The following is a 200238-nucleotide window of genomic DNA, read 5'->3' as shown; positions in this document are numbered from 1 at the left end:
CGATACGCATAACAAAGATGAGTTTATCAATACGGGGGCCATGTTCGGTGACAAGGGCGAACACCGTATTTTGTGGGCGATGATACAACTGCTGAATGCCCCGCAACGCTATGTAAAGAGGGGGAATTTTCCGTTACTTCCCGATTCTGAAGCCAAAGTCTGGTGTGATAAATTGGCACCGATTAGCGTACCCTCGGCCATGCGCGTTACCCAGTTCAAACGCTGGCAATTCGAGCTCCAGAACACCCTGTATGCCTATAAGCCGAAGATCACCACGCTGAATGTATCAGTGTTTGGCTTCAGCCGGGGCGCTGCCGAGGCGCGCGTGTTTGTGAACTGGCTGATGGAGGTGTGTGAACGCACGGCGCATGGCTGGCTGTTCGCCGGGATACCGCTCAATGTGCAGTTCCTTGGGCTGTTTGACACGGTAGCCTCGGTAGGCGTGGCGGATACGATGGGGGGTGGCACGCTGGCAGGCCACATGAGCTGGGCGGATAACACCTTGCAGATACACCCGGCCGTGAGGCGTTGCGTGCACATGGTGGCGGCGCACGAAGTAAGGGCCACCTTCCCGCTGGATTCAGCGCGCGTACATGGTCGGTACCCCGGTAACGTGCAGGAGATCATGTACCCCGGAGCGCACTCGGATGTGGGCGGTGGCTATGCGCCGGGAGCTATCGGGGTATACCCGCGCATGGGGGATAACCTCAGCGTGTTTGCCGGGCAGGACATGTACCATGCGGCGCGGATTGCCGGGGTGCCACTTGTTCCTTGGCAGAAACTTCCTGACTTTGTATCGTCCGCCTTGTTACCTTCAAAAGAGCTCATCCGCGCCTACAACGGTTATCTGAATGCCTGTGGGGTGAGTGCCGGGCCGGTGGATGAAATGCATCGCCAGCACATGGGGCTGTACCACAGCTACCGTTATAAATGGCGCAATGAGTTCACCACCCGCAAGATGGCATATCGGCATGCACGCACGGCGGCCGAGCAGCAGGGCTTGCTCAAGGTGCAAAACCGGTTTTTGCAGACTATTTGCTTTGGCTTGGTAGACCCACTGTCAGGTGACCAGTCACCTGCGAGTGCGGCTGCGCTATTTGAGAAGATGAGTAAAGCCTCTGGTGCCCCAATGACCGAGGCGGATCAGCCACGAATGGCCATGGCCGTGGCACGCAGCATTGCGCCTGAGCGGGTGACGCCTGAAATCGACTTTTTGTTTGACTGGTTCGTACATGACTCTATGGCGGGGGCTCTGGCAGAAGGGCTGAATGAATTCAGGTTTAACAGCATGGGGGCCGCGCGTTTCAGAACGATTTTCAAGGGAAATGATTAGGCTTTCTGGGCGCGACAAAATGTTTGCCTACAACGGCGGGCTGCGCCTGATTGCCGCAGGCATGAATATCGAATTCAAAGCCCTGCAACGCAATATCCGGCTTTTTTCCAAACTCAACATCACCTACCACGCCAACCGCATCCACCTCACCGCCGACAAAGAGATCGTCATCAACGGCGGTGGCAGCAGCACGCACTGGACTGCCGCCAGCATTGAGAGCGCCACCTTGGGCAAATGGTCTGTGTATTCCGCATCGCAAAGCATGCCACAGGCCAAGAGTATGCCGGTCAGTATGCCCACGTTACCGAATATTCATCCGGAAGGGCCGTATAGCGAGACCGTCAACCTCACCTCGCTTCTTGCAACGGCAGCAGAAGAAGAGGCGATCTATGACGATGCCACCGTGGCATTCAAAAACCCGACAGGTCATTTGGTCGCCCATGGCAATACGGATGAAGAGGGCGCCAGCGTGGATGTATTCCGCGATCAATCGGCGAAATTAGCGAGTTATGTGGGCCATGGGGTTTGGTTACTTAAATCAGAGGGACATGAAGAATGAGTGAATATGAAATGGCTGCAGATACACCTGTGGAAGAAGATCAGGTTGCCACTTGTCGCTTCAAGCTTAACTTTCTGGATTTTATTGGTGAGCCAATAGAAGGACTCACCTGCCGGATCACCCTTACTCTGGACGATGGCAGCCAGCAGACGCTCTCTGCCACCACCGATGCGGAAGGCTATGTGCCGCCAATGGAAAATCTACCCATCGGCAGTACCGCCATGATTGAAGTCAAAAATGACGCAGGCCAGTATCGCCCTGTCGGTGACGTGTTTATGGACTCCCCCGCTATTACCACCACCGCCATCAGCCCCAAAGTCAAAATAGAACTGCTGCCCATGCAACTGCACGAAGGCGAGCCCGGCACTATCGAAGACGAAATCCCCGATATTGCCTGTGACCCGGATGTGATCGTCCTCGACCCCGGTCAGCTTTCTGTGCCACCTCCCGCTGTCGCAAGCCCCGCGACCCTTGCCGCCCCCAATGCCAAACCCCGCGTTCGCAATCTGAGCCACAACGTCGGCGTTTCCAGCAAACCCATTCTCAAACAAGGCCGCGATAAAACCGGCAAGCCCATGACCGTTGTCCTCTTCAACAAAGGCGACTGGTACGAAAAAGCCGGGGCGGGGGTACGCGCTGGCATTCACTGGCTATGGAGCTGGGCCGACTTTACCCCAGAGCGCAAAGGCAAGCCCACACGCGCCAGGCTTGCACTCAAAAACCCACCTTCCGCGCCAGAGGCTGTTAAAGAGTTAATCCGGGTGGCCGAGCAAAACACAAAACTCAGGATTAACCAAAGCGCCACTACCGTGATAGCCAACATGACCAATGGCAAGTTTGACCGTAAATACAAGGACAAGGAAAGCTGGATAAGCCTGGGTTTTTGTGCACGTTACGTCAATATTGCACTCAAGCAAGCACAGATTATTAATGGGCACATGAATCTGCCTTGCGCTTCCGTGGCTGGGCCGCAATTGGAGGAGCTGGGCTTCCGTGATGTAACTGATGCCGTTCCTGACCCCCGCTGGGCGGCGGCGGGGGATGTCATTGTCTATAAGTGGAGCGACCAGGAGTGGGAGAAAAAGAAAAGAGAAGGGAAAAACCCTAATCCTAGCCTTCCCAATTATGGGCACATCGACATCCGCTCTTATGATAGCTATATCAGTGACTTCAAGCCTAAGATGCAGCATCCAGAATGGCGGAATTATGTCGATATAAAAATTTATCGAAAAGTATATGACCTCATGCCGACCTTGCGCATGAAGGCATTCTTGCGTTGTCTCCGCGAATACGAATGTCAGGCCGAGCGAGACGATGCCAAACGCTACCATATGTTGAATAGCCCACTTCCCAATGGTGAGAAGCGATTTGCCAATTTCGCGAAGCATCCTTGGTATGGTGTCATGGACCATCTCCCACACAACGGGTCTTCAGCAGCAGGGGCCTACCAAATGACCTCTGACACATGGCGGGAGTTCTTGAAAGTAGTGGAGCCACATCTTTCAAATATCCAAGATACGCCCACCTTTTCCCCGTTGATGCAGGATCGCTTGGCTGTTGCCATTCTTGAGTCTAAAAGTGCACTAGCCTCGGTCAGAACAGGCAATATTCAAGAGGCCGTTAATAAAATTACAGGGCGCTGGAGTAGTTTGCCTGGCGGCAAGCATAACTTAAATCGAAAAACGCCGGATGGAAAACCCATGGATATGAATTATTTCACCGCTCTATTTAATACTTATTTAAATGAAGAAATGAAAAAGGAAAGCTTGGCATGAAGATTGTTTTAAGATTGTTTTTTTATGGATTTATTTTTTTATCACTGACTAGTCGGGCTGAAGTGTCATCCCGCTTCAGCCAAGATCAGCAGGAATTAATTAAATTAGTACAGCAGTTCTACGGAATTACCAGGGCCATATACGTCGGTGCGGAGTTTAATAATGAATTCAAACCGAAAAATCATTGCCCATTTATGGAGAGGTTTATTGTAAAAGAATCTTTATTTAAAAGTGCGCAAGGTGATTGTTTCTTACCTCTTAGATATCCAACAATTGACGAGGGAGCGTACCTTCCAGACTATCCGACGCCTCAAATTCAGATTCCTGTTGTAAAGGGGAATCTGGCAGAGGTGTTGGTTTTGTTTAAAAAGCCAGACACTGGCCGCGTACGGTATTACCTTAAAAAAACACAACAAGGATGGCGAATTTACAAAGCCCGTTCGGATGAGCGCGCTTATGTTCCAGAAAATAATACGGATCCCGAGATTGACGAAATCCCATTCACGGACTTTCCCCCTAGCGCGGATGAAATCGAGCGAGAATACCATCCTAAATAGTCTTTAATCCAGAATGCTGAATACGCCACTCCCCAATGGTAACAAGCGCTTTAATGATTTTTCCAAACACCCTTGGTATGGCATGACGAATCAGCTGCCGAGCCATGGTTCAGGGGCTGCTGGAGCATATCAAATCATTCCAAAAACTTGGAATTCAATTCTTTTGGACCCGTCAGCGCAACGTATTGTCGCTAAGTCCGGGGAGCCTCTGTTCGATCAAAAAATGCAAGACCGTATTGCTGTCGCCATATTAGAAGGTAGAAATGCACTCGGTAGTATTCGGACCGGTGACATTGAAAAGGCAATTCAGCTTTTGCAAACAGAGTGGACTAGCTTGCCTGGAGCTAAAGAGAATGTTAGACGCAAAACAGTAGATGGAAAATCTATGGATATGGATTATTTTAGTTCTCTATTTAATAGCCACTTAAATGAAGAAATGAAAAAGGATGCTTGATATGAGAAATATAAGTGTTTTAATTAGTTTGGTGATTTCTATATTTTCTGGAATATCATTGAATGCTAACTCAGAAAGTTTTAATGAAGATCAGCAGTCAGCAAGAGCCTTAATTGTAAAACTATACTCAACAGATACTGATAAATTAATTAACGCTAATTTTGGAGGGAAATATATTCCTACAAAACATTGTCAGTTGGTAGGTGAGTTCTTGGCGAAGGAGATTATTTTAAAAGATAATCAAGGGTTTTGTTTAACTCCAGATATTTATCCAACGGCTGGGCCAGAAGACTATTCCAAGGAAACATCCTTTAATCCCTTACCTAAGCCGATTATTAAAATGCCAGTTGTCAAAGATAATCTTGCAGAGGTGTTGGTTCTCTTCAAACATGATCCAAGTCGGGTACGTTTTTATCTGAAAAATACACCAGATGGCTGGCGTATTTATAAATCGCGCTCAGATACTAGTGCGGACATTCCTGAAAATACTAAAAATCCAGATGATATGCGAGCTTTGGTGTTCACATATTTCCCCCCTAGCGCGGATGAAATCGAGCGAGTAAAACATTCTAAATAATCTTTACCACAGAATGCTGATTACGCTTTTGTTCAATGATAACAAGCGTTTTAGTGATTCCCCCCCCTTGGAATGGCATAACGCCCTTCGTTATCCCATTGAGGGGCTGACATGCCATCTTAAATTCGACGACAAAGTTATCGTTACCAAGACGGACGTTCGCGGCATGTTGCCTAAAATAATCACGGCAAACATAGCGTCTGCTGTTGAGGTCTGGGTTGAAAACAAGGCTAGCGCATTAAAAAAAATAGGCAGCACCGTCTCGGGGCTTGGGCATCAGTGGTTTACGCTGATTTCGCCGGGTATCAAGTTAATGGCCGAACTGGCCGCCCATGATGAGAAGCAAGCGCAGAAAAAGATCACCCCCGCCAATAGTGCGCAAAAACTGCATCATGGAAAAGCCGAAGGACAAGCCATCAAACCCGGGCACCCTGTTAAAAAGCGCAAGAGCCAAGCACACAATACCGAAGTGCTTGAGATGGAAGTCCCGCAAGGTCTGATCGACCTCTTTAAACACTATCGGGATGAGCCTGTCACGGAAGAGAGCTGGAAGATTGAAGCCAATATCTTGATATGCGATCCCAAAGTGCTCAAGGCCATTCACCATGTCGAATCTAGTGGTTCAGGCTTCAGCCGGATGCAATTAAAAGATGGCACACGCCTGCCTAAAATTTTGTTTGAGCGTCATCTGTTTCATCGCCTTACCTGTGGCAATGGCCCCTTGCCCAATAGCAAAAAACACAAGCGCCACGGTATCGGCGTCGCAGGTTGCCAATCCCCGCATGATCAAGACCCCGATATTTGCTGGCCCAGCGGCTACATTCTGAGCAGAAAAAAACTGGGCGAAGAAAATGCCCGCATGCCGGATGGTGTCATCGAGCAAAGCGACCTGTATGGCAATGAACGGGCAACTATTTCAAATTGCTGAAAGCCTATCGCCTCAACCCGGAGGCGGCCCTAAAGGCCTGCTCCTGGGGCGCATTTCAGATATTGGGGATGAATTATGCGATTGCGGGGGATTATGACAATGCGCAGTTGTTTGTCAGAGATATGTGCACATCAGAGGCAAAGCAATTAACAATTCTCCGACAGTTTATTGATAAAAATTCTCGCCTGCGCAAGGCGGTGCAGGATAAAGAGTGGGACAAAATCGCCTATCACTACAACGGCCCCAAGTATGCCGAAAATAACTATCAGATCAAATTGAAAGAAGCCTATGAAAAGCTTTAAATCTTCGCTATGTATCGTTGCTATATTGTTTTACCCCTGCTTTATTTTAGCTGATGACATCATGATCATGACACCACAAAATGAAAAGGGAGATTTTTGGGCTGGGGATAAGTCATCTCCGAATCCTAAATACGATACCCGACTAGATATGCTGAGAGAGGAAACAGTTAAGCCATATGTCCTTAAAAATTTAGCGACTTTACCCGTGAATCCGGCCATGACTGAGTTATGGTCAGGCAATTCAAGTGCGCGCTTTTCTCTTAATGGGCATATGTATTCGATGTTCGCTAATACTTTCATGCATAAAACAAAACCTGACGAAGTATGTTCGTGGCTGAAAGCAGAAAAGAATGGCCTACCCAATTATCAATGCCCAGAAGGTCAGCCTCTGCACTTTGATTGCCACTTTTACTTCGTCAACGACGATAGCCAGATCAAGGCGGTGCATATCGCCAAGCTGTCAATCCCCGAATCCAGGCGCCCGCCGTTTTGCCAGACGGTATTGGGGGTAGGTGCTGCCAATAAAACAGCCCCTGCCTTGATGGTCACTGTGCAGTATTTCAATACCGAATCCCCTGTTGCCAAAACCGCCTCACAACTGGGTTCAAACTGGCTACGCAGTACGCTGCTGTTCAGGCTACAAGAGAAGGATGGTGAGCTGGTGGTGACACAGGATGATAGCTGCCTGGGCAACCCAAACAAATTTGAGACGATCCCCGATGCGCGCAAGGCGTTTAAGCAGCGAGGGTGCAAATAGCGTGACGGGTGGCCTGCTGTTTGTGCTGGTGCATGGCAGCGGCCCGAACAGCGTAAAAGCCGACTGATCCTTTAGTCTTCAGCCAAACAAAAAGCCCGCCCAATAAGCGGGCTTTTTCTCATCAGCACAATGCTGACTCTCACTGCATGGCCGTATGCAGCTGGCCTTGTTGCTGCAGCATGCTGATGACGTCGGCGTTGTGCATGAGGACGTCGTGTTTGCTGTCGCAGGTTTTGCTGTTGAGTTCGTAGGAGATCAGCAGGGTGCAGAAGAGGTCGTCGTGGCTGAAGGGGTAATCCTGATAGGGTTTGAGGTCGCTTAATTTGTAATCAAAGTGCTTGCCCATCCACACGATGGCGGGGATGTGGGTTTGTTCTTGCGGGGCGATCATGTAGGGCGCGGCGTGCAGGTAGATGCCGTGTTCGCCCAGTGATTCGCCGTGGTCGCTCACGTACACCATGGCGGTGGCGTGGGTGTCGTTGTATTGCTTGAGAAAATCCACCACGTGCGCCAGAAAGTAGTCGGTATACAGAATGGCGTTGTCGTAGGCGTTATCGAGTTCCTGCTGCGTACATTGGCTGAGTTCGTTGCTTTTGCAGGTGGGTTTGAATCGCTCAAACTCGGGTGGGTAGCGGCGGTAGTATTCGGGGCCGTGGTTGCCCATCTGGTGCAGCACGATGAGGATATCCTGGTTTTTGTGGCTGTCGATGTAGTTGTCCAGCCCGCCCAGCATGCCGATGTCGCGGCACTCGGTGTCGCAGACTTTGTTCAGCGTGGGGCTTTTGAAGTTTTCGTAGGCCATGCGCGTGGCTACACCTTTGGAGTCTGAGTTGTTGTCGCGCCACAGAATCTGCACGCCATGCTCAAACAGCACATCCAGCGCGTTTTCATAATGCAGGGCTTTTTCGCGGTCAAAATCCTTGCGGCCCAACGCTGAAAACATGCAGGGGACAGATTCGCCTGTCGAAGTGCCGCACGAGCTGACGTTACGCAGGCTCAGCACATTGCGCTTGGCGAGCTCGGGGTTGGTGTCACGCGGGTAGCCATTCAATGAAAAGCGATCGGCACGCGCGGTTTCGCCCACCACCAGAATAATCAGCTCATGCCGCGATGGCGTACCTATCATCACCGCATCCGCCGCGGTGGCCGTCAGCGTGGTAATCGCGGATGACGTCAGCTTTTCATGGGCATACCCAAACAGCGAGTAAATGGGGTAAATCGGGTTGGCATAGGCGCGGGTGATTTTATGCTCACGAATAAATGAGGCGTAATGCGCGGTAAACGGCGCCACGACCAACACCATGCCGATGATGAGCAACAGCGTGAGCGAAAGCTTGGACTTGAACTCTGCCTTGAAGCCGCGGCCAGCTGGCCAGTAGCGAATAATCAGCCACGCAGGTAGCACACCCAGCAACAAGGTGCGCAGCACCAGCCCCCAGCTCAGCAGGCCGGCAAACTCCTGCGTATCGGTATGAAAAATATTGTCGATCATCACCGTATCGACCACCACGCCATAAGTATCCATGTAATACGCCGCTTGCGATGCCACCAGTACCAGCAAGGCCAGCAGCCAGCGTGCGCCACGGGTATGCGCCACCAAAAGAAGAAACAGCGCGGTGGCAAACGTGAAAAACAAACCCAGTGAGATCAGGAGCGGCACATTGCCCAGGCTGGGCGGGTACACCTCCAGCAGGCGTTGAAACAGGCTGATATTGGCCGTTGCCATCAAGAACACGGCAACCAGCAAGGTTTTACGATTACAAGTAGAAAACATGAGACTCTTTAAAATGGGTTGTGAACATGCCCGGCTAGGGCTGGGCTTCACTACTACATGGCACGATTCGTACCAGTGCCGCTTTAAAGAGTAGGGTGGGATGCCAAGATTTTATAGTCTAAAAATCAATGGCTTGGTGAGGTTCGTGTGGCGGTGTTGGAAGAGATTATCTGCTTACCCTGCAAATACCTTCACACCCTGTTTTTACAGCCTGCATATTTTGGTAAAGATGGCGGCGGAAAACCCTGGCGCTATCGGAAGCGGTGGTTATGCATCATCCATTGCTGCTTGAAGGCATCCTGCGTCTTTTTGAGGTTTTCCTGCTGGCGAAAATCCCACGGCGCGGTCGGGTTGGCATCGGCCCACAGGCCGCGCTTTTCATCGCGGGCGGTTTGCTCGGCCGCGGCATAACGCAGACGGTCTGCCTCGGTCTGCTCCCGCGCAAAATGCTTGTAATGCCACGCCATGCCCAGCGTGAGCTGGCGCAGATTGCAATCGGTGCCATTCACCCACACCTTGCCCAGCAGTCGGCCATATTGGTCGGTCTCCTGGCTCTCTATCATCGCCTCTTTGCCGCGCGCGCACTCTGCCAGCGCCTGCTTGGCCTTGTTGCCAAAGGCTTGCGCTTGCTCCGGCGCATCGATGCCCTGCAAGCGCACTTTATATTTGAGATTGTCCGGGGTTTTCACGGTGAGGGTATCGCCATCGGCGATATACACCACCTTGCCGCTCACATCGGCATGCGCGGTCAGGGCAAGGCAGCACAGCCATGGCAAGAAAAAACGAATAGGGGAAAGGGTAAACATCAGGTCAGGCGGCGAATCACGTAAGCATTATCCGCCAGTGTAAACCCCAGCCTGGGGTAATAGTCCATCGCATCCGGCGCAGATAGCAAAATCAGCGATACCTGATCGCCTGTTTTTTCTCGCGTCAGCCGTACTAGTTCCTCGCCTATGCCCTGGCACTGATACGCCGCATCCACCGCCAGATCAGACAAATAGCAGCAATAACTAAAATCCGTCAGCGCCCGGCTCACACCCACCAGCGTGTCGCCATCCCACGCAGAAAACACCAGGTTCGCATGCGTGAACATCGCCGCTATCCGCGTCAGATCATCCACCGGCCGGTTAATGCCCGACGCCTTGAACACCCGCGCCACATCGGCAGGGTTGAGCGGAAAATTTTCACGGTAAGCAATCATCTACTTTTGGGCCGACTGGCAAGTATGGTCATGGCAATTCTGCCCGCACACATAGTCACCGGCAGATTCAGCATTCAACGCCTTCAGCTTAGCCAGCGAGGCTTCACGGCAGGCTTGCAGTGAGGGGAATTGCCCCAGAGCGATGGGGTCATCCAGTTCCAGCTTGTCTGGATAGACGTAGCTGTCGTAAGTATCTCCGCCACAACCGGCAACCAGCGCCAGCAGGCTAGCGAGCGCCAGAAATCTCAATGCATTCATCAATAACTTCATAGGTTTACTTTATGGAATGGCTTGAGGTGATTTTAGCGACTAATGGGGAAGGAGGTGGGGCGGGATGACAATTATGGGCTGAGGGTAGATGGCTGACGTTGTTACCCGAGGGGGTAGTGCAGGATGAATTGCGTGCTGGGGTACTGGTGATGGTGGGCTACTCTGCGGCATTGCAAGAGCGGTTTTATGCGATTACGACTACCCATCGGCATCGGATTGAGGCGTTGGAGAAGTTGTTGGCGGGGAGGTCGGAGGATTTACCAGCAGCCTGAATTAGCGTGCCTTACGATATGTCAACTCTAGAATGCATGTGATGCTATAGAAATTTGAAGCAGTTAGTTTAATAACCTCCTTTTTGGAGTTAACTTAAGTTGACCTTTTTCCTCCTTGTAGCTAAGGAAGTGATGAACAGATAAAAACATAACTAATGCTAAAGTGTCGGTATTGCTAATAATTTTTGGTCTCTTATTCTGTGTAAGGCTACCGATGGTATCAATTTTTGAAACGATATTTTTGATTTTTGCTCTATCAAAATCATTAGCATGTCTATTAAATATCTTCACCTTTAATTCCAATTTAATTGGAAGGCCAAGTAATTTTTCCGCTATATGTGAGGGAAAAATCTTTTCTATTGTGTTTTGTATAACGAAGGATACAGCTACCTCGGCTAGAACATTATTCTCATCATAAAAATTATCAGGGATTGATTGAATAATAGAAATTTTTTCGCTATTTTTGATCGTCGTTGAATTGATAAGACTTATATATTCTTGACTTTCCAAGTTAATCAGGGTCGGCTCTGCAGCATAGGTGGAATAGTTTCTTTCAATCAATTGATATGAGAATTCTGACAAATTTTCTTTCAAATAATCATGGTTCTCTTTTGTAAGTTGAAATTTATCAGCATCAATTAAATATTTGATTTTTATTGCAGATATATCAAGATCGGATAAATTTAAAAAACGATAAGGTATCGATTCTATTAGGTGTTTGTAGGAAGAATCAATAATCTCATCGCAGTAAACTATTTTTATTGAGAGGCTTTTAACATTATCATCTTTTGAATTAAGTCTTGTAGAAGAGAGTTGCAAGCTGTTATCTGTATTGTTCAAAAATGTGATTAGATGCTCATCTAGTATTTCTTGTTCATATTCAAAGTAATTTAATAAATTGCTCCAACGCGCAGAGAGGCGATTATTTTTAAGCAAATGGCTCCAAAAGTATTTATTTGTGATCGAATTTATGTTTTCGATTTTGAAATAAAATTTCTCAATCAATTCACTAATAAGTTCTGCGTCAATTTGTGAATTTATGATTTTGCTGATTGCAAACTCTGATTCGGTAATATTTTCAGAAAGTAATAAAACATTTTTAATGTAAATTTCTAAATTGCTATCCACATAGTTTACTAGCTCTGGGTGGCCTGACTGTAAAATGCATGTGTATCCAGCATTGATATCAGGAATGGCGCTTGAACTTTCTGAATTTAAAATTTTTAGTATATTTGCATCTGAAAGATCATATGCATTTTGTTTTTTAATTTCTTGTAAAATATTCTCGCTATCACAAGAGGATATATCTAGAAATTTAATTTTCAGTAATTTGATAATGCCCTTTACTCTATCAAAATCTAATAAAGGAAGTATCTCAAATATTTTTTTAGATTTCGAAATGCAACCGCTAAAGTAGTTATCAATATTAATATTTAATAATTCGTCAAGGTGAATTTCACGTAAGAAAACACCAAATAATTGGTTATTTGCGAGATCATCTTTGTTTGATGTTCTGAAAAAATCCATCCAAAAATTCTTGTTATGACTTGATAGTTTGTTGATTAGCGTTCTACTTTCTTCATTAGTCTCTGAATTTTTATCAGCCTTATATATAGATAGATATTCATCTATGAATTTATACCCTTCAGTCTCAATTAAATAAACTTCACTTAAGAGATCATGGAGAGCATGGGAGTTAGCCATATTCTTTAGGAGGTAATCAAGAAGGTCGTAATTTAGAATTGCTCTTATGCTAAATCTCTCAGGTTGTATACGTTCATATACTTTTCCAGGATTGCTAAGTGGATATTTAAAATCTAGCTGCTTGTGATTGGCCAGGCTGATCAAGAATTGCTTGTCATTAGCAGACAACTCTCCTGGGTAAAAGAAAGACATATATGAATCATAGTCTTCTTCAATATATCCATTCACAATAAGAAATCGGATTAACCCACAATCTGTAAGGATTTTTGTATCAATGTCTTCAAAGATATTTGGATCTTTTAACTTCTTAAGTAACTCATCAAATTTTAGTGATGGAGCGCGTTTAATTTCGCTTTCTAGTACCTTTATTTTTCTTTTTAAACCGGTTATCGTACTAGTGGTTTTATCGGTGATATTTTGTTTTCTTTGCGTGTAGCTAAAGTTTGGGTTTATTGAGGCCTCAATTTCGCTAAATAATATATTCTTGCTGCTAGTGTACCTGTTTTCTGTACGTATATAATCTATTTGGGTTTTTGATATTAATTTATTAAATAAATCTTCGCTCAGTAATTCCCCGAGTCCTCTATAAGTGTTTTCAATATTAATACTCCGCATATCAGGTATCAGTTGAAAATACGCTGCAACATATGTGAGTCTCAATTCTTCGAGGCTGTTAGTTTCTTCATTGTCTATTTCCGATAATCGTTCATTTAATCTATCAATATCCTGCTTCAGGCTAATCGCATAGTCATGTCGATATTTATTTATTTTCGCAAATATGTTTGCCACTATTCCTTTTCTGTAATTTAGCTGTTTGAAGTCTTCTGGATATTTATTTTTATAAATGATCAAACTTAATAATTTTGTATCATCAAGTTGAATTTCGCTTGATGGTTCACTGTCGAGATTTGCAGGAGCAGTTAACATTTTTTTGTAGATTACAAACTCATTGGCAATGTTTAAGAGCATCCGCATATCATCAATAAATAAAGAAATATCTTCGAAAAAATTCTTTTCAACGGAATGATTTTCAAATGCATTGTTAATCGCAGAGCGTAACTTCTCTTCAGCGTTGAATGAATTTATGACTGGAATGATTGGGACGATAAAATCAAAAAATTTTGTTCTGTCTTCTGATTTTTGGAAAACATCATCACCTAATACAAAAATAAATTTAATTATTTTATTTTTATTTAGAATTTCATCGGAGTAATTTAGTAAAGTATTTATTTCTCTCAGTTTGATGAAGATGTCCCTACTTTGAAATCTATCTAAATCCTCAAAGACAACGATGTTGTATTTGGTTTTTTCAAAGAAATAAATGAGCTCATCAATGAATTTATTGAGAATTGAGTCCCCTTTTTTTTCATTAAAACTGATTTCTGCACCTGCTGCGCCTAACTTATTGAGTCCAATCTTTGGGAAGGAATTGAAGATTTGTTGTAATAACGCTATTGCGCTGAAGGCAATAAATATTTCATATAAATAATTATATTGTGGATTAAACAGAATGTTGTTTTTGAAAAGCTTATAATCAGGATTTAAAATGAATCCCAATGAAGATAAGAGGGTGATTAAAAGAAAGGCTTGACCAATATTGCTGGTTAAAAATAATTTATTCAGTATTGGGATGTGTTTGTATTTTTTTACTTTCAATCGACTGAAATGGGAATCCTCCAACTCATCAGCACCGACCTTGAAGAAAATTTGCTGCAATAAGCTTTTCTCAACATCACTGTTAAGCTTCATTCTCTTTTCGTCATCTAGAGCTGGGCTTCCAGTGTCAAAGGTTGCTAAACTAATATTTAAAAACTCGTAGCTATGAAAGCCGTTATATTTATTTTCAAAAGTCCTCAAAATGCTACTTTTTCCTGAGCCATATGGACCTGTAATGGCGATATTTTTGACATCCTTATGGTTAAGCCCATGTAACAAAGCATTTTCATACTCTTTCAAATCTGCTTTATTGTTTGGAGTTAATGCATTGTAAACTTCTAATTTTGATATTTCTGAGTGACCTTTTCTGTTTAAGGTACCTTTAATTTTTATTATTAATTCGTTTATGGCTCTTTTTACGGATTCGAGTAAATTCATTTACAGAAGCCCCTTTTATTTTTAAATAATCAACAATAGAACTTCGCAAGTTAAATATGTCGACATGTACAACAATAAAGGTAATTTTAGTTATTTTAGAAAATTAATTATCAACATATTATTATATTCAACGTTGATTCTAAATGAGCCAGCCCACCGTCATTCCACTGCTAATGTGGTAATCTAGGTACAAGGTTACATGATTTCCTCGTTTTGTTGTCATCGGCTTGATTCGTTTTTTGTTGGTTATCCAATGCTGCTGCTTGATTGGCCTACGATTGGAATTGCTGTACCGGCGTGAGCTCATTGTAATCTTTCCACATGTCGGCGATGTTGAGCTCGGGCTTACACTTGAATTTCACTCCAATCATCATTCACTTATATACTGTAGTAATCACCCAGTTAGGCAATTGATGTGTTCGCCATTGATTAGCTGATACTTTCGATGGGTTTTATATTAAACGATGAGAACTTGTTGAAAACAAAAAACCCCGCAATCTCTAGGATTTGCGGGGTTTTTGTACTGCTTTAGCAATCGCTGAAACAGGATGTTGGTGGTGATGGGGGGACTTGAACCCTCGACCCCAGGATTATGAATCCTGTGCTCTAACCAGCTGAGCTACATCACCGGGTACTGTTGAAACAAGCCCGCTATTGTATTTTCTGAGCGGGTCTTTGTCAAAGCCAAACTGCGCTTTTTTATTGGCCTGGCGGCGAATTACACGTTAAAGCGGAAGTGGACGACGTCGCCATCCTGCATGATGTATTCCTTGCCTTCCAGACGCATTTTTCCGGCTTCCTTGGCGCCTTGTTCGCCTTTGTTCTTTACGAACTCTTCGTAGGCGATGACTTCGGCGCGGATGAAGCCGCGTTCGAAGTCGGTGTGGATGACGCCAGCGGCTTGCGGGGCGGTGGAGCCGCGTTTGACGGTCCAGGCGCGTACTTCCTTCACGCCAGCGGTGAAGTAGGTTTGCAGGCCGAGCAGGCTGTAGGCGGCGCGGATAACGCGGTCGAGGCCGGGTTCTTCCAGGCCCAACTCGCTCAGGAACATGGCTTTGTCTTCGTCTTCCAGATCGGCGATTTCGGATTCGATCTTGGCGCAGATGGCGACCACGGGGGCGTTTTCTGCTTTGCCGAGGTTCACGACTTTATCCAGCAGCGGGTTGTTCTCAAAGCCGCTTTCGTCGACGTTTGCCAGATACATCACAGGCTTGACGGTGATCAGGCACAGCGGCTTGATCAGTTGCAGCTGGTCAGCATCCAGGCCCAGAGTGCGCACAGGTTTGCTTTCATTCAGCCATTTCTGGATTTTCTCAAGTACGGCGCAGAGGGCGATGGCTTCTTTGTCGCCAGACTTGGCTTTTTTGCCTTCGCGCTGCAGAGTTTTTTCTACCGTTTCCATGTCGGAAAGCGCGAGCTCGGTGTTGATGGTTTCGATGTCGTCCAGCGGGTCTACCTTGCCTGCCACGTGCACGACGTTGCCATCGTCAAAACAGCGCACTACGTGGGCAATGGCGTCGGTTTCGCGGATGTTGGCGAGGAATTTGTTGCCCAGGCCTTCGCCTTTGGAGGCGCCTGCGACCAGGCCGGCGATGTCGACGAATTCGACAATGGCAGGCTGGATTTTTTGCGGGTTGACGATGTCGATCAGCGGTTTGAGGCGCGGATCGGGCACTTCCACAATGCCGACATTGGGCTCAATGGTACAGAAGGGGTAGTTTTCCGCAGCAATACCGGCACGGGTAATGGCATTGAACAGGGTGGATTTACCAACGTTGGGTAGACCGACAATTCCGCATTTCATATGGCTCGCCTTTTTTGCTTAAACTGCTTTGGGTTTGGTGTGTAACTTGAGCATGGCTTGTTCAAAGCTGCCGGCCAGCAGCTGGTCGAGCAGGGCCACGCTATCTTCTATGGTGGTTTCTATCAGGCTCATTTCGGCCTTGGCTGGTGCATGCAGCACAAAGTTGACCACGGCTGCGCGCTCGCCGGGGTGACCAATGCCCAGGCGCAGGCGCCAGAATTCATTGGTGCCGAGGTGCGCGGCAATATCCTTGAGGCCATTGTGCCCGCCGTGGCCGCCGCCTTTTTTCATTTTGACCTGGCCGGGCGGGATATCCAGCTCGTCATGGATCACCAGGATCTCATGCGGCTCTATTTTGTAAAACTTGGCCAGCGCGCCTACCGAGCGGCCGCTGGCGTTCATGAATGTGGTGGGCTTGAGCAGCCAGGCTTCTGTGCCGCTGTGCTTGAGTTTGCCTGCCAACCCGTGAAACTTGGCTTCATTGGCGAGCTTGCTGCCGGATAATGCCGCGACGCGGTCTATCCACCAGAAACCGGCATTGTGGCGCGTGTCTTCATACTCGCTACCGGGGTTGCCGAGGCCAACAAAGAGTTTGATGCCGTTCATGGGGTAATCAGCTTGGGTTGTCTGTGCAGCAGTATAAATAAAGACGCGCGGTCCGAGTGTGCCAGTGATGGGCTCGGAACGCGCGCTTTAAGCCGCTTGCAGAAAAAACTTATTCTGCTGCTGGTGCGTCAGCGGTTTCTTCTTCAGCAGCTGCACCGCCACGTGGCACGGAGATCGATGCAACAGCAGCATCGTTTTCGTGTGCCAGTTGTACAAATTCAACGCCCTTAGGCAACTTGATTTGTGACAGGTGGATGCTGTGGCCGGCTTCCAGGGTTGCCAGATCAACTTCGATGAACTCTGGCAGGTCTTTTGGCAGGCAGCTTACGTCAGCTTCGGTCAGGATGTGGGTTACCACACCGCCAGACAGTTTCACGCCAGGAGCGATGTCCTGGTTGATGAAGTGCAATGGCACCTTCACGTGCAGCTTTTCAGTAGCGCTTACGCGTTGGAAGTCGATGTGCTGAATGGTGTTGCGTACGGGGTGCATCTGGTAGTCACGCAGAACAACTTGTTCCTTCTTGCCATCCAGGTTCAGAGTCAGGATGGAAGCGTGGAAAGCTTCGTGACGGAATTCCAGGAACAGCGCCTTGTGGTCAAACTCAACGCTAACAGCGTCTTTGCTTGCACCGTAGACGATGCCAGGCACCTTGCCTGCGCGACGAAGGCGGCGGCTCGCACCCGTACCTTGGTTTTCGCGCTTAACGGCGGTAATTTCGATTTGCATGGTACTACTCCTTAATTAACTGCTATCCGCGACCAGATAACAGGGTTGTGAGTACAGGGCCTTGTGGGCTCTGCGCTCGAAACTTAATCCATAAACAGCGAGCTGACCGAGTCTTCGCGGCTGATGCGGCGGATGGTTTCGGCAAACAGCTCAGCGGTTGAAAGCTGGCGAATCTTGGGGCATGCAGCGGCATCGGCGCGCAATGGGATGGTGTCGGTGACAACCAGTTCATCCAGTTGCGAGCTGGTGATGCGCTCTACAGCCGGGCCGGACAATACCGGGTGGGTGCTGTAGGCGACCACTTTGGATGCGCCTTGCTCTTTCAGGGCAATGGCGGCTTCGCACAGGGTGTTGGCGGTGTCGACCATGTCGTCCATCAGCACACAGGTACGGCCGGCAACATCGCCGATAATGTTCATGACCTTGGCCACATTGGGCTTGGGGCGGCGCTTGTCGATAATCGCCAGGTCGGAACCCAGCTGCTTGGCGGCCGCACGGGCACGCACCACGCCACCAACATCGGGCGATACCACCACCAGATTTTCGTGCTTTTGCTTCAGCAGATCATCCAGCAGGATAGGGGTCGCGTAGATATTGTCGACGGGAATATCGAAGAAGCCTTGAATCTGGTCAGAGTGCAAATCCATGGTCAGCAGGCGGTTAACACCGACGCTGGTGAGCATGTTGGCAACGACCTTGGCGGTAATGGCAACACGTGCGGAACGCGGACGGCGATCCTGACGTGAGTAACCGAGATAAGGAATCGCTGCGGTGATGCGGCCAGCAGAGGAGCGACGCAGCGCGTCGACCATCACCATGACTTCCATCAGGTTGTCGTTGGTGGGCATGCAGGTGGATTGCAGAACGAAGACATCCTTGCCGCGCACATTGTCGAGCAGTTCAATCATGACTTCGCCATCGCTAAAGCGATCTACCGTGGCACGGCCAAGGCCGATACCCAGGTGGCTGACTACTGCTTCGGCTAGCTTGGGATTGGCTGTGCCGGTAAATACCATCATGTCGCCATTGGCCACAGTCGGGATTCCTTGTAGGTCAAAAAAATAAAAAAGCGTGTATAGCTACACGCTTTTAATGCATTCTGGCTGGGGAAGAAGGATTCGAACCTTCGCATGCCGGAATCAAAATCCGGTGCCTTAACCAGCTTGGCGACTCCCCATTTGATCTTAAATCTACACGTTTTTTACAAGGTCATAAAGTGGATGCTTTTCCAACCCTTTTGCCACACATGAAAACACCGGAAGCCCCGCTATTTTCGATGGCACCTGAGCAAGAATTGCTTCTGCTTCTGCCTGGCTATCAACGCTGATGAATACTGAAGCGCCTGATCCGCTCATGCGTGCCGGTGAGAATTGATTTAACCAACTCAGACTGGCGCCGACTGCGGGATGCTGCTGGCAAACTACAGTTTCAAGGTCGTTGTGAACCATGCCCCTTGAAAAGTCCGCTATTGTCGTGAGTTTTGTATCCCTTGTCAATTCCTTCGACGCAAAAATTTCAGCAGTCGAGACGTTGACTTGTGGCGTCAACAGCACATACCACGCTGGATTCAAGGAGATAGGTGATAATTTTTCTCCTACACCTTCTGCCCAGGCATTCTCGCCAAAAACAAATACGGGCACATCGGCGCCGAGTTGCAGGCCTAGGGTGATCAGCGCCTGGCGATCGAGCTGCAGATCCCATAGATGGTTAAGCGCCAGCAGCATGGTGGCGGCATCCGAACTGCCGCCGCCCAGGCCGCCGCCCATGGGGATGCGTTTTTCAATCTTGATGTCGACACCGCGCTTGCAACCGGTGTGTTGTTGCAGCAAGCGGGCCGCCCGCACGCACAGATCGCGCTCTGCCGGCACGCCGGGGACTTCAGTCATGCGGTTTACCTCGCCATCCTCACGCACGCGCAGTTGCAGCGTGTCTGAAAAATCCAGCAGGCGGAACACGGTTTGCAGTAAATGGTAGCCATCGGCGCGCTGACCAGTGATGTGCAGGAAGAGATTGATTTTGGCCGGGGCCGGGTAAGTGTGAAAGTCGGTCATGGCGTTATGGCTTGGATTGCAATGCGCTGGTGTCATTGCTGTCATCGATATTCCAGCGCTCGACGATCAGTTTGAGATTCAGTTGCAAGCTTTTCATGTAAATTTTGTGGGGCAGGTCGTATGGGCCAACGCGCTGGTACTGGCTGTATTCAATGTCCCAGCCATCCTGCTTCAGGCGGGTCAGGCGGCCTTGTTCATCCCATATCGCTTCATGGGGCGCGGCGGTGGGGCGGCCCAGCGCCCAGTCATGCAAACCTTGCATGGGCAGGCGCCAGCCCAGGTGTTGTTCGGTCAGGGTTTCGGCATCCTGCGCGCGCAGGGTTTTCTGGTCGCTGGTCACCAAGGTGACGCCAGATGGGTCTTTTTCTATGGTCGCGACTTGCGAGCCTAGCGGCGAAAATAGGGCTACCTGGTCAGTGGCTGGCTGGTGATTCCAGGTAAAGCCGCCGGAGAAGCCCTGCTTTTGCGTCTGCACGCCTATGCGGCCTTTCAGGTCGAATGCCTGCAGAGGTTGCAGGCTGGCAAGGTGCTGACGATGCACCTCTTCATTGGCAATCGGACGCGGTGGCGTGGTGGTACAGGCAGAAATCAAGAGGGCCGCCATGAAAAGCGGCCCCCGCAGAAGCACACGCACGTTCATCAGTTCTTGAACTTCTGCGCTGTCTTGATCAGGACTTCGTTATCGGGAAATACCTTGAGGGCGGATTCCCAGGTTTGCACCGCTTCGTCCTTCTTGCCCTGGTGCCACAATACTTCGCCCAGATGCGCGGCGATTTCGGGGTCAGGCTGCTGCGAGTAGGCTTGGCGCAGGTAATTGCTTGCAGCGTCCAGCTTGCCCATGCGGTATTGCACCCAGCCCATGCTGTCGAGGATGTAATGGTCATCCGGGCTCAAGGCCAGAGCTTGCTGGATTAGCTTGTGCGCTTCATCCAGCTTGAGATTGCGATCTGCCAGGCTGTAGCCGAGGGCGTTGTAGGCTTGGGCAAAATCCGGCTTGAGCTTGATCAGCTTGCGCAGCTCCTTTTCGGCAATATCAAATTGACCAATACGCTCAGCTGCCATGGCGTAGTCGTAAATGATCTCCGGCGTGTTCGGCAGGCTGGCAACGGTTTGCCCCAGCAGATCGTAGGCTTCCTGGTAGCGTTTCATCTTGCCGAGCAGGCTGGCCTGCATCTGCATGGAGAGTGCTTCCTGCTCATTTGTCAGGTCTGGAATGCCGCGCAGCACCTGCAATGCGGCATCAATGCCCTGCGTACGAGCCACAATGCCGGCAATGTTGAATTGCGCATCCAGATAGCGGTCACCTGGTTTTACGCGGTTGTACCAGGCCAGCGCCAGCTTGTCGTCATTTTGCTTTTCGGCGATCTGCCCCAGATAAATAAAGACCTGATCCGGATTTTTGAAGCCGGCAGCCAGGGCATCCTGAAAATACTTTTCTGCATCAGCCAGCTCATTGGCTTGAATCGACAGCAAGCCGACGACGACCATGATTTCAGGATTGTTCTTGGAAGCCGAAATCAGCTTGATGAATTCAGGCTTGGCCTCATCAAAGCGTTTCTGGTTGATCAGCAGGCGGGCCATGGTCAGCCGAACTTCGTTGGCGTTTTCATGGGCGCTTAGAAATTGCTTGTAAAAGTCGATGGCTGCGTCAGGCGATTGCAAGTATAGAATCTGGCCTTTGAGCAGTGCGCTCATTTCCCAGCCGGGGCTTAGTTTCTCCGCCGTATCAAGTTCGCTCAGGGCAAGTTCCAGCTTGCCAGCGGCCAGTGCCGAGTTGGCAATGGTGAAATGGGCTTCCGGCAGATCGGGGTAGGGGGCTGCCAGCTCTTGCACCAGCGTCAGCACCGCGTTTTTGTCGGTTTGCTTTGCCAGCAGGCTGTTCAGATAAAGAAAGCCATTGGCGCGGGTGTCTTCCTTGGCCAGCAGTTTCTGCAGGAAAGGCTTGGCCTCGTTCAGTTTGCCCGCATTCACAAACAGCTCGGTACTGGCTTGCTGGGCTTCGGTCGAGCTAGGGTCCAGCTCGCTCCACAGGCTCACCGCTTGTGTCACCAGGCGCGGCTTGTTGCCGAATACTGCCGCTTTGGCAGCGCGCTCTGCCAGGCGTGGATCGCGGCTGGATTTGGCCAGATCGAGAAAAATCGTGCTGGCAAGTTCGAGATCGCCACGTTGGCCAGCGACTTCACCAATCAGATATTTATAGACAAATGCGCCGGTGAGCTCGGTTTGCGGAGCGGCTGCAGGCTTGGATTTGGCAGATTCTGATTTGGATGGCTCGGCTGCCTGAGCGGACATGCTGGCAATGGAGGCCAGACTTAACAAAACAGCTAGCGTGAGTTTGCGGGGATTAGGCATGAGTGAAAAGTGTTCTCGATACTCGGTGTGGTTGCGATAAATTCTGGCTGAAGGCTTAAATGCTTAGTCCGTGACAGTGTTTGCAAGTTCATCCATAATGATTTCTGACTATAGCTTTTTGGATAGAACTTTCCAATAGAATTTAATTCTATTTGCATGTACTTTGACTATATGACCCCTAACGCTTGACAGTTGTCAGGCGTTTTTTTAATTTAGCAGCCCTTCACCCGGAGTGTATCAACTTCAATTATGACTACTGTAACCGTTGAGGCCCGCGAGCTTACGCGCATCTATGGGGGGCGCGAAGCAGTTCGCGATGTGAGTTTTACCCTGAATAAAGGGGAAGTGTTGGGTTTTCTCGGGCCGAATGGTGCGGGCAAGTCCACTTCCATGAAAATGCTGACCGGCAATCTTGCACCCAGCAAGGGCAGCGTCAAGATTTGTGGTATCGACATGATCGAGAACCCCAAGGAAGCCAAGGCGCTGATCGGATACCTGCCAGAGCAGCCTCCACTTTATCGCGAGTTAACCGTAGACGAGTTTCTGGCGATTGCTGCGCGTTTGCACCGGGTGAGTGGCAGTCATGTCAAAAAGGCCGTGCGCATCGCCAAAGAGCGATGTGGTCTGACAGAGATGGGTGGCCGCCTGATTGAAAATCTCTCCAAGGGGTATCAGCAGCGCGTCGGCATTGCCCAAGCCATCATCCACAATCCCATGGTCGTCATTCTGGACGAGCCTACCGTGGGTCTCGATCCGATTCAGATTCGTGATATTCGTAACCTGATCAAGGAATTGGGTGGCGAGCACAGCGTTATCCTGTCTACCCATATCCTGCCTGAAGTTGAAATGGTCTGTGATCGGGTACAAATCATTCACAAGGGCCAGATGGTGTTCAATGGCTCGATTGATGTACTGAAGCAACAGCGCCATGGCAACCGCCTGCTGGTTGGCTTGAGCCGGGCTCCTGCCAATGAAGAATTGCTGAAAATCCCTGGTGTTACCTCGGTGGAAACCTTGCCTAGCGGCTTGCTGCGTGTGCGTCATGCTGAAGGTGGCGCGCCAGCCGAGCAGCTGGTGCAGGCTGCAGTTAACCAGAACTGGGGTCTTTACCAGATCAATCCTGACCAGACCAGTCTGGAAGAAGTCTTCGTTCAACTCACCTTCCAGGAGCAGGCTGCTTAAGCCCGCTCTGCCCATAGAAAGCGTTTGTCATGATTTTCAATATCACTAGAAAAGAATTGAAGAGCCTGTTCTCCTCGCCCATGGGCTGGGTGGTGCTGGCTCTGTTGCAATTCGTCTTCGGTACCTTCTTCCTGAATGGTATCGAGCAATATTTCCAGACCATGTCCGGGGCCATTCGTCCGGAGCAGCGGATTGGCGTGACCGAGTTTGTCGGGGCCAATATCTTCGGCATCGCTTCCTTTGTCATGCTGTTTGCCGTGCCTTTGTTGTCGATGCGCCTCATCAGTGATGAGCGTCGCCAGCAGACGCTGACCTTTCTCTTCAGTGCTCCCTTGTCGCTGACTGAAATCGTGGTTGGTAAATTCCTGGGCCTGGTCACGTTTCTGTCTATCGTGATCTTTTTTCTGGCCGCGATGATGTCGACCCTGAATTTCTGGGCCGAAATCGATTTTGGCTACATTGCCGCCAACGTGATTGGCCTGTGGCTGCTGGTCGCCAGCTTTTCTTCGCTCGGGGTATATGTTTCCAGCCTCACGCAGCAGCCGATTGTGGCTGGCATCATCAGCTTTATTGCCCTGTTTGCCTTGCTGCTGCTGGATAACTTCATGGCGGGCGATCCTACCGGCACCATGTCTTATCTGTCGCTGATGCGCCATTTTGAGCCGTTCTCTCGCGGCCTGCTCGATACACGTGATGTGGCTTATTTCCTGTTGTTTATTGTCACTTTCCTGACCTTGACAGTGCGTCGCCTGGACGCTGATCGTCTGCGCGGCTAACTGGGTACCCCTATGAAAACGAATCGTAAACTCCGCTTCCAGCTCTTCATGCAAAACAGTGTGTTTGTTTTGCTGTTTCTGGCTCTTATTTTCCTGTTGGGCTATCTGTCGCATGAATACCATGTGGCGCAGGACATCACTCAAAGTTCGCGCAATACCCTGACCGAAGGCAGCGTGAATGTCCTGAAGCAGATGAAAGGGCCGGTGGAAATCACCGTATTCGTCTCCAAGGACGAAGCCTATCGCAAGACCATCAATGACTTCATTTCGCGTTATCAGCGTTCCAAACCCGATATCAAGATCACCTGGGTAAATCCGGCCGAAGAGCCCAAGCTGGCGCAGGATGCCGGTATCAAGGCCGAGGGCGAACTGGTCGTGGATTTCAACAAGCGTACCGAACACCTGACGCCACCGTATGTTGAGCAGGACATGACCAATCTGCTGGTGCGCCTGTCGCGTACCAACCAGCGTGCCGTGATGTATCTGGATGGGCATGGCGAGCGCAACCTGATCGGCATCAAGAATCATGATCTGGGCGAGTTTGGCCGCCAGCTGCAGAAAAAGGGTTTCAAGCTGGCAAATCCTGACTTGACCATTGCGCAGGGCGTGCCAAGCAATGGCGCCATGCTGGTGATTGCCAGTCCGCAGGTGGATGTGTCGGAAGTTGAAGCCAAGAAGATCAAGGATTACCTGGATGCAGGTGGCAATCTGCTGTGGTTGCTGGACGATGAAAACACCCATGGCCTGCAAAGCATTGCCGAATACCTGGGTCTTGAAATCACGCCAGGGATGGTGATCGATCTGTCATCAGCCCAGTATGGCGCAGACTCCAAGATCGCATTCGCCAGCCAATACGGTGAGCACCCGATTACCAAGAACTTCATGCTGCGCACCTTGTTCCCCGAAGCCCGCATGCTGGATGCGCGTGGCACCGATGAGAATGGCTGGCAAGTCAGCCACCTGGTGGAAGTGGCGCCGAACGGCTGGCTGGAAACCGGCAAGATCGATGGCAAGGTGAGCTTTGATGACAAGAAGGATATCCATGGCCCGATCAATGTGGCGGTCGCCATGGAGCGCAAGTATGGCAAGAAGGGCCAGCGTGTAGTCGTGGTTGGTAATGGCAACTTCCTGTCCAACACCTTTGTCGGCAATGGCGGCAACCTGGACCTGGGCATCAATATCGTGAACTGGCTGGCAGGCGACGATAACCTGATCACCATCCAGCCGAAACCCCTCAAGGATGTGAATATCTCCATTCCCAAGGAAGGCTGGGGCCATTTTGCAGCACAAGTGGTGTTTATCCCCGTGTTTGGCGTATCGCTGGGTCTGTTCCAGTTCATCCTGCCGCTTGCCTTGCTGGTGGCTGGTGTGAGCATCTGGTGGCGGAGACGCAAGGCATGAGGTCGCGCTGGATTGTTAACCTGATATTGCTGGCGTTGATCGCCGGTATCGTGAGTTTTCTCTACCTGCGTCCCGCCAAGCCGGTAGAGGAAAAGAAAAGCCAGCAGACCATTGCCGTTTCCAATCTCAAGATTGGTGGCTTCAGCCATGTCAGTATCGAGTTCCCGGCCAGGGCTGGCGTGGAGTTCGAGAAGATTGACGGCTACTGGCATATCGTGAAGCCATTCAAGGCTCGTGCAGACCAGATGGCGGTGCAACGCATCCTGGCGATTGTGGCGGCCGAGAGCAACGATAAATTCCCGGCGACTGATCTCACCCGCTATGGTCTGGATCAGCCCAAGATCAAGGTAAAGCTGGATAACGAAGAGTTCCTGTTCGGCACCTACAACCCGGTGAGCAGCGACCAGTATCTGGCTTACAAGGATGCGGTTTATCTGGTATCCAGCTCCTACTCTGATTTTGCGTCCGTGCAGGTAGAAGAAGCCATCGACAAGAATCTGCTGAAGCCCACGGAAAAAGTGGCGGGGTTTGATTTCTCACGGCTGGAGCAATGGGAGTCGGTGCGCCTGAATGTGGATATCAAGGACGGCAAATGGACGACCTCGGTGCCGGATGCCAAGCTCACGCAGAATGATATGAACGAGTGGTTTGAAACCTACTGGAAGAATGTGGATATCAAATCGGTGGAGCCCTATACGCCTGATCGCAGGGCGACGTATGCCTCGTTTGAAGTGAAGCTGCAGGATGGCTCCAAGGTGCATTTCGACCGTATCCAGGAGGCTCCTGAGGTCATCCTTGGTCGCCCGGATGAAGGCATGATGTATCACCTGCCTGCCGACTTTGGCTTTACGCTGCTCAATCCTCCCGTTACGACCAACAGCAAGTAACACGCTTCATGCCTGAACTACCGGAGGTCGAAACTACCATGCGGGGCCTGGCTCCGCTGGTCGGCCAGCCGGTAGCCAAGGTCATCATTCGGCATCCCACCTTGCGTTGGCCCATCCCGGCCGATCTGGTGCATAGCCTGCCTCAGCAGACCCTCAAGTCACTCAGTCGTCGCGCCAAATATATTCTGGCGCAATTCGATACCGGTTATCTCTTGCTGCATCTTGGCATGTCCGGGCGCATCTGCCTGCTCGCGCAAGATGAGCCTGCCGCCAAGCATGATCACTTTGATCTGCATTTTGCCGATGGGCAGGTGTTGCGTCTGCGGGATCCACGGCGTTTTGGGGCAGTGTTATGGGCGGGTGCGGAGCCTGAGCAGCATGCCTTGTTAACTGTGCTGGGGCCGGAGCCGCTGGAATCCGCATTTGATGGCGACTGGCTGTATCGCCAGTTTCGCACGCGTAGCGCCCCGGTTAAAAATGCCATCATGGATAGCCATCTGGTGGTCGGCGTGGGCAATATTTACGCCAGTGAATCGCTGTTTCGCGCGCGCATTCATCCGCAAACCCCTGCCAATCAACTCAGTCGCCAGGCATGCGACCGACTGGCTGCGGAGATCAAGGCTACCCTGACCGATGCATTGGCGGCCGGAGGCAGCAGCCTGCGCGATTTCTTTGGCGCAGATGGCAATCCGGGGTATTTTCAACAGGAATATTTCACCTACGCACGCACAGGCGAGGCTTGCAAGATATGCAGCACGCCTATCCAGAACGTGCGGCTGGGGCAGCGCTCCACCTTCTTCTGTCCGCGCTGCCAGCCCAAGCCTTAGTCTGAGGAATGACCGCATTCGCGGCCGCAATTTCATCGTGGTTGATCGGCGTGTTGGCGGCCAACAACGGCCTTTGATGCTGAAGGCCGCTTAGCCGATTAATGACCTGGCAGGTGTCCGGATTGGCCTGCATGACCCGTCGAGTTGTGCGGGTGGGCAGCATGCCGGTGCAGGTACTCCGCCTCTTCGTGGCCAGGCTTGCCTATCTTCTGCGGTAACAGGGAGCCTACGACCATGCCGATCGCGCTGACGGCCAGCCCTATCATCTGTGGCGGTATGAGGCTGTCTTTGCCGAGCAGCACTTCCAGCAATATCCAGCTGCTGACGCCGCCGATAATGGCTGCGAGTGCGCCCTGGCTGTTGGCACGCTTCCAGAAGGCGCCAAAAAACAGGGGCACGAAGGCACCTGCCAGCGTGATCTTGTAAGCCGATTCCACCATACCAAAAATCGACAGTTCCGAATTAAGCGCATAGGTCAGCACGCAGGCGGCAAAGCCAATCAGGCAGATACGCATGACCTTCAAAAAGCCACGGTCGGTAAGATGCGGTATGAAGCCGCGCACGATGTTTTCAGCAAACGAGATGGAGGGCGCCAGCAACGTGGCTGACGAACAGCTCATGATGGCCGAAAGCACGGCGCCAAAGAAAATGACCTGGGCCAGCAATGGCGTGTGCTGCAGGACCAGCGTCGGCAGCACGCGCTGTGAGTCTTCGGCGATCAGGCCGTTAAAGAAGGCGGGATCGATAATGGTGGCCGCATAGGCAATAAACATGGGCACAAAGGTAAAGCAGAAGTAGACCGAAGCACCAAGCACAGAACCCCAGATGGCGACCTTGGCGCTCTTGGCTGAGGTGATGCGCTGGAATACATCCTGCTGGGGAATGGAGCCGAGCATCATGGTCATCCACGCGCCGAGGAAACCCACCCATTGCCAGATATCCAGTGGCGGGAAAAACTCGAGCTTACCCGCGGCACGGGCGTGATCAATCACCGGTGCCACGCCACCTGTCATGCCCGACACGATGTAGCCAATGTAGAGCAGGCCGCCGATGATTACCGTCATCTGCACAAAATCGAGGATGGCGACGGAGAGCATGCCGCCGAACGTGGTGTAGGTAAGCACAATGGCGGTGCCGAGTATCATGCCAGCCTCCTGGCTGACAGCACCTTGTGTGATCATGTTGAAGATAAGCCCCAGCGCCTTGATCTGCGCGGCAACCCAGCCGAGGTAGGACACGACAATGGCAAGGGTGGTCAGCACTTCTACCGTGCGGTTGTAACGCATCCGATAGAAGTCGCCCAGGGTGATGATATTGAGTTTGTACAGCTGGGTGGCGAAGAAGAAACCGGCAATGACCAGACACAGGCTGGAACCGAAGGGATCGGCGACCACGCCACGCAGACCTTCCTGCACAAAGGTGGCCGAGACGCCAAACACCGCTTCTGCGCCGAACCAGGTAGCGAATACGGTGGCCATGACCACGGGTAATGGCAGATGCCGGCCAGCGACGGCGTAGTCCTTGGTGTTTTTGACGCGGGTGGCGGCGATGAGGCCGATGCTGATGGAAACCAGCAGATAAAGAACCACAAACCAGATCAGCACGCTTTCATGTCCTTATTCCAAAATAAAGCCGTCATTCAAACTGACGGAAGTGAAGGCATTCGCCACTCAAAGTGCACCGTCTCTTGTCGAGCTCAGACTGTTTTCGAGAGCTGTTTTTTTACCATGGATTCTAGCAAAAACTATGCTTGGGCGAGTATTTTGCGTGCCTTAATTGATGCGGATTGCCCATCTATTTTATGAAATGCCAAGACGCGGTCTGCGGTATGCTAATGAATTGCATGGATCGTAGTCTAAACTGTGCTGAAAAAACGTCGTTACAGGTATATGAGGAGCCCGCGACATCATGCCAAACACCAATAAATCCCTGACCGAATGGGTGGATTTTCTCAGCCATGCGGATATTCCGGTGCTGAAATACACCTCACGGGAGCTTGCCAGACTGCAATTGGACGAAGACTCCCTGAGTGGGCGCGCCATTTTTTCTGTGGTGATTCAAGACCCGATGATGGTGTTCCGCCTGCTACGCTATATGCAAACGCACAAGCATAAAAGCCAGCTGCAGGATCTGGTGCAGATTGAGCATATTGTCATGATGCTGGGTACCGAAAAGTTTTTTCAGGATATTCCGGCCAAACCCATCGTTGAAGAAGTGCTACACGATAACTTGCCAGCCCTGACGCATTTGCTGCGTCTGGTGCACAGAGCTCATAAAGCCGCGCATTATGCACTGGATTGGGCTGTGCGCCTGTATGACCTGCACGCCGAAGAAATCCGTACCGCTGCCTTGCTGCACGACCTTTCCGAAATTCTGATGTGGTGCTTTGCCCCGGACAAGATGATGGAGATCTTTGAACGGCAGCAGGCAGATAAAACGCTACGCAGCCAGACTGTGCAGCAGGAGGTGCTGGGTTTCCGCCTGCTGGATTTGCAACTGCAGCTTGCCGAGGTTTGCCAGTTGCCCCCGTTATTGCTCAGACTGATGCAAGATGGCGCCAGTGGTGAGCAGCGAGTACGTAATGTCACGCTGGCGGTGAATCTGGCCCGCCATGCCGCGCATGGTTGGGATGATGCTGCCTTGCCGGATGATTATCGCGATATTGCGGAGTTGCTGCGGGTGGATGTACCCAAGGTGCGACATTGGGTGGGAGCCCCGGCCATCGGCGCATCGTCGTGATTGGCTGGGTCATTTAAATCGGATTCATCACAGCGGGCCTGGTAGTCATACCAGGCCCGCTGCGTATTCTGTCTGTTATAAAAAACCTGTTAGAAAAACCGAACGGCTTCCAGCACCAGCAGGCCGACAAGCGCCAGTGCCAGCAAGCTAAGCACCCAGGTCTGACGCTGCTGCTGACGTCGCAATTGATGCAGCTCCTTGACCAGATGCGGGTTTTGCTCGCGCTGCAGAAAATCATCAATCCGACGTGGCAGCATGGGCAGGATGGCTCCCCAGGTCGGGGCTTCCTGCTGTACGCGTTTTAATACACTGCGCCAGCCTATCTGCTCCGACATCCAGCGCTCAAGGTAGGGCTGGGCTGTCTTCCAGAGGTCGAGTTGCGGGTCAAGATCACGCCCCAGACCTTCCACATTCAGCAGGGTTTTTTGCAGCATGGTGAGCTGCGGCTGAATTTCTACACCAAAGCGACGTGAGGTCTGAAACAGCCGCAGTAACACGCGGCCAAATGAAATTTCGCTGATTGGTTTATCAAAAATCGGCTCGCAGACGGCGCGGATGGCGGTTTCAAATTCTTCCAGCGGCGTATCTTTTGGCGCCCAGCCCGATTCGATGTGGGCGCGGGCCACTTCACGGTAATCCCGGCGGAAAAAGGCCAGGAAATTGCGTGCAAGGTATTGCTTGTCTATTTCCGTCAGGCTACCCATGATGCCGAAATCAAGCGCCACATAGCGCCCATCCGGAGCGACCTGGATATTGCCGGGATGCATGTCGGCATGGAAAAACCCATCGCGGAATACCTGGGTAAAGAAGATCTCCACGCCATCCCGCGCGAGCTTGGGAATATCCACCCCTATGCTGCGCAAATGCGCCACCTGGCTGATGGGGATGCCGTTCATGCGATCCATCACCATCACTTGTTCGCGGCACCAGTCCCAGTAAACATCCGGCACCAGCAGCAGGCGTTTGTCCTTGAAGTTGCGGCCCAGCAGGCTGCAATTGGCGGCTTCCAGCATCAGATCCAGTTCGCTGTGTATGTGCCTAGCAAACTCGGCGACTACTTCGCGTGGTTTCAGGCGGCGGCCATCGGAAGATACTTTGTGGAACAGCCAGGCTGCGCTATCCAGCAGGGCCAGGTCTTTTTCAATGATCGTGCCTATGCCGGGGCGCAGAATCTTGACGGCAACCTCGCGACCGCCGGGCAGGCTGGCAAAATGCACCTGCGCCACCGAAGCGCTGGCAATAGGCGTTGTGTCAAACCGTTCAAATACTTGTGCCACCGGCATGCCATAGGCTTCTTCCATGATCGCGGCGGCTTGCTCGTAGGGGAAGGGCGGCACGCGATCCTGCAGCTTGGCGAGCTCGTCGGCAATATCCAGCGGTATCAGGTCACGGCGTGTCGAAAGCATCTGGCCGAATTTGACGAAGATGGGCCCCAGCGCTTCCAGTGCCAGTCGCAGGCGTTCACCGCGCGGGGCACGTATCGGGCGCCAGAACAGCAGGGCGCGAATCAGCGTTTGCGCCGGGCGCAAGCGGCTGTGGCCGAGGATGAATTCATCCAGGCCGTAGCGCAGGGTGATGACGATAATCTTGAGCAGTCTGAAAAAGCGCATGCCGTTATTCTTGAGGTTGGGTTGGAGGTAATGAGCGTGAAAGGTTGACCCGCTTAGGACTGCTTTTGCAGCAAGGCATCCAGCCGGGCGCTGAGTTTTTCAATGTGCTTTTCCAGGCGGCCGACATCGTCGCGCAGAGTATCCACATCACGGTTAAACGCTTCCACATGGCGCTTCTTGGCAATCAGTGGCTGTTCTTCCTGCCAGAATTCAGCCGCCATTTCCGTGAGATTCACCGCCTGCTTGCGCGTGGCGGCTACGCCTTCCTGCAGGCGCTGGCTGATCTGGCTGGCGGCCACATCGCCTACCACATGGCTCAGGTCTTCTTCGTAATCCCACGACATGGCTTGCAGGACTTTGCCCAGCGCGATGGCAAATTCGGTGTCACCTTCCAGTACGATTTCGCTGTGGGCAGAGGCATCTTTTGCCAGCAAACGTAAAGCGAGGGAAGGGCTGATGCGCATGCTGGCATCATAAACTGCGGTGTCGCCTGCCATGGCGAGTCCACCATCTTCCAGCACCACGAGCGTGGCGCTGACGGGAAACAGCTGCAAGCGGATATGCTTGCCGGCGTAAGGTTGCAGGTGCGGTCTCGCCCAGCTGTTCTGGTTGATGAGGTGGCCCAGCAGACGTGTCAGCAGCGGTTTGATCATGCGGTTTTCCATCCTTTGTGCAGGGCGACCACACCGGCGGACAGGTTGTAGTAATCCACCTTGCCAAAACCGGCATCCAGCATCATTTGCTTCAGGGTTTCCTGGTCTGGGTGCATGCGGATGGATTCGGCCAGATATTGATAACTGGCGGCATCCTGCGCCAATAGCTTGCCCATCAGCGGCAGCAGCTTGAAGGAGTAGGCGTCATACAGCGGAGCCAGAGGTTTCCATACTTGCGAGAATTCCAGCACCAGCAGGCGGCCGCCGGTCTTGAGTACACGCTGCATTTCGGCCAGAGCACGGTCTTTGTGCGTCATGTTACGCAGGCCAAAGGCGACAATCACACAGTCAAAATGCTGGTCAGGGAAGGGCAGTTTCTCGGCGTCGCATTGCAATGCAGGGACGGCAACGCCCTCATCCATCAGGCGGTCACGCCCTACGCCCAGCATGGAGGCATTGATATCGGTCAGCACCACGGTGCCTTCGCTACCGACCTTGCGGGAAAAAAGTCGTGACAGATCGCCACTGCCACCCGCCACATCCAGCACGCGGTCGCCCGCCTTCACGCCGCTGATCTCAACAGCAAAACGCTTCCAGGTGCGGTGCAAGCCGGCGGACATCACGTCGTTCATCAGGTCATATTTGCGCGCCACGGAGTGAAACACTTCGCCTACCTTGCGGGCTTTTTCGTGTTCTTCCACCGTCTGGAAGCCAAAATGGGTTTTATCGGTCATCGTGTGTTCCTTATGCGTTGCTGTCTGTCTTGCGTTTTACGCCGGCCATCTCAAGGCGGCCTATGTAGTCGCGCCACAGGGCTTCGTAGTGGCTGGCGAGTTCGTAGAGATAATCCCAGGAGTAAAGCCCGGTGTCGTGGCCATCCGAGAAAGTCAGTTTCACGGCGTAATTGCCCACCGGACTGATGGCGGTGATGTTGACGTCTTCCTTGCCGATTTGCAGGGTTTCCTGCCCGGGCCCATGTCCGCGTACTTCCGCGGAAGGGGAGTAAACACGCAGGAATTCGCAGGACAGCATGCAGGTCGTGTTGTCATCGAATGTAATCTCGAGCAGGCGCGATTTCTGATGCAGGCGAATGTCGGTCGGGCGTGGGGAATCCGGGGTTAATCCACTCATGAGACGGGTGACTGGGCTAAAAAGTTGATGATAGCAGAATCATCGAATCTGGATTCAGATATCTCCCCTTTAGAGTATCTGCATAAGCGCGCCAGATAAGGGCTTTCGTGTTGCGGGAGATTGGCAGGAACTGACAATATACGCCTGATTTGTTTGACTTAAAAATCGGGCATGCTAGAGTGGTGTGAATAATAAAGTGTGGTGGGGGTACCATGGCAGAAAGTAAATTGGCGCATCAGTTCGCGGCCTATAGCGAATGGCGCAAAGCCCTGATGAATACGGTGCAGGATTACCGCCAATGGCTGAATGAACAGGAGCTGAATGACGCCCAGATTGATCAGCGTTTGCAGCAACTGCTCGAGCGTCTGCGTGAAGACAAGCTGAATGTCGCTTTTGTCGCCGAATACTCCCGTGGCAAGTCTGAACTTATCAATGCCGTTTTCTTTGCCGATTATGGGCAGCGCCTGCTGCCATCCAGTGCTGGCCGTACCACCATGTGCCCGACCGAACTGCTTTACGACCCTGCCAAACCCGCTTGCCTGCAGTTGTTGCCAATTGAAACGCGTGCTTCTGACGCAACCACCACCGAATACAAGCGCTACCCTGAAGAATGGCGTGTGATTGAATTCAAGATTGACGATAGCGACAGCATGATCGAGGCCTTCAAGGAGGTCAGTACCACCAAGTCGGTCAGTCCGGAAGAGGCCGAACGCTATGGTCTGTTTGACCGGAATAATCCCGAAGATGCGCTTAATCTGAATGCCAATGGCACCGTGGATGTGCCTTGCTGGCGCTATGCCGTGATCAATTTCCCGCATCCCTTGCTGGAGCAGGGTCTGGTGATTCTGGATACGCCTGGCCTGAATGCCATTGGTACCGAACCCGAGCTGACGCTCAATATGCTGCCGAATGCGCATGCCGTCCTCTTCATTCTGGCGGCGGATACCGGGGTTACCAAATCGGAAATCGACGTATGGCGCCAATACATCAGCGGTACGCGCTGGAAACAGAAGGGCCGTCTGGCAGTGCTGAACAAGATTGATGGCTTGTGGGATGAACTCAAGGATAGCCAGAGCATCGAAGATGAAATCAAGAAGCAGGTGCAGACCAGCGCAGAATTGCTTGGACTGGACGCAGGCCAGATTTTCCCGATCTCGGCGCAGAAAGGTCTGCTCGCCAAAGTGAATGGCGACGCGGCGCTGCTGCAGCGCAGTCGTTTGCCTGAGTTGGAAAAAGCGCTGTCGGATGAGCTGATCCCTTCCAAGAAGCAGATTGTGCAGGAATCCACCCAGAGCGAGATTGATGATCTTTTAGGAAACTCGACCCTGATTCTGGATTCGCGTCTGCAAGGCCTCAGCGAACAGCTGGATGAGCTTAAAGGCCTGCGCGGCAAGAATGAGGATGTGGTTGAGCACATGATGAACAAGGTGAAAGTCGACAAGGAAAACTTCGAGAAAGGCTTGCAGCGCTTTCAGGCGCTACGCAGCGTGTTTTCGCAGCAGACCAATCGGCTGTTCAGCCTGCTGGGCATGGAGGCTTTGCGCGAGCAGGTGACGACCACCCGCAACAAGATGATTGCCGCGACCTTTACCAAAAACATTCGCAGTGCCATGGATGAATTTTTTGCGGATCTGAAAACCCGCATGCAAAGTTCGGAAACGCAGATCGAAGAAATCAAGAAAATGATGGACGCGATGTACGAGAAATTCAATCAGGATCATGGCCTGCGCAAGTCCGATGCGCCGTCATTCTCCATGCTGCGCTATCAAAAAGAGCTGGCAAAGCTCGAGCGTGCGTACAAGGAGCAGTTCAATACCACGCTCAATATGATCACCAATGAAAAAATGACGCTGACCTCCAAGTTTTTCGAGACGCTGGCAACCCGCGTTATTCACGTTTATGAAATTGCCAACCGCGATGTGGAAAACTGGCTGAAGGCCGTGATTGCGCCTATGGAATCGCAAGTGCGGGAACACCAGCTGCAGCTCAAGCGCCGCCTTGAGAGCATCAAGCGTATCTATAAAGCTACGGATACTCTGGAAGACCGCATAGGTGAGCTTGAAAGCATAGAGACGGGTATTCGTCGTCAACTGACGGATCTGGAAAACCTGCGGCAGCAGATGTATGCCGCGCTCGCATCCGTGCAGGATGCTCCGTTGACGCAAGCGGCATGAACGTCACCACGCTTCTTTTTCTGCTTGGCATGACGGTGGTGTTCATTGTGATCGCTGCGTTTGGCATCTTGTGGGCAATCAAAAGTGGCCAGTATGATGATATGGAAGGGCCCGCCCAGCGTATCCTCATGGACGATGATGATCCCATGATTCCATTTAATCGCTTGAAGCAAGCGCCTAAAAATACTAAAATCGACGAATAACAATACAACTTGTGAGGTTTTTGAAATGAAGGATTACAAGTCCTGGTTCACCTTTGCCAATTTGCCATTAACCATTGTTGTCGTACTCATCACCTGGTCCTGGATGAGTGCACTGTCGGTCATGATTTTCGGCTAAGACGGCACTGCATTGAGAATATAAAAAAGCTGCCCTCGGGCAGCTTTTTTATTGACTGGCATTGGCATAGTGACGCATGAACATGGATCCATGGCATATGCCCACCATGAAAAACCCGGCACCAAGCCGGGTTTTTTTGAATCAGCATTGCAGATGCTTATTTAGGCTGCGCTCAACATGCCCTTCATTTTTTGCATGGCCTTCTGCTCAATCTGACGGATACGCTCTGCTGACACACCAAACTCGGCGGCCAGATCATGCAGGGTGGCGCTATTGTTTTCCTGCAACCAGCGCGCCTGCACAATACGGCGGCTGCGCTCATCCAGACTTTCCAGGGCATTGGCCAGGCCTACGGTCTGATTATGCTCAGCCTCACGCTCGGCCAGCAGATCAGAAGGTTCGGGCTGCTGATCCTGGAGATAAGCAATCGGGCTGAAGCTATCTTCGCTGTCATCATCGCTATTGCCTTCCAGCGAAATCTCATGGCCGCCCATGCGTGACTCCATCTCCACGACCTCTTCCGGCTTGACCTTGAGCTCGCGTGCAATATCCGCCACTTCGTCGGGGCTCAGCGTATGGCTGTTTTTCTTCATGCTGCGCAGGTTGAAGAACAGCTTGCGTTGAGCCTTGGTGGTAGCGACTTTGACCAGGCGCCAGTTGCGCACAATATATTCGTGTATCTCTGCCTTGATCCAATGCATGGCAAAAGACACCAGGCGCACGCCGCGATCAGGGTCAAAGCGACGCACAGCCTTCATCAGGCCGACGTTGCCCTCCTGTATCAGATCGGCTTGTGGCAGGCCGTAACCCGAGTAGCCGCGAGCGATGCTGGCGACCAGGCGCAAGTGCGACACGATGAGGCCTTTGGCGGCATCAATGTCGTTATCTTTGCGCAAGCGCGTTGCCAGATCGTACTCTTCCTCGGCGCTCAATACGGGAAATGCCTTGATCGTACGCAGGTACTGATCAAGACTATCCAGTGAAGATACTGAAGGAATCGTCAGGGCATTCGTCATAGGATTGATCTCACTCATGAAATTGATTTTAGCACTCCCTCTTTGAGAGTGCTAGTGGTGAAAAGTTTCCTTTTTGCAGGGATTCTGTTTGCCAAAACTTACCCTCGGAGAAACGGGTATTCTTGCCACGCATAGCCTCGCACTTTTGAAAAAGGTAGACCGGATAGTGGTGCTGGAGTGGGAAAGGTCGTCGCCTCTGGAGCCCCAGAGCGTCTGTTGCAACCTGCACCGGTATAAGCCAAGATCCAGGCAGATGGTCCATTGCATCCCGGTCAAGGCTTGTTGCGCGGGTAAACGCTTGCAGCCGCTGCAACCACATTCTTCATGCTACGGTTTGATACTATCGATGGGCCGCTTTATTGATCTGAGATAAAGCGGCCCGCACTGTCAAATATCATTGCTGCTGTTTAAGCCCGGATTAAAGGTTTCCTCTCCCTCCGTCTTTTCAACATCGGCATGCGCGTGCTTGCCCGGCTCATTCACTTGCAAGTCTGAGGCGATGCGATGTTTGGGCAGATTGCCGCTGGCCAGCACGATCTGGCAAATATGTTCCAGCCTTTCTATGTGTTCGAAGGCACCCCATGGGTCGCGGGCCAGGGCAATCACGCCATGCCTGTCCAAACCCACGATATCAGCTGAGACGTGACCATCTGGCTGTAAATCCAATGCCTGGCATGTGGCGAGGGCCAGTTCCAGGCTGATTGCAGGTACATTGGGGACATTAGGTGCTACGCGCGTGTAGCGATGTATTTCGGGGAAATCCAGCGACAGCGCCTGCAGGTCCAGCCCGGCATACATGGCGGCGATGGTATAGGTCGGATGCACATGAATGATCGCCCGGGTATCAGGAATCTCCCTCAGCAACCTTCTATGCAGCTCGATTTCACCACTGGGTTTGCCACCATCCTCAGGGTTGAGCCTCACCAGCGAGTGATCAGGCTGAAACTCAAGCTTGATCAGGCTTTCGGCTTCCAGCCGATGTTTTTTGGAACCCGATGGCGTGACGTATATCCAGTTCTCGTTTTTGCGGCGAACAGACCCATTGCCATCCCGGGTAGATATCCACCCACGGTTGTAGCATTCCTTCAATACATCGCATATCGCAGTAATCATGGGCTTGTCCGGGTAAATTCATTGGACTGATACGCGATGGCGAGTTCAGTTTTATTTTTGCGTATGCAGATCGGGCTGTGGCTTTTAATGGTAAAGGTGATGTCCGGGTCGGTGGGAATTACCCGAGTGGGGCATTGGCGTATATGCATGTAGGAGCCAGGATTGCATGGACTTGCTGGAAAAGGCCGAAGGTCTGGTCGAGGTTAATGTGCTGGCAGACCCGCAATATCGCGCGGCGGATGACAAACTTGACTAGACGGCCGGAAGGCCGCTCTCCAGCCTGTCAGGGCCGAAGAGCTGAGGAATTTCAATACGGTTAACTGAACACTTTGCTGCGGCGGCGACGCGATACCATGCCGATCAGGCCCAAGCCCGATAACAGCATCAGCGTGGTGCCAACTTCAGGGACGGCAGAGATGACCTTGATATTATCCAGCTGGTAAAGCTTGCCGGTTGATTGGGTAATAGTGAGTGACAGCAGGCTGGTAAACCCGGAGACAGCAAATGACTGAAAGCCATACAGCTGATCCAGCGTCAGAATCTGGCTGATACTGCCGCCAGCCGCAAAGTAGCCCACGATCTTGACCTGGGTGGATGGTAGCCCGCCCCATTCGGCCAGATCCAGGGAAAGCAGATCAAAGGCACTTCCCGAAGTGCTCGTCATAGTCGTGCTCTGCTGATAGGACGTGGTTTTTATCAGCGCGGTGCTTTGCGTATAGTAAGTGTGCAAGGTGCCCAGCGTCTGCAGATCGGGGCTGGGCGCATTGTCTACCAGCATGTATCCATCCTCCGTATAACTGGCCCCTTGGGAATGAACGGCATTGTCTGCCACGGCCAGTGAATCAAAGTCGATGGTGGCGGCCTGGGCGTTCAGGCTGCATAGCAAAGCGAGTACTGCAATGGTGAATTTCATGGTAACCCCCTGGTTGAATAGCGTTTGTAAGCAATGTGGTTTTTATGCGGTGTTAATTCAGTGAATTCTCTTTGCGCTTTCTGCTGCGCGCCATGAAGCCGACCAGACCAAGCCCCGCTGCCAGCATGCCGTAGATGTCGGGTTCGGGAACGGGCGTGGCCACAGGAATGACGGCGATTTCTGCCATGCTGGTAACGGTATAGAGCGAAGGGCTGTTCTGATCAATGAACACGCTGTAATTGGAAGAGCCGGGTATGTTGTACCAGACCCAGTAATATTCGGACTCATTGAGGCCAGAAGACGTGTCCGTGTAAGTAATGACCTGCGAGCTGACAAAGCCGTTGGGAGGCAGGCCCAAGGCTTCCGAAATCATGTCGTCAATGATTAGTGTGGCGGTAGGCAGGGATGAACCATCTGCGCGGAAAGACTCCATGCGGACGTACACGTTGTAATAGCCACCGGGGTTCGCCGAGAGGCTGATGCCGTAAGCGCCAGTCGTGGTATTGGGTGGCGAGTACATATTGCCATTGCCGAACACACCCGCCCCAGGCACATAAAAGGTAAACGTCCCGGAGCCGCTGCCTGCCACATCTGGGGTACTGTCCGCAGGCAAGGTGTCAAACGCATCCCAGCCTGCAAAGTAAGTGGGGCTTGTTGCACCCCACGGGGCGGCGGTATCCCATGTGTCCAAAGCCGCTTCTGCAGTGCTGACAAAACAAAGGAGTGAAGTGAATACTGCGATGAGTAATTTTATTGTTTTCATGATTTTTCCCTGAGAAGTTGGATAACTTGATGAGGCGGTGGTACTGCCCTGCATAAGCAAAGGCTGTGCCATTGAGGGATTTATTTTTTATTCCATTAAAATCAATGGCTTGTTTTTATTTTGTTCGGAGTTGTTGGGTGGGAACCACCATGAAAGTACCCCGATGGGGCAGGTCGCACCATAAAATCAATATTTATCAATAAGTTATGCTTAGTGATGTAGGGCAGTATTATTAGCGGGGCTTATGGAGGCATGCGACAATAAAGGGGACTGCCAAGTCAATGCCAGGGGAATAGAGGAAGCGGCCTCACAAGGTCAGCAGCATGCCGACAACGGTCACCGCCATGGCGGCTGTGGCGGCCCATCCCAACCAGCGCAGGCGAGGGCTGATGACATGAGGCCCCATGATGCTGACCCGCGATGCCAACAACATCATGACGACCATGATGGGAACGGAAATGATGCCATTGATGACTGCCGCCCAGAATAATTCCTTCACCGGATCCATGGGCGTAAAGCAGAAAATGACGCCGCCTATGGTCGCGGCGGCAATCACACCGTAAAAACCACGGCCCTCGTTGTGATCCAGCCTGGAGTTCAGGCCTCCTTGCCATCCTGCTGCCTCTGCCACGGCATAGCCCGCTGACCCCGCCAGTATGGGAACAGCCAGCATGCCCGTGCCGATAATGCCCATGCTGAACAGGATAAAGGTGAATTCGCCAGCAATCGGCCTGAGCGCTTCTGCCGCTTGTGCTGAGGTTTGGATGTCGTTGACTCCTGCTGCATTTAACGTGGCGGCCGTGCTCAGGATGATGAAAAACGCAATCAGATTGGAAAAGCTCATGCCGATGACGGTGTCGACCTTGATGTGTTTTAGCTTGCGATTTACCTGGTGTGCGGTAGGGGCTGGGAGCCCGGCGCTATCTTCCATTTCCTGAGCGGCTTGCCAGAAAAAAAGATAAGGGCTGATGGTGGTGCCGAAGACCGCCACCATCATCAGCAGCATGTCATGGTTGAGGGTAATGTCTGGATGGAGGATTTTTCCCACGATCATCCACCCGTTCAGATGCAGCGTGAATACCACTGCCACATAAGACAACAGCGCCAGTGTCAGCCATTTCAGCCAGCGCACATAGGTGCGATAGGGCAGAAACACCTGTAGCAACAGGCAGATAAGCCCGAAAGCCACGGCATAGAGATGCGAGGAGCCGCCCACCAGCAGACGCAAAGCCTCTGCCATGGCGGCAATATCAGCGGCTACGTTAAGCGTATTGGCGATCAGCAGCATGCTGACGACAGTCAGCAACACCCATCGGGGGAAACTGGTCTTGATGTTGGCTGCCAGGCCTTGCCGCGTGACATATCCGATACGGGCGCTCACCATCTGGATGGCAACCATCAGTGGCAAGGTGAAGATCATGGTCCACAGCATGGAGTAGCCAAACTGTGCGCCTGCCTGAGAGTATGTTGCGATGCCGCTCGGGTCATCATCCGCCGCACCTGTTACCAGGCCGGGCCCTAATTCTCCCAAGCCACGTCGCAAACTGAATTTTTTTATCGTGCGCATGTGAAGGGCTCCCGGTGGTTAGCGCTTGCTAGCGTAGCAAATTACATAAGGCGACGCACAGCGACATTCAGTTTTAAGCAGTGAAACGTCCCGATAGACAATATCAAGCTTGAACAGCTTGAGGACGAGGTCATGCCGCATGCTCTTGCCATGTACTGGACCAGGGGCGGTGCTTGCCATGTTTTTCAAGAGCCTAACTCAAACTGGTCATCTGGCGGTCTCCTCCGGTATCTGGCAGAGCCACGCTTTCTTTCATATCGCATTTTCCAAAATAAATAATTGCTGATTTAGAGTGATCGCTCTAGAATGATCGCTCGCATGAGTGAATTTAATCAACCCCTGATATGAAAACCTTCCCCCATCTGGTGGCCTGTGAGCACTGCGACAGCGTGTATGAGCGTACGCCGCTGACTCCAGGGCAATTGGCGCGATGTGAACGTTGCGACGCGATTCTTTATCGTGCCAGCCGGCTGGATGTGGATCGCTGGCTGGCATTGACCATCGCCGCGGCGATCGTGTTTGTGATGGCGAATGTGTGCCCGGTGATTTATATCAGCTTCAAGGGCATGCATAACGAGGCCACGCTATGGGCATCGGCAGCGGCGCTGGCGCATGGCCCGGCGGCCCCGATTGCGGTGCCAACAGCCATGTCCATCATCATCGTGCCGTTTTTGCAGATCAGCCTGCTGGGCTGGGTGTTGCTGTATGCACGTTTTGGAAAACGTGCGCCGGGCTTTGAGCGTGCCATGCGCATGCTGGTGGCATTGCGGCCATGGAGCATGGTCGAAGTTTGCCTGCTGGGGATACTGGTGGCCGTTATCAAGCTTTCCGGCTTTTTGCAGGTGGCGCCGGGCGCCGGCATCTGGGCAACGGCATTGCTCATGATCCTGCTGACGGTCATCGCCAATCGCGATATTCATTGGTTGTGGGAAATGACCGAGCCAGCGAGATCAGCCCAAAAGGCGCAGGCATGACAGGCGCTGTGTCAGCAGGTCGTCTCGGCGTGGTGAGCTGCCACGCTTGCGGGCTGGTTTGCCAGGATACGCTGCCTCAAGCGTCGCACCATCGGCCTGTAGCGGAGTCAGAGGCATGCGGGAATGGTGCGCGTGGGCGCAGTCATCAGGTGATTTGCCCGCGTTGCGGCGCTCCATTGCACCGGCGGCGCCCCAACAGTATTGCCCGGGCATGGGCCTTGTTGCTGGCCGGCCTGATTTTTTACATACCGGCCAATGTGTTGCCGGTGATGTACACCAGCCTGCTGGGCAGTGGCAGTGACAACACCATCATGCAAGGGGTGATCGAGTTCTGGAAATCAGGTTCGTATGGCATTGCCCTGGTGATTTTCATTGCCAGCGTGCTGGTGCCCTGTACTAAGTTTGTGGTGCTGGGCGTGTTGTTTGCCACATCGCAGCGAGGCAGTCGCTGGGCCATGAAAGAGCGCGCCAAACTTTACCGCATGGTGGAGTTGGTCGGTTACTGGTCCATGCTGGATGTGCTGGTGGTGGCGGTGGTGGCGGCTTTGGTGAAATTTCAGGGCCTGAGCGACATTGAGCCGCGCATCGGCATTCTTTTCTTTGGCATGGTGGTGATCATGACCATGCTTTCTGCCATGAGTTTTGATCCGCGTTTGATATGGGATGGTGACACCGAATGAACGATACAACTGAAGCACGCCCACAGCCTGGCAAGCCGGCGATCATCCGCCGCCGCTGGGGTATTTCGCTGATCTGGACAGTGCCCATCGTGGCGGCGGCCATCGGTATTTCCATGCTGGTACATGCCTGGCTGTCGGAAGGTCCCGAGATCACCATTCTCTTTCATACAGCCACCGGTCTCGAGGCTGGTAAAACCCCGGTCAAATACAAGGACGTGACCGTGGGGGCTGTGACGGCGATTACCCTGAGCAAAGATGGCTCGCATGTGAAGGTCAAGGTGGCGCTGATGCAAAGCGCCAAAAGCCTGACCAGCAAAGACAGCCGCTTCTGGGTGGTGCGTCCACGCATCGGTGCCAGCGGGATTTCCGGCGTGGATACCCTGTTCTCGGGCGCTTATATCGGTGTGGATAAAGGTCAGTCGGAAGACACCGCCAGCGAATTTACCGGGCTGGAAATGCCACCACCCGTGGTGGGCGACATGCCGGGAAAATCCTTCATCTTGAAGAGCGAGGATCTGGGGTCGCTGGATATTGGCTCTCCGGTCTATTACCGGCGGATTCAGGTCGGGCGCGTGGCATCGTATCAACTGGGCGAGAGCGGCCAGGACATCAAGCTGCAGATATTCATTGACGCGCCTTATGACCGCTATGTGACCACGAATACCCGTTTCTGGAACGCGAGTGGTGTCGATGTGTCTTTGGGGGCGGATGGGCTCAAGCTCAAGACGCAATCTGTTTCCACCATTGTGGCCGGAGGCGTGGCTTTTGCCTCGCCCATGGGCCGCCAGGCCAGTCCGGCGCCCAAGGATACCGAATTCACGCTGAACGCAGACCAGGGGGCTGCGATGGCGCCGCCCGATGGCGAGGCGCAATACATCCAGCTCAAGTTCGAGCAATCGCTACGCGGACTTTCCGTTGGCGCGCCGGTGCAGTTTTCAGGTGTGGATCTGGGACATGTGGTGTCCATCAACCTGGATTACGACCCGGTCAAGCACCGCTTCCCCACAGTAGTCGGGGTGCTGGTGTATCCAGAGCGCATGGGCAGGGTACTGGACAAGTTGCCGAAACTGGAAGGTGATAATGACAAGCAGGCTGCCGTCTTCATGCACGCCATGGTCAAGCAGGGGTTGCGTGCCCAGGCACGGCTGGGCAACATTCTGACCGGGCAACTCTATATCGCCATGGATTTTATCCCCAATGCGCCCAAAGCAGAGATGGATGTTAACGCCCGCCCGATCAACTTGCCGACCATCAATGGCAGCTTTGACCGTATGCAGGAGCAGATTGCCAACATTGTCGCCAAAATTGAAAAAATGCCGCTGGATTCGATAGCACGAAACCTGGATGCGACGCTGGTGAATCTCGACAATACCCTCACGCAGGTCAATCGCCAGGTATTGCCCCAGACTGCGCAAACCCTGCAGCAAACCCAACGCACCATGCAGGAGGCTGACGAGACCATGCAGCAAGCCAGACAGACCTTTGGCAATGTGGACAGCCTGCTGGCGGAGGATGCACCGCTGCAGCAGAATCTGGGGCAGACCTTACAAGAGGTGCAGCGTACATCGCGCTCATTGCGCGTGCTGACCGATTTGCTGGGCCGTCATCCCGAATCCCTGTTGCTCGGGCGTCCGCAAGAGCCGTCTGCCGTCACCACAAAACCCCCAGCGCCAACGACGAAAGAGGAGTCGACCAAATGATCCGCATCAACCGTATTTACCTGGGGGGCTTGCTCATGCTCGCTATGAGCGGATGCTCGTCTGTCTCAGCTCCCGTGCATTACCACACGCTGCTGGCTCCGGCAGCGTCCATTGCCGAGAGCCAGCAGAAGGCAGCATTTCTGATTGAGGTGCTACCGGTGGGCATTCCGCCGCAGCTGGATCAGTCGCAGCTGGTAGTCAGACAAGGGGGCAGCAATGTCGCTATCGTGGATGGCGAACGCTGGGCCGGGCCGCTGGCGGATGAGTTCCGTAATGCCTTGTCTGCGCAGCTGACGCAACGTCTGCATACCCAGGATATTGCCGGCCTGCCCGCACCCAGGGATCAGCCCGTATTGCGGATCAAGGTGCAGGTGCGTCGTCTGGATGCCTGGCTGGGCCAAAACGTGCAACTGGATGCCGACTGGAGCCTGGGCTTTGTCAAGCAGACGGGGAATGCGCGATTTATCTGCCGCGGGCAGTTTCAGGAGCAAGCCCCGGGCGGCTATGCTGAACTGGTGCAAGCGCAGCAGCGCAGCATAGCTGCTTTGGCTGTCCGTGTAGCCGAGCAGGCGCACGCGTGGGCCAACACGCAGTCAGCCACTTGTTCCTAGCATTCTCGTAGATGGATGCCCTGATATTTAACACCATCGCGCATAACTCGCCTGAGTACATGGCCGAAGTCGCCCTGCGCCATGCCATCCTGAGACAACCTCTCGGACTGGTCTTCTCCGCCGAGCAACTCGCGGCGGAAGCTGACTCCCAGCATATTGGTGCTTACCTTGAGCAAACGCTGGTGGCGTGTCTGGTACTGAAACCCCTGAACCCGCGCCAGGTGCAGATGCGTCAGGTGGCGGTAGATACGCAGCTGCAAGGCAAAGGCATAGGCCGTCGCCTGGTGGCACACGCCGAAATGCTTGCCCGGCAGACTGGCTATCAGGAAATGCACCTCCACGCCCGCGAAAGTGCCGTGGCCTTTTATCAAAGCCTGGGCTATGCCACGCATGGTGAGCTGTTTACTGAAATCGGCATTCCGCATTGCTTGATGGTCAAGGGGCTTTAAATCAGACAGGGCTTGTGAAGTGTTGCCGTGGCAACATGCCAAACAGAAAAACTGCTGAGCCAGAAACAGTGTTCACTGTTTTTTTAGGTAAGATGCCGAACTTCCGTGGTTTTTTTTTCAGGCATGATCCTTGCCATGCATTTGAAGTTAGTTAATTTATAAGTGGAAACAAACATGGCAAACATTATTGGTGTATCAGGCAGCATTACCAGCCCATCCAGAACCAGGGCACTGGTCGATACCATCGTCGCCAAGGCGACTCAGCGTCTGCATGCCTCAGGCGATGTCGTGGATATTGCGCAGCTGATTGATGTGCTCGGTACTACCGTCAGTTTCAATGACTTTCCGGCGGCGATTCAGTCAGCGCACGACAAGTTGCGCAACGCAGAGCTGATCGTGATTGCGAGTCCGGTCTACAAGGCTTCTTACACTGGCTTGATGAAGCACTTTTTTGATCTGCTCGACCCCAAAGCCCTGAATGGCAAAGTGGCGATTCTGGCGGCAACGGGGGGCAGTGACCAGCATGCATCCATTCTCGATTACCAGTTGCGTATCCTGGCTACTTTCTTTGGTCTGTACACCGTACCCACGGCCATCTATGCCAAGGACTCGGAATTCACCCATTACAAACTGACCAGCGAAGCCATTGAGCAGCGGATTGATGTGGCGCTTGAGCAGGCAGCGCTGCTATTGCATCCTTCGGCCCAGCAGGCGCTGGTGGCATAAAGCCCCTTCAGGCTCAAGCCTGCGGCAATTTGCCACATTCCCAAACCCTGGGGTTTCTATACAATCAATCCCGCTAAAGTAAGGAGATGATGGCTGGGGGTTCGCCGCTCCCAGTCATTGTTTTTTCAAGCCCAGGCCTTTGCATTGGCCGCATCATGCGCAGCCAGCAGCGCTTCAAACTCGGCAATCGGCACCGGCTTGCTGAGCAAATATCCCTGATACGACAAGCAGCCCATGTCTGCCAGAAACTGGCGGTGCTGTTCGGTTTCCACCCCTTCGGCAATCACATGCAGATGCATCGCCTGCCCTAATGCCACCAGCGTTTGCACAATGGCCACATCATTGCCATCCGTCAGCATGTCACGCACAAAGGATTGATCAATCTTGAGCTGATCCAGCGGCAATTTCTTCAGGTAGCTGAGGGATGAATAGCCCGTGCCAAAATCATCCAGGGATAAGCCCACGCCTTTGGCTTTCAAGGCGTGCATTTTGGCGATGATGTCATTCACATCATTAACCAGCATGCTTTCGGTCAGCTCCAGCTTGAGCAGGGTCGGGTTGATGCCTGAGCGTTCAATCACCGAGACCACCTGACTGACATAATCGGGCTGCTTGAATTGCAGGGCGCTGACATTGACCGCGATGGACAAATGCGCCGTGGCGGGATGTCTTGACCATGCCATGAGCTGCGCACACGCCGTGCCCAGCACCCAGTGCCCGATCGGCAGGATCAGCCCGGTTTCTTCGGCCAGGGGAATGAAATCGGCGGGCGAGACCATGCCTTTTACCGGATGCTGCCAACGCAGCAAGGCTTCGGCGCCCACAATGCGGCCGTCATCGCCTGCCTGCGGCTGGTAGTAGAGCACCAGCTGATTGGCGAGCAGGGCTTTGCGCAGATCCGATTCCAGCGCATTGCGCTCGGCGAGATTAGCCTGCATCACCCAGACCAGGGCATACAGCACGGCGGTGATGATGATGTTATGAAACCAGGTGCCGGGGATACGCACATCATTGCCCAGCATATAGGGGGAGGTGATGCCCCAGTTGCTGCTGGCAAAGCAGACAAAGGCAATGAGGCCTGCCGTGACCATGCCGTGCCGGAGCCAGGGGCTATCTCCCTTGAAGGCTAATGATGCGAACAGCGCGATAACGAGAAAGTAGTTCTGATTGGAACGCGGTGCTTCAGCGCTGGGCACATCCAGAAACAGGCAAAACAGGCAGAGCACCGTATATACCGAGGAGAACAGCAGGATGGCCGCAACCTTGATGCGTCCACGATAGGTCAGACCTGCCGTGATGGCGGAGACCAGAATGGAGAACAGGTTAAGGCAGAAGATGGGCCAGTTTTGATCAACCGCAAAGTAGATGCCCCAGAACACGGAAATGCTGCCGAGCACAGCAGAGCCGAGAAGCAGCGCGCGGCGCATGCGTAAGGATTGCTTGGTGTGTGGCTGTATCTCCATGACCAAAGGCTCCACCAGAAAGTCGCGGATCAACAATGCACTATGTATCCGCCACGGAATTTATTATTAAGCTTATTGATGCCTGGAAGAACTTGGCGCTGCCATCCACACTGGCCTGAGCAGCGCTAAAGATAACGCTGTAACGATAATAGCTTGATTTTCTTGTTCATGGTCAAACGCGGATGCCATGCATAAGTTTTGCTGAAGGCAGTCAAGTTGCCTGTCATCCTCAACATGTCCGCTGTGTTTTTTTGCGTGGACTTCCGTCTGACGTCTTAATCCATGAAATAACTGCAGTGTTCTTCACCCAATACTTCGTTTTTTTGCGGGCTTTATCCGCACGCTGCGTCATCCCGGCCGGAATGTCGACGGCTGATTAAATTTAACTTAATGATTTTTATGCATATTTAATTGTATGGCGCATGCCATCGCGCGTCGGCACGTTCCTTGATATCTATTCCATGGCTATCAATCCGATAGCGGACCAACACAATAAAAACGATCAACGACGAGTGATGCATGAAAACTATGGTGAGCCCTGAAGCAATGGGTGCGGAGAAGGCCAGCAGTTCGTCCTTTCTGCGCTTTTTAAATCTATATTTGTTCTTTTTCTATTTCTCAGGGGTGACGCATGTGCTCCTGCAAATGACGGATGCGACGATTTTTATCGGCTTCCGCCAGGCGGTGTACATGAGTTTTCTGTGGCTGGTGCCGGTATTGCTGCTCCCCCGGCATACCAAGGCCATCACCGCCATTATCGGTATTGTGTTGTGGGCGACTTCCTTGTTGAGCCTCGCGTATTTCTGCGTGTATCACCAGGAATTTTCGCAGAGCGTGCTGTATATCCTGTTTGAGTCCAACCCTGCCGAGTCTTCCGAATATGTAGCGCAGTACTTCAAGTGGTGGATGCCGCTGGTGTATATCGCGCATACCTTCGCGGCCTGGTTCTTGTGGCAACGCGTGCAGCCGCTGGCATTTTCGTGGCGTGGCAAGCTGGTGGCCTGCCTCTTGATCATTGTGCCGATACACGTGCTGCCGTTCATAGAGGATCGCTTCATCAGCCATCAAAGCTGGGACCGGGTCATCGACCACATGCAGCGCCGTATGGAGCCGGCCGAACCCTGGCAACTGGTGATGGGCTATTTTCAGTATCGGCGCCAGCTCGGCAATATGCAGGCGCTGCTGGAAAAAAACAGCGCCTTGCCGCCACTTGCCAATCTGCAGGATCAATACGCGGGCAAGCCTGGCACGCTGGTGCTGGTGATCGGCGAGTCATCCACTCGCCTGCATTGGGGGCTGTATGGCTATCCGCGCGATACCACGCCCAACCTCGACAAGATGAAAGACCAGCTCAGCATTTTTACCCGTGTGGTGTCGCCGCGCGCCTCAACCATCGAAGTGCTGGAGCAGGCGCTGACCTTTGCTGACCGCGATAACCCGGATGCCGTCATGACCAAGCCTTCGATCATGAATCTCATGAAACAGGCGGGCTACAAGACCTTCTGGATCACCAACCAGCAGACCATCACCAAACGCAACACCATGCTGGCCTACTTCTCGCAGCTGGCCGATGTGCAGCGCTACACCAACAATACGCGTTATCAGAACTCGCGCGAATACGACAGCAATGTGTTCAAGCCCTTTGAATCCGCGCTGGCTGACCCCGCGCAACGCAAATTCATCGTCGTTCACCTCCTGGGCACGCACATGAAATACGAATACCGCTATCCGCCCGAGTTCGATTACTTCAAGGATCGTACCGGTCTGCCGGATTGGCTGGATGACAACAAGGCCCAGGTCGTCAATACCTACGACAACGCCGTGCGCTACAACGATTACGTGCTGGCTACCCTGATGAAAACCCTGCAGGCCAAAGGCGAGCGCAGCATGCTGACCTTCATGTCCGACCACGGTGAAGATGTCTATGACACGCCGCCATATGAGTTTGTCGGCCGCAATGAAGGCAACCCGACCCTGCCCATGTTTGCCATTCCCATGTTTGTCTGGACCTCGGATCAGTGGAAACAGGACAACCCGCAGAACCTGGGCTTTGCCTTGAATCGTGAATACAGCACGGCCTATTTCGAGCAAACCTGGTCTGATCTGGCCGGGCTGCATTACAGCGGCTTTGACCCCAGCAAAAGCCTGGTCAATACCGCCTTTGTGCAGCGCCCGACCTGGGTGGGTGATCCTACCTTCCGCGATGGCATGCGCGAGATTCAGCAGCCTGCCTTGTCATCCACCCAGTTGGCAGGGCAGCCGCCCCGGCTTGCCCAGTAGTCATGACAACAGATGTGAACAGTCCGCACTACCAACCACAGGAGCATGAAGTGAACCCTATGCGTATTTTTTTCAGCCTGATCCTCGTTTGTTTTTCCCTGCATGCATCAGCCGATGGCGTGTCACTTACCGTGAAGGTAGAAGGGGTGAAAAGTGCCAAAGGCAATATCCGGGCAGCGCTTTATGCGGATCCCAGGACCTTTCGCAAGGAGGCCGACGCGGTGGCCGTGATGCAGACTGCCGCCAGCCCCGGCGAGGTCATCCTCAGCTGGCGTGATGTCAAGCCAGGCAAATATGCCGTGGTGGTGTATCACGATGAAGATGCCAACGGCGAATTGAACCGCCGCTTTGGCATGTTTCCTACCGAGGGATATGGGCTATCGAATAATCCTAAAGTATCCGGGCCGCCGCCGTTTGAGCCCAGCGCATTTGAGGTAAGCGGCGCAACGGAAATCACGGTTGAATTGCATTACTGAGTGTTGGCATTGCCTGCTGCGGGCATAGGGAATGAGGAACAGAAAAAGAATGGACAGGAGAACATGAAAAAACCGCCGATATGGCGGTTTTTTTAGCTCTCACCAGCTTACGCTGTGGTATCGACCTGAGTGCCCAGGGTGACGGATGAAGTTGGCTTCGGTGGTGGCGGAGCCTCATTCGGTTTGTTGCTGGCTTCGTTTTCGTCTACTGGCGGCTTGGGCTGTGCCTGCTGCGCAGGAGGTGGTGGCGGTGTATAGCTGGTGCTGGTTGAGCTTCCTACGGCGGATGTCATGATGATCTCCTGAAAAGTCACACACTATTATTAGGCCTTGCTGTTTACTGATAACGACAGCATCCACCGAAAATTAAGGGGTGGCGGCCAAATAGTTTCTTCAATTTCCCCCAGCAGAAAGCAAGGTGCATTGCCTGCGCTAGCGCGTCGGCGCGGCGTGATCGGCTGGCTCTATGCCGGGATATGTCTGCATTAGGCTTGCGCTCAGTCATTCGACGTATGGAGCGTATTTACCGGAGTCTGTTAGTTTCTTTTCCATGATGAACCGTCCTTTGGGCGCCTGATTCATCGTCATTTGAAACTCCCTGTTGAGGCCATGCATGCATCCAGTTACAAAAGAATCCCCCTTACCGGCTCTAGGCATTGGTATCGTCGCCATCGTGCTGGTGGCCCTTGCACTGCGGCCTTCGATTGTCTCTATTGGCCCGATTTTGCCGCGCATTATCGATGCGTTTGCCTTGTCGCATGCCCAGGCTTCGCTGCTGACGGCGATACCTGATTTGTTGATGGGCCTGCTGGCTTTACCCGCGCCATGGCTGGCGCATCGTTTTGGCCGCGATAAAACCATTGTGACAGCCCTGGCGATACTGGGTGTGTCTACCTTGATCCGCGCTTTTGCGCCGGATGTGCTGGCATTGCTGCTGAGTACCGTGGGTGTTGGCGCGGGCATCGCCGTGACGGGTACGCTGCTCTCTGGCTACATCAAGGTGAACTACCCGACGCGGGCGGCGTGGGTGATGGGTATTTACGTGACAGGGTTGTCGTTTGGCAGCACGCTGTCTGCCGTCATTACCGCGCCCATGGCGGAGAGTATAGGTGGCTGGCGCCTGCCCGCCGGCATATGGTCCGTGCTCGGGCTGCTGGCGACGCTGGCCTGGGGCTACGTCTATTGGCAGCATGTCCGTACGCACGATGCCAGCCAGAAGATCGTGGTCGCCCGGGCGCCCTTGCCATGGCGCAATGCGCTGGCTTGGCGGATTGCCGCTTTTTTTGCCTGCATTAACCTGATTTTTTATGCCATGGTGACCTGGACGGCCGCGGTGTTTCTGGAGCATGGGCTTTCCAGCAGCATGGCTGGTGTGCTGCTGGGATGCTTTACTGCGGCCTTCATGCTGGCAAGTCCGGTGTTCGGGGCTTACAGCAAATCACTGGATCGCCGCGTCTGGCTGGTATCCAGCGCCGTGATTACCCTGCTGGGGCTGGTGCTGATGACGGTAGCGCCGTTATGGGCGCCTGTACCGGTGATCGCCGTGACCGCCTTTGGCCTGGGCGGTGCCTTTACTCTGGGCATGACCTTGCCGCTGGATAATACGGCTAACGCGAGTGAAACCAACGCATGGACGGCGTTTGTGCTCACCATAGGCTATCTGGTCGCCGCAACCGGTCCGCTGGCATTCGGCTATCTGCGCGATGTGACGGGCAGCTATGCGAGTTCCCTTCATATGCTGATTGGCATTGCCGGTTTGATGATCGTCATGGCCTGCTGGCTCAAGCCTGCATCGCACTAAAGAAAAACGCCCTGTTCTGCAGGCTTGGCGGCAGGGCAGGGCGTCAGTGTCGCGTTTCTCCGATCGTGATCAGTAGCTGATTTCGGCGGTCAGCTCCAGACTGCGTGAGGGGCCGAGGATGAACTGGCTGGTGTCGTAATAGGTACTGGCGTAGAGCTTGTCACCCAGATTGCGTGCGTTGAGGCGCAGGGTGGTGTGGCGGTTTGCACGCCAGGCAATGTTGGCGTCATACACGGTATAGCCGGGCATGACCGAGGTGTTGGCCGTGTCGGCGTAGCGTTGTCCTACCAGTCGGGCGCCCGCACCCATGGACCAGTCACCCCGCTGGTAGTAAACCCATGCGTTGGCGACTTTCTCCGGTACATTGGTCGGCGTGTTGCCTGCGCGTGAGGCACCGTTTTCCAGCAATTCGTCATAGCGCGCCTTCAGCAGTGCCATATTGGCGTCTACACGCCAATGTGCGCTTGGCAGCAGCAGGGTGGAAAGCTCCACACCGCGTGAAGACTGCTTGCCGCCTTGCACTGTCAGCCGCTGATCGGCAGGGTCGCGTGTCAGGATGTCGTCCTTGGCGATGTGGTACAGCGCCAGCGTCACGTCGCCTTTGCCGTTATCCAGCATATGCTTGATGCCGACTTCGGCTTGTCTGGCGGTGGTCAGCTTGTAGCCTTTGTTGCGGGGCCGTAATGAGACGATGGACGATACCGGGTCTGAGCCCTGGCTGTATTGCCCATACACGGCCAGGCCTGGAGCCGCGGTAAATACCGTGCCCAGGCGGTAGGAAAAGGGCGAGTAATCCTTGTCGAATGAAGCACCGGTGATGAAGTTCTGATGATCCACATTGATCCAGTCCTGGCGGACGCCTGCCGTCAGTTTCAGCCGATCGGTCAGGTCCAGCGCATCTTCCACAAACAGGGCGTTTTGCAGGGTGCGCGCCTTGTACTCGGGAATCGTCGGATCCAACGTGGCATCGGCATAATAGCCGGGTGCAAACCCTTTGATCGGCACGGTGCTGGTGCCGTCGGTGCCCGCGTAGAAGTTGTCGATATAACGCAGATCAACACGCGTGGTTTCCCAGCCCATGGCCCAGCGATTGCGGTGGCCGAAAGCATCCGCCACACTGGCCAGTTCCAGGCGGTTGCCTAGCTGTTTCAGCTGGTGTTTGATCTCGGTATAGCCAGATCGCGTCACCGTATTGCTGGCACTGTCGAGGGCATAGTATTCCAGGTTGCGCCAGTGGCGGCGGCTGTTAAACCAGTAGCTGATATTGGTCAGTTTCAGGCTGTCTGACATATCCCATTCCACCTTGGCGCGCAGGCGGTCATCGGCAAAATCCATGGCACTGTCGTTCACGTTGTAATTCTGTTGGCGCAGGCGGCTATCGATGCGGCCATCGCGCAAGGGGATGCCGGTGTAGGTAGTCGGGGAGTCTTCGCTATGATCAAAAGTGAAATCCACACGCAGATGATCGCTGGGGACCAGTTGCAGGCCGCTCATGAGTTTGCGGCTCTGATGCTCGCCGCGGTCCACATAGCCATTGCCCCCGGTGGCGGAAGCATCAATGCGGAATGCGCCTATCTCACCCACCGCACCGGTGCCACCGACGCCAGCGCGGTATTCTCCGCGGGTGCCCCAGCCGGCTAAGGCTTCAAATGAAGCATCCCGGCTCGGCGCCTTGCGTATGCTGTTGATGATGCCACCCACGGTGCCGGTGCCAAACAATACCGAGGCTGGTCCGCGCAACACCTCGATGCGTTCATAACCCCAGGTATCTGAAGGAAACGTGATGGTGCTGGCAGCGGTCAGCAGCCGTACACCATCTTCTGCCTGGCCGATGGAATCATTGCCGCTGAAACCGCGCGCTGAAAAGGCATTGCCCACGCCGAGATTGCTGATGTCGCTGATGCCGGTGGTGCGTGACACGGCTTCGCGGATACTGACATCGCCACGGCGGCGTAGGGTGTCGGCATCCACGGCTTCAATGCTGGCGGGGGTTTCAAGCGCTGTCAGGCCGAGACGGCTGGCGGTGGCGAGTGGCTGATTAAGGCGGGATTCTGGCTTGAGATGTTGTGCGGATACTTCGACTTCTTCCAGCGGCTGAATATCTTCAGCGTAAGCGGACACGGAAAAAAGCAAGCCGGTCAGGCTCGCCATGGCAGTACGTTTCATGGGCGTTTCCTAAATGTTCGCATGCGACCCCGCATGCCGATTCATCATGGAAAAACCACAGAGCTATCGTGTGAGATGGCTGACTAGCCTCGCCCAAACACCGCGCCCCGCGGTAGTTCCTTCGTGACTGGCAGGCCGGTCTCCGGGCTCGCGAGGCTTGATGCACCGCCTTCCCAGGCATAAGGCCCAGTGGCGTTGATGGCACATCCATACTCGCTTACCGTTGCGGGGGCAGCACAGGTATTTCACCTGTTTCCCGTTTCACCTTTCCCCTCGAGCGAGAGGGCAGGCACCTGGCAGTGTGCATAGATTATAAAGGGGAAGCGTGAATAAGTTTTAAGAAATGTAAAGATGCCCGCACGCTGGGCCTCTGGCGGGGGTAGGTGACAATTATGTCACCCCTGGGTCGACGGATTTTGCATGGGCTGTATACTTTCTGCATAAGTCTTGACCTGAGCTGCATCCCGCCTTTCAGCTCGCCAAACTCTCTCATCAAGGGACGCATGAACCTTCCGTGTATATCCGCAACGCTTGCCAGAGGGGTGCCGCTATTCGGCGCTGCCGCACTTATGTTGGCGCTATCGGCCTGCGATAAACTGCCAGGCTGGGCGGCTGCCATGTTGCATGCTGAGGCCAAGACCAGCCCACTCTCGGGGCCAGACGAAAACCAAGATGGCATACGCGATGATATTGAACCGCTGATTGCAAAGTCCTCCACCTTGCCTGAGGTGATTTCAGTCAGAACCACCTATGCGAAATCACTGCAAAAAATTGTGGATTTTGATTTTGAGCATGCCCAGATGTTGTCGCTGCTGAAGTCGGAATACTCCCGCAGCCTGGCCTGCGCCATGCTGGTGGATGATGGTTTTATTGACAGGCTGGATGGCGCGACTTTCAACACCCCGGGGCGTGTTCAGCAGCAGGATAAGTTTCAGAAGAGCATCAGCGGACAGGCGTTTGATTTTGATTCCTTGTCCCGGCTGTGCAATTAGTCGTCTGATATACCGCTGCGTGATTTGGCCTTGGGCCTTTGCCAGGTCTTATCTGGCCAATGCCTGATAGAGCATTTCCAGTGTTGCCTTATTGGATTTGATCAGTTTTTTAGCTTCCGCCTTCAGATTTTCGATATTGCCTTTGGTGGCGTTGTCCATGTCATCTGAGGCGATGGTCAGTTCGGTTTGCAGCCGGTAGTAATGATCGCCCAATATCATCTGCATTTGATAATTGGCCGCATCAGCCACGCCATCAAACATGCAGCTCAACAGCGGCAATACCCAGCCGGCCTTGCCCCAGTCTTTTGCCTCATCAAAGGTAATCGGCCTGATCAGCTCGCCGGTGCCTAGCGATACCAGCAGAAATTCGGATTCATCGGGGAAAATGCGTTTGGCTTCGGCATAAGCCGACACTGAAGGCGAGTTGATGAACACGCCGCCATCCACCAGGGTTTTCAGCGAGCCTGCAACTTCCAGCTGGCTAGGTTCGAAGTAAGTAGGCGCAGCGGAAGTGGCGCGGGCGATGTGTTTAAGCAGCACGGGTTTATGCTCGTCTTTCCAGCTTTTGAAAAAGATGGGTTCGCGGTTTTGCAGGTCGTAACTCGTGATCAGGATATGGGTCAGACAGTCCTGTAAGGCATCGTCTTCAAAATACGCCTGCAGCACCTGTTCAATGCCATCGGCGGAGTAAAGCTCATCGGCAATCCCGCCTATGGAGGACACCCCTTTCCACAAGGAACGCGAGAATATCTCCTTGCCGCGGGTTTCGTAGATCGCCACCAGGTCTTTCGCTGCGTACTTCGCCTTGCCCGGAGCGTCTTTTTTTGCACAACCGATGGCGAGAATACCGCCAGTCGATGTCCCCGCGATCAGGTCAAACAATTGCCAGACTGGCTTGCCCAGATGCGCCTCGATCTCCGTCAGGATCAGCGCCGGGATCAACCCGCGTATACCACCTCCATCAATGCTTAAAATGGTTTTCATCTTAATGCTCCGACAGTGTTGATCTGGAAAGCAGCTTCAGACCTTGCGTATCATCTTAGGTAGCACGGTGGCATGCTCGTGACTGTATTCATGGATGAGCAGGCATGGTTAATGTTGATATTATTCAGTTGCTTATTGTGCACCTTCTGCTATATGTTAAGCCTGTTTGGTCGTGTCGTGTAATCAAATAATCAACGAGGTCACCGGCATGCGCATGATCGCTGTCTGCGCTTGATATCCGGCTTGTTTTATTGCCACATGGCTCCGACCTTCTCTCATGTTACAAGCCTTCCATTTTCGTCACCGCGCAGGTGGTAAGTCATTGCTATTATTTGAATCGGCAATACAATCCTTCATTCCCGAAAATGTGATTCAAGACACAATTATTCGGGTCAAGATTTAATCCTGCGGACCGTAAACTTTTTGAACGCAAGCGCTTCGTGGCGCAAGTTGGCGCGCGGTCTTAACGGTAAAACAAGAACTATTGAGTGCGGGATGCGATTAGCTAATTTCAAACATTCGAGCCATGCAGTAACGGCAGGCTCTGCACTGCGCATGCTTATCCAGAGCCTGCTGGCACTGGTGTGTATTTCTGCGGCACTGTATGCCGTGAGTGCTGAGCAAATGGAAAGTGGCACCTTGCCCTTTTCCAGCAAGTCGTTGACGCCAGAGGCGCTGGAACTGACGGTGCAGGAGCTTGCGTGGCTCAAGGCACATCCTGTGATCAAAGTTGGCGTGCATCACGGCTGGATGCCCATCGAGTTTCTGTCGGAAGGTAACGAGTTTCGCGGCATTACCGTGGATTACCTGAAGCGCTTTGAGCGTCTGCTGGGAGTGCGTTTTGAAAAAATCGAATATTCAGAAAACCCTGATACCGAAACCGCTGACATGCTGTCCGGCATCGCGAGTGTCAAGTCGCTGAATGGCAGCCGCTATGTGGCGCTGGCCGAGCCGGTTATTTCCGTGCCTTACACCATCTATATCCACAAGAAAAACGACACCATCCGTACCTTTGCCGATCTGGAGCGCAAGCGGGTGGCGGTATTCAAGAATGGACCGCTGGCGGGCCTGCTTGCCAAGGATCGACAAGGCATCGAGTTATTCCAGGTAGATATCGCTGAAGAGGCCTTTGCTGCGCTGGAAACCGGCAAGGTGGATGCCTATATCGGCAATCCACTGGTGGTGGATTATGTATCGAATGTGCAGGGTATACGCTATATGGCCAAGGCGGGCTCCACGCCCTACAAAGCCAGCGTGAACATGGCGGTACGCAAGGACTGGCCGGAACTGCGCTCCATCCTGCAGAAAAGCTTGCATCATCTGCAGCCAGAGCATAACGACATCATCAATGACTGGCGCTTGCAGCCTGGCAGCAAAACCGGCTTGCTGCCTTTCCTGCTGGCGGGTTTACTCCTGCTGGCGACCGTCATCATGCTGCGTGGCTATCGACTCAAACGTGAAGTGGCAAGGCAGACCGCCGCCTCGCAAAACCTGATCTGGAAGCAGGCCAATTACGATTTTCTCACCGGCTTGCCCAATCGCCCCATGTTCCACAAACAGCTGGCAGAAGAAATCCATAAATCCCTGCAGCATCAGCAGCCGCTGGTGCTGATGTTCCTGGATCTGGATAACTTCAAGCAGATCAACGACCAGCTTGGCCATTCCATCGGCGACAAGCTGCTGGTGGAAACGGGTGCACGGATTGCCGCCGTTGCCCGCGATTGCACGCTGCTGGCGCGCCTGGGCGGGGATGAATTTACCATCGTGCTTTCCAATGTGCAGAACCAGCAACAGGTTGAGTGGCTATGCGAGCGGATATTGCGGCAGGTATCGCTGCCTTTCGCCATTGAAAACCACGTGGTGTATGTGACCACCAGCATTGGCATTGCGTCTTTCCCCGAGCACAGTCGCGATGTGGAAACGCTGATGAAGTATGCCGACCAGGCCATGTACGAAGCCAAGCGGCTGGGACGCAACCGTTACCAGTTCTTCTCGCCCTCCATGCAGGAGCTGGCCGCGCACAAGCTGCAGGTCAGCAATGATTTGCGGCATGCGCTAAAGCGGCAAGAGCTGGTGATGTATTACCAGCCGATTGTCGATCTGGCGACCGGCGATATACACAAGGCCGAGGCGCTGGTGCGCTGGCAGCATCCTGCCCGTGGGCTGGTGCCGCCCATCGAGTTCATTCCGGTGGCGGAAGAAACTGGCATGATCAATGGCATGGGTGACTGGGTGTTCCGCCAATCCGCACGCGATACCGTGACTCTGGTACAGCAATCCATGGCATTGTGCAGTGCATCGTCTGATGATCAGACGGCGGATGCGACCATCTTCCAGGTCAGCATTAATGTGTCTCCCTTGCAGTTTCAGAGCAGTCAGGAGCTGGAGACCTGGCAGGCTTACCTGGAGCACATCGGTCTCCCTGCGCAATGTCTGGCGATTGAAATCACCGAAGGCCTGCTGCTGGAAGCCTCTGATCAGGTGAAAGCAACGCTGTCGCAATTTCGCGATGCCGGTATCGCCATCTCGATTGATGATTTCGGCACGGGCTATTCCTCGCTGGCCTATCTCAAGAAGTTTCATATCGATTTTGTCAAAATCGATCGCTCCTTTGTGCAGAACCTCGGCGCAGGCAATGACGACATGGTGCTGTGCGAAGTGATTGTGGATATGGCGCACCGGCTTGGCATGCGCGTGATTGCCGAAGGCGTGGAAACCGAAGCCCAGCTGGAACTGTTGAAACGCGCGGGCTGTGACTTTGCCCAAGGCTATCTGTTCTCGCCGGCCTTGCCCTTTGATCAGTTCATGACCTTTGTGCAGGACTGGCGCAAACGGCCTGCACAGTAGTCGCAACGCTGGTACCTGCCTGCAAGCAGCACCCGCTGCCAAGTGTTATATACCAACCGGGCCCGCGTTTGGCCCGGCGGTGAGTTCTCAACCAGCCGCCTTGCTGGTGCGCCGCTGCCAGCGGGTTCTCAGCCACTGTTCGGCATCATCCACAAAGGTATACACGGCGGGAATCACGATCAGGCTCAGGATGGTGGAGGTGATCAGGCCGCCGATCACCGCAATCGCCATCGGCGAACGGAAGCTGGGGTCGGCTCCCAGGCCCATGGCAATCGGCACCATGCCAGCGCCCATGGCCAGCGTGGTCATGATGATGGGGCGAGCCCGTTTGCGGCAGGCATCGATCAGGGCCTCCAGCCGTGTCGGCGGGTTATGGCCATCCTGTCTGTGTCCGCGTGCCATGATGGCGTACTCCACCAGCAGGATGGAGTTCTTGCTCACAATCCCCATCAGCATCAAGAGTCCAATCAGCGATGGCATGGAGAAGCTTTTCCCCGTCAGCAGCAACAGCACAAAGGCGCCGCCTATGCTGAGCGGCAAGGCCATGAGGATGGTCAAGGGCTGCATGAAATCGCGGAACAGCAGCACCAGCACGGCATAAATGCACAGCACGCCAATCGCCATCGCCAGGCCAAAGCTCTGGAACAGGTCGTTCATGTTTTCGGCATCGCTGGAGGGCACGATATGCACGCTGGGCGGCAGATTCTTGATCGCTGGCAATTGCATGGCCTCGGCATACACCGCGCCCAGTTCGCGCTGACCCAGTTCTACCTCGATCGACACATTGCGCACGCGCTTGAAGCGGTCAATCTGTGCCGGGCCGCTGCCCAGGTGAATGTCGGCGATATTGCCTATACGCACCGGGCCATTGGTACCGCTGACGGTCAGACGCGAAATTGCGTCGAGATCCGTGCGGAAGCTCTCCGGGAACTGGATGCGGATAGGCACCTGCCGGTCTGCCAGGTTGAGCTTGGGCAGATTGATGTCGTAATCGCCCGCCGTGGCAATGCGCACCACATCGGCAATATCGCGCGTGGTCACGCCCAGTGCCGCCGCCCGTGCCGTATCCGGACGTATGATCACTTCCGGCTGCACCAGGCTGGCATTGGAATAGACATTGCCGATATTGCGCAGGGTGCGCAGGCCGCGCATGACCTCGGTCGTGGCTTCGTTCAGCGCCAGCGGATCGTCACTTTGCAGGTTCAACACCATCTTGACGCCAGTATCCAGCGAACCCACCTTGATGCGCATGCCGGGCAATGCGCCCAGTGCCTCGCGCAACTCGCCTTCAATCTGCTGCTGGGTGATGCTGCGCTCCTTGCGATGCACCATCACCACCGTCAGCACGGCCTTGCGGGTTTCCGTGGTGGAGCCTGCCGAAAAGCCTTGCCCCGAAGTGCCGCTGCCTATGCTGCTGTATACATGGCGCACATTGGGATTTTTGCTGATCAGTGCACGTACCTGTTCGGCAGCTGCCGCGGTGTCCTGCAGGTGGGCACCGGGTGCCAGTTCAATATTCACCAGCGTCATGCTGCGATCTGCTGGCGGTACAAAACCCTTGGGCAGCAATGGAATCAGCATGAGCGAGCCTATGAAAAACAGCATGGCCAGGCTCACCGTGATCCCGCGATGCCGTACCGACCACGCCACCAGGGCCAGATAGCGGCGCGTGATCCAGCCATCGTGCTCCGCTTTTTCTGGCTTGGGCTTGAGAAAGTAAGCCGCCATCATCGGCGTAATCAGGCGGGCGACGGCCAGCGAGGCAAAAATGGCGAATACGGCGGTCCAGCCGAATTGCTTGAAAAACTTGCCGGCGATGCCTGACATGAAGGCCGTGGGCAAAAATACCGCGATCAGGGCAAAGGTGGTGGCAATCACCGCCATGCCGATCTCGTCGGCTGCTTCCATGGCGGCTTCACGCGGCGATTTGCCCATGTTGAGGTGACGCGCGATGTTCTCGATTTCCACAATGGCGTCATCCACCAGTATCCCCACCACCAGCGCCAGCGAGAGCAGGGTGACGGTGTTGATGGTGTAGCCAAACACGCTCATGCCGATAAAGGTTGGCAATACGCTGAGCGGCAGCGCCACGGCTGCAATGAGGGTGGCACGGAAGTCGCGCAGGAACAGCATGACCACCAGCACCGCCAGTACGGCGCCCTCGTACAGCAGATGCATGGAACCATCAAAATTGTCCTGCACTGGGGTCACGTTTTCCCAGGCCGGGGTGATCCTGGCACCAGGGTGGCTGTCATTGAATTCGGCTACGGCCTGGTCAACACGGGCCTTGAGACCGGTTTCGCTTTCGCCCTTGCTGCGCGTAATTTCAAAGCCGATCACCGGTTTGCCATCCATCAGGGCGATCCGGCTGCGCTCGGCTATGGTGTCCTCTACATCGGCCACCTGGCCCAGCGTGACATAGGTACCCGTCAGTGTCGGCAGTTGCAGGTCACGCAACTGGCTCGCTTCTTTCACCGTACCCAGCGTGCGTACCTGCTGGCGGATGCCGCCGAGATCGGTGCGGCCGCCGGAGCTTTCGACCTGCATGCGGCGCAGTTCGGACGACACGGTGGCAGCGCTTACCCCCAATGCCACCATTTTTTGCGGATCAAGCGAAATACGTACCTCACGGTCCACACCGCCAACCCGCTCAAATTTGCCCACGCCAACCACCGAGAGCATTTTCTTGGCAACCTCATTGTCGATCAGCCAGCTCAGGTCTTTTTCGTCCATGTCGTTGGCGGTGACGTTGTAATTGACGATGGCGGAGCCTGACGTGGTAATGCGCGAGACGATAGGGTCCTTGGTATCCGCGGGCAGCTCGGAGCGCACACGCGAGACGGCCGAGCGCACATCGTTTTCGGCATCCGAGACGGATTTTTCCAGCTGGAATTGCACGGAAATGCTTACCTGGCCATCCAGTATCTTGGTCGTGATGTGCTTGACCATGTCGACCGAGGCAATGGAGTCTTCGATCTTGCGCGCGACGTCATTCTCAAGCTGGCGCGGCGAGGCGCCTTCCAGCGTGGCGGTGACGCTGACGGCCGGTAATTCAATATCCGGAAAATCCTGCACCTTGGAAGTTTTGAAGGCAAACAACCCGATGATGCTCAACAGGCCAAACAGCAGGATGGCCGGAATCGGATTGCGTATGGAATAGGCTGAGATATTCATGGTGACCCCGTTATTGCGCGACGCGCACGATGTCGCCATCGATCAGGAAGCCCACGCCGCTTTCCACATAGCTGGCCTTGGGGTCTATGCCCTCGCGAATGATGATGCGGTCGCCCACATGGCCGCCGCTGACTACCTTGCGGCGTTCCACATGCTGCTGGTCACTTACCGTAAACACATACTCATAGCCATCGCGCTGCAACACGGAAGTGGCTGGCAGGCTGAGCCCGCTCTGCTGGCCCACGGCAAAGCTGCCACGGGCAAACATGCCACTCTTCAGCGGACCATCCAGTCCGTGGGGAATATCCACATACACCAGCGTGTTGCGCGTGTCCTGATTCATGGTGGGGGCAATCACGCGTACCTTGCCTGTTACCTGGGTCTGACTGCCGGTCGGCATCAGGGTCACGGCCTGACCAGGCTTGACGCTGGCAAGCTCGGTGGCGCCGACCTCTCCACGCCACTCCAGCCGGTCCTGCATCACCAGACGAAACAGTTCTTCACCAGCATTGACCACACTGCCGACGGTAGCAGTACGGCTGCTAATGGTGCCGAAATCTGGCGCCACAATGCGGGTATGGCGCAGGCGCAAACGCTGGCTTTCCAGCGCGGCCACGGCGGACTCATAGCGTGCTTTGGCGGTGCGTTCGGTGGTGAGGTATTGCACGACCTGCTGCTCGCTCAATGCACCTTTCGCCAGACCTTTTACCCGGTTGGCATCCAGCTCGGCCTGGCGCAGGTTGGCTTCGGCTTCCAGCGCATCAGCCTCTTTCTGCATGAGATCTGCTTTCACCGTCTCATCGTCAAACTCGGCCAGCAGTTGGCCTTTGCTGACCTTGGCACCCACATTCACGTAGACCGCTTTCAGGCGCAATCCGCTGACTTCATTGCCGATCACGGCTTCCTGCCAGGCGAGGATATTGCCGTTGGCGGTGACATTGGTCGTGGTGGAGGCTTCCTGCGGGCTCACCAGCCGAACGGTCAGCGCCGGTTTGGTCTCGGCCGTGTCCTCGCCGGACTTTCCAGGATGGCAGGCGGTCAGCAACGCCGTGGTCAGCAGGGCGGTGAAAGGAAGAATCAGGAGGCGGTTTTTCATGTTATTTCTCGTTGGAAGAGGAGGCGTCAGCAGCGGCAAGGGGGGTATTGGGGCCTTGCCAGCCGCCGCCAATGGCGATGTAAAGTTCGATCAAGGTGGTAATGCGATTCTGGTTCAGCTGCGTCAGGGCGTAGTCGGCCTCCAGCGCATTGCGCCGCGTGGTTTCGAGGTCGATGGCATTATCAAAGCCTGCCTCATAGCGCTGGCTGATGGCATCCAGTGCCTGCATGTAATTATTGGCGGCTTGCTCCAGACTGGGTTGGCGTGCATTGTAGCTTTGCAGCGTCAGCAGTTTCTGCTCGACCTCCTTGATCGCATTGCGGGCCTTGCTGCGGTAGTTGCTGTCCGCTGCGCGCAGACTTTCCCAGGCGGCGGCGACATTGGCCTTGCGCTGTCCCATGTCAAACAAGGGCAGGTCTATCGTGGGGCCAATGGACCAGGTGACGGCATTGCTGGTTGTGCCCGAGTTGATAAAGCGTACTGGCGTGATATTGCCGCTCAGAGTGATCTTGGGGTAACGATTGGCTTCCTTGACGCCGACTTCCGCACTGGCGGAGGCCAGGTCGCGCTCGGCTGCCAGCAGGTCTGGACGCTGTTCCAGCAGGGCGGCAGGTACGGAAGGCACGTCAAAGGTGCCTGGTTGCAACACGGTAAAGTCGCGCGGTGCCAGGCGCTCACGCAATTGCGGTTCAGCGATGCCGGTGAGGGCGACCATGGCTTTGATCTGCAATTCGCATTGCATCTGCTGGTCATTGAGATCACTGGCGGCCTGTGCTTGCGTGGCTTGCGCCAGCGCATTGTCGGAGTCGGATTTGAAGCCATGAGCGGTGGCCGAGGCCGTCAACTCCGCGCTACGGGTCTTGGATTCAAGGTAGCGCTCGTACAGCCTGACCTTCTGCTGGCAGAAGCGGTAGTCGTTATAGGCCTTGGCGCTTTCCGAGGCGACCGAAAGCCGGGCATCCTGCAGCAGGTTGCGCTTGGCGTCGTAATCGGCCAGTGAAGACTCGCGTTCGCGCCGCAAGCCACCAAACAGGTCGATTTCCCAGGAGGTATCGAAGCTGATCTGCTGCTGGGTAAGCAGGGTGGGGTCGCCGCCGAAAGAGAACGCCTTGCGGGTAATCGATGGTGTGGCACTCAGGCCATCAAAGCCCATGGCGCGGGCCGCCACCAGATTGGCGCGGGCAGAGGCGATATTCTTGTAGGCATCGGCTACCGTTGCGCTATTGCGCTCGGCGGCGGTGATGATTTCCAGCAGCACCTCGTCGTTGAACTGTCGCCACCAGTCTTCTTGCTGATGACTGCGGTTGGGCGTTTGTACTTGCCAGACGTCTGCCGTGACGGCTTTGGGCTTCTGATAATCCGGCCCGACCATGGGCCAGCCCTGGCAGCCTGTGACTGTGCAGGCCACGAGCACGGGCATGGCGATTGTGAATAACGGAGACTTCATGCCTTGCCCTCCCGCACATCGGCCCTACGCGATTTTTCGTCAGTGATCATGGCCAGTGCATAGCGGCCATAGCGTTCTGCTATGCGGTCCAGCGCCTCAAAGCTATCAATCAGCTGAGGTGACAGGCTGCGTATGACTTTATGTCCGACATACAAATGCACGGCCATGCCGATGCAGCCTGTCGCCAGGCTATGGATTTCGTCGTCTTCCTCTACGCCAATATGCCGGCACAGCAACTGGATCATGGCGGCGTGATGAGGTTTAACCTCGCTCTCTATCTCCTGTTCCCATACCCCGGTTGGCTCCAGCATCTCGCGGTAGCGCAGCTTCATGACATCCTGCACCACCTCGCCCATTTTCAGTGGCTGGAAAAATTCCATGTAAAACTGCCGCAACGCTTCGCCTAGCGGCAATGCCGGATCGGTAAAGCCATATTCACAAGGGCGGGCAATCACGCTGGGCCAGGAAAACACCGTGCGATACAAGCCAGCCTTGTCAGTGAAGTAGTAACTGATGGCGGAGACATTGACCTGAGCCGACTGCGCAATCTGCCGCACGCTGGTCTTGGCATAGCCTTTTTCAGCGAACAGCTTGAGCGCGCAGAGCAGGATTTTCTGCCGCGCTTCGGCACCGTCGGTGCGGCTTGCGGTTTGAGGGGTGGGGGGTGACATGAGGCATCAACCAGACAATAGACGAGCTGGGATCATACATCAAACAAACGTTTGATCAATAGCCTTTGCAAAGATTTAAGTGACGACTTATGCCTGGCAGGGTTGAAGCCTCTGCTTCGCCGAAAAAACGTCTGGTCGAAGTGTCTCCCAGGCGCTTTGACGATATTTGGTATTGGGCCAGATGCTTATCGTACCTCTCTTCGGTGCCAGCATTGCTTTCAAGTGCGGACATCATTGCAAGTGGCTCTATGGCGGCGTGAAAAGTCCCGTGATATGCAGGCGCTGTATCGGCGGCTGGAAACGGGCTGGCTAGTTGAGATGGCGGGCGAGGTCCAATGTTGCCGGGGTGGGTTCGCTGGCGTAACGTGTCAGGCCTCAGACATACACATCAATAGGGGGATTCTGGCTGCGATCAATATCGGCGCTACTGGTTTTCGGCTTCAACTCTGCGCGCATCTGGTCCAGCAGCTTCTGCTTGTCCTCCGGACTCATGGCCTCGAGCGCTTCCTTGCTGATGCCCCGCGAATTCATCCACGACCATTGCCGTTTTTCCGCAGATGACATGTTCATGTAATCGTTCAGTTCCTGCAACGGATCACTGTTGACTGTGCTGTTCTCCAGCGTGGTTTCGGAGGTGACCACGCTGCTGGCGCTTGGTGTTTCCTGCGATGATTCTTCGCTGGCCTGAGCGCCCAGTTCCAGCGCTTTTTCCTGACTGTTCTCAGCGCGGCTGCGATAAGCCGCCACAGCCCCAAGTGATGTGGCGTTGGTGAATGGACTGATACTCACGCACGTCTCCCCGACTTCTTGTTATTGGCTGATCGCACACACGATGCGTCAGCCTCCCATCATAGTCAGCAGCACGTGTCGGCAAAGGCGGGAACAGAACGGAAATTGACGGCTTGTTTTCGTATATGGACGTCGAGGCCACCCAGGCGGCCTGGATGTGGGTATTTTCTTCATTGCGTTGTCAGGCCCAGAAAGTCTATCTGTTGCCCAGTATGGTCTTATGCCTATATTATGAGAATAATTCTCGTTCATAATAATTCATATCTTCGTATCATGATGCTTTCAACAATGCATGTTCTTTACAGCGACCATCGCGGATGGTTGCTTGCATGGCTGCGTAAAAAAATTGGATGCCCGGAACATGCTGCAGATTTAACGCAAGATACCTTTTTGCGTGCTTTGCTCAAGCCGGATGACAGTATGCGCGAACCGCGTGCCTACTTGTTCACGATCGCGCGAGGCTTGCTGATTGATCACTGGCGCAAGGAGGAATTGCAGCGCGCATGGCTTGACACCATGCGGTATATGCCTGAACTCATTGTGCCTTCGGTGGAGAGCCGTCAATTAGTGCTGGAGTTGCTGGAAGAGATCGCGCGCATGCTTGACGGCTTAAAGCCAAAAGTGCGTACCGCTTTTCTGCTGGCGCAGCTGGAAGGCATGTCTTATGGCGCTATTGCAGAGCAGATGCATGTTTCGCAGCGTACGGTTGAAAGGTATATGGCAGAGGCCTTTCATCATTGTTATGAATTGCGCTATGGCTCAGCGAGTGAGTGGTGATGTCTGATACTTGCTCGGAGATTGATGCCTCTATTGTGCGCCAGGCCATCGATTGGCTGGTCAAGGTACAGTCGAAGACAACCGATATGTCTGTGCAGCAGGGTTGCCAGTTGTGGCGAAATGAACACCCTGATCATGAACGGGCATGGCAGCGTGTATGCCAGATGGGCGGCGACCTTTCTGCCAGTGCATTGCACGAGCATGATCGCGACATCGCCAATAAAGTACTGCAGCTGGCCATGCACCGGATACAGCGCCGTCGCACACTCAAGCTGCTCGGCCTTACGTTTATTGCAGGTAGCAGTGCACTTCTCGCACATCAAGTATTGCCCTGGCAGAACTGGTCGGCCGATTATCGTACAGCCACCGGGCAACGCCGCATCTTGCGTCTGGCGGATGGTACGGTTCTGATCCTGAATACGGATACGGCGGTGGATATACGTTTCAGTCCGCAGGAGCGGCTGATTGTGCTTGTGCATGGTGAAATTCTGGTGACGAGCGGGCATGGGGAATTATCCGATGCGCCTCTGCGAGTCAGTACACGCCAGGCCATGCTTCAGGCATTGGGGACGCGCTTTGTGGTTCGCCAGGAGCCGGATGTGGTCCAGGTGAGCGTGGAAGAAAGTGCGGTGGCTATTCGGACAAGCGATGGCGCGCAGACATCCGTCATTGCCTATGCGGGTGATCATTATCGTATAAGTCATGGTGACGGCATCGTTCGCGCTGCCTTGGCGATGGAGCCTGCGGCTTGGGCAGATGGCCTGCTTAGCGTAAACAACATGCGCCTGACTGACTTCATCAACGAACTCTCGCGTTATCGCTCAGGCTATTTGCGATGCGCAGCGGAGGTGGCAGAGTTGCGGCTGTCTGGCGTGTTTCAACTTGACGATATCGACAATCTGTTAAAACTGCTACAGCGAAAATTACCCGTTCGCATTGCTTATGTCACCCGTTGGTGGGTGACGGTTCTGCCCGCTTGATACGGTGATCTTGTGCATGAGGTAGCTCGGCTTGGCGGTACCTTCATCTTTTATTTCTAAAAAAATGTCGGGTTTTGGGCCTTTGTTCGGCTTGGTTGATGAAGCGTTTCTCATAACGCACGAATCACATGACAAAGGGGAACCCATGAAAACACATCGTTTGCCAATACGTTTTAGCGAAGACTTCCGCAAGCGTCTGATTGCCTGTCAAATCGGATGGCTGTGCAGTGCGGGCTTGTTGCTGCCACAGTCCGCCTGGTCTGCCGAGTCTGGCCAGACGGCCAGTCGTTATTACCATATCCCCGCAGGACCATTGGCGCCCGCGCTTAACCAGTTTGTTAGGCAGGCGGGTGCTACTCTACTTTTTACTCCCGATCAGGTGCAGTCATTGACGACAACAGGGCTTGATGGACGCTACTCGGTGGCGGAAGGGCTGGCCGTTTTGCTCAAGGGAAGTGACTTGGTGGCGCAATCCGGGGTGGAGGGCTATACCCTGGAGCGTGTTTCGCATGCGGCTGGAGATCTTGCCAGTCATGACGAGTCCGTGACCCAGTTACCTGAGGTTGCCGTGCAGGCGCAGGCTGAACAGGAGACTGCTTCGACGCCAGTAAAGGGCTATGTGGCAAAGCGCGGAATTACCGCAACGAAAACCGATACCGCCCTTCTCGAAACCCCACAGTCGATTTCGGTGATTACCCGGGATGAGCTTGATATGCGGAATGTACAGCGCGATGGAGATGCCTTGCGCTATACCGCCGGTGTATTCAGCGAAAACTATGGTAACGATGTTCGCCCGACATATGATGTGGGCACGATTCGTGGCTTTGATCCTTCCACAACGGGAATGTATCGGGATGGATTGCGAGAAACAAATGGATTATGGAGCCGTATGTCGACCGATATTTACAACATTGAGCGCATGGAGGTGCTTAAAGGCCCTTCGTCCGTGTTGTATGGGCAGAGCGAGCCCGCCGGTGTCATCAACAAAGTCACCAAAAAGCCGACGGAAGTACCCATGAAACAGATTGATCTGCAGATAGGGAATTATGATCGCTATCAGGGTGGCTTTGATGTGGGTGGTCCCGTAGATGACGATGGCAAGGTGCTATACCGGGTTGTCGGCCTGGTGCGCAATAGTGACTCGCAATATAAATATGACAATGATCATCGGAGCCAGGATAGCCGGGAATTGTTGGCGCCTTCGCTGACCATCAAGCCCTCTGAAAAAACCACATTGACATTGCAAGCCGAGTATCTGCATGTCAAAACGGGCGTGCCGTTTACTGTTGGCACCGCTACTACGACCAGCAATATCATGCTTGGCGATTACACTTACGACAAAAATGAGCGCAAGCAATACAGCATGGGGTATTTGTTTGAGCATGTATTAAACGATGCATGGACACTGCGGCAGAATTTCCGTGTGAATCGTGTCGACTTTCAATATGCCCGCATGGGTATGAGCAGTTTGTCTGGCAGCATCCTGTCCCGCAGCAAGAGTCTGATTGATGAGCAGCTGCAAGGGGTGGCGGTAGATAACCAGGCTCAGTTCAAGTTTAATACTGGCTCTATAGGGCATACCGCCTTATTTGGTTTTGATTTTCAGCGCTCGGCTTACACTGTGCGGGATGGCGACGCTGTCGATAATGCCGATGTTCTTGATCTGAGTAATCCCGAATATGGAAAATCGATTGCGGATCCGGCCTTGACTACCAAGAACCGCCAGGCTTTGCGGCAGAGTGGTCTGTATGTTCAGGATCAGATCAAACTGGATGACCACTGGGTGATCACCTTGAGCGGGCGCAAGGACTGGGCCAGGGCCGATACTGGAAACAAGATCGCCCAGACGGCTTATGATCAGAATGACACCGATTTTACCTATCGCACTGGACTGGCCTATGTCTTTGATAATGGCCTGGCACCTTACATCAGCCATTCCACATCATTCAATCCGGCGGTAGGTGTTGCCGCGAGTGGGCGGGCACTTAAGCCGACAACGGGCAAACAAAATGAGGTCGGCATAAGATATATGCCGGCAGGTACCAGCAATATCTACACCTTATCCTTGTTTGATCTTACCCAGCAGAATGTGACCGCCTATGATGCATTCTTTAATGCTTACCAGACGGGGGAAATCCAGTCTCGGGGCATTGAAATGGAAATCAAGACCAGGCTGGCCGAAAACCTGAACATGATTGCTGCGTTGACGTATTCGAATGTTGAAATTACCAAGACCAATGGTTTGGGCAAGAAGGGAGATAGCCCACCGTATGTTCCCGAAAAGGGCGCCTCCGTATGGATGGATTACAAGCTGGCGTCTGGCTGGTTGTCAGGAGTGAGCGTGGGTGGCGGTGTACGTTATGTCGGTCATAGTAATGGGGGCGATCCGTTCACCCCCAGTTATGAATATGAAAACGAGTCACGCACCTTGTTTGATGCTGCCATCAACTATCGCTATAACCAGCATTGGCAATTTGCCGTGAACTCGAACAACCTATTTAACAAGCAATACACGATTTGTGCCTATGGGTCGTGTACGCAAGGCTATGACAGGACTGTCATAGCGTCGGCCAGATATAACTTTTGATGGTATGGCGGCTATTCCGGCAAACTGAAAATGCTGGATGGTTAACTATTGGGGATTGGAATTCTGGCCAGGATGCATTAGCGTTGGTCAACGGGATTGAGCTGCAGCTTCAATCCCGTTTTTTGAGGCGAATAACGCACGACTCCGTGGGCACGCTAAACACCAATGCCGCGTGCCATCAGCACCGCCAGCAAGGGAATAATCAACAGCAGCAGCATTTCAAGCCGGATGACCATGATGATGCTTTTGGGCACGCTGATACTGGCCGCCGTGCTGTTTCGATGACGCAACAGGAACAGCGTTGGGTGGATGGACAGCAGGCCGATCAGCACGAACAGCGTGACCTTGGCATGAAACACCGGATTCGCCATGTAAAACGCCGAAGGCTTGCCGACGGCAAACGCGAGCAACAAGCCCGTCACCAGAATCACGCCAGCAGATATGCCGTAAATCAGATCAATCAGGGCGACCTTCCTCAACGCCGCGCTGGACATGTCGGCCTTGAGCTGCACGTGCTCGACCATCAGGGATGAAGCGAGGACCAGAATGCCGATGAAATGCAGGTATTTGACGATGACGTAACTCATAAGGCTTCTTTCTCTGATAGTCAGGTAATAAATTAAGGTCTGTTTTCGGTGACAGCGGGGATTAATCGCCACACATGTTCTTGCGCCGGAATGCGCCCTTTGAAGCCGCCGGCGACCTCGGGGTTTTCTAAAAGGTGAAGCGCGTAGTGCGACTGATAATGCTGTTTTACCTCGGCATCGTCCACGGAAAACGGTGGGCCGGATAATTGCGACTGTTCGTAAACGTAACAGATGAGGAGTTGCGGCGCGGTGTGGCTGACGCTTATGAGATGCGCGGTGTATTTCTCCCGGAGCTGCGCGGGCAGAGCCACCAGGGCCGCACGGTCATAAATGGCATCCACCTGGCCCAGCATGTCTGCCGTGAGATCAAAAATATCCCCGACAAAAATATCGATATGCCTTGCACGGTAGTGTTTGAGTTGGCCCCTCTGCGTGATTTCCGGGGTGAGATTTAGCTCGGCAAATAATTGCGTGACAGCAAGCTCACTCAGCTCGGCCCCAGCCACGCGGAAGCCCTGGCTCAATAGCCAGTGAATATCCAGTGTTTTGCCACAGAGCGGGATAAAGACGCGCGAGTGCGGGCCGAGCCGCAGGCTGGGAAGATGATTCACCAGCAAGGCATTGGCGCTTGCTTCATGAAAGCCGATCTCATTTTTTTCCCAGCGCTGGTGCCAGAAGTTGGCTTCCATTGCGATTCCTTTGCTTTTGGGCTTGGTGAAATGACCGCTTGATCAGGCCTTTTTAACAAATTCCGATTTCAGTTTCATGGCACCCACGCCATCAATCTTGCAGTCGATATTGTGATCGCTGTCGACCAGGCGGATGTTCTTGACCTTGGTGCCGACCTTGACCACCAGTGACGAACCTTTGACTTTCAGGTCCTTGATCACGGTAACGGTATCGCCATCTGCCAGCAGATTGCCATTGGCATCATGCACGACCAGGCCATCGGCCGCCGCCGGGGCGGCATCGCCGGGCGTCCATTCATGGCCGCATTCCGGGCAGACCAGCATGTTGCGGTCTTCATAGCCGTAGATGGAATTGCATTGGGGACAGGGAGGAATTTGACTCATGGTTGATCTCTTATCGTTTTGATTTTATGGTGTTAATGGTGTGTGGCAGTTGGGGCATGGACAGGGATGGCGCGGCACAACCGCCATCCCTGTTACGAACATGCCTACATATTCACATAGTTCGGCCCGCCGCCGCCTTCCGGCGTCACCCACACGATATTCTGCGTCGGGTCCTTGATGTCGCAGGCTTTGCAATGGATGCAATTGGCGGCATTGATTTGCAGGCGCGGGTCACTATCGGCCTCGACGATCTCGTATACGCCGGCCGGGCAGTAGCGTTGTTCCGGGGCGTCGTATTGGGCGAGGTTGACGGTGATGGGCACCGAAGCATCTTTCAGCGTCAGGTGAACTGGCTGGTCTTCATCGTGCTGCACGTTAGAGAGGAAAATGGACGACAGGCGATCAAAGGTCAGCACGCCGTCGGGTTTCGGGTAGGCGATGCGCGTGGCCTGGTCTTTGGTTTGCAGGCATTCGTTGTCGGCCTTGCCGTGCTTGAGTGTCCATGGCGTGCGAATGCCGGCGCGGGCGAGCCACATTTCAACGCCGCCATAAGCCGAGCCGAGCAGGCTGCCAAAGCGCGAGAGGGCAGGTTTGACATTGCGCACGGCGTCGAGGTCTTGCCAGATCCAGGAGGCGCGCAGTTTTTCCTGATAGCTGCTGAGAATGTCGTGCGAGCGTTCGCTGCCCAGGGCTTCAAATACGGCTTCGGCGGCCAGCATGCCGGATTTCATGGCATTGTGGCTACCCTTGATGCGGGGCACGTTGACCAGGCCTGCGGCGCAACCAATCAGCGCGCCACCCGGGAACACCAGCGTAGGCAGCGATTGCAGGCCACCTTCGTTGATGGTGCGTGCGCCATAGCTGATGCGCTTGGCGCCTGCCAGCATGGGAGCGATTTTCGGGTGCGTCTTGAAGCGCTGGAATTCCTCAAACGGGCTCAGGTACGGGTTGCTGTAATTCAGATGCACCACATAGCCGATGGCGGCGATATTGTCTTCCAGATGATAGATGAATGCACCGCCGCCAGTGTCGTTGTCCAATGGCCAGCCTTGTGCGTGCATCACCAGCCCGGCCTTGTGCTGACTGGGGTCAAGCTGCCACAGCTCCTTGAAGCCGATGCCATACTTTTGCGGCTCGGCGGTATCGCGCAGCTGGAATTGCTGCTCCAGCTTGCGGGTGAGCGAGCCACGGGTACCTTCGGCAATCAGGGTGTAATGGGCATGCAACTCCATGCCGGGCGCGAAGCCAGGCTTTTCGGTGCCATCACGTGCCACGCCCATGTCACCGGTAACGACGCCCTTGAGGGCGCCGGATTCGTCATACAGGAGATCGTAGCCGGTAAAGCCAGGATAAATTTCCACGCCCAGCGCTTCGGCCTGCTCGCCCAGCCAGCGCGTGAGGTTGCCCAGGCTGATGATGTAATTGCCGTGGTTGCTCATGAGTGGCGGCAACAGTTTTTCCGGGATGGTAAAGCCGCCTTTTTCCGTCAGGAACAGAAAGTGATCTTCGGTGACCGGGGTGTGCAAGGGCGCACCCAGGGCTTTCCAGTCGGGAAAGAGTTCATTCAATGCGATGGGGTCGATGACCGCGCCCGAGAGAATATGGGCGCCCACTTCGCTGCCTTTTTCCAGGATGCAGATACTGATTTCGCGTTCTTCTTCGGCGGCGAGCTGCTTGAGTCGGATGGCGGCAGAGAGCCCGGCCGGGCCGGCGCCAACAATCAGTACATCGTAATTCATGACATCGCGTTGCATGGGTGGTCTTTCAGTTAAATCAATATGCTATTTGATAATGGGTAAGGCAATCTGGTCACTGCGCCCGGCATCCACGGTAAACGCCCGGCAGTAATCCAGAAAGGCGCGGATGCTGGCGGTGAGGTACTTTTTGCGGTGCCAGACAAACATGAACTGGCGGCGCAGATCCAGCTCGGGCATCTCAATCGGCACCAAGCTGCCGCGCCGGAAGGCATCGCGCAGCGCCAGACGCGAGATGCAGCCTATGCCCAGGCCGGATTCCACCGCGCGTTTGATGGCTTCGGTGTGTTCCAGCGTCAGGCGTATTTTAAGCCTAGATTGATGATGGCGCATCGCATGGTCGAAAGTTTCGCGGGTGCCGGAGCCGACTTCGCGCAAAATCCAGGTCTCTTCCAGCAGGTCTTCCAGGCTGACGCCGGGCTTGTGGGCGAGGGGGTGGTCAGGTGCGCAGAACACCACCAGTTCGTCATCCAGCCAGGGCTCCACGGCAAGGTCGGGGTGCTGGCAATTGCCCTCAATCAGCCCCAGATCGAGGTCGTAATTGGCAACTTGCTGCAAAATTGCATTGGTATTTTGCACGTGCAGCTCAATTTGGCACTCATCATGTTGTTTCATAAAGGAACCGATGAGCAGAGTTGCGATATAATTGCCGATTGTCAATGTGGCGCCCACCCTGAGCAGACCCAGTGTGGTCTTGCCTTGCAGAACATGCTCGATTTCCGACGCCTGATCCAGCAATGCGGCCGCCATCGGCAAGAGGCTACGACCCAGATCGTTCAGCTTGAGCAATTTGCCAAGACGATCAAAGAACTGGCAATCAAACTGGCGCTCCAACTCGGCCAAGGCCGTGCTGGCAGCCGATTGCGACAGCGATAGCGCCTCCGCCGCCCGGGAGACATTCTCCAGGCGCGCGATGGCGACAAATACTTCCAGTTGTCTCAGGGTATAGCGCATATAGGTTTTGCAGATATAGATTATTAATATAATCAATTTAATAGATATTTTAGTGTCGTTTAAAATACACGGCAATACAGTCCGGGAGTGTGTGCATGAAAATTATGGTGGCAGTGAAGCACGTGGTGGATTACAACATCGTGCCTCGCGTCAAGCAGGATGGCTCCGACGTCGAGATCAGCGGCGTCAAGATGGGCATCAATCCGTTCGATGAAATCGCAGTGGAAGAAGCGCTACGCCTCAAGGAAAAAGGCATTGCCACGGAAATCGTGGCCGTGTCCATCGGCGCTGAAAACAGCAAGGACACCTTGCGCCACGCGCTGGCGATGGGGGTAGACCGTGCCGTGCTGGTGCAAGCCGAAGGCAAGCTGCAGCCGCTGGGCGTGGCCAAGCTGCTGAAGGCGGTGGCAGGTCGCGAGCAGCCTGACCTGATTCTGCTGGGCAAGCAGGCGATTGACGATGATGCCGGTCAGGCAGGCCAGATGCTGGCCGCTTTGCTGGGCGTGGGCCAAGGCTTGTTTGCCTCTGAAATCAAGGTCAATGGCAACGAAATCGAAGTGAACCGCGAAGTGGATGGCGGTACCGAAACCGTCGCCTTGCAACTGCCTGCCATTGTGACGGCAGATTTGCGCCTGAACGAGCCACGCTTTATCAAGCTGCCCAACATGATGATGGCCAAGAAAAAGCCGATTGACGTGATTGCAGGCACTGAGCTGGGCGTGGACTTTGCCTCGCACCTCAGCCTGCTGAATGTCGCCGAGCCTGCCCCACGCAAGCCTGGCGTGATCGTCAACAGTGTGGCTGAGTTGGTCGAAAAACTGCGTATTGAAAAGGTATTGGCATGAGCGTATTGATTTTGGCCGAACACGATGGCCAGCATATTAAGCAATCCACCCGGCAGGCCGTGACCGCGGCGGCGGCGTGGCAGCAACCCATTCACCTGCTGGTGGCCGGTGCCGATGTATCGGCCGTGGCTGCAGAAGCGGCCACTATTGCCGGTGTGGCCAAGGTAATCAAGGTGGAAGCACCGCACCTGGTGCACCTGCTGGCGGAAGATGTGGCGGCTGCTGTGCAACAGATCGCCGGTGAGTATCAGGTGATCGTGGCTGCGCACAGCACACTGGGCAAAGGCGTGCTGCCACGCGTGGCGGCCCTGCTGGATGTGGGCATGGTGTCGGACGTGGTCGAGATTCAGGCGCCTGCTACCTATGTGCGCCCGATCTATGCCGGCAATATTCTGGCAACCGTGCAAAGCAGCGATGCCGTGCAGGTAGTGACCGTACGCGCGACCTCGTTTGAGGCTGCTGCAAATGGTGCCAATGCGGAAATTACCAGCGCTGCTGCGCCGGCCGCATTTGGCAAGGTGCGCTGGGTGAGCGAACAACGCAACCTGTCGGATCGTCCTGAGCTGGCCACGGCAAACGTGGTGATTTCCGGTGGCCGTAGCCTGGGCGAGCAGTTCAACGCCTTGCTGGAGCCTGTGGCCCACAAGCTGAATGCCGCCATTGGTGCCACCCGCGCCTGCGTGGATGCCGGCTTTGCCCCCAACGACCTCCAGGTGGGGCAGACCGGTACCGTGGTTGCGCCTGAGCTATATATTGCGGTCGGTATTTCCGGCGCCATGCAGCATCTTGCTGGAATCAAGGATAGCAAGGTGATCGTCGCCATTAACCACGATCCCGATGCCCCGATCTTCAAGCATGCGGATTACGGCCTCGTGGCCGACCTGTTCAAGGCCCTGCCTGAACTCAATGCCGCCCTTGGCTGATCGTTAATCAATTAACCATTTGAAAGATAAAGAACTATGAGCGCGTTTAATACCGAAAAAGTGTTGTCGGTAAAGCATTGGAATGACAGTCTGTTTTCGTTCACCACCACGCGTGACGCTGGCCTGCGTTTTGAAAACGGCCAGTTCGTCATGATCGGCCTGCAAGTGGATGGCAAGCCGCTGATGCGTGCCTACAGTATCGCCAGCGCCAACTACGCCGAAGACCTCGAATTCTTCAGCATCAAGGTGCCGAATGGTCCGCTGACCTCGCGCCTGCAACACCTGAAAGTCGGCGATGATATTCTGGTTGGCCGCAAGCCTACCGGCACATTGCTGCTATCTGACCTCAAGCCTGGCAAGAACCTCTACCTGTTGTCCACCGGCACTGGTCTGGCTCCTTTCATCTGCCTGATCCAGGATCCAGAAATCTACGAAAAGTTTGAAAAAGTGATTCTGGTGCACGGTGTACGCCGTGTGAACGATCTGGCCTACGAAGACTTCATCACCAAAGAATTGCCCGAAAACGAATATTTCGGCGAGCAGGTGAAGAACCAGCTGATCTACTACCCCACCGTGACCCGCGAGCCTTTCCGCAACGAAGGCCGCCTGACCGACCTGATGGAAAACGGCAAGCTGTTTGCTGACATCGGTCTGCCACCGCTGAACCCGGAAACCGATCGCGCCATGCTGTGCGGCAGCCCGCAAATGCTGGAAGATACCTGCCGCATTCTGGATGCTGCTGGCTTGCAGGTTTCCAAGCGTATTGGCGATCTGGGCGATTACGTGATTGAGCGTGCATTTGCCGAGAAGTAAGCTGCAACAAGTACTGACTTCCGTGAGCTGGTAATCTCAGTAAGCGGACAAGAATAAAAAAAACAGGCCTTCAAGGCCTGTTTTTTTTATGTCTGCATTACTACTTAAATCACCGCTTAAAGATAGTGCCCCAGCTTGGTCCGCTTGGTTTGCAGGTATTCGGCGTTATTCTGGTTGGGGGTGATCAGCAGGGGTACGCGACGGCTGACGGAAATGCCCGCTGCCTGCAGGCGGGTGACTTTTTCAGGGTTATTGGTCAGCAGCTGGATGCGTTGCAGCCCCAGGTCGCGCAACATGGCGGCAGCCAGGTCGTAGCTGCGGGCATCAATCGGCAGGCCTTGTTCCAGATTGGCTTGTACCGTATCGCGGCCCTGGTCCTGCAGGGCATAAGCCTTGATTTTGTGGGCCAGCCCGATGCCGCGACCTTCGTGCCCACGCAGGTAGAGAATCACACCGCAGCCTGCTTTTGAAATGGTTTCTTGCGATTTGGCGAGCTGTTCGCCGCAATCACAACGCTTGGAACCCAGCACATCTCCAGTCAGGCATTCAGAGTGCAGACGCACCAGCACTTCTTCCTGGCCTGGCTTCAACTCGCCAGCAACAAGCGCCACCTGGTCTTGCAGGCCTTGCGGATCACTATCTGACCGATAGATATGTAAGGTGAAATCCCCATGCGAGGTGGGCATGCGGGAGGTGGCGATTTTCTTGACGGTTTGCATAATGAAAAAAGATGGGGGCTCAGCGGCTGGATTCAAGCTTGGCAAGCGAGCGACCGACGGCGACATAGGACCCGAGCCAGCCCAGGGCGACCGGGATCAAGATGATGGCCAGGCAGACAAACGGCTCTGGCATGCCGAGATGGAAATCACTGGCGTACAGGGCGGCGATGTCGGCAATCGAATAATTGAACAGCTGAATCACGCCCGCCAGCAGCAGCAGGGCTGCGATGCCGCCACCAAGGCCATAGACGATGCCCGCATAGAGGAAGGGGCGGCGGATAAAGCGATTGGTGGCGCCGATCAGCTTGCTGACTTCGATCTCCTCGCGCTGCGTGACCACTTGCAGGCGGATGGTGTTGCCGATGATGGCGAGCAGGGCAAAGCCGAGCAAGCCTACCAGTACCAGCAAGGCCTTCTTGCTCAGCTCCAGGATGGCGTAAAGGCGCTTGATCCAGGTGGCATCCATCTGCGCCAGTTCCACGCCTGGCTGCTTCTGGATGAGCGATTGCAGGGCTTCGATCGCGGCCGGGTCATGGTTGCGCGGGGCGACCTGGAATGCATCAGGCAAGGGGTTTTTATCCAGGTTAATGGCGCCGGCAGTTTTCTGTTGCAGCTGTTTCCAGGCGGCATCCTTGCTGATGAAAGTGACGCGGGCAACGTCCTTCTGCTGGGTGAGCCATTGCTGCAGGCGCGTGATGCTGCCTGGTTCGGCGTCCAGTTTCATGAAGACGCTGATTTGGGGCTCGGTGCTGATATTGCCCGTCAGGCGGTTCAGATTATCCACGATGACAAACAGGATAGCGGGCAGGCATACGGTCACGCCCATAACGCACCACATCACCAGCGTGGCAAGCAGGCGGTGACGCATGCGACCAAATACCAGGCGCAAGGCCTGCGCGTGCTGATTTATCCAATGTTTCATGCTGTCAGGGTTCCTTGCTCCAGGCGCAGCACGCGTGCCCCTGAGTTCGCGATTTCATGCTGGTCATGTGTCGCCACGATCACGGTTACGCCAACTTGCTGAAAGGCGTAGAAGATGCCCATGATTTCTTCGGCATAGCCTTCATCCAGATTGCCAGTCGGTTCATCGGCAATCAGGATGGATGGTCGACTGACCACAGCGCGGGCGATCGCCAGCCGTTGCTGTTCGCCACCCGACAGGGTGATGGGCATGGCTTTTTCCTTGCCCAGCAGGCCGACTTTATCCAGCGCGGCGCGTATGCGCTTGCCAGCTTCATGACCGGTAATGCCATTGATGTAGAGCGGCAAGGCGACATTCTCAAAGCAGTTGCGGTCGTAAAGCAGCTTGTGATCCTGAAACACCAGGCCGAATTTGCGCCGCAAGAAGGGCAGCGCTGCGGCACGCAGCTTGCTGACATTCTGGTTGCCGATCAGGACGGTGCCTGAGGTAGGCCGCTCGGTGGCGGCAATCAATTTCAGCAATGTGCTTTTACCCGCCCCCGAGGCCCCAGCGACAAATACCAGTTCGCCTGGTTCAATGCTAAAGCTGACATTGCGCAGGATTTGCTCACTGCCGGGGTAGCGTTTGCTGACCTGGTCGAATTTAATCATCTCGGCTCCTGCGCGGCTTGTATGAAAAGCCCATCACGAAAACAGCGCATCTACAAATTCCTCTGCCTTGAATGGCCGCAAGTCGGCAATGCTTTCTCCCACACCGATGTAGCGGATGGGAATAGGCCGCGCCTGGGCTATGGCCGCAATCACACCGCCTTTGGCCGTGCCATCCAGCTTGCTCAGCACCAGGCCGGTCACGCCCAGGGCATCATCAAACGCCTTGACCTGGCTGATGGCGTTCTGGCCGGTATTGGCATCCAGCACCAGCAGGATTTCATGCGGTGCGCCCGGCAATGCCTTGCCAATGACGCGCTGCACCTTGCGAATTTCTTCCATCAGATTGAGCTGGGTTGGCAGGCGGCCTGCGGTGTCGGCCAGCACGATATCAATATTGCGTGCCTTGGCGGAGTTCACTGCATCAAAAATCACCGCTGCCGGATCGCCACTTTCCTGGGCAACCACATGCACGTTGTTGCGATCCCCCCAGGCTTGCAATTGCTCGCGGGCGGCGGCACGGAAGGTGTCGCCGGCAGCGATCAGCACCGATTTGCCTTGCGCCTGAAATAGATTGGCCAGCTTGCCGATGCTGGTGGTTTTGCCAGCCCCGTTGACGCCTGCCAGCATGATGACAAATGGCTGGTGGGTGGTGGTGACCAGCGGTTTTTCCAGCGGGGCCAGCAATTCCAGCAAGGCCTCTTTCAGCGCCTGTTTCAGCTGGGAGGTGTCGCTCAGGCTCTGGCGCTTCACGCGCTGGCGTATCTGTTCCAGCAGGGCTTGCGTGGCGGCTACGCCGACATCGGAAGTGAGCAGGATAGTTTCCAGCTCTTCGTATACGTCTTCATCGATCTTGCCGCCACCAAACAGGCTGGCCAGCTGATTGCCCAGTTGGCTGCGTGTTTTGGCCAGCCCGTTTTTCAGGCGCTCGGTCCAGCTCAGCTTGTTTTCAGCGGCAGATTCCGTGGGGGCTGGAGCAGGAGGAGTCTCAGGCGCAGCGGTGCTGGCGGGCACTTCTGGCGAGGGAGAGGGTGTCTTGTCTTTTTTGAAAAAATCGAACATACGCTTCAACTAGAGTTTCGCCTTATTTTAGTCGTATTCGGCCGCCCATGCACGAATCTATTCATGCCATCGCACCGCGAAACTAAGTGATGGGTCATGGGTCAGACGCCTGTACGTTGCATAGCCCACGGCACTGCTGGCTTGAAAGTTGATCGGGCCGTCAGGCGCCTTGGCTATAATGATGCTGAAGAGCAAGGAACGTTGCCGCGCGAGGGGATGCTGCCAGGCATGCATCGCGGGGTGTAGTGGCTGCTCTAATCAAAGGAGAACAATAAGGTGTTGAGTCGCAAACTAGTCAGGATCGTCATGCTGCTGGGCCTGGTGCCCAGTGTCACATTACCCGGCGTTGCCGCCGCAGAAACCCAGGAATTCAAGCTTAACAATGGCCTGCGCCTGATCGTGCAGGAAGATCATCGCTCTCCCGTCGTGGTATCGCAGGTATGGTACCGTGCCGGCAGTATTGATGAGGTGAACGGCAAGACCGGCGTGGCCCACTTGCTGGAACACATGATGTTCAAGGGCACCAAGAACGTGAAGCCAGGCCAGTTCTCCCGCCTGGTGGCCGCGGCGGGTGGTCGTGAAAATGCCTTTACCAGTCGTGACTACACCGCCTATTACCAGCAGCTGGAAAAATCCAAGCTGCCGCTGTCATTCAAGCTCGAATCTGACCGCATGGCCAATCTGCAATTGACCAAGGAGGAGTTCTCCAAGGAAATCAAGGTGGTGATGGAAGAGCGCCGCTGGCGTACGGAAGACAAGCCGCAATCCACCGTGGCGGAGCAATATCAGTCTGTGGTGTTCCAGGCGCATCCGTATGCCCGTCCGGTGGTGGGCTGGATGAATGATCTTGAAAACATGACCGTGGAAGATGCGCGCGAGTGGTACAACAACTGGTACGCCCCCAATAATGCCACCGTGGTGGTGGTCGGTGATGTGAAGGCGCAGGAAGTGTACAAGCTCGCCCAGCAATATTTCGGTCCGCTGAAGCCGCGCAAGTTGCCAGTACGCAAGCCGCAGCTGGAGCCTGCACAAAAAGGTGAGCGTCGCCTGATCGTCAAGGCGCCAGCCAAATTGCCCTATGTGTTGATGGGATTCCATGTACCTGCACTGCGCGATCCGGTGAATGACTGGGAACCCTACGCGCTGGAGATTCTGGCCGGCGTGCTGGATGGCAATGCCTCGGCCCGCCTGACACAGAATCTCGTGCGCAGCCAGCAGATTGCGGTGGATGTGGGCGCAGGTTACGACCTCACCCAGCGTGGGGCGACCAGCCTGTTTGAGCTGGATGGCTCACCCAGCGAAGGCAAGACGGCTGCTGACATTGAGGCTGCGCTCTTGCAGCAGATCGAAGATATTAAGCAATCCGGCGTCACTGAGGATGAGCTTAACCGTGTCAAGGCGCAGGTGATTGCGGCAGATGTGTATCAACGTGATTCCATGTTCAATCAGGCCATGCAGATCGGCCAGCTTGAAACCATCGGTTTCTCATGGCGCTTTCTCAAGGATTATCCCGAGAAACTGAAGCAGGTGACGCCGCAGCAGGTGCAGGAAGTCGCGCGCAAATATCTCACGCGTGACAACCTGACCGTGGCAACGCTGGATCCGCAGCCGATTGATCCCAATGCCAAGCCCAAGGGCCGGCCCAGCGATCATTAAGCGCTATAGCGCGGGTATGGCGATGTTTACGCCAGCCCGGACACTGAACTTACGGAATTCAAAGGTAACCCCATGTTGATCAAAAAACTTTACGCAAAATGCCTGACCGGCATGGCCGCCGTGCTGTTGAGCGTATCTGCCCAGGCGGCGGTGAATATCCAGCAATGGAAAACCGCCAATGGCGCCGAGGTTTATTTTGTTGAAAATCACGATTTGCCCATCATTGATCTCAGCGTCAATTTTGCTGCGGGCAGCGCACGTGATGTGGCCGAGAAATCTGGCCTGGCAGGCATGACACGCTATCTGATGACCCTGGGCGCGGCCGGCATGAGCGACGAGGAAATCTCGCGCAGGATGGCCGATGTCGGTGCCATCATGGGCGGCGAACTCGATGCAGACCGTGCCGCATTCAAACTGCGCACCCTGAGCCAGGCCCGCGAGCGTGAGCAGGCGCTGGATATCTTTGCCAAGGTATTACAGCAGCCAGATTTTCCACAGGCGACCCTGGAACGTGAGAAAGCCCGCGCCATTGCCGGTCTGCAGGAAGCGGCGACCCAGCCTGAGAGCATTGCCAGCAAGGCCTTCATGAAGGCCTTGTACGGCAAGCACCCGTATGCGCTGGATGACGGTGGCGAGCCGGAAACCATCGCTGCGCTGAAGCGCGATGATTTGCAGGCGTTTTACCAGCAGCACTATGGTGCCAAGGGCGCAGTGATTGCCATGATAGGCGACATGACGCGCGAAGAGGCGAATCAGATTGCCGAGCGTTTGACAGCCAAACTGCCCGCGGTGGATGCGCAACCTGCCTTGCCGACAGTGGCTTACCCGGAGCGTGCCGTCGATGAGCGTATTCAGCATCCTGCCAGCCAGTCGCACATTCTGATTGGCTACCCTGGTGTCAAGCGCGGCGATGCGGATTACTTTCCACTCTATGTAGGCAATTACATCCTCGGTGGTGGCGGCTTTGTTTCGCGCCTGACCGAGGAGGTGCGCGAAAAACGTGGCCTGGTCTACAGTGTGTATAGTTACTTCATGCCCATGGCCGAGCTGGGACCATTCCAGATTGGTTTGCAGACCAAGCGCGAACAATCCGCGGAAGCGATGAAAGTGGTCGAACAGACGCTGGATAAATTCATGCAGGGCGGGGTGAGCGAAGCCGAACTGATTGCCGCCAAGCAAAATATCACTGGTGGTTTTCCGTTACGCCTCGACAGCAACAGCAAGATTCTGGATTATCTGGCGGTAATCGGCTTCTACAAATTGCCACTCACCTATCTGGAAGATTTCAACAAGAATATCAATAGCGTGACCACGGCCCAGATCAAGGATGCATTCAGTCGCCGCATTGATACCCATAAACTGGTGACGGTGGTGGTCGGTGGCAACTAAGAATGTCAGCAAGACGGGCGGTGTCAACAAGGTACGCATAGGTGGCGGCACCTGGCGTAGCCGCCTGTTGAGATTTCCCGATGGCCCCGGTTTGCGCCCGACGCCAGATCGTGTGCGGCAGACTCTGTTCAACTGGCTGGGGCAGGATATGCATGGCATGCGTTGTCTGGACCTGTTTTCCGGCACTGGTGCACTGGGCTTTGAGGCGTTGTCACGTGGCGCCCGTGAAGTGGTGATGGTGGAAAAATCCCTGCCCGCCTTCCGCGCCCTGCAAGCCAGCAAAACCCTGCTAAACGCTGACGGCGCCAGTCTGCTGAATGCCGATGCCGCGCAGCTGCTGAGCACGTCGTCCGCCAAACTGGAGCCGGGCAGTTTTGATGTGATTTTTCTGGATCCGCCCTACCACCAGGGCTGGCTGGACAAGCTGTTGCCTGCGGTTGCCGCTTTGCTGGCATCCGATGGCCGGGTGTATGTCGAAGCCGAGTACGTGCTGGCAGACAGCGCGCCGTGGCAGGTGCTGAAAAGCGGCAAAGCGGGCAATGTTTGCTATCACCTGCTAAAATTGGCGGATGCAAACGAATGAATCTTCTGGCGGCCTGACCGTCGTCTACCCTGGTACGTTTGATCCCATCACCCGTGGGCATGAGGATATCGTGCGCCGCGCGGCGGGCCTGTTCGACCGGGTGATCGTCGCTGTGGCGCAAAGTCCGGGCAAGTCACCTTTCTTCGGGCTGGACGAGCGTGTCTCCATGGCGTCCGAGGTCTTGCAGGATTGTCCCAACGTCCACGTGATGGGCTTTGCCGGTTTGCTGATGGAGTTTGTCCAAGCGCAAGGCGCGCGCGTGGTGATACGCGGCTTGCGCGCGGTGTCCGACTTTGAATACGAGTTCCAGCTGGCGGGCATGAATCGCAATATGTTCCCACAGGTGGAAACGCTGTTCCTGACGCCGGCCGAGCAATACATGTTTATCTCTGCCAGCCTGGTGCGCGAAATCGCCCGGCTTAATGGCGATGTCAGCAATTTTGTCTCCCCGCTGGTGCAGTCGCATATCCAGCGCAAACTGGACCACGCGGCTGGTCGATAGGGTTTTCTCATGGCATTAATGATTACCGATGAATGCATCAATTGCGATGTGTGCGAACCGGCTTGCCCCAATGGCGCCATCTCCCAGGGCGCCGAAATCTACGTCATCAATCCTGCCCTGTGCACCGAGTGTGTGGGGCATTTCGATAAACCGCAGTGTCAGGATGTCTGCCCCGTCAGCTGTATTCCTCTGGATCCCGATGTCGTGGAAGACCGCGATCAGCTCTATCAGAAATACCTGAAACTGGTCGGCAAATCCTGAGTTTCCCCTTTTTATTTAAGGCGGGAATTTTTCATGTAAGTAAACATTGTTAATCTTCAGGCATAATTTTTGCCTGTCTTCAGCCATATCGTCCATACGATGGACTTCATTGCCTGGGATTAACATGACGCCGGTTTCATCTTCGCTTACCTTTTATGAGGCGCCTGATCGCAGCGAATCCGTTGCGCCAGCGACGTCTGCCATGTCTACCCGCCCGCCTGATGCCAACACCAGCATTGCCGGTCTGGGTGCGCGGCTCTCGCATCTGATGCGCCAATTGCTCAATACCGAAAGCACCCAGTCGGCGCGTTTTGTCGAAGTGGAGAACCGTGTTGGTGCAATGACGACGGAAGTGGAGGCGGTGACCGAGCGCATGCAAACCAGCATGCACGAGGCCGAAAGTCTGCGCCAACGCTCCCAGCAGGATTTTTCGCAGGCCAGCAGCGAGTTGTCGCAGGGCTTGTTGCAGCTGGAGCAGTCCTTGTCGGCCAAGCTGTCCAAGGTGAACGAGGTAGTGCGCGGCTTGGAGCGGGTGGGGCGTGAGCTGGAGCTGATTGCCGTCAACGCGGCTATTCAGGCGGCCCACGCCGGAGAAGCCGGGCGCAGCTTCAGCGTGGTGGCCGACCATGTGCGCCAGCTGGCACGGCATACCGTACAGAATGCCAATGAAGTCTCGCAGATGCTGGATTTCAAGGATTTTCAGCAGCAGCTGATCGGCTTCGGGCATTCCAGCCGCGAAAACGTCGACCAGGTGGACAAACAGACGGTGGCGGCGTTTTCCAAGGTGCAGCAGGCGTTTGGCGAGATACGTACTTCCATGCAGACCCTGGTGGAGCATGGCAAGGTGATCGAGACCATGCATCATCTGGATCGTGGCAGTTACCAGGGGCAGCGCGTCAAGGTGGCCTGGGCCAAGGAACTGGCCGAGGATTTGCAGAAAAGTGCTGGGGTTACCGAGCTGCAACTGCCCTTGCATCTGGCGCGTGTACTGCGCAAGGACGGTGGCTATAAACCACAGGCTTATGATCGCCTGAACGATATTTTGCAGCGCGGCGTTTTGCGCGTGGCGATTGAGCCTGCATTCAAGGGCTTGTCATTCCGGCTGCGCCCCGGTGAGGCGTTGCGCGGGCTGGATGTGGAATATGCCACGGCCTTTGCCCGTTACCTCGGTGTGCAGATCGAGTTTATCGAGCATCCATGGGATCAATGCGTGGATTTGCTGCACATTGGCCGCAGTCGCGGCGAACCGGAGGCTGATCTGGTGTGGAGCGCTTTGCCGCCCAGCGCCAGCTACTACAAGGTTGCCTATTCCGATGCCTATACCTATCTGCATTACATGCTGGCGCGGCGGGCAGGAGATGATCGCATCAGCGGGCTTGGCAGTCTGCAGGGCAAGGTGCTGGGCTGCATCAATGATCCCGGCGCCTTTGCCACGCTGGAAGCCGCAGGCCTGCGCTGGAGCAAGCACAAGCGCGACGAGCGCGGCACCATACGGCTCGCCAATCTGATTGCCTACACCGATCAATCCATCATTCATGATGCCCTTGCCGATGGCAAGATCGATGCTTTTGCCGTAGACCAGCCCATCTTTGCCTGGGCCTGCAATGGCAAGGACAGCCCCTGGCATGGTCGTATTGAGCTGCTCAATGGCAATATTGCCTCCAGCCCCTGGTATTACACGGTGGCCGTTGCCGATGACCCGGCCAGTTATACCTTGCTGCAGCATGTGAATGCGTTCATCCGTGAATTCAGCCGTACGCAGGAGCGCGAGAAGCTGGAGCTGCGCTGGCAGTTTTATCCCGTGCATGGCACGGCAGGCTATCAGGGGGAAGCCGGCGATTTGCGCGGCGAGCCCGAGCTTTATCGTGACTGGCTCGAGCCGCCGCCCGCATAGGCCTATAAGCCTGCAAAGGCCTATAATAGTGCAGTTAATTCAACAATAAACTGCCTTGAGGAGAGACCATGCGACTGTTACACACCATGCTGCGCGTCGGCAATCTTGATAAATCCATCGCCTTTTACACCCAGGTGCTGGGCATGCAGGTATTGCGCAAACACGAATACCCGGACGGCAAGTTCACCCTGGCGTTTGTTGGTTACGGTGATGAGCAGGACAACACCGTGCTGGAGCTGACCTATAACTGGGGGACCGAAACTTATGACAAGGGCAACGCTTATGGCCATATCGCCATTGAGGTCGATGATGCCTATAAAGCCTGTGAAGCCGTGAAGCAGGCGGGCGGCAAGGTCGTTCGTGAAGCTGGCCCCATGATGCACGGCACCACGGTCATAGCCTTCATTGAAGATCCCGATGGTTACAAGGTCGAGTTCATCCAAAAAGGCACTTTTTAATACGCCCTGATGGCGGGTAGCCCGCCACACTGAAAAATGGCTGGCCCAGCATGTGGCCAGCCTTTTCATTTCATTTACACCACCCAAACAGCAAGATGCGCCTACACGCAAATCAGCCAGAGGCGGGCAGCATCCGGCTGCCATCACCGCCACAATATCCCGATGCACCGCTCCAAAAGCGGCTTTTCCCCTGTGATGGAGAGATATTGTGAACATACTGGATCCCTTGATTAAACCCTTTACACAAGACCCTTACCGTGGAATGGACCCTGAAACGCGTGCCTTTTTGCAAACATTGGCCGAGGCAGACAGCACTCCCATGGAGAAGCTGAGCCCAGCCGAAGCAAGGCAGGTGCTGGAACAGGCACAACAGGAAACCATGGTCGACCTCAGCGGTATCGATACCCGGCAACTGACGATCGATTGTGAAGGCCATCTGATTGAACTGGATATTGTGCGTCCAGCCGCTTCTGGCACAGCGCCTTTGCCTGTGGTGATGTTCTTCCATGGTGGTGGCTGGGTGCTGGGCGATTTCCCTACGCATAAACGCCTGGTACGTGACATTGCCGTGCTGTCTGGCTGCGCGGTGGTGTTCGTCAATTACACACGGTCGCCCGAGGCGGAGTATCCGACCGCGGTGATTCAGGCCTATCTCGCCACCAAATGGATAGCTGAAAACGGCCACGAGGTGGGGCTGGATGGTCAGCGCCTGGCTGTTGCAGGCAATAGCGCCGGCGGCAATATGGCCACTGCGGTCTGCCTGATGGCAAAGGACCGTTTCGGCCCGACTATCCGTCATCAAACCCTGTTCTGGCCCGTGACCGATACCCACTTTGATACAGGCTCATACGATGATTTTGAAGATGGCTATTTCCTCACGCGCAACATGATGAAATGGTTCTGGGATAATTACACGAGCAACGAGGAGTCGCGCGCCGAGGTCTATGCGTCGCCCTTGAAGGCCGATCCCGAGCAGTTGCAGGGCTTGCCGCCTGCCTTGATCCAGACCGCAGAATGCGATGTGTTGCGCGATGAAGGCGAAGCCTATGCGCGGCTGCTGAATGAGGCGGGCGTGAAAGTGACCGCCACCCGTTACATAGGCACCATACATGATTTTGGCTTGCTGAATGCCTTGGCCCTGACGCCTCCAACCCGTGCTGCCCTTAATCAGGCAGCGCAGGAAATCCGCAAGCATCTGGCCTGATAGCGTTTTTTGCTGTTTGACGCATGGCGGCAGATTGATTAAGATGCTGCCATGCGTCAATTTTTGAACATCTCCGCACTTTCCCTGCAGCTGGCCGAACTCCTCGGCCTGCGACTACTGCGCGTCGCGCGCATCTAAATTCTCCCCCCTATTGTTGGCTTTACCCGCTGCCCGTCTCGTGTGAGACCGGGGCTGATCCATCGCTATTTCAGAAAGAGCGACCCCATGTTGAATAGTATGTTTTTGCTTTGCGAACGACTAATGACCGGTTGTCAGGCCATGTGCCGGTGGCTGCCTGACAACCTGTGTGCCACAGACTATGTCTTTGTCTAGTAACGAATTATCAAGAACAGGAATGACCATGATGTTGAAGCAACCAAATAAGAAATATCGCCCATTTACGCCGGTGGCACTGGCTGACCGGCAATGGCCAGGCAAGACCATTACCCATCCTCCCATCTGGATGAGTACCGACCTGCGTGATGGCAACCAGGCCTTGTTTGAGCCCATGAACGCCGAGCGCAAAATGCGCATGTTCAAGATGCTGGTGCAGATCGGCTTCAAGGAGATTGAAGTCGCCTTTCCCTCGGCATCGCAAACCGATTTTGACTTCGTGCGCAGGCTGATCGAAGAAAAGCATATCCCGGACGATGTCACCATTGAAGTATTGACGCAGGCGCGTGAAGACCTGATTCGCCGCACCTTTGAGGCTTTGCGTGGTGCGCGGCGTGCCATTGTGCATGTTTACAACGCTACCGCTCCCGAGTTTCGCCGGATTGTGTTTCGCATGGACAAGCCACAAGTCAAACAGCTGGCGGTCGACAGCGCTCGCCTGATTCGCGAGTTGGCCGAGCAGCAGCCTGAGACGGAATGGGTATTCCAGTACAGCCCGGAAACCTTTACCGCCACCGAGCTCGACTTTGCCAAGGAAGTCTGCGATGCCGTGACCGAGACCTGGGGCGCCACGCCCGCGCGCAAAGTCATCCTGAATCTGCCTGCCACGGTGGAAGTCGGCACGCCGAATTTCTATGCGGACCAGATTGAGTGGATGCATCGCAACCTCGCCCGCCGCGATAGCGTGATTCTGAGTGTGCACCCGCACAACGACCGTGGCACGGCTGTGGCCGCTGCCGAGCTTGCCGTCATGGCCGGGGCGGATCGTATCGAAGGCTGTTTGTTTGGCCATGGCGAACGCACGGGCAATGTCGACTTGGTCAGCCTGGCCTTGAATCTTTATACCCAGGGTGTGCATCCGGGGCTCGATTTCTCCAATATCAACGCCATTGCGCGCACGGTGGAAGATTGCACTCAGTTGCCGGTGCATCCGCGCCATCCTTATGCTGGTGACCTGGTGTTTACCGCCTTCTCCGGCTCGCATCAGGATGCGATCAAGAAGGGCTTTGCCGCGCAACAGCCGGATACCTTGTGGGAAGTGCCATATCTGCCGATAGACCCGCATGATGTCGGCCGCACTTATGATTCCATCATTCGCGTCAACAGCCAGTCGGGCAAGGGCGGCATCGCCTATCTGCTTGAGAGCGGTTACGGCTTGTCCATGCCGCGCCGCATGCAGGTTGAATTCAGTGCGGCCGTGCAGAAGCTGACCGATGCCACCGGGCAGGAAGTGTCAGCCGAAGGGATCTGGCAGCTGTTTGAAGCCGAGTACCTGTTTGCCAAGGAGCCCTTGCATTATGTCGGTCACGAATTGACCGAGCATGCTGGCCGGCAACATATCAAGCTCACCGTGCGCCTGCAGGGCGAGACCGTGGTGCGCGAAGGCGAGGGCAATGGGCCGATAGATGCGCTGGTGCATGCCTTGGGTTACCCGGTGAATATTCTGGATTACGAAGAACGGGCCATGACCGGTGGCGCCGATGCCCAGGCGGTGGCATTTGCTGAACTCGGCATGACCGGCATCGCAGGCAGCGTCTATGGCGCTGGTTTGCACCAGAATCTGGTGACCTCATCCATCCTCGCCGTGGTCAGCGGTATCAATCGCTTGTACGGCAAGCTGGATGCGCAGGGACGTCGCCAATTGCTGGACATTGCTCAGTAGAAATAGCGCTGATGCCCTGAGCTAACAGAATCCCGAATCGTGAACGCGGTTCGGGATTTTTTTATGCACTGCCTTTGTAATTTCCCGCCCGCCATCATGTGGCTGTCATCTTTCTGACGTCAGCCCGCAATAAAGCCTGCCTATAGTGTGCGGCAGTCGTGCGCAGGTCGATGTCTAATGTCGGCCTTGTGCACATGCTGACCATGCATATCCAAGGCACCCATGAAATGAGCACCTCCGTTAATCCCATCGTCATCTGGCGTCTGCTGGATGGAAAGCCAGGGCACGAAACCCAGACGCTGGGCTTGGTCAAATCCCTGCAGCGCCATCAGGCCTGCGAGTCGTTTGATATACGGGTGAGCGGGCAAGTGGAATCGCTGTTCAACGTTGCCAGTGCTACCTGGCCGTTTGCGCGTGGCTTGCCTTTGCCAGATCTGATCATCGGCGCCGGGCATCGCACTCATCTGCCCATGCTGGCCGCGCGACGCGCTTATGGCGGCAAGGCCGTGGTGCTGATGCAGCCCAGTTTGCCGGTTGCCCTGTTTGACCTGTGCCTGATTCCCCAGCATGACCGTTACCGTGGCGGCGGCAATTACATCGAAACACGCGGCGTACTGAATCCCTTGCATGCCGAAGGCCGGCATGAGGAAAACAAAACCCTGATCATGATAGGCGGGCCCTCGCGGCATTACGGCTGGGATACCGTGAACATGCTGTCCCAGATACGTCAGTTGCTCGCGCATCGGCCATGGATGCAGTACACCTTGACCACCTCGCGCCGTACGCCGGCGGATTTCATCGTCGGTCTGCATAGCCTGTCAGCCCCCAATCTGCGGGTGGTGCCATTCAGCCAGACCCAGCCGGGCTGGGTTGCCGAGCAGCTGGCGCAGTCTGCCACCGCCTGGGTATCGGAAGATTCGGTTTCCATGGTCTACGAAGCGCTGACGGCGCAAGTGGCAGTGGGGCTGCTGAATTTACCCTTGAAGCAGGAAAACCGGGTGTCACGCGGCGTGGAACACTTGCTGCAGCAAGGCATGATCGTACGCTTTGATAGCGATGCCCACTATCAGCAGCGCCTGCGCCCGGTCGCCGGTTTTACCGAAGCCGACCGCTGCGCCAACTGGATACTGCGTCGCTGGTTGCAGCCAGTGCCAGCTTCCGTGCCACAGGTGGCGATAGCAACCATCGCCTGAGCTGTTTCGCATGACCCACAAAAGACTCACCGTGCTGCAAGTGCTGCCTGCGCTGGAATCAGGTGGCGTGGAGCGCGGCACGCTGGAGCTGGGGCATTACCTGGTGCAGCAGGGCCACCGGTCACTGGTGATGTCCGCTGGTGGCCGTCTGGTGGAGCAACTGGAGCAGCAGGGCAGCGAACATTTTCAATGGCCGGTCGGCCACAAATCCTTTTTAAGCCTGCGTCTGGTGCGGCCATTGCGGCATTTTCTGCGCGAGCATGCCGTGGATATTCTGCATGTGCGTTCGCGCTTTCCTGCCTGGATCTGCTATCTGGCCTGGAAGGGCATGGACCCTGCCAAACGCCCGCGCCTGGTGACCACAGTGCATGGCACCTATTCGGTGTCTGCCTATAGCGCTGTCATGACCAAGGGCGAGCGCGTGATCGTCATTTCCAACATGATCCGCGATTATGTCTTGCAGCATTACCCGGTGGATGCGGGCCGATTGCGCCTGAATTACCGCGGCGTTGATCCTGCCGTGCATCGCCATGGCTATCAACCCAGGGCCGATTGGCTGGAGGCATGGTACCGCGAGTATCCTGAAACCCAGGGACGCCAGTTGCTGACCTTGCCTGCGCGACTCACCCGCTGGAAAGGGCAGGAAGACTTCATTACCTTGCTGGCACAACTCAAGCAGCAAGGAGCCAATGTGCATGGTCTGGTCGTTGGTGATGTGCAGGCGGGCAAGGCAGCTTACCTGGATGAGCTGAAGGCTCAGGCAGAACGTCTGGGTGTCGCGGACAGCATCACCTTTACCGGCCATAGGCAGGATATCCGCGAGATCATGGCGATGTCGCACATGGTGTTTTCCCTCTCGCAGCAGCCGGAAGCGTTTGGCCGGGTGACCATGGAAGCGCTCAGCATGGGCGTGCCGGTGATTGCCTATGCGCACGGTGGCGTGGCCGAGCAGTTAGCCCTGTTGTTGCCGCAAGGCGCGGTGCCCGTGGGCGATCTGGATGCGGCGCTGAAACTCAGTCTGGCCTGGTTGCAGCAGGCACCGCAAGTGCCGGAAAACCAGATATTCCGCTTGCAGACCATGCTGGAAAACACCTTGGCGATCTATCACGAACTGACCAGCATGCCACAGCAGGTAGCGCCCGCATGAATATCTGCATGGTCATGGCAAGCCGTGGCAATGGCGGACTGGAAAAGCATGTGCGCGAACTCGCCAGCGAGCTGGTGCGGCAGGGGCATGACGTCACCATTGCGGCACCCGCCGCCTTTCTGGCAAGTTTGCCTGCCAATATTGGACGGATGCCGATACCCGCGCATCTGGGGCGCTATCATCCATGGTTGCTGTTAAAGCTCCTGCTGGCCTTGCGTCGCGGGGGCTATGATCTGGTGCACGCCCAGGCCAGCAAAGCGGCCTCGCTGGTCAACCAGTTACGGCCATGGTTAGCCTTGCCCACCCTCGCAACGCTGCACAACATCAAGCGCGATGTGCGTCTCTATGCCCGATTCGACCATATCATCGCGGTCAGCCGACAATTGGCCGCGTCGCTGCCGCGGGAAAAAACGTCTGTGGTGTATAACGGCATCGATGCGCCAGAAGCACCCATGCTCGATATCAGGCAGCATTTTGCATTGCCGGCAGATTATCCCGTGCTGGTCGCGGTGGGCCGCCTGGTGCATGCCAAGGGCTTTGATCTTTTGCTGGAGGCGGTGGACGGCTTGCCACTGGCCTTGCTGATTGTTGGCGATGGGCCGGAACATGCCCGACTGACAAAGCGCGTGCAAGGCATGAATCCGACCACCCGCTGCATGTTGACCAGACACCGGGACGATGCGCCCAGCCTGATGCGATCCGCCGATGCCGTAATGATCTGCTCACGCCGGGAAGGTTTTTCCTATGTCTGCAACGAGGCTCTGCTATTGGGAGCACGCGTGCTTTCTACCGATGTGCCTGTGGCAAATGAGGTGCTGCCTCCAGACTTTATTGTCCCCACGGGAGATGTTGCCAGCCTGCGGTCCCGCCTCTGCCACTGGCTGAACCGGCCTGCGGAATGGGCTGTATTGCAGCAACCCGCCCGAGAGTTTGCCGCGCAGCAATTTACCTTGCCTGTCATGGTGACTAATACGCTGACAGTGTACCGTCGCCTCATCGATCATGCATAAGCTTGCTTCGCCTATCCACATGGACATGGAGTGTGGTGTATGACCAGAGGAAACCCCGCCGGGCACATTCTCATCATCAAGCACGGCGCATTCGGTGACCTGATGCAGGCCGAAGGTGTGCTGCACGATATTCGCCAGCATTTCCCGCATGCACATCTGGCGCTGCTCACCACCCCCGGTTTCGTCGGGCTCATGCAGCGCTGTCCACATATTGATGAAGTGCTGGTGGATACCCGGGCACCGCTCTGGCATCTGCCTCTGCAATGGGCCTTGTACCAACGCTTGCGTGCAGCGAAATGGGATACCGTGATCGACCTGCAAAATTCGACACGTACGGCTGTTTATCGGCACAGCCTGTTGCGCCATGCCCATTGGATAGGGCGCTTGCGCGGACCGGCGCCTGTCACGGGTTTGCGCGGCCAGCAATCCTTGCTTCAAGAAGCCGGTATTGATGCCAGCCACGCCCTGCAGCCCAATTTGAGCTGGATGGCCGCCAATGTGGAGGCTTTGCTCACCCAGCATGGCATTACCCGGCCTTATGTCGTGCTTCTTCCGGGGTCTTCGGCCCGGCATCCGGAGAAGCGCTGGCCGCATTATGCCCAGCTGGCGGCAGCGCTGCAGGGCGAAGGCCATACCTGTGTCAGCATTTTGGGCCCGGATGAAAAAGACCTGGCGGCGGGCTTTGCCTGCAGCGTATTGCAAGGTCTGGATTGGTTCACGCTGGCGGGCGTGTTGCAGCAGGCTGCCGTTGTGGTGGGTAATGATAGCGGGCCCAGTCACGTGGCATCCTGCCTGGGGCGGCCTGGGCTGGCTCTATTTGGCGCAACCACTTCGCCGCTGCGTTCTGAGCTCGCTCGGGGTGTTTTTGAAACCTTGCAAGTAGACGCACTGGAGGACTTGCCTGTCAGTCAGGTAATCGAGAGGCTGCGTCCCAAGTTGCCTGTGCTGGCGTGAATTTGTGCTCCCCGTGCCTGGCGGCTTAACTGAGATCAGCAGCGTGTATTCCGCATGGCCAACACCCAGCCCACGCCCAGCCAGGCCAGGGCGGCGACCCAGTTATTCAGAAGACTGATACCGCCGATCAAGGGCCAGAAGCAGACACTGAGTACCGAGAAGGATAATGCGGCTATCAGCCAGCGGTTGTGACGAATGAGCGGAGCAAGGGCTGTCCAGTAGATAGCGATCAGCATGCATGCGAAGAGCAATACCCCGGTTACCCCCGTTTCGGCAGCCAGTTGCAGATAGAGGTTATGTGCGTGGGTGCAGGTCATGCCCAGCGTTGCCAGCAGCCCCATCTGTTCGCACACCTGCCGATAGGCATGAAAGCCATGGCCGAACAGGGGCGCCTCTTGCCAGGCAGCATAAGCGGCGCGGAACACTTTGCCATAGTCAGAATCGGCAAAATGTCCCAGCTTTTCAAAGATACTGAAAATGCTTCTTTCCGCCGTGGCAGGCGCCAGCAGCATGACCAGCCCCAGCAATAACACAAAGCCGATAAGCGCCAGCCACAGCAGGGAATGATGGCTGCGCGGTTCGGCACTGCCTGAGCGCTTGTCCAGCCATAGACCGCACAGGGTAACCATGCTGGCCGCGATGAACAGCATGAAGGCCATGCGCTCGCCGGTAATGAACATGAAGAGCATCCCGGTCGCCAGCAGGATTATGATCAGTGCCTGTCGTCGGGACGAGGACAGGGTGGGCAGCAATAGCAAGGGCGCAAACATGGCAATAAACCATACCCGCAACAGCGTAATGCCGGGAATCGGGCTGTTATAAGGGCCGGTCAGCCTGTTCGCGCTGAACATGGGGTGCCCGAATGCATCATGCCCCAGCAGATATTGCATTGCGCTATCCAGGACTATCAGTGCGCAAGCGGCCAGTAACACCCACAGGAAATTGCGCTGACGGGTATGGTCTGCCAATAGCCAATAGCCGAGCGCGGCGGCAAACAGCGGCCAGCGCAGGAACGTCAGCCCATACAACACACTGGCTTGCGGGGCGATGCTGAGAGGCGCGTTGATCAGCAGCACATAGCCTGCAAACACCAGCGCCAGCTTGAACCACGGCTGCTTCGTCCATTGCCAGTCATGCCATTGCCAGGCGCGGTATAGAAACAGCAGGCATACCGTCACCACGCTGATATCTGCCAGTGTGCGCGAGCTGAGTAACAGGACTGGCAGCAGCCACGGCAATATGCGCTCTGCCCATGTCAGGACATTGACGGGAGCGGGGGTAAGCAGAGTGGGGGAGATTGACATTGCTAGGCTAGCCTATGGGCTGAAGGTTAATGACAGGGGGAATCGCCCGTAGGCGCATTCGGCAAGGCGAAGTATAGACAGCTTAAATGTCATCAAAATTAAACATCGCTGACACAGACTCAAATGATGCTGTTATTCATGAAAAATACGCTGATCACTCACCCGGTTCGCCACATGAAATCCCTGTTTCGCCAGTGGTGGCCTCGCTTTCTGTATCAATCGCCGGGAGAGTATCTCGCTGACCAGCTTACGGTACAGCGTATTCTGCTGGTGAGTCTTTCGAACATTGGCGATGCGGTGTTGACCACGCCTTGCTTGCAGGCCTTGCATCAGCGGTATCCGGCTGCGGTCATGGATATTGTCGTGGACCCACGATCACAGGCGATTTTCAGTGCCTGCCCTTATCTTGGCCGCTTGTTTGTTCTGGATAAAAAGGGCGGGTGGCGTGGTCGCGTGGCCTTAATGATGCTGATCCGCCGCCAGCAGTATGATCTGGCGTTAGACTTGCGATCGGACTGGATGCTTTATTTCATCCGCGCGCGCCGCAAGTTGGGCAAGCTTTCCATTCGGGCGGGTTGTGATCTGCACAGTGCCGAGAAGCATGTCGCTGCGCTAAAGCCACTGGACATCCAGATGACGCCGGAAACCCGGATATGGATCAATCCGCGGGATCGCCGGTTTGCCCAGGTCCTGCTGGGTGGCTGGTCAGAACGGCGCATTCTGGCGCTGGGCCTGGGGGCGAATTTCGAGGGCAAGATATGGCCAGTCGCGCATTTCATTACCTTGGTGAACATGCTTGCGGATAGTTTTGATGGCGTGCTGCTATTGGGCAATCAACAGGATGCAAGCCGTGCCGAGGCGTTTTCTGAGGGGTGTCGCTTGCCGGTGATTCATGCCTGCGGCCAATGCGATCTGCTTGAAACCGCCGCCTTGCTGGAACATGCGGGGCTGTTTGTGGGCAACGACTCCGGGCTGGGACATATGGCAAGCGCCATGGGCACGCCGACCATGACCCTGTTCGGGCCTGGCTTCCCTGCGCGATACCGTCCTTGGGGGCCATCCGCTGGCTGGTTGCAGAGTCAGGATGGCACCATGCAATCGCTAACGCCAGCCGAGGTGGCGGCTTATATCCGGCAGAAGTGGGCATGGGTGCGACCATGAGTGCGGCCATGAGCTTATGGGCTATGCCCCGCTCAGGCCAAGACAAATACGTTTCTGCAAGCATAAAAAAACCGGAAACCACAGTTGCAGTTTCCGGTTTTGGGTATTACCAGGCTTGATTACTGAAAGAAATCCTTGACCTTGTCCATCCAGCCCTTGGCGCGTGGGCTGTGTTTGTCCGAGTCTTGCAGGTTGATCTCTTCCATCTCGCGCAGCAGTTCCTTCTGGCGTTCGGTCAGCTTGATCGGCGTCTCGACCACCACATGGCACATCAGGTCACCAGGGTCATTGCTGCGTAGCGGCTTGATGCCCTTGCCGCGCAGGCGGAAGGTGGCGCCGGTTTGCGTCTCGGGTGGAATCTTCATCTTGGCGTGCCCATCCAGCGTGGGGATTTCGATTTCCCCGCCGAGCGCTGCCGTGGTGAAGCTGATCGGCATTTCGCAATGCAGGTTACCGCCATCGCGCTGGAAAATATCGTGCTGCTTCAGATGCACCACGACATACAGATCACCAGGCGGGCCGCCATTGACGCCGGCTTCGCCTTCGCCTGACAGGCGGATGCGATCGCCTTCATCCACACCGGCCGGAATCTTGACCGACAGCGTCTTGTGTTTCTTGACGCGGCCTGCGCCGTGACAGCTTGGGCAAGGGTCTTTCACCATTTTGCCGCTGCCATGGCACTTGGGGCAGGTCTGCTGTACCGAGAAAAAGCCTTGCTGCATACGCACCTGGCCATGACCGCCGCAGGTGGTACAGGTCACAGGCTGCGTGCCGGGACGGGCGCCGGAACCATGGCAGGTCTCGCATTCGGACATGACCGGAATGCGGATCTTGGTTTCGGTGCCGCGCGCAGCGTCTTCCAGCGAGATTTCCATGTTGTAGCGCAGGTCAGCCCCGCGATACACGTTGGAACGACGATTACCGCCGCCACCGCCGAAGATGTCGCCGAAGATGTCACCAAAGGCATCGGCAAAGTTGCCAAAGCCCTGACCACCGGGCCCTGGGCCTGCACTGGGATCGACACCGGCATGGCCGTACTGGTCGTAAGCCGCACGTTTCTGCTCGTCGGAGAGCACTTCATAAGCCTCTTTGGCTTCCTTGAAGCTTTCTTCCGCCTTGGGATTATCCGGGTTGCGATCCGGGTGGTATTTCATCGCCAGCTTGCGATAGGACTTTTTGATTTCCTCATCGCTGGCGTCGCGATTGACACCCAGAACTTCGTAGTAATCTTTTTTTGCCATATCAATTCAATCGTCTGATTATCAATACTGCGTCGGAAGGACGCCGTAGACCAGCATGCTGAAGGGAAGCCCTTGCTGGGAGCTGATGTTTGATCAAATCCCGGTTTGGACTTCCCCTCTGGCAAAGGTACTTAACTATTACTTCTTGTCGTCTTTCACTTCTTCAAACTCGGCATCCACCACATCGGCATCTACCGTTTTTTCACCTTGTGGCTGGGCTTCTTCTGCGCCGCCGGCCTGGCCTTGCTGCTCAGCGTAGACTTTCTCGCCCAGCTTTTGTGAGGCTTCCATCAGGGCGTTGGTCTTGGCTTCGATGGTTTCCTTGTCGTCGCCCTTGATCGCATCTTCCACATCCTTGATCGCGGCTTCGATTTTTTCCTTCTCGCCAGCATCCAGCTTGTCGCCATGTTCGCTCAGCGACTTCTTCACGCTGTGTACCATGCCGTCGGCGCTGTTACGGGCATCGACCAGTTCACGCAGCTTGCGGTCTTCATCGGCGTAGGCAGCCGCATCTTCTTCCATGCGCTTGATCTCCTCTTCGGACAAACCGGAGTTTGCCTTGATGGTGATCTTGTTTTCCTTGCCGGTGGCCTTGTCCTTGGCAGACACGTGCAGAATACCGTTGGCATCGATATCAAAGGTCACTTCAATCTGTGGCATGCCACGTGGTGCAGGTGGAATGTCAGACAGGTTGAACTGGCCCAGACTCTTGTTGCCGGCGGCCATTTCGCGCTCGCCCTGCAACACCTGAATGGTCACGGCGTTCTGGTTGTCTTCGGCGGTGGAGAACACTTGCGATGCCTTGGTCGGGATCGTGGTGTTCTTCTTGATCAGCTTGGTCATCACGCCGCCCAGGGTTTCAATACCCAGTGACAATGGCGTTACGTCCAGCAGCAGCACGTCTTTCACGTCGCCTTGCAGCACGCCACCCTGAATCGCAGCACCCACGGCCACGGCTTCGTCCGGGTTCACGTCCTTGCGTGGCTCCTTGCCGAAGAATTCCTTTACCTTTTCCTGTACCTTGGGCATACGGGTCTGACCACCGACCAGGATCACGTCCTGAATGTCGGACAGCTTGACGCCAGCATCCTTCAGCGCAACTTCACAAGGCTTGATCGAGCGTTCGATCAGGTCTTCCACCAGGCTTTCGAACTTGGTGCGGGTGATCTTCACTACCAAGTGCTTGGGGCCTGTGGCATCTGCCGTGATGTATGGCAGGTTGACTTCGGTCTGCTGGGCAGAAGACAGCTCGATCTTGGCCTTTTCTGCGGCTTCTTTCAGACGTTGCTTGGCCAGCAGGTCATTACGCAGATCGAGACCGTTTTCCTTCTTGAATTCATCAGCCAGGAAGTCGATCAGGCGGTTGTCAAAGTCTTCGCCACCGAGGAAGGTGTCACCGTTGGTGGACAGCACTTCAAACTGGTGCTCGCCATCGATTTCAGCAATTTCAATGATGGAGATATCGAAGGTACCACCACCCAGGTCGTATACGGCGATCTTGCGATCACCTTCCTGCTTGTCCAGGCCGAAAGCCAGCGCAGCAGCGGTTGGCTCGTTGATGATGCGTTTGACTTCCAGACCCGCAATACGGCCCGCATCCTTGGTCGCCTGACGCTGGCTGTCATTGAAGTAAGCCGGAACCGTAATCACGGCTTCGGTCACTTCTTCGCCCAGGTAATCCTCGGCGGTCTTCTTCATCTTGCGCAGTACTTCAGCGGAGATTTGTGGAGGCGCCATTTTCTGACCGCGCACTTCCACCCATGCATCGCCGTTGTCTGCCTTGGTGATGCTGTAAGGCATCAGGCCGATGTCTTTTTGTACTTCCTTTTCTTCAAAACGACGGCCGATCAGGCGCTTTACCGCATACAGGGTGTTTTTTGGGTTGGTGACGGCCTGACGTTTGGCAGGCGCGCCAGCCAGGATTTCGCCATCGTCCTGATACGCGACGATGGAAGGAGTGGTACGGGTACCTTCTGCATTTTCAATCACACGTGGCTTGCCACCTTCCATCACTGCAACGCAGGAGTTGGTGGTGCCCAAGTCAATACCAATAATTTTAGCCATAGATGTTTTCCTTTTTTAATCCTTGAGTAACCGCTGCTGGCAGTGCTGGCAATACGCGAGGTGTCGGTATTGTCCTGATGTCTGCTACTGCGGTAATGCCTGTTTCATAAGTAAGGGTATTTATCGGGAATTCAAGATTCCCACGGAAATTTTTGCGATTTATGCCCAAATTCTCCGTTTTTGAGCTGTTTTTCAGCTTTTTGCCTTGGCAACGGTCACCAGTGCCGGGCGTAAAACGCGCTCATTCAGGGCGTAACCCTTCTGCAGCACGCTGATCACGCTATTGGGTTCCTGATCGGATTCCAGCATGCTGATGGCCTGATGCTTGTTCGGGTCAAACTTTTCGCCCAGCGGATTGATTTCGGTGATGTGGAACTTCTCGAACACGCTCAGCAATTGCTTGGCGGTAAGTTCCACGCCACTCTTGTAGCTTTCCACGGTGGCATTTTCCACGACCAGGGCAGCATCCAGGCTGTCTTTGACGGCCAGCAACTCACTGGAGAATTTTTCCAGGGCAAACTTGCGTGCCTTGTCGATATCTTCAGCCGCACGGCGGCGGATGTTTTCGCCTTCGGCTTTCACATACAGTACATTGGCCTGCTGCTCTGCCAGTTGCGCTTCAAGCTCGGCAATCCGCGCATCCAGCGAGCCTGCTGCGCCCGCGTCCTGGGCTTCTGAAATTTCGTCCTGTTCAGGATGTTGATTTTCTTCTTGCATGGAATTCCCTTTGTTAAATAACTGCCATACGCAGGCAAATTGGGGTGGCTTTGGATATTTCAAGCGCGCGCCATGATTTTTTTGCGCGCTGGCTTTTTATTCGGCGGGTAACATGGATTGCAATGTCAGGAGCACTACACTGACAGGCGTCTCCGCACCGCGTCCGCCGAGATTTTCCGCTCTCGCTTTTGCGCCAGGATAAAGGCCGGTTTTGGTCGGGTCGGTATCGGTATAGATGGCAATCGTAGGGATGTTCAACGCCACTGTCAGATGCGCCAGACCAGTATCCACGCCAATGGCCGCACGTGCGCCAAGCAGAATGGGCGCCAGCGCGGAAAGTGAAAGCCGGGGCAAGACCAGGCTGCCGGGTACTTGCGCGGCAATGCGTTTTGCCCGCATCTCTTCCGTGGCATTGCCCCAGGGCAGCACCAGCATCATGTGCTGGCTGGCAAGGGTCTGGCCGAGGGCTATCCAGTTGGGCTCCGGCCATAATTTGCTATCGCGACTGGTAGCATGCAGGCCAACGATATAGGACTGGCCGCCAGCAAACGCTGGACTGGGCTGCATGCCGTTGGCAATGCCGTAATCCGGTGCGGTAATCGGCGGAGGGTAACCCAGGGCTTCTGCGGCCAGCGCCCGGTTGCGGATGACGGCATGCAGGCGGCGATCAACCCCATGGGTATGTTTGTAAAGAAAAGAAGCGATCCGTTCGCGCGCAGAACAATGGTTGTAGCCGTGGCGTTCTCCCTCGGCAAGGTGCGAAATGACGGCGCTTTTCAGCAGGCCTTGCGTATCGATGATGACGTCATAGCGATCTTTTTTCAGCAGACGCCGCACATCGCCGATCTCCTGCCAGGTGTCATTGCGTTGCAAGTGTTTGCGCCAGCGGCGCACTGCGACCGGAATGATGCGATGAACCCCGGGATGCATGGCGGGAATGTCTTGAAAACTCTCTTCCACCACCCAATCAATCACCGCATTGGGCACGTGGGCGTGAATGTCGGAAATGACGGGAAGATTATGAATGACATCGCCCATGGACGATGTTTTGACGATCAGGATACGCGGCATAAATGCCATTTTCGCATACAATCGCGTATTGGCGCATGCCGCCGTCATGATCATGGCATGGCGTGAAAAGCCGGAGCATGGAGCTTCGATGGCCTTGCGCAGATGAATCAAGGATAACGGGTACCCCTTAGTGAAATTCGCTTTTATCGTATTTAAATATTTCCCATTTGGCGGCATGCAGCGTGATATGTTGCGCACGGCTAGCCATCTCGCGAGCCAGGGGCATCAGGTCGATATCTATACCCTGTCCTGGGAAGGCGACATCCCCAGCGGCATTAACGTGCATGTGATCCCGGTAAAAGCATGGTTCAATTTTCAACGCTATCAGCGCTTCATTGAGATTGTGCAGGCACGCCTGAAACAGCAGGGCGATATTGATTGTGTGGTGGGTTATAACCGCATGCCCGGACTGGATGTGCATTTTGCCGCCGACCCTTGTTTTGTCGAGCGCAGTCGCCAGCAGCGCAGCTGGCTTTACCGGTTTACGCCACGGTACCGCTGGTTTGCCGCCGCCGAGCGCGCCGTATTTGACCGCGCTTCCGATTGCCAGATTTTGATGGTGGCCAAGACCGAAATGCCGCTGTTTGAAAAGTGGTACGGTACCCAGCCCGAGCGCATGCACTATATTCCGCCTTATTTGTCGGCCGAGCGACTGGCACTGAAGGATAGATCCGAGATGCGGGCGCATCTATGCCAGGCCTTCCAGCTCAACCCGCAGCATCGCATCGCCTTGCTGGTGGGTTCCGGCTTTCACATGAAAGGGCTGGATCGGGCCATCCTGGCTCTGGCGGCACTGCCGGAAGTGCAGCGCTTGCAAACCCGGCTGGTGGCGATCGGCCAGGATAAGCCCGGCCCTTTCATGCGCATGGCGCAAAAGCTGGGCGTCGCAGACCAGCTGGTCATCGCCAAGGGCCGCGCCGATATTCCCTGGCTGATGCAGGGGGCTGATCTTTATGTGCATCCCGCGTATCGTGAAAATACCGGGCTGGTGATTCTGGAAGCGCTGGCGGCCGGCCTGCCAGCCTTGGTGACCGAAACCTGCGGTTACGCCCACCATGTGCTGGATGCCGATGCTGGCATGGTGGCCGCCGCGCCGTTTGATCAGCAGGCATTCAATACCTTGTTTGCCCAAATGCTGGTTTCACCGGAGACCGAGCGCTGGCGCCAGAATGGCATTGCCTATGCCAGCAAGCTCATGCAAGCCAACGATGGCCGTGCTGAGGCCCATATCCTGCTGGCGCTGGCTAGCCAGAAACGGAAGCAAACCCCATGAGCTGGCTGAAAACCCAGGTGCTGGAAGTGCCCGACTGGCTGCGCTCACGGCTCGGCAATCCCGTATTCGATGCCATCATGCGCTTGCAGGGGCAAGTGTTCCGCGATGTGCCGGGGCGCAAGACCATACGCTGCGAGCTGGATGGCAAACCGTATTTCATCAAACAGCATTTTGGTGTGGGCTGGGGCGAGATTTTCAAAAACCTGTTCAGCCTGCGCTGGCCCATCATCAGTGCGGCTACCGAATGGAAGGCCATCCAGAAGCTGGGGGAGGTGGGCATCCCCACTACGCCTGGCGTGGCCTATGGCTGGCGTGGCCTGAATCCGGCCAGTCGCCAGTCATTTGTGGTGACGCGCGACCTGGGCGATATTATTTCCCTGGAAACCCTGTGTGCCCCCTGGAACGAAACGCCGCCAGATCCTGCCTTCAAGCGCAGGCTCATTCTGGAAGTTGCCCGGCTGGCCAGGCTGTTGCATGACAATGGCATGAACCATCGCGATTTTTATATCTGCCATTTTTGCCTGGACCAGCCACGCTGGCAGCAGCATAACGAGATTTATCTTTACCTGATTGATCTGCATCGCGTGGGCATACGCGCCCGCATCCAGCCAGTAGCCCGCATGAAGGATATCGCCGCCCTGTATTTTTCCGCGATGAATATCGGCCTGACGCGGCGTGACATATTGCGCTTCCTGCGGGCCTATCGCGCCCAGCCGCTGCGCCAGACCTTGCAGCAGGAGCGCGCATTTCTAGAGCAGGTGACGGCCCGCGCACAGCGTTTGTATGTCAAGTTTCATGGCAAAATGCCATCCCAGCTGGATGACTAATTCTGCATGACGGGTGCTGACCATGACTGATTTTATCGCCCCGCAATGGCGCGCCTTGCTGGCTGAAAATGCATTGGACAGCGTGGATGCGGCCTGGACGCGCGAAGTGGCCTGGGTCGAAGCGCCGAATGATGGTCGAGGTGGATTGAGCGGCGTCGGGCGAGTTAGCTTGCCATCATCGCAAGGCGATACGAAGGGTGCGTTTCTCAAACGGCAGCAGAACCATACCCGGCCATCCTGGAAACACCCTTGGCGCGGTGAGGCGACTTTCAAGCGCGAGTTCGACATGGTGCAACATTTACAGGCGCATGGCGTACCCACGCTGGAACCCATGCTGTTTGGCGAACGTCATGTGGCAAACGAAGTGCGAGCGGTACTGATGACCGTGGCGCTGGATGGCTATCAGCCGCTGGACGCCTTGGTGGCCAGTGAGGAATTCAACCGTATGTCGCCCGCCGAGAAACGCCAGTTGCTGGCCGCCACGGCGCATACGGTGCGACAGATGCACCTTGCCGGTGTGCAGCATCGCTCCCTGTATGCCAAGCATCTGTTTGCCGCCAGGCAGGGCGAAGGCTACCGGGTGGTGGTGATTGACCTGGAGAAATCACGTTTTAGCTGGTTGCCGGTGTTGCGTACATTGCATGATCTGGTGACCTTGAATTATCGAACCCCGGGCTGGAGTCGCACGCAGCGGCTGTATTTTTTCAAGCAGTATTACGCTATCAATTCGCTCAATGGCTGGCAGCGGGCATTATGCCAATTGATAGCACGCCGCTCGCGCGCCCGGCTTAAGCCCAGGGCAAAATAAACCAGCTGTAACAAGCCCAGAGGTAAACAGCGTGGCGGGCCGCTTGATGTCGGCGTAAAGCGCTGATGACAATTGGATTAATAAGGTATGGCATTCAAATGAATACTGAGAGTAAACCCGTATCCGGGGATGAGCGTCTGACGGATTTCAGCATTGCGCTGGTCAATTACAAGACGCACGAGGTGACCTCGCTTTGTCTGGACCTGCTGAAAAAAGCCCTGGGCGATAGTGTCGTGCCAGTGTGGGTAGTGGATAACAATTCTGCCGATGAAAGCACGGAATACCTGAAGTCCCTGGACTGGATCAATCTGATCGAGCGCAAGGCGGAGGCGCCGGAAAAAGGTTTCATGGCACATGGCCGGGCGCTGGACCTGATCCTTGAGCGGGTGCAAACCCCTTATCTGTTGCTGATGCATACTGATACGCTGATCTATGACGTGGATATTCTGCGGCAGATGCTGGCGCATATGCGCACGGGTGACAGGGTGGCCGCGGTAGGCTGTCTGGAGCAAGTGCGCCGCACTCGCCTGGAAACCGCCTGGCGCATCTTTATACGCGCTACCAAGTATTACTATCGCCGCGCCAAGGTGGCGCTGGGCCTGGATACCCGCGAACCACGGCTGTTTTATGAAATCTACCTCAAGAGTTTCTGCACCTTGTGGAACGTCGACATCATTCGCCAGCAGGCATTGAGTTTTGCCATGACGGAGCGCATCCCCGGTTACGAAATGCAGGACAGATTGAAGGCGGCGGGTTACCGCTTCGTCGCCATTCCGCCGCAGCATATGTTCGAATATCTGGATCACGTGGAAGCCGGCACGGTGTCGCTGGTCAATGGCCTGGGCAAGGATCATAAACGCGTAAAAAACTACCAGCGCATCATGGCGCGGGTGAAGGCCAAGTAGTGGGGATGATGGTTTAATGGAGACCAGCGCAGCATGAGCATGGCAATGAATGTCACGCTGGCAATTAATACAGAGCTGTTGCTGGCGGATGGCAGCAGTTTGCGTATCGGCCAGCATCTGCGGGTATTGCCCGGGCGTCGACTGGTGTGCTTTGGCGAATGGCAGGGCAAGCAAGTGTTGGCCAAGGTATTCATGGGCAAGCGGGCAGCCTATTACGCCGCGCGTGACGCCAGTGGTGTAAAGCGCCTGCTGGAAGCCCATCTCCCAACACCACCCTTGCTCGCGCAGACAAGCAGCCAGGCGGGCGATATGCAGGTCTTGCTGTATGAGGCACTGACGGGGGCCGAAAATGCCGAGCAGGCCCTGCAGGCTGCCGATGCATCGGGACGCAGTGCCATCACTCGCCAGTTGGTCGAAGCCGTTGCCGCCCAGCATGAAGCGGGGCTGGTGCAGACCGATATGTATCCCAAGAATTTCCTGATTGAAAACGGTACTCTTAAACACGGTACTCTTGAAAACGCGACAGTCCATGCGATCGACGGCGATGGTATTCGCCCATTGGGCCGTTTTTTTTCGTCATGGCGCGCCTGGCATAATCTGGCGGTATTGCTCGCCAAGCTTGACCCGGAAGTGCTGGATCGCGACTTGCCTGCACTGGTGCAGCGCTACCGTGAAGTCAGGCAGTTGGGCGCGGGATCGGTCTCGCCTTTGCTGCGCCGACTGATCGATGCTTGCCGCTGGTATGCCAGTTATCAATATGCTGACAAGAAAGTCTTGCGCACCTGTTCTGACGTCATCGTGCACAAGACTTCCGCGCTGTTTACCGCGCTCAACAGGCAACCGCCGATGAGCCTGCTGGCCGTGCCATCGCCTGTCGAACTGGACGGTTGGATCAGCAAGGTGGCAAGTGCGGAAGCCCTGAAGCGGGGTAACACCAGCACTGTAGTCAGGCATGATCTTGATAACGTGCCGCTGGTGATTAAAAGGTACAATATCAAGAATTTCTGGCATGGCATTGACCGTGCCTGGCGCCAAAGTCGGGCGGCAGTATCCTGGCGCAATGGCTTCCGGTTGCAACGCTATGGCATTGGCACTCCTAAGCCACTTGCCTTGCTGGAAGAGCGCTGGGGGCCTTTTCGCCGCCGTGCATATCTGCTGGCAGAGTATCTGGATGCGCCGGATGTCAGTGCCTATTTTGAGCAGCCGAATCTCAGTGATGATGACTACCTGCAGGCATGCCGCCAGATTGCCCGGATGTTTTATCAGCTGAAATTGCTTAAAATCTCGCATGGCGATTGCAAGGCAAGTAATCTTAAAATGGTGAATACCATGCCATGCCTGATTGATCTGGACAGTATGCAGGAGCATGTGTCCTGCTACCGATTTGCGCGATACCACGCGCGGGATTTACGCCGCTTTGTGCGAAACTGGCCGCCGCAATCCCGGGTTTACCGGATGCTGGCGCATGCCTTTGCCGACATTTATCGTGACGCCGCTTTTCTGAAAAAAGCTGGCATCTCCATCAACTAAGCGAACCAACATGATTATTTTAGGATTATCCGGTGCTCTCGGGCACGACTCTTCAGCGGCCATTATGGTGGACGGCAAGATCATTGCCGCTGCCGAAGAAGAACGTTTCATACGCGACAAGCACGCCAAAAACAAATTGCCGCTGGAAGCCGCACGCTACTGTCTGAAAGAGGCGGGTGTCCGGCCTGATCAGGTGGATGTGGTGGCCTTTCCCTACGGCGAAATTCCGCTTAGCTCGGCAGCGCGCTGGCATTATGCCAAGCGCCACTGGTATGCGCCTGATCGTGCGCTGGATGCGCTGTTCAACGGCAATCGCCGCTACCGCCGCAACCGCGACAAGGCCATGCAGCTGATGCGCGATCTCGGCATCAATAAAGCCGAGTTTGTGCCGGTGGAGCACCATCTGGCACACGCCAGCAGTGCCTATCACCTGAGTGGTTTCAAGGAAAAAACCGCGATTGTCGGGATTGATGGCAAGGGCGAGTATGCGACGACCTTCTTTGGTTACGGTGAAAACGGCAAGATCCACAAGATCAAGGAATTCTACGACCCGGATTCGCTGGGCGGCATGTATGGCGCGATTACCGAATACCTGGGTTTTGAGATGCTGGATGGCGAATTCAAGGTCATGGGCATGGCGCCGTATGGCGATCCGACGAAATATGATCTCTCGCGGTTGGTGGAATTTGATGGCGATGATCTCAAGGTCAACACCAAGCTGGTGAATGTGGTGGGTTTGCGCCGCTACAAGGAAAAAGGCAAGGGCTATTACTTTACGCCCGAGCTGGTGGAGTGGCTGGGCCCCAAGCGCGAGGGCGATGAGATCGACGACCCCTACATCCACTACGCTGCTTCTGTGCAGGCCTTGCTGGAAGACATTGCCTTGAAGATGATCGATCACTATGTGGGCGACATCATCCGTGAAACTGGCCGTATCTGCATGGCCGGAGGCGTGGCGCTCAACGTCAAGCTTAACCAGCGCATCATCGCGATGCCGGGCGTCAAAGAGTTGTTTGTGCAGCCAGCGTCTGGTGATGCCGGCACGGCGCTGGGGGCGGCCAGTTTTGTGGCGGCCGAGCGCGGTGAGCCGGTGCAGGCCATGCAGCATGCTTATCTTGGCCCATCCTTCACCACTGAAGAGTGCATCGCGGCTTGCGAAGTGCATCCGGCCAAGCCTACGTTTTACCGTATTGAAAATGCGGCGCAAAAGGGCGCCGAACTGCTCGCCGCCGGCAATCCATTGGCGTGGTTCCAGGGCCGCATGGAGTTTGGTCCGCGTGCGCTGGGTTGCCGCAGTATCCTGGGTGACCCCAGTCACCCCGGCGTTGCAGATCGCATCAATGCCCAGATCAAATATCGCGAACGCTGGCGTCCATTCTGCCCCAGCATGCTGGATCGCGTGGCAGTCGATCTGCTGCAGACCGAGCACCCTGCGCCTTACATGACCTTCACCTTTGACGTGGCGGATCACTGGAAGCCACGTATTCCCGAGGTGGTGCATGAAGATGGCACCGCACGGGCTCAGGTCGTCACCAGAGAAACCAATCCACGTTATTACGCGCTGATTGAGGAGCTGGAACGTCTGCGTGGCGTGCCGGTGGTATTGAATACCTCACTTAACCGCCGTGGCGAGCCCATGATCTGCAGTCCTGCCGATGCGCTGAACATGTTTTATGGCTGCGATTTGCAGTACCTGATCATGGAAGATGTACTCGTCGTCAAGGAAGCAGCAAGCTCCTGATTTTTCGTTAAGTCCTGTGCGATTATCCCTTGATTTATGGCGGGTTTTGCATGCCCTTTCATTTGACGGGGGCATGCGCTTTGAGGATAATCCAAGGCTGATCCCACTTTATAAATAGCGCCCAACATCTAATGAAACAAATACTCAACGAGGTTACGGAACGCATTCGCGAACGCAGTGCGCCCACCCGTCAGGCATATCTTCAACGTATCGATCATATTATTCAGCGTCCGCGTGGCGCAGATCGTCTGGGCTGTGCCAATGTGGCACACGCGTTTGCGGCTCTGCCCAACAACGACAAATTCCGTGTGGTAGCCGAGAAGGCACCGCACATCGGCGTGATCACGGCCTACAACGACATGTTGTCGGCGCATCAGCCTTACGAAACCTATCCCGATATCATCCGGGATGAAGCGCGCAAGCATGGCGCCACCGTGCAAGTGGCGGGTGGTGTACCGGCCATGTGCGATGGCATTACCCAGGGCGAGCCCGGCATGGAATTGTCACTGTTTTCGCGTGACACCATTGCCATGGCAACCGCCATCGGCCTGTCCCATGATGTGTTCGATGCAGCCCTGCTGCTCGGCGTCTGTGACAAGATTGTTCCAGGTCTGCTGATCGGTGCCCTGCATTTTGGCCATCTGCCATGCGTTTTCGTGCCTGCCGGCCCGATGAGCACCGGCATTGATAACACCTCCAAATCCAAGGTGCGCGAGAAATACGCGCAGGGTCTGGTTGGGCGTGAAGAACTGCTGGCGTCCGAGTCTGCGGCTTACCACGGTGCCGGTACCTGTACCTTCTATGGCACAGCGAATAGTAACCAGATGCTGCTTGAAGCCATGGGCCTGCATGTCCCTGGCGCGGCGTTCGTGCATCCACATGAAGGCATGCGTGAATCGCTGACCCGTGAAGCGGTGAAAACCGTGCTCTCGATTACGCAGAACCAGCGCTTTACCCCGATTGGCCGTCTGGTCGATGAACGTGTGATTGTGAATGCGATTGTGGCCTTGCTGGCCACTGGCGGCAGTACCAACCACGTCATTCACTGGGTGGCGGTTGCCCGTGCTGCCGGCATCATCATTGACTGGTCCGACTTCTCCAAGTTGTCGCAATCCACACCATTGCTGGCCCGTGTTTATCCTAACGGTTCGGCTGACGTGAATGAATTCCAGAATGCTGGCGGCCCCAGCTTCGTGATTCGTGAGCTGGTCGAAGGCGGCTACATGCATGACGACGTTTCGTCTGTTGTGCTCGGTGGTTTGCGCGACTTCTGCAAGAAGCCTGAACTGGCCGAAGATGGCCTGATCTGGGTCGATCTGCCAGCCGAAAGCGTAGATGAAAGCATTGTACGTACCACCAGCAAGCCATTCAGCGCTTCGGGCGGTTTGCGTTTGCTGACCGGCAATCTTGGTCGTTCAGTGATCAAGACTTCTTCTGTGCCTGAGGATCGTCAAGTGATTGAAGCGCCTGCCATCGTCTTCAACGGCCAGGAAGAACTGCTGGCGGCGTTTGAGCGTGGCGAGCTGGAAAAAGACTTTGTGGCCGTGGTGCGATTCCAGGGGCCGCGTGCCAATGGTATGCCTGAGCTGCACAAGCTGACGCCGCCATTGTCTGTCTTGCAAGCCAAGGGCTTCAAGGTGGCGATTGTGACCGACGGCCGCATGAGTGGTGCTTCAGGCAAGGTGCCTGCGGCCATCCACTTGAGCCCGGAAGCCCTGGCCGGTGGTCCTATCGGCAAGGTGCGTACCGGCGACATGATTCGCCTCAACTCCATCGTCGGTACATTGAATGCGCTGGTGGATGAAGATGAATGGCAATCGCGTACCCAGGCGGTGATGACCGAAGCGCACAAGCACAACAACGGCCATGGCATTGGTCGCGAACTCTTCGGTGGCATGCGCAAGAATGTGCACAGTGCCGAAGAAGGTGCGGTTACCTGGATTTGATCTGAACACTGATCCGTGTTCTTGAAGGATGCGGATCAGTCACCGGTTTGGCGAGCCTGCACTCTGGCCGCAACTCTTTTCTTGATATCAATGTGGATGTGAAATGAACACTTTAGACTTAGCTAATCACGGCCCGGTCATTCCGGTTATCGTCATCAACAAGGTGGAAGATGCCGTGCCCATGGCAGAAGCCTTGCTCGAAGGCGGTATCAAGGTGCTGGAAGTCACCTTGCGTACGCCCGTAGCGCTGCAGGCGATGGAAGCGATTGCCAAGGCTGTGCCGGATGCCATCGTCGGTGCCGGTACCGTGCGCAGCATCAAGGATGCACAAGCCTGCAAGGATGTCGGTTGCCAGTTCGCGGTGAGCCCAGGCTACACCAGTCAGCTGGGTCTGGCTGCGCGCGAAATCGGTTTGCCACTGTTGCCTGGCGTTTCTACCGGCAGTGAAATCATGCAAGCCAATGCCGATGATTACTACTTCCTCAAGCTGTTCCCAGCCGTTGCCGTTGGCGGCATCAACCTGCTCAAGGGGTTTTCTGGCCCATTCGGCGATGTGAAGTTTTGCCCAACCGGCGGTGTTACCGTTGAAAGCGCCCCTCAGTTCCTGGCGCTGCCCAATGTGGTCGTCTGCGGCGGTACATGGCTGACTCCAGCGGATGCTGTTGCTTCCAAGAACTGGGCCCACATTACCAAACTGGCCCGCGAAGCCAGCGCCATTAAAGCAGCATAATGCAGTCGCGGCCCTGATCGGGGCCGCCTGCTAAATAGGATGTTGTCGCGGCTGATTGACTATCCCTGGTTGTTAGCCGTGATGCCAATCCGGTCAGGCTCAACATGAATATAGCGCGATATCAAAGCCTGGTCTTTGATTGTGACGGTGTCATCCTCAATTCCAATTTCCTGAAAATTGAGGCCTATTTCGCGACCGCCAAAAACTTTGGCGCCAATGATCAGCAAGCGCAAGCGCTGGTCGACTACCATATAAAACTCGGCGGTATCTCCCGCTTTGTCAAATTCGAATACTTCCTCGCTGATATTCTTCAGCGGCCTTCCAGTCGCCAGGATGTGGACTTTCTACTGACCGACTTTGGTCGCGAAGTCCGTAAACGTCTCTCCACCTGCGAAATTGCGCCCGGTTTGGCCGCCTTGCGCGAGCAAACTGCCGACAGTAACTGGCTGGTGATTTCGGGCGGCGATCAGGAGGAGTTGCGGGCCATTTTTGCCGAGCGCGGTTTGCTGGACTTGTTCGATGGCGGCATTTTCGGCAGCCCGGATAACAAGGACCAGATCCTCGCGCGCGAACTGGCGACGGGCAATATTCGCCAGCCTGCCTTGTTCATGGGCGATAGTCGCTATGACCATGAATCCTCCACCCGTGCCGGGCTGGACTTCGTTTTTATGCATGCCTGGACCGATTTTCCCGAGTGGCAAACCTATACGCGTGAACACGGCGTCACAGTGCGGGCGCGGCTTAATGATTTGATGGCTGCATCACATGAGTAAATTGCTGTTCAATTGGCGACGCAGCGAGGCCTTGTCGGCAGACAAGTTCAAGCAAATGTGCGAGCAAGCCAGGGTGCTGGAACAGGATGAGCGTGGCATCAAGGTTTTACAACTTGCCGATGGCAATATCTTCAAGCTGTTCCGCGTTCGTCGACTCCTCAGTCTCGCGCATATTTACTCTTACGCGCGGCACTTTTGTCGTAATGCAGATGGACTGGCTGCGTTGGGTATTCCTACCGTCAGCATCATCAAGCTGATGCATTTTGTGGACGGCAGTGATACTGCGGTTCTTTACCAACCCTTGTCAGGGAAAACATTGCGACAGTTGAGCCAAGCCGGGGAGCTAGGCGAGGGGCTGATGCGTGATTTTGGCGAATTTGTCGCACGTTTGCATGCCATGGGGGTGTATTTCCGATCATTGCATTTCGGCAATGTCGTATTAACCCCGGAAGGAACGCTGGGGCTGATTGATATCGCCGATCTCAAACTCTATGGGCGAGGGTTGTCAACCTGGCACCGTGGACGCAATTTCCGTCATCTACAGCGTCTGAAGGACGACTGGAAGATCGTGCTTCCCCAGCATGTGAAAGCGTTTGCCGAAGCATACTTCGAGATGAGCGGTTTAACGCCTGATGCTGTGGCTGCCCTAAGACCGAAATTAAAGTACCTTCCCTAGAGCGTCTATGCCTGTTGATCTTGTTAACTTAATCCGGTGAGATTGAGGCCGATTGAAGAAATCACGCGGCCAGGGGAAATCATCTTCAGACAATTCAAATGTCCGAGCGGACATTCCCGCTTGAAGCAGGGGCTGCATTCCAAGCCGAGGTACTCGATGATGGCCTTGCTGCTCATGGGCGGGGTGTGGTGTGGGTCGGAGGAGCCATAGACAGCGATCAATTTCTTGTCCAGGGCGGCGGCGACATGCATCAGGCCGGAGTCATTGCTGACGACGGCGGTGCATAAAGCCATCAGGTCTATGGCTTCGCCAAGTTGGGTTTTTCCGCCCAGATCCAGGCAAGCCATATTGCTCAGGCGGTTGATCTCGTGCGTGACGGGAATATCTTTACCCGAGCCGAACAACCAGACCTGCCAGCCTTGGGCAATCGCAGCGCGTGCGACTTCCGCATAATATTCTACAGGCCAGCGCTTGGCTTCGCCGTATTCGGCGCCAGGGCACAGTGCCAATACAGGCACTTGCGGCAGTGCATGGCCCAGCCTGACAAGCGCAGCCTTGGCTTGCTCCGGATTGGCTTGCAGGCTGGGGTTGCGGATGGCGATGGGCCGCTGAGGTTCGATGTTGCGCGGCTGGCTCAAGGCGACAAAACGGTCCACCGTGCGTGGCAGTTGCTTCTTGTCCAGCGGCCGTATGTCATTGAGCAGGCCATAGCGCTGTTCACCAAGAAACCCGGTACGCTGCGGAATGCCGGCTGCAAGAGGCAGAATGGCGGATTTCAACGAGTTGGTGAGCATGATGCTCTGGGTGTAATGCGCCTTGCGTAGCGCGCGGCCGAAGCGTATGCGCTCAAGCAGCGCGAGTTGCCCATGCTTGAAGGGCAGGGCAATGCCCTGGTTGACTTCGGGCATGCGCTCCAGCAAGGGGAGTGTCCAGCTCGGGGCGGCGACGTCGATGATGACATCAGGGTCCTGCTGGCGCAGGGCTTTGAACAGGCTTTGCGCCAGCACCATGTCGCCCACCCAGGAGGGGCCCATTACCAGGATTTTATTCACTGCCATGACCAAGCCTAACTGGCGATTTTTTCCAGGATTCCACTGGTGCTGCGACCGGGGACGACCGGGATGAGCGCGATCTCGCCACCCCAGGATTTGACTTCGGCGCCGCCCACTACCTGGTCCTCACGGTAATCACTGCCTTTGACGATCACATCGGGGCGTATGGCCTTGATGAGTTCAAGCGGGGTGTCGTCGTCAAACAGGATCACGGCGTCGATGGCTTCCAGCGCGGCCAATACACGTGCCCGGTCCATCTCGTGGATAACGGGGCGGGTAGGGCCTTTGAGCGCGCTCACGGAGCGATCGGTGTTCAATCCCAGAATCAGGCGGGTGCCGCGCTTGCTGGCGGCCTCCAGATAAGTCACATGCCCTGCGTGCAGTAGGTCAAAGCAACCATTGGTGAAGACGATTTTTTCACCAGCCTGGCGCCAGGCCGCTACTCTTGCCAGCAATGTTTCCATGTTGCACACCTTGTCGGCCTGACTGGCGGTTTCAGCGCTCAATAAAGTGTTCAGCAGCTCTTCACGCGAAATGGGCACGGTGCCGACCTTACCGACCACGATGCCCGCCGCGATATTTGCCAGTTGCAATGCCTGGTGCGGTGGCAATCCGTGCATCATGCCTGCCGCCAGCGTTGCGATAACGGTATCGCCCGCGCCAGAGACATCGAATACCTGTTTGGCGGTGGCGGGGATATGGCTGGTGGCGTCCGCCTCTATCATGCTGATGCCTTCTTCCCCGCGGGTAACCGCGAGGAAATCCAGCGCCAGCGTGTTGCGTAATTCTGCGGCGGCTTGCAGCAATGCCACATTGTCCTGCCCGCTGACATTGCAGGCCTCGGCGGTTTCGCGCTTGTTCGGGGTCAATGCCGTGGCGCCGCGATATTTGCTGTAATCGCGTCCCTTGGGGTCTACCAGCAAAGGGATACCGTGCTCTTTGGCGTGCTTGATGACGTGCTGCGCCAATTCGGCACCCAGCACGCCCTTGGCATAATCGGACAGAATGATCATGGCGGGCTGCTCTGCCAGCAGATCATCGACATGGTGTTGCAGCTGTTGCTTTTCATCGGTACTGAAGGCGGCGCTGCTTTCCTGATCCAGACGCATCATTTGCTGTATGCCACCCAGTACCCGCGTCTTGGTGATGGTCGGGCGCTCGCCGCTGTGCATCACGCCTGTCGTGCCAATCTTGGCCGTCTGCATCAGTTTCAGCAGGGTTTGCGCTTCCACGTCATGTCCCACCACACCACAGATGCGCGTCGGAATGCCGAGCAGGGCGAGGTTGGCGGCAACATTGGCCGCACCGCCTGCGCGTTCGTTGCGCTCTTTAAGCAATACCACCGGCACGGGGGCTTCAGGCGAGATGCGCTGTACTTCGCCTATCAGGTAGCGATCCAGCATGAGATCGCCAATGACAAGCGCCCAGCCGTCGCCTTGACCGAAGCGCTCTTTGACGGTGCTGATCAGTAAGTTCGACATTGCTAATCGGCTTCCAGCAGATCGCACAGGCTATGGCCAATAAAAATATGGGCTTCCTGAATGCGTGGCGTATCGGATGACGGCATGGTCAGGCAATAATCGCAGAGTACAGCCAGTTTGCCGCCGCTGCCGCCGGTCATGCCGACGGTCTTGGCGCCGATGGCCTTGGCCGTTTCAATGGCGCGGACCACATTGGCGCTATTGCCCGAGGTGGAAAAGCCGACGACCACATCCTGCGGCAGGCACAAGGCTTCGACCTGGCGCGAGAAAATGAAATCAAAGCCGTAGTCATTGCCCACCGAGGTCAGGATGGAGGTGTCGGTAGTCAGCGCAATGGCAGGCAGGCCTTTGCGTTCTTTCTTGTAGCGGCCGACGATCTCCGCTGCCACGTGCTGGCTGTCGGCGGCACTGCCGCCATTGCCCATGAACAAAATCTTGCCACCACGGGCCAGGCAGTCGCGCCAGACTTGGGCGACTTCGGCGATTTTGGGCAACATGGGTTCCAGCTGGGCCATCACGCTGGCATGCTGAGACAGGGCTTGCTGTAAATTTTCAATGGGAGTCATATTGCTCAACCTTATGCGTAAGGGTCTGCCTGAAGCAGATAATTCTGCACGTAATCACGTACACCTTCTTCCAGCGTATGGAAAGCACTGGTATAGCCTGCTGCCTGCAGTTTCTGCATGCTGGCTTCGGTAAAGTACTGATACTTGCCGTGTAAATCCTGTGGCATGTCGATGTAGGTGATGGAGGGGGGTTTGCCCATGCTGGTCATGACATTGGTGGCCAGGTCGCGGAAGGCGCGTGCCTTGCCAGTGCCGATGTTGTAAATGCCGGAGGCACCGCCCTGCAGCAGGAAATGGGCAACCACGGCTGCGGCATCTTTTACATAGACAAAGTCACGCAGCTGCATGCCATCGGCATAGCCTTCCACATGGCTCTTGAACAGCTTGACCGTGCCGTGCTCGCGGAACTGGTTGAAGGTATGGAACGCCACGCTGGCCATGCGTTCCTTATGGTACTCATTGGGGCCGTACACATTGAAGAATTTGAAGCCTTGCCACTGGGGTGGCACCGGTTGTTGTGTACGTACCTGACGCAGTGCCCATTGATCAAAAAATTGCTTGGAATAGCCGTAGCCATTCAGCGGGCGCAAGCTGTCGATGGAGGACTCGTCGTCCACATAGCCTTTTTCACCGCCGCCATATGTCGCTGCGGAGCTGGCATAGAGGAAGGGGATACCTTTGTCGGCGCAATATTGCCAGAGGGCTTGGCTGAAGTGGATGTTGTCCTGTACCAGCTTGTTGAAATCGCGCTCGGTGGTGGCGCTGATAGCGCCCATATGGATGACGGCCTCTACCTTGTGGCCCTGCGCCAGCCAGTTGGCAAGCTCATCCTTGTCCAGGTACTGGGCGTACTTTCGGTGTACCAGATTCTGCCATTGCTCGGGATGATGCAGGCGATCAACAATGACCAGGTCATCGCGACCTGCCTGGGTATTGAGATGCCAGGCAATCATGCTGCCTATCATGCCGGCGCCGCCGGTAATTACTATCATGCGCTATCTATCCAATTCTGCGAGGTTGGGGCAAACGGTCAAGGTCTTCGCTTGTCCGGGTTGGTTAAGTGGGGCCACCCGTTAGCCAGTTTGCCGGGGGTTGAGCCTGCAGTGTCTCCACCAGTCTCAAGTTGCCAACAAGTTTGCAAGTATAGCAAACCGCTCAATGACAGGGGCCGCCGCGCGCTTCAGTGAAGCTTAGACATCCGTCTTGCTTTCGCTTAATGCCTGGGCGCGCAGGGCCGTTTTCAGGCCTTCCTGGCGTGCATGTTCGGCATCCCATTCTGTACTTACCCAGCCATGGAGATTGTCGAGGGCAATGTCGCACATAGCGTGTATCCAGCCCTCGCGGCTATTCAGGGCGGGAATGTAGTGGTATTCGCCGCCCCCGTTGTGCTGAAAAATCTCCTTGCCTTCCATGGCAATTTCTTCCAGGGTTTCCAGACAGTCACTGGAGAAGCCAGGGCAAACAACATCAACACGTTTGACCTGATCTTTACCCAGTTTTTCAAGCGTGGCAGCCAGATACGGCTTCAGCCATTCAGCCTTGCCAAAGCGCGACTGAAACGCGATCAGGTACTGATCTTTGCTTAACCCCAGCGCCTCTGCCAGCAGCCGGCCCGTTTTGTGGCATTCGCAATGGTAAGGGTCGCCTTTATCCAGTGTGTAACGTGGCACCCCATGAAAACTCATGACCAGTTTTTCCGGTTTGCCATTGATAGACCAGTATTCGCGCACGCTATCTGCCAGTGCCTTGATGTAAGCCGGATGATCATGGTAATTGCGTATGGTGCGAATCGCCGGCACGTTGCGTGTTTGTTTCAAGGTGTCCCAAACCGCATCCAGCGCCGAGGCGGTGCTGCTTGCCGCGTATTGCGGATAAAGCGGAAACACCAGAATGCGCGTGCAGTTTTGTGCTTGTAAGTTGGCAATCGCCGAGGCAATGGAAGGATTGCCATAGCGCATGCCCAGTTCAACGGCGTAAGGCGATGCAATACGCTGGCTCAGGAAGCCTTGCAGCAAGGCTGTCTGCTTGCGGGCATTTGCCAGTAGCGGCGAACCTTCGCTGGTCCATATCTGGGCATATTTTTCGGCGGATTTGCGTGGACGCAGATTCAGGATGATCAGGTTCAGGATCAGCCACCAGATAATGCGCGGGATTTCCACCACGCGCCGGTCACTCAGGAACTGCTTGAGGTAGGGGCGCAGCGCCTTGGCAGTCGGGGCGTCAGGGGTGCCCAGGTTGGCGAGCAAAATGCCGGTTTTCGGCAGGGTGGCATGGTCAAAGGCCACCATAGGTTTTTTCATGCGGTGTTATCCGAGTTGAATGTTGGAAATCGATTGCAGGATGAAGTTCTGCAGCAGAATTTTCTGCTGGTAGGGAATGTCATCGAACTCCAGGCCCTGCTGCACCACCAGTTTGCCACTGTCAGTCTGTATGGTCCGCTGGCTGCAGATATGGCTGGGCAAGGTAAAAAAAGTTTCAGTGCCGTTGATGTGCAGCTTGAAATTGCACTCCAGTTCGTGCCCGACCTGACCCACGCCTTCTGTCGATTCGACCAAGGCACCGCCCATGCTGATATCGACCAGCATGCCGGATGCCTTGCTCTTGAGCAGGGTGGAGAGGTTGGTGAAGGACGTGATGATGTTGACCTGAATGCGTTGCGAGCGCCGTATTTTCGACATGGTGACCATGCGCGGGTAGGCGAGGTGCATGTGCGGATAGGGTCTGCTATATACCACCTCGGCGGTGGTGGTGAAGGCGTAGACATTGCGGCCGCTGAATAACGACACCGAAAATGCACTGCCTTCCTTGATGAACATGACGCGATCATTTACCACAGGCAGGCTGCAGACGATGCTGCGCTGCGCCATACCGCCAAGAAACTTGACGAAAAAGGCATCCTGGCTGCCAGAGGTAGTCAGGAATTTGATCTGGATATTGTCGCCAATTTCCAGCTGGCGCGTGATGTTTTCCTTGCTGGCATCGACCGTTTCCACCTTGATGTCCTTGCCGTTCTTTTGCATGGATTCGATGGGGTTCTGGTCGCCACTGATCTCGCTGTCGACGTACAGATCTTTCGCGCGCAACTCGTCCAGCATGGCAGCATCCTGAATCACCTGGCCAGCAGGCGATACCAGCAGTCCCTTGGCGTCAAACAAGGGATGCCGGATGGTGGCCCCGACGTGCAAGGTGGATTTGTTCAATAACTGAAAGCTGGATGGTCGGGACATGGTTATTTCATGGACAGGCCGCTCGAGAGCAGCTTGGCCGTAATATCAACAATCGGAATGACGCGTTCGTAAGCCATGCGAGTAGGCCCGATGACGCCGAGTGTGCCAACGATCTGGCCGTTGGCTTCGTAAGGCGCGGTCACCATGCTGCATTCATCCAGGGGCAGGTAGCCGGATTCGCCACCGATAAAAATCTGGATGCCTTCGGCGCGCTGGCTATTGTCCAGCAGCTGCATCAGCGAGGTGCGACGCTCGAATATCTCGAACAGTTTGCGCAGAGAGGTGACATTGGTCGACAACTCATCAACCTGCAGCAGATTGCGCTCGCCGGAGATCACCACATTGTCGCGGTCTTCATCCAGTGCCTTGCTGCTGGCGTCGAGTGCGGCAGCCATCAGGCGGTTCATGTCCGACTGCATCTGTTTCAGTTCTTCGTGCAGCTTTTTCTGCACATCCTCAAAAGTGCTGCCCGAGTAGTTGGCATTGAAGAAGTTGCTGGCCTGGGTAAGCTCGGCCGCGCTATAGGCTTTGTCGGTGACAATGATGCGATTCTGCACATTGCCATCTGAGGTGACGATGATGACCAGCAGCCTGGTATCCGAAAGCGGCAGAAATTCCAGGTGCTTGAAGGCAATCGACTTGCGGCGGGGAATCATGACCACACCGGCAAACTGCGTCAGGCTGGAGAGCAGGCCAGCGGCAGATGAAATCAGCTCTTGTGGATCGGGCGAGGAAAGTTCGCTTTCCAGCCGCTGAATTTCCTGCGATTGCAGCGGCTTGATGGTGAGCAGTGTATCTACAAAAAAGCGGTAGCCACGGTGGGTGGGAATGCGGCCCGCCGACGTATGCGGGCTGGCAATAAACCCCATCTCCTCCAGGTCAGACATGACATTGCGCACGGTGGCGGGGCTGAGATCCAGACCTGAGCATTTTGAAAGCGTGCGCGACCCCACGGGCTGACCATCGCTGATGTAATGTTCAACCAGCGTTTTAAGCAGAATTTGTGCGCGTTTATCCAGAGTAGTCACTTGTACCGAATGTCTGTGGCGGGTGTAGCACCCATCGTTGAAAATTATCCGGTACAAGCAGGAGGAGCGCAATAAGTATTACGCACCTCCGCGGGCTTATTGTGGCTGGGGATGCTCTTTGACCATGTAGCGCGACAGATCTCGCATGAGTTGTAGCGTGGCAGGCTGTTTTTGCTGGGCGATGCGGGCAACCTGCTCAATCGGAATAGGTCTATCGTCGGCGGTGGTGATGCGATTGCCTGCATAACCATCAATGCTGACGGGTTGGGTGATTTTTACATCCTGGTCAATGTAGGTGATCTTGCTCCAGTCAGACACGTAAGCATAGGGACGTTTTTGATCGCCAAACAGGTTGTAGCCGATGGCGTAATCCGATACCGGATTACTTACCCCCAGCAAGGGCATCAGGGTAGGAATGATGTCCATGTGGCTGGTCATCTTGTCGGATACCTGTGCGGCTTGCCCCGGCACCCACAGTACCAGCGGTGTGCGGATCTGCTGATCCACAAATGTGGAGTTGTGGCCCCAGTAGCCATGCTCCATGAATTCCTCGCCATGGTCGCCGACAAGCACCACGATGGTGTTGTCCAGCAATTGATGTTCTTTCAGATAATCAAACACTCGAGCAAACTGGCTGTCCAGGTCATGCACAGCGTTGATATAACGATTCTTGATACCCGTAATGTTCTTTTTCAGCGTGGCGTTGTCGAGCGTGGCGTAGTTGATGTCATTTTCATACGGGCGACGGATGACGCTTTCCGGAGGGAAGTAATAGCGTGCGTGCGGCGTCTCAAAAAACATGAACGTGAAGAACGGCTTGCTGGGGTCGCGCTTGTCAATGAAGTTCAGCATGTCAGTGACATTGGTGCGGTCATTTTCCCAGCCTTGCTTGCCATTTTTCTGCAGCGAATGCAGTTTGTCGGCCGGTACCTGGCTGAAGATGGTCTTCTCAAACTCGGGATAAGAAAACATGGCGCTGGTATACAGGCTCATCTGGTAGTTCTGTTGCTGCAAGACATCAATGATGGCGGCGCCTCGTTGCTCTTTCAGGAAAGGAAACCAGTAGTTGCCGGGGATGCCGGTAAACATGGAGAACACGCCCATGCGTGTGCCGTTGCCGCCGCTGTAGTTATGGGTGAACCGCGCGGCCTGACTGGCAAACTGCCACGTGGCTGGCATGATTTCCGGATTCAGCATGTCAGCCCGCCAGGATTCCGACGTCAGCCAGACGATGTTGTACGGCTTGGCGGGTGCCGTGATCTGCAGCGGTGCCATGGGGTAGTTGAGCCGACCTTTGACATCCAGCTTGGGGCCACGCTTGATTTCATACCCCAGCTTGGCGAAGAAGTGACGGCTGGTCACGTGCTGAAAAAAGGGGATGGTATCGGTTAGCGACATGATGGCATTGCGCCCAAAGGCATCGTTGGCCGCATAGGTAAAGTGTATGCCGAAGGTGGTCAACACTAGCACCAGCAACGTGTATACATACATGCGGGCGGGCAGCCATTCATGTTGGAGCGTACGCAGATAGCAGCGACGTGTTAGCCAGAAGAGCCCGCCTTGCAGGACAAAAAAGCCCGCGGCGATCAATGCAAAGCCCGCATCGGATGCGCCGCTCCCACCCAAGGACAGCAGGCCGCCTGGCGTCATTACCAGATTAATGATGAAACCATTGATAAACATGCCATAGAGCGCGAATACCTTGGCGTTGGCAAACAGCAGCAGCAAGGTAATGCCAGTGGTGAGGATGGCGACCAGGCTGGAAGGGAGTGTGCGTGCTGCCTGCTCGGGTTGGCGTTTCCAGTTGCTGAGGCTGAAAGTCAGCCGTGTGAGCACGATGGCAGGCAAGAGATAAAGGGCGCCATAGCAAAGGAAGGCCATCGTGATGAAAAATAGGGCGCCTAAGCTGGTGGTGTAGGCCGTGCCAAATGCGACCGAATCAACGGATACCAGCAAGACCATCAAATAGCTTAATAACAGAAAATGCGATAGCAGCCTGGACTGGTGGTGTTTGCTGAGACTCATGCGGGGTAACCTGATCAGTGGTATTTACGATGGCGGTTACCATGCAAAGGCTGTGCTTGGTTGGGTGTGATATCTATCCATATGAATAATATTGGTTTTTTGTATGCTCAGGAGAGCGAAGCAGTGGTGATGTGTGCAAAAGTTGGTAGCGGGCATCATTAAAGTCTGCAATATTTGCAGACTTTAATGATGCCGTATTGATTGGGAGGTTGACGCACATCGTACGGGCGCTCTTCTGTGCTTATGTTATCTATGATTAAATGCATGCCATGAAAAATGCATTCCAAACGGTAGCGCTGATCGGGAAATACATGAACCCCGAAATGCGCGAGCAGATACTCGCGCTGGCTCGATTTCTCGCGGAGCGGCAGATTGGTATTTTCATTGAGGAAAAAACCGCGGAGCAATCTGAGATCAAGGGCTACACGACGGTGCATATCAACGCGATCGGTGCCTATGCTGATCTTGCCGTGGTGCTGGGCGGCGACGGTACCATGCTCAGCGTGGCGCGCTCACTGGTGGATTACCAGATTCCGCTGGTCGGCGTGAATCGTGGGCGCTTTGGTTTTTTGACAGATATCACATCTGAATCCATGTGCGAGGCCATGAGCCTGATTCTGGCAGGCGAATATCAGACCGAGCAACGCATTTTGCTATCGGCTACGGTCATGCGTAACGGTGAACCCGTGCATCAAGGGCGGGCATTGAATGATGTGGTCATCAATAAGAATGGCATGGCAAGGCTGATTGAGCTGGAGGTGCATATCGACGGCCAGTTTGTGCATCGTCAGCGCGCCGACGGCTTGATTCTCGCAACCCCTACCGGTACGACAGCATATTCATTATCTGCCGGTGGTCCGATTCTGCATCCGATGCTGGATGCGATTGCGCTGGTGCCGATTTGCCCGCATACCCTGAGTAATCGGCCCATCGCCATCAGCAGTAATAGCAAAGTGGAAATCACTGTGGTGCAAGCGCCAGATGTGCGCATGCATCTGGATGGCCAGATGCAGTTTGAACTGCAACAGGGTGACAGGATACTGGTAGAGCGGGCGAAAAAAACCGTGACGCTTCTGCACTTGCTAGGTCACAGCCATTACGACATGCTCAGGGAAAAGCTCAACTGGGGTTGATCCCCACCCATCATCGCAGCAGGACACCATGTTACAGACACTCACTATCCGCGACTTCGTCATCGTTGATCAACTCAATCTCGAGTTTGACCGCGGCTTTACCGTATTAACCGGGGAAACCGGTGCGGGTAAATCCATCCTGATTGATGCGCTCTCCCTGGCCTTGGGGGCGAGGGGCGAGGGCGGTGTCACGCGCAGCGGATGTGATCGTGCCGATATCAGCGCCAGTTTTGACATTGCAGGCCTGCCTGATTTGCAGCATTGGCTGGATGAGCATGAGCTGCCGTCGGATGATCAGCAACTATTGCTGCGCCGTGTGATTTATGCGGATGGCCGCTCCAAGGCCTTTATTGGCGGCATGCCGGCAACCGTGCAGCAATTGCGGGAGGCGGGCGAATTCCTGGTCGATATTTACAGCCAGCACGCCCATCATTCGCTGCTCAAGACCAGCTATCAGCGTCAAACGCTGGATTTGTACGCAGGACAGTCGGCGCTGGCGGCAGATGTGGGCCAGCATTTTCATGTCTGGCAGGCTTTGCACGAGCGTCGTCTGGCGGCGGAGCGGCATGCTGCGGCCTATGCCGACGAACTGGCGGAGCTGCGTGATCAGCTCCGTGAGCTGACCCAGCTGGCGCCAGCCGCCGATGAGTGGGAGCCATTACAGCAAGAGCATGCACGACTTTCCAATGCCGCGGGCCTCATTGCAGGCGGGGAGGCGTGTCGTCAGATATTGAGCGAGGGTGAGTATTCCGTCATGCCGCAACTCAGCGCATTCCAGCATAAGTTGCAGGAGCTGGTTGAACTGGACGAGACACTGAAAGAGGCGGCGGATACGCTCGATTCTGCGATCATTCAGCTGGAAGAGACCGATCGTTCGCTCAATCGTTATTTGCAACGCACGGAGCTGGATCCTGAACGTCTGACCGAGGTGGAGTCACGCATTCAAGCATTGCATGGTATGGCGCGCAAATATCGCGTCAGGCCGGAGGAGTTGACGGATCTTATGGCGCAGTGGCAACTGCGCATGGAAGAGCTGGAGTTGATGGTCGACGATGGCCAGCTCGTCCAGCAGGAAAAAGCTGCATGGCAATCCTATCACCAGCTTGCGCAGCGCTTGAGTGAAGAGCGTCAGGTAGCGGCTCAGCGTCTGTCAGCGCTGATCAGTACCGAAATGCAACGTCTTTCGCTGTCTGGGGGGCGTTTTGAGGTTGCCCTGACCAATCAGCAAGCGTCGGCCCACGGGCTGGAGCAGGTGGAATTTCTGGTCGCCGGCCATGCTGGGACCGTGCCCAGGCCATTAAGCAAAGTGGCATCTGGCGGCGAGTTGTCGCGCATCAGCCTTGCCATCCGCGTGGTGACTGCGCAACAAGGCGATATCCCCACCATGATTTTTGATGAGGTGGATGTCGGTATAGGCGGTGGTGTGGCAGAAATCGTTGGCCAGTTACTGAAGCAACTGGGCCAGGAGCGCCAAGTGCTGGTGATTACCCATCTTCCGCAGGTGGCAGCGCAAGGGCAGCAGCATTTGCGTGTGAGCAAGCGTCAGCAGGACGGCCTGACCCTCAGCCGGATTGATCCATTAAGTGCGAGTGAACGTATCAACGAAGTAGCGCGCATGCTGGGTGGCGTGGATATTACCGAGACCACCTTGCAGCATGCGGCCGAGATGCTGGCTAAGGCCTAGCGATTACTTTGGTTGGCAGGGCTGCTTGGTGCAGACGCCATAGATGTACAAGGAATGGTCCTGAATGGTAAAGCCGCGTTCGGTTGCGGCCATTTTCTGACGCTTTTCGATTTCTTCATCAAAAAACTCTTCTACACGGCCACATTTGATACAGACGATATGGTCGTGATGGCCACCCTGATTCAATTCGAATACGGCTTTGCCGCTTTCAAAGTGATGGCGGATCAGCAAGCCAGCCTGTTCAAATTGCGTCAGTACGCGATAGACGGTGGCAAGGCCTACGTCTTCTCCGGTTGACAGCAATATCTTGTAAACATCTTCTGCGGACAAATGACGCTCTTTGCTGTTTTCAAACAGGCTCAGCACCTTCAGTCTTGGCAGGGTAGCCTTCAGGCCGGCATTTTTTAATTCATCAGGTTCACGCATGATTTTCGGTACTCAACTAGTATTTGGGATGGTGGTGTTCTGGCGTCTGGCTGTCATGGTATATTAACGCCATTTCCAGCCAAAGTCATGGTAATGCGCTACACAATTCTCTTACTGACCCTTTTATGCGCCGCTTGCAGTTCGGCGCTTCCATCGATCAAGCCATACCGGATGGATATCCAGCAGGGCAATATTGTCACCTCGAAGATGTTGATGCAATTGAAGCCGGGGATGAGCAAATCGCAAGCACGATTTGTGATGGGGACCCCGCTTTTGCAGGATAGTTTCCACGGCGATCGCTGGGATTATTTTTATCAATATCGCAAGGACGGCAAGATTGTTCAACAGCGTCGTGTCATTCTGGAGTTTGAGAACGAGCAGCTGAAGCGTGTTCGTGGCGATACTATTCCGGCAGGTGTTGACCCCACAGTGCCTGAGTTGCAGCGTCGCTCGGTTGAACCGGAGAAAGGGTTGTGGGATCGCCTCAAATTCTGGAAGTCGGATGATGCCCCAGCGGCAGCCGCTGCTGCCACAGCCACTCCTGCCGTTGGTGAGACGCCTTCCAGCAAGGAGGCTCTGGATCCCATGCTGGTCAATCCGCCTGCTTCAGCGCCTGCGCGACCATCTGATGTCAGCGATCCCGCTGAGTCTGTTGCTCCGGCTGTGGTACGGGATGCTCCTGCTGCCGCGCCAGCGCCAAGCAAAGCTGCACCAGCCGCAACTCAGGCTGCTCCCGCCAAGCAGTCAGCACCTGCTGCCTCAACCAGTGCGCAATCGGTGCCCGCTGCCAAGTCTGTACCTGCCAAAGCCGCGCCGGCCGCAGCTACGCAGGCTGCACCTGAGGATGATTTGCCACCAGAAGAAGAGCCTGGTTATTTTGAGCGCATGCTGGAGAAAATTGGTTTCTAGGGCACTCTGCCACTGGCGTGGCAGCATTATTTGAAATTTGGGCAGACCTCCTACTGGAGGTCTGTTTTGTTTTGTGAGGATGTCATGAAAAAACTGAATGTGGTAATCGCTGGATGTAGTGGCCGCATGGGCCATGCCTTGCTTGAGGGGGTCTTTGGCGATGAGGCGTTGCAGCTGCATGCTGCGCTGGATCGGTCAGACAGTCCTCAGTTGGGGCGAGATGCGGGCGAGCAGCTTGGTCGTAAAACAGATGTGCTGATAAGCCATGATGTTGCAGCAGCGCTGGCGGGTGCCGATGTGCTGGTGGATTTCACACGTCCTGAGCCTAGTCTGCAGTATTTGCAAGCTTGCCGTAAGGCAGGCGTCGCCATGGTAATTGGCACGACAGGATTCACGCCTGAGCAAAAACAGCAGATTGAAGCGGCTTCGGCAGATATTGGGGTGGTTTTTGCTCCCAATATGAGCGTTGGCGTGACGTTGCTGATCAATCTGGTCAAGGAGGCTGCCAAGGTGCTGTCCGAAGGTTACGACATAGAGGTTATCGAGGCGCACCATAGGCACAAGGTGGATGCGCCGTCTGGCACTGCCTTGCGGCTGGGCGAAGCCGCGGCCGAGGCATTGGGGCGCGATCTGGCGAGTTGTGCGGTGTATGGCCGGGAGGGTGTGACAGGGGAACGAGACCCCAGCACCATTGGGTTCGCCACCGTGCGCGGTGGGGATGTCGTTGGTGACCATACGGTATTGTTTGCTGGGATTGGCGAGCGTGTGGAGTTGACGCACAAGGCCAGCAGTCGTGCCACGTTTGCTCTGGGAGCATTGCGTGCAGCCAAGTTTCTGACGGGGCGTTCCAGCGGCCTGTTTGATATGCGGGATGTGCTGTCGCTTAAGTAGCTAAGGCTGGATGTCGGCGCGGTATTGCGTCCTGCGTGCGGTATTTTGGTGTGGGGCAGCAAGGACGCCACTAATTGATGTTGAAGTGAAAGGTCGCGTTGAAGAGAATAGCCTTTTGCGCTATAATCTTGAAACTTTACAGGCGGGATAAGTTCGAACTTGTCCCGCTTTGCACATCCGCTGTTATCTTAGCGTCAACATTGAAAAACAAGGGGTTAGAACGTGCCGCAACACACACCAGCCATGTTGGTTCTTGCTGATGGAACTGTGTTTCGTGGTATTTCGATTGGTGCCCAAGGCCATACGGTTGGCGAGGTGGTGTTCAACACTTCCATTACGGGCTATCAGGAAATCCTCACTGATCCTTCCTACACCAAGCAGATCGTTACCCTGACCTATCCGCATATTGGCAATGTCGGCGTTAATGCCGAAGATGTCGAGTCCGGTCAGGTATATGCCAGCGGATTGATCATCCGCGATCTTCCTTTGACGGATAGCTGCTGGCGCAGTCAACAAACACTTTCCGATTATCTGGCTGCCAATAATGTGGTGGCGATTGCCGATATTGATACCCGCAAGCTGACGCGCATTCTGCGTGAAAAAGGCGCCCAGGCCGGTTGCATTATTACCGGTGAGGCTGATGAAGCCAAGGCGATTGAATTGGCGCGCGCTTTCCCCGGCCTCGCTGGCATGGACCTCGCCAAGGTGGTCAGCTGTACCCAGGCTTATACCTTTGATGAGGGGGAATGGGTGCTGGGTTCGGGGTATGCCAAGCCTGAGGCCAGCCGTTACCATGTGGTCGCGTTCGACTATGGCGTCAAGCGCAATATCCTGCGCATGCTGACGGCCCGCGGTTGCAAGGTGACGGTGTTACCAGCCCAGGCTTCTGCAGAAGATGCTCTGGCGCTGAATCCTGACGGTATTTTCCTTTCCAATGGCCCGGGTGATCCTGAGCCCTGCGATTATGCCATTGAGGCGATTCGTACCGTCGTTGATCGCGGTGTGCCGACCTTCGGTATCTGCCTTGGCCACCAGTTGCTGGCATTGGCCAGCGGTGCGCGTACCTTGAAGATGAAGTTTGGTCATCATGGCGCCAACCATCCTGTGCAGGATGCTGACGACCAACGCGTATTCATTACCAGCCAGAATCACGGCTTTGCTGTGGATGCCAGCTCGCTGCCGGCTAACCTGCGGGCTACGCATGTATCGCTGTTTGATGGCAGTCTGCAGGGCATTGCCCGTACTGACAAGCCAGCATTCAGTTTCCAGGGGCACCCAGAAGCAAGTCCAGGCCCTGTGGAAATGTCCTACCTGTTTGATCGATTCATCAACATGATGGAAAAGCAAAAAACAAATTAACCGCCGGGCTGCGCCACTCATGCCAGAAACCGGCGTGCAGTGGTGGGTTTCGGCGCTCACCAGCGGTTTAAAGAACATATGGCAAAACGTACAGATATTAAATCCATCCTCATCATAGGCGCTGGCCCGATCGTGATCGGCCAGGCTTGCGAGTTCGACTACTCTGGCGCCCAGGCTTGCAAGGCTTTGCGTGAAGAGGGTTACCGCGTCATTCTGGTGAATTCGAATCCTGCGACCATCATGACCGATCCGGAAATGGCGGATGCGACGTATATCGAGCCCGTCACCTGGAAAATGGTGGAAAAGATCATTGCCATTGAGCGCCCGGATGCCTTGCTGCCTACCATGGGCGGCCAAACGGCGTTGAACTGTGCTCTGGATCTGGCCAAACATGGCGTGCTGGAAAAATACAATGTGGAGCTGATTGGCGCCTCAAAAGAGGCGATCGACAAGGCGGAAGACCGCGAAAAATTCAAGAGTGCCATGACCAAGATCGGTCTGGGGTCGGCACGTTCTTCTGTGGCACACAGTCTGGAAGAGGCCTTGCAGGTGCAGGCCAGTATTGGCTACCCCGCCATTATTCGCCCATCGTTCACCATGGGTGGCAGCGGCGGTGGTATTGCTTACAACCGGGAAGAGTTTCTGGCGATATGTGAGCGTGGTCTTGAGGCTTCGCCTACCAGCGAGCTGCTGATTGAAGAGTCTCTGCTGGGCTGGAAAGAGTACGAGATGGAAGTGGTCCGCGACAGCAAGGACAACTGCATCATCATCTGTTCCATCGAAAACCTGGACCCTATGGGTGTGCACACCGGTGACTCCATCACGGTGGCACCAGCGCAAACGCTGACGGATAAGGAATATCAGATCATGCGTAACGCCTCGCTGGCGGTATTGCGCGAGATTGGCGTGGACACTGGCGGCTCTAACGTGCAGTTCGCCATCAATCCGGATGACGGGCGCATGATCGTGATTGAAATGAATCCACGCGTATCGCGTTCTTCTGCCTTAGCCTCCAAGGCAACGGGTTTCCCGATTGCGAAAGTGGCCGCCAAGCTGGCGGTGGGTTTCACGCTCGATGAACTGCGCAATGAAATCACTGGTGGCGCGACACCAGCTTCGTTTGAGCCCTCAATTGACTACGTTGTCACCAAGATCCCCCGTTTTGCCTTTGAGAAATTCCCGCAGGCCGATTCACGCCTGACGACCCAAATGAAGTCTGTTGGTGAAGTTATGGCGATTGGCCGTACCTTCCAGGAATCCTTCCAGAAAGCCCTGCGCGGTCTGGAAGTGGGTGTTGATGGCCTGGACGAAAAAACAACTGATACAGACCAGATCAACAAAGAGCTGGGCGAGCCTGGTCCTGAGCGCATCTGGTATGTGGGCGATGCATTCCGTGCTGGCATGACGGTAGAGCAGGTGCATCAGCTTTCCAAGATTGACAAGTGGTTCCTGGTGCAGATTGCTGATCTGATCGCACGCGAAGAGGCGTTGAAGGGCAAGGGTCTGGCGGATCTGGACAAGAGTCTGCTGTTCCAGCTCAAGCGCCGCGGCTTCTCTGACCGTCGCCTTGCCAAATTGCTGGGCACCGATCAGCACGCGGTGCGGGCTTATCGTCAGGCATTGAATGTGCGCCCGGTTTACAAGCGCGTGGATACCTGCGCTGCCGAATTCGCGACTGATACCGCTTACATGTACTCGACTTATGAAGATGAGTGCGAAGCGCAACCGACCAGCAACAAGAAAATCATGGTGCTGGGTGGCGGTCCTAATCGTATCGGTCAGGGCATCGAGTTTGATTACTGCTGTGTACATGCGGCGTTTGCCATGCGTGAAGATGGTTACGAGACCATCATGGTCAACTGCAATCCTGAAACCGTCTCTACCGACTACGACACCTCTGATCGCCTGTACTTCGAGCCGCTGACACTGGAAGATGTACTGGAAATCGTGGCACTGGAAAAACCCGTTGGCGTGATTGTGCAATACGGTGGCCAGACGCCACTGAAGCTGGCACGTGATCTGGAAAAAGCCGGTGTACCGATTATCGGCACCAGCCCGGATGCGATTGACCGCGCTGAAGACCGTGAGCGCTTCCAGCAAATGCTGCAGGAACTGGGTCTCAAGCAACCGCCTAACCGCACTGCACGTACGCCGGAAGAGGCCATTCGCTTGGCGCAGGAAATCGGTTACCCATTGGTTGTGCGTCCATCCTATGTGTTGGGTGGTCGTGCCATGGAAATCGTCCATGAGCAGGCACAACTTGAGCGCTATATGCGCGAAGCCGTCAAGGTGTCGAATGAGTCGCCTGTGTTGCTGGATCGCTTCCTGAACGATGCATTGGAAGTGGATGTGGACGCGCTGTCAGATGGTGAAGATGTCATCATCGGCGGCATCATGGAACATATTGAGCAGGCAGGCGTGCACTCTGGTGACTCCGCCTGTTCGCTGCCGCCTTACAGCTTGACCCAGGCGATGCAGGATGAGCTGCGTGTGCAGACCGTGCAAATGGCCAAGGCGCTCGGCGTGGTCGGCCTGATGAATGTGCAGTTTGCCATTCAAGGCGATGTGGTTTACGTGCTGGAAGTGAATCCACGTGCTTCGCGTACGGTGCCTTTCGTTTCCAAGGCCTGTGGCTTGCAACTCGCCAAAGTGGCTGCGCGCTGCATGACGGGTGTGACCCTCAAGCAGCAGGGCGTCACCAAGGAAATCGTGCCGCCGTATTACTCGGTCAAGGAAGCAGTATTCCCTTTCATCAAGTTCCCTGGCGTTGATACCATACTCGGTCCGGAAATGAAATCGACAGGTGAAGTCATGGGCGTAGGCAAAACCTTTGCCGAGGCGTTTGTGAAATCCCAGCTCGGTTCCGGTACCAAGCTGCCCAAAGCGGGCAAGGCCTTCATCAGCGTGCGTCGAGAAGACCGTGAGAAGGTCATCGAGATTGCACGCTCACTGGCAAACCTCGGCTTTCAACTGGTGGCGACCAAAGGATCCGCTGCAGCGCTGGCTGAGGCTGGCCTGAAAGTGACTCCAGTCAACAAGGTGGCCGAAGGTCGTCCGCATATTGTCGACATGATCAAGAACGGTGAGATCAGTTTTATTGTCAATGTAACGGAAGACAAGAAAGCCGTAGCTGACTCCTACGAGATTCGTCGCAGTGCATTGCAGCAAAAAGTCACTTATTACACCACCCTGGCCGGTGCCAAGGCTGCGTGTATTGGCATGGCGCATATGCAGGAACTTGAAGTTCAGTCCTTGCAAAGCTTGCATCAGCAGCTTACTCAGTCATAATATAGACCTACACAAAACCACGCCTTCGCCTCCAGGCTGAAGGTGTGGTTTTTGTTTTATAGATTGCAATGGTAGAGAAAAGAATATGAATCAAATCCCAATTACAGTAAATGGCGCGGAACTGCTCAAGCAGGAGTTGCAACGCCTTCGCAGCGTTGACCGTCCCAATGTGATTCAGGCAATTGCCGAAGCGCGTGCCCAGGGCGATTTGTCGGAAAATGCAGAATATGATGCCGCCAAGGAGCGTCAAAGCTTCATCGAAGGCCGCATTGCCGAGATCGAAGCCAAGCTGTCGAATGCCATGGTCATTGACCCCAAGACGCTGAATGCAGAAGGTCGTTGCGTATTTGGCGCTACCGTAGAAGTGGAAGACCTGGATAACGGCGATGTGTCCACCTACCAGATCGTGGGTGACGACGAAGCCGATATCAAGAAGGGCAAGATTTCCATCGGTTCCCCTATTGCCCGTGGCTTGATCGGCAAGACTGCAGGTGATGTCGCTGAAGTGATGGCACCTGGTGGTTTGCGCTCTTACGAAGTGCTGGATGTTCAGTACATTTAAGGGACAGGAGCGCTAGCGATGGGTGCCTGGTCAGACAAGCTTGCATTACTGGTGATTACCCTGTGGGTAGGCGCCTTATGGGCAGTCGGCTATCTGGTAGCTCCCACGCTCTTTAGCGCCCTGACGGATCGTCAGCTGGCAGGTAGCCTTGCTGGCAAAATGTTCACGCTGGTGGCTTATATCGGGGTGGGCAGTGCGTTTTATCTGTTGATCCACCGTCTGGCGAACTTCGGTACCACCGCGCTCAAGCAAGGTTTTTTCTGGGCTGTGATTGTCATGCTGATACTGACCCTGTTCGGCCACTTTGGTATTCAGCCCTTGATTGCTCAGCTGAAGGCGCAAGCCATGCCGGCAGATGTGATGCACAGCATTTTTGCCAGCCGCTTCAAAGCATGGCACGGCATTGCAAGTATTGCTTACCTGATTGAAAGCCTGCTGGGACTGGTGCTGGTGCTGAAGGCCAGAGAGTAATCTCCGGCCTTTGTACTCTGGTAATCAGGCAAAGCTGATTTTCGGATTTTCGCTCTGGCGATAGATCACTAGTTGCTTGCCGATATGATGGATGGCGGTAGCATGGGTTTTTTCGCAGATTTCTTGCAGCATGCTGACGCGGGCTGCCCGATCATCTCCGAACACCTTGATCTTGATCAGTTCATGCGCTTTCAGGCTGACTTCGATTTCCTTGAGGACGGTTTCAGTCAGGCCATTGTTGCCTATCATCACAACCGGGTTAAGGTTGTGGCCCAATGCGCGCAGATGGCTAATTTGTTTGGAGTTCAGTTCAGGCATATCATCTCGTGATGTTGGCGGAATACACGCTCCATCCAGAGGGTATCCCTTTGATTCAAAAAGGCCCGCAGTCTATCACATGCCATCATTCCTACCAAGAAGTACTATTCTGACACCATGAAAAGAACCAGAACCAGCAAGGGCTGGATGCAGGAACATGTCAACGATGAGTTCGTGAAGCGGGCGCAACGTGACGGCTATCGGGCGCGTGCGGCCTACAAGCTCATGGAGATCGATGACAAGGATCAGCTGATCAAGCCTGGCATGACCATTGTTGATCTGGGAGCGACCCCTGGCAGCTGGTCGCAGGTAGCGGTGCAGCGTTTGAAAGGGCAAGGCCGCATCATTGCCCTGGATTTGCTGGAAATGGCGGCAATTCCGGGTGTGGACTTTATACAGGGCGATTTCCGTGAAGACGCTGTGCTATCGCAGCTGGAAGAAAAATTAAATAATCGCCCCATAGACCTTGTAATTGCCGACATGGCCCCAAATATATCCGGTATCAGTTCTGTCGACCAGGCGAATGCGGCTTACCTGACGGAACTTGCTCTGGAATTCAGCCTGAAATGGCTGAAACCGGGGGGTAATTTTCTGGTCAAAGTTTTCATTGGCTCGGGGTTTGACGAGATTATCAAAACCATGCGGCTCGGTTTCGATAAGGTGGTGACCCGAAAACCAAAGGCCTCTCGCGATCGTAGTAGTGAAGTCTATTTGCTCGGATTGAAGCGTAAAGCCGATTGATTGGCGCCTGCGCAAGCGATCAAAATAGGTTTAGAATGAAGTTTGCTGCCTTTATTAGTTAAGGATGTGATTTTGAACAACATCGTCAAGAATATTGCAATTTGGGTGATTGTCGCCCTGGTGCTCATGACTGTCTTCAACCAGTTTGGCTCCAAGACCACTGCAGACAGTCAGGTTGTTTACTCGCAATTCATCGACCAGGTTAAACAGGGCCAGATTGCCAAAGTGACGATTGAAGGCCGCGTATTGCGCGGTGTCACCAACGAAGGCCGCAAATTCAATACGTATGCGCCTTCTGATCCATGGCTGGTGTCCGATCTGCTGAAAAATAACGTCACGGTCGAAGCCAAGCCGGACGAAGAGCCATCGTTGCTCATGAATATTTTCGTGTCATGGTTCCCCATGCTGCTGCTGATTGGCGTCTGGGTGTTCTTCATGCGCCAGATGCAAGGCGGCGGCAAGGGCGGTGCTTTCTCTTTCGGCAAAAGCAAGGCACGCCAGCTGGACGAAGCCTCCAACCAGACTACGTTTGCCGATGTCGCAGGTTGCGATGAAGCCAAGGAAGAAGTTTCCGAGCTGGTCGAGTTCCTGCGTGATCCGACCAAGTTCCAGAAACTGGGTGGCCGTATTCCCCGTGGTGTATTGATGGTTGGCCCTCCTGGTACCGGTAAAACCTTGCTGGCCAAGGCCATTGCCGGTGAAGCCAAAGTGCCATTCTTCACTATTTCCGGTTCCGATTTCGTCGAGATGTTTGTTGGTGTGGGTGCGGCTCGTGTGCGTGATATGTTTGAGCAAGCCAAGAAAGCTGCTCCTTGCATCATCTTTATCGATGAAATTGATGCCGTAGGTCGTCATCGTGGCGCGGGTACAGGCGGTGGTAATGATGAGCGCGAGCAGACACTCAACCAGATGCTGGTCGAGATGGATGGTTTTGAGCCTAACTCGGGCGTGATTGTGATTGCCGCAACCAACCGTGCCGATGTGCTGGACAAGGCATTGCTGCGTCCGGGCCGTTTTGACCGCCAGGTGATGGTGGGCTTGCCGGATATTCGTGGCCGTGAGCAAATCCTTTTGGTGCATATGCGCAAGGTGCCAATTGATGCGGATGTGAAGGCCGATATCATTGCCCGTGGTACTCCTGGTTTTTCCGGTGCGGATCTTGCCAATCTGGTCAACGAAGCCGCCTTGTTTGCCGCTCGCCGTAACAAGCGCACGGTGGATATGCAGGATTTTGAAGATGCCAAGGACAAGATTTTCATGGGGCCTGAGCGCAAGTCCATGGTCATGCGTGAAGAAGAACGCCGCAATACGGCTTATCACGAGTCTGGCCATGCGGTGGTAGCCAAGCTGCTGCCCAAGGCTGACCCCGTGCATAAAGTCACCATCATGCCGCGTGGGTGGGCGTTGGGCTTGACCTGGCAGCTGCCAGAGCATGACCGCATCAGTAATTACAAGGACAAGATGCTGGAAGAAATTTCCATCCTGTTTGGTGGCCGTATTGCAGAAGAAATCTTCATGCATCAGATGTCCACAGGAGCGTCAAATGACTTTGAACGTGCCACCAAGATGGCACGTGACATGGTGACGCGCTTTGGTATGTCGGATACGCTGGGCACCATGGTATACGTGGATAACGATCAGGATTCCATGTTTGGCCGCATGTCAGCCAAAACGGTTTCCGAAGCCACGCAACAAAAGGTGGATGCTGAAATCCGTCGTATTCTGGACGAGCAATATGCGGTTGCCCGCAAGCTGCTGGAAGACAATCGCGACAAGGTGGAAGCCATGACAGCCGCGCTGCTGGAGTGGGAGACCATTGACGCCGAGCAGATCAACGACATCATGGCGGGTAATGCCCCACGTCCACCCAAGGTATTGCCTACGGTGAACCGCCATACCAGCAGTGATACTGGCAGCTCAGGTCCAACTGCCACACCTGCACCACAGCCTGCGGCCAAGTCCGAATAGTTTTCCTTCACTGTCAAAGCCATATTCTCCGCAAGTGGAATATGGCTTTCTTATTTTTTAGCTTATGAAATTTATCTGCGGTCGTTATCAGCTTGATCTTTCCCGTCCCCATGTCATGGGCATCGTCAATGTCACGCCTGACTCTTTTTCGGATGGTGGCAAATACTCCTCTACTGAGCTCGCGGTGGCGCACGCCATTGAACTGGTAGAGCAGGGCGCGGACATTCTGGATATAGGTGGCGAGTCCACCCGCCCGGGGGCGACGCCAGTCTCGCTGGAAGATGAGCTTCAGCGCGTGTTGCCGGTGATCGAGCAATTGGCAAAGCGTGTGGATGTGCCACTTTCCATTGATACCTACAAGCCGGAAGTCATGCGTGCGGCCATCGCCGCCGGGGCAGATATCGTCAATGACGTCCGTGCCTTGCAGGAGCCGCACGCGCTGGAGATTGTGGCGGCAAGCAATGTTGGCGTTTGCCTGATGCATATGCAGGGCACGCCGCAAACCATGCAGCTGGAACCGCAATATGATGATGTGGTGGCCGAGGTTGCCGATTTTCTGCAAAGCCGCGTGCAGGCGGCTCAGGCAGCCGGGATAGCAGCAGAGCGTATCACGCTGGATCCGGGTTTTGGTTTCGGCAAGCGTACTGTGCATAATATTGCCCTGTTGCAGCAATTACCGGTGTTGCAGGCGCTGGGTTATCCTTTACTGGTCGGGCTTTCGCGCAAATCCGTCCTTGGCAAAATTACAGGTGAGGATGTCGATTCCCGTCTTTATGCCAGTCTGGCGGCCTCCGTGATTGCCACCATGAAAGGCGCTGCCATTGTGCGCGTACATGATGTCAAGGCAACCGCTGAGGCGCTGAAAGTGGTGGCAGCCGTTCGCTAGACCACGGCACAGGATCAGTCATACCTTAGGTCTGGCTGACAGGTGTTAATTGCAAGGCATGTTTCGCCGATGACGTTTTGCATACGTCAAGTTTTTGAAAGTATAGGGAATGACAAGAAAATATTTTGGTACCGATGGCATACGTGGACGTGTAGGGGATGCACCCATCACGCCGGATTTTGTCATGCGATTGGGTTATGCCGCAGGGCGTGTGCTGACTGGTCTGGATAGCCACCTGGCAAAGGATGCCCATCCCACCGTATTGATCGGTAAAGATACGCGGATTTCCGGATACATGCTGGAGTCCGCCTTGCAAGCCGGTTTGTCTGCTGCGGGCGTAGATGTCTTGCTGACCGGCCCTATGCCAACGCCAGCCGTGGCGTATCTGACCCGTGCCTTGCGCGCGCAGGCGGGCATTGTGATCTCGGCCTCGCATAATCCGTTTGAAGACAATGGCATCAAGTTTTTCTCCGCCGAGGGCACCAAACTGCCGGATGAGGTTGAGCTGGCGATTGAAGCGGCGCTGGATCAGCCATTGGAGGTGATGCCATCGGCCGGTCTGGGCAAAGCGAAGCGCATCACCGATGCTGCGGGCCGCTATATTGAATTCTGCAAGAGTACCTTCCCTGCCGCGCTGGATTTGCGCGGTCTCCGTATTGTGCTGGATTGTGCCAATGGTGCGACGTATCACGTGGCTCCACCGGTGTTTCACGAGCTTGGGGCCGAAATTGTCACCATCGGCTATCAGCCTGATGGTCTCAACATCAACCTCGACTGTGGTTCTACCCACCCGCAAGCACTGTGCCGTGCGGTGGTTGAACACAAGGCGGATCTTGGCGTTGCGTTTGATGGTGACGGAGACCGTGTAGTGATGGTGGATAGCCAGGGCCGTCTGCTCGATGGTGACCAGTTGCTGTATATCATTGCCATGCAGCGCAAACAGCGTGGCCGCCTTGCGGGTGGGGTAGTGGGCACCCTGATGACCAATCTCGCGCTTGAACATGCGCTGGCAAAGGTGGATATCCCTTTCCTGCGCGCCAAGGTCGGCGACCGTTATGTGCTGGAGCTGCTGAATGAGCAGGATTGGCAGCTGGGCGGCGAAAACTCTGGCCATATTCTCTGTCTGGATAAACACAGCAGCGGCGACGGCATTATTGCCGCCTTGCAAGTGTTGCACGCCATGCGTACCGCCGGGTGCAGTCTGGATGCGCTCGGTGCAGGCCTCACGCTTTATCCGCAGGTGCTGATCAACGTCAAGGTCGCAGGAAAAGTCGATCTGGCGGCACAGCCTGCCATTCAGCAAGCCGTGGCAGACGCTGAGCAGCAGTTGCAAGGGCGTGGCCGTGTGCTGTTGCGCCCGTCGGGTACCGAACCCAAAATCCGCGTGATGGTCGAAGGCGAAGACGGTGCGCTGGTGCAGCGCCTGGCCGAGCAGATCGCCGCTGTAGTACAAGCCCAGTTAGCCTGATAGACATGGCCTGGCCGACATGCAGTGCTGCTGCGTGTCGGCTTGTTTCCGGCGCTGCCTCAGCCAGCGCTGCATCGTCTTCCATTCATCACTGGTGATGGTCAACGCATTTACCGTCATCATCCCGTCATACTTGCATGCCATCCTAGCCCACGTAAAACCAAGTTAAACCATCATTAACCTCGGTGAAGTGGAGGTCAACATGCAAAGAATGCATCTGGTCATAGACCGATTCAACAAACTGGATAGTCGCCTGTGTGTGCGAGCCAATCGCACCTCGCGCTTTATGGGTGTGCGACTCTTTTTCCGCCTGGTGAGCCGGCTGGGCGATGGTGTTTTCTGGTACACCGTCATGCTGGGCATCGTCTTGAGTCACGGTGCAGATGGTATTTTTCCTGCCTTGCACATGGCGCTGGCCGGGCTGACAGGTACTTGCGTTTACAAATGGCTCAAGGGCAAAACCCTGCGTCCACGTCCTTATGAAGTGCATCAGGATATCTGGTTGACCGGCAAGCCGCTGGATCGCTTCAGCTTTCCGTCCGGGCATACCCTGCATGCCGTGGCGTTTTGCACGGTGGGTTTGTTCTACTACCCGGCGCTGATGCCCTTGCTGTTGCCTTTTACGCTGATGGTTGCCCTGTCACGCGTGGTATTGGGCTTGCACTATCCCAGTGATGTGCTGGCTGGTGCCGCGATTGGCGCCACGATCGCGACGATCTCCATCGCTATCGTTTAAGCGCATCGTTTAACAGAGCAGCACCCAAGTACAAAAAGCGGCGGCCTCATGGGCCGCTTTTTGCTTTTGCAGGCTGCACCTGTGCCTTGAGTGCTCTGGGTGACACGCCAAACTTCCGTTTGAATGCACGGCTGAAATGCGATAAATCATTAAAGCCCCATTTCATCGCAATGTCGGATACCGCCAATCCCATCTGGCGTGCACCACAAATATCCTGATGCGCTTTTTCCAGTCGCCGCTCCCATACATGGCGCATCAGCGAGGTATGTTCTGCCGCCAGCAATTCGTTGATATAGCGGGAAGACAACCCGGTAGCCTGCGCGATCATCTGGCTATCCAGCTGCGGATGGGCCAAGTGTTTTTCCACACAGGATTTGATGTTGTAAAGCGAGAGTGAGCGACTGCGCGATAGCTGGCTGGCCGGTGGCCTTATCTCCTGCAAGGCCAGGGTAAACAGATCGAGCGCATTATCCGAGAGTGCATCAAATGCCAGCTGAGACATGCCCGTTGCCTGACTTGCACTGGCACGCATAAAGTCGGCAGCCACGGCGCCTATGCCTTTGCTTCCCGGGATTTTTAAGGCAGTGCAATGTTCAACACCTGCCAGCTTTTGCCGCATTAACTCTCTGGGGATGGAAATGATCAATTTGGAAAAGCTGCCCGGACAAGTGATATGGTGTGGCCTGGTCGCATCGTAAATCGTCATGTCACCAGGACTCAGGAACACCTCACGTCCCGCTTGTTCCAGCATGTATTCCCCTGAAAGCAGGACCACGCCGAAGTAGGCATCCTGACTGGAAAGCAGGGGCTCTTGCGGCAGGCGTTTCAGTTTGATGGCATTGGAACGGATGCAGGATAGCCGCAGATGCTTCCATGTGTAGATGTCCATCTCATTCAGCAGCGGCGCATGGCGCGGTGGGGTGATGTCAACATGGGCATATTCCCGGCCGATGATCTCTTTCAGCCACTCATGCCTGTGCCAGGGCGAGATATCCTCGGTAGACAAATGGATGGCCGTTGGCGGCTGCAGGCTCTCTGTCTCAGCGTCACGCGGTTTCACTCGGCTACCTTATCCTGTTGATGTCATGTGATGGTAAGCGTGCTCCGGCTGCCTGTAAATTGCCATACCACCGTTGCAGTCAAGTTTGGCATCCTTTGCAGCAAAGTATGCCGCAACAAGCTTGATTAGACTTTGCGCTATCTAAAACAGCAGAGGGACGAGATACATCATGCAACAACAAGATGCACGACATGCCGGCAATATCGTATTGCTCCGGGGCGCCTGCCTCTGGCTATTGATGGCCCTTTTGCTGGCCTGGTGCATGGTCGGCTTGAATTTTGGCGTAGACCCGCTGAAAGCGATCTTTGCCGGGAAGTTTACGCGGCTGTTGCAGGCGCATATCGATTTTCTGCTGATGACGGCACTGATACTGGGCGTATACGCCGCGCGCGTCAGCTTGCCATGGACTGTGCGCTGGGCCATGGTGGTGGGGGCCTTTACCAATTCCAGCCTGTTTTTGCTGATGGCGATTTTTCCGGTGCTGGATAATCCCAATCAGCCGCCACCGATGATATTCACCATTTTTCTGCTCGCCAGCGTATTGATGACCAGTTATGGCTTCGGCAAAGCGGCTGTGCTGGTGTTGCGCTCTACCTTCAAGTAATGGCTGGGCGCAGCGATACTGGCTGGGCTAATCCTAATCCCCGGCCAGTTTGCTGAAATAACTGATGGGAGCGGGGTGCAGATGTTCCAGATGCTGGCGACAGGCCGCGCGCCATGCATTCAACTGCGCCGCATCCAAGTGGCGCAGCTCCGCTTCCCAATGTGGCTGTATCCCTTGCAGCACGATATGGATATCCTGTATCGCCGTTTGAGTCTTGGCGATGTAATACACAAAGTGCTTGAACACGCGTCTATCCAGCATGCGCATGCTGCGATAGATCATGCCTGGCAGCCGCGAAAAGCGTAGCAGCCGGTCTGCCTTGCCCAGGCGACGCAAGGCCTTTTCGGTATGCTGAGGCTCGCAGCCAAAGCTGGGGGAAATAAAGGCGGCCAGCACGTCTGCGTGCCGATCAAGCAGGTTGCCCGGGGTATGTGTCATCAAGGGCGCCAGGTGGGCGTCCATTGCCCATTCCGAGGCAATATGCGTCATCATGCTGTTTTCCATCCACATGGCTTCATGCGCAGGCACAAAGTGATTATGCGCGATGACATCCACATACAAGTGGCTGGCATAGCCTATTGCCATGGCGGTTTCTTCATCGGTGCGAGCACGGCTAAGCAGCCCATAGGCATGGCGCCATTGATGGGTTTCACTGAAGCTGGGAGATACTAGCGACAGATCTGGCAGGCAGGCACCTGCCATCACCAGCTCGGGAAAACGTTGTATGGCCTGACGCAGACGCGGGTCAAGCAAGGGCATGGCCCAGAGGAGTGAGTGGGCAAAATACAGGTGGGTCACCAGCCCCCAGGCATTGGCCTCCTGTGATTGCAAAACCAGGGGCAACAGCCAGAAGACCTTACCAAGATTTGCGCGCCTTTTCATGCTGCCTAATGTCGCTTCAGGGCATGATGGCCTTGTGACAATTATATGATTTTATTGTGACACGCCTTTGCGGGCGTTCGGGTTTGTTATACTGCCGCGCTGATATCTGTTACGCACCATTGATGATTGCACGTTAAGGAAAGCAAACATGGAAAGTCCATACAAGGGCAAAACCGGATTACGCCGCCTGATCAATGCATTCGGCTATTCCATGGCCGGGCTCAAGGCCGCTTACACCAATGAAGATGCCTTCCGTCAGGAAGTGCTGATGACCATTATTCTGGTGCCGCTGGCCTTGTATCTGGGCGAGAATGGCATTGCCAAGGCCGCCATGATCGCCAGCGTGCTGCTGGTCGTGATTGTCGAGCTGCTCAATTCCTCTATCGAAGCCACGGTGGATCGCATTTCCCTCGAAAACCACATGCTCGCCAAGCGTGCCAAGGATATCGGCAGTGCCGCGGTACTCATCAGCCTGATCAATCTGGCTGTGGTCTGGCTGCTGATTCTGCTAGGCTAAACGCTTCAACTCTCCCTGCTGCCTGGCTGAATTAATGCCAGAGCTGGGGGCTCAATAGCCGCAAGCCTACACTGAGCCAGCGATCTTCATTGCCCTGGTCCATGCGGTTACCATACGTCGTGTCTATCTGCACACGCTCTCGCACCAGCCAATAGCGCAAGCCTACCTGGTAAAAAGGGTGCTCACGGTCATCCCCAAATACTTCCGCGATGGCCTGCAGCCGCTCATTCAAACGGGTTTCTGACCCCAGTCCCCAGGTCAGCTTGTTCTGATGCTCAGCTTTTTCATGTAACCAACCCAGATTCACATGCAGTATCAGTGCATCATTTGCCAGTGAGAAACTGGCTGGCATATAGGCATAGGCATCGCCCAGCATGCTGGATTTCTCGTCCACACTGGGATGCCGCGCATGCCCCACTACCAGGCCGATGCCGTAACTGTTGGGCGTGAGTGGGCGCAACAGGGTTTTGGCTTGCAGAATGACATCGGTGGTATTCGAGTCGCCATCTTCACGGCTAAGGGCCCCGCCATAGGTCAGTTCCAGGTTTTCACCGACATTGCAGCCTGGCAGTGCCCAGTATTCGTCAGTGCGAGCATTATGTTTGGTCCAGGTCTCAAGCTGGCAGCTACGCGGGTCCACCACCCGCGCATCGTCGGTAATCATGGGGCGGGCAGCGTAGGCAGCCATGGGCAGCAACAACAACAGCCAAAGCACGGGGCGGAATAATTTCATGATGGGATTCCTGATAAGCGGCTGCATTATAAACAGGCAATATGACGTCTGCGTTGCAATTCACATAAGCGTCATAAATCCCCTGTATCTTGCCAACAACGCGTTATAAGCGAGTTGCGAGAGGCAGATGTGAAGATTTTATTTATTTCCGATGTGTATTTTCCCCGCATCAATGGGGTGTCGACGTCCATCCGGACCTTTGTCGGGCAATTGCAGGAACTGGGCCATGAGGTGCATCTGATCGCGCCCGATTATGGCGTTAAGACAGAAGATGAGCATTGGATACGGCGCATACCCGCGCGTACCATTTATTTTGATCCGGAAGATCGCCTGATGAAATATGGCGCCGCACTGGACAAGCTGGTCGAGCTGCGCGCCGAAAATTACGATCTCATTCACATTCACACGCCATTTGTCGCCCATTACCTGGGACTGAAGCTGGGGCGCTTGCTGGATGTGCCTTGTGTGGAAACCTACCACACCTTTTTTGAGGATTATCTGCATCACTATTTGCCGTGGATACCCAAGGCCATGGCCAAAGGCTTGGCGCGCATGGTGTCGCGGCAGCAGTGCAATGCGGTGCAGGCGATCGTTGCGCCTTCGCGGCCCATGCTTGATGTGTTGCGCCAATATGGCATCAACAGTACGGCAGAAGTGATACCTACCGGCTTGCAACCTCACAGCTTTGCTGATGCCGATGGCGCGGCATTTCGCAGTAAATACGGCATTGCCCCAGGTCGCCCGGTCGCCCTGTTTGTCGGGCGCGTGGCCTTTGAGAAAAATATCGCCTTTCTGGTGCGTATGCTCACGCATCTGCGTCAGCAACAGCCGGATGCATTGCTGGTCATTGCCGGAGAAGGCCCCGCTGAGAGCAGTCTGCATGCCATGAGCAAGCAACTGGGCCTGCAGGACAATATCCAGTTCATCGGCTATCTGGATCGCGAGAAAGAACTCAATGCCTGCTATCGGGCGGCGGATGTCTTTGTGTTCTCATCCAAAACCGAAACCCAGGGCCTGGTGCTGTTGGAAGCCATGGCACAAGGTACGCCGGTGGTTGCGTTGGCGGAACTGGGTACCAAATCCATCCTGATTGAAGGCGAGGGTGCCTTGATTGCGCCAGAAGATGAGCAGGTGTTTGCCGAAAAGGTACGCAGTCTGTTCAGTGATGAGGCCAAGCGCAAACGCCTGGGCGAGTCCGCGCGGCAATATGCGGCCAAACGCTGGACCTCGCGCACGCAGGCCGAACGCATGCTGCAGTTTTACGAGCAGCTGATTTCGGCCTGAGACTGGATGCTTGCCTATAGCGGCTGGTGCGGCACTGATGACCCTCATGCAAAAATAGATTGATCGCCAACCCTTAAGCTTGCTCTAATCAGGGTGAGGATTACACAGGGGTTGGGCTATGCATGTTGTTGTCATTGGCGGTGGCGTCATCGGTGTAACGACCGCCTATTATTTGGCGCAGGCCGGGCATCAGGTCACCCTGCTTGAGCGCGAGGCTGGCCCCGCCTTGCAGACCAGTTTTGCCAATGCCGGTCAGGTGTCACCTGGCTACGCTTCGCCGTGGGCAGCCCCCGGTGTTCCACTGAAAGCATTGAAGTGGATGTTAATGCGGCATGCTCCTCTTGCCCTCAGTCTCGACGGTTCGTTGGCGCAGATCCAATGGCTGTGGCAGCTTTGGCGCAACTGCGATGCCAGGCATTACCAGCGCAACAAAGAGCGCATGGTGCGGCTGGCGGAATATAGCCGCGACTGCCTCGATGCCTTGCGCCGCGATACCGGAATCCAATATGAAGGCCGCCAGCTGGGCACCTTGCAGGTATTTCGTACCCAGCGGCAGCTGGATGCCGCTGGTCGCGATATTGCCGTGCTGCATGAGGCTGGCGTGCCGTTTCAGCTTCTATCCAATGCCGAACTTGCCGGTGTTGAACCTGCGCTGCAACATGCCAGCCGCTTAACCGGCGGTTTGCGCTTGCCGCACGATGAAACCGGCGATTGCTACCTGTTTACCACCCGCCTCGCCGCCATGGCAGAGTCCATGGGGGTGAAGTTTGAATACGGCTCCACCGTCCGCGCCATTGAGGTGGAAGGTGGGCGCTTTGCCAGCTTGCATACGCATCAGCGCCGCATCAATGCGGATGCCTGCGTGCTCGCCGCCGGTGTTTACAGTGCGGGATTGCTGAAGGACATCGCCAACATTCCGGTGTATCCAGTCAAAGGGTATTCGCTTACCCTGCCCATTCTGGATGCCAGCCTTGCCCCGCAGTCCACCATTCTGGACGAAACCTACAAGATTGCACTGACGCGCTTTGATCAGCGCATACGCGTCGGTGGCATGGCGGAAGTGGTCGGTTACGATACGCGCTTGCGCGCACGCCGGCGGGCCACCCTGGAAATGGTGGTGCAGGATTTATTCCCTGGCGCGGGCGATACGACGCAAGCAAGCTTCTGGGCTGGCCTGCGCCCCATGACGCCCGATGGCACGCCATTGGTCGGTGCTACCCCTATTCCCAATCTCTTTCTCAATACCGGCCATGGCACCCTGGGCTGGACTATGGCTTGCGGATCAGCACAGTTGCTGACGCATCTGGTTTCTGGCCAGAGGGCAGATATTCGGCACGATGATCTTTCGCTGGCACGCTATCGCGAGTAAGCAACATCCACAAGCCTTGGGGGCAGACGGTAGCCATTAAAAAAGCCCGGGGGTAAGCCCGGGCTTTTTGCTGCAATGCTTGCCTGCCAGCAATCGCAATGACTTAACCGAATTTGCCGGTGATGTAGTCTTCTGTTTCTTTGCGGGTAGGGCGGGTGAAGATCATGTCGGTATCGCCGTACTCAATCAGCTCGCCCAGGTACATATAAGCGGTGTAGTCAGACACACGGGCTGCTTGCTGCATGTTGTGCGTTACCACCAGAATCGTCAGCTTGTTGCGCAGCTCGGACATCAGTTCTTCAATGTTGGCCGTGGCAATCGGATCCAGTGCGGAAGTTGGCTCGTCGAACAGCATGATTTCAGGGTCAGTTGCCAGTGCGCGGGCAATGCACAGGCGCTGTTGCTGACCGCCAGACAGGTTGAATGCCAGGTCGTGCAGACGGTTTTTGACTTCTTCCCACAGGGCGGCACCTTTCAGCGCTTCTTCTACCTTGTCATCCACGACGCGCTTGTTGTTTTCACCACGCACACGCAGGCCGTAAGCCACGTTTTCGTAGATGGACTTGGGGAAAGGGTTGGGCTTCTGGAACACCATGCTGATGCGCATGCGTACTTCAATCGGGTCCACGCCATTGGCCAGCACATTGGTGTTGTCCGGATGCATGATGATCTGGCCGTCATAACGGTTGCCAGGGTAAAGATCGTGCATGCGGTTGAAGCAGCGCAGGAACGTCGATTTTCCACAGCCAGATGGGCCGATCAGGGCCGTGATCTTCTTCTCATACAGCGGCATGGTGATGCCCTTGAGCGCCTTGTGACCACCGTTGTAGTAGAAATTCAGATCGCGCGATTCAGCTTTAATCGGAGTTGAGGTTGTCACCATTTGATTAGTTTCCTGATTCTTAAATTAGTCTGTTCAGCCAGTAAGCGGGGAATGTCCCGATTACCACTTGATATTCTTGCGGATGCGGTAACGCAGCCAGATTGCGGTGCCATTCATCAGCAGGGTAACCACGATGATGAGCGCGCCAGTGGCCGCCGCATTCATGTGGAATGCATGATCAGGGCGTGACAGCCAGTTGAACATCTGGATAGGCATCACGGTAAAGCCCGAGCTCAGCCACTCAAAATTGAGGAAGGGTGGCGTATCCGTGATTGGTGATGGTGGCAGGAAAGCAATAAACGTCAGTGCACCAATCGTAATCAGAGGCGCTGTTTCGCCGAGTGCGCGTGCCATGCCGATAATCACGCCGGTCAGGATGCCGCCGAAGGAGTAGTGCAGCACATGATGCAGCACGACTTGCCATTTGGTGGCGCCTACAGCGTAGGCTGCTTCGCGAATTGCAACTGGAATGCCACGCACGGCCTCACGTGTTGCCACAATCACGACCGGCAGGATCAGCAGACCCAATGTCAGGCCAGCGGTCAGTATGCTTTGCCCCAAGTCCAGGATGTAAACAAACAGACCCAGTGCCAGCAAGCCATACACAATCGAAGGCACACCAGCCAGGTTAGTCACGTTGATTTCGATCAGGTCCGAGAACCAGTTCTTCGGTGCGTACTCTTCCAGATAAAGACCTGCTGCCACACCCATGGGCACGGCGGAAAGAAAGGTCACGACCATCACCAGCAGCGAACCTATCCAGGCCGACAACAGGCCGGCATGGGCTGCCCGGCGTGAAGGGTATTCGGAGAGGAACTCAAACGTGAAGCGTGGGTAACCATCCATCACCAGGTCGACAAACAGCGTCAACAGGGTCAGGAGGCCGATCATCAGCGCGATCAGGCCAATGATCGAGAATACATAGTCATTGAATTTGTGCCGGCGAATCATCGCCCGCACTTCTTCCAGATTGTCCAGTACGGATGCTTGGTTACTCATGGCTTAATAAGTCTCTCTGAATTTCTTGCGGGTAAGGTGGCCCAGAATATTGAAGATCAGGGTCATTAACATCAGCACCAGACCTGCAGCAAAAATACTCTGGTAACCAATGCTGCCGTGGGGCAAATCGCCCATGGCAACCTGCACGATGTAAGCAGTGATGGTCGATGCGCTTTCCATCGGGTTAAAGGTCAGGTTAGGTTGCTGACCGGCAGCAAGCGCTACCACCATTGTTTCACCCACCGCACGGGAAATACCCAGAATGTAAGCAGCGATAATGCCGGAAATCGCGGCCGGTGTGACCACACGGATGGCGGTCTGAAAGCGCGTGGCGCCCATGGCATACGAACCTTCACGCATGCTCATTGGTACGGCGCGCATGGCATCTTCAGCGACCGAGCTGATATAAGGCACGATCATGATACCCATCACGATGCCTGGGCCCAACATATTGAAGCCTGGCAGGCCGGGGATGAATTTTTGCAGCAGCGGCGTCACGAACAGCAGGGCAAAATAACCAAATACCACCGTTGGCACACCAACCAGCAGTTCAAGGATGGGCTTGACGGTTTCGCGCGTCTTGTGCGAAGCAAACTCGGACAGGTAAATGGCGCCAACAGTGCCAATCGGAATCGCTACCAACAAGGCAATGGCCGAGGTGGTGAGCGTGCCGGAAACCAGAGGCAGAATGCCATAGTGTGCATCTTCAAACAGCGGTGTCCATTGCGTATCCGTCAGGAAGTCAATAATGGAAACATGCTCAAAGAAGCTTAAGGATTCGTAAAGCAGAATGGCGACAATCGCCAGAGTAGTTGCCACTGCCGACATGGCAGCCAGCATGAGAAGGAATTCAATCACGCGTTCAACAAAATGTCTGCGGACGTTTTTTGCCAAACGTGCACTGATTTTCAGTTCAGTCTGATTTGGTAGCACTTGAGTAGCCGTGTTCACTTTGATTTAGACCCGTGCATTGTAACGGAATTGAAGGGAGGGATGCGACATCGGGCAGGCAATGATGCCGCCCGATGTCGCAAGCCATTACTTGATGCGGCTCAGCAGTTCAGGAATCTTCACGCCCACTTCTGGCACACCACCAAAGCCAGTACCCGGCTTCAGAGACTTCCAGTGTTCAACCACGGCAGCATATTCGCTGGATGGCAGTGGAACGTATTTCACTTCCTTGGTCAGGGCAGCAGCATTGGCCAGGTAGAAGTTGATGAACTCTTTGACTTCAGGCTTGAAAGCGCCAGCCGTTGCGTTCACATAGATGAACAGCGGACGGGACAATGGCTGGTAAGTACCATTCATCACCGTTTCAGCAGATGGGCTAACCGCTGGTGCGCCAGTCTTGGCCACGATAGGCACAGCGCGCAGTTTTTCACGATTTTCATCATAGTAAGCGAAGCCGAAATAGCCGAGGCCGCCGATATCGCTCGCAACACCTTGTACCAGAACGTTGTCATCTTCAGAGGCAGTAAAGTCACCACGGCTGGACTTGGCCTTGCCAACGACAGCTTCGGTAAAGTAGTCGAAGGTACCCGAGTCAGCACCTGGGCCAAACAGCTTCAGTGGCTTGTCTGGCCAAGTGGCGTTCACTTGCTTCCAGGTCTTGATGCTGCCTTGTGCAGCAGGTGCCCACATCTTGTTCAGCTCTTCCACGGTCATGCTCTTGATCCAGTCATTCTTTGGATTCACAACCACGGTCAATGCGTCATAAGCAACTGGCAGTTCAATATATTGAATGCCGGCTTCCTTACAGGCGTCCATTTCCTTCTTCAGGATAGGGCGGGAAGCTTCGGAAATATCAGTCTCGCCACGGCAGAACTTCTTGAAACCGCCGCCAGTACCGGAAATGCCCACGGTAACCTTGATGGCGCCTTTTTTGGCTTTCTGGAATTCTTCAGCGACCGCTTCGGTAATCGGATAAACCGTGCTGGAGCCGTCGATCTTGACGATCTTTTCAGCTGCGTGAGCAGTGGGGATAGCGAACAGAGATGCGACAACAGCCGCCAGACCCATGCTTTGTACAAACTTCGATTGCATATAACCTCCATGGTGTGAAAAAAATCCGCGCTGCAGACGACGGTCTCCAAGTGCGGGGGTGCATAACTTGGGAGCACTTTAAAGCCTCTATGTTACAAGTTTGTGACAACGATGACGAAAGCTAAATTTAGTCGCTGAAAATGGGCTGGCGGGCTTTGATGTATAATCGCGTTTTTATTAGGTTTTATGGTAATGGAAGCAGAACAACTCAATCTGATCGCCCACCGCCTGGCAGATCTTTCTGAACGTAATCATGCCCTTCGGGGGTATCTTTGACTTCGAGACCAAGCAGCAACGCCTGGAAGAAGTCTCGCAATTGCTGGAAGATCCCAGCATCTGGAACGATAACGAACGCTCGCAAAAACTAGGCAAGGAACGTCGCGAACTGGAGTTTGTGGTCAAGTCGCTGACCGAGGTGGATAACAGCTTGCGTGACAGTGCCGAGCTGTTTGAAATGGCGCGCGAAGAAAACGATGATGCTACCTTGCTTGGTATTGATGCTGACAGTAAGGCTCTGGAAAAGCAGGTGGAGGAAATGGAATTCCGCCGCATGTTTGCCAACCCCATGGATGGCAACAACTGCTTTATCGATATCCAGTCCGGCTCGGGCGGTACCGAAGCGCAGGATTGGGCGTCCATGCTTTTGCGCATGTATCTGCGCTATTGCGAGCGCCGCGGCTTCAAGGTGGAAGTGCTGGAGGAGTCGGAAGGCGATGTTGCCGGGCTCAAGAGCGCTTCGCTGAAAATCTCCGGTGACTATGCTTATGGTTATCTGCGCACTGAAAGTGGCGTGCATCGCCTCGTGCGTAAGTCACCGTTTGACTCGGGCAATCGTCGCCACACTTCATTCGCCAGCGTGTCGGTCTTCCCGGAAGTGGATGACTCGATTGAGGTTGAGATCAACCCGGCCGATTTGCGCATTGATACCTACCGGGCATCCGGTGCCGGTGGTCAGCATATTAACAAGACAGACTCCGCCGTGCGTATTACTCACTTGCCGACCAATACCGTTGTGCAATGTCAGAACGACCGCTCACAGCACCGCAACAAGGCTGAGGCCATGAACATGCTGAAGGCTCAGCTGTATCAGCTGGAGCTCAACAAGCGTAACCAGGAAAAGCAGGCACTGGAAGATGCCAAGACGGATATTGGCTGGGGTCACCAGATTCGCAGCTATGTGCTGGATCAGTCGCGCATTAAGGATCTGCGCACCAATGTTGAAATTGGCAATACCCAGGGCGTGCTGGATGGCGATCTGGATCCATTCATATCAGAAAGTTTAAAGCAGGGAGTGTAGTAGTGAGCGAAGCACAACAGCCGATTGAGGCTACACAACAAGACGAAAACCATGTGATGGCCGAGCGCCGGGAAAAGCTGAAAGCGATCCGGGCTCAAGGTGTGGCTTTCCCCAATGATTTCAAGCCTGAGCATGCAGCCGCCGATTTGCATGCCCAATATGGCGAACAGGACAATGAAACGCTGGAGCCCGCCAATGTGCAGGTGAGCGTGGCTGGCCGCATGATGCTGAAGCGCGTCATGGGCAAAGCCAGCTTTGCCACCCTGCAGGACAAAAGCGGCCGTATCCAGCTGTTCATTTCCAAGGAGAGCATAGGCGAAGCGCTTTACGATGCTTTCAAGAAATGGGATATGGGCGATATTCTCGCCGCGCGCGGCGTGGTGTTCAAAACCAAGACCGGTGAACTGTCGATCAAGGTGAGCGAGCTGCGTCTGCTCACCAAGTCCCTGCGTCCGCTGCCTGAGAAATTCCATGGGCTGTCTGATCAAGAGACCAAATACCGTCAGCGCTATGTGGACCTGATTGTGTCGGACGATACCCGCCAGACCTTTATCGCTCGTAGCAAGATTGTGGCAGCCATTCGCAGCTTCATGCTGGGCAATGAATTCCTGGAAGTGGAAACCCCCATGCTGCACCCCATTCCAGGCGGTGCATCGGCCAAGCCTTTTATTACGCACCACAATGCGCTGGATATGCAGATGTACATGCGTATCGCCCCTGAGCTTTACCTCAAGCGCCTGATCGTGGGCGGTTTTGAGCGCGTATTCGAGATCAACCGCAATTTCCGTAACGAAGGTGTCAGCGTTCGCCACAACCCGGAATTCACCATGATGGAGTTCTACGCGGCTTATACCGATTACAAGTGGCTGATGGACTTCACCGAAAACTGCATTCGTGCGGCGGCGATTGCCGCCCGTGGCACGGCGGTACTGGAATACCAGGGCCGAACCCTGGATCTGAGCCAGCCATTCCAGCGACTGACCATCGTAGGTGCAATCCAGAAATATGCGCCCGGCTATACGCTGGAACAGTTAACGGATATGGCTTTCCTGCGTGCCGAGCTGAAGAAATTTGGCGTGGAAGCTTTTGCCCATGCGGGTCTGGGCGCGCTGCAATTGGCCCTGTTTGAAGAAACGGCAGAAAGCCAGCTATGGGAGCCAACCTATATCATTGATTACCCGGTGGAAGTCTCGCCGCTGGCACGCGCATCGGATAGCAACCCTGAGATCACCGAGCGTTTTGAGCTGTTTGTGACTGGCCGCGAAATTGCCAACGGTTTCTCCGAGCTGAATGATGCAGAAGACCAGGCGGCACGTTTCCATGCCCAGGTCGCTGCCAAGGAGGCGGGCGATGACGAAGCCATGTATTACGATGCCGACTTCATCCGTGCCCTGGAATACGGCATGCCGCCTACCGGTGGTTGCGGTATCGGCATTGACCGTCTGGTGATGTTGTTGACCGATAGCCCGAGCATACGTGATGTGATCCTGTTTCCGCACATGCGCCCAGAAGCCTGATCGCGATAACCGCCCTGCGGCAGCTCGCGTGTTGCAGCAGGGCGACAGTCTTAATTATTTGAAAACAGCAACTTGGCTAGTGTTAGCCTGATGAGCGTCTCCTGAGGGAGACGTTTTTTATTGGATTCCACGGAGATTCTGGAAAATCCGACAAGAGACGTTCGTAAGTCGATGATTGTTTTGACGTTATTCAAGTCGGCATGGTCGTTGCTCTATCTGCTCTGGTAAATGTGATGTCTGCATTTCGACATTTTTTACCATCATGAAAGAGGTTTACCCATGTTAAACAAGCAAGGTCTATTCAATCGAGGTGCTCAACCTTCTCCTGCACAATCCACTTCCAGCAGCCGTCCAGCAACGTCATCTTTATCTGCAGGTACTACAACCACAACCAGTGCCCCATACCCAGCGAGTCAACCATCCACTCCGGCATCTGCTACCACTGCTTCGGTCTCGTCAGCCCATAATACGGACACAGAGAACAAGGAGATCTCGGGTAGCCGCCTGATTGTGGGGCCGGACGTCAAATTGAAAGGCGCGGAAATCCAGGACTGCGATACCTTGGTGGTGGAAGGCCGGGTAGAAGCTACCATGGATAGCCGCGTTATCCAGATTGCCGAAGCGGGCGAATTTTCCGGCAAGGTGGGCATCGATGTGGCCGAAATATACGGCAAGTTTGAAGGTGAGCTGACTGCGCGCAGCCAGCTCATCATTCATGCCAGCGGACGGGTTAGCGGCAAGATCCGGTATGGCAAAATTTTTATTGAAGAAGGCGGCGAGTTGTCCGGTGACATAGCCTCCATCTCGACGGACAGCGCCAGCAACAAAGCCAGCCCATTGCGGGCAGCGGCCAGTACCAGCCACGCCTAGCGGCGATTTGAGCTCCAGCGCTAGAGAGGGCTGGGGCTGTTTCTATCGTTTTTACTCATGTTGTATTTATGCAACGTCTGCGTGACGAATTCATGATTCGTCATCAATCTGTCACATTGAATCATCAAAATCGCTTCCGTGTTGAAACTCAACAAAACGAATTTATAGTTTTTTAACCGGGAGCAATCTAAATGAAAAGTATCAAGCTGCGCGGCGTCTGTGCTGCGGTTTCAGGGGCATTATTGTTCGGTTTTGGCGCCAATGCCATGGCTGATTCCACTGTTGACATCGTCAATGCTCTGGTGAGCAAGGGTGTATTGACAGAAGAAGAAGGCAATCTGCTGACCAAGGGCCGCGAAGGCGAAAAAGCTGGTCAGGAAAAAGCCCTGAAGACAGCTGGCAAGATCAAGATTTCCGATGTAGTGGACAGTGCAACTCTGTATGGCGATATGCGCGCACGTTACGAATATCGTGACGGTGAAGATACTGGCAATTTTGATGAAGATCGTCAGCGTGGTCGTTACAAGCTTACCTTGGGCGTCAAGACGAAGGCTGGTGACTTCTACTCGGATATCGCTTTGTCCATGGGTTCCGGTGGTCGTTCAGACAATGCCACCTTTGGTAATGGCGCCAATGGTTCAAACTCCAAAGAAACCGTTTACGTCAAGCGCGCCATGCTGGGCTGGAGCGCAACTGACTGGCTGAAACTGGAAGCTGGCCGTGTTGCCAATCCGCTGTATACCACTTCCATGGTATGGGATGGCGATTTGACCTTTGAAGGTCTGGTCGAAAAAGTGGACTTCAAGACTGGCAAAATCAATTGGTTCGGTAACTTTGCTCAGTCTCAGTACCGTGGCGACCGTCAGGACTTCAGCGTTGACACTTCTGACCGTAAAACCAACACTATCCTGGCTTTCCAGGGTGGTGCAAAGTTTGATATCACGGATACGGTGTCTGCCAAGGCTGCGATGACATATACCCAGTACACCAATGATCATGCGACTGGCGCCTCCACCTTCGTGCCAGGTCTCGGCACCAGCACCGGTATCGGCGCTACGCTGGGTTCAACCATTAGCGCGACAAATGACTTGCGCACCATTGAAATCCCCGCTGAACTGGGTTTCAAGATGGCAAACAACATGAAGCTGAATGTATTCGGTGACTATGTAGTGAACCTGGACGGTGATGATCGTTTTGATGCCGCTGTTGCAGCTGCTGGTGTCAACCAGGCAGCCATCCGCGCCGCAGGCAACGATGACAAGGCCTGGCTGGTGGGTGTTGGGCTGGAACAGAAGAAAGACAAGGTTGCCAAACAGGGTGACTGGTCTGCCAAGCTCTGGTATCAGGACGTAGGTGTATACGCACTTGATCCTAATGCGGTTGACTCCGACTTCATGGATTCACGTGTCAACATGAAGGGTATCGTTTTCAAGGGTGAATACCTGTTGCGTGACAACGTATTCGTCAACCTGGCTGCTGGTCATGCAACCCGCAAGAATGACCGTCTGGCCGCCGTTGGTTACAGTAACGATATCAACCTGAATCTGGATAGCTTCAATTTGTACCAACTGGATATCACTTACAAGTTCTAATGTAAGCGATACAAGCGCATGCCGATATTCGGTCATGCCTGTTCAAATAAACCCGTCACGAAAGTGGCGGGTTTTTATTTTTTTGCAAAGTGCATGCTGATGCTGGATTCATCGCTGCTGGTGGTTTTGGCTGGTGAATGTCGCTGTGTTTTTACACCTTAAAGCCCCTTTTAGTAATAGGCTTTTAAGCGTTTGTTGTGTACGATTACATAAAAATTCATATTATAAATCAGGGAAATGTACACCAGTCTCAACACTCGGCCGCGGCCGCTTTCTATCCGCAATATCGTTAAACTCAGCCTGATTGTTTTAGTATATTGCTTGCTCGGCCGTCTTAATCTCTGGATTCCCATTCCGGATGCCTGGTCCAGCCTGATCAGCCCGACCGCCGGATTCTCCCTGGCCATTCTGCTGGTTTTTGGTTATCGGGCATGGCCTGCCATTTTTATTGGCTCCCTGATTACCCATTTGAACTCCACCGTGTATTACGTCGCTGCCACCATGGCGGTGGGGGATACGCTGGAAACTCTGTTGGCGTGTTATCTGTTGAAACAGGTGGCGCGTTTCGATCTTGCGCTGATCCGTCTGCGTGACTTTCTGACACTGGTATTTTTTGCTGTGGGTATCAGCCCGCTGGTCAGCGCTTTTATCAATGTGCTGATGCTGATGGTCATTGGTGCTGACCCCACTACGCTTGCCAACAGCTTTACCAATTCGTGGCTGGAGGATGCTTTCAGCTATTTGTTGTTTACCCCGGCCGTGCTGGCGATTTATCACTATGAACCGATACGCTGGAACTGGGCACGTGCTGGCGAGGCCTTGCTTGTTGCAGGGCTTATCATCTTCAGCTGTCTGTTGACCATGCTGGGCGCCATGGACAAATCCATTTCCCAGTTGATGCAGCCGCAGGCGTTCATGCTGTTTCCGCTCGTGATGTGGGCGGCCTTGCGCTTTCATCAGCGCGGGGCGGCGCTCAGTGTGCTATTTGTCGCCATGACCGCATTATGGGGCGGGGCGCATGAGCTGGGGACATTTGCTCATGATTTCGCCCAGGCCAATCTGCTGGATTACTGGATGTATGTGCTGGTGCTGTCCTCAACCGGCGTTGCCTTGTCTGGTTTGAATGCCGGGCGCATACGTTCGGAGGCAAGACTCAAGGAACAGCTGGATACCTACGATGCCTTGCTGCATGCTCAGGCCGATGTCAATGAAGGGGTGGCGATTATTCATCGCGGCAAGATCGTGTATGGCAACGACGCCTTATGGCGGATTGGCGGCTACAGTCCCGGTGATATTCCCTTGGGTTCTGACTTCTTCAGTTTGATTCATCCGTCGGACCGCAAGCGTGTGGGTGAGATTTACCAGCAACGCCTGCAGGATATGGATGTGCCTACGCGCTACGAGGCGCTAGGTCTGGGGAAAAACGGCCGCGCCATTCATATTGAGATCGCGGCTGCCCAGTATCGGGATGATAACCAGCGCATCGTGACCTTGATTATTGATATCAGCAGCCGTAAAAAAGCCGAAGCCGAGTTGCTGAAGAGCCAGCAGGATTACCGCGAACTGGTGGAGTCGGTGCAGGCGATTGTCTGGCGGGCAATCCCCGGCGGCAAGTTTACCTTTGTCAGCAATGAAGCGGAGGCGCTGCTCGGCTACCCGCTGGCGCAGTGGACCCAGGATGCTGATTTCTGGGTCAACAAAATTCATCCTGATGACCGGGATTGGGTGGTGGAGTATTGCCGCACCGAATCGCTCAAGCTGAAGAGTTTTGGTTTTGATTACCGCATGATCGCGGCGGATGGTCGGGTGGTGTGGATGAAGGATATCGTCAAGGTGATTCCCAATATGTCCAACACCCGTCCGGCTGAGCTGGTTGGCGTGATGCTGGATATCACGGCGAGCAAGGCCGCTGAGTCTGATTTACGCTTGGCCCGTCAGGTATTTGACAACACGGCGGAAGGTATTGTGATTACCGATCCTGCCTTCCGGGTGCTGGAAGTCAATCAGGCTTATCAGCAGATCACGGGATACGAGAAAGAAGAGATCATCGGCAAGCTGCCATCGGTCATGCAGGCCGGACTGCATGAGCAAGCCTATTACGACCTCATCCGGCAGACGCTGGAACATGAGGGGCAGTGGGTAGGCGAAATCTGGAATCGGCGCAAATCGGGCGAAAGCTATCCCGAGTGGCTCTCCATCAGCAAGGTGACCGATGCCAAGGGCAGCGTGCAGAATTATGTGGCCGTGTTTACGGATATCACCCAGCGCAAATTATCCGAAGAACGCCTGCAATTCCTGGCGAATCACGATGCGCTGACGCATCTGCCCAACCGGGCCTTGTTACAGGAGCGCATTGATCAGGCCTTGAATCGGGCCCAGCGCAACAAGACCGCGATTGCTGTCCTGTTCATTGATCTTGATCGCTTCAAGATCATCAACGATACGCTAGGACACCAAACCGGCGACATGCTGCTGCAAGAAGCCGCCAAGCGCCTCAAGGAGTGCCTGCGCGAAACCGATACCGTCGCTCGCCAGGGCGGCGATGAGTTTGTGGTGCTGGTGGAAGACTGTGGCGATACCGACTATCTCAATACGATTGCCCGCAAGATCATGGCTACCCTGGCGCAGCCTTTTATCCTGGTCGGGCGCGAGCTTTTTATCAGCGCCAGTATCGGCATCAGCGTATATCCAGACGATGGCCTCGATACAGCCAGCCTGCTCAAGCATGCCGACGCCGCCATGTATCGCGCCAAAGAGTCCGGCAAGAATACCTTCCGCTTTTATGCGGCAGAAGCCAATACCAATAGCGTGGAATTATTGACCCTGGAAAACAATCTGCGCCGCGCAGTGGAGCGCAATGAATTCGTGCTGCATTACCAGCCCAAGGTGGATTTGCGCTCGCAGAAAATCATTGGCGCCGAGGCGGTCGTGCGCTGGCAGCATCCTGAGCTCGGCATGTTGTCACCCATGCAGTTTATTCCTTTGGCGGAAGAGACCGGCCTGATTATCGATATCGGCGCCTGGATCATGCGGGAATCCTGTCGACAGGCCGTGGAGTGGCAACAGCTCACCGGACAGAACGTTCGGGTTGCCGTTAATCTGTCCGCTCGTCAATTCCGCGATGAGACCCTGCGGCAAACCATTGCCGATGCGCTGGCCGAGAGCGGATTGACGCCAGACTGCCTGGAACTGGAAATTACGGAAAGCATGATCATGCACAATGCCGAGCGGGCGCGGGAGGTGTTGCAGCATTTCCATGACCTGGGCGCGCATGTGCTGATTGATGACTTTGGCACGGGCTATTCTTCGTTCGGCTATCTCAAGCACTTCCCGATAGATTCACTCAAGATCGACCGGTCGTTTGTACGTGATATCCCCGATGATGTGGACGACATGGCGATTACCCAAGCCATTATCGCCATGGCGCACAGCCTGCAGATCAAGGTGGTGGCCGAGGGCGTTGAAACCCAGGAGCAACTGGCCTTCTTGAAAAAACAGGGCTGTGACCAGATTCAGGGGTTCCTGTTTAGCGAGCCGCTGCACAGCCACGACTTTGTCCGCATGCTGAAACTGCAGCCCATGCTCAGGCTGCAATTAGGGGAAGCAGCGGTAGCCTGAGCAGGCTCCGCTGCGAGATGGTGGGTGATTAGCGGTGGCCTTCTTTGGCCATATTGATGGAGTACTTGGGGATTTCGACGACCAGGTCTTCAGTCCCGACAATGGCCTGGCATGACAGGCGCGAATTGGGTTCCAGACCCCAGGCTTTATCCAGCAGATCTTCTTCTTTTTCTTCAGGGGCATTGAGCGATTTGTAGCCTTCACGCACGATCACGTGGCAGGTGGTGCAGGCGCAAACCTTGTCGCAAGCGTGTTCGATATCAATGTCTTGCTCCAGCAGATTGTCGCATACCGACATACCGGGCTTGGCGTCAAAGGCGGCGCCATCCGGGCACAGCTCCTGATGGGGTAGTACGATGATTTGCGGCATATCAGATTTCCAGTGAGTTAAGGTTTTGCCCGGCAAAGGCCTGCTTGACCGACGCATCCATGCGGCGGGCGGCAAAGGTTTCGGTGGCATGATTCAAGGCATCGACCGCCCGGGTAATGGCATGGCTGTCATCCTGCGTTATCAATGTCTGCAGTGCCTGCATTTCCTGCTCGATGGCAGCGCGCTCTTCCGGGCTCAACAGCGTATCACCATCCTGTTGCAGCGCAGCACTGATGGCTTCAAGCAGGCGTTGGGCATCGACCTGGGCTTCGCGCAAGGCACGGGCCTGTTTATCGCTTTCGGCAGCGGCGAACGAGGATTGCAGCATGCCGGTGATGGTGTCTTCGCTCAAGCCATACGAAGGCTTGACCACAATGTGCGATTCAACGCCGCTGGTTTGTTCGCGAGCGGTGACGGAAAGCAGGCCATCGGCATCCACCTGAAAGGTCACGCGAATACGCGCGGCACCGGCGGCCATGGGCGGAATGCCGCGCAGTTCAAAGCGGGCCAGCGAACGACAGTCGCTCACCAACTCGCGCTCGCCTTGTACCACGTGTATGCTCATCGCGGTTTGACCATCCTTGAAGGTGGTGAAATCCTGTGCGCGGGCGACGGGCAGGGTGGAGTTGCGTGGAATGACTTTTTCCACCAGGCCGCCCATGGTTTCGAGTCCGAGTGACAAAGGAATCACATCCAGCAGCAAGAGGTCATCGTCACTGCGATTCCCTGCCAGCACATTGGCCTGAATGGCGGCGCCAAGGGCGACGACCTTGTCTGGGTCCAGATTGGTCAGCGGCTCCTGACCGAAATATTCGGCCACGGCCTGGCGTATGTGCGGCATACGCGTGGCACCACCTACCATGACGACCCCTTTGATATCTTCCAGCGTCAAGCCAGCATCGCGCATGGCTTTGCGCGTGGGGTTCAGTGTTTTGGCGACCAGATGCGAGGTCAACTCAACAAACTGGTCGGCGGTGAGTGTGAGGTTAACGACATCGCCATTGCTCAGTACGCTGGTGATTTGCACTTCATGATGTTCGGTCAGCCATTCTTTGACTTCGCGCGCCTTGGTCAGTAGAAGACGCGTGTCTTCGGCATTGAGCGGTGGCAGCTTGGCCTGTTCGAGTATCCAGCAGAAAATACGGCGGTCGAAATCATCACCGCCCAGTGCAGAGTCCCCATTGGTGGCAAGCACTTCAAATACACCCTTGGAAAGCCGCAGGATGGAGACATCAAACGTGCCGCCGCCCAGGTCATATATGATGTAAACCCCTTCGGAACCGTTATCCAGCCCATAGGCGACGGCGGCAGCGGTGGGTTCATTCAGCAGGCGCAGCACGGTAATGCCGGCAAGGCGGGCGGCGTCCTTGGTGGCCTGGCGTTGCGCATCATCAAAGTACGCAGGCACGGTAATGACGGCGCCAGTGAGTTCGCCCCCCAGGGCTTTTTCGGCGCGCAGACGCAAGGCCTTGAGGATTTCGGCGGAGACTTCCACCGGGCTTTTAATGCCAGCGCGGGTGTCAATCTGCACCATGCCGGGCGCATCAATAAAGCGGTAAGGAATATGCGCCTGATCGGCGAGGTCGTTCAAGCCACGCCCCATGAAGCGCTTGACGGAAACAATGGTGTTTTGTGGATCATGGCTCTGTTGTGCCTGGGCGGCATAGCCCACTTCTATGGCGCCATCGGCCAGATAACGCACCACGGATGGCAGCAGGGCATGGCCTTTTTCATCATGCAGGACGGTACTCATGCCGCTACGTACGGTGGCGACGAGCGAGTTGGTGGTGCCGAGGTCTATGCCCACTGCCAGCCGGTGCTGATGAGGGGCCGCGCTCATGCCCGGTTCTGCAATTTGTAATAAGGCCATAAGGTGATGAGTTCCTGATTTGTATGTAGCGTGTTTTACGCTTCCAGTTTTTCCATGCTCTGCAGGATATCTTCACGCAGTTTATCGACAAAGCTGAGCTTGCGAACGGAGCCGGCCGCGGCCGTCAATTCTGCCGACTCTTCGCCCAGCTGATGCTCCAGGTCTTGCTGTAATGTTTTTGCGGCGGTTTGAATTTCCTTCAACAGGCTATCCAGCGCATCCAGGTCTTTTGCGTCGCGTGCTTCTTCAATTGCCTCGCGCCATTCCATCTGCTGCATCAGAAAGTCGGTCGGCATGGCCGTATTGCTCTCCTCATCGGTGTGTACACCTTGCAATTCCAGCAAGTAGCGCGCGCGCGCTGTGGGATTCTTGAGCGTACGATACGCTTCATTGGCCGAGGTTGCCCACTGCATGGAGCGCAGTTTCTCTGTGCTGCTCGCTGCGGCAAACTTGTCAGGATGCACTTCGCTTTGCAGCTGGCGGTAGCGCTGGTCAAGCAGAGCGGTATCAATCGCAAATGCGGCTGGCAGGCCAAACAGGGCAAAGTGGTTTGTGCTGGAATCTTGCATGATGGAAAGAGGGCTGGAGCAGGCGATAGTGTATGCAAAGGCTCCCTGATGGGAGCCTTAGGCATCAAATGGTAAAGCTCTCCCCGCAACCACATTCGTCCTTGACGTTGGGGTTGTTGAATTTGAAGCCTTCGTTCAGGCCTTCCTTGGTGAAATCCAGTTCGGTGCCATCGATGTAGACCAGGCTTTTCGGATCCACAATCACCTTTACGCCGTGGCTTTCAAAGGCCATGTCTTCCGGGTTGAGGTCATCGACGAACTCCAGGGTGTAGGCCATGCCGGAACAGCCGGTGGTCTTTACACCGAGGCGCAGGCCGATGCCCTTGCCGCGATTCGACAAGAATTTCTGTACGCGGCTGGCCGCAGTTTCAGTCAGGGTAATTGCCATGGTACGTCCCTTATGCGGCTTCCTGGGTATTGCCCTGCTTGGCCTTCAGGTCGGCTACTGCAGCACGGATGGCGTCTTCCGCCAGTACTGAGCAGTGGATCTTGACCGGGGGCAATGCCAGCTCTTCAGCGATGTCCGAGTTCTTGATTTCCATGACTTGATCCAGGGTTTTGCCCTTGATCCATTCGGTGACCAGCGAGCTGGAAGCAATGGCAGAGCCGCAGCCGTAGGTCTTGAACTTGGCGTCTTCAATAACGCCCGCCTCGTTGACCTTGATCTGCAGCTTCATCACGTCGCCACAGGCCGGGGCACCCACCATGCCAGTGCCTACGCTAGGGTCGTTCTTGTCCAGGGTACCCACGTTACGTGGATTCTCGTAGTGATCCAATACTTTGTCTGAATATGCCATTTTGTTGCTCCTTTTAGTCACACAGCGAAAAATGCGGCCTGCGTTCAGGCTTCATCGTTCACGTATTAATGGGCTGCCCATTCCACCTTGCTTAAATCCACGCCTTCAAGGTGCATTTCCCATAATGGAGAAAGCTCGCGCAGCTTGCCAATCTTGCTTTTCATCAGGTTGATCGTGTAGTCGACCTCTTCTTCGGTCGTAAAACGGCCAATGGAGAAACGAATCGAGCTATGTGCCAGCTCATCCGAGCGGCCCAGGGCACGCAGCACATACGACGGCTCCAGGCTGGCAGAGGTACAAGCCGAACCACTGGAAACCGCAATATCCTTGACCGCCATGATCAGCGATTCGCCTTCAACAAAATTGAAGCTGATGTTGAGGTTGTGCGGTACGCGCTGCTTCATGTCGCCGTTGACATACACTTCATCAATTTCCTGCAGACCGGTCAGCAGGCGATCGCGCAGACGGCGGATGCGGGCATTTTCCAGATCCATTTCCTCGCGTGCGATGCGAAAGGCTTCGCCCATGCCCACGATCTGGTGGGTAGCCAGGGTGCCGGAGCGCAGGCCGCGTTCGTGACCACCGCCATGCATCTGGGCTTCCAGACGTACGCGGGGTTTGCGGCGCACATACAGGGCACCAATGCCTTTGGGGCCATAGGTTTTGTGGGCCGAGAAGCTCATCAGGTCGACCGGCAGCTTTTCAAGGTCGATATGTACCTTGCCCGTGGCTTGTGCAGCATCCACGTGGAAAATAATGCCTTGTTCGCGGCAGATATTGCCCAGCGATTCAATGTCCTGAATCACGCCAATTTCGTTGTTGACCAGCATGACGGAGGCCAGCACGGTATCCGGGCGCAGTGCTGCGCGGAATTTTTCAATATCCACCAGCCCATTGGACTCAGGTGCCAGATAGGTGGCTTCAAAGCCCACACGTTCGAGTTCACGCACCGCATCCAGCACGGCTTTGTGCTCGGTCTGAATGGTGACAATGTGTTTGCCCTTGCCGCTGTAGAAGTTGGCGGCACCCTTGATCGCCAGGTTGTTGGACTCGGTGGCGCCAGAGGTCCAGACGATCTCGCGTGGATCAGCATTCACCAGTTTGGCGACTTCTTCACGTGCATTTTCCACGGCTTTTTCCGCCGTCCAGCCAAACGGATGGCTACGCGATGCCGGATTGCCGAAATGCTCGGTCAGGAACGGAATCATCTTTTCTGCCACGCGCGGGTCAGTTGGCGTGGTGGCCGAATAGTCCAGGTAAATCGGAGTATGTACAGTCATCTTCTTCCTCACACTGCAATCGCAGTTAATTTTCTTAAACGTTGTAGCTCACCCTTGAGCGTGAGCAAAAATGCGTCAATTTCCTGCATGGTATTCGTGTAGCCCAGGCTTACTCGCACAGAACCGCGTGCCAAGTCCGGGTTAATACCCATGGCCAGTAATACGTGGCTGGGCTCGGTACTGTCACTGGAGCAGGCGGAGCCACTCGCTACTGCAAATCCCTGGCGGTCCAACGCCATGACCAGGGTTTCGCCCTCAATGCCTGCAAAGGCAAAGAAGCTGGTGTTTGGCAAGCGCGGTGCATGCGCTCCAAAAATAACGGCACCCAGTTCGGTCAAGCCTTGTTCGAGGCGTGCCCGCAGCTTTTCCATATGTTCGCGACGAGGGGCCAGCCCACTGGCGCTCAACTCGGCCGCCATACCAAACCCCACGAGGGCAGCCAGGTTTTCACTGCCACTGCGCAGGCCTTTTTCTTGTCCGCCACCATAAATCAGCGGACGGATATCCACACGCTTGTCCAGAATCAACGCCCCCGCGCCTTGCGGGCCGTGAATCTTGTGCGATGACAGGGTCATCGCATGCACATTCAGTTCGGCAAAGTCGACGGCGATCTTGCCCAAGGCCTGCACAGCATCGGTGTGCATCCAGGCCTTATGCTGTCGCGCGATTTCCGCCATCTCACTAATCGGCTGTATAACGCCAGTTTCGTTATTGGCCAACATCACGGAGACCAGCCCCACCTGCTTGCCAGCCTCGGCGATGGCAATCTCCAGCGCCGAGGGCTGGATCAAGCCATTGGCATCAGCGGCGATCAAGCCTGTCTTGATGCCTTGCCATTGCAAGGCATGGGCTGGCCGACTGATGGCGGGATGCTCGATGGCGCTGATCAGCACCTGCTCCACGCCATTCGCAGCGGCAATGCCATGCATCGCCAGATTGTCCGCCTCGGTGCCACTTCCCGTAAATACTACTTGCGAGGGATATGCACCGACAGCAGCGGCTACTTGTTCTCTTGCCTGTTCAATCGCCTGGCGGGCTGTACGGCCCGCACTATGGCGACTGGTGGCATTGCCTGACTGCTCCGTCATGAAGGGCAGCATGCGCTCCAGCACCCGGCTGTCGAGGCGGGTAGTCCCGTTATGATCAAAGTAAGTCGCGGTTTGCATGCTGCGTTCGTATCAAGCAGTCATGACTTCCACTGCGGATGAGGACTTGATGCTCTTCTTGGCATCAATTCGGCTCGAAATGGTAATGGCGCGCTCATCCGATTGCGATGCCACCAGGTCTTCCAATGACACAGCAGAAAGGTAGTCCAGGATTTTTGCATTCAAGGTCGACCACAGTTCATGCGTCATGCATGGCTTTTCGCCGCGGCAGTTTTTATGGCCGCCGCATTGGGTAGCGTCAATCAACTCATCGGCTGCCGCAATGATGTTGGCGACGGAGATTTCGCCTGGTTTTTTTGCAATCAGGTAACCACCGCCTGGACCACGCACACTGGTGACCAAGCCGCTACGACGAAGGCGGCTGAAAAGTTGCTCAAGATAAGAGAGCGAAATGTTTTGCCGTTCGCTGATGCCCGCCAGGGTGACGGGGCGATTTTCTTCAGCCATCGCCAAGTCGAGCATGGCAGTGACGGCAAAACGTCCTTTGGTCGTTAATCGCATGAGTTAATCCTAGAGTGTTCTGGTTGAGTAATTGGCGCTGAAAGCCAGTCGTGGCGTGCCTTTTGGGGCTGCGAGCAGTCTCTCTAAACAGGCCTAAACTTTATAATACCCTAACACTTTAGTCAACTATTTTGTTGAGATAGTTCACATCAAATGCCTTGCCCACTTCGGCGTCTGTTTCTATGTCCGCGCCGAGTTTTGCCAGCTGTTGCATCACCTCCTGCAGTTGCTGATCCTGCTTGGCGGCATGGTCCAGCAGAGCATGGATGGCCTTGATCATGGGGTCATTCATATTGTCGCTGACGGCATAGGCAGAGAAGCCGATTTTGGCGGCCATGTCATCGCGCTGACGATGTTTTTCCTGGTCATCCAGAATGCGAGCGGGGATGCCCACGGCGGTGGCATTTGGCGGTACATCTTTAACCACCACGGCATTGGAGCCGATCTTGGCTTCTGCACCAATGGTGATGGGGCCAAGCACTTTGGCGCCCGCGCCAATGACGACGCCACGCTCAAGTGTGGGGTGACGCTTGCCTTTATTCCATGAGGTGCCGCCGAGCGTGACGCCATGATAAAGCGTGCAGTCATCGCCGATGACCGCGGTTTCGCCAATGACGACGCCCATGCCGTGATCAATAAACACGCGGCGGCCAATTTGAGCGCCCGGATGAATCTCGATGCCAGTAAACCAGCGGGCAAGGTGGGAGCTGAAACGGGCCAGCCAGTAAAAGCGTTGCTTCCAGATCCAGTGCGACAAGCGATGCATGATCAGCGCATGCACGCCAGGGTAGGTGGTGAGAATTTCCCAGCGCGTGCGAGCAGCCGGATCGCGCTCGAATACAACGGCGATGTCTTCTTTAAATCTATCCAGCATGGTGTGTATCCGTCATGGTGCTTTAATCCTCAGGAGGGCGCGGGTGCTGAGTCAGGGTTAGTATCCCGCGCAAAATATTGACTTCTTCTTTCTCCAGCGCTGTTCTTGCGTACATCCGGCGCAGGCGCTGCATGAGACGCCGAGGAGAGTGCGGATTGAGAAAGCCAATCTCTGTTAATGTTTGTTCCAGGTGGCGATAAAACATCTCCACCTCGTCATTGGTGGCCGGGGTCGCTTTCAATCCGGCGTGCGGCATCGCCTGTTGTTCATCCAGCAAGGCCATGCGGACTTCATAGCACATTACTTGCACGGCCGCTGCCAGGTTGAGCGACCAATAACCTGGGTCGGTCGGTATCATGGCCAGCAGTTGACAGCGGTCCAGCTCCGCATTGGAAAGTCCGCTCATTTCTGTGCCAAACACCAGCGCGATCTTGCTATCTTCATCCGCAGACTGCAGCAGCAATTCGCGCGCCTCAGTTGCGGCTTCTCGCACGCTGACCAATCGATGGGAAAGCTGGCGTTTGCGCGCACTCAATCCAATGGCCAATGTGCAGCCCGTCAATGCTTCTTCCAATGTGGAGCATATCTGGACATTTTCAAGGATGTCGACGGCACCGCATGCCAGTGCGTTAGCTTCGCTATCGGGAAATTTTTCCGGATTGACCAGCTTCAGGTCATGCAGGCCCATCACTTTCATGGCGCGTGCTGTGGAGCCAATATTGCCCGGATGACTGGGTTGGCAAAGCACGATGCGAAAGCGGGAAAGTAAATGAAGTTTGGAAGTCATGGAGTTACACATTAAAATGCTATTTTAACAGTTCTTTAAAAAGTGCATTTGTGTAGTTTCTACACAAGGCCATCCCATTGGAAACGATCTAAATACTATGCATCCTATACTTATCAATGCCGTTAAAGCCGCTCGCCGCGCTGGCGGGATCATCACCCGCGCCTCCCAGGATGTGGGCTCGCTCAAGGTGCGCAGCAAGACTTACAATGACTTCGTGAGCGAAGTTGACCACGCTGCCGAGGCCGCCATTCTTGATGTGCTCAAGGATGCATATCCCACACATGGCTTTATTGGGGAAGAAACCGGTAATGACAATATTGATGCCGAGAATGTCTGGATCATCGATCCGCTGGATGGCACCACCAACTTTTTACATGGCTTTCCGCAGTATTCCATTTCGATAGCGCTGATGCAGCAAGGTCAATTGACCCAAGCTGTTGTTTACGATCCCAATCGTAATGATCTCTTTACTGCCACCCGCGGTCGCGGTGCTTTTCTCAACGATAAACGTATTCGCGTCAGCAACCGCGCCAAGTTGCAGGAGTCCATCATCGGTACAGGTTTCCCATTCCGTGACTTTAGCCATCTGGATACTTATATGGGCATGTTCAAGGATATGGTGCGCAAAACCTCTGGTCTGCGTCGTCCGGGTTCGGCTGCACTGGATCTTGCTTACGTGGCTGCTGGGTATTTCGATGGTTTCTGGGAAATCGGCCTCTCCAAATGGGATATTGCCGCTGGCGCGCTGCTGATTCAGGAGGCGGGTGGTATTGTGGGTGACTTTGAAGGTAATGAGAGCTGGATTGACTCTGGCAATATTGTCGCCGGTAACCCCAAAGTCTTTTCGCAAATGCTGCAAACGCTTGCTCCACATTTGACGGATAGTCTGCGAAGTAAGGCGGTTTAATAGTTAAAGTTAGGTCAATAAATGTAAATTCCCTCGGGAAAAAGTTAATAAATTAATGTAAATCAATACTTTAGGTGGTGTTAGTTCTTTCGGACTATTGAGTGCTTGATCCGTTAAGCATTTAATGGGCACCAGTGAGAAGGCATTAATGTTTAACTTACATAACTCGGGGGTTTTTATCATGAAATTAGTAACTAAGAAAATGTTTGGCGCACTGGCGTTTGCAGGTATCACCAGTGTTTTCTCTATGGGTACACAAGCTGCCACTGCACTAGACGTAGCTACTACCGGCACAGCAACATTTAGCAATTCATTCACTGGCATCACGAGCTTCATTGATGAGTATACTTTTGCAATTACTGAGCCATCAACCGCTGGCGCGAATGCAATCTCAAGCTTCAAGATTACTTTTAGCCCACTAACTTTCTCACAAGGTATCGAGTTTACTGCTCTGACTTTGTCCAATGGTGTTGATATCTACACTGGCTTCAGCGTGACTTCTGACAACTCCATCTGGTACGTTACCGCGCCTTTTTTGAGCGCAGATGACTGGACTCTTACTGTTGCTGGTAATACGCTGACTACTCCCTCTTCATACGCCGGCACTATCACAGTGTCCGCTGTTCCAGAAGCTGAAACATACGTAATGATGCTGGCTGGCGTTGGCCTGATGGGCTTTGTAGCTCGTCGTCGCAAATCTGCTTACGCTGCTGCTTAATTGTCAGTTGCTTAAGTTGTGAGAAAACCCCGCGGTTGCGGGGTTTTTTTTTGCGTTGAATTCTGCGTGCTGTCTTAAATAAAGCGATCAGGAATCTGATGAGTGCTATTTGAGGTAATGCTGATAAAACGAATGCTGAGGCATGGTGAGTGTCGGGTCGATCTTATAGGTCAATTTATATATCTGCACCGGGTCTTCGTTTATGCGGCTGGCGGCTTCTGCGCTATATTCGGTCCACAGTAATGGCATTAAAAGGTGGCGATGATTGCCAAAGTAACCTAGGCGATCTACCTGGCGTTTAAATTCTGGGAAATGTTGATAGGCGATACTAATGGCATGGTCGAAAAGAAAATAATCCAGCTCTGTATCATGATCTTGCCAGTACTGAACAAGTAGGTCCCTTAAAAATACAATGGGGATGTATTCTCGCCTGGCTTGGAGGAAAAAGGTGGTCCATTTTCCCAGGGAAATGCTTGATGCGGCTGAGTATGAGTGACTTTTTAGTGTAAAAAATTGTTCATTGAAAACGTCCTCAGGCAGTTTTTTCAGTATAAATACAGTGGAGTCAATCCACGCGCCACCGTGTTTAGCCAGTAAACATAGTCGTAGCACATCGGAGAAATGCGCTGGCTTCATGAGATTCTTTTCAAACTTCTCCTCAATATGCTTGGGAAGCGTCACGAAGTTTTTATAATTCTCCAGCGTTATCAGATGAATAGTGTAGTCCTCATCGTGAAACAAATGGAGCTTAGCGATACATTTTTTCACTATCTCCGGTGCGTGGTCCAAGCCCTGCAGCCAGCATACCCAAATGATTTTCTCAACAGGCACGTTTAATTCGGCCGAGTCTTTAATCAGGCGCTGATATTCGTTGATCAGCGAGCTGTATTGTTGGGTGAGATAATGCTGGACGATGCCAAGCCTGGCTTGATGGACAGCGGACTGAATGCCCAAAGGGATGAACGACCGTTGGATCAGCTTGCTTGTCTTGTTTAATGCTCTATTGCACAGATGGGCTGTATTGAAGTTCATGGTGAAAGTTCCTTGGTTTTCATGACATCCCGGTGCCCGGAGCAAGTAGTGAGTAAAGCTGGTTTTTCTTTGTTTAAGGGGAGTAGCCTTGATTCAGAAAAAGCTTCTCTTCGCCCAACTTGCTGAATGTGATGTTTCTGAATGCAAAGACTATCTAGTAAGCGTTTTTCTCGCCAGTAAACACTACGCTGACAGTTTTATAAATGATGTACATATCCAGCTTGGGAGTCCAGTTACGCAAGTAATCGATATCGTAGTCGATGCGGGCTTTCATTTTATCCAGGGTTTCGGTTTCTCCGCGCAGGCCATTTACTTGCGCCCAGCCCGTAATCCCTGGTTTGACCTTGTGCCGGATCATGTAGCCTTTGATCAGCTTGCGGTACATCTCGTTGTGTGAGACGGCATGAGGACGGGGGCCAACGACGCTCATCCGCCCTTGCAGGACATTAATGAATTGCGGTAATTCATCCAGCGAGTTGCGCCGCAGGAAGGCGCCAAATTTGGTAGTACGCTGGTCATTTTTCGTCGCTTGCGTCACTTTTGCGCCATCTTCACATACCGTCATTGAGCGGAATTTATAAACAAGGATTTCCTCGCCATCAAGCCCATAACGACGTTGTTTGAAAATAACAGGACCTGGCGAGCTCATTTTTACGCCAATCGCAATGACTAGTAGGATCGGAGAGATCAGGATCAGGATCAGTAGCGAAAATGCAATGTCCGCAGTACGCTTGAGCAGGCCATCAAATCCGGTAAATGGCGTTTCACATACGCTGACGACGGGGATGTTTTCCACTTGATCAACACGCCCCTGGATCAGGTCAGTCATGAAGATATCTGGGACAAAGTAGATGGAGGCGGTTGTATCTTTCAAGTCATCCAGCAGCTTCATGATGCGTGGCTGGCTGGCCATGGGCAGGGACAGGTAAATCGTATTGATGTGATGTTCCTTGACATACTCTGCCATGCTTTCTAGACGGCCAAGAATCGGATAATGCAGTTCTGAGCTTACCCGATCCACGCTACGATCTTCAAAAAAACCCTGCAGTTCGGTCGGATGGTAATGGCTGCGTTGCAGGCGCTCCGCCAGCGCCAGGCCCTGATCGTTCATGCCGGCAATCACTGCACGACGCATGGGGCCTTGCATCTTGATCAGCATGGGCGCCGCCATGCGCAGCCCAAGGGTGGCGGCAATCAGTAATGTAGGCGTAAGCCATAACCATAGCGTAATCGATGCCTTGGGGAAAATGTAAATGTATTCAGAGGCATAGCCAAATGCCATCAATAGGCCTGCCAGAACAAACCATGCCATCAGCGTGTTCTGGATAACAGAGCTGATCGGTTGGCTGATTTTGGTTGTGCTGGGGAACATCAGCGAAAAAAGAATCAGCGACATGATCAAATAGTGGGGTGGCAAGTCGTTTTCGTACACGAACGCTACGATCCATAAAGAAACAACGACGACGAGCGGGTCAAGAAGGGCCTCAACACCATGCAGAATGTTGTCGCGTGCAAAAGTGATCCCGGCGAAGGTTTTGCGAGAAGTTGGCTTGGTGGCGGCTAGTATTGGTTTCATGAGGCCCGTGGAGTCTGCTTGAATTTGGAAACGGCCTGCGCTCTGTTAAGAACATCAAGCTTTTTAAATATGCGTTGTAAATGGTTTTTGACGGTAAATGAACTAATGTCCAGAATCATGCCGATTTCCTGATTGGTTTTACCATTGCGCACCCATTCCATGATTTCGATCTCGCGCGACGAAAGCTGTTCGAGGGCTTCGTTTTCCTCTTCATGCATATTCTCGATGGCATCTTTATCTGCCGGATGTTGAACCGGCAAATGTTCAAGCTGGCGTAATGCGCTATCAATATAAGGGAGTAGAGACTCCAGCATATACCGAGACGTATTGGGCATGGTGGGTGTCGAGTTCAGCAATATGTAAAGGCAGTCATGGCGACCGCGGAAGTCCTTGATGCCATGGACCAGCGCCGATTTCATATTTTTGAGATGGCTGTTTACTTCTGCAGGGAGTACATCGCAGTCCTGAAACACCCCATTCTCAGCTGATAAGGTAAATGGAGCCTTGGTATGGCTAAGCCAATAATTGAACAGCCGCTTTAACAATGGGTTCAGGTCGCCGCTGGAAATTTTCTCTGTGCGAACGCCAGGCAGCGGCGACACAATATTGAAGTAGATCACGCCCATGGAGAAATCGCCCCAGGCGGTGATCATGATTTCATGTGGTAAAAACTGCTGCAGTTTGCCTTGCATCCAAAGAAAGAACTCGAAGTGCGAGCGGATTCTTAAAGACTCGTGCATCAAGTCAATAAGCTGGGCCTTCTCAATATCGGTTAGTTCTTTGGTAATAAACATAGCCGTTCAAATATAAAAAATCATTTATGGTGCAAACACTTGTCTTTGTGAGCAATTATCGGGCCAGCGGAAAATATGCCGCCTTGGCCCCATCAGTCATCCACGCGGGGTTGGGGTGCGATTCTTGCTGAAACGATTTTGTGCTCATGTGTTTGTAGGTGGCCATTTTATATTTGGATCAAGCGTGGAATCCTAGCGTATTCTTGTATGTGACGGCTGATACTATGATAAAACTTTTGCCTGCATCGGTGGTAGTTCTTTTGGACTATTGTTGTCACCCTCCACAGTCCATACACTGCGGTACATAATGGCGCTGGATTGTAGTTCTGCCGGCTGGATGGCAGTCGATGTCTGGTCGTGATCAACACTTTCCATTGTGACTATGGATTGTCATGGGCTGGTACCTCAGCGAATCCTGTGGCGACTATGCGGATGGGGCAGCCACAACAAGGCTGTATACGTTCACAACTTGCTTAACAATAGCGTCACAAATCATTGAAAGTTTTTGTTTATCCATGTACTCTGATTTAATACATTTAGGCGGGGCAGATAAGTACGTAGATGAAGTGCTGGAAATCATTAACAGTATCAAGCTGCTTGATGATTTCAGTGCGGACGAAGTTCGCTATCTATGTGCATACATGCAGTGCTATGCAGCGCCAAGAGACTATTCGTTATTAGTCGAGGGTGCTGGTGGCGACTACCTGCTATTAATATTAAGTGGGGGGGTAGACGTGTACAAAAATGATGCATCCGCAGAGGGGCGCCATATGGTGGCTCGTCTTGGCATTGGTGATACGATCGGAGAAATGTCATTGATCGATGGTTATCCAAGATCCGCTACCTGTATTACCACTCATCCTACTGATTTTGCCGTCTTTTCCCGTAGCAGCATGCAAGAGTTGCTGGTGAATATGCCCAAATTGGGTAATAAAATACTGATCAAGCTTTTGCAGCTTATGACCGAGCGTCTCAGGGATACTTCCAACAGGTATCCTGATGGTGCTTTCTTCAGCTTGGTTTAGCAACGGGTAAAAATCTTGGACGTAAATATCAAGCTTTGGCCGGCTAAATGGTCAGTTGTATCTTTTATCTTTATGGCTTCATTTGCCATATGCGCCAGCGCAGATGAGGCAGATACAGTCAATTTCACGTTAAGTCATGCGATAACCTATGACGATAACTTATTTCGACTCGATCGGAATGAGAGTCCTCTCTCTACTTTTGGTAAAACCCAAAAATGGGAAATGATTAATGCGACTACCTACGGCGTGAATGTTTCGAAGCAGTACAGTTTGCAACGCTTCAAGTTTGATATTTCCCAGACATCCTACCGTTATCAGAATTACAATTTCTTGAATTTTGATGGGGTAAATTACGATATTCAATGGAACTGGTCAGTTACCCCATATTTAAAGGGCAATCTTGTATTTGATCGCAAAGAGTTGCCGAATACATTTGCTAATGTCAATAATATCAATCCGCTCTCAACAAACACCCGGACCGTTAAGAACAATCGATTTGATGTGGATTGGAGTCCCTATGGCAACTGGCACTTGCTGGGGGCTATTTCTGAGTTGACGGTGACCACTGACAATTCAGCTCCCGGGCAAGATAATTTGGACTATAGTTTTGAGCAGAAGACTTTACGTACAGGTATTCGCTATGAATTTTCCTCAGGTTCAAAACTGGAATACGCGGCAAATACAAGCGATGGTAAGTATGGAGATTCCAATTTTAGCGAGGCTTTAGTCTCTGATCGAGGCTATACCGAGAAGCGTCAAGAGTTTCTTTTTCGCTGGGTACTTTCCGAAAAGTCTAAAGTGGACATGAAAGCGTCATATCTTGATAGAAGCAATGACAATTTTAGTCAGCGTGACGTAAGCGGCTGGATCGGCAATGTAAACTATGAATGGGATGTGACGGCGAAAACGCGCGTGAATTTTATAGCGGCTTCCGATCTTTACCCTACGCAAGCAACCTCGTATACCTATGTCAGGCAATATTTGGTAGCCGTCCGGCCGACATGGTCTGTAACACGCAAGGTCTCTCTTAATGGAGATCTGACATACAGGGACCGAAGCTATAACGGATTTGCTCCAACTCCATTATCAAAAGATCGCGAGGAAACAACCAAAACGGCTAGTATTAGCCTTAACTGGACCCCTCGGCGTTATGTGAGTTTTGGGGTGATGCTGAAGCGCGAAAGCAGAGATTCGAATATCACCAATGAGGACTTTGTGTCTAATAGCGCCATGGTGAATGCTGCTTTAACCTTCTAATATTGCCTTTAAAGTTAATATGTATTATGGGACGGAGTATTAAATGAGTGTATTTAAAAGTACCGTATTTGCCATCATGATGGTGACTCTGGCCTCCTGTGGTAAATCCGAAGAGAAAGCATCTTCAGGGCAGGTGGCTGCTATCGTCGATGGTAAAGAGATATCGGTGTTGCAGTTGAATCAGGTCATGAAAAATATGCCGAACGTTAACGCTGAAAATGCCGAAGCGGTTCGTAAGCAAGTTTTGGAAAGACTCATTGATCAGCAGATTGTGCTGAACAAGGCTTTGGAAGAAAAGACAGAGCGTAGTGCCGAAGTTGTTTCTGCAATAGAGGCGGCAAAACGGGATGTGATAACCCGCGCTTACTTGACCAATCTGGTTGGCACGCGAGTAAAGCCAGCTCCTCAGCAAGTTAAAGCTTATTTTGATTCCCACCCCGAACTTTTTACCGCTCGCAAAATTTATAACCTGCAGGATATTGCACTGCCTCCAGGCACGATGGTTACCGACGAGCTCAAAGCCCAGGTAGAACATGCCAGGGGGCTGCAAGAGGTTGCCGAATGGTTAAAGGCGCAAGGTCTGAAATTCGGCGCTTCCAGCTATAGCCGGCCTGCCGAACAAATGCCGACGGATGCACTTGCCATTCTTAAAAATCAAAAGGATGGCGCTGTATTGATAGTCCCTATGGATGGGAATGCGCATATTGTGAAGCTGGTCGGAAGTGTAAGTTCTCCTATGGCATACGAGCAGGCAAAACCACTGATTCAAACATTTCTTGTAAATTCCGAAGGCCAGGCATTAATTAAGTCCGAGCTTGCCCGGATGAAAGAAAAAGCCAAAATTGAATATGTAGGTGCTTTTGCGAGCAAACCGTCATCCTCAAGTGGGGTGACTCCTGCGGAAGCGAAACCCGCTGAAAAAAATAACAGCCATATCGAAAAAGGAGTGGTTGGTTTGGATTAAAGAGATATCCAGATCATCACTTAATTAACCATAATCAAACAGGAAGAGATCATGATGAAATGGTGCATGAAAATAATTGGCGCGTTTCTTCTCGCAGTAACATTTAATGCCGCAGCCGCAGATGAATATACTCTTGGTGCTGGGGACGTTATTCGGATTCAGGTGTTTCAAAACCCTGATCTGACCACCGAGGCGCGGGTATCTGAGTCCGGCGAAATCAGTTTTCCCTTGCTAGGTGCCGTGAATGTTGGTGGTGCAGGGATTGGTCAAGCTGAGCGCAAGATCGAACAAAGCCTTGTAAAGGGTGGGTTCGTGCAAAAGCCACAAGTGAATATTGTGCTGCTTCAGGTTAGAGGTAATCAGGTTGCTGTTCTTGGCATGGTGAATCGTCCAGGTCGCTTTGTCATTGAGACCTTTGATACGCATCTCAGTGAAATGCTGGCAACGGCAGGTGGCGTATTGACAATGGCGGGGAGTGGGAAAGCCATTATTACCGGACAGCGTGATGGTCAGGTAATGCGTCGTGAAGTCGACCTGGCAGAACTCTTTTTGCAGGATAAGAAAGATGCTGACCTTCTGGTCATGCGTGGGGATGTAATCTATATTGTTCCAGGTAATCAGGTTTCCATACTGGGGCAGGTAAATCGTCCTGGCCGCTTCCCTCTTGAGGAAGCAAAAATGAAGTTTTCTGATGCGCTGGCAATGGCGGGTGGGGTAAGTCCCGCTGGCGCTGATACTGCGGTGCTTGAGGGCGTGCGTAACGGGCAAAAATTTCACAAAGTGATTGATCTGCCGGCTATCTACCTTGATGAAAGTTCAGACATGAACCCGGATGTGGTCGCCGGGGATTCTATTTATGTGCATCGTGCCCCTGTATTTTATATCTATGGTGAGGTTCAGCGTCCCGGTTCTTATCGTATTGAGAGAAGCATGACGGTCATGCAGGCCCTGGCACAAGGTGGAGGCCCTACCGCTCGTGGAACCCAGCGTGGTCTCAAGCTGCATCGTAAAAATACCTCTGGCGTTGTAGAAAAAACTACGCCGGCATTGGATGAGCTGGTTCACTCTGGCGATGTGCTCTATGTTAAAGAAAGCCTGTTTTAGGGATATCGGATGAATTTGAATCAGATAGTACTTATTCTTCTAGCACGATACCGTATCGTACTGTTTACCTTTTTGTTAACCGTAATAACGGTGCTTATTATCAGTTTGCTGCAGAGCAAGGTTTATCAGGCAACGGCATCGGTAGTACTCAATTACAAGGGTACTGATCCGGTAACCGGTACGGTCGTCCCCGGCAATATGGCGCTGGGTTATGTTCCGACCCAGATCGATATTATCAATAGTCAGCACGTTGCGCTCAAGGTGGTCGACGAGTTGCGCATGGCCGAAAACGAGAACGTAAAGGCAAAGTTTGAAGAAGACACAGGTGGTCGTGGCGATCTGCGATTCTGGCTGGCTGATTTGCTTCTGAAGAAGCTTACCGTGACTCCAGGCCGCGACAGTAGCGTGATTGAAATCATGTTTGAAGGGTCAGACCCTGACTTTGTGGCCTTGGTCGCCAATTCTTTTGCAAACGCTTATCAAGAAACCAACGTTGAGTTGAAGGTTGAGCCGGCGCAGAAGGCCGCCCAGTATTTTGGAACGCAGATTCAGGCTTTGCGTGACAGTTTGTCGCAATCCCAGTCCAAACTATCTAAATATCAGCGTGAAAATGGCTATACCAGCTCCGATGAACGTATGGATGTCGAGGCATCCCGGCTGAACTGGCTTTCAGAGCAGCTGGTTGCAGCGCAAGGTCAGTCGATTGAAGCTGAGTCCAGATCCGGTGGAAGCCGTAAGAATGCTTTTGAATCTCCTGATGTGGTCGCCAATCCGATTATTCAGAATTTGAAAATAAATCTGGCGAATGCAGAGTCCAAACTTGCTGAATTATCTCAGCGCTTGGATAAAAATCACCCGCAATATCAAGCCGCTGAAGCGGAAATCAACAAGATAAAGTCCCAGCTGAGTGCTGAAGTGAAAACGGTGACAGGTTCTGTTGGCAATGGCGCGGGCATTCAAAAGCAACGTGTGGCTGAATTGCAGGCGCAGGTTGATAAGCAAAAAGCCGTGCTGGTCGAGATGAATCGTTCACGTGATGAGATGTTGGTTTTGCAAAAAGACGTTGAGATGGCTCAGCGCGCTATTGATGCCGCGATGCAACGCTATAGCCAGACCATGATCGAGTCAAAATCCAACCAGAGTGATGTGGCGATTCTGAATACAGCGACATCGCCATTGTTCCCTTCCGGCACCAGGACCTTGCTTAAGTTGGCATTTGGTTCAGTTATCGGTCTGATACTTGGCATTGGTTTTGCATTTATTTCTGAATTTATGGATAGACGTGTGCGAAGCAAAGACGATATTTCCAGTTTGCTGGGGGTTCCTGTGTTTGCCTTGATTGATGGCGTTCCACCGGCAACAGGCATCAAAGCATTGCCGCAAAATATCGTTAAATATTTGCCTTCAGCTTGAGGAATCATATGGATCTGACGAATGGAATTACTCCGGCAGTAAGCAATATCAAGCCTGAGAAAACTGAAGCGAATATTGGCAAGCTGTTGCTGGATTTGGGGAAGCTGACGCCGGACGAAGCTGAGCGGGTGTTGCGGTTGCAAAAACAGGAAAACATCCGTTTTGGTGAAGCAGCACTGAGACTGGGTTTTATCAATGAGGCGGATATCAGACAAGCGCTGTCTGTTCAATTTGAATATCCGTATTTGCAAACAAACGAGGGTGGATTCTCGCCAGACCTCGTGGCTGCATATCAGCCGTTTTCGAAACAGGTGGAGGCTTTGCGAGCCCTCCGCACACAGCTCATTTTGCGGTGGTTCAGTGAGGGTAACAAGGCATTGGCTGTTGTGTCGGCAAAATCAGGGGATGGCTGTAGTTATATTGCAGCCAATCTCGCGATTGTGTTCTCACAGTTGGGTGAAAATACCTTGCTGATTGATGCCAATCTGCGTGAACCTGTGCAGCATCGCAATTTCAACCTGAGTGAGCCCCGCGGTCTTTCTGATATTTTGATCGGGCGTTCTGGTCCGGAGGTCATTACTCACCTGGGTGCGTTTGAGAATCTATCCGTCCTCGGTGCTGGCACCATCCCGCCTAATCCTCAGGAACTGTTGGCCCGCAGTTCATTCACCGATCTCATGAATACAGTCATGGGTGATTACGATGTCATTATTGTGGATACATCTTCTACGGAACACTCTTCAGACGCACAGTCGGTAGCTGGGCGCTGTCGGGGAACGTTGGTCGTGTCCCGTGTCAATGAAACCAAGCTACAGGATTTGAACGTGTTGAAAGATCAACTAGGTGGCGTAGGAGTACGAATTGTCGGGGCTGTTGCCAACCAGTTTTAATTAACTTGAACGATAGAGGGGGGATGAAGTTTCCCCTCTGTGTGAAATAAAGCGATAGTCATGGACAAGTTTGGCAATATTGCACGGCATTGGACCTCTCCAGATAAAACCATGGGCGCCTGGATCGCGATTGCGGTTGGGTTGCTAATTGTTTATTTCCCGACATTCTGGGATCTATTCCATGGCCTGTGGGGTACTGAACGCCATGCGCATGGCCCCATTGTTTTCTTCGTGTCTATCTGGTTTTTTTATTTCAAGTTAAAACAGCTTCCGGCGTATGGCATTAGTTTTGAGCCATTTCCTGTCCTGGGGTGGCCCATTCTAATTTTTGGCCTATTGGTGTTCATTCTGGGGCGATCACAAACCCTGCTGATTTTTGAAGTTGGCTCACTCATCCCTGTGCTATTAGGGATTACCCTGATTTTCATGGGTAGCCGAGTCGCCAAGTTTTTATGGTTTGCTTTCTTCTTTTTGTGTTTTGTCGTGCCATTGCCTGCATTCGTAGTGGATGCTGCGACATTACCCATGAAAACGGCCGTTTCTTTTGCTACCGAGCATATTCTCTATGCGCTGGACTACCCCATCGCGCGGACTGGGGTTATGTTGACCATAGGCCAATATCAGTTGCTGGTGGCGGATGCATGTGCAGGCCTAAACTCGCTATTTACCCTTGAAGTATTAGGGCTACTCTACATGAACGTGACGCATCATGAATCCCCATTCAGAAACTTCATGCTTGCGGTGTTGATTATCCCCATCTCGTTTATTGCCAATGTTACCCGCGTGATTGTCCTTGCGCTCATTACTTATCATTGGGGGGATGCTGCTGGGCAAGGGTTCTTGCACGAGTTTTCCGGCATTGTGTTGTTTATTACAGCCCTCTTGTTAGTGATTGCGACGGATGGCCTTTTGCGTGTGCTATCGAACAAGTTTAAAAAATCGCAGCAAGCCACGTCATCCGATCTGAAGGTATAGCCCAATGGTGAAACTTCCTCAAGCTTCATTACGCCTGGCCATATTCATAGTGATTCTTTTTGCGGCTAGTGCAGGTCTTGCTTATTGGCTAACCCCTCACATGCAAACGCAGCAAATGCCCGAAGATTTCGAGGCCATGCTGCCTAAAAAGATCAATGACTGGACAGAGCAGCCCAATCCCTACCTGCAGGTCGGCCTGGTCGATACCACCGATAAAAGTGTTGATCAGCCATATGATCGCGTACTCATGCGTAGTTATCGCTCGAATGAGGGCGCGCAAGTCATGCTGGCTTTAGCCTATGCCAAAGAGCAATCGCAGGATGTGAAAATTCACAGGCCGGATGTCTGTTATCAGGCGCAAGGTTTTGCCATCCATTCCCGGCATGTGCAGGCTTTCAATATTGACGGTCAGCACGACATTCAACTTGTTCGTCTTGTGGTTTCTCAACCATCTCGCCTGGAAGTAGTGAGTTACTGGATCAGGGTCGGCAATGAATATCCAGTGACCCCCCTTAATATGCGCATGAAAATTTTACGCGATGGCCTCGCAGGAAAGGTGGCAGATGGCATCCTGGTGAGAGTGTCATCTATCGTGGATGACGAGTCTGAGGCAGCCGCCGCGTTTGCACGACAAGAAGAATTCTTGAAAGAGATGGTTGCTGCTCTTCCTCCAGACCAATCAAGGGTTCTGGCGCGTTTCTAACTTTCCGCACAGCCTTGTCTGGCCCGGAATCTGCTTAAGTTGCAGAGCTAGTCTTTACGACAGGTAATATTCATAACCCGGCTTGTTAGGGTGATTTTAATTTAAGATTTCAGGATATTTATGCGGGTATCAATTTATATCCCTACTCATAACAGATTGGATTTGCTAAAAAAGGCCATTGATTCTGCCTTGCAGCAAACCCATGCTGACGTAGAAGTGATCGTTGTCAACGATGGTTCCAGGGATGGTACCGATCAATATCTGATCGATCGCGCCCAAACAGATTCCCGCCTGCTTTACATCAATAAAACAACGGCAGAAGGCGCTCCCAAAGCCAGAAATGCAGCCATTAAAATGGCCACGGGTGCCTTTGTTACTGGGCTTGACGATGACGATGCGTTTGAGCCCACACGCATTGAAGCTTTCATCAAGTACTGGGAGTTACTGACAGGTCTGGGCATCCAGCCGGCCTGTTTGTATTCGCAAGATGTCATCATCGCCAATGGCTTAAAGGTTCGCACTTCTGGCAAACGCGGTAGTGTAAGCTTTAGTGACCTGATTGAATTCAACTATATAGGTAATCAGATATTTGCACCCAAAGAACACTTTATGGGCGCAGGTCTATTTGATGAGTCACTTCCAGCCTGGCAGGACCTTGAGTTTTTTATGCGTGTTCTGGCGAAATATGGTCAAGCTTACCTGCTGGATTTGCCTACACAACTATATGATGACTCTCCTAGGGGCGATCGTATTTCCGTCAAGTCCGAAAAGAAAATTCGCGACGCCTTTCGCATAGTGTCGACCAAGCATGCAAGTCAGTCTCCGAGAGGCCAGCAGTTGTTAATGTTGCGCGTGTTTTCGCCTTTCTATGGCGTACGCCCTACGTTTCGGGATATATGGGAATTCATGCGTCTTGGATTCTGGCCTCAAGGGATGCTTCGATTGTTACGCGAAGCCTGTCGCAAGGCTTAATTATGCAGAATAGTGAATCACGCCATGAATAAAAGTCTCACCCCGATTATTGCCGCAGTGATCTATGCGTTTATCGCCATCTTTTCTGGGTTGGTCTCTGTAGGTCTTGTGGATTTTGCAGGCCATCGTTATGGCATGTTGCTCGCCGTACCTGCGTTAATTGTACTGGGGCTGATTTTTATTGCTGACCGATATGTTCTTTTTCTGCTGGTATTAGTCGTTCGCGCTTCCATTGATCAGGTGCTGGATACGACCAAGTTTGCCGGTATCGGCTTGGGGGGAGCGTTAAATGCGCTGATTATACTGATTGGGTTTCTGGCGTATTTACAAGCAGATAAACATATCCGAAAAATTCTTTTTTCGACATGGTTGCCATTTTTAGCGGCGTATGTGATTGCGATTGTGCTCTCACCAGAGCGCATGCCGGCCATTAAATTATATTTGACCCTGATTTCTACAGCCGCAGTTTTAATGCTGGGCATGCATTTGGTGAAAACCGAAAAGGACTTCTTCAAATGGTTGAAGATTATCTTGTTGTCCAGTGTTATTCCTTTGCTATATGGGTTTGTAATGCTGGCTGTGCATTCGATGCACCATTTTGGCAGTCGAATCAATAGTACTTTTAATCATCCAAATGTGTTTGCTTTTTACCTGGTATTGGTCATTTCCATTGGGTTTTATGCCTGGAAATCTAACAGCGACTTTTTGGGAAGCAGCTTGAAGAAATGGCTACCCATTTACCTGGCGCTATTGTGCCTGATGCTGGTGCTCACCCAAACGCGAAGCGCCTGGCTTGGTTTTGCAGCATTCTTTACGGTATATGCGTTGATATACGAGCGACGTTATCTGATTCTTGTCGTGGCCATGCCGATCGTGGCCATCATGATTCCAGAGGTCAGGGATCGGTTAAGTGACCTGTCTTCGGGCAACGAGATGGTGGGCTACGCTAAACTTAATTCCTATGCCTGGCGGAAGTACCTCTGGGAATGCGCAATGAACTGGATGCAACCGGCAAAATATATATTCGGCTATGGTGCTGAAAGCTTCAAACATTACTCCATCGACTTTTTCCCCTTGGCTGGTCCTACGGGTGCCGCATCCCATAATATTTATTACCAGGTATTTTTTGAAATGGGGATTGTCGGTCTTTTCGCTTATGTATGGCTTTATCTGAAAACCGGATTCGTCATTTTCAAGTTTTCTTCCCGTAACAAGCTGCTGGTGTTTATATCGCTCAGCCTCATATTCGAATATTTGATGTTCAGCTACTCCGATAACATGATGTATTACTTGAACTACAATTGGTACTTCTGGTTCTTTATGGGAGCCGTTATTGGATGGCTGAGCCGTATGAAGTCGCCCTCAGATTCTCCAGCGCTTGATGGTACTGATGAAACATCGAATTCCAGAATGGTAGATAAAATTTGAACATTGCGTATTTTGTAAATCAGCACCCTCTGGTCAGCACTAGTTTCATTCGTCGGGAAATTAACGCACTTGAACGAAACGGCTGCAAGGTCTTCAGAACCGCCATACGTGGCTGGCTGAGCCCGGTTGTCGATCCAGGCGATATGCGGGAGAGGCAGTTAACGCGCTACATCATGCAGGTGGGCGGGTTTGCTCGTATCAGCACCATATTCCGCATTTTTGTGCAGCAGCCTGCACTGTTTGTTAAAACGGCTTTGTGCGCAATCAAGTTGGGTTTCCGCGCTGAAAAGGCTTTTTTTTATAGCCTGATTTATTTTTCTCACGCCTGCATATTGCGCGACTGGTACACGCGAGAAAAGATTGATCATGTGCATGCGCATTTTGGCACTAACTCAACCGAGGTGTTGATGTATTGCAAACTGCTCGGTGGTCCGAGTTACAGTTTTACGGTACATGGCCCGGAGGAGTTCGATAAAAACAAGCTGATCCACCTCAAGGAAAAGGTGCGTCACGCCAGCTTTGTTATCGCGATCAGTGCTTTTACCAAGAGTCAGTTGTTTCGCTGGGTAGATTTCAGTGACTGGTCAAAAATTCATGAAGTGCATTGTGGTCTGGAGGCAGATTTTTACAATGTCAGTCCTGTGCCTATTCCAGAGGTGCATCGTTTGGTTTGCGTTGGGCGGTTGTGCGAGCAAAAAGGGCAAATGCTTCTGGTGGAAGCAATCGCGTTGTTGGCTGCCCGCCAGCATAAAGTGGAGCTGGTCTTGGCTGGTGATGGTGAGATGCGTGCTGAAATTGAAGCCCAGATACGCAAGCACAGGCTTGAATCGCAAATCAGCATCACCGGGTGGATTACGAGTGCGCAGGTGCGCGAGTACATGCAACATTCCAGTGCAATGATATTGCCAAGTTTTGCAGAAGGGCTGCCGGTGGTCATTATGGAGGCGATGGCACTCAAGCGCCCCGTATTAACAACCTATGTTGCCGGTATTCCTGAGCTGGTGGTGGATGGTATAACGGGATGGTTATTCCCGGCTGGGGATGTGGAAGCCCTGGCAGGTGCAATACAAGGCTTTATGGAAACGCCAGTTGCTGAGTTGTCAGCGATGGGGGTGCGCGGCTATGAGCGTGTTATTGCAAGACATGCGGTAGATACCGAGGCTCAGAAACTGATAGCACTTTTTAAGTCGCTGCCTTCCCACCAGACGCGTTGAGCAAGGTGAATAACTCGCGCCGAGACATGCTGCCGCATCTGGTAAAACTTGGGAAGTTTGCTTTGGTCGGTTGCCTGGTGCTGGGACTTGATACCTTGATGTTTACTGCATTCATGCGGTTCGGTCTCAAACCGAATGCCGCCAGAATTGCCAGCGTCTTTTTGGCGATGGTCTGCTCATGGTTATTGAATCGGATATTTACATTCAAGGCGGGCAAGCCAGGCCGAAACTTCATGTTCGAGTGTGGCGCCTTCATGCTTTCCCAGCTGCCTGGTGCCGTGATGAATGCGGTGGTGTCATTGTGGGCGTTTCACCATATTGCCATCGCCGCAACGTATCCTTTGATTGCGGTGTTTTTAGGAAGCTGCGCCGGACTGCTGCTTAATTATCTCTTGGCCAGCCGATACATTTTCAAGCATTAATGCGGAGCGAATGCAGGCTAGGCCGTTACTTGTTTTTTGACCGAGGTTAACTGAGGTGATACTGATTCATGCAATACATTGATCTCTTATGGTTCATCGTCGGCGTCATCCTGTTTGTTCCGACCAGCTATTTCTGCCTGCAAATTGCCATGGCGTTCTTTCATTCGAAAGAAATGTCCATTCTGCCTGCCACCACTCCCTCACTGGCGATACTGGTGCCTGCCCATAACGAAGCCAATGGCATTGGCGTCACGCTCAAATCCCTGCTGGCCCAAATTGACTTGCCCCAGAGCATTATCGTGATTGCCGACAATTGTACCGATGACACGGCGGAAGTTGCTCGCCAGTATGGTGTCACTGTCATTGAACGCCATGATGATCTGAAGCGAGGCAAGGGATTTGCCCTTGACTATGGCATGCAATACCTCAAAAACACCCTGCAGCCGCCAGAGATCGTCATGATCGTGGATGCTGATTGCTGGGTGGGGCCCAACGCAATCCCCACGCTCGCACAATCGTCCATGATGCGTCAGCGGCCCGTGCAGGCCCTTTACTTGATGGTTTCGCCGGATGCCAGTGCCCTCAAGACTCGCTTGGCCGAGTTTGCCTGGGTCGTTAAAAACCAGGTTCGTCCGCTGGGCTTGCGAGTGATGCAAGGCCCATGTCAACTAATGGGCACAGGCATGGCGTTTCCATGGGCGTTTATCGCAAAAGCCGACCTCGCCAATGGTCATTTGGTAGAAGACATGAAGCTGGGCCTGGATGCGGCCAATGCGGGGCATGCACCTGTTTTTTGCCATGAGGCGCTCGTCAAAAGTGCATTTGCCGCGAATGAGGCCGGAGCGGATTCCCAGCGCACACGATGGGAACATGGCCATATCAGCATGATTTTCAATACAGGATTACCTCTCGTACTAAAAGGTTTGCGCACCCGCAATACGGCGCTTGTCGCAATGGCTTTGGATATCTGTATTCCTCCCTTGGCACTCCTCGTCATGTTTTTGGGTGCATACACCGTGATATCAGCGGTCATCGCCTTATTCGGCTATTCTGGTTCATTGGTGTTGGGTGGCGCTATGCTGATGCTTTTGATCTTCGCCGTGATGGCTGCGTGGACTAAATTTGGGCGGCATGCCATTCCTCTGTGGATGTTGGCGTATGCCCCTTTTTACGCGCTCAAGAAAATTCCCTTGTATCTGAAATTTCTGGTCAAGCGCCAAGTGGAGTGGGTACGCTCGCAGCGCGATTAAGACAAGGTGTTTATTAAACCATTGTCTCTGATTGGAGACATGCGGCGTTTCACTGGGTTACTTGATTGCAAACATTATTTTTTTTGCCCCTTTATATCCGTCGTCATTTTGAGACAATCGCTGAGATGTGGCTCCTGTGGCCGATTTAAGGCCACTGTTTATAAACCGTATTTAATTTCAGGCTTGTTTGATAATTCGGGCCTGCTATTTGCTTAACTGATAACCGACAACACATGCAAACTCGCCTTAATGATCAAGATGAACCGATGAAACATATCCAGCTTTTTAATATCAAGATTGACGTGCTGGATATGGCTGGCAGCGTGGCTCGCATATTCACCTGGCTTGACGCCGATGCGCGCGATTGCCGGTATGTGGTGACACCCAATGTTGACCATGTGGTCAAGCTAAGTGAAAACACCTCTTTCAAAGCCGCATATGACCAGGCTTCGCTGGTGGTTGCCGATGGCAAGCCAGTGGTGCTGGCTTCAAGGCTTCTGGGGAAGCCACTGCCGGGAACTGTGCCGGGTAGCGATCTGGTACCAGCCGTGTTTTCCCATGTTCAAACTCGTAAAGACCAGATTTTGCGGGTGTACTTGCTTGGCGCAGGGGCTGGCGTGGCCGAGCGGGCTGCCAAGCATATTCATGCACAGTGGCCCAATGTCAGCGTGGTGGGCTTGTATAGCCCGCCCATGGGTTTCGAAAAAAGCCCTGAGGAATGCCAAAAGATTTGCACCCAGATCAATCAAACGGAAGCTGATTTGCTGGTGATCGGTCTGGGAGCACCAAAGCAGGAGCTATGGGTTGCCAAATACCAGTCCGCGTTGAAAGTGAAGGTGGCTTTATGCGTAGGGGCGACGATAGATTTTTTGGCCGGTGAGAAACCACGTGCTCCAATGTGGATGCGCCGATGCGGGGTGGAGTGGCTGCACCGCATGGCCTCTGAGCCGAAAAGACTGGTATCCCGGTATCTGAATGATGCCGTGGTGTTTCCACGACTATTCTTGAAAGAATGGTTGAAAAAGGATTGAGCAAGCCCTGCTAACATGGGGCTGGAGCGATTGAATAATGTCGAAAATTGATTTGGGGGAATGTAAATGAAAATAGTGCCAGTGATTTTGTCGGGTGGGTCGGGGACACGCTTGTGGCCATTATCAAGGCAGGCCTTGCCCAAGCAATTGTTACCCCTGACTTCCGGGCACTCCATGTTGCAAGAGACCTTGCTGCGCCTCGGCGGAGTGGATGCCATGGAGTCACCTATCGTGGTGTGCGGCAATGACCATCGTTTTCTGGTAGCAGAGCAATTACTGGAAATAGGCAGCAAGCCTAAGGCCATCGTGCTTGAACCCATTGGTCGTAATACCGCGCCTGCCATTGCCGTCGCAGCAAGCTGCTTGCTCAAGGAGAGTGCGGATGATGTGCTCATGCTGGTATTACCTGCCGACCATGTCATCCAAAACAAGGTAGCCTTCTCGGCCGCCATTGCCGTCGCAGCACAAGCGGCAAAAAGTGGCCGTCTGGTGACCTTTGGTATCAAGCCTACCGTACCAGAAACCGGCTACGGCTATATCAATGGCGGTGCAGCGCTGGCCAATTGTCCTGGCAGTTATGAATTATCCCGGTTTGTTGAAAAGCCCGATCTTGATACAGCCAAACAATATCTCGCTTCTGGGGATTACTACTGGAACAGTGGCATGTTCCTGTTCAGCCCCAAGCAATACATGGAGGAGCTTGCCCAGTATGCTCCTGACATTGCCAGCAAGGCCAAGGATGCGCTGGAACAAAGCTACACAGACCTCGACTTTGTGCGTCTGCATGAGGATAGCTTCAAGGAATGCCCATCGCAGTCGGTCGATTACGCGGTGATGGAGCATACGCGCAACGCAGCAGTGGTGCCTGTGGATATTGGCTGGAGTGACGTAGGCTCCTGGACTGCGCTCGCCGATGTACTGGACAAGGATGAGGCAGGCAATGTCACGGTGGGCGATGTCTACCTCAATGGCGTGAAGAACTCCATGGTGCGTAGCGAAGGCCGTATGGTTGCCGCGTTGGGTGTTGAAAACCTGATTATCGTGGAAACCAGCGATGCCGTGCTTGTGGCACACAAGGATGCTGCGCAGGACGTGAAGAAAATCGTTGATTACCTCAAAGCACAGGGCCGCAAGGAACACGAATATCACTCCCGCGTATACCGCCCCTGGGGCTGGTATGAAGGCATTGACGCGGCTGAGCGTTTTCAGGTCAAGCGCATTATGGTCAAGCCCGGCGAAAAGCTTTCATTGCAGATGCATCACCATCGAGCAGAACACTGGGTGGTGGTCAGTGGCACCGCCATCGTCACCAAAAATGGTGAGGCTGAAATGCTATGTGAAAACCAGTCGACCTATATCCCGATTGGCGCAACACATCGCCTTGAAAACCCGGGCAAGCTGCCTTTGCATCTGATTGAGGTGCAGTCTGGTGGGTATCTGGGTGAAGACGATATTGTGCGTTTTGAAGATACATACGGCCGCAGCTGATGTGGCTTGAACAATAAAAAGCGTAATACGGGCTAATTAATTGACACAACATACATTGCCACGCATCACTTACTATCCATATTTCCATACGGGTAATCAGTACACGGAACGGATGATCGAGCTTCATTCCAGTTTCGCGGAGGTCGTCCCTTTTGAGGGCTTTTATAAAGCGCTCAAAACCCTGATTGCCCGTGGATTCAAACGCAATGATTTTTCCGTGATCAACTGGCTCGAAACCGAATGCCTGGATCGCTCCACCAAACGATTTTCATTGGCCAGAGCGGGCGGCTTGTTGGTGAAGCTGCTGGTGCTAAAAGTGGTGACAAAAAAAATTGTCATGGTGGTGCATAACTACTATCCGCATGGTGCCGCCAAGTCGGATATTCCCAGGATTCTGCGCTTTATGCGTCTGATGGAGAAACTGTCCGATGTGGTGATTTCGCATTCGGGCGCGGATGTTGGACGCTATGAGTACGTGCCCCATCCGCTTTATCAGTTCAAGAGCAGCTCACCATCATTGCAAGTGCCCGAACTAGCGCCTTTGCAGGGTAAGCCCTATTTCATCGTGTTTGGCCGCATCATGCCCTACAAGAATGTGCATGAATTGATGAAGGTATGGCCAGCCAATATGAACCTGCTGATTGCGGGCATCGTTGGGGACGAAGCCTATGTACAACAGTTGCGTGCGCAAGCGTCGGACAATATTTATTTCGCGGCCAGAGAGCTCTCGGATGACGAGGCAAAGCTAGTGGTGGAGCAGTCTCAGGCAGTGATTATTTGCCACGCAGAAGAGAATGTCGTGGTGAGTGGTACCTTCTTTTTTGCGATGTCATTGAAAAAACATGTAATCGCCATGGAAACGCCATTCATGACATGGGCTGCAGAGACTTTGCCTGAAGGCTATGTTGCCGTCAGTCAGGATGTGGCAGGCGTTGCTCAGGCAGCGGTGCGGTTTCGACCTGAGATTGCGATCCAGCCAGCGATGACGGAAGCGCATTTCGGCGATACCGTGATTACGAATTCGTTAAAAATGGCTTATCGTTTGGATTGAATAATACTGCGATTAGCGCTAAAGAGCGCTGCGCTATACAGCTAAAAATGAAGAAGGGAAGGCAATGAAAGTATTGGTGGTAGGTGGGGCCGGGTATATCGGTTCGCACATGGTCAAGATGCTGTTGGGCGAGGGGCATGAGGTCATTACGTTTGACAATCTGTCGTCTGGCTATCGCGATGCAGTGGTGGGCGGCACCTTTGTGCAGGCAGACCTGGCCGACAAGACTGCACTGGATGACGTGTTTGTGAAATACGCGCCAGATGCCGTGATGCATTTTGCCTCGTATATCCAGGTAGGTGAGTCGGTGCGGCATCCGGACAAGTATTATCTCAACAACTTCACCAATACCATGAATCTGCTGGATGCCATGGTGAAGCATGGGGTGAATTACTTTATTTTCTCGTCCACTGCGGCCGTTTTCGGTGAGCCGGAGTATGTGCCGATTGATGAAGCGCATGCCAAGAACCCGCTGAATCCCTATGGCCGTTCCAAGCTGATGGTGGAGCAGGCGCTGGGCGATTATGAGCGCGCCTATGGCATCAAGTCGGTTTGCCTGCGCTACTTCAATGCGGCGGGGGCAGACCCTGAAGGCCAGCTCGGTGAGCGGCACGAGCCTGAGACCCATCTGATCCCGCTGGTGTTGCAGGCGATCTCCGGACGACGCGACAACATTACGGTGTTTGGTCGCGATTACGATACGCCAGACGGTACCTGCATCCGCGATTACATTCATATTGTCGACTTGTGCAGCGCGCATTCGCTGGCTTTGCGTAAATTGATGGAAACCAACATCAGCCGCCGTTATAACTTGGGCAATGGCGCAGGCTTCTCTGTGCAGGAAGTCATTGCCGCGGCGCAAAAAGTGACGGGCAAGCCGATCAAGGTGGCGGAAGGTGAACGCCGTGAAGGTGACCCGGCCAGACTGGTGGCGGATGCCTCACTTGCGCGCAGTGAACTGGGATGGAAACCGGTTTACGCGGATCTGGAAACCATCATCCAGCACGCCTGGCAGTGGGAGTCCAAAACAGTTGGCAAGCCTGTTTGATTGGTCCTTAAGGGCTATTTAATATTTCGGTCATTGGTGTACATTACATTAATGATTTTTATCACGATGATCGCAACCCCTTTTCAGCGATCATCCAACCTGTTGGGAGATTAAACTCAAATGCGTCAAAAAAATGTCACTAAGGCAGTCTTCCCGGTCGCGGGCCTGGGTACGCGTTTTCTGCCGGCTACCAAAGCCAATCCCAAGGAAATGTTGCCTGTCGTCGACAAGCCATTGATTCAATATGCGGTGGAAGAAGCTGTTGCTGCCGGCATCACCGACCTTATTTTCATTACTGGCCGTAACAAGCGCTCCATCTCTGATCACTTCGATATGGCCTATGAGCTTGAGAATGAGCTGGAGCGTAACGGCAAGAAGCAATTGCTTTCCGTTGTACAGAATATTGTTCCCAAGAATGTGAACTGCATCTATATCCGTCAAAATCAGGCGCTGGGCCTGGGCCATGCGGTTAAGCTGGCAAAGCCTGTGGTGAATGATGATCCATTTGCCGTGATTCTGGCCGATGACTTGATTGATGCCAAAGTGCCTGTGGTCAAACAAATGGTGGATGCCTACCAGTATTACCGTTGCTCCTTGCTGGGCGTGCAGGAAGTGCCGCGCGATCAAACCAAGAGCTACGGCATTGTCGCAACCCACCCGATGAGCAATGGTATTGAGCAGGTGGCGGGTATCGTGGAAAAACCAAAGCCAGAAGAAGCGCCTTCCAACCTGGGTGTGGTGGGCCGTTATATCCTGACGCCTCGTATTTTCCACCATCTGGAAAACTTGCAAGCCGGTTCCGGTGGCGAGCTGCAATTGACTGATGCGATTGCCAGCCTGCTGAGCGAAGAGCAGATTCTGGCGTACCGTTTTGAAGGTACGCGTTACGATTGCGGCTCCAAGTCTGGTTTCCTGGAAGCGACTGTGCGCCTGGGTCTGAAGCACCCTGAGTGCGGTAAGGATTTGCGTGCCCTGCTGGAAGCCATTGCCGCTGAAGGCTTGGTTGGCAAAAAGAAGTAATGCGATAGCTTACCGCTGCGACGTCATGCGGTAACTTTTCAAGGTCGAGGGCGCCAATGTGGTGCCCTCGATGTATTTTCGGGGCTGGTTTTGTGGCTGTTTTTTGATGGACTTGCCGCTCAGCTTTTCATATTGCGCCATCACCTTGGGCACATAGGCCTGAGTTTCTGCATAGGGCGGAATCTCGTTACCATATTTTTCCACCGCGCCTTCACCTGCATTGTAGGCTGCAATCGCCAAGTCCAGCCGGCCGGGATATTTCTTCTGCAACAGGCTGAAATAGCGCGTGCCAGCCTTGAGGTTGGCGCTGACCGAGCTTGCACTATTTTTTACACCAAACCGATTGCCGGTTTCGGGCAATACCTGCATCAAGCCCATGGCGCCTTTGCTGGAGATGGCATCCTGCCGATAGCCAGACTCCACCGAGATCAAGGCATGTACCAGGCATGGATCCAGCCCGGAACTGCGAGCGGCGGAGAGGATGGATTTGGCATGTGGCTTGGCGGAGAGCGTTTGACGCTGTTGGGCCAGTGCATCGGCAGAGGGCTGCAATTGATAGGGGGTCGTCGCGCCACAGGCGATGGGCTCATGTGACGCACCTTCGCCTGCCCATGCCACAGGCAGGGCAGAGATAAAAAGGGCGGAAACCGCCATGTTTAATCTGCAAATAAACTGCATAAGATTTAAAATATTGCCAGTTCAGAGAGCATGCTTTGCATGTTAACAAGAAAATGCGGCTTTAACAGCGCACTAACTCCGCTACGGAATCACTGCTCAACCCATGACCACCACTGCTGTCGATACGCCAAGCCCATCTGCCGAGAATCATACGCCCATGATGCGCCAATATCTGGGGATCAAGGCGCAATATCCTGACATGTTGCTGTTTTATCGCATGGGCGATTTTTATGAATTGTTCCATGATGATGCCGAGAAAGCCGCCAGGCTGTTAGGCATTACCCTCACCAAGCGCGGAGCTTCCAATGGCGAACCCATCCGCATGGCCGGTGTGCCTTATCATGCCGCTGAACAATACCTGGCCAAGCTTGCCAAGCTGGGCGAGGCCGTTGCGATTTGCGAGCAGATTGGTGACCCTGCCAAGAGCAAAGGCCCGGTGGAGCGGCAAGTCACACGCATCCTGACGCCGGGCACCTTGACTGATAGTGCATTGCTGGACGACACCCGCGATAACCTGCTGGTCGCCATATCCGCCGGGGAGGGGATTGTTGGCTTGGCCCGTATCAATCTGGCAGCAGGCCAGCTTGTGCTCACTGAAGTTGCCCCCGGCCTGCTTGCGCAGGAGCTGGAGCGTATTTCTCCCGCTGAATTGCTGCTGGCCGATGGCTACCAGCACCCCAGCATTGAAGCGCTGAAATGCCCGAAAAAACGCCTGGCGCCATGGCAATTTGATCTCGACTCCGCGACGCAATTGCTGACGCAGCAATTCAATACGCATGACTTGGCGGGCTTTGGCTCTGCCGACCTGACCCAAGCCATTTCGGCCGCAGGCGCCTTGCTGGATTACGTGCGTCACACCCAGCGCAGCAGCCTGCCACATATCAATGCTTTATCGGTGGAGCAAAGCGGTGAGTACATTCAGTTCGATGCCGCCAGCCGCCGCAATCTTGAAATAGACCAAACCCTGCGCGGCGAACCAGCGCCCACTCTCTATTCGCTGCTGAATACTAGCCGCACCGCCATGGGTGCACGCTTGCTACGGCACTGGCTCCATCACCCTTTGCGCGATCATGCGGCGATACAGGCACGCCTGGAGGCCGTCGCTGCGCTATTGGAGGGCGATGCCCTGCAAGCACCCCGGCGTTTGCTCAATAATATTGGCGATATCGAGCGCATTACCGCGCGCGTGGCCTTGAAAAGCGCCCGCCCACGCGATCTTTCCGGTTTGCGCGATAGCTTGCAGCAATTGCCTGAACTTCAACAATCGCTGGCCGGCTTGCCATCAGCGCTTTTGCAGCAGGCGATGGCCTTGCTACAGCCGCCCGCGGACGTGACATCCTTGCTCGCTGCGGCCATACGTCCCGAGCCCTCATCCGTGCTGCGCGAAGGTGGTGTCATCGCCGATGGGTATGATGCCGAGCTGGATGAGCTGCGTGGGATACAAAGCAATTGCGGGGAATTTTTACTCAAGTTTGAAGCAGAAGAACGCGCCCGCACCGGCCTAGCCAACCTCAAGGTGGAATACAACAGCGTGCATGGCTTTTACATTGAAATCAGCCGCGCGCAGGCCGAGCATGCCCCCCCTGAATACCGCCGCCGACAGACGCTCAAAAATGCCGAGCGTTTTATTACGCCAGAGCTCAAGACGTTTGAAGACAAGGTGCTCTCTGCCAATGAGCGTGCGCTGGCACGCGAAAAAGCCTTGTATGAAGCGCTGCTGGAGGCACTTGCGCCTTATATTCAAGCCTTGCAGGCCAATGCCCACGCCGTGGCTCAGCTCGATGTCATCGCCACTTTTGCCGAGCGTGCCCAGGCACTGAACTATGTGCAACCTGAATTTAGCGCAGAAGCGGGCATCCAGATTACGGCAGGCCGACATCCGGTAGTGGAACAACTGGCACAACCCTTTATCGCCAACGATGTGCAGCTCACGCCTTACCGGCAGTTGCTGCTGATTACCGGGCCCAATATGGGCGGTAAATCAACCTATATGCGGCAGACTGCTTTAATTGTGCTGCTGGCGCATTGCGGTTGTTTTGTCCCTGCCAAGGCTGCGCGTATCGGGCAGGTAGATCGCATCTTTACCCGCATAGGCGCTTCGGATGACCTGGCTGGCGGCCGCTCCACCTTCATGGTGGAAATGACGGAAACCGCCAACATCCTGCATAACGCTACCGAGTACAGCCTGGTCTTGCTCGATGAAATCGGGCGCGGCACTTCCACGTTCGACGGCCTCTCGCTGGCCTGGGCCGTCGCCCGCCAACTGCTGGAGCGCAATCGCAGCTACACCCTGTTTGCTACCCATTATTTTGAACTGACACGGTTGGTCGAAGATTTTAAGCAAGCCGCCAATGTGCATCTGGATGCGGTGGAACATGGCAGCGGTATTGTCTTCCTGCATGCTGTGCAAGAGGGACCTGCCAGTCAGAGTTACGGCCTGCAGGTCGCCCAGCTGGCAGGTATTCCACGGTCTGTCGTGAACGCAGCCAAACGCAAGCTGGTGCAACTGGAACAGCAGAATATACAAGCTGGCCCACAGGGTGATATGTTCAGCCATCAGGCTGCTGCCGAGCCTCAAGTCGAAATTTCCCCCGCGCTTGCCGAATTGGAGCGTCTTGATCCCGATGATCTGACGCCCAAGCAGGCGCTGGAGGCCTTGTATAAATTAAAAACGCTACTTTAAGGGAGGGGTTGCGTTGGGGAGTATTTCCAATACTTTCTCAGCGGGCCTGCACAAACGGGTACCAAGGGGTGAGACCACAATAGGTCGATTAATCAGTTCTGGATGTGACTCCATGGCATCCAGTAACGCCTCATCGGATAAATCCGGATTTCCCAGGTTCAGTTGCTGATAAATATCTTCATTGCTGCGCAGCAAATCCCTGGCTTCCAATCGTGCGTCACGCAGTAATTTCTCAAGCGTAGCCCGATCTGGCGGCGACTTTAAATATTCAATAATGGTGGGCTCTTGTCCGCTTTGCAGAATAAGCTCAAGTGTCTCGCGGGATTTACTGCAGCGAGGGTTGTGATAAATCGTGATGTCTGACATGGTCTTGGTTCCCAAAATGAGATGCTGAGGGTATACAAGCTTATGTTGTTCGGCAAGTCTGCCTGCCTGGCGCATGTGCGCCAGGAAGCTGTTTGATGATGTGTTTTTAAATTGAGACCTTGGCTTGCTGAGCTCCACACAAGCGTCTATGTTATGGGGCACGGTCTGCATAGGCCAACTCTTTATCTTCTTCAGATTGGAAAATATCATGTCCTTCAATTTTTATGATGCATCTATCCCTTTGTTTGTGCGTGGACTCCATAACCTGAGTGCCATACTGGCAAAAGCCGAGACTTACGCTCAGGCTCGCGGTATTGATCCAGCCGTTCTGATTGGCTCGCGGTTAGCGCCGGATATGTTTCCCTTGTCGCGGCAAATCCAGATCGCGACCGATACCGCAAAGGGATGTGCCGCCCGGCTGGCAGGGATTGAGATTCCTGCTTTTGAAGATACGGAGAGCACGTTTGACGAGTTGCAACAGCGCATTGCCAAAACCATCGCGTTTATAGAGACGGTAAAACCTCAGCACATGGAGGCGGCGGCACAGCGGGAAATTCAGCTGAAGTTGCGTGGACGTGAGGTGACCTTTACTGCGCAGGCCTATCTTTTCACGTTTGTGATCCCCAATTTTTATTTCCACATGACGACGGCCTACGGCATTTTGAGACACAACGGGGTGGAGTTGGGCAAAACCGACTATCTGGGTAATTTGTTGAGTTAAAGCCCAAAAACATTCAGCGCGCCTCCGCCGGGCGCGGCGTTGTATTTCGCGAGATCCCTGAAAGCGCCAGCTGTTCCTGCGCCGTCTGACTCCTGGGTCAGTCCTTGATTAAGTGCAATGCCCGCCCAGCCGCCTATGCCGGAATATACCCCTATATATTGCTTGCCATGGTGCGCATACGTCATCGCATTTCCTACCACGCCGGATCCCACCTGGAATTGCCACAACAGCTTGCCATTGCGGGCATCCAGCGCTTTGAACCAGCGATCCAGCGTGCCATAAAATACCAGATTGCTGGCAGTGGCCAGCGCACCACCCCATACCGGGTAGGGCTCACGGATGTACCATTTGGCCTGACCTTTCAGTCCATCCCATGCCATGAAGCCACCCATGACGCCATCGGGCCCGGGAAACATGGTCAGGCTGGCGCCTGCCCAGGGTTGCCCGGCGACATACTTCGCCTCGACGGCTTCATAGCGCATGCAAAGATGGTTGAGCGGCACATAAAACAGCCCGGTTTTGGGAGAGTAAGCCGCTGGTTGCTCATCTTTGGTGCCAAGTGCAGCCGGGCAGATATTGGTCGTTTCCTGATCCTCATGGGTGGAGTAGCGCGGGTCTTTCTGTGGCACGCCAGTGGCGAGATCCACATGCGTTGCCCAGTTCACGAAGGGATGCATTTTGGCGGCGACCAGTAGCGTGCCATCACGCCTATCCAGCGTGTAGGCAAAGCCATTGCGGTCAAAATGCGTGGCGAGCTTTTGCTTGCCGTGATCCCATAAAATGACTTCATTCACACTGTCGTAATCCCACTCATCATGCGGGGTGAGCTGGTAGCCCCACTTCGCCATGCCAGTATCCAGGTCACGGGCAAACAGGGTCATCGCCCATTTGTTATCGCCAGGCCGCACATCCGGGTTCCATACCGAAGGATTGCCAGTGCCGTAGTACACCAGATTGAGCGCAGGGTCATACGAAAACCATCCCCACACCGGTCCGCCGCCATGCTCCCAGCCATTCCCCGCAGCTTGCGGTTTCAGCCAGGTGCGCACGCCCAGATCCTTTTCCGGGAATACCAGACGGTCTTTGCTTAACGCCTTAAAAGCACCACCTTCCTTATTTCCGCCATTCACATCCTCATAAACGGAGAGGGCGCTGTAATGTGGATTGGCCTGGTTGAAATCGGGCCCAATGCGTACATCTTCGTCCGGGCCCATGCTGTAAGCCTTCCAGACTTCATGCCCATCCTTGATGGCATACGCCGCCAGAAAACAGCGCACACCAAATTCGCCGCCGCTACAACCCGTCAGTACTTTATCTTTGAACACATAGGGCGCATTGGTATTGGTTGCCCCAGTCCTGGGGTCGTTGACTTGCTTATCCCATACCTTTTGCCCCGTGTGACTATCCAGCGCGACCAGCATGCCATTGTTCTGCTGCAGGAAAATCTTGCCATCGCCATAAGCCAGCCCCCGACTCACGTTGTCGCAGCAGAGGATGGCCTGTACATCATCGGATTGCTTGGGAAAGTAAGACCAGAGGATTTTCTGGTTGTGATTCAAGTCCAGCGCGTAGACGTTATTGGGAAAAGCGGTATGTACATAGAGGATATCCCCGACGACCAAGGGAGAGCCCTCATGGCCGCGGGTGATGCCGGTGGAGAAGGTCCAGGCGAGTTTGAGCTTGTCGACGGTACTCGCATTAATCTGCTCGAGTCTGCTATATCCTTGATTGAAATTATCTTTTCTGGGGCTTGCCCACTCCCTGTCCAGGGAATGGGCTGCTCCTTGAGCATGGGAATTAGCAAGAATTGAAACGAGGCAAATTAATCTAGAAAGACCGTTTGAATTACTCATACAAGCATAACGAAGAACATGAAAAAACGCTGACAGTATTTCAGAAATTATAGTAATTCAGTGCCTTACATTTTTCTGCATTTGCAGTAAGGCTCTGAGGATGAGTACTCTTTCAAATTATATTTGACCTCATAATTTTTGGGCCTTCTTGATTTTTGAGTAATTATTTCCATCATACGATCGTAAAAGCCTATTTCTTTTAAAGTCAGCTTAGTTTTATCCAAGCTATTTGCCGCTACTTGTATCGTAATATCAGCGTTTTTCTTGTTTCCTATTACTGTCCACCCAATGGCAGGAATGGTTTTTTTATAGTCACTAATCTCAATGGGCAATAACTGCGGTTGGGATTGCCAGAACGCATTATCGATAGGCTGAGAAAAAGCCACAATCAATGATCTCAAAGACCATAAGCAACTTGCCGGGCCGGAATATGGTTCCAGTATTTTGGTGTCTTTTCCACAGTAACCTTGTGTAATATTCCCATCACTCAAAGCACCTTGTTGAATAAAATATTGCCAAGTGGCGTCAAGCGAGCGCTTGGCAACGCCACTTGAAATGGATTGTTGATCAATGGATTGGCCGAAAATAAGTGGGGCCGAGGCGGCTAAGCGATAGCACGCACTGCGCCCCATGATGGGTATGCCTTGAGTGCCAATCAGATATTGATAGTTGCTTAAGAATGCCTGCAGGCTCTCACGTATAAATGTCTCATCCAGTGTGGGGTGGATTTTATTGATCCATTGGAGATGGTAATGAAATGCCCATGCATTATAGAAATCATATGTGCTGCGATCTTCCGCATCGCCATCTTTGAACCAGCCATCACCTACATAGAAAGATTTGATCCGCTGATAGCTGTTTTGTATGACTTCTGCATCGTATGGTTGACCAAGAGAGGCTAGTACTACATTCACTTGGATGACAAATAAGTGCCAGTTGCTGTCTGGGATTTTTTTGCCGTTCACTTGCCGCAGCCATGCTGTAATGTTGTTTTTTTGTTTTTCTTCTAAGGTAGCCCAGATATATTCTCTCGTTAACCACAACACTAGAGCTACATCAGCAGCTTCAACAATGGATTGTTGATGGTCATGGATAGCTCCCCAGTATTCGGCATGCTCAGGGTTTGTCCCGTTTAAAATGCCGGTCCTCAGCAAATTAACCAAGTCTATGGAATGCCCATTTTTCAAGGTGTATTGTGTGCCATGCTGACCGTATATCCAGGCGGCAAATAAAGGCGCAGTTCTTGTAAACCCCTCCAGACTGGCCATCTCAGGGCCTTGTACCATTGGATCGCCGTTATAGTAGGCTCTTGAATAACCTACACTTTTGTGGGCGATAAATCCGTTTAAGAAATACTCAAATAGATGCTTGTAATCCGAGAAGGTGTTGTTTGATGATGGCTGTTGGAATGGGGCCAATAATTCGTTGCTCGGATTTTGGGATTCCTTTTCGAAGTGTGATGATACCCAATATGTACTCGATATCGTTAATAGCAAAACAATGATCGTAATTACTGCTCTTTTCCACATTTTTGACTTTGTCATTTGTAACATTCTAAGTATTAAATTGCTTCTTTGTTGAGTGGTAAGTTTCAGGAACTTTTAATCACTACCAAACAAATCGCGGGTAAACACCTTATCAGCCACATCGGCCAATGCCTTGTCCATGCGGTTGGAGACGATCACATCCGCCTGTTGCTTGAAGGCTTCCAGATCATTGACCA

General features: G+C 54.0%; 181 protein-coding genes, 2 tRNA genes, 1 pseudogene and 1 riboswitch. Of the genes and pseudogenes, 102 read left to right on the top strand and 82 right to left on the bottom strand.

Annotated features, from left to right (window positions below):
- From LG203_RS07460 to LG203_RS07425, 9 genes are all read left to right on the top strand, one after another.
- Positions 1-1333: T6SS phospholipase effector Tle1-like catalytic domain-containing protein (locus LG203_RS07460; protein ID WP_230345197.1), on the top strand; the 1333-nt coding region annotated here is incomplete at its 5' end.
- Positions 1326-1892 carry a DUF2345 domain-containing protein gene (locus tag LG203_RS07455; protein WP_230345196.1) on the top strand — a complete coding sequence of 189 codons (567 nt, stop codon included), beginning with the start codon at positions 1326-1328 and terminating at the stop codon, positions 1890-1892. The genes LG203_RS07460 and LG203_RS07455, both read left to right, overlap by 8 nt.
- The gene (locus LG203_RS07450) at positions 1889-3667 is read left to right on the top strand and encodes a lysozyme family protein (RefSeq protein WP_230345195.1); all 1779 of its coding nucleotides are present in this window, start codon (positions 1889-1891) and stop codon (positions 3665-3667) included. Before LG203_RS07455 ends, LG203_RS07450 begins: the two co-directional genes overlap by 4 nt.
- Positions 3664-4224 (top strand): hypothetical protein, encoded by a 561-nt coding sequence (locus tag LG203_RS07445; RefSeq protein ID WP_230345194.1) that lies wholly within the window; start codon positions 3664-3666, stop codon positions 4222-4224. The genes LG203_RS07450 and LG203_RS07445 overlap by 4 nt, the downstream gene beginning before the upstream one ends.
- Positions 4225-4306: 82 nt before the next feature.
- Positions 4307-4678: a lysozyme family protein gene (locus LG203_RS07440; RefSeq protein WP_230345193.1), complete on the top strand. Its 372-nt coding sequence runs from the start codon at positions 4307-4309 to the stop codon at positions 4676-4678.
- A 1-nt stretch (position 4679) separates the two neighbouring features.
- On the top strand, positions 4680-5255 hold the full coding sequence (locus LG203_RS07435; protein ID WP_230345192.1) for a hypothetical protein: 576 nt from the start codon (positions 4680-4682) through the stop codon (positions 5253-5255).
- Positions 5256-5268: 13 nt separating this feature from the next.
- Positions 5269-6183 carry an N-acetylmuramidase domain-containing protein gene (locus LG203_RS14350; protein ID WP_268867360.1) on the top strand — a complete coding sequence of 305 codons (915 nt, stop codon included), beginning with the start codon at positions 5269-5271 and terminating at the stop codon, positions 6181-6183.
- Positions 6177-6485: an N-acetylmuramidase domain-containing protein gene (locus LG203_RS14345; RefSeq protein ID WP_268867359.1), complete on the top strand. Its 309-nt coding sequence runs from the start codon at positions 6177-6179 to the stop codon at positions 6483-6485. Before LG203_RS14350 ends, LG203_RS14345 begins: the two co-directional genes overlap by 7 nt.
- Positions 6472-7242 carry a hypothetical protein gene (locus LG203_RS07425; protein WP_230345191.1) on the top strand — a complete coding sequence of 257 codons (771 nt, stop codon included), beginning with the start codon at positions 6472-6474 and terminating at the stop codon, positions 7240-7242. Before LG203_RS14345 ends, LG203_RS07425 begins: the two co-directional genes overlap by 14 nt.
- Positions 7243-7381: 139 nt before the next feature.
- On the opposite strand, the gene LG203_RS07420 is transcribed toward LG203_RS07425, so the two are convergent.
- The 14 genes from LG203_RS07420 to LG203_RS07350 all read right to left on the bottom strand — a co-directional run bounded on the left by LG203_RS07420 (position 7382) and on the right by LG203_RS07350 (position 22097).
- Positions 7382-9016: a phosphoethanolamine transferase gene (locus tag LG203_RS07420; RefSeq protein ID WP_230345190.1), complete on the bottom strand. Its 1635-nt coding sequence runs from the start codon at positions 9014-9016 to the stop codon at positions 7382-7384.
- Between the two features lie 251 nt (positions 9017-9267).
- Positions 9268-9822, bottom strand: a complete 555-nt coding sequence (locus LG203_RS07415; protein WP_230345189.1) for a thermonuclease family protein — start codon at positions 9820-9822, stop codon at positions 9268-9270.
- On the bottom strand, positions 9822-10217 hold the full coding sequence (locus LG203_RS07410) for a GNAT family N-acetyltransferase (RefSeq protein ID WP_230345188.1): 396 nt from the start codon (positions 10215-10217) through the stop codon (positions 9822-9824). The genes LG203_RS07415 and LG203_RS07410 overlap by 1 nt, the downstream gene beginning before the upstream one ends.
- Positions 10218-10475: a hypothetical protein gene (locus tag LG203_RS07405; protein ID WP_230345187.1), complete on the bottom strand. Its 258-nt coding sequence runs from the start codon at positions 10473-10475 to the stop codon at positions 10218-10220. It lies immediately after the preceding gene.
- A 347-nt stretch (positions 10476-10822) separates the two neighbouring features.
- Positions 10823-14557: a YobI family P-loop NTPase gene (locus LG203_RS07395; protein WP_230345186.1), complete on the bottom strand. Its 3735-nt coding sequence runs from the start codon at positions 14555-14557 to the stop codon at positions 10823-10825.
- Positions 14558-15109: 552 nt separating this feature from the next.
- A tRNA-Met gene (locus LG203_RS07390) sits at positions 15110-15186 on the bottom strand.
- 89 nt (positions 15187-15275) lie between these two features.
- Positions 15276-16361, bottom strand: coding sequence for a redox-regulated ATPase YchF (gene ychF, locus LG203_RS07385; protein WP_230345185.1), 1086 nt, complete (start codon positions 16359-16361; stop codon positions 15276-15278).
- Between the two features lie 18 nt (positions 16362-16379).
- Positions 16380-16967: an aminoacyl-tRNA hydrolase gene (pth, locus tag LG203_RS07380; protein ID WP_013442811.1), complete on the bottom strand. Its 588-nt coding sequence runs from the start codon at positions 16965-16967 to the stop codon at positions 16380-16382.
- 109 nt (positions 16968-17076) lie between these two features.
- Positions 17077-17694: a 50S ribosomal protein L25/general stress protein Ctc gene (locus LG203_RS07375; RefSeq protein WP_013442810.1), complete on the bottom strand. Its 618-nt coding sequence runs from the start codon at positions 17692-17694 to the stop codon at positions 17077-17079.
- An 83-nt stretch (positions 17695-17777) separates the two neighbouring features.
- The gene (locus tag LG203_RS07370) at positions 17778-18713 is read right to left on the bottom strand and encodes a ribose-phosphate pyrophosphokinase (RefSeq protein ID WP_041362816.1); all 936 of its coding nucleotides are present in this window, start codon (positions 18711-18713) and stop codon (positions 17778-17780) included.
- A gap of 81 nt (positions 18714-18794) precedes the next feature.
- Positions 18795-18871, bottom strand: a tRNA-Gln gene (locus LG203_RS07365).
- 13 nt (positions 18872-18884) lie between these two features.
- Positions 18885-19745, bottom strand: a complete 861-nt coding sequence (ispE, locus tag LG203_RS07360; RefSeq protein ID WP_230345184.1) for a 4-(cytidine 5'-diphospho)-2-C-methyl-D-erythritol kinase — start codon at positions 19743-19745, stop codon at positions 18885-18887.
- A gap of 4 nt (positions 19746-19749) precedes the next feature.
- Positions 19750-20349 (bottom strand): lipoprotein insertase outer membrane protein LolB, encoded by a 600-nt coding sequence (lolB, locus tag LG203_RS07355; RefSeq protein ID WP_230345183.1) that lies wholly within the window; start codon positions 20347-20349, stop codon positions 19750-19752.
- 35 nt (positions 20350-20384) lie between these two features.
- On the bottom strand, positions 20385-22097 hold the full coding sequence (locus LG203_RS07350) for a tetratricopeptide repeat protein (RefSeq protein WP_230345182.1): 1713 nt from the start codon (positions 22095-22097) through the stop codon (positions 20385-20387).
- 249 nt (positions 22098-22346) lie between these two features.
- Between LG203_RS07350 and LG203_RS07345 the strand changes: the two genes are divergently transcribed.
- From LG203_RS07345 to mutM, 5 genes are read left to right on the top strand one after another with little or no spacing between them, the layout of a single operon-like run.
- Positions 22347-23279 carry an ABC transporter ATP-binding protein gene (locus tag LG203_RS07345; protein WP_230345181.1) on the top strand — a complete coding sequence of 311 codons (933 nt, stop codon included), beginning with the start codon at positions 22347-22349 and terminating at the stop codon, positions 23277-23279.
- 29 nt (positions 23280-23308) lie between these two features.
- On the top strand, positions 23309-24055 hold the full coding sequence (locus LG203_RS07340; protein WP_230345180.1) for an ABC transporter permease subunit: 747 nt from the start codon (positions 23309-23311) through the stop codon (positions 24053-24055).
- Between the two features lie 12 nt (positions 24056-24067).
- A complete protein-coding gene (locus tag LG203_RS07335; RefSeq protein WP_230345179.1) occupies positions 24068-25456 on the top strand; it encodes a GldG family protein in 1389 nt (462 codons plus the stop codon).
- The gene (locus LG203_RS07330; protein ID WP_230345178.1) at positions 25453-26343 is read left to right on the top strand and encodes a DUF4340 domain-containing protein; all 891 of its coding nucleotides are present in this window, start codon (positions 25453-25455) and stop codon (positions 26341-26343) included. The genes LG203_RS07335 and LG203_RS07330 overlap by 4 nt, the downstream gene beginning before the upstream one ends.
- 8 nt (positions 26344-26351) lie before the next feature.
- Positions 26352-27170, top strand: coding sequence for a bifunctional DNA-formamidopyrimidine glycosylase/DNA-(apurinic or apyrimidinic site) lyase (gene mutM, locus LG203_RS07325; protein ID WP_230345177.1), 819 nt, complete (start codon positions 26352-26354; stop codon positions 27168-27170).
- Positions 27171-27268: 98 nt separating this feature from the next.
- Here mutM and LG203_RS07320 read toward each other — a convergent pair whose 3' ends face one another.
- Positions 27269-28774, bottom strand: coding sequence for a sodium:solute symporter family protein (locus LG203_RS07320; RefSeq protein ID WP_230345176.1), 1506 nt, complete (start codon positions 28772-28774; stop codon positions 27269-27271).
- Between the two features lie 304 nt (positions 28775-29078).
- Between LG203_RS07320 and LG203_RS07315 the strand changes: the two genes are divergently transcribed.
- Positions 29079-29909, top strand: a complete 831-nt coding sequence (locus LG203_RS07315; protein WP_230345175.1) for an HDOD domain-containing protein — start codon at positions 29079-29081, stop codon at positions 29907-29909.
- Positions 29910-29998: 89 nt separating this feature from the next.
- On the opposite strand, the gene ubiB is transcribed toward LG203_RS07315, so the two are convergent.
- The 4 genes from ubiB to LG203_RS07295 are packed head-to-tail and all read right to left on the bottom strand — an operon-like array spanning position 29999 to position 33303.
- Positions 29999-31519 (bottom strand): ubiquinone biosynthesis regulatory protein kinase UbiB, encoded by a 1521-nt coding sequence (ubiB, locus tag LG203_RS07310; RefSeq protein WP_230345174.1) that lies wholly within the window; start codon positions 31517-31519, stop codon positions 29999-30001.
- A 53-nt stretch (positions 31520-31572) separates the two neighbouring features.
- Positions 31573-32172, bottom strand: coding sequence for a ubiquinone biosynthesis accessory factor UbiJ (locus LG203_RS07305; protein ID WP_230345173.1), 600 nt, complete (start codon positions 32170-32172; stop codon positions 31573-31575).
- Positions 32169-32906 (bottom strand): bifunctional demethylmenaquinone methyltransferase/2-methoxy-6-polyprenyl-1,4-benzoquinol methylase UbiE, encoded by a 738-nt coding sequence (gene ubiE, locus LG203_RS07300; RefSeq protein WP_230345172.1) that lies wholly within the window; start codon positions 32904-32906, stop codon positions 32169-32171. Before ubiE ends, LG203_RS07305 begins: the two co-directional genes overlap by 4 nt.
- A gap of 10 nt (positions 32907-32916) precedes the next feature.
- Positions 32917-33303 (bottom strand): gamma-butyrobetaine hydroxylase-like domain-containing protein, encoded by a 387-nt coding sequence (locus LG203_RS07295; protein WP_013442795.1) that lies wholly within the window; start codon positions 33301-33303, stop codon positions 32917-32919.
- 212 nt (positions 33304-33515) lie between these two features.
- Here LG203_RS07295 and LG203_RS07290 point away from each other — a divergent pair, with 212 nt between their 5' ends.
- Positions 33516-35477: a dynamin family protein gene (locus LG203_RS07290; RefSeq protein WP_230345171.1), complete on the top strand. Its 1962-nt coding sequence runs from the start codon at positions 33516-33518 to the stop codon at positions 35475-35477.
- Complete coding sequence (gene ccoS / locus LG203_RS07285; RefSeq protein WP_013442793.1) at positions 35474-35680, top strand: cbb3-type cytochrome oxidase assembly protein CcoS; 207 nt, start codon at positions 35474-35476, stop codon at positions 35678-35680. Before LG203_RS07290 ends, ccoS begins: the two co-directional genes overlap by 4 nt.
- 297 nt (positions 35681-35977) lie before the next feature.
- Here the strand turns inward: ccoS and rpoH are convergent, their stop codons facing one another.
- From rpoH to LG203_RS07260, 5 genes are all read right to left on the bottom strand, one after another.
- On the bottom strand, positions 35978-36832 hold the full coding sequence (rpoH, locus tag LG203_RS07280) for an RNA polymerase sigma factor RpoH (protein WP_230345204.1): 855 nt from the start codon (positions 36830-36832) through the stop codon (positions 35978-35980).
- A 387-nt stretch (positions 36833-37219) separates the two neighbouring features.
- Positions 37220-37945 carry a class II aldolase/adducin family protein gene (locus LG203_RS07275; RefSeq protein ID WP_230345170.1) on the bottom strand — a complete coding sequence of 242 codons (726 nt, stop codon included), beginning with the start codon at positions 37943-37945 and terminating at the stop codon, positions 37220-37222.
- A gap of 316 nt (positions 37946-38261) precedes the next feature.
- A complete protein-coding gene (locus LG203_RS07270) occupies positions 38262-38858 on the bottom strand; it encodes a PEP-CTERM sorting domain-containing protein (RefSeq protein WP_230345169.1) in 597 nt (198 codons plus the stop codon).
- Between the two features lie 52 nt (positions 38859-38910).
- Complete coding sequence (locus LG203_RS07265) at positions 38911-39621, bottom strand: PEP-CTERM sorting domain-containing protein (protein ID WP_230345168.1); 711 nt, start codon at positions 39619-39621, stop codon at positions 38911-38913.
- A 307-nt stretch (positions 39622-39928) separates the two neighbouring features.
- Positions 39929-41188: an NRAMP family divalent metal transporter gene (locus LG203_RS07260; protein WP_230345167.1), complete on the bottom strand. Its 1260-nt coding sequence runs from the start codon at positions 41186-41188 to the stop codon at positions 39929-39931.
- Positions 41189-41532: 344 nt separating this feature from the next.
- On the opposite strand from LG203_RS07260, the gene LG203_RS07255 reads away from it, so the two are divergent.
- The 6 genes from LG203_RS07255 to LG203_RS07230 all read left to right on the top strand — a co-directional run bounded on the left by LG203_RS07255 (position 41533) and on the right by LG203_RS07230 (position 46328).
- On the top strand, positions 41533-42162 hold the full coding sequence (locus LG203_RS07255; RefSeq protein WP_230345166.1) for a paraquat-inducible protein A: 630 nt from the start codon (positions 41533-41535) through the stop codon (positions 42160-42162).
- Positions 42159-42842, top strand: coding sequence for a paraquat-inducible protein A (locus LG203_RS07250; RefSeq protein ID WP_230345165.1), 684 nt, complete (start codon positions 42159-42161; stop codon positions 42840-42842). The genes LG203_RS07255 and LG203_RS07250 overlap by 4 nt, the downstream gene beginning before the upstream one ends.
- Positions 42839-44542, top strand: coding sequence for a PqiB family protein (locus tag LG203_RS07245; protein ID WP_230345164.1), 1704 nt, complete (start codon positions 42839-42841; stop codon positions 44540-44542). The genes LG203_RS07250 and LG203_RS07245 overlap by 4 nt, the downstream gene beginning before the upstream one ends.
- Positions 44539-45153, top strand: a complete 615-nt coding sequence (locus LG203_RS07240; protein ID WP_230345163.1) for a PqiC family protein — start codon at positions 44539-44541, stop codon at positions 45151-45153. Before LG203_RS07245 ends, LG203_RS07240 begins: the two co-directional genes overlap by 4 nt.
- A gap of 11 nt (positions 45154-45164) precedes the next feature.
- Complete coding sequence (locus tag LG203_RS07235) at positions 45165-45602, top strand: GNAT family N-acetyltransferase (protein WP_230345162.1); 438 nt, start codon at positions 45165-45167, stop codon at positions 45600-45602.
- A 174-nt stretch (positions 45603-45776) separates the two neighbouring features.
- Complete coding sequence (locus LG203_RS07230) at positions 45777-46328, top strand: NADPH-dependent FMN reductase (RefSeq protein WP_230345161.1); 552 nt, start codon at positions 45777-45779, stop codon at positions 46326-46328.
- Between the two features lie 125 nt (positions 46329-46453).
- Here the strand turns inward: LG203_RS07230 and LG203_RS07225 are convergent, their stop codons facing one another.
- A complete protein-coding gene (locus LG203_RS07225; RefSeq protein ID WP_230345160.1) occupies positions 46454-47791 on the bottom strand; it encodes an EAL domain-containing protein in 1338 nt (445 codons plus the stop codon).
- Between the two features lie 519 nt (positions 47792-48310).
- Between LG203_RS07225 and cptA the strand changes: the two genes are divergently transcribed.
- Positions 48311-50071, top strand: coding sequence for a phosphoethanolamine transferase CptA (gene cptA / locus LG203_RS07220; RefSeq protein ID WP_230345159.1), 1761 nt, complete (start codon positions 48311-48313; stop codon positions 50069-50071).
- Between the two features lie 59 nt (positions 50072-50130).
- A complete protein-coding gene (locus LG203_RS07215) occupies positions 50131-50547 on the top strand; it encodes a DUF2141 domain-containing protein (RefSeq protein WP_230345203.1) in 417 nt (138 codons plus the stop codon).
- A gap of 107 nt (positions 50548-50654) precedes the next feature.
- On the opposite strand, the gene LG203_RS07210 is transcribed toward LG203_RS07215, so the two are convergent.
- Positions 50655-50840 (bottom strand): hypothetical protein, encoded by a 186-nt coding sequence (locus LG203_RS07210; RefSeq protein ID WP_230345158.1) that lies wholly within the window; start codon positions 50838-50840, stop codon positions 50655-50657.
- A gap of 320 nt (positions 50841-51160) precedes the next feature.
- On the opposite strand from LG203_RS07210, the gene LG203_RS07205 reads away from it, so the two are divergent.
- Positions 51161-52348 (top strand): MFS transporter, encoded by a 1188-nt coding sequence (locus LG203_RS07205; protein WP_230345157.1) that lies wholly within the window; start codon positions 51161-51163, stop codon positions 52346-52348.
- A gap of 69 nt (positions 52349-52417) precedes the next feature.
- Here LG203_RS07205 and LG203_RS07200 read toward each other — a convergent pair whose 3' ends face one another.
- Positions 52418-54514: a TonB-dependent receptor gene (locus LG203_RS07200; protein WP_230345156.1), complete on the bottom strand. Its 2097-nt coding sequence runs from the start codon at positions 54512-54514 to the stop codon at positions 52418-52420.
- A 116-nt stretch (positions 54515-54630) separates the two neighbouring features.
- Positions 54631-54826: riboswitch (cobalamin riboswitch) on the bottom strand.
- 191 nt (positions 54827-55017) lie between these two features.
- On the opposite strand from LG203_RS07200, the gene LG203_RS07195 reads away from it, so the two are divergent.
- Complete coding sequence (locus LG203_RS07195) at positions 55018-55506, top strand: hypothetical protein (RefSeq protein ID WP_230345155.1); 489 nt, start codon at positions 55018-55020, stop codon at positions 55504-55506.
- Positions 55507-55554: 48 nt separating this feature from the next.
- Here LG203_RS07195 and LG203_RS07190 read toward each other — a convergent pair whose 3' ends face one another.
- Positions 55555-56490: a patatin-like phospholipase family protein gene (locus tag LG203_RS07190; RefSeq protein WP_230345154.1), complete on the bottom strand. Its 936-nt coding sequence runs from the start codon at positions 56488-56490 to the stop codon at positions 55555-55557.
- Between the two features lie 495 nt (positions 56491-56985).
- On the opposite strand from LG203_RS07190, the gene LG203_RS07185 reads away from it, so the two are divergent.
- Positions 56986-59337: a putative bifunctional diguanylate cyclase/phosphodiesterase gene (locus LG203_RS07185; protein WP_230345153.1), complete on the top strand. Its 2352-nt coding sequence runs from the start codon at positions 56986-56988 to the stop codon at positions 59335-59337.
- An 87-nt stretch (positions 59338-59424) separates the two neighbouring features.
- Here the strand turns inward: LG203_RS07185 and LG203_RS07180 are convergent, their stop codons facing one another.
- The 5 genes from LG203_RS07180 to LG203_RS07160 all read right to left on the bottom strand — a co-directional run bounded on the left by LG203_RS07180 (position 59425) and on the right by LG203_RS07160 (position 66514).
- Positions 59425-62511 (bottom strand): efflux RND transporter permease subunit, encoded by a 3087-nt coding sequence (locus tag LG203_RS07180; RefSeq protein WP_230345152.1) that lies wholly within the window; start codon positions 62509-62511, stop codon positions 59425-59427.
- 10 nt (positions 62512-62521) lie between these two features.
- A complete protein-coding gene (locus tag LG203_RS07175) occupies positions 62522-63607 on the bottom strand; it encodes an efflux RND transporter periplasmic adaptor subunit (RefSeq protein ID WP_230345151.1) in 1086 nt (361 codons plus the stop codon).
- A 1-nt stretch (position 63608) separates the two neighbouring features.
- Positions 63609-65054, bottom strand: coding sequence for an efflux transporter outer membrane subunit (locus LG203_RS07170; protein ID WP_230345150.1), 1446 nt, complete (start codon positions 65052-65054; stop codon positions 63609-63611).
- Entirely contained in the window at positions 65051-65725 is a 675-nt protein-coding gene (locus LG203_RS07165) for a CerR family C-terminal domain-containing protein (protein ID WP_230345149.1), read from the bottom strand. The genes LG203_RS07170 and LG203_RS07165 overlap by 4 nt, the downstream gene beginning before the upstream one ends.
- A gap of 375 nt (positions 65726-66100) precedes the next feature.
- Entirely contained in the window at positions 66101-66514 is a 414-nt protein-coding gene (locus LG203_RS07160) for a hypothetical protein (protein WP_230345148.1), read from the bottom strand.
- A 231-nt stretch (positions 66515-66745) separates the two neighbouring features.
- Between LG203_RS07160 and LG203_RS07155 the strand changes: the two genes are divergently transcribed.
- The 3 genes from LG203_RS07155 (at position 66746) to LG203_RS07145 (ending at position 70858) form a co-directional block, all read left to right on the top strand.
- Positions 66746-67291, top strand: a complete 546-nt coding sequence (locus tag LG203_RS07155) for a sigma-70 family RNA polymerase sigma factor (RefSeq protein WP_230345147.1) — start codon at positions 66746-66748, stop codon at positions 67289-67291.
- Positions 67291-68271: a FecR domain-containing protein gene (locus tag LG203_RS07150; protein WP_230345146.1), complete on the top strand. Its 981-nt coding sequence runs from the start codon at positions 67291-67293 to the stop codon at positions 68269-68271. Before LG203_RS07155 ends, LG203_RS07150 begins: the two co-directional genes overlap by 1 nt.
- A 145-nt stretch (positions 68272-68416) precedes the next feature.
- Positions 68417-70858, top strand: coding sequence for a TonB-dependent siderophore receptor (locus LG203_RS07145; protein WP_230345145.1), 2442 nt, complete (start codon positions 68417-68419; stop codon positions 70856-70858).
- A gap of 155 nt (positions 70859-71013) precedes the next feature.
- Here the strand turns inward: LG203_RS07145 and LG203_RS07140 are convergent, their stop codons facing one another.
- From LG203_RS07140 to LG203_RS07120, 5 genes are all read right to left on the bottom strand, one after another.
- Positions 71014-71445 carry a DUF2214 family protein gene (locus LG203_RS07140; protein WP_230345144.1) on the bottom strand — a complete coding sequence of 144 codons (432 nt, stop codon included), beginning with the start codon at positions 71443-71445 and terminating at the stop codon, positions 71014-71016.
- A 32-nt stretch (positions 71446-71477) separates the two neighbouring features.
- Positions 71478-72134 carry a thiopurine S-methyltransferase gene (tmpT, locus tag LG203_RS07135; RefSeq protein ID WP_230345143.1) on the bottom strand — a complete coding sequence of 219 codons (657 nt, stop codon included), beginning with the start codon at positions 72132-72134 and terminating at the stop codon, positions 71478-71480.
- A 42-nt stretch (positions 72135-72176) separates the two neighbouring features.
- Positions 72177-72518, bottom strand: a complete 342-nt coding sequence (locus tag LG203_RS07130) for a zinc ribbon domain-containing protein YjdM (RefSeq protein ID WP_230345142.1) — start codon at positions 72516-72518, stop codon at positions 72177-72179.
- A gap of 104 nt (positions 72519-72622) precedes the next feature.
- The gene (locus LG203_RS07125) at positions 72623-74272 is read right to left on the bottom strand and encodes an electron transfer flavoprotein-ubiquinone oxidoreductase (RefSeq protein ID WP_230345141.1); all 1650 of its coding nucleotides are present in this window, start codon (positions 74270-74272) and stop codon (positions 72623-72625) included.
- Positions 74273-74299: 27 nt separating this feature from the next.
- Positions 74300-75226 carry a LysR family transcriptional regulator gene (locus LG203_RS07120; RefSeq protein WP_230345140.1) on the bottom strand — a complete coding sequence of 309 codons (927 nt, stop codon included), beginning with the start codon at positions 75224-75226 and terminating at the stop codon, positions 74300-74302.
- Between the two features lie 95 nt (positions 75227-75321).
- On the opposite strand from LG203_RS07120, the gene LG203_RS07115 reads away from it, so the two are divergent.
- Genes LG203_RS07115 through LG203_RS07105 form a run of 3 tightly spaced genes read left to right on the top strand, consistent with a single transcriptional unit; the run spans position 75322 to position 77807 of the window.
- Positions 75322-76071, top strand: coding sequence for an electron transfer flavoprotein subunit beta/FixA family protein (locus LG203_RS07115; RefSeq protein ID WP_013442719.1), 750 nt, complete (start codon positions 75322-75324; stop codon positions 76069-76071).
- On the top strand, positions 76068-76994 hold the full coding sequence (locus tag LG203_RS07110) for an electron transfer flavoprotein subunit alpha/FixB family protein (RefSeq protein WP_230345139.1): 927 nt from the start codon (positions 76068-76070) through the stop codon (positions 76992-76994). The genes LG203_RS07115 and LG203_RS07110 overlap by 4 nt, the downstream gene beginning before the upstream one ends.
- 36 nt (positions 76995-77030) lie before the next feature.
- Positions 77031-77807: a ferredoxin--NADP reductase gene (locus LG203_RS07105; protein WP_159355295.1), complete on the top strand. Its 777-nt coding sequence runs from the start codon at positions 77031-77033 to the stop codon at positions 77805-77807.
- A gap of 116 nt (positions 77808-77923) precedes the next feature.
- Here LG203_RS07105 and ribA read toward each other — a convergent pair whose 3' ends face one another.
- The 4 genes from ribA to ftsY are packed head-to-tail and all read right to left on the bottom strand — an operon-like array spanning position 77924 to position 81157.
- Entirely contained in the window at positions 77924-78526 is a 603-nt protein-coding gene (gene ribA, locus LG203_RS07100; protein WP_230345138.1) for a GTP cyclohydrolase II, read from the bottom strand.
- A 19-nt stretch (positions 78527-78545) separates the two neighbouring features.
- A complete protein-coding gene (ftsX, locus tag LG203_RS07095; protein WP_230345137.1) occupies positions 78546-79448 on the bottom strand; it encodes a permease-like cell division protein FtsX in 903 nt (300 codons plus the stop codon).
- Positions 79445-80098, bottom strand: a complete 654-nt coding sequence (gene ftsE, locus LG203_RS07090; RefSeq protein WP_013442714.1) for a cell division ATP-binding protein FtsE — start codon at positions 80096-80098, stop codon at positions 79445-79447. Before ftsE ends, ftsX begins: the two co-directional genes overlap by 4 nt.
- Positions 80099-80131: 33 nt before the next feature.
- On the bottom strand, positions 80132-81157 hold the full coding sequence (gene ftsY / locus LG203_RS07085) for a signal recognition particle-docking protein FtsY (protein ID WP_230345202.1): 1026 nt from the start codon (positions 81155-81157) through the stop codon (positions 80132-80134).
- Positions 81158-81463: 306 nt separating this feature from the next.
- Between ftsY and LG203_RS07080 the strand changes: the two genes are divergently transcribed.
- The 13 genes from LG203_RS07080 to LG203_RS07020 all read left to right on the top strand — a co-directional run bounded on the left by LG203_RS07080 (position 81464) and on the right by LG203_RS07020 (position 95464).
- Positions 81464-82813: a M16 family metallopeptidase gene (locus tag LG203_RS07080; RefSeq protein ID WP_230345201.1), complete on the top strand. Its 1350-nt coding sequence runs from the start codon at positions 81464-81466 to the stop codon at positions 82811-82813.
- 72 nt (positions 82814-82885) lie between these two features.
- A complete protein-coding gene (locus tag LG203_RS07075) occupies positions 82886-84202 on the top strand; it encodes a M16 family metallopeptidase (RefSeq protein ID WP_230345136.1) in 1317 nt (438 codons plus the stop codon).
- A complete protein-coding gene (gene rsmD / locus LG203_RS07070; protein WP_230345135.1) occupies positions 84192-84785 on the top strand; it encodes a 16S rRNA (guanine(966)-N(2))-methyltransferase RsmD in 594 nt (197 codons plus the stop codon). The genes LG203_RS07075 and rsmD overlap by 11 nt, the downstream gene beginning before the upstream one ends.
- Positions 84772-85287, top strand: coding sequence for a pantetheine-phosphate adenylyltransferase (coaD, locus tag LG203_RS07065; RefSeq protein WP_230345134.1), 516 nt, complete (start codon positions 84772-84774; stop codon positions 85285-85287). The genes rsmD and coaD overlap by 14 nt, the downstream gene beginning before the upstream one ends.
- Positions 85288-85296: 9 nt before the next feature.
- A complete protein-coding gene (locus tag LG203_RS07060) occupies positions 85297-85548 on the top strand; it encodes a YfhL family 4Fe-4S dicluster ferredoxin (protein ID WP_230345133.1) in 252 nt (83 codons plus the stop codon).
- 124 nt (positions 85549-85672) lie between these two features.
- The gene (locus tag LG203_RS07055) at positions 85673-87442 is read left to right on the top strand and encodes a methyl-accepting chemotaxis protein (protein WP_230345132.1); all 1770 of its coding nucleotides are present in this window, start codon (positions 85673-85675) and stop codon (positions 87440-87442) included.
- A 68-nt stretch (positions 87443-87510) separates the two neighbouring features.
- Positions 87511-87900, top strand: a complete 390-nt coding sequence (gene gloA, locus LG203_RS07050) for a lactoylglutathione lyase (RefSeq protein ID WP_230345131.1) — start codon at positions 87511-87513, stop codon at positions 87898-87900.
- Between the two features lie 208 nt (positions 87901-88108).
- Positions 88109-89104 carry an alpha/beta hydrolase gene (locus tag LG203_RS07045; protein WP_230345130.1) on the top strand — a complete coding sequence of 332 codons (996 nt, stop codon included), beginning with the start codon at positions 88109-88111 and terminating at the stop codon, positions 89102-89104.
- 364 nt (positions 89105-89468) lie between these two features.
- On the top strand, positions 89469-91160 hold the full coding sequence (gene leuA / locus LG203_RS07040; protein WP_407665374.1) for a 2-isopropylmalate synthase: 1692 nt from the start codon (positions 89469-89471) through the stop codon (positions 91158-91160).
- 227 nt (positions 91161-91387) lie between these two features.
- Positions 91388-92353 (top strand): mitochondrial fission ELM1 family protein, encoded by a 966-nt coding sequence (locus LG203_RS07035; RefSeq protein ID WP_230345128.1) that lies wholly within the window; start codon positions 91388-91390, stop codon positions 92351-92353.
- Between the two features lie 10 nt (positions 92354-92363).
- Positions 92364-93500, top strand: a complete 1137-nt coding sequence (locus LG203_RS07030; RefSeq protein WP_230345127.1) for a glycosyltransferase family 4 protein — start codon at positions 92364-92366, stop codon at positions 93498-93500.
- Entirely contained in the window at positions 93497-94510 is a 1014-nt protein-coding gene (locus tag LG203_RS07025; RefSeq protein WP_230345126.1) for a glycosyltransferase, read from the top strand. The genes LG203_RS07030 and LG203_RS07025 overlap by 4 nt, the downstream gene beginning before the upstream one ends.
- A 39-nt stretch (positions 94511-94549) precedes the next feature.
- Positions 94550-95464 (top strand): glycosyltransferase family 9 protein, encoded by a 915-nt coding sequence (locus tag LG203_RS07020; RefSeq protein ID WP_230345125.1) that lies wholly within the window; start codon positions 94550-94552, stop codon positions 95462-95464.
- A gap of 35 nt (positions 95465-95499) precedes the next feature.
- Here the strand turns inward: LG203_RS07020 and LG203_RS07015 are convergent, their stop codons facing one another.
- Complete coding sequence (locus tag LG203_RS07015; protein ID WP_230345124.1) at positions 95500-96768, bottom strand: O-antigen ligase family protein; 1269 nt, start codon at positions 96766-96768, stop codon at positions 95500-95502.
- Positions 96769-96906: 138 nt separating this feature from the next.
- Here LG203_RS07015 and LG203_RS07010 point away from each other — a divergent pair, with 138 nt between their 5' ends.
- Positions 96907-97929, top strand: coding sequence for a glycosyltransferase family 9 protein (locus LG203_RS07010; RefSeq protein ID WP_230345123.1), 1023 nt, complete (start codon positions 96907-96909; stop codon positions 97927-97929).
- 119 nt (positions 97930-98048) lie between these two features.
- On the opposite strand, the gene dnaJ is transcribed toward LG203_RS07010, so the two are convergent.
- The 4 genes from dnaJ to waaC form a co-directional block, all read right to left on the bottom strand.
- A complete protein-coding gene (dnaJ, locus tag LG203_RS07005; RefSeq protein ID WP_230345122.1) occupies positions 98049-99170 on the bottom strand; it encodes a molecular chaperone DnaJ in 1122 nt (373 codons plus the stop codon).
- Positions 99171-99308: 138 nt separating this feature from the next.
- Positions 99309-101234, bottom strand: coding sequence for a molecular chaperone DnaK (gene dnaK / locus LG203_RS07000; protein ID WP_230345121.1), 1926 nt, complete (start codon positions 101232-101234; stop codon positions 99309-99311).
- A gap of 192 nt (positions 101235-101426) precedes the next feature.
- Positions 101427-101951: a nucleotide exchange factor GrpE gene (gene grpE / locus LG203_RS06995; protein WP_013442694.1), complete on the bottom strand. Its 525-nt coding sequence runs from the start codon at positions 101949-101951 to the stop codon at positions 101427-101429.
- A gap of 96 nt (positions 101952-102047) precedes the next feature.
- Positions 102048-103022, bottom strand: coding sequence for a lipopolysaccharide heptosyltransferase I (gene waaC, locus LG203_RS06990; RefSeq protein WP_407665373.1), 975 nt, complete (start codon positions 103020-103022; stop codon positions 102048-102050).
- Between the two features lie 175 nt (positions 103023-103197).
- Between waaC and LG203_RS06985 the strand changes: the two genes are divergently transcribed.
- The 10 genes from LG203_RS06985 to LG203_RS06940 all read left to right on the top strand — a co-directional run bounded on the left by LG203_RS06985 (position 103198) and on the right by LG203_RS06940 (position 114231).
- Positions 103198-104295: a glycosyltransferase family 4 protein gene (locus tag LG203_RS06985; RefSeq protein ID WP_268867363.1), complete on the top strand. Its 1098-nt coding sequence runs from the start codon at positions 103198-103200 to the stop codon at positions 104293-104295.
- Positions 104292-105122 carry a lipopolysaccharide core heptose(I) kinase RfaP gene (rfaP, locus tag LG203_RS06980; RefSeq protein ID WP_230345119.1) on the top strand — a complete coding sequence of 277 codons (831 nt, stop codon included), beginning with the start codon at positions 104292-104294 and terminating at the stop codon, positions 105120-105122. The genes LG203_RS06985 and rfaP overlap by 4 nt, the downstream gene beginning before the upstream one ends.
- 22 nt (positions 105123-105144) lie before the next feature.
- The gene (locus tag LG203_RS06975) at positions 105145-105930 is read left to right on the top strand and encodes a lipopolysaccharide kinase InaA family protein (protein WP_230345118.1); all 786 of its coding nucleotides are present in this window, start codon (positions 105145-105147) and stop codon (positions 105928-105930) included.
- Positions 105931-106028: 98 nt separating this feature from the next.
- A complete protein-coding gene (locus LG203_RS06970) occupies positions 106029-106835 on the top strand; it encodes a glycosyltransferase (RefSeq protein WP_230345117.1) in 807 nt (268 codons plus the stop codon).
- A 33-nt stretch (positions 106836-106868) separates the two neighbouring features.
- On the top strand, positions 106869-108365 hold the full coding sequence (locus tag LG203_RS06965; protein ID WP_230345116.1) for a lipopolysaccharide kinase InaA family protein: 1497 nt from the start codon (positions 106869-106871) through the stop codon (positions 108363-108365).
- A gap of 10 nt (positions 108366-108375) precedes the next feature.
- Complete coding sequence (locus tag LG203_RS06960; RefSeq protein ID WP_230345115.1) at positions 108376-110106, top strand: carbamoyltransferase family protein; 1731 nt, start codon at positions 108376-108378, stop codon at positions 110104-110106.
- Between the two features lie 131 nt (positions 110107-110237).
- Positions 110238-112052, top strand: coding sequence for a phosphogluconate dehydratase (gene edd / locus LG203_RS06955; RefSeq protein WP_230345114.1), 1815 nt, complete (start codon positions 110238-110240; stop codon positions 112050-112052).
- A 103-nt stretch (positions 112053-112155) separates the two neighbouring features.
- Entirely contained in the window at positions 112156-112782 is a 627-nt protein-coding gene (gene eda / locus LG203_RS06950) for a bifunctional 4-hydroxy-2-oxoglutarate aldolase/2-dehydro-3-deoxy-phosphogluconate aldolase (RefSeq protein ID WP_013442685.1), read from the top strand.
- Between the two features lie 104 nt (positions 112783-112886).
- On the top strand, positions 112887-113555 hold the full coding sequence (locus LG203_RS06945; RefSeq protein WP_230345113.1) for an HAD family hydrolase: 669 nt from the start codon (positions 112887-112889) through the stop codon (positions 113553-113555).
- Positions 113548-114231 (top strand): BUD32 family EKC/KEOPS complex subunit, encoded by a 684-nt coding sequence (locus LG203_RS06940; protein WP_230345112.1) that lies wholly within the window; start codon positions 113548-113550, stop codon positions 114229-114231. The genes LG203_RS06945 and LG203_RS06940 overlap by 8 nt, the downstream gene beginning before the upstream one ends.
- Positions 114232-114254: 23 nt before the next feature.
- Here the strand turns inward: LG203_RS06940 and waaF are convergent, their stop codons facing one another.
- The 8 genes from waaF to LG203_RS06900 all read right to left on the bottom strand — a co-directional run bounded on the left by waaF (position 114255) and on the right by LG203_RS06900 (position 123610).
- A complete protein-coding gene (gene waaF, locus LG203_RS06935) occupies positions 114255-115289 on the bottom strand; it encodes a lipopolysaccharide heptosyltransferase II (RefSeq protein WP_230345111.1) in 1035 nt (344 codons plus the stop codon).
- A gap of 8 nt (positions 115290-115297) precedes the next feature.
- Complete coding sequence (rfaE1, locus tag LG203_RS06930; RefSeq protein ID WP_230345110.1) at positions 115298-116764, bottom strand: D-glycero-beta-D-manno-heptose-7-phosphate kinase; 1467 nt, start codon at positions 116762-116764, stop codon at positions 115298-115300.
- Positions 116765-116766: 2 nt separating this feature from the next.
- Positions 116767-117330: a D-sedoheptulose 7-phosphate isomerase gene (locus tag LG203_RS06925; RefSeq protein ID WP_230345109.1), complete on the bottom strand. Its 564-nt coding sequence runs from the start codon at positions 117328-117330 to the stop codon at positions 116767-116769.
- Positions 117331-117341: 11 nt separating this feature from the next.
- Entirely contained in the window at positions 117342-118322 is a 981-nt protein-coding gene (gene rfaD / locus LG203_RS06920; protein WP_230345108.1) for an ADP-glyceromanno-heptose 6-epimerase, read from the bottom strand.
- Between the two features lie 198 nt (positions 118323-118520).
- Positions 118521-119630 (bottom strand): ferrochelatase, encoded by a 1110-nt coding sequence (gene hemH, locus LG203_RS06915; protein WP_230345107.1) that lies wholly within the window; start codon positions 119628-119630, stop codon positions 118521-118523.
- A gap of 6 nt (positions 119631-119636) precedes the next feature.
- Entirely contained in the window at positions 119637-120557 is a 921-nt protein-coding gene (locus tag LG203_RS06910; protein WP_230345106.1) for a flagellar brake protein, read from the bottom strand.
- A gap of 2 nt (positions 120558-120559) precedes the next feature.
- Entirely contained in the window at positions 120560-121576 is a 1017-nt protein-coding gene (hrcA, locus tag LG203_RS06905) for a heat-inducible transcriptional repressor HrcA (protein WP_230345199.1), read from the bottom strand.
- A gap of 105 nt (positions 121577-121681) precedes the next feature.
- A complete protein-coding gene (locus LG203_RS06900) occupies positions 121682-123610 on the bottom strand; it encodes a sulfatase-like hydrolase/transferase (RefSeq protein WP_230345105.1) in 1929 nt (642 codons plus the stop codon).
- A 269-nt stretch (positions 123611-123879) separates the two neighbouring features.
- Between LG203_RS06900 and LG203_RS06895 the strand changes: the two genes are divergently transcribed.
- Together LG203_RS06895 and recN are read left to right on the top strand one after the other, a co-directional pair.
- Positions 123880-124743 (top strand): NAD kinase, encoded by an 864-nt coding sequence (locus LG203_RS06895; protein WP_230345104.1) that lies wholly within the window; start codon positions 123880-123882, stop codon positions 124741-124743.
- A 28-nt stretch (positions 124744-124771) separates the two neighbouring features.
- Positions 124772-126427 (top strand): DNA repair protein RecN, encoded by a 1656-nt coding sequence (gene recN / locus LG203_RS06890; RefSeq protein ID WP_230345103.1) that lies wholly within the window; start codon positions 124772-124774, stop codon positions 126425-126427.
- Between the two features lie 3 nt (positions 126428-126430).
- On the opposite strand, the gene fur is transcribed toward recN, so the two are convergent.
- Positions 126431-126853, bottom strand: coding sequence for a ferric iron uptake transcriptional regulator (gene fur / locus LG203_RS06885; RefSeq protein WP_230336807.1), 423 nt, complete (start codon positions 126851-126853; stop codon positions 126431-126433).
- A 171-nt stretch (positions 126854-127024) separates the two neighbouring features.
- On the opposite strand from fur, the gene LG203_RS06880 reads away from it, so the two are divergent.
- From LG203_RS06880 to LG203_RS06855, 6 genes are all read left to right on the top strand, one after another.
- Positions 127025-127762, top strand: coding sequence for an outer membrane protein assembly factor BamE (locus LG203_RS06880; protein ID WP_230345102.1), 738 nt, complete (start codon positions 127025-127027; stop codon positions 127760-127762).
- An 84-nt stretch (positions 127763-127846) separates the two neighbouring features.
- Entirely contained in the window at positions 127847-128653 is an 807-nt protein-coding gene (gene dapB / locus LG203_RS06875) for a 4-hydroxy-tetrahydrodipicolinate reductase (protein WP_230345101.1), read from the top strand.
- 222 nt (positions 128654-128875) lie between these two features.
- Positions 128876-130012 (top strand): glutamine-hydrolyzing carbamoyl-phosphate synthase small subunit, encoded by a 1137-nt coding sequence (carA, locus tag LG203_RS06870; RefSeq protein ID WP_230345100.1) that lies wholly within the window; start codon positions 128876-128878, stop codon positions 130010-130012.
- Between the two features lie 78 nt (positions 130013-130090).
- Entirely contained in the window at positions 130091-133300 is a 3210-nt protein-coding gene (gene carB / locus LG203_RS06865) for a carbamoyl-phosphate synthase large subunit (RefSeq protein WP_230345099.1), read from the top strand.
- An 85-nt stretch (positions 133301-133385) separates the two neighbouring features.
- Entirely contained in the window at positions 133386-133862 is a 477-nt protein-coding gene (gene greA, locus LG203_RS06860) for a transcription elongation factor GreA (RefSeq protein ID WP_013442662.1), read from the top strand.
- A gap of 18 nt (positions 133863-133880) precedes the next feature.
- Positions 133881-134333, top strand: a complete 453-nt coding sequence (locus LG203_RS06855) for a DUF4149 domain-containing protein (protein ID WP_230345098.1) — start codon at positions 133881-133883, stop codon at positions 134331-134333.
- 24 nt (positions 134334-134357) lie between these two features.
- Here LG203_RS06855 and yhbY read toward each other — a convergent pair whose 3' ends face one another.
- The gene (gene yhbY, locus LG203_RS06850) at positions 134358-134651 is read right to left on the bottom strand and encodes a ribosome assembly RNA-binding protein YhbY (RefSeq protein WP_230345097.1); all 294 of its coding nucleotides are present in this window, start codon (positions 134649-134651) and stop codon (positions 134358-134360) included.
- Between the two features lie 117 nt (positions 134652-134768).
- Between yhbY and rlmE the strand changes: the two genes are divergently transcribed.
- The 5 genes from rlmE to LG203_RS06825 all read left to right on the top strand — a co-directional run bounded on the left by rlmE (position 134769) and on the right by LG203_RS06825 (position 140450).
- Complete coding sequence (gene rlmE / locus LG203_RS06845; protein WP_230345096.1) at positions 134769-135392, top strand: 23S rRNA (uridine(2552)-2'-O)-methyltransferase RlmE; 624 nt, start codon at positions 134769-134771, stop codon at positions 135390-135392.
- Positions 135393-135464: 72 nt separating this feature from the next.
- Complete coding sequence (gene ftsH, locus LG203_RS06840) at positions 135465-137360, top strand: ATP-dependent zinc metalloprotease FtsH (RefSeq protein WP_230345095.1); 1896 nt, start codon at positions 135465-135467, stop codon at positions 137358-137360.
- A gap of 64 nt (positions 137361-137424) precedes the next feature.
- Entirely contained in the window at positions 137425-138246 is an 822-nt protein-coding gene (gene folP / locus LG203_RS06835; protein ID WP_230345094.1) for a dihydropteroate synthase, read from the top strand.
- Positions 138247-138355: 109 nt separating this feature from the next.
- The gene (glmM, locus tag LG203_RS06830) at positions 138356-139714 is read left to right on the top strand and encodes a phosphoglucosamine mutase (protein ID WP_230345093.1); all 1359 of its coding nucleotides are present in this window, start codon (positions 138356-138358) and stop codon (positions 139712-139714) included.
- Positions 139715-139916: 202 nt separating this feature from the next.
- Positions 139917-140450, top strand: a complete 534-nt coding sequence (locus LG203_RS06825) for a phosphatase PAP2 family protein (RefSeq protein ID WP_230345092.1) — start codon at positions 139917-139919, stop codon at positions 140448-140450.
- 46 nt (positions 140451-140496) lie between these two features.
- On the opposite strand, the gene LG203_RS06820 is transcribed toward LG203_RS06825, so the two are convergent.
- Positions 140497-141510, bottom strand: a complete 1014-nt coding sequence (locus LG203_RS06820) for an AraC-like ligand-binding domain-containing protein (RefSeq protein WP_230345091.1) — start codon at positions 141508-141510, stop codon at positions 140497-140499.
- 169 nt (positions 141511-141679) lie between these two features.
- Between LG203_RS06820 and LG203_RS06815 the strand changes: the two genes are divergently transcribed.
- Complete coding sequence (locus LG203_RS06815) at positions 141680-142114, top strand: hypothetical protein (RefSeq protein WP_230345090.1); 435 nt, start codon at positions 141680-141682, stop codon at positions 142112-142114.
- 33 nt (positions 142115-142147) lie between these two features.
- Here the strand turns inward: LG203_RS06815 and LG203_RS06810 are convergent, their stop codons facing one another.
- Positions 142148-142996: a zinc dependent phospholipase C family protein gene (locus LG203_RS06810; RefSeq protein WP_230345089.1), complete on the bottom strand. Its 849-nt coding sequence runs from the start codon at positions 142994-142996 to the stop codon at positions 142148-142150.
- Positions 142997-143144: 148 nt separating this feature from the next.
- On the opposite strand from LG203_RS06810, the gene LG203_RS06805 reads away from it, so the two are divergent.
- The gene (locus tag LG203_RS06805) at positions 143145-143513 is read left to right on the top strand and encodes a diacylglycerol kinase (RefSeq protein WP_230345088.1); all 369 of its coding nucleotides are present in this window, start codon (positions 143145-143147) and stop codon (positions 143511-143513) included.
- 31 nt (positions 143514-143544) lie between these two features.
- On the opposite strand, the gene LG203_RS06800 is transcribed toward LG203_RS06805, so the two are convergent.
- Positions 143545-144246, bottom strand: coding sequence for a hypothetical protein (locus tag LG203_RS06800; RefSeq protein ID WP_230345087.1), 702 nt, complete (start codon positions 144244-144246; stop codon positions 143545-143547).
- 129 nt (positions 144247-144375) lie between these two features.
- Between LG203_RS06800 and LG203_RS06795 the strand changes: the two genes are divergently transcribed.
- Together LG203_RS06795 and LG203_RS06790 are read left to right on the top strand one after the other, a co-directional pair.
- A complete protein-coding gene (locus tag LG203_RS06795) occupies positions 144376-145530 on the top strand; it encodes a glycosyltransferase (RefSeq protein ID WP_230345086.1) in 1155 nt (384 codons plus the stop codon).
- Positions 145531-145648: 118 nt separating this feature from the next.
- Positions 145649-146899 carry a D-amino acid dehydrogenase gene (locus LG203_RS06790; protein WP_230345085.1) on the top strand — a complete coding sequence of 417 codons (1251 nt, stop codon included), beginning with the start codon at positions 145649-145651 and terminating at the stop codon, positions 146897-146899.
- A gap of 103 nt (positions 146900-147002) precedes the next feature.
- On the opposite strand, the gene pstB is transcribed toward LG203_RS06790, so the two are convergent.
- The 4 genes from pstB to LG203_RS06770 all read right to left on the bottom strand — a co-directional run bounded on the left by pstB (position 147003) and on the right by LG203_RS06770 (position 150824).
- Positions 147003-147782 (bottom strand): phosphate ABC transporter ATP-binding protein PstB, encoded by a 780-nt coding sequence (gene pstB / locus LG203_RS06785; protein WP_230345084.1) that lies wholly within the window; start codon positions 147780-147782, stop codon positions 147003-147005.
- Between the two features lie 60 nt (positions 147783-147842).
- On the bottom strand, positions 147843-148781 hold the full coding sequence (gene pstA / locus LG203_RS06780; protein ID WP_230345083.1) for a phosphate ABC transporter permease PstA: 939 nt from the start codon (positions 148779-148781) through the stop codon (positions 147843-147845).
- Positions 148782-148784: 3 nt separating this feature from the next.
- The gene (pstC, locus tag LG203_RS06775; protein WP_049821897.1) at positions 148785-149732 is read right to left on the bottom strand and encodes a phosphate ABC transporter permease subunit PstC; all 948 of its coding nucleotides are present in this window, start codon (positions 149730-149732) and stop codon (positions 148785-148787) included.
- 87 nt (positions 149733-149819) lie between these two features.
- Entirely contained in the window at positions 149820-150824 is a 1005-nt protein-coding gene (locus LG203_RS06770) for a PstS family phosphate ABC transporter substrate-binding protein (protein ID WP_230345082.1), read from the bottom strand.
- A gap of 192 nt (positions 150825-151016) precedes the next feature.
- Here LG203_RS06770 and prfB point away from each other — a divergent pair.
- The 5 genes from prfB to LG203_RS06745 all read left to right on the top strand — a co-directional run bounded on the left by prfB (position 151017) and on the right by LG203_RS06745 (position 159718).
- A protein-coding gene (gene prfB, locus LG203_RS06765; protein ID WP_148211171.1) for a peptide chain release factor 2 occupies positions 151017-152121 on the top strand; the annotation gives its coding sequence in 2 pieces (ribosomal slippage) (positions 151017-151097 and positions 151099-152121; 1104 coding nt in all).
- Positions 152122-152177: 56 nt separating this feature from the next.
- The gene (gene lysS / locus LG203_RS06760) at positions 152178-153638 is read left to right on the top strand and encodes a lysine--tRNA ligase (protein ID WP_230345198.1); all 1461 of its coding nucleotides are present in this window, start codon (positions 152178-152180) and stop codon (positions 153636-153638) included.
- Between the two features lie 279 nt (positions 153639-153917).
- Positions 153918-154508 (top strand): polymer-forming cytoskeletal protein, encoded by a 591-nt coding sequence (locus LG203_RS06755; protein ID WP_230345081.1) that lies wholly within the window; start codon positions 153918-153920, stop codon positions 154506-154508.
- Positions 154509-154699: 191 nt separating this feature from the next.
- Positions 154700-156100, top strand: a complete 1401-nt coding sequence (locus LG203_RS06750) for a putative porin (protein ID WP_230345080.1) — start codon at positions 154700-154702, stop codon at positions 156098-156100.
- Between the two features lie 237 nt (positions 156101-156337).
- Positions 156338-159718 carry a bifunctional diguanylate cyclase/phosphodiesterase gene (locus tag LG203_RS06745; protein ID WP_230345079.1) on the top strand — a complete coding sequence of 1127 codons (3381 nt, stop codon included), beginning with the start codon at positions 156338-156340 and terminating at the stop codon, positions 159716-159718.
- Between the two features lie 28 nt (positions 159719-159746).
- Here the strand turns inward: LG203_RS06745 and fdx are convergent, their stop codons facing one another.
- From fdx to LG203_RS06695, 10 genes are all read right to left on the bottom strand, one after another.
- The gene (fdx, locus tag LG203_RS06740) at positions 159747-160088 is read right to left on the bottom strand and encodes an ISC system 2Fe-2S type ferredoxin (RefSeq protein ID WP_230345078.1); all 342 of its coding nucleotides are present in this window, start codon (positions 160086-160088) and stop codon (positions 159747-159749) included.
- 1 nt (position 160089) lies between these two features.
- On the bottom strand, positions 160090-161958 hold the full coding sequence (gene hscA, locus LG203_RS06735; RefSeq protein ID WP_230345077.1) for a Fe-S protein assembly chaperone HscA: 1869 nt from the start codon (positions 161956-161958) through the stop codon (positions 160090-160092).
- A 35-nt stretch (positions 161959-161993) separates the two neighbouring features.
- Entirely contained in the window at positions 161994-162527 is a 534-nt protein-coding gene (gene hscB / locus LG203_RS06730) for a Fe-S protein assembly co-chaperone HscB (RefSeq protein ID WP_230345076.1), read from the bottom strand.
- A 64-nt stretch (positions 162528-162591) separates the two neighbouring features.
- Positions 162592-162915 (bottom strand): iron-sulfur cluster assembly protein IscA, encoded by a 324-nt coding sequence (gene iscA / locus LG203_RS06725; RefSeq protein WP_013442628.1) that lies wholly within the window; start codon positions 162913-162915, stop codon positions 162592-162594.
- A gap of 10 nt (positions 162916-162925) precedes the next feature.
- Entirely contained in the window at positions 162926-163324 is a 399-nt protein-coding gene (gene iscU, locus LG203_RS06720; protein ID WP_013442627.1) for a Fe-S cluster assembly scaffold IscU, read from the bottom strand.
- A gap of 65 nt (positions 163325-163389) precedes the next feature.
- Entirely contained in the window at positions 163390-164604 is a 1215-nt protein-coding gene (locus LG203_RS06715) for an IscS subfamily cysteine desulfurase (protein ID WP_230345075.1), read from the bottom strand.
- An 8-nt stretch (positions 164605-164612) separates the two neighbouring features.
- A complete protein-coding gene (locus LG203_RS06710) occupies positions 164613-165770 on the bottom strand; it encodes a cysteine desulfurase family protein (protein ID WP_230345074.1) in 1158 nt (385 codons plus the stop codon).
- A gap of 12 nt (positions 165771-165782) precedes the next feature.
- The gene (locus LG203_RS06705) at positions 165783-166271 is read right to left on the bottom strand and encodes an Rrf2 family transcriptional regulator (protein ID WP_013442624.1); all 489 of its coding nucleotides are present in this window, start codon (positions 166269-166271) and stop codon (positions 165783-165785) included.
- 118 nt (positions 166272-166389) lie between these two features.
- On the bottom strand, positions 166390-167145 hold the full coding sequence (cysE, locus tag LG203_RS06700) for a serine O-acetyltransferase (protein ID WP_230345073.1): 756 nt from the start codon (positions 167143-167145) through the stop codon (positions 166390-166392).
- 22 nt (positions 167146-167167) lie between these two features.
- Positions 167168-167932 (bottom strand): RNA methyltransferase, encoded by a 765-nt coding sequence (locus tag LG203_RS06695; protein ID WP_230345072.1) that lies wholly within the window; start codon positions 167930-167932, stop codon positions 167168-167170.
- 97 nt (positions 167933-168029) lie between these two features.
- On the opposite strand from LG203_RS06695, the gene LG203_RS06690 reads away from it, so the two are divergent.
- Together LG203_RS06690 and LG203_RS06685 are read left to right on the top strand one after the other, a co-directional pair.
- Positions 168030-168839, top strand: a complete 810-nt coding sequence (locus tag LG203_RS06690) for an inositol monophosphatase family protein (RefSeq protein ID WP_230345071.1) — start codon at positions 168030-168032, stop codon at positions 168837-168839.
- A gap of 181 nt (positions 168840-169020) precedes the next feature.
- Complete coding sequence (locus tag LG203_RS06685) at positions 169021-169557, top strand: FxDxF family PEP-CTERM protein (protein WP_230345070.1); 537 nt, start codon at positions 169021-169023, stop codon at positions 169555-169557.
- A 105-nt stretch (positions 169558-169662) separates the two neighbouring features.
- Here LG203_RS06685 and LG203_RS06680 read toward each other — a convergent pair whose 3' ends face one another.
- The 3 genes from LG203_RS06680 to epsA all read right to left on the bottom strand — a co-directional run bounded on the left by LG203_RS06680 (position 169663) and on the right by epsA (position 172959).
- On the bottom strand, positions 169663-170589 hold the full coding sequence (locus LG203_RS06680) for a capsular polysaccharide synthesis protein (protein ID WP_230345069.1): 927 nt from the start codon (positions 170587-170589) through the stop codon (positions 169663-169665).
- A gap of 154 nt (positions 170590-170743) precedes the next feature.
- Positions 170744-172165, bottom strand: a complete 1422-nt coding sequence (locus LG203_RS06675; RefSeq protein WP_230345068.1) for an undecaprenyl-phosphate glucose phosphotransferase — start codon at positions 172163-172165, stop codon at positions 170744-170746.
- Complete coding sequence (gene epsA, locus LG203_RS06670) at positions 172162-172959, bottom strand: XrtB/PEP-CTERM-associated transcriptional regulator EpsA (RefSeq protein WP_230345067.1); 798 nt, start codon at positions 172957-172959, stop codon at positions 172162-172164. Before epsA ends, LG203_RS06675 begins: the two co-directional genes overlap by 4 nt.
- 392 nt (positions 172960-173351) lie before the next feature.
- Here epsA and LG203_RS06665 point away from each other — a divergent pair, with 392 nt between their 5' ends.
- The 18 genes from LG203_RS06665 to galU all read left to right on the top strand — a co-directional run bounded on the left by LG203_RS06665 (position 173352) and on the right by galU (position 192214).
- Positions 173352-173984, top strand: a complete 633-nt coding sequence (locus LG203_RS06665; protein ID WP_230345066.1) for a Crp/Fnr family transcriptional regulator — start codon at positions 173352-173354, stop codon at positions 173982-173984.
- A 15-nt stretch (positions 173985-173999) separates the two neighbouring features.
- Complete coding sequence (gene epsL / locus LG203_RS06660) at positions 174000-175241, top strand: XrtB/PEP-CTERM-associated polysaccharide biosynthesis outer membrane protein EpsL (protein ID WP_230345065.1); 1242 nt, start codon at positions 174000-174002, stop codon at positions 175239-175241.
- 43 nt (positions 175242-175284) lie between these two features.
- Positions 175285-176205: an EpsD family peptidyl-prolyl cis-trans isomerase gene (locus LG203_RS06655; protein ID WP_230345064.1), complete on the top strand. Its 921-nt coding sequence runs from the start codon at positions 175285-175287 to the stop codon at positions 176203-176205.
- A gap of 51 nt (positions 176206-176256) precedes the next feature.
- Positions 176257-177309: an SLBB domain-containing protein gene (locus tag LG203_RS06650; protein WP_230345063.1), complete on the top strand. Its 1053-nt coding sequence runs from the start codon at positions 176257-176259 to the stop codon at positions 177307-177309.
- Between the two features lie 9 nt (positions 177310-177318).
- Positions 177319-178722 carry a chain length determinant protein EpsF gene (gene epsF / locus LG203_RS06645; protein WP_230345062.1) on the top strand — a complete coding sequence of 468 codons (1404 nt, stop codon included), beginning with the start codon at positions 177319-177321 and terminating at the stop codon, positions 178720-178722.
- An 8-nt stretch (positions 178723-178730) separates the two neighbouring features.
- Positions 178731-179612, top strand: a complete 882-nt coding sequence (gene epsG, locus LG203_RS06640; RefSeq protein ID WP_230345061.1) for a chain length determinant protein tyrosine kinase EpsG — start codon at positions 178731-178733, stop codon at positions 179610-179612.
- Between the two features lie 60 nt (positions 179613-179672).
- A complete protein-coding gene (xrtB, locus tag LG203_RS06635; RefSeq protein ID WP_230345060.1) occupies positions 179673-180587 on the top strand; it encodes an exosortase B in 915 nt (304 codons plus the stop codon).
- A gap of 4 nt (positions 180588-180591) precedes the next feature.
- Positions 180592-181290, top strand: coding sequence for an exosortase-associated protein EpsI, B-type (gene epsI / locus LG203_RS06630; protein ID WP_230345059.1), 699 nt, complete (start codon positions 180592-180594; stop codon positions 181288-181290).
- A 120-nt stretch (positions 181291-181410) separates the two neighbouring features.
- Positions 181411-182262: a glycosyltransferase gene (locus LG203_RS06625; RefSeq protein WP_230345058.1), complete on the top strand. Its 852-nt coding sequence runs from the start codon at positions 181411-181413 to the stop codon at positions 182260-182262.
- A gap of 24 nt (positions 182263-182286) precedes the next feature.
- Positions 182287-183690: an O-antigen ligase family protein gene (locus LG203_RS06620; protein ID WP_230345057.1), complete on the top strand. Its 1404-nt coding sequence runs from the start codon at positions 182287-182289 to the stop codon at positions 183688-183690.
- Positions 183687-184904: a glycosyltransferase family 4 protein gene (locus LG203_RS06615; RefSeq protein WP_230345056.1), complete on the top strand. Its 1218-nt coding sequence runs from the start codon at positions 183687-183689 to the stop codon at positions 184902-184904. The genes LG203_RS06620 and LG203_RS06615 overlap by 4 nt, the downstream gene beginning before the upstream one ends.
- 26 nt (positions 184905-184930) lie before the next feature.
- Positions 184931-185326: a GtrA family protein gene (locus LG203_RS06610; RefSeq protein ID WP_230345055.1), complete on the top strand. Its 396-nt coding sequence runs from the start codon at positions 184931-184933 to the stop codon at positions 185324-185326.
- A 68-nt stretch (positions 185327-185394) separates the two neighbouring features.
- Positions 185395-186576, top strand: a complete 1182-nt coding sequence (locus LG203_RS06605; protein WP_230345054.1) for a glycosyltransferase family 2 protein — start codon at positions 185395-185397, stop codon at positions 186574-186576.
- 266 nt (positions 186577-186842) lie between these two features.
- A complete protein-coding gene (locus tag LG203_RS06600) occupies positions 186843-187607 on the top strand; it encodes a WecB/TagA/CpsF family glycosyltransferase (RefSeq protein WP_230345053.1) in 765 nt (254 codons plus the stop codon).
- 66 nt (positions 187608-187673) lie between these two features.
- Positions 187674-189095 (top strand): mannose-1-phosphate guanylyltransferase/mannose-6-phosphate isomerase, encoded by a 1422-nt coding sequence (locus tag LG203_RS06595; RefSeq protein WP_230345052.1) that lies wholly within the window; start codon positions 187674-187676, stop codon positions 189093-189095.
- Positions 189096-189207: 112 nt separating this feature from the next.
- On the top strand, positions 189208-190146 hold the full coding sequence (locus tag LG203_RS06590) for a glycosyltransferase family protein (protein WP_230345051.1): 939 nt from the start codon (positions 189208-189210) through the stop codon (positions 190144-190146).
- 64 nt (positions 190147-190210) lie between these two features.
- A complete protein-coding gene (gene galE / locus LG203_RS06585; protein WP_230345050.1) occupies positions 190211-191194 on the top strand; it encodes a UDP-glucose 4-epimerase GalE in 984 nt (327 codons plus the stop codon).
- Positions 191195-191314: 120 nt separating this feature from the next.
- Positions 191315-192214, top strand: a complete 900-nt coding sequence (gene galU, locus LG203_RS06580) for a UTP--glucose-1-phosphate uridylyltransferase GalU (protein WP_013442599.1) — start codon at positions 191315-191317, stop codon at positions 192212-192214.
- 9 nt (positions 192215-192223) lie between these two features.
- Here galU and LG203_RS06575 read toward each other — a convergent pair whose 3' ends face one another.
- The gene (locus LG203_RS06575) at positions 192224-192868 is read right to left on the bottom strand and encodes a lytic transglycosylase domain-containing protein (protein WP_230345049.1); all 645 of its coding nucleotides are present in this window, start codon (positions 192866-192868) and stop codon (positions 192224-192226) included.
- A gap of 127 nt (positions 192869-192995) precedes the next feature.
- Between LG203_RS06575 and mutS the strand changes: the two genes are divergently transcribed.
- On the top strand, positions 192996-195575 hold the full coding sequence (gene mutS, locus LG203_RS06570; RefSeq protein WP_230345048.1) for a DNA mismatch repair protein MutS: 2580 nt from the start codon (positions 192996-192998) through the stop codon (positions 195573-195575).
- Here the strand turns inward: mutS and arsC are convergent.
- Complete coding sequence (gene arsC, locus LG203_RS06565) at positions 195567-196112, bottom strand: arsenate reductase (glutaredoxin) (RefSeq protein ID WP_230345047.1); 546 nt, start codon at positions 196110-196112, stop codon at positions 195567-195569. The genes mutS and arsC overlap by 9 nt on opposite strands.
- Before the next feature lie 37 nt (positions 196113-196149).
- Between arsC and LG203_RS06560 the strand changes: the two genes are divergently transcribed.
- A complete protein-coding gene (locus LG203_RS06560; protein ID WP_230345046.1) occupies positions 196150-196662 on the top strand; it encodes a DUF1993 domain-containing protein in 513 nt (170 codons plus the stop codon).
- Here LG203_RS06560 and LG203_RS06555 read toward each other — a convergent pair.
- The 3 genes and pseudogenes from LG203_RS06555 to LG203_RS06545 form a co-directional block, all read right to left on the bottom strand.
- On the bottom strand, positions 196659-198515 hold the full coding sequence (locus tag LG203_RS06555) for a methanol/ethanol family PQQ-dependent dehydrogenase (protein WP_230345045.1): 1857 nt from the start codon (positions 198513-198515) through the stop codon (positions 196659-196661). The genes LG203_RS06560 and LG203_RS06555 overlap by 4 nt on opposite strands.
- A gap of 65 nt (positions 198516-198580) precedes the next feature.
- On the bottom strand, positions 198581-200059 hold the full coding sequence (locus LG203_RS06550) for a DUF2264 domain-containing protein (protein WP_230345044.1): 1479 nt from the start codon (positions 200057-200059) through the stop codon (positions 198581-198583).
- 57 nt (positions 200060-200116) lie between these two features.
- Positions 200117-200238, bottom strand: a pseudogene (locus LG203_RS06545) (UDP-glucose 6-dehydrogenase); the annotation flags it as partial.

This window comes from Methylovorus mays (assembly GCF_020531915.1).
Classification (GTDB): Bacteria; Pseudomonadota; Gammaproteobacteria; order Burkholderiales; family Methylophilaceae; genus Methylovorus; species Methylovorus mays.
Note: the sequence above shows the minus strand (reverse complement) of the source record. Positions and strands in the feature narration are given on the sequence as shown.

Excerpts from the sequence above, each read along its gene's own strand:
- LG203_RS07455 (WP_230345196.1), top strand. The coding sequence starts at position 1,326 with ATGATTAGGCTTTCTGGGCGCGACAAAATGTTTGCCTACAACGGCGGG.
- LG203_RS07450 (WP_230345195.1), top strand. The coding sequence starts at position 1,889 with ATGAGTGAATATGAAATGGCTGCAGATACACCTGTGGAAGAAGATCAG.
- LG203_RS07445 (WP_230345194.1), top strand. The coding sequence starts at position 3,664 with ATGAAGATTGTTTTAAGATTGTTTTTTTATGGATTTATTTTTTTATCA.
- LG203_RS07440 (WP_230345193.1), top strand. The coding sequence starts at position 4,307 with ATGACGAATCAGCTGCCGAGCCATGGTTCAGGGGCTGCTGGAGCATAT.
- LG203_RS07435 (WP_230345192.1), top strand. The coding sequence starts at position 4,680 with ATGAGAAATATAAGTGTTTTAATTAGTTTGGTGATTTCTATATTTTCT.
- LG203_RS14350 (WP_268867360.1), top strand. The coding sequence starts at position 5,269 with ATGCTGATTACGCTTTTGTTCAATGATAACAAGCGTTTTAGTGATTCC.
- LG203_RS07425 (WP_230345191.1), top strand. The coding sequence starts at position 6,472 with ATGAAAAGCTTTAAATCTTCGCTATGTATCGTTGCTATATTGTTTTAC.
- LG203_RS07420 (WP_230345190.1), bottom strand. The coding sequence starts at position 9,016 with ATGTTTTCTACTTGTAATCGTAAAACCTTGCTGGTTGCCGTGTTCTTG.
- LG203_RS07415 (WP_230345189.1), bottom strand. The coding sequence starts at position 9,822 with ATGTTTACCCTTTCCCCTATTCGTTTTTTCTTGCCATGGCTGTGCTGC.
- LG203_RS07410 (WP_230345188.1), bottom strand. The coding sequence starts at position 10,217 with ATGATTGCTTACCGTGAAAATTTTCCGCTCAACCCTGCCGATGTGGCG.
- LG203_RS07405 (WP_230345187.1), bottom strand. The coding sequence starts at position 10,475 with ATGAATGCATTGAGATTTCTGGCGCTCGCTAGCCTGCTGGCGCTGGTT.
- LG203_RS07395 (WP_230345186.1), bottom strand. The coding sequence starts at position 14,557 with ATGAATTTACTCGAATCCGTAAAAAGAGCCATAAACGAATTAATAATA.
- ychF (WP_230345185.1), bottom strand. The coding sequence starts at position 16,361 with ATGAAATGCGGAATTGTCGGTCTACCCAACGTTGGTAAATCCACCCTG.
- pth (WP_013442811.1), bottom strand. The coding sequence starts at position 16,967 with ATGAACGGCATCAAACTCTTTGTTGGCCTCGGCAACCCCGGTAGCGAG.
- LG203_RS07375 (WP_013442810.1), bottom strand. The coding sequence starts at position 17,694 with ATGCAAATCGAAATTACCGCCGTTAAGCGCGAAAACCAAGGTACGGGT.
- LG203_RS07370 (WP_041362816.1), bottom strand. The coding sequence starts at position 18,713 with ATGATGGTATTTACCGGCACAGCCAATCCCAAGCTAGCCGAAGCAGTA.
- ispE (WP_230345184.1), bottom strand. The coding sequence starts at position 19,745 with ATGACCGACTTTCACACTTACCCGGCCCCGGCCAAAATCAATCTCTTC.
- lolB (WP_230345183.1), bottom strand. The coding sequence starts at position 20,349 with ATGGCGGCCCTCTTGATTTCTGCCTGTACCACCACGCCACCGCGTCCG.
- LG203_RS07350 (WP_230345182.1), bottom strand. The coding sequence starts at position 22,097 with ATGCCTAATCCCCGCAAACTCACGCTAGCTGTTTTGTTAAGTCTGGCC.
- LG203_RS07345 (WP_230345181.1), top strand. The coding sequence starts at position 22,347 with ATGACTACTGTAACCGTTGAGGCCCGCGAGCTTACGCGCATCTATGGG.
- LG203_RS07340 (WP_230345180.1), top strand. The coding sequence starts at position 23,309 with ATGATTTTCAATATCACTAGAAAAGAATTGAAGAGCCTGTTCTCCTCG.
- LG203_RS07335 (WP_230345179.1), top strand. The coding sequence starts at position 24,068 with ATGAAAACGAATCGTAAACTCCGCTTCCAGCTCTTCATGCAAAACAGT.
- LG203_RS07330 (WP_230345178.1), top strand. The coding sequence starts at position 25,453 with ATGAGGTCGCGCTGGATTGTTAACCTGATATTGCTGGCGTTGATCGCC.
- mutM (WP_230345177.1), top strand. The coding sequence starts at position 26,352 with ATGCCTGAACTACCGGAGGTCGAAACTACCATGCGGGGCCTGGCTCCG.
- LG203_RS07315 (WP_230345175.1), top strand. The coding sequence starts at position 29,079 with ATGCCAAACACCAATAAATCCCTGACCGAATGGGTGGATTTTCTCAGC.
- ubiB (WP_230345174.1), bottom strand. The coding sequence starts at position 31,519 with ATGCGCTTTTTCAGACTGCTCAAGATTATCGTCATCACCCTGCGCTAC.
- LG203_RS07305 (WP_230345173.1), bottom strand. The coding sequence starts at position 32,172 with ATGATCAAACCGCTGCTGACACGTCTGCTGGGCCACCTCATCAACCAG.
- ubiE (WP_230345172.1), bottom strand. The coding sequence starts at position 32,906 with ATGACCGATAAAACCCATTTTGGCTTCCAGACGGTGGAAGAACACGAA.
- LG203_RS07295 (WP_013442795.1), bottom strand. The coding sequence starts at position 33,303 with ATGAGTGGATTAACCCCGGATTCCCCACGCCCGACCGACATTCGCCTG.
- LG203_RS07290 (WP_230345171.1), top strand. The coding sequence starts at position 33,516 with ATGGCAGAAAGTAAATTGGCGCATCAGTTCGCGGCCTATAGCGAATGG.
- ccoS (WP_013442793.1), top strand. The coding sequence starts at position 35,474 with ATGAACGTCACCACGCTTCTTTTTCTGCTTGGCATGACGGTGGTGTTC.
- rpoH (WP_230345204.1), bottom strand. The coding sequence starts at position 36,832 with ATGACGAATGCCCTGACGATTCCTTCAGTATCTTCACTGGATAGTCTT.
- LG203_RS07275 (WP_230345170.1), bottom strand. The coding sequence starts at position 37,945 with ATGATTACTGCGATATGCGATGTATTGAAGGAATGCTACAACCGTGGG.
- LG203_RS07270 (WP_230345169.1), bottom strand. The coding sequence starts at position 38,858 with ATGAAATTCACCATTGCAGTACTCGCTTTGCTATGCAGCCTGAACGCC.
- LG203_RS07265 (WP_230345168.1), bottom strand. The coding sequence starts at position 39,621 with ATGAAAACAATAAAATTACTCATCGCAGTATTCACTTCACTCCTTTGT.
- LG203_RS07260 (WP_230345167.1), bottom strand. The coding sequence starts at position 41,188 with ATGCGCACGATAAAAAAATTCAGTTTGCGACGTGGCTTGGGAGAATTA.
- LG203_RS07255 (WP_230345166.1), top strand. The coding sequence starts at position 41,533 with ATGAAAACCTTCCCCCATCTGGTGGCCTGTGAGCACTGCGACAGCGTG.
- LG203_RS07250 (WP_230345165.1), top strand. The coding sequence starts at position 42,159 with ATGACAGGCGCTGTGTCAGCAGGTCGTCTCGGCGTGGTGAGCTGCCAC.
- LG203_RS07245 (WP_230345164.1), top strand. The coding sequence starts at position 42,839 with ATGAACGATACAACTGAAGCACGCCCACAGCCTGGCAAGCCGGCGATC.
- LG203_RS07240 (WP_230345163.1), top strand. The coding sequence starts at position 44,539 with ATGATCCGCATCAACCGTATTTACCTGGGGGGCTTGCTCATGCTCGCT.
- LG203_RS07235 (WP_230345162.1), top strand. The coding sequence starts at position 45,165 with ATGGATGCCCTGATATTTAACACCATCGCGCATAACTCGCCTGAGTAC.
- LG203_RS07230 (WP_230345161.1), top strand. The coding sequence starts at position 45,777 with ATGGCAAACATTATTGGTGTATCAGGCAGCATTACCAGCCCATCCAGA.
- LG203_RS07225 (WP_230345160.1), bottom strand. The coding sequence starts at position 47,791 with ATGGAGATACAGCCACACACCAAGCAATCCTTACGCATGCGCCGCGCG.
- cptA (WP_230345159.1), top strand. The coding sequence starts at position 48,311 with ATGAAAACTATGGTGAGCCCTGAAGCAATGGGTGCGGAGAAGGCCAGC.
- LG203_RS07215 (WP_230345203.1), top strand. The coding sequence starts at position 50,131 with ATGCGTATTTTTTTCAGCCTGATCCTCGTTTGTTTTTCCCTGCATGCA.
- LG203_RS07210 (WP_230345158.1), bottom strand. The coding sequence starts at position 50,840 with ATGACATCCGCCGTAGGAAGCTCAACCAGCACCAGCTATACACCGCCA.
- LG203_RS07205 (WP_230345157.1), top strand. The coding sequence starts at position 51,161 with ATGCATCCAGTTACAAAAGAATCCCCCTTACCGGCTCTAGGCATTGGT.
- LG203_RS07200 (WP_230345156.1), bottom strand. The coding sequence starts at position 54,514 with ATGAAACGTACTGCCATGGCGAGCCTGACCGGCTTGCTTTTTTCCGTG.
- LG203_RS07195 (WP_230345155.1), top strand. The coding sequence starts at position 55,018 with ATGAACCTTCCGTGTATATCCGCAACGCTTGCCAGAGGGGTGCCGCTA.
- LG203_RS07190 (WP_230345154.1), bottom strand. The coding sequence starts at position 56,490 with ATGAAAACCATTTTAAGCATTGATGGAGGTGGTATACGCGGGTTGATC.
- LG203_RS07185 (WP_230345153.1), top strand. The coding sequence starts at position 56,986 with ATGCGATTAGCTAATTTCAAACATTCGAGCCATGCAGTAACGGCAGGC.
- LG203_RS07180 (WP_230345152.1), bottom strand. The coding sequence starts at position 62,511 with ATGAATATCTCAGCCTATTCCATACGCAATCCGATTCCGGCCATCCTG.
- LG203_RS07175 (WP_230345151.1), bottom strand. The coding sequence starts at position 63,607 with ATGAAAAACCGCCTCCTGATTCTTCCTTTCACCGCCCTGCTGACCACG.
- LG203_RS07170 (WP_230345150.1), bottom strand. The coding sequence starts at position 65,054 with ATGAAGTCTCCGTTATTCACAATCGCCATGCCCGTGCTCGTGGCCTGC.
- LG203_RS07165 (WP_230345149.1), bottom strand. The coding sequence starts at position 65,725 with ATGTCACCCCCCACCCCTCAAACCGCAAGCCGCACCGACGGTGCCGAA.
- LG203_RS07155 (WP_230345147.1), top strand. The coding sequence starts at position 66,746 with ATGAGAATAATTCTCGTTCATAATAATTCATATCTTCGTATCATGATG.
- LG203_RS07150 (WP_230345146.1), top strand. The coding sequence starts at position 67,291 with ATGTCTGATACTTGCTCGGAGATTGATGCCTCTATTGTGCGCCAGGCC.
- LG203_RS07145 (WP_230345145.1), top strand. The coding sequence starts at position 68,417 with ATGAAAACACATCGTTTGCCAATACGTTTTAGCGAAGACTTCCGCAAG.
- LG203_RS07140 (WP_230345144.1), bottom strand. The coding sequence starts at position 71,445 with ATGAGTTACGTCATCGTCAAATACCTGCATTTCATCGGCATTCTGGTC.
- tmpT (WP_230345143.1), bottom strand. The coding sequence starts at position 72,134 with ATGGAAGCCAACTTCTGGCACCAGCGCTGGGAAAAAAATGAGATCGGC.
- LG203_RS07130 (WP_230345142.1), bottom strand. The coding sequence starts at position 72,518 with ATGAGTCAAATTCCTCCCTGTCCCCAATGCAATTCCATCTACGGCTAT.
- LG203_RS07125 (WP_230345141.1), bottom strand. The coding sequence starts at position 74,272 with ATGCAACGCGATGTCATGAATTACGATGTACTGATTGTTGGCGCCGGC.
- LG203_RS07120 (WP_230345140.1), bottom strand. The coding sequence starts at position 75,226 with ATGCGCTATACCCTGAGACAACTGGAAGTATTTGTCGCCATCGCGCGC.
- LG203_RS07115 (WP_013442719.1), top strand. The coding sequence starts at position 75,322 with ATGAAAATTATGGTGGCAGTGAAGCACGTGGTGGATTACAACATCGTG.
- LG203_RS07110 (WP_230345139.1), top strand. The coding sequence starts at position 76,068 with ATGAGCGTATTGATTTTGGCCGAACACGATGGCCAGCATATTAAGCAA.
- LG203_RS07105 (WP_159355295.1), top strand. The coding sequence starts at position 77,031 with ATGAGCGCGTTTAATACCGAAAAAGTGTTGTCGGTAAAGCATTGGAAT.
- ribA (WP_230345138.1), bottom strand. The coding sequence starts at position 78,526 with ATGCAAACCGTCAAGAAAATCGCCACCTCCCGCATGCCCACCTCGCAT.
- ftsX (WP_230345137.1), bottom strand. The coding sequence starts at position 79,448 with ATGAAACATTGGATAAATCAGCACGCGCAGGCCTTGCGCCTGGTATTT.
- ftsE (WP_013442714.1), bottom strand. The coding sequence starts at position 80,098 with ATGATTAAATTCGACCAGGTCAGCAAACGCTACCCCGGCAGTGAGCAA.
- ftsY (WP_230345202.1), bottom strand. The coding sequence starts at position 81,157 with ATGTTCGATTTTTTCAAAAAAGACAAGACACCCTCTCCCTCGCCAGAA.
- LG203_RS07080 (WP_230345201.1), top strand. The coding sequence starts at position 81,464 with ATGCTGCTGGGCCTGGTGCCCAGTGTCACATTACCCGGCGTTGCCGCC.
- LG203_RS07075 (WP_230345136.1), top strand. The coding sequence starts at position 82,886 with ATGTTGATCAAAAAACTTTACGCAAAATGCCTGACCGGCATGGCCGCC.
- coaD (WP_230345134.1), top strand. The coding sequence starts at position 84,772 with ATGCAAACGAATGAATCTTCTGGCGGCCTGACCGTCGTCTACCCTGGT.
- LG203_RS07060 (WP_230345133.1), top strand. The coding sequence starts at position 85,297 with ATGGCATTAATGATTACCGATGAATGCATCAATTGCGATGTGTGCGAA.
- LG203_RS07055 (WP_230345132.1), top strand. The coding sequence starts at position 85,673 with ATGACGCCGGTTTCATCTTCGCTTACCTTTTATGAGGCGCCTGATCGC.
- gloA (WP_230345131.1), top strand. The coding sequence starts at position 87,511 with ATGCGACTGTTACACACCATGCTGCGCGTCGGCAATCTTGATAAATCC.
- leuA (WP_407665374.1), top strand. The coding sequence starts at position 89,469 with ATGTTGAAGCAACCAAATAAGAAATATCGCCCATTTACGCCGGTGGCA.
- LG203_RS07035 (WP_230345128.1), top strand. The coding sequence starts at position 91,388 with ATGAGCACCTCCGTTAATCCCATCGTCATCTGGCGTCTGCTGGATGGA.
- LG203_RS07030 (WP_230345127.1), top strand. The coding sequence starts at position 92,364 with ATGACCCACAAAAGACTCACCGTGCTGCAAGTGCTGCCTGCGCTGGAA.
- LG203_RS07025 (WP_230345126.1), top strand. The coding sequence starts at position 93,497 with ATGAATATCTGCATGGTCATGGCAAGCCGTGGCAATGGCGGACTGGAA.
- LG203_RS07020 (WP_230345125.1), top strand. The coding sequence starts at position 94,550 with ATGACCAGAGGAAACCCCGCCGGGCACATTCTCATCATCAAGCACGGC.
- LG203_RS07015 (WP_230345124.1), bottom strand. The coding sequence starts at position 96,768 with ATGTCAATCTCCCCCACTCTGCTTACCCCCGCTCCCGTCAATGTCCTG.
- LG203_RS07010 (WP_230345123.1), top strand. The coding sequence starts at position 96,907 with ATGAAAAATACGCTGATCACTCACCCGGTTCGCCACATGAAATCCCTG.
- dnaJ (WP_230345122.1), bottom strand. The coding sequence starts at position 99,170 with ATGGCAAAAAAAGATTACTACGAAGTTCTGGGTGTCAATCGCGACGCC.
- dnaK (WP_230345121.1), bottom strand. The coding sequence starts at position 101,234 with ATGGCTAAAATTATTGGTATTGACTTGGGCACCACCAACTCCTGCGTT.
- grpE (WP_013442694.1), bottom strand. The coding sequence starts at position 101,951 with ATGCAAGAAGAAAATCAACATCCTGAACAGGACGAAATTTCAGAAGCC.
- waaC (WP_407665373.1), bottom strand. The coding sequence starts at position 103,022 with ATGCCGCGTATCCTGATCGTCAAAACATCGTCCATGGGCGATGTCATT.
- LG203_RS06985 (WP_268867363.1), top strand. The coding sequence starts at position 103,198 with ATGCAGCGTGATATGTTGCGCACGGCTAGCCATCTCGCGAGCCAGGGG.
- rfaP (WP_230345119.1), top strand. The coding sequence starts at position 104,292 with ATGAGCTGGCTGAAAACCCAGGTGCTGGAAGTGCCCGACTGGCTGCGC.
- LG203_RS06975 (WP_230345118.1), top strand. The coding sequence starts at position 105,145 with ATGACTGATTTTATCGCCCCGCAATGGCGCGCCTTGCTGGCTGAAAAT.
- LG203_RS06970 (WP_230345117.1), top strand. The coding sequence starts at position 106,029 with ATGAATACTGAGAGTAAACCCGTATCCGGGGATGAGCGTCTGACGGAT.
- LG203_RS06965 (WP_230345116.1), top strand. The coding sequence starts at position 106,869 with ATGAGCATGGCAATGAATGTCACGCTGGCAATTAATACAGAGCTGTTG.
- LG203_RS06960 (WP_230345115.1), top strand. The coding sequence starts at position 108,376 with ATGATTATTTTAGGATTATCCGGTGCTCTCGGGCACGACTCTTCAGCG.
- edd (WP_230345114.1), top strand. The coding sequence starts at position 110,238 with ATGAAACAAATACTCAACGAGGTTACGGAACGCATTCGCGAACGCAGT.
- eda (WP_013442685.1), top strand. The coding sequence starts at position 112,156 with ATGAACACTTTAGACTTAGCTAATCACGGCCCGGTCATTCCGGTTATC.
- LG203_RS06945 (WP_230345113.1), top strand. The coding sequence starts at position 112,887 with ATGAATATAGCGCGATATCAAAGCCTGGTCTTTGATTGTGACGGTGTC.
- LG203_RS06940 (WP_230345112.1), top strand. The coding sequence starts at position 113,548 with ATGAGTAAATTGCTGTTCAATTGGCGACGCAGCGAGGCCTTGTCGGCA.
- waaF (WP_230345111.1), bottom strand. The coding sequence starts at position 115,289 with ATGGCAGTGAATAAAATCCTGGTAATGGGCCCCTCCTGGGTGGGCGAC.
- rfaE1 (WP_230345110.1), bottom strand. The coding sequence starts at position 116,764 with ATGTCGAACTTACTGATCAGCACCGTCAAAGAGCGCTTCGGTCAAGGC.
- LG203_RS06925 (WP_230345109.1), bottom strand. The coding sequence starts at position 117,330 with ATGACTCCCATTGAAAATTTACAGCAAGCCCTGTCTCAGCATGCCAGC.
- rfaD (WP_230345108.1), bottom strand. The coding sequence starts at position 118,322 with ATGATAGTAATTACCGGCGGCGCCGGCATGATAGGCAGCATGATTGCC.
- hemH (WP_230345107.1), bottom strand. The coding sequence starts at position 119,630 with ATGAAAAAACCTATGGTGGCCTTTGACCATGCCACCCTGCCGAAAACC.
- LG203_RS06910 (WP_230345106.1), bottom strand. The coding sequence starts at position 120,557 with ATGTCCCGACCATCCAGCTTTCAGTTATTGAACAAATCCACCTTGCAC.
- LG203_RS06900 (WP_230345105.1), bottom strand. The coding sequence starts at position 123,610 with ATGAGTCTCAGCAAACACCACCAGTCCAGGCTGCTATCGCATTTTCTG.
- LG203_RS06895 (WP_230345104.1), top strand. The coding sequence starts at position 123,880 with ATGAAAAATGCATTCCAAACGGTAGCGCTGATCGGGAAATACATGAAC.
- recN (WP_230345103.1), top strand. The coding sequence starts at position 124,772 with ATGTTACAGACACTCACTATCCGCGACTTCGTCATCGTTGATCAACTC.
- fur (WP_230336807.1), bottom strand. The coding sequence starts at position 126,853 with ATGCGTGAACCTGATGAATTAAAAAATGCCGGCCTGAAGGCTACCCTG.
- LG203_RS06880 (WP_230345102.1), top strand. The coding sequence starts at position 127,025 with ATGGATATCCAGCAGGGCAATATTGTCACCTCGAAGATGTTGATGCAA.
- dapB (WP_230345101.1), top strand. The coding sequence starts at position 127,847 with ATGAAAAAACTGAATGTGGTAATCGCTGGATGTAGTGGCCGCATGGGC.
- carB (WP_230345099.1), top strand. The coding sequence starts at position 130,091 with ATGGCAAAACGTACAGATATTAAATCCATCCTCATCATAGGCGCTGGC.
- greA (WP_013442662.1), top strand. The coding sequence starts at position 133,386 with ATGAATCAAATCCCAATTACAGTAAATGGCGCGGAACTGCTCAAGCAG.
- LG203_RS06855 (WP_230345098.1), top strand. The coding sequence starts at position 133,881 with ATGGGTGCCTGGTCAGACAAGCTTGCATTACTGGTGATTACCCTGTGG.
- yhbY (WP_230345097.1), bottom strand. The coding sequence starts at position 134,651 with ATGCCTGAACTGAACTCCAAACAAATTAGCCATCTGCGCGCATTGGGC.
- rlmE (WP_230345096.1), top strand. The coding sequence starts at position 134,769 with ATGAAAAGAACCAGAACCAGCAAGGGCTGGATGCAGGAACATGTCAAC.
- folP (WP_230345094.1), top strand. The coding sequence starts at position 137,425 with ATGAAATTTATCTGCGGTCGTTATCAGCTTGATCTTTCCCGTCCCCAT.
- glmM (WP_230345093.1), top strand. The coding sequence starts at position 138,356 with ATGACAAGAAAATATTTTGGTACCGATGGCATACGTGGACGTGTAGGG.
- LG203_RS06825 (WP_230345092.1), top strand. The coding sequence starts at position 139,917 with ATGCAAAGAATGCATCTGGTCATAGACCGATTCAACAAACTGGATAGT.
- LG203_RS06815 (WP_230345090.1), top strand. The coding sequence starts at position 141,680 with ATGCAACAACAAGATGCACGACATGCCGGCAATATCGTATTGCTCCGG.
- LG203_RS06810 (WP_230345089.1), bottom strand. The coding sequence starts at position 142,996 with ATGAAAAGGCGCGCAAATCTTGGTAAGGTCTTCTGGCTGTTGCCCCTG.
- LG203_RS06805 (WP_230345088.1), top strand. The coding sequence starts at position 143,145 with ATGGAAAGTCCATACAAGGGCAAAACCGGATTACGCCGCCTGATCAAT.
- LG203_RS06800 (WP_230345087.1), bottom strand. The coding sequence starts at position 144,246 with ATGAAATTATTCCGCCCCGTGCTTTGGCTGTTGTTGTTGCTGCCCATG.
- LG203_RS06790 (WP_230345085.1), top strand. The coding sequence starts at position 145,649 with ATGCATGTTGTTGTCATTGGCGGTGGCGTCATCGGTGTAACGACCGCC.
- pstB (WP_230345084.1), bottom strand. The coding sequence starts at position 147,782 with ATGGTGACAACCTCAACTCCGATTAAAGCTGAATCGCGCGATCTGAAT.
- pstA (WP_230345083.1), bottom strand. The coding sequence starts at position 148,781 with ATGAGTAACCAAGCATCCGTACTGGACAATCTGGAAGAAGTGCGGGCG.
- LG203_RS06770 (WP_230345082.1), bottom strand. The coding sequence starts at position 150,824 with ATGCAATCGAAGTTTGTACAAAGCATGGGTCTGGCGGCTGTTGTCGCA.
- lysS (WP_230345198.1), top strand. The coding sequence starts at position 152,178 with ATGGCCGAGCGCCGGGAAAAGCTGAAAGCGATCCGGGCTCAAGGTGTG.
- LG203_RS06755 (WP_230345081.1), top strand. The coding sequence starts at position 153,918 with ATGTTAAACAAGCAAGGTCTATTCAATCGAGGTGCTCAACCTTCTCCT.
- LG203_RS06750 (WP_230345080.1), top strand. The coding sequence starts at position 154,700 with ATGAAAAGTATCAAGCTGCGCGGCGTCTGTGCTGCGGTTTCAGGGGCA.
- LG203_RS06745 (WP_230345079.1), top strand. The coding sequence starts at position 156,338 with ATGTACACCAGTCTCAACACTCGGCCGCGGCCGCTTTCTATCCGCAAT.
- fdx (WP_230345078.1), bottom strand. The coding sequence starts at position 160,088 with ATGCCGCAAATCATCGTACTACCCCATCAGGAGCTGTGCCCGGATGGC.
- hscA (WP_230345077.1), bottom strand. The coding sequence starts at position 161,958 with ATGGCCTTATTACAAATTGCAGAACCGGGCATGAGCGCGGCCCCTCAT.
- hscB (WP_230345076.1), bottom strand. The coding sequence starts at position 162,527 with ATGCAAGATTCCAGCACAAACCACTTTGCCCTGTTTGGCCTGCCAGCC.
- iscA (WP_013442628.1), bottom strand. The coding sequence starts at position 162,915 with ATGGCAATTACCCTGACTGAAACTGCGGCCAGCCGCGTACAGAAATTC.
- iscU (WP_013442627.1), bottom strand. The coding sequence starts at position 163,324 with ATGGCATATTCAGACAAAGTATTGGATCACTACGAGAATCCACGTAAC.
- LG203_RS06715 (WP_230345075.1), bottom strand. The coding sequence starts at position 164,604 with ATGACTGTACATACTCCGATTTACCTGGACTATTCGGCCACCACGCCA.
- LG203_RS06710 (WP_230345074.1), bottom strand. The coding sequence starts at position 165,770 with ATGCAAACCGCGACTTACTTTGATCATAACGGGACTACCCGCCTCGAC.
- LG203_RS06705 (WP_013442624.1), bottom strand. The coding sequence starts at position 166,271 with ATGCGATTAACGACCAAAGGACGTTTTGCCGTCACTGCCATGCTCGAC.
- cysE (WP_230345073.1), bottom strand. The coding sequence starts at position 167,145 with ATGCTGGATAGATTTAAAGAAGACATCGCCGTTGTATTCGAGCGCGAT.
- LG203_RS06695 (WP_230345072.1), bottom strand. The coding sequence starts at position 167,932 with ATGACTTCCAAACTTCATTTACTTTCCCGCTTTCGCATCGTGCTTTGC.
- LG203_RS06690 (WP_230345071.1), top strand. The coding sequence starts at position 168,030 with ATGCATCCTATACTTATCAATGCCGTTAAAGCCGCTCGCCGCGCTGGC.
- LG203_RS06685 (WP_230345070.1), top strand. The coding sequence starts at position 169,021 with ATGAAATTAGTAACTAAGAAAATGTTTGGCGCACTGGCGTTTGCAGGT.
- LG203_RS06680 (WP_230345069.1), bottom strand. The coding sequence starts at position 170,589 with ATGAACTTCAATACAGCCCATCTGTGCAATAGAGCATTAAACAAGACA.
- LG203_RS06675 (WP_230345068.1), bottom strand. The coding sequence starts at position 172,165 with ATGAAACCAATACTAGCCGCCACCAAGCCAACTTCTCGCAAAACCTTC.
- epsA (WP_230345067.1), bottom strand. The coding sequence starts at position 172,959 with ATGTTTATTACCAAAGAACTAACCGATATTGAGAAGGCCCAGCTTATT.
- LG203_RS06665 (WP_230345066.1), top strand. The coding sequence starts at position 173,352 with ATGGGCTGGTACCTCAGCGAATCCTGTGGCGACTATGCGGATGGGGCA.
- LG203_RS06655 (WP_230345064.1), top strand. The coding sequence starts at position 175,285 with ATGAGTGTATTTAAAAGTACCGTATTTGCCATCATGATGGTGACTCTG.
- LG203_RS06650 (WP_230345063.1), top strand. The coding sequence starts at position 176,257 with ATGATGAAATGGTGCATGAAAATAATTGGCGCGTTTCTTCTCGCAGTA.
- epsF (WP_230345062.1), top strand. The coding sequence starts at position 177,319 with ATGAATTTGAATCAGATAGTACTTATTCTTCTAGCACGATACCGTATC.
- epsG (WP_230345061.1), top strand. The coding sequence starts at position 178,731 with ATGGATCTGACGAATGGAATTACTCCGGCAGTAAGCAATATCAAGCCT.
- xrtB (WP_230345060.1), top strand. The coding sequence starts at position 179,673 with ATGGACAAGTTTGGCAATATTGCACGGCATTGGACCTCTCCAGATAAA.
- epsI (WP_230345059.1), top strand. The coding sequence starts at position 180,592 with ATGGTGAAACTTCCTCAAGCTTCATTACGCCTGGCCATATTCATAGTG.
- LG203_RS06625 (WP_230345058.1), top strand. The coding sequence starts at position 181,411 with ATGCGGGTATCAATTTATATCCCTACTCATAACAGATTGGATTTGCTA.
- LG203_RS06620 (WP_230345057.1), top strand. The coding sequence starts at position 182,287 with ATGAATAAAAGTCTCACCCCGATTATTGCCGCAGTGATCTATGCGTTT.
- LG203_RS06610 (WP_230345055.1), top strand. The coding sequence starts at position 184,931 with ATGCTGCCGCATCTGGTAAAACTTGGGAAGTTTGCTTTGGTCGGTTGC.
- LG203_RS06605 (WP_230345054.1), top strand. The coding sequence starts at position 185,395 with ATGCAATACATTGATCTCTTATGGTTCATCGTCGGCGTCATCCTGTTT.
- LG203_RS06600 (WP_230345053.1), top strand. The coding sequence starts at position 186,843 with ATGAAACATATCCAGCTTTTTAATATCAAGATTGACGTGCTGGATATG.
- LG203_RS06595 (WP_230345052.1), top strand. The coding sequence starts at position 187,674 with ATGAAAATAGTGCCAGTGATTTTGTCGGGTGGGTCGGGGACACGCTTG.
- LG203_RS06590 (WP_230345051.1), top strand. The coding sequence starts at position 189,208 with ATGATCGAGCTTCATTCCAGTTTCGCGGAGGTCGTCCCTTTTGAGGGC.
- galE (WP_230345050.1), top strand. The coding sequence starts at position 190,211 with ATGAAAGTATTGGTGGTAGGTGGGGCCGGGTATATCGGTTCGCACATG.
- galU (WP_013442599.1), top strand. The coding sequence starts at position 191,315 with ATGCGTCAAAAAAATGTCACTAAGGCAGTCTTCCCGGTCGCGGGCCTG.
- LG203_RS06575 (WP_230345049.1), bottom strand. The coding sequence starts at position 192,868 with ATGGCGGTTTCCGCCCTTTTTATCTCTGCCCTGCCTGTGGCATGGGCA.
- mutS (WP_230345048.1), top strand. The coding sequence starts at position 192,996 with ATGACCACCACTGCTGTCGATACGCCAAGCCCATCTGCCGAGAATCAT.
- arsC (WP_230345047.1), bottom strand. The coding sequence starts at position 196,112 with ATGCAGACCGTGCCCCATAACATAGACGCTTGTGTGGAGCTCAGCAAG.
- LG203_RS06560 (WP_230345046.1), top strand. The coding sequence starts at position 196,150 with ATGTCCTTCAATTTTTATGATGCATCTATCCCTTTGTTTGTGCGTGGA.
- LG203_RS06555 (WP_230345045.1), bottom strand. The coding sequence starts at position 198,515 with ATGAGTAATTCAAACGGTCTTTCTAGATTAATTTGCCTCGTTTCAATT.
- LG203_RS06550 (WP_230345044.1), bottom strand. The coding sequence starts at position 200,059 with ATGACAAAGTCAAAAATGTGGAAAAGAGCAGTAATTACGATCATTGTT.